Here is a 230,686-nt window from a genome sequence, read left to right as displayed (position 1 = left end):
CAGGCCAGTGATAAACGATACCAGACGGACCAGAATACCATCCAGCCCCCACAAAATCAGTGACATCACGGCGGTAACCGCGGCAACGATTAACGTGGTGTGCAGCGTTTCCTGGCGGGTTGGCCAGATAACCTTACGCATTTCTGTTCTTGCTTCACGAGCAAAAGCCACGGTCGCTTTGCCTTTGGTCGTTAAAAGCGCAATGCCGCCAGCCGCTGCGATCAGTACAACTACGGCTAACGCACGCAGTGGCAGTGACACATCACGATAGAGGTAGTTACCTACAATCGCTGCAAGCAGCAGTAATACGACTACTACCCACTTTACCGCTTCCAGGCCACGCCCGCTCCCTTGAGCTTCGGTATTCGCACTCATAAACCAACCTGCCACAATAATTCAGAAACTATTCTGCCCCGCAGTGCGAGGCGTCCAAACCGAATGAGCTTTTGGGGCGTAACTCGGTATCCAACGCCGCATGACAGAGCCTGTCTCAGCAATGATTATGATCGAAAATCACTGATGAGCCAGGTTCTATGAAACAGCGTGCAAAAAGGGCATCAAATGATGCCCTTTCCGTGTGCATTGCGTCAAACGTTATCGGTAATTATGCGATAACTTTAGCAACAACACCCGCGCCAACGGTACGGCCGCCTTCGCGGATTGCGAAGCGCAGACCTTCGTCCATTGCGATTGGGTGGATCAGGGTAACAACCATTTTGATGTTGTCGCCTGGCATTACCATTTCAACGCCTTCTGGCAGCTCTACTGAACCGGTCACGTCAGTGGTACGGAAGTAGAACTGTGGACGGTAGCCCTTGAAGAACGGAGTATGGCGGCCACCTTCGTCTTTAGACAGAACGTAAACTTCTGACTCGAACTGGGTGTGTGGCTTGATGGTGCCTGGCTTAGCCAGAACCTGACCACGCTGGATGTCTTCACGCTTGATACCGCGCAGCAGAACACCACAGTTTTCGCCTGCCTGACCCTGGTCCAGCAGCTTACGGAACATCTCAACACCGGTACAGGTTGATTTCGCAGTATCTTTGATACCTACGATTTCAACTTCGTCGCCGACCTTAACGATGCCGCGCTCAACACGACCGGTAACAACGGTACCACGGCCAGAGATTGAGAATACGTCTTCGATTGGCAGCAGGAACGGCATGTCGATCGCACGAACCGGATCCGGGATGTAGTTGTCCAGGTGCTCAGCCAGCTCGATGATTTTCGCTTCCCACTCAGCTTCGCCTTCCAGCGCTTTCAGAGCAGAACCACGAACGATTGGAGTGTCGTCGCCTGGGAAGTCGTACTGTGACAGCAGGTCACGTACTTCCATCTCAACCAGTTCCAGCAGCTCTTCATCATCAACCATGTCACACTTGTTCAGGAACACGATAATGTAAGGAACGCCAACCTGACGACCCAGCAGGATGTGCTCACGGGTCTGTGGCATCGGGCCATCAGTCGCAGCAACAACCAGGATCGCGCCGTCCATCTGCGCAGCACCGGTGATCATGTTTTTCACATAGTCGGCGTGGCCTGGGCAGTCAACGTGAGCGTAGTGACGTGAAGCAGTCTCATACTCAACGTGTGCGGTGTTGATGGTAATACCGCGGGCTTTTTCTTCAGGGGTGCTGTCGATCTGGTCGAATGCACGCGCCTGGCCGCCGTTGGTTTTAGCCAGTACGGTAGTGATTGCTGCAGTCAGGGTGGTTTTACCGTGGTCAACGTGACCGATGGTGCCCACGTTTACGTGCAGTTTGTTACGTTGAAATTGCTCTTTAGCCATCGCTAGTCCCTCTAAGACACGGATATATCAATGATATCATCACATTAACCAGGCAATGCCTGACTGCAAGGAAGTTACAGAGAAAATCAGGAGGGAGATTAAAGGAAGTGGTGCTGATACCCAGAGTCGAACTGGGGACCTCACCCTTACCAAGGGTGCGCTCTACCAACTGAGCCATATCAGCACATCTGGAGCGGGCAGCGGGAATCGAACCCGCATCATCAGCTTGGAAGGCTGAGGTAATAGCCATTATACGATGCCCGCATCCTGGAACTCGGCTACCTGTTCTTTCTGTAGCTTGCAGATAACAGAGAATGCCTCTGCTACCTACTGTCCGTCAGCGAAGCTGACCGACGTTGACTTCGCTAACGCTCAGTCTGAATTCAGGGTGAGAAGTGACTCACCTGACAGATAAACAGGCCGTTTATCTGAACCCAACCGCGAGGTCGGGATGGTGGTGGGAGAAGGATTCGAACCTTCGAAGTCTGTGACGGCAGATTTACAGTCTGCTCCCTTTGGCCGCTCGGGAATCCCACCTACTTGATTGGTGCCGGCTACCGGAATCGAACTGGTGACCTACTGATTACAAGTCAGTTGCTCTACCAACTGAGCTAAGCCGGCATCAAGTGACGCGCATTCTAGGAAGGTCGGCGTTCGGATGCAACTAAAAAATCGCATATTTTTTTCTATCGCTTACTATTTGTGCAAATCATCGCAATTTAGTGGTTTTCTGCGGAATATTTGTCCAGTCTGGCCCTTTTTTCTCGACTTTACTCTGGCTTCACTCCCCCCCTGCCCCTCTTTTTACAATGCCTGCCCCCAGCGTTCTTACGCCGGTTATTTCGCTTATTCCTGAAAAAAGATCCTGCCCATGCGCTGACTGACGCTTTTTTCGTCACGTCAGGATGATTTTGGGTTAGAGGCTAAGCTCACAGGCCGATATTTCCATGAAGGCAATATCCCTTTTCTATAACAGCACCCGGCAGAAGGGTCCGGATGGTGTGCTTATTGAGGGGATATCGCATTCGCTTCCTTACAGGCCTTAATGCGTGGCACTGCCACCGGGACAGGTAACAAGGGTGTTACGCACTATGGGTGGGAAGAAGCCTGTAACGGCTTTACAGGCTCATTGTCTGTTATAAAGTCGTTAATGGCTTGGGTAATGGCGCGTTTTGTGGCTATACCGACGAAAGCGAGATCACAGTTATCTTTTTACTTCTGTTAAAAGCCATACTGGTGATACCCTCCAGCCCATTGTTCTCACTGATAAACCAGCGATTCGTGATTCAAATCACCTGCGTTGTCCTGCTTATCGGATAACACGCCGGTGATAGCAATGAATTTGCGGTCAGATGCATGCTTATGGATAAAACGACTCCCCTGACAACGCCCTACTTAGAATTCACTCGTGAGCAGTGGGCGGCATTACGTGATTCCGTTCCTATGACGCTATCAGAGGAAGAGATTGCGCAGCTGAAAGGCATCAACGAGGACCTCTCTCTGGAAGAGGTGGCAGAGATTTACCTGCCTCTTTCGCGCCTGCTTAATTTCTATATCAGTTCAAATGTGCGCAGGCAGGCTGTACTGGAGCAGTTTCTGGGCACCAACGGGCAGAAGATCCCTTACATCATCAGTATTGCGGGTAGCGTTGCCGTCGGTAAAAGCACGACAGCACGTGTATTGCAGGCATTGCTCAGCCGCTGGCCTGAACATCGCAAGGTGGAATTAATCACCACGGATGGCTTCCTGCATCCTAATGCCGTGCTCAAAGAGCGTGGCTTAATGAAGAAGAAAGGATTCCCGCAATCCTACGATATGCACCGGCTGGTCAATTTCGTCTCAGATTTAAAGTCAGGTGCCAGTCAGGTTACCGCTCCGGTCTATTCGCATCTGATTTACGACGTTATCCCTGATGGCGACAAAGTCATACAGCAGCCGGATATTGTGATTCTTGAGGGGCTCAACGTCTTACAGAGCGGTATGGACTATCCCCATGACCCCCATCACGTCTTTGTTTCTGACTTCGTCGATTTCTCAATCTATGTCGATGCAGAAGAAGATCTTCTGCAAAGCTGGTACATCAATCGCTTCCTGAAATTCCGCCAGGGTGCCTTTACCGACCCCGACTCCTACTTCCATCACTATGCCCAGCTCTCCGAGGCGGAAGCCGTTGAGATAGCGGGTAACCTGTGGAAAGAGATTAACTGGCTTAATCTGCAGGAAAATATTCTGCCGACACGAGAGAGAGCCAGCCTGATTATGACGAAAAGCGGCGATCACGCTGTTGATAAAGTCCGTCTGCGTAAATAACGCCAGTGATAAAAAAGCCTGCATTCATGCAGGCTTTTTTTATTCAGACAGGACGTAACGATATCTCTCCGCCAACCCATGCCTTTATTTCGCCATCCTGTTCCAGTAACAGCCCCCCCTGGCTGTCAACACCGCGCGCAATACCGTGCACTTCGCGTTCACCGATGAGCAACTTAACAGGCCGGTTGATGAAGTTGTCCAGCGCGGCCCAGCGTGCCACAAAGGGCGCTAATCCCTCCTGCTCAAAGAGTGGCAGTGCCTCGCGCAGACGATTGATCAGACGAGCTGCCAGCTCATTGCGATTCACCGTGACTCCGGCTTCCTGCAGGTTAATCCAGCCCTGATTAATCTGGGAGGCATCAGCGGTTCGCATTGCCAGATTAATACCTGCACCGATCACAATCTGCGCAGCATCGCCCGTTTTCCCGGTCAGTTCAACCAGGATACCCGCCAGTTTGCGATCGTTGAGATAGATGTCATTCGGCCATTTTACCCTGACCTCATCTGCACCCAGTGAGCGTAATGTCTCCGCCATGATGATACCAATGACCAGGCTGAGGCCCATCGCCGCTGCGGGGCCCTGTTCCAGGCGCCAGTACATCGACATATAGAGGTTAGCGCCAAATGGAGAGAACCACTGACGGCCCCGGCGACCCCGCCCCGCCTGCTGATATTCAGCAATACAGGCAGCACCAGATGGCATGTCATGCATGCGCTCCAGCAGGTACTGATTCGTTGAGTCAATCACCGGTATCACCGAGACATTGCCCTGCTCAACCTGCGCGAGAATCGCCTGCTCATCCAGTAGCTGGATTGGCGCAGGCAGACTGTAGCCTTTACCGGTGACGGTATAGACATCAAGTCCCCAGCTTTTCAGTGTCTGGATATGCTTGTTGATGGCAGCCCGGCTCATTCCCAGCGTCTCGCCCAGCTGCTCGCCAGAGTGAAACTCACCGTCAGACAAAATATCGACCAGCTTTAACGGGACATTGTGGTCTTTCATGCGATCACCTCGACGGCATTGCATTCACCCTGTGCCTGAATAAACCGGACTTCAGGCTCAAGCCAGACATCAAACTTCTCCCCTACCCGGGCGCGTACCGCTCTGGCCAGCGCCACGATGTCGGCAGGCAGGGCATTGTCAGCATTGATCAGCACCAGAGCCTGCTGCTGATGAACGGCTGCGCCCCCGATGCGATAGCCTTTAAGCTGGCACTGATCGATCAGCCAGCCCGCTGCCAGCTTCGTTTCTCCCTCTGGCATCAGATAGTGCGGCATGGCGGGGAACCGGGCCAGCAGAGCGCTGCACTGCGCCTGCGTCACCACCGGATTTTTAAAAAAGCTGCCGACATTTCCGGTGACTTTCGGATCCGGTAACTTACTCTGACGCATCTGACACACAGCGTGATAGACATCCCAGGCACTGGCGATGGCCGGATTCAGTGTTTTCAGATCGCCATAGGTCAGGACAGGCTGCCATTGCTTAGGCAGGCATAGCCCGACGGCGACGATGACATAGCCTGACTGATAGCGGTGTTTGAAAATGCTGTCGCGATAGCCAAACTCACAGGCTTCACGATCCAGACGTTCTGTTTCGCCACTGTGCAGATTAAGCACATCCACATATTCGCAGACATCTTTTAACTCCACGCCGTAAGCACCAATATTCTGAATCGGTGCCGAGCCGGTCATGCCCGGGATCAGCGCCAGATTTTCCAGTCCGGCGATCCCTTTTTCCAGGGTACTTTTGACCAGCTCATGCCAGTTCTCACCGGCTCCGACATGCAGTTTCCAGCTCTCATATTCATCCTGAATGGTGATGCCTTTAATGCGGTTCAGTACCACGGTTCCGGCAAAATCATCCAGAAAGAGGACATTGCTGCCTTCACCGAGCACAAGGAAAGGCGTTTGATCCTGCTGGCTGGCCTGCCATGCAGCCAGAATGGCGGCAGGCGTCTCAGCGACGATGCGTTTTTGTGTGTGTACTTCAAGCCCAAGTGTATTGTCGGCTTTTAAGGAGGGATGCTGGCTGGACATTTGACGGCCTTAACTGAGTTATCTGGCCGTAGTTTACCGTATCGGAGATGTGTTCTCAGGCAGTTTTCGGGGTCCGAAGGCGGTTTTTCACGATCGGCAGACGTAAAAAAGCCCCGCACGTCAGTGCGGGGCTTCTTCACTTGTATAATGCCTGGCAGTTCCCTACTCTCGCATGGGGAGGCCCCACACTACCATCGGCGCTACGGCGTTTCACTTCTGAGTTCGGCATGGGGTCAGGTGGGACCACCGCGCTAAAGCCGCCAGGCAAATTCTTTGTGCTCTGTCCTGTGTCTTCTGTGCTGATGCTGCGTTGGCCGCCCTCCCGCTGCTCAGTCACATACGTCAGTATGCTCCTTCACATCGCTCGGTTGCCGCCTTGCCTCAGCGCAGAATCCTTCGGACTTTACTCCGCAGGACACAACTGTTATCCGGTAACAAAGCTGAAAATCGCGTCTCTCAAAAACGCCTCTGGCGTTGTAAGGTTAAGCCTCACGGGTCATTAGTACCGGTTAGCTCAACGCATCGCTGCGCTTACACACCCGGCCTATCAACGTCGTCGTCTTCAACGTCCCTTCAGGACCCTCAAGGGGTCAGGGAGAACTCATCTCGGGGCAAGTTTCGTGCTTAGATGCTTTCAGCACTTATCTTTTCCGCACTTAGCTACCGGGCAGTGCCATTGGCATGACAACCCGAACACCAGTGGTGCGTTCACTCCGGTCCTCTCGTACTAGGAGCAACCCCCCTCAATTCTCCAGCGCCCACGGCAGATAGGGACCGAACTGTCTCACGACGTTCTAAACCCAGCTCGCGTACCACTTTAAACGGCGAACAGCCGTACCCTTGGGACCTACTTCAGCCCCAGGATGTGATGAGCCGACATCGAGGTGCCAAACACCGCCGTCGATATGAACTCTTGGGCGGTATCAGCCTGTTATCCCCGGAGTACCTTTTATCCGTTGAGCGATGGCCCTTCCATTCAGAACCACCGGATCACTATGACCTGCTTTCGCACCTGCTCGAGCCGTCACTCTCGCAGTCAAGCCAGCTTATGCCATTGCACTAACCTCACGATGTCCGACCGTGATTAGCTGACCTTCGTGCTCCTCCGTTACTCTTTGGGAGGAGACCGCCCCAGTCAAACTACCCACCAGACACTGTCCGCACCCCGGATCACGGGGCCACGTTAGAACATCAAACATTAAAGGGTGGTATTTCAAGGATGGCTCCACGCAGACTGGCGTCCGCGCTTCAAAGCCTCCCACCTATCCTACACATCAAGGCTCAATGTTCAGTGTCAAGCTGTAGTAAAGGTTCACGGGGTCTTTCCGTCTTGCCGCGGGTACACTGCATCTTCACAGCGAGTTCAATTTCACTGAGTCTCGGGTGGAGACAGCCTGGCCATCATTACGCCATTCGTGCAGGTCGGAACTTACCCGACAAGGAATTTCGCTACCTTAGGACCGTTATAGTTACGGCCGCCGTTTACCGGGGCTTCGATCAAGAGCTTCTCCTTACGGATAACCCCATCAATTAACCTTCCGGCACCGGGCAGGCGTCACACCGTATACGTCCACTTTCGTGTTTGCACAGTGCTGTGTTTTTAATAAACAGTTGCAGCCAGCTGGTATCTTCGACTGGCTTCGGCTCCGGGAGCAAGTCCCTTCACCTACGCGCCAGCGTGCCTTCTCCCGAAGTTACGGCACCATTTTGCCTAGTTCCTTCACCCGAGTTCTCTCAAGCGCCTTGGTATTCTCTACCTGACCACCTGTGTCGGTTTGGGGTACGATTCTGTGTTACCTGATGCTTAGAGGCTTTTCCTGGAAGCAGGGCATTTATCACTTCAGCACCGTAGTGCCTCGTCGTCACGCCTCAGCGTTAAAAGAGTCCGGATTTACCTGGACCCTCCGCCTACACGCTTAAACCGGGACAACCGTCGCCCGGCTGATATAGCCTTCTCCGTCCCCCCTTCGCAGTAACACCGAGTACAGGAATATTAACCTGTTTCCCATCGACTACGCCTTTCGGCCTCGCCTTAGGGGTCGACTCACCCTGCTCCGATTAACGTTGAACAGGAACCCTTGGTCTTCCGGCGAGCGGGCTTTTCACCCGCTTTATCGTTACTTATGTCAGCATTCGCACTTCTGATACCTCCAGCATGCCTCACAGCACACCTTCGACGGCTTACAGAACGCTCCCCTACCCAACAACACATAGTGTCGCTGCCGCAGCTTCGGTGCATGGTTTAGCCCCGTTACATCTTCCGCGCAGGCCGACTCGACCAGTGAGCTATTACGCTTTCTTTAAATGATGGCTGCTTCTAAGCCAACATCCTGGCTGTCTGTGCCTTCCCACATCGTTTCCCACTTAACCATGACTTTGGGACCTTAGCTGGCGGTCTGGGTTGTTTCCCTCTTCACGACGGACGTTAGCACCCGCCGTGTGTCTCCCGTGATAACATTCTCCGGTATTCGCAGTTTGCATCGGGTTGGTAAGCCGGGATGGCCCCCTAGCCGAAACAGTGCTCTACCCCCGGAGATGAGTTCACGAGGCGCTACCTAAATAGCTTTCGGGGAGAACCAGCTATCTCCCGGTTTGATTGGCCTTTCACCCCCAGCCACAGGTCATCCGCTAATTTTTCAACATTAGTCGGTTCGGTCCTCCAGTTAGTGTTACCCAACCTTCAACCTGCCCATGGCTAGATCACCGGGTTTCGGGTCTATACCCTGCAACTTAACGCCCAGTTAAGACTCGGTTTCCCTGCGGCTCCCCTATACGGTTAACCTTGCTACAGAATATAAGTCGCTGACCCATTATACAAAAGGTACGCAGTCACACCACAAGGGTGCTCCCACTGCTTGTACGTACACGGTTTCAGGTTCTGTTTCACTCCCCTCGCCGGGGTTCTTTTCGCCTTTCCCTCACGGTACTGGTTCACTATCGGTCAGTCAGGAGTATTTAGCCTTGGAGGATGGTCCCCCCATATTCAGACAGGATACCACGTGTCCCGCCTTACTCATCGAGCTCACAGCGTGTGTGCTTTTGTGTACGGGAGTATCACCCTGTACCCTGCGACTTTCCAGACGCTTCCACTAACACACATGCTGATTCAGGCTCTGGGCTGCTCCCCGTTCGCTCGCCGCTACTGGGGGAATCTCGGTTGATTTCTTTTCCTCGGGGTACTTAGATGTTTCAGTTCCCCCGGTTCGCCTTGCAGCACTATGTATTCATGCTGCAATGATGCACTGAGTGCACCGGGTTTCCCCATTCGGACATCGACGGCTGTAGCGGTTCATATCACCTTACCGTCGCTTTACGCAGATTAGCACGTCCTTCATCGCCTCTGACTGCCAGGGCATCCACCGTGTACGCTTAGTCGCTTAACCTCACAACCCACAGGCGTTTTTCAACGCTGCAGACTGTAAGCATTTGAGAGACTCGAACATGTCGTCATTTCATTCTTATTACGGAGAATGAACGCGCCATGTCGTTTCAATTTTCAGCTTGTTCCGGATTGTTAAAGAGCATAATACGTCACAGCACACCGTCGCCGGTACGCTCTGAGGTATTTCAGAAAAAACAGCAGGTATGGTGGAGCTAAGCGGGATCGAACCGCTGACCTCCTGCGTGCAAGGCAGGCGCTCTCCCAGCTGAGCTATAGCCCCATACAGTTACTGCAGAGACCACTACTACCACTCAACCGAGTACACTTCGTGAGAAATGCAATTCGTGCTCAGGCAAGGCATGTCTTCGCGAAGCATAGTGAACTATGCGAGCCGGAGACATAACGCAGCGTGAGTGCGAATTTGGTAGGCCTGAGTGGACTTGAACCACCGACCTCACCCTTATCAGGGGTGCGCTCTAACCACCTGAGCTACAAGCCTGTAGAGGTTTTTTCTGCTCGTGACTTTTTATCAGACAATCTGTGTGAGCACTTCGCGGGAAGGTATCTTCAGGTAAGGAGGTGATCCAACCGCAGGTTCCCCTACGGTTACCTTGTTACGACTTCACCCCAGTCATGAATCACAAAGTGGTAAGCGCCCTCCCGAAGGTTAAGCTACCTACTTCTTTTGCAACCCACTCCCATGGTGTGACGGGCGGTGTGTACAAGGCCCGGGAACGTATTCACCGTGGCATTCTGATCCACGATTACTAGCGATTCCGACTTCACGGAGTCGAGTTGCAGACTCCGATCCGGACTACGACGCACTTTGTGAGGTCCGCTTGCTCTCGCGAGGTCGCTTCTCTTTGTATGCGCCATTGTAGCACGTGTGTAGCCCTACTCGTAAGGGCCATGATGACTTGACGTCATCCCCACCTTCCTCCGGTTTATCACCGGCAGTCTCCTTTGAGTTCCCGACCGAATCGCTGGCAACAAAGGATAAGGGTTGCGCTCGTTGCGGGACTTAACCCAACATTTCACAACACGAGCTGACGACAGCCATGCAGCACCTGTCTCAGAGTTCCCGAAGGCACCAAAGCATCTCTGCTAAGTTCTCTGGATGTCAAGAGTAGGTAAGGTTCTTCGCGTTGCATCGAATTAAACCACATGCTCCACCGCTTGTGCGGGCCCCCGTCAATTCATTTGAGTTTTAACCTTGCGGCCGTACTCCCCAGGCGGTCGACTTAACGCGTTAGCTCCGGAAGCCACTCCTCAAGGGAACAACCTCCAAGTCGACATCGTTTACGGCGTGGACTACCAGGGTATCTAATCCTGTTTGCTCCCCACGCTTTCGCACCTGAGCGTCAGTCTTCGTCCAGGGGGCCGCCTTCGCCACCGGTATTCCTCCAGATCTCTACGCATTTCACCGCTACACCTGGAATTCTACCCCCCTCTACGAGACTCAAGCCTGCCAGTTTCAAATGCAGTTCCCAGGTTAAGCCCGGGGATTTCACATCTGACTTAACAGACCGCCTGCGTGCGCTTTACGCCCAGTAATTCCGATTAACGCTTGCACCCTCCGTATTACCGCGGCTGCTGGCACGGAGTTAGCCGGTGCTTCTTCTGCGGGTAACGTCAATCGGTGAGGTTATTAACCTCACCGCCTTCCTCCCCGCTGAAAGTACTTTACAACCCGAAGGCCTTCTTCATACACGCGGCATGGCTGCATCAGGCTTGCGCCCATTGTGCAATATTCCCCACTGCTGCCTCCCGTAGGAGTCTGGACCGTGTCTCAGTTCCAGTGTGGCTGGTCATCCTCTCAGACCAGCTAGGGATCGTCGCCTAGGTGGGCCATTACCCCGCCTACTAGCTAATCCCATCTGGGTTCATCCGATAGTGAGAGGCCCGAAGGTCCCCCTCTTTGGTCTTGCGACGTTATGCGGTATTAGCCACCGTTTCCAGTGGTTATCCCCCTCTATCGGGCAGATCCCCAGACATTACTCACCCGTCCGCCACTCGTCACCCAAGAGCAAGCTCTCTGTGCTACCGTCCGACTTGCATGTGTTAGGCCTGCCGCCAGCGTTCAATCTGAGCCATGATCAAACTCTTCAATTTAAAGTTTGATTTGCTGAAACGGGTTCAGCGGTGCTCATCTGTAAAACGTCATAATGAATTTCATTATGTGTTCACTCGTGAGGCTTTGATATTTTTGTGCGTCCGGGGACGCTGATATCAATCCTGCGAGTGCCCACACAGATTGTCTGATAAATTGTTAAAGAGCAGTGCGAACAGTGCGTTAGCGTCCTGTCGCGAGGTGGCGTATATTACGCTTTCCTCCTTCAGAGTCAACCTCTTTTTCAGAAGTTTTTCTCCGGCGGCTCAGTCTCCTGAACCTTCAACCCGTTTCCCGTTGCCGGTGTGCCGTGTCGATGGAGGCGCATTATAGGGAGTTCGCGCGGCCTGACAAGCGTTTATTGCGAAAAGATTACTGTTCGAAGTAATTTTCACCAAATCGCGCTATTTCGCTACGATTTGCCTGGTAACTGTGCAAATTCATGGGCAAAACGGCTCACCTGTTGCCAGTCCGTGTATTCCACTTCTTTCGTTGCATCGGTTTCACCGCCGGTCATACGCATAATCAGCTGAATCATCACACGGTCAAACCAGCGATAGCGGGGATAATAGAGCGCCCCTGCGAATACGGCACAGCAGTCAGGCTGCCATGGAGACTGCAATAAGAACTTCCGGGTATAGGCATTCGTTTCAGGAGAACGCTTCTCAGGTTTGCGTGCCGTGAGGTTTACCGAAAAGAAACCGCTGGTACGCTGCTGCAGCGCAGGGAGATGTTGCTTAACGAAGGTCTCGACGACCGGCTGAAAATGGCCATAGCGGATCGAGGCGCCAATCAGTACGCGATCATACAGTGTCCAGTCAGGCACAGCGGCATCCTGGATGTTCAGCACATCACACGGCTGCTGCTGCCGGATGGTCTCCGCAAGAGCGGAAGCAATCTTCTGCGTTTGCCCGTCGCGGGTGGAATAGAGAATCAGCGCTTTCATGTCAGCATCCTTATTAATTATTCACGCCAGAAAGTAGGCGTGAACAGCACCAGCAAGGTGAAAACCTCGAGACGCCCGAACAACATGGTAGAGATAAGTATCCATTTCGCCACATCATTCATAGACGTGAAGTTGTCTGCCACGACGCCTAAGCCCGGCCCGAGGTTATTCAGCGTGGCGGCAACGGCAGCAAAAGCGGAGAAGTCATCGACGCCCGTGGCGATGATCGCCAGCATGCTCACCAGGAACACCAGCGCATAGGCCGAGAAGAATCCCCAGACGGCTTCCAGAATACGCTCCGGCAGCGCACGATTGCCCAGCTTAATGGTGTACACCGCATTCGGGTGAACCAGACGCTTAAGCTCGCGGTTACCCTGTTTGCACAACAGCAGAATGCGGATCACCTTCAGGCCTCCCCCGGTTGAACCGGCACAGCCACCAATGAAAGCTGAGCACAACAGCAGAACCGGCAGGAATAGCGGCCAGCGAGCGATACTGTCGGTCGTGAAACCCGCCGTCGTCGCCATGGACACCACCTGGAAAAAGGCCTGGTTCAGGGTCTGCCAGCCGCTGGCATAGACATTGTGGAACCAGAGCACCACCGTACAGATCAGAACCAGCGTCAGCTGAACGCCGATAAACATGCGGAACTCCGGGTCCCGCCAGTACACGCGCAGGTTACGTCCGCTTAGCATGGAAAAGTGCAGGCCGTAGTTACAGCCGGAGATCAGCAGGAACACCGCCACGATAGTATTGATGGTGCTGCTGTTAAAGTAGCCGATGCTGGCATCATGAGTTGAGAAGCCGCCAATGGCGATGGTCGAAAAGCTGTGGCCGATAGCATCGAACGCCGGCATGCCCGCCAGCCAGAGTGCCAGCGCACAGGCTACGGTCAGCAGAACATAGATCAGCCAGAGTGTCTTGGCCGTCTCGGCGATGCGCGGGCGCATTTTATTGTCTTTCAGGGGTCCCGGCATTTCAGCGCGATAGAGCTGCATGCCCCCGACGCCCAGAATCGGCAGGATGGCTACTGCTAACACGATGATCCCCATCCCGCCCAGCCACTGCAGCATCTGCCGGTAGAAGAGGATTGCCTTAGGCAGCGAGTCCAGCCCCACCAGCGTGGTGGCTCCGGTGGTTGTCAGGCCCGAGAAAGATTCAAAGAACGCATCCGTGACGGAAAGATGCGGCTGCTCCGCAAAGATAAAGGGCATGGCCCCTACGCTGCCCAGCACCGTCCAGAACAGAACGACGATCAGGAACCCTTCGCGGGGTTTGAGTTCGGTTTTCTTTTTACGGTTCGGCCACCACAGCAGCGAGCCGATCACCAGCGCCATCATAAATGTCTGGCTGAACGCCCGTCCCGCGCCGTCGCGATAAATTAATGCGACGAGGCCGGGCAGAATCATTGTCACTGAAAAAAGAATTACCAGCAGACCGACGATGCGGGTAATGGCGCGAAAGTGCATTCAGCCGTTCCTTTAAATAAGAGAGATGAACATCATGGTGTGAGCGGGATCAGCGACAACGCGCCCCGGCTAAAGTCTGACAGATTTTTTTTGAACCCCTCTATCTGTCCATAAGGCAATGCCAGCGTCAGCGCAATACGATCCTGATAGTGGCTGTCGGTCACCTTACCTTCAAAACGCTGCACCAGCCGTTCGATATCGCTGTGCTGCGCATAGTCGCATTGCAGCGTGAAAACCATCATCGGCACTTTGCGCTCTCGCGGTAACTGCTTCAGTCCCTGCTGGACGCCACCGCCATATGCCTTCACCAGGCCACCGGTGCCCAGCATGATGCCGCCGTAATAACGCACCACCACAGCGGTCACCTCGCCAATACCGGCACCCATCAGCTGCGCCAGCATCGGTTTCCCGGCGGTGCCCGACGGCTCACCATCATCCGAAAAACCAAGCTGCTGAGAGTCATCCGGCGCGCCCGCCACCCAGGCCCAGCAGTGATGCCGGGCAGCAGGATGCTCGCTTTTCACCTGCTGGACAAAGGCGCGCGCGGCCTCTGTCCCCTCGGTGTGCGCCAGCAGCGTAATAAAGCGACTCTTTTTGATGGTTTCCTCGCTGATGCTCACGGCCAGCGCGGGAATATCAAAAGCGTCCATCAGGCCAGATGCAAATCGCGGGTCATGTTTTCAACGCGGTTTGGATGGATCACCACGTTATCTTCGATGCGAATGCCGCCATAAGGCCGAAGCGCATCAATCGCCTGCCAGTTAAAGTGCTGACTGAAACGGCCCTGACGCAGCGGCGCCAGTAACGAGTCAATAATATAGAAGCCCGGCTCGATGGTTAAGACCATGCCGGGTTGCAGCACGCGGGTGCAGCGAAGGTAAGGATACTGCGCAGGCGCGGCGAGATGGGTGCCCTGCTCATCCTGCATAAACCCGGCAACGTCATGCACCTGCAAGCCCAGCGGATGCCCCAGACCGTGTGGCATAAATGGCCCGGTCAGATCTTCAGCCACCAGCGCCTCTTCGCTGATTCCCTGCACCAGCTCAAACTTCAGCAACATCTTCGCAATACGCTGGTGCATCTGAAGATGATAATCGGTGTAGCGCACACCCGGTTTCAGCGTGGCGATTAAAGCCAGCTCCTCGGCGTTCATCGCCTCCACCATTCTGGCATAGAGCGAGCTGCTCTGCGCCGCATAGCTGCGGGTCAGATCGGCGGCATAGCCCAGATATTCGGCCCCCGCATCAATCAGGAAGCTGTGACGTTTCGCCGGTGGCTGATGATCCAGGCGGGTGTAGTGCAGCACCGCCGCGTGTTCATTCAGCGCAATGATATTGCCGTACGGCACATCGGTATCACGATGGCCGGTCGCGGTCAGGTAAGCCTGATTGATGTCAAATTCGCTCAGGCCCGCAGAGAACGCCTCTTTGGCCGCGCGATGCCCCGCAACCGCCAGCTTCTGCGCCTGACGCAGACAGGCCAGTTCATAGTCGGTTTTGATGCTGCGATGGTAGTGCAGAAAGTCGATGACCGCTTTAGGGTTGATGTTGTCTGAGGAGATTCCGAGCTGCGCCGCGCGTGCATTAACCGGCCCGATATAGGCGACATTATCACGCTGTGCAGGGAGCAGCTGCGCAATCTCATCGGCGTTTTTCAGGCCGATAACCTCGACATCTCCGGTCCAGAAACTGTCCGGCAGCGGTTCAACGTTATGCCAGTAATCCACCGGAGAGTAGAACCACAGTTTCGGTTTGTTCACGCCATCGATCCAGAGCCAGCAGTTAGGCACCTGCGTGACCGGCACCCAGGCTTTGAACTGCGGATTCACCTTAAACGGATAGGTGTGGTCATCCAGAAACACCGTCAGCAACTCACCGGAATGGATCAGCATCGCATCCAGTTTATTGCGTGCCAGCACCTGCTGCGCCCGTTGCTGCAACGTGGCGATGTGCGCGTGATACAAGGTCTTCAGTGAATCCATAGCCGTCTCTCCCGTGTCGCGAAATGGCCGCAGTTTAGCATACCCCTTGCTCAGATGCCGAAGCCGGCGTGGCTGTGATCTTGTTAGCAAATAAGCAAAGAGCGGTTTGCAAAAAATTAACATCACTCCCACACTCACGATCATCTGGTATGACCAGATCACCTTTCGCGGTTTCAGGAGACGCACATGCTCTACCAAGGCGCTAACCTTACCCTTCACTGGCTGGACGATGGCATCGCCGAGCTGGTTTTTGATGCCACAGGCTCAGTCAACAAGCTCGATACGCAAACGGTCGCCAGTCTGGGCGAGGCCATTGCGGTCCTGGAACAGCAGCCAGCACTGCGCGGCCTGCTGCTGAGCTCCGCTAAACCCGCCTTTATCGTGGGTGCGGACATTACCGAGTTCCTTTCCCTGTTTGATGCTCCCACCGAAAAGCTGAGCCAGTGGCTGAGTTACGCCAACAGCATCTTCAACCGTCTGGAAGATTTGCCCGTGCCCACCCTGGCAGCCATTGATGGTTATGCGCTGGGTGGCGGATGTGAGTGCGTCCTGGCGACCGACCTGCGCATCGCCACTGCGGATGCCCGCATCGGCCTGCCGGAAACCAGACTCGGCATCATGCCAGGCTTTGGCGGCAGCGTAAGGTTGCCCCGCCTGCTGGGAGCCGACAGCGCGCTGGAAATTATTGCCGCCGGTAAAGATGTGGATGGCAATGCCGCGCTGAAACTGGGCCTGGTCGATGCGGTGGTTGCCCGTGACAAACTGCGCGAAGCGGGCATCACCATGCTCAGAGCGGCCGCCGAAGAGGGCAGCTGGCAGGCGCGCCGTGCGCCTAAACTGGCCCCGCTGAAGCTCAGTCCGATCGAGGCGGCGATGAGTTTTACCATTGCGAAGGGCATGGTGATGCAGACCGCAGGAAAACATTACCCCGCTCCGCTGATGGCGGTAAAAACCATTGAGGCCGCGGCCAGTCTCGGTCGTGATGATGCGCTGAAGCTTGAAACGGCTGCATTTGTGCCGCTGGCGCAGTCTGACGAAGCGCGCGCTCTGGTCGGCATCTTCCTCAACGATCAGTACGTTAAAGGGCTGGCAAAAAAACGCGCCAGCGAAAGCGGCGCACCTGCTCAGGCGGCAGTGCTGGGCGCAGGGATCATGGGCGGTGGCATCAGCTACCAGTCTGCCTGGAAAGGCGTGCCGGTCAGAATGAAAGATATCAATCCACAGGCGCTGACGCTGGGGATGAATGAAGCCAGCAAGCTGCTTAACACCCAGCTGGCGCGCGGAAAAATTGACGGTAACAGGCTGGCCAGTGTCATCGCCACCATCCAGCCCACGCTGGATTACGCCGGTTTTGAACTGGCTGACGTGGTGGTGGAAGCGGTGGTCGAGAATCCGCAGATCAAGGCTAAAGTGCTGGCTGAAACAGAGCGGCACCTGCGTGACGATGCCGTTCTGGCCTCGAATACTTCGACCATTCCTATCAGCCAGCTGGCGCAGGCGTTGCAGCGCCCGGAAAACTTCTGTGGCATGCACTTCTTTAACCCGGTGCCGCGTATGCCGCTGGTCGAAGTGATCCGGGGCGAGAAAACCAGTGAAGCGACCCTCGGCAAAGTGGTGGCCTGGGCCAGCAAAATGGGTAAAACCCCTATCGTGGTCAACGACTGCCCCGGCTTCTTTGTTAACCGGGTGCTGTTCCCCTACTTCGCCGCTTTCAGCCTGCTCCTTCGCGATGGCGCAGATTTCCGCCAGATAGATAAGGTCATGGAAAAACAGTTTGGCTGGCCGATGGGGCCGTCATGGCTGCTGGATGTCGTGGGCATCGATACGGCGCACCACGCGCAAAGCGTGATGGCTGACGGGTTCCCGGACCGCATGAAGCATGACTATCGCGACGCGATCGATCTGCTGTTTGAGGCTGGTCGCTTTGGTCAGAAAAATGGCAAAGGCTTCTGGCGCTGGGAAGAAGACAAAAAGGGCAAGCCAAAAAAAGTGGCCGATGCCGATGTCGATACGCTGCTGCAGCAGGCCTGTCAGCCCGCGCGAATCTTCAGCGATGAAGAGATTCTGAACCGCATGATGCTGCCGATGCTGAACGAAGTGGTGCGCTGCCTGGAAGAGAAGATTATCGCCTCACCGGCTGAAGCCGATATGGCGCTGGTGTATGGCCTCGGCTTCCCGCCTTTCCGTGGCGGGGCTTTCCGCTATCTCGATACTCTGGGCAACAGCAACGTGGTGGATCAGGCCCGGCGTTATAGCGGCCTCGGTGGCCTGTATGCCCTGCCTGCACTGCTGCTGCAGAAAGCCCATCAGCATGAAAGCTGGTATCCCGCCGCCAAACCGATTGATGAAGCCGCGCTGAAAAGCGCCTGAGGGCAAGAAGATGGAAAATGTGGTGATTATTGATGCCGTGCGCACGCCAATGGGCCGGTCAAAAGGCGGCGCCTTCCGTCATGTGCGCGCCGAAGATCTCTCTGCGCATCTGATGCGTGAACTGCTGAGCCGCAACCCGACGGTGAACCCGGCAGAGCTGGATGACATTCTCTGGGGCTGCGTGCAGCAGACGCTGGAGCAGGGATTTAATATCGCACGTAACGCTGCCCTGCTGGCCGAAATTCCCCACACGGTGCCAGCCAGCACCGTCAACCGGCTGTGTGGCTCTTCCATGCAGGCGCTGCACGATGCCGCCCGCGCCATTATGGTCGGTGATGCCCGGAGCTGTCTGATCGGTGGCGTGGAGCATATGGGGCATGTGCCGATGAACCACGGCGTCGACTTTCATCCCGGGCTTAGCCGGACGGTTGCCAAAGCCGCAGGGATGATGGGCCTGACGGCAGAAATGCTGGCGCGAATGCATCATATCAGCCGTGAGCAGCAGGATGCGTTTGCCCTGCGTTCGCACCAACGGGCCTGGCAGGCCACCCGGCGCGGCGACTTTGCGACAGAGATTGTCGCCACCTATGGTCATGACAGCGACGGCATCCTCAAACGTTATGATTTCGATGAAGTGATCCGTGAAGAGACCAGCGCCGAAGGCCTGGCAGCGCTGAAACCGGCTTTCGATCCGGTGAATGGCACCGTGACGGCGGGCTCCTCGTCAGCGTTGTCAGATGGCGCAGCCGCCATGCTGGTGATGAGCGAATCACGCGCCCGCGAGCTGGGACTGACGCCGCGCGCCCGCATCCGCAGCATGGCCGTGGTGGGCTGCGATCCTTCAATCATGGGCTATGGGCCGGTTCCGGCCAGTAAGCTGGCGTTAAAACGGGCGGGACTGAGCGTCAGCGATATCGACGTCTTTGAGCTGAACGAAGCCTTTGCTGCGCAGACACTGCCGTGCATCAAAGATTTAGGGTTGCTGGAGCAGCTGGATGAAAAGGTCAATCTGAATGGTGGCGCGATTGCGTTAGGCCATCCGCTGGGCTGTTCCGGCGCGCGTATCAGTACCACGCTGCTGAACATTATGGAACGACGCGATGCCAGCCTGGGTCTTGCCACCATGTGTATCGGGCTGGGCCAGGGGATCGCAACCGTATTCGAGCGTCTGTAATACGTTGCGTTTTTTTTGTCAGATTTACCCGCCGTTACCGGCGGGTTTTTTCTGTCTGCTGCCGGCGATCAGATAAAGGCAAACGCATCGCCATACATCTGTGACTCGACTGCGCCACGCTCGGCACAGAAACGGTCGCGGGCAATCTTCGCCATCTCAAAGCGTCCGGCGATGTAGATTTCATGTTCGCTCAGCGTGCTGAAATCCTGCATCACCGCGGTCAGTACCGTACCGGAACGTCCCTGCCAGCCCGCTTCAGGCTGTTCAACAACCGGGATCACTTTCAGGTTCGGGTGCTTCACCGCCAGCGCATTCAGCTCGTCCAGATCGTACAGATGCTTAAGCTCACGTCCGCCCCAGTAAATGGCGATATCGCGCTCCGGCTGTTCCGCCAGCGCGGTGAGCAGAATTGAACGGGCGTAGGAGAAGCCGGTGCCACCTGCAATCAGGATCAGCGGCTTACTGCTCTCTTCGCGCAGCCAGGCGTCACCGTGCGGCATATCGACGGTGATCTGACGATCGTTGCGGATCCGATCCATCACCGCCATCGCATAGAGGTTGAGATCGGACGCGCCGATATGCAGCTCAATAATATCTTTTTCCATCGGCGTTGAGGCCAGTGAGAACGGACGCTTATCACGCTCATCCATCACGACCATCAGATACTGCCCCGCGCGAAAACTGAATTCCGCTTCAGGGATCAGGCGAACGCGATAGACCGTGTCGGTAATCGCCTCAACCGAAGTTACTTTACAGCTTAACGTTGTCATGCGTTCCCTCTGTCGGGTCGTCTTTATGGTTGTGCTCGCCATCAACGCTGTGGCGGCTGATCAAGAATACCTAGCTCATCCCAGATAGCATCAATGCGCGCCGTGACCGCAGGATCTTTAACAATGGGCGTACCCCATTCACGCTGCGTTTCACCCGGCCACTTATTGGTTGCATCAAGCCCCATCTTCGACCCCAGCCCGGAAACCGGCGAGGCGAAATCGAGATAGTCGATAGGGGTATTTTCGACTAATACCGTATCACGGGCCGGATCCATTCGCGTGGTGATCGCCCAGATCACGTCATTCCAGTCGCGCGCATTAACATCATCGTCACACACAATAACAAATTTGGTGTACATGAACTGCCGCAAAAATGACCAGACGCCAAACATGACACGTTTGGCATGCCCTGCGTACTGCTTTTTAATCGTCACAACCGCCAGCCGGTAGGAGCAACCTTCAGGCGGCAGGTAGAAGTCCACGATCTCCGGAAACTGCTTAATCAGAATCGGTACCAGAACTTCATTCAGCGCCACGCCCAGTACGGCGGGTTCATCCGGCGGACGCCCGGTATAGGTGGAGTGATAGATCGGCTGACGACGCTGCGTGATATGCGTCACGGTAAATACCGGGAAGCTATCCACTTCATTGTAGTAGCCGGTGTGGTCGCCGTAGGGGCCTTCTGGCGCCATATCGCCCGCTTCGATATAGCCTTCCAGCACGATTTCCGCACTGGCCGGCACTTCGAGATCGTTCGACAGGCACTTCACCACTTCCGTTTTGTTGCCGCGCAGCAGACCGGCAAACGCATATTCTGACAGCGTGTCAGGCACCGGCGTCACCGCGCCGAGGATGGTGGCAGGATCGGCGCCCAGCGCGACCGAAACCGGAAAACGTTCACCCGGATGCGCTTTCGTCCACTCCTGAAAATCAAGCGCGCCGCCACGGTGCGACAGCCAGCGCATGATCAGACGATTTTTACCGATCACCTGCTGACGGTAAATACCGAGATTCTGACGCTCTTTGTGGGGGCCACGCGTGACGGTCAGTCCCCAGGTAATCAGCGGTGCGGCATCGCCTGGCCAGCACTTCATGACCGGAATACGCGTCAGATCGACCTCATCACCGCTGAACACCTCTTCCTGACAGGGCGCATTACGCAGCCGTTTGGTCGGCATGTTCAGCACCTGCTTAAACTGCGGCATTTTATCGAACAGGTCGCGGAAGCCTTTTGGCGGCTCAGGCTCTTTCAGGAAGGCCAGCAGCTTACCCACTTCACGCAGGGCGCTCACCTCCTCCTGCCCCATGCCCATGGCCACGCGCTTAGGCGTGCCGAACAGGTTGCACAGCACCGGCATATCGTACCCTTTCGGGTTTTCAAACAGCAGGGCGGGGCCACCGGCACGCAGCGTGCGATCGGCAATCTCCGTCATTTCCAGTTCGGGATCGATGGACTGGGTAATGCGCTTTAGCTCACCGCGCTGTTCAAGCAGCGCGAGGAAGTCTCTCAAATCGTGGTATTTCATGCGGCTTTAACATTCCGGCCAGAGTGAATCGGCCATTATAGGTCTGATTACGCGGAGTTGCTGAGGTTTATACCGCAGCCTCATACGCACTGAAAGGGAACCAGCGGCTGCAGTGCGCGGGTATCGTGCATTCCCTGAATCGGGTCGCCGTGGCGAAACAGCTTAAAGTCCTCGTTTCGCACGCTGTGATAGCGCAGCTGGTTGTCATGCAGGTGCAGAAAACTGCCTTCACGCAGGGCAATCACCGACTCCGTCGGATTGACCGCGCAGAACTCCGCCAGACGCTCATCGCGGGTTTCGCCCATATGGCCGCTGACGCTGGCATCAAGATAGTGGGGATTGATCTGCACCGGGAAGAGTCCCAGCGCGGGCAGCACCACACTGCTGCGCACCGGCATATCGTTGGTGGTGCGGATGGAGGGCGTCGCCACATTGCAGCCCGCGCTCCAGCCGAGATAAGGCACCTGTCGCTCACGTACCGCACGCTGGATCGGGACGATGAGATCCTGCTCATGCAGCATCTGGTTCAGAAACCAGGTGTTGCCGCCGCTGACCAGAATCAGTTCTGCCTGTGCAATCGCCTCAGCCGGTGAGGCAAAGGATTGAACCAGCCTGACCGGGATGCCCAGAGAGGCCGTGAGTTCGGCGGCGCGCTGCTGCTGATCGCCCCGGATTATCGCGTAGGGGATCAGGACCGCCGAGCGGATAGCGCGTCGGGCGATCATCGCGTGCAGCTGCGGCTGCGCATAACCCAGCAGCGGCGCATCGTCCGCCAGCCTGCCATTGCTCAACAGAAAGAGTTCCATCAGACGTTCCTTTTGCAGGGTGAAGGTTATCGAGTCTGATACAGAGCCCTGATGCACGTCAATTTCCCGTTACCGTTTCTGCCTGCCTCCGGCCTGCTAAGAAAAGTCTCAATTTATTTTCTCTGCGGGCCGCTTTACCCTGCCCCTGCGCTATAACTCTGGCAACAGGTTTGCTATTCTTAGCGTCCATTCAATGGGAGCCGTTATGGAAGCCTGGTACTTACTCTATTGCAAACGTGGACAGCTATTGCGCGCGAAGGAGCATCTCGAGCGGCAGGAGGTGCATTGCCTCAGCCCGATGATCGCTCTGGAAAAGATCGTGCGCGGTAAACGCACCACGGTGAGTGAGCCGCTGTTCCCTAACTACCTGTTTATCGAATTCGATCCTGAAGAGATTCACACCACCACCATCAGCAGCACCCGCGGTGTCAGTCACTTTGTCCGCTTCGGCTCCACCCCGGCAACCGTGCCGTCGGCGGTCATCGAAGCGCTGGAAACCGACGTCCCGCAAATCCTGCTCGATCCTGAAACGCCACAGAGCGGCGATGAGGTTGTCATCACCGAAGGAACGTTTGAAGGGCTGCGCGCCATTTTTGCCGAGCCGGATGGTGAAACACGCTCGATCCTGTTGCTGAATCTCCTCAATAAGCAGGTGATGCGCAGCGTCGATAACAAGCAGTTCCGCAAGCTTTAAGCCAGTCTGAACAGCGTCCGCGCATTATGATCGATGCGGGCCGCCAGTGCCTCCGCACTCTCACCTCGCCATGTCGCCACCTGACTGACAATATGCGGTAAAAAGCAGGGTTCGTTGCGGCGCGAAGGCGGACGCGGACGCATGTCGCGCGGCAACAGGTAGGGCGCATCCGTTTCCAGCAGCAGGCGTTCGGCCGGGATCAGCGGCAGCAGCTCACGCAGTTCCAGACCCCGACGCTCATCGCAGACCCAGCCCGTAATGCCCACAGATAACCCCATTTCCAGACAGGCTTCCAGTTCGTCGCGCGTGCCGGTAAAGCAGTGGATCACCGCACCCGGCAGTTTTGGCAGCCAGGGGGCAAGCACCGCAGCGAAACGCGCATGGGCTTCACGGCAGTGCAGGAACACCGGCATATTGAGTTCTGCGGCCAGCGCCAGCTGTGCGTCAAATGCATACTCCTGCTGCTCATGGGCCGAGAGGTTGCGATTAAAATCGAGTCCGCACTCACCAATGGCGACCACTTCCGGTTTTTCCGCCAGCCGGCGCAGGGTGCTGGCGATCTCCAGCGACCATTCGCTGGCATGATGAGGGTGAACGCCCGCGGTAGACCAGCAAAAGCCGGGCTGGCCTTCAGCCAGTCGCTGAGCCTGCTGGCTCTCCAGCGCGTTGGTGCCGGTGATAAGCATGCCGGTGACGCCCGCATCACGCGCGCGTTTAACCACCTTTTGCCGGTCGGAGGCGAATTGCGTGCTGGTCAGGTTTACACCGATATCAAACATAATTTTTCCCACAGTTTGTAAAAAAAAAACCGCCCGGAGGGGCGGTCTGGATGGCTCGCTTCCCGCCTGTGCGGGTCATACGGTCAGCGTCAGGCGTCGGTATGTTTATCCTCATCCTGTGACCAGCGGCCTTTACCCACATAGTAACGGGAAAAGAATACGCCGACTTCAAACAGGCAGTACATCGGAATAGCGAGCAAAGTTTGGGAAAAAACGTCCGGAGGTGTGAGCAGCATCCCGACTACGAAAGCGCCCACCAGAATATAGGGACGTTTCTTTTTCAGATCTTCCGGGCTGGTGATACCGGTCCAGCAGAGCAACACGATCGCCACCGGCACCTCAAACGCCACCCCAAAGGCCATGAAGAGCGTCATGACGAAATCGAGGTATTTGGCGATATCCGTTGCGACCGTCACGCCGATGGGCGCGGTCTTGGTGAAAAAGCCAAATGCCAGCGGGAAAACGACGAAGTAAGCAAAGGCCACACCGAAGTAGAACAGGAAGGTGCTGGAGAAGAGCAGCGGCATCACCAGCCTGCGCTCATGCCGGTAGAGCGCCGGGGCGACAAATGCCCAGACCTGATAGAGGATCACCGGCACCGCGAGAAACACTGACACGATGATGGTCAGCTTTATCGGGGTAAAGAACGGCGAGGCGACATCGGTTGCAATCATGCTGGAGCCCACCGGCATCTGACTGATCAGCGGTGATGCGACCAGCTGGTAGATGTCGTTGGCGAAATAGACCAGTACCAGGAAAATGACCAGTACGGCGATGATGCAGTTCAGTAATCGCTTACGCAGCTCAATCAGATGGCTGATGAGCGGTTGGGTATCTTCAACGGCCATTATCGTTCATCACCTGCAGAAGAGGAGGTCGCGGAAGGACGCGCAGACTCTGATGACCTGGCGGCGTCGCCAGCGGGTGCCTGTGCCGGTGCGCTGGCCACAGCAGCAGGCGCAGCAGAGGATGGCGCAGCCGGAGCGGATGGCGCAGCAGAGGGTCTCTGTGCGGCCGCGGCCGGTGCGGGTTGCACCGCGGCCTCGGCACCCGCTACCGCAGACGGTGCCTGTGCCGGTGCGCTGGCCTGATGCTCTGCTGAGGCTGGCGTCGCGGCGGTTTCCATCGCAGCAGGCTCAGGGGCATACCGGTGCTGTGCTGAGTGGATGGTGTTCGCTTCGTCTTCCTCTTTTTCAATGTCGATGCTCTGACTGACCGAGCGCTTCATTGAATCTGCCGTTTTACGCAGCTCTTCCATCGACTCCTTCAGCTCAGGTGAGAGCGTGCCACGGCCCGCCTCTTCCACCTTTTTCAGGCTCTCCTGCAACTCCTGCAGTTTGAGCTCCTGCGCCAGTTCATGTTGTACATTGGCTGCCAGCGAACGAATCGCCCTGATCCAGCCGACCACGGTTTTCACCGCAACCGGTAATCGTTGCGGGCCGAGTACAATCAGCCCGATAACGAACACCAATACCAGTTCACTAAAACCAATATCGAACACGGTTTACACCTGCTTGTCGTTCTTGGCTTCTTCTTTGTTAGCCGAAGTTTGCTGTTTGTCCGCCAGCGTTTTGGCAGCGAAGTCAGCGTCCTGCTCTTTCGGTTGATCCTTTTTGTCGTCCTCATCACTCATGGCCTTTTTGAAGCCACGAATCGAAGAACCTAAATCCGAACCCAGATTACGTAATTTATTGGTACCGAACAGAAGTACAACAATCACGGCAATGATTAACAGTTGCCAGATACTGATACCGCCCATGAGATAGCCTCTAATATTCTGTGAAAACGATAAGGTAATGCAGGACAGAGTGCCCTTTTTAGCCGGGCTTTAGCCAGCGACATTACCTTTTTTTAAACAGACGTGACAATCAGTTTGTCTTACGCCAGCCGATCAGCCACGAAACGATTCCTGCCGCCATCAGAACCGCCGGAAAGAGATCCCAGTCCGGTCGGGTGAGCAGAACTGCCGTTCCGCTTAGCAGCAGTGTGGCACCGACGCCAAACAGATAACGCGCCTGATGATGACGGACGCGCTGCGCATTGAGATCGCCCACTAATTTATCGACGCTGTGCCGTAAAAGCTTGTGCTGGCGCATGCTGTCGTAAAAGAGTTCTGGCAGCTCCGGGAGCTTTTCAGCCCAGAACGGCGCTTTCTCTTTGACCGCACGGATAATGGCGGGGATACCCACCTGATCCTTGATCCACTCTTCCAGGAACGGTTTGGCCGTTTTCCACAGGTCGAGCTGTGGGTAGAGCTGACGGCCAATGCCTTCCACATAAAGCAGCGTTTTTTGCAGCAGCACCAGCTGCGGCTGCACTTCCATATTAAAGCGACGCGCGGTGTTGAACAGGTTCAGCAGCACATGCCCGAACGAGATCTCAGCCAGCGGCTTTTCAAAAATCGGCTCACAGACCGTGCGAATCGCAAACTCGAAATCTTCGACGTTGGTATCGGGTGGTACCCAGCCGGAATCAACGTGCAGCTCGGCAACCTTGCGATAGTCACGGTTGAAGAACGCGATAAAGTTTTCCGCCAGATAACGCTTATCTTCTTTGTTCAGCGACCCCACGATGCCGCAGTCGATACCGATATATTGCGGATCTTCCGGGTGTTCATAGCTGACAAAAATATTGCCCGGATGCATATCTGCGTGGAAGAAGCTGTCGCGGAAGACCTGGGTAAAGAAGACCTGGACACCGCGTTCGGCCAGCAGCTTCATGTTCACGCCATGGCGCTCCAGCGTCGCAACGTCGGAAATCGGGATACCGTAAATGCGCTCCATCACCATCATGGTTTCGCTGCAATAGTCGGAATAGACTTCCGGCACATAGAGCATACGGCTCTCTTCAAAATTGCGGCGTAACTGAATGGCGTTGGCGGCTTCGCGTAACAGGTTCAGCTCATCAAGCAGGGTTTTCTCATAATCGCGCACCACTTCGACCGGACGCAGACGACGGCCATCCGGCAGCAGACGCGGAACCCAGCGCGCCAGGCGATAGATCAGCTTCATATCCGCTTTGATCACCGGCAAAATGTCGGGGCGGATCACTTTGATCACCACTTTTTTGCCGTTAGATTTCAGCGTGGCGGTGTGAACCTGCGCAATCGACGCAGACGCCAGCGGCTTAATGTCAAAATCATCAAACCAGGTCTCAATGGGTGCACCCATCGAGGCTTCAATCTGTGCTTTCGCTTTGACGCCATCAAAGGGCGCCACACGGTCCTGCAGTATCGCCAGCTGATCGGCGATCAGCGGCGGGAAGAGATCCCGGCGCGTTGACAGCATCTGACCAAACTTGATCCAGACCGGCCCCAGCTGCTCCATCGCCATACGCATACGCGCACCGGTCGGTTCATGCTGGTGCAGATTGGGGATCCAGAAAATTGAGCGACGCCACAGGCGGAACAGGAAAGTGAGACGTGTCTGCGGGATCAGTTCATCAAGGCCATAGGTCAGAAACACCTTCATGATCAGATATAAGCGGCGGATCTCTCCTAAACTCATTTTGCCTCCAGCTGCGCCAGACGCGCATCAAGCGCCTCAAGCGAACGTTCCATCGCGTCGACCTCCTCAGAAAACCAGGCCAGTTCCAGTGAGCCAGGCGCAACACGCCACTCTTCGGTCATGGCCTGTCCAAGATATCCCTGACGACGCGCTGCTTCACCTTTGAAAAAGCGGAAAGCCTGCTGTGCCCGCTGACTGATGCCCTGCGCGGCGATGTCGCCCACCCAGGGAGCCAGATATTCCGCCGGATCCAGCTCAGCCAGATCCATCAGCGCCGAGAACTGCTGGACCACCTGCAGATCGCCCTCTACCTGCAGTTCACCGCTGCGAATCAGCGGCGTCAGCTGCTGGCGATCGCGCAGCTTTGGCAGACTTTTCAGCGAGGTGATCACCGTGCAGTCGCTGCGGTCCTGCCAGTCAGCTAACACATCCAGCTGCTGTTCACTGAACACCAGCACCAGGGGAGACGAGAACTCATTCAGGCGCAGTGTCAGGACTTTGCCATTCAGACGTTGCCGCGCCGGCTTAAGGCCACGATCGCGGTACAGAATACGGTTCAGCGCCGTCTCCATGCCCGCCGTAATCAAAGGAGTCAGGTTCATCACCATCTCACTCAGAACTTAAATCCACGATGCAGCGCCACGATGCCGCCAGTCATGTTGGAGTAAGTGGTATTTTCAAAGCCAACATCGTTCATCATCGCCTTCAGGGTCTCCTGATCGGGATGCATACGGATCGATTCGGCAAGATAGCGGTAGCTCTCAGCATCCTGCGCCACCAGCTGGCCGATACGCGGCAGAATGTGGAACGAATAGGCGTCATACGCTTTGCTCAGCGGGTCCAGCACCGGCTTAGAGAACTCCAGCACCAGCAGGCGTCCGCCCGGCTTAAGCACCCGGAACATGGAGGCCAGCGCCTTCTCTTTTTCCGTGACGTTGCGCAGACCAAAGGAGATGGTGATGCAGTCGAAGTAGTTATCAGGGAAAGGCAGAGCTTCTGCGTTGGCCTGCACGTAACTGACGTTGCCCACCACACCCTGATTGCGCAGCTTTTCGCGGCCCATCTTCAGCATGGAACTGTTGATATCCGCCAGTACCACCTGACCGGTGTCACCCACCAGACGAGAGAATTTTGCCGTCAGATCGCCGGTGCCTCCCGCCAGATCCAACACACGCTGACCGCGGCGAACACCGCTGCTGTCGATGGTAAAGCGCTTCCAGATACGATGGACGCCAAAGGACATCAAATCGTTCATCAGGTCATATTTTGCCGCTACGGAGTGAAACACATCCGCGACTTTGTCAGCTTTTTCGCTTTTGGCGACCGTCTGAAAGCCAAAATGGGTGGTTTCCTGCTGTGATTCATCTGCCATCGGTTTTACCTGCTCCACAAACAATACTTTCCGAAGTGTATCAGAGTCACGGAAGTCAGGCACGCTGCGCCCATACTATTCGTGGAGGCGTCTCACACGCCTGTCACTGTCATCCGCATCCTCATCATCCCTGTCGTCATCTGCCATCCGGTTTTCCGGCATAGCCCGTTCGGCCAGCTGAGGATTGATCGGCCGTTTGATTTCAACGCCCAGCGCACGGAACCCTTCCGTCTGCGCAATCAGGTTACCGCGCCCCTCTGCCAGCTTTTTCATCGCCTCGCGATAGCTGTTCTGCGCTTTGTCCAGACTGTGACCAATACCGCTCATGTCATCCACAAACAGCCGCATCTTGTCATAGAGGCGTGCGGCCCGATCGGCAATACGCTGTGCATTGCGGCTCTGGTGCTCATAGCGCCACAGATTATTGATGGTCCGTAACGCCACCAGCAGCGTGGTGGGGCTGACCAGCATGATATTCTGCTGCAGTGCCTCGCTAATCAGCTCAGGCTGGCGGTCGATCGCCAGTAAAAAGGCCGGTTCAACCGGAATGAACATCAACACATAATCCAGCGAGCGTAAACCGGGCAATTGTTGATAATCTTTTCGTCCCAGCAGGCGGATATGGGCCCGCATGGCGCTGACATGTTCCTGAATCGCCTGTTCACGTTCGATCTCATCATCCGCATTGAAGTAGCGCTCATAGGCCACCAGCGTCATCTTGGCGTCCACCACCACATCTTTGCCCTGCGGCAGCCGCACAATCACATCCGGCTGCATCCTGCCCTGCTGTTCAGACTGAATGCTGACCTGCGTTTCATATTCATAGCCTTCACGCAGCCCGGAGGCTTCCAGCACCCGGCTCAGGACCACTTCCCCCCAGTTACCCTGGATTTTATTGTCGCCCTTCAGGGCTTTGGTCAGGTTGAGCGCCTCCTGCGCCATCTGCGCATTCAGCTGCTGAAGCTGACGGATTTCGTGGGTCAGGGTGTGACGTTCACGCGCCTCTGCGCCAAAGCTTTCATGCACCTGACGACGAAAGCCATCCAGCTGTTCACGTAACGGGCCAATCAGGCTATCCAGGCTTTGACGGTTCTGCTCATCGACGCGACGGCCGCTGCTTTCGAAAATGCGGTTGGCGAGGTTTTCAAACTGGGCGCTGAGACGCTGCTCGCTGTTGGTCAGCAGGCGCTGCTTCTCCTCGGCGGCAAAACGGGTCTCTTCCAGACGGATGGTCACCTCACGCAGCTCCGCTTCCTGCGCGCTGTTGACCTCCAGCTGATTGCGCAGCTCGCGATTGAGCTGCTCACTTTCATTGCGCCAGTAGTCGAGCTGCTGCAGCCGCTCCGTGGCTCCGCTCAGGGCACCGTGCAGCTGACGCAGCTCCTGTTCCCGCTCCCGGATTTGCTGCTGAAGCTGTTCAGTCTGCTGCTGCTGACGCTGCTGTGCCTCCTGCTGCAGACGGCGCTCAGTCTGGAAACTGGCGGCCTGGTGCCCGGCACGAAGCTGTGCCAGCATCCAGCCGATCCCGACCCCGGCAAGCGCCAGACAGATGCTGATGATGATGTGCTGATCCATGATTTCCCCGCGACTTACGCTGCTGAGGAAAAAGGTAGAGTCGCACTGTATGAATGTCCAGATAAATTTATTCGCGCTCAGCAACTTAGAGCGCGGTCACCGTCACCCTTCCCGCCTGCCACTCCTCAATCAGAAAAAAGGGCATCGGCAACAGCCACTCACCCTGCTTAACCTGCGCCAGATAGTGCCAGGTGGTTTCGCCCGCGGTGATCGCCACGCGCTGTCTGCTGCCGTCGGCCGCACTGGCTTTCCCGGTCATACTGGCAAAGCCGGCATTGCTGCCCACGTGGAACTGCGGCGTCTGCCAGCGCACCGGCGCATGGGCAGGCCACGGCCGGGCCTGATGAAAGTGAAACAGTTCATCGTGATTCAGCACGCTTTCACGTACTGTCGGCCACAACGCCACTTTGAGGAAATATTGATCGGTGAAGCGTTCGCTCCCCCGGTAGTGCGCAATAAAATCACGCATCGCCTGCTCCACGTTGTGAAAGACGCCATGACAGCCGCCCCACATCCCCGCCAGCAGCAGTTCGGTGTGGGAAAAGTAGTCACGCATATGGTGGAACCAGTAAGGTGAAGCCAGCCAGGCGCTGACCGCCGCCGCTTCGCGCTCTGAGAGCAGCGAGTCGGCATCGCGGACGATAAAGCGCTTCACGCCAGGATCGTCCATCACCAGAAAACGCCACAGGGTGGGAAACAGGGTTTTCTCATGCGACATATCGACCCGTTGCACATGCGGCTGGTCCAGTCGCTGCCAGACATGCTGCGGCACGCTGTCGTCAAGGTAGATGCGGCAGACCCAGCCGGGATAGAGTTCAGGTACGACTTCGACGTTTTTAATCAGGGTTTCGCAGTAGCGCGGCTGGTCACCAAACAGGCTGAAGGCAATGACATTCTGGTGCGGCTGTGTGAGATCGGCAGGCTCGGGCTGGGGAGCGGGAAACGCCACACGCTGCCCCTGACTGAAACGCGCATCGGACTGCATCAGCGACGCCAGACCATAGCGCGCCACCTCATCCGGCTTATTCAGCCAGCCACAGACTTCGGTCAGGCCATCCAGCCAGGTTTCAGAGGCGGTGCTGCGCACCGCGGGCGGGGAGTGCGCAATCTTCTGATAGATTTTATAGGACTTCTGGTACTGACCCAGACGCAGCAGACAGAGTGCATAGTCGCTCAGCACCTGCATCTGCTGAGGCAGATAGCGCAGTGCCTCTTCGCAGCACTGGGCGGCCTGTGCATAGTCACCCTGCTGCATGGCGGCACGGAAGCGTTCGGCACCGCGTTCCAGCCGGGCATTAAGGGCGGCAGGATCGGCTTTGAATGCCGGTCGTCGGACAGGAAGTGTATTGCGCATAAGCCTTCTCAGGTTTCACTGAAATGACGCGCCTTATACAGCAGCAGGCCCGATAGGGGCCCGCGGCCTGACGCGGCCTACAGCAAGCGACGCGCCGCTTCGACCACAATCTTCACTGCGTCGCTTTCTGTCTGTTTCATGGTGACCGCATCAGGGATCTCTTTCTGCGTACGGTTCACAATGACGCCTGCCACCATACCGGCGCGGAGGCCCTGGCTGGCGCACATGGTTAACAGTGTAGCGGATTCCATCTCATAGTTGAGGACACCCATCTCCTGCCACTCTTTCATCGATCCCTTGAAACGGCTGACGACGCGGCCTGAGACGGTGTCGTAGCGCTCCTGGCCCGGATAGAAGGTGTCAGAGGAGGCGGTAATGCCGATATGAGTTATGGCGCCACAGGCTTCTGCAGCCGCCACCAGCGCAGTGGTACAGCCGAAGTCAGCCACCGCCGGGAACTCCATCGGCGCGAAATGCAGGCTGGCGCCATCCAGGCGTACGGAGGCGGTCGTGACCAGCACATCGCCGACGTTGATATGTGGCTGAATGGCACCCGTGGTGCCGACGCGCAGGAAGGTGCGCACGCCAAGCTGAGCCAGCTCTTCTACCGCAATAGAGGTCGAAGGGCCGCCGATGCCGGTTGAGCAGACAACCACCGGCTTGCCATCCAGTTTTGCCAGCCAGGAGGTAAATTCACGGTGTGAGGCGAGATGCGTGGCATCCTCCATCAGTCCGGCAATTTTCTTCACGCGCTCCGGGTCGCCCGGCACAATCGCCAGGGTGGCGCCCTGCAGATCGGCTTTCGTCAGGCCAAGATGGAAAACGTCAGACTGTGTCATTTGCAGACTCCTGTTAAGGGATGATAGCGCGCCACTCTACGCCAGCACGCCCGATAAATATGTGACAGCATTCACTTAAGAAAATGAAAGTTACATTTACCGGAAGAAAAAATGCGACATTAATCACACATTAACATCTTCTTCGCCCGGATAACGTCCGGCGGGGCTGTGTCGGGGTCAGGGCAATGTTAAAGAGGTGGATGCGTTTGTTCGCTGCTGATTCTGTTACCCGACACCTGGCACGCTCGCTTTCGGGCCAGGCTATAGTTACGTGATTGCGCCAATGCTTGCACGGAGAGAATAATGAAACCCAGTGATACTTTGCCACAAAAACCGGCGACGGGCGGCTTTGCGCCAGCCGTGCAACCCACCGCCGACACCACCATTATTACCGATAGTCCGGCCATTCACGCAGGTGAGACTTCCGTGCCAAGTCAGGGCGAAAACATGCCGGCCTATTTTGCAAAACCGCAGTCAGCGGAAGGTCCTTTACCCGTCGTGCTGGTGGTGCAGGAGATCTTTGGTGTGCACGAACACATCCGGGATATCTGCCGCCGTCTGGCGCTGGAAGGCTATCTGGCGATTGCACCGGAGCTCTATTTCCGCGAGGGCGATCCCTCTGAGTATCATGATATCCCGACGCTGTTCAGCGAGCTGGTCAGTAAAGTGCCGGATACTCAGGTGCTGGCTGACCTGGACCATGCCGCCAACTGGGCCGCACGCAACGGCGGCGATATCCGCCGCATGGGCATTACCGGTTTCTGCTGGGGTGGCCGCATCAGCTGGCTCTACGCCGCGCACAATCCGCAGTTGCGCGCCGCCGTGGCCTGGTATGGACGGCTGACCGGCGACCGCACTCTGAAGCAGCAGAAGCACCCGATTGATATTGCCGTCGCGCTCAACGCGCCGGTTTTAGGACTCTATGGCGGACAGGACGAGAGCATCCCGCTGGAGAGCGTCGAGCAGATGCGACAGGCGCTGCATGCCGCCAATGCCACCGCCGAGATCATCGTCTATCCCGAAGCGGGTCATGCGTTTAATGCAGACTACCGCCCGAGCTACCATGCGGAATCGGCTCAGGATGGCTGGCAGCGGATGCTGACCTGGTTCAGACAATATGGTGTGACCTCGCAGTAATTGAAAAAGGGGCGCATCTGCGCCCCTTTTTTTGCCACCCGGACCCGCTCCCCTACGCCGTCTCACCACGCAGTTTCTTCGCCGCCGTCACCATATTGGCCAGCGCCTGACGTGTTTCCGTCCAGCCGCGCGTTTTCAGGCCGCAGTCCGGGTTTACCCACAGACGCGCTGCCGGAATCCGTTTTGCGGCCTTCTGCAGCAGGGCTTCTATCCACTCAACGCTGGGAACGTTAGGCGAGTGAATGTCATAGACGCCGGGGCCGATTTCATTCGGATAGTCGAAATGCTCAAACGATTCCAGCAGCTCCATATCGGAGCGCGAGGTTTCAATGGTGATGACATCGGCATCCAGCGCCGCAATGGCATCCATGATGTCGTTGAACTCGCAGTAACACATATGGGTGTGAATCTGGGTGTCATCCTGCGCCACGGCCGCGGTAAGCCGGAACGCCTCTACCGCCCAGGTCAGGTAGGCGGCCCACTCCGACTGATGCAAAGGCAGGCCTTCACGCAGAGCCGGTTCATCTATCTGAATAATCCCGATTCCCGCCTTCTCCAGATCTTTCACTTCATCACGCAGCGCCAGCGCGATCTGCTTTGCGAGGGTTTCCCGTGACACATCTTCACGCGGGAACGACCAGCAGAGGATAGTAACCGGGCCGGTCAGCATCCCTTTAACCGGCTTGTCGGTCAGCGACTGCGCATAGCTGGCCCACTCCACGGTGATCGCCGCCGGCCGGCTGATATCCCCGATGATGACCGGCGGTTTGACACAGCGGGAACCGTAGCTCTGCACCCAGCCGTTCTGGGTGAAGACAAATCCCTCCAGATGCTCGCCGAAATACTCCACCATGTCGTTGCGTTCCGCTTCACCGTGAACCAGCACATCCAGCCCCAGCCGCTCCTGTTCGGTAATGGCCTGCCTGATATGTGCCGCGATGCCAGTACGGTAGTGGCTGCTGTCGAGACGGCCCTGCTTAAAGTCGAGGCGCAGGCCACGGATCTCGGTGGTCTGGGGAAAAGAGCCGATGGTGGTGGTGGGCCAGGCCGGCAGTCTGAAACGCTGACGCTGCAGGGCAGCCCGCTCAGAATAGGCGCGCTGGCGCTGACTGAGCTGTGGCGTGATGGCCTGCAGACGCTGGCCCACTGCGGCATTGTGCACGCGGCGCGAGTGCGCACGGGCGCGCACCGGGGCACTCCATGCCTCCAGCGACGCCGCATCGTTCTGGTTCAGTGCGTGAGTGAGCAGCGAAAGTTCAGCACACTTCTGCAGGGCGAAAGCGAACCAGCTTTTGACCTCATCATCCAGACGGGTTTCCACGCTGAGATCGATCGGGCTGTGCAGCAGCGAGCAGGAGGAGCCGATCCAGACCTGTTCCCGCTGTGCAATCACCGGTTGCAGACGGCTGAACCAGCGGCTGAGATCGGCGCGCCAGACGTTACGCCCGTTGATCACCCCGAGTGACAGCAGCCAGCTGGCGGGCAGTTGCTGATTCAGCTGCTGGAGGTCATCGTGGCCATGAACCAGATCGACATGCAGGCCCTGCACCGGCAGTGCGCGAATCACCTCAATATTCTGTCCGATGCTGTCAAAGTAGGTGGTCAGCAGCAGTCTGCTGTGACCCTGCAGCGCGTCATACGCCGGTTTGAAGGCGTCGCGCCACGCCTGCGGCAGTTCCAGGGCCAGGGCCGGTTCATCAATCTGCACCCATTCGATGCCCCGTCTGGCCAGTTCTGCCAGCACCTGCTGGTAGACGGGCAGAATCGCCTCCAGCAGCGACAGGCGCTCGAACGGCTCACCTTTCACTTTGCCCAGCCACAGATAGGTTACCGGCCCCAGCAGCACCGGCTTGATGTTGTGACCCAGCGCCAGCGCCTCATCGACCTCGTCCAGCAGCTGAGTCCAGGTCAGTTTAAACCGCTGTCCCCGGGTAAATTCCGGCACCATGTAGTGATAGTTGGTGTTAAACCATTTGGTCATCTCTGCCGCGGCGGCGGGTTCCCCGCTGGGGGCTCGACCGCGACCCAGGCGGAACAGGGTGTCCAGGTCAACGCTGCCCTCCGGGTTCTGATGGCGTGCGGGCACGTTGCCCAGCATCAGGCTGGTGGTCAGCACATGATCGTACCAGGCAAAATCGCCGACCGGCAGCAGATCGACACCCGCCGCTTTCTGCTGTTGCCAGTGGCGGGCGCGCAGTTCACGGCCCACCGCCAGTAAGTCCTGCTGCGAAATATCACCCGCCCAGTACTGCTCCAGTGCTTTTTTCAGTTCCCGGCGCAGGCCAATACGGGGAAAGCCGAGGGTGTGGTTCAGGATAGTCATGTGCTGTTCTCCAGATAATCTTTCACTCTGGCTTTTACAGGCAGCCAGAGAGGTTTAGCCGTCCAGATGTTTACACTGCTATAATCTGCGGGTACTGTATGTGGCTCAAGCGCAATATGTTCATTTTCGATGTGAAGGACCCTCATGATCGAACTCAAGCACCTGCGGACGCTTCAGGCTCTGCGCAATACGGGATCGCTGGCGGCGGCGGCGGCCCAGCTTCACCAGACGCAATCGGCGCTCTCTCATCAGTTCAGCGACCTGGAGCAGCGGCTGGGATTCCGCCTGTTCGTGCGTAAAAGTCAGCCGCTGCGGTTTACGCCGCAGGGCGATATTCTGCTGCAGCTGGCAGAGCAGGTGTTGCCGCAGATCCAGCACGCCCTGCAGGCGTGCCATGAGCCGCATCAGACCACGCTGCGGGTGGCGATCGAGTGTCATAGCTGTATTCAGTGGCTGACCCCCGCGCTGGATAAATTCCGTCAGAGCTGGCCGCAGGTGGTGATGGATTTCAAATCGGGCGTGACCTTTGATCCTCAGCCCGCTCTGCAGCAGGGTGAGCTGGATGTGGTGCTGACCTCCGATATTCTGGCGCGCTCCGGCCTGTTCTACTCCCCGATGTTTGATTATGAAGTGCGGCTGGTGCTGGCAACGGATCATCCGCTGGCACAGGTGGAGCAGATTGCCCCGGAAGATCTGGCCGATGAGGTGTTGATGATCTATCCGGTGCAGCGTCAGCGTCTGGATATCTGGCGTCACTTCCTGCAGCCTGCTGGCGTCAGCCCGGCGCTGAAAAGCGTCGATAACACCCTGCTGATGATTCAAATGGTTTCCGCGCGCATGGGTATCGCGGCGCTGCCGCACTGGGTGGTGGAGAGTTTTGAGAAGCAGGGTCTGGTCGTGACCCGCACGCTGGGTGAGGGGCTCTGGAGTCGTCTTTACGCCGCCGTGCGCGAAGGTGAACAGCGGCAGCCGGTGCTGGAAGCCTTTATCCGTTTCGCCCGTCAGCACGCCTGTGAGCATCTGCCGTTTGTGCGTGATGCTGCGCTGCCCGGTGCGGTATTGCAGCGGTAACCGGTCGGGCACAAACCTGCGCGAACGCTGGCAAAATCCCCTATAATGCGCAGCCTGTCGACTGACCATGAGAAGATCTCACCATGACTAATAACGATATTCTGCGCAGCGTGCGCTACATGCTTAATCTGAGCGATGCCGGAATGGTGAAGATTTTTGCGCTGGCGGAATGTGAGGTACCCGAGACGGATGTTCAGGCGTGGCTGAAAAAAGATGACGACGCCGCGTTCCGTCCCTGCCCTGATGTGCTGATGGGTTATTTTCTGAATGGCCTGATTTTTTACCGTCGTGGTAAAAGCGAAGAGGCGCCTGCCCCGTCAATCGAGCGCAAAATGAATAACAATATTTTCATGAAGAAACTGCGTATCGCGTTCGATCTGAAAACGACCGACATTCCTGACGTGCTGAAGCGCGCAAACTTTACCGTGTCGCAGGCGGAAGTAGGGGCGATTTTCCGCAAGCCTGACCATAAGAACTACCGCGAGTGTGGCGATCAGATTCTGCGTAACTTCCTGAAAGGGCTGGCGATGATCCAGCGTCCGAAGATTGATAAGCCGGCTTAATCTCTGATCGCTTCTGACCCCTGCGTGGTCAGAGGTGGCGCATCTGATCGCAAAGAAAGCCTGCATCCATGCAGCGCGGCCTCGCCATCCCTGGCTCGGACGCTTTGCTCCTCAGCTGCGCCACCCCTTCTCTCCCGCTTCATCAGGGCTTTGACAAGAGCAGCACCGGGCCAGCCATGCGGCGGACGCTTTACTTCTCAGCCCGCCATTCCCTCCTTCATGCTCGCACTGAGCCACGCATTTAACAGCGATGAGGCTGTTGCGCCTCCAGGCTTTACTACCCTGCATCACTCCTTCATGCTCGCGCTGAGCCACGCATTTAACAGCGATGAGGCTGTCACGCCTCATGGGCTGGCGCGTCAGAAGAGCGAAGCGTCCGGGCCAGGGATGGCCCGGCCGATCCACAGGGAGGTGAGATTCCTTCGCGATCGGACGCGCCAGCCCGGGAGGCCTCACCTGACCCACAGCCACTGATTAGGTGCGATTCTCCTTTAAGATCGGCTGCTACGCCCCACCACCCAGCGCTTATGCACCCACAGCGAGGCGAGGATCACCAGCGCACCCGCAATAAAGCTCGGCCAGTGCGGTTTCTCCTGCCAGATTGCCAGATTCACCAGCAGCCCGGCGGGAACGTGCATGTTATTCATAATGCCCAGCGTGCCGGCATCGACCTGCGTTGCACCGTAGTTCCACATAAAATAGCCCAGACCGGAAGCCGCAACGCCCAGCCAGACCAGAATGCCCCACTGCAGTGAGGTGGTCGGCAACTTCTGCGGATTACCCCAGGCGCACCACGCGATCACGGCAATCACGACCGCACCCAGATAGAACCAGGAGAAGGCGGTGTGCTGCGGCATCGGACGGGTCTCCTGCAGACGCTTATACCCAACCATTCCCGCCGCAAAACAGATGTTTGCCAGCTGCACTAACAGCAGCCCGAACCAGAAATGATCGCTGACTTTGTCATAACGGATAATCGCCGCACCGGCCACCGCCAGCAGCGCACTGAACACATAACCGATGCGCAGCGGACGACGGCTGATCAGATCGTAAATCAGCGTCACGTACAGCGGCGTCATCACCGTAAACAGCAGAAATTCTGAAACGCTCAGATAGAGATAGGCTTCAAAACTCAGCAGATACATCACCCCGAGCTGCAGCATCCCCACCAGCATATAAAGCAGCAGCGTTGAAGGGCGGTAGCCGCGCCAGCGCAGGAAAGGCAGGAAGACCAGCGCAGCCAGCGCCAGACGCATCAGCACGGAAAACCAGCTGTCCACCTGCCCGGCAAGGTATTCGCCAATCAGACTGAACGAAAAGGCCCACAGAATAGTGGTAATAATTAATAAGAACACGGTCATGACCCTGAAATTAACAGGCCGCCAGTGTAAACAATGTGCTGCCATCAGGCTGTGAAATCTGGTTGACATGTGACTATAAAACATTCGATCAGAATCTTTAAGCAGCGGACCGTTTACACAGACTGACATAACTGTCGACAGAACCGCTTTTCCGCCAGACAAAATGCGCGAAATGATCCATCAGGTGAACACTTTCGCTCTCAACTGTAATAAAACTGTAACAAATGTGTCATTCATCACAGTAACGCTGCGCAACTAACACTATTCTTTGCGCGAAATGGAACATCGGATGGCCATTTTCTCCTCTTTTCCTGCTTCAACCTGCCGGGAATTCAAAAACCATAATGTGCCCTGGAGGGCCTCACTGATGCTGAGCATTTTTAAACCTGCGCCACGCCAGCCACAGGTGGCAGAGGATCGTGTCGATCCCCTCTACCGTCGTCTGCGCTGGCAAATTTTCATCGGGATCTTCTTCGGTTATGCCGCCTACTATCTGGTCAGAAAAAACTTTGCGCTCGCGATGCCCTATCTGGTCGAGCAGGGTTTTTCGCGGGGCGATTTAGGGTTTGCCCTGTCGGGCATCTCCATCGCCTACGGCTTTTCAAAATTCATCATGGGATCGGTGTCGGACCGCTCAAACCCGCGCGTCTTCCTGCCGGCTGGCCTGATTCTGGCCGCGGCGGTGATGCTGATCATGGGATTTGTGCCCTGGGCGACCTCCAGCATCATGGTGATGTTTGTACTGCTGTTTATCTGCGGCTGGTTTCAGGGGATGGGCTGGCCGCCGTGCGGACGCACCATGGTTCACTGGTGGTCACAGAAGGAGCGCGGCCGGATCGTCTCGGTCTGGAACTGCGCCCATAATGTGGGCGGCGGTATTCCCCCGCTGCTGTTTCTGCTGGGCATGGCGTGGTTTAACGACTGGAAAGCGGCGCTCTACATGCCCGCTTTTGGCGCGATTGCCATTGCGATTCTGGCCTTTGCGCTGATGCGCGATACCCCGCAATCCTGTGGCCTGCCGCCGATTGAAGCGTATAAAAACGACTATCCGCCCGACTACGATGCCAGCCATGAAGAGGAGCTGACGGCAAAGCAGATCTTCATGAAGTACGTGCTGCCGAACAAGCTGCTGTGGTACATCGCGCTGGCCAACGTGTTTGTCTATCTGCTGCGCTACGGCATCCTCGACTGGTCTCCGACCTATCTCAAAGAGGTGAAACACTTCACACTGGATAAATCCTCCTGGGCCTACTTCCTGTATGAATATGCGGGGATACCAGGGACACTGCTCTGCGGCTGGATGTCGGATAAGGTGTTCCGCGGCAATCGGGGGGCGACCGGGGTGTTCTTTATGACGCTGGTCACCGTCGCAACCGTCATCTACTGGCTCAATCCGGCGGGTAACCCCGGCGTCGATATGGCCTGTATGATCGTGATTGGCTTCCTGATCTACGGTCCGGTGATGCTGATTGGTCTGCACGCGCTGGAGCTGGCCCCGAAAAAAGCGGCAGGAACGGCAGCGGGCTTTACCGGCCTGTTCGGCTACCTGGGAGGCTCGGTGGCCGCCAGCGCCATTGTCGGTTACACCGTCGACTACTTCGGCTGGGATGGCGGCTTCCTGGTGATGATCGCAGGCTGCGTGCTCGCCGTTATTCTGCTGCTCCTGACCATGGTCAGCGAACACAGACACAAACAGAAAATCGCCTGACGGCATAAAAAAAGGGCCGGATAACCGGCCCTTTTCATTCATTTACTTATGCGAGGTAGAGTGCGCGCAGCGTCTGCGGCACCGCATCATCCGCATTTGATCCAATCACTTCCAGCGCCGGCAGGGTATCTTTCAGCCGCTGATGAGCGTTCTGCATGATACAGCCCTTGCCCGCCATGCTCAGCATCTCCACATCGTTCATGCCGTCGCCAAAGGCGATACAGCTTTGCAGCGAATGACCCAGCTGCTTCGCCACGGCTTCCAGCGCATGCCCCTTCGACACGCCGCCCGCCATGACCTCCAGACAGGTGGGTAATGAGAAGCTGACGTTAACGCGGTCACCCCAGCGCGCTTCAATGGCCTGCTCCATCGGGATCAGATGTTCAGGGTTTTCGCAGGTGAAGAAGACTTTGCTGATGTTATCGGTTGGCAGCAGACCTGGCTCATAGACCTGATAATTGAATACCGACTCGCGGAAGTAATCCTGTTCCGCCGGACTTGAGCGGCTGACAAACCACTCATCATCCCGGTAGACGTGAGTCAGGATTTCGTTGTGGTGATATTGCAGGCCAAACAGATCGCTGGCGATGTCGGCATCCAGATTGTGACTGAAGACCAGTTCGCCCGCCGCGTTGTGAACGCGCGCGCCGTTTGAAGTGATCATATAAGCCGGAATCGCCAGGCTGTCGCGCATCTGTCCGACATCGATATGATGACGGCCGGTCGCGAAAACGAAGTGAATATCTCTGGCGACCAGCTGCTGCAGCGTTTCGCGTGCAAATGGGGTCAGGCGATGTTCGGGAGAAAGCAGCGTGCCATCCAGGTCGGATGCAACGATGTGGTACATGAAAACCTCGGGTATCGGAGTCTGCCGGCTTTCGCCGGTCGGATAAATAACGTCAGTGATGCGCTGAAAAGAAGTCGACCACTGCATTGAGCGCTTCGGCACGCATCGCGTCTTTTTCAAACAGGATCTCATGACGCGCGCCGTTGATCACCCGCGGCGTGTTGCCCTCACACGGATGACCCGCCGCAGCCATCGCGGCACAAAACAGGTCCTGTGAACGGTTATCGACCACCCGATCCTCGCTGGCCTGTAACAGCAGCAGCGGCGTGGTGATCTTATCCACCTGGCTGATGATGTTGCGACCGGCATGGATGCCTTCGCGCACCCAGTGATAGGTCGGCCCGCCAACGCGAATCGCCGGATCATCAGCATAAAAGCGCAGGTTACGCCGGTAACGCTCAGCACTGTGCGTCAGCCGGTTGATGCCAAACGGATGCGCGCGCCAGCGTCCGGTGCCGAGCGCATAGCCATCGCGCACCGCCGGGCGTTTCTCCGCCCAGTCGAGTATCCGGTGGGTCAGGAAGGCGGGCAACGGCAGCGCAATACCAAACATCGGGGCCACCAGGGCAACCGCATGAAAAGCCTGCGGCTGCCGCGCCAGAAACAGCGTTAATATTGCGCCCCCCATCGAGTGAGCCAGCGCATAACGCTGCTGATAGTGACCGCTGACGATCTCTTTCAGATAGAGGGTTTCGAGATCGTCGACATAGTGGGTAAATTCCACCACGTGGCCGCGGTGTGAGTCCTCCAGCAGACGATCGGAGCGCCCCTGGCCGCGATGATCGAGGATCACCACATCGAAGCCACAGTGAAACAGATCGTAGGCCAGCTCGGGGTATTTGATGTAACTCTCGATGCGGCCGGGCACAATCAGGATGACACGCGTGTGTTTCGGTGACGTGAACCGGACGTAACGCAATGTCAGATTGCCGACGCCGGTAAACTCACGCTCTTCACGGCTGTGCCAGAAGTCGAGCAGCGGACCGGTTGCAAAGGCAGCAAAGGCTTTTTCGCGTCGCAGCCAGCTGGCTTTGTGTGGATTCATTCGCCCTCCTGATGACCGGATAAAGAGTCCCTGTTGCCGTACGCAGGCCGTAGCGCCGCGCTTATTTCTGGCGTATTGTGTCACACTTCCGCCCCTAAAGAGAGCGCAACCCATGACCATCGAATGGTGGCTGACCTATCTGCTCACCACCACAATTCTCAGCCTGTCGCCCGGCTCCGGCGCGATTAACACCATGAGTACCGGCATCAGCCACGGCTATCGCGGCACGGTGGCCTCCATCTCCGGCCTGCAGGTCGGGCTGGCGCTGCATATCGTGCTGGTAGGCATCGGGCTGGGCGCGCTGTTTTCCCAGTCGCTGCTCGCCTTTGAGATTCTGAAATGGGCCGGTGCGGCCTATCTGGTCTGGCTGGGTATTCAGCAGTGGCGCTCAGCGGGCGGTATTGACCTGGACGCGGTCGCTAAAGCGATGCCGCGCCGTCGCCTGTTCAAACGTGCCGTGCTGGTGAACCTGACCAACCCCAAAAGCATCGTCTTTCTGGCGGCGCTCTTCCCGCAATTTATTCAGCCGCATCAGCCGCTCTTTATGCAGTATCTGGTGCTGGGCGTGACGACCGTAGTGGTCGATATCATCGTGATGATTGGCTACGCCACGCTGGCGACCCGCATTGCGGGCTGGATTAAAGGGCCAAAACAGATGAAGCTCATGAACCGTATTTTCGGCGGACTGTTTATGGCGGTCGGCGCCCTGCTGGCCAGCGCCAGGAAGATCGCCTGATCCTGACGCGCCGGCCCGCCAGGGCCGGCGCGATCGCTTCTCTCTCATCACACCGCCGGCACGGCACGCAGCACGATGATGCCCGGCACTGACCGCATATATTCCCTGAACGGCGCATCGACAACCCGGCGGTTTTCAGCCCGCGAGGAGGCGTTCCTGAACCACAACCGGCCATCGTGCCGGACGGCAATCCCCACATGTGAGACATCCAGCCCCGCCGCGGGCGTGTAAACCCCGACGTAATCGCCATTCTGAATCTGGTCAAGCAGCCGGGGCGTAAGGGCGCGGGCCGGAATGTAAGTGATCGGACGCGGCATCACACCCAGACCCGGCACTTTTTCTGTTCCGCTGGCCTGACGATTGAGTTTCTTCATCACCGTCACCGCCGCCGGGCTCAGTGTGCGGGTGACGTCATCGGCAATCGGCGGGCTGTCAGCAGCCCAGTCGGAAAAAAAGTGGCGCCGTTTCAGGTAGCTGACCTCGCCATCCCGATAACGGATGCGGATAAGGCTGGCTTCAAAGCTGGGGCGATCGTGGCTTTGGCTCAGCGCCTGCACATAATCCAGCAGCGTAAAGCAGTCTACCCCGTAGAGGTTGATCACCAGCGCTTCGGGCGTCGCAGGCGAGCCGATCAGCGTATGGGCCTGATAAGGTGTCCCGAGAAAAGCCGCAGAGATCCGGCTAATCCTGTCACCCTGCGGCAGGCCGGGCGCAGGAAGCTGCGCCAGCATCGACGTCACCTTATCCGTCCGGATCGGCTGCGATGCCGGATAACGGGTCGCCGCCGGTGACGCGCAGGCGCTGATGCCCGCACTCATTAACAGCAGCAGCAGCGCTTTCATTCTCATCATCCTGTTCCTGCAAAAATATGCCCGGTTACCGACCTTACCAGAGGTGATGCCTCGGTAGATTAACACCGGGTGACGATTGAGTGACGGTTAAGGTAACGGGATAAACGGTGAAGCAGAGTGTGATCGCTGTCACATGAGGGAGAGACGACGGGAGGTGAGAGCCATGCCGGACGCGCCTCGTGCACGCCGGCATCCGCGATGCTTAGCGGGAGATAATCAGATGGATGCCGAAACCGGCAAAGAGCACCCCTGCCATACCATCCACCCATTTTGCCAGGCGCTGATATTTCGCACGCATCCACGGCAGGGCAAAGATTGCCGCCACCAGCGCAAACCAGGCAAAAGTTTCCGCAATGATCAGCAGGAACAGCCCCCAGCGCTCCGTCGCGCCGACATCATCCCCGACAAACAGCGAGAAGACGCTGCCGAAGTAGATAATCGCTTTGGGGTTTGAGAGATTCGTCAGCAGCCCTTTGAGAAAGCTCATGCCGCGTTTTGGCAGCTCCACCACCGGCTCATCCTGCTGTGGCTGTTTGTGGCGCTGACGTGCCGAGCCCATCAGCTGCCAGCCCATCCACAACAGATAGAGTCCGCCACCGACCATGATGATCTGATGCAGCCAGGCCATTTTCTCCAGAATCAGATGCAGCCCCATCAGCGCCACTCCCGCCCAGACAACGATACCGAGCGTAATGCCCAGCACGCCCATCATTGCCTCTTTGCGTGAGCGGCTGGCAGCCGTCTGTGAGACGAAAAAGAAATCCGGGCCGGGGCTCATCAGCGCCACCAGGTGTACCAGCGCCACAGTGGCAAATAACATCAGCATAATCAGTGTCCTTTACTCTTCATCGAGATGCTCTTTGATCATCACCAGGAAAGGTTTGCCAAAGCGCTCCAGTTTGCGGTGACCCACGCCATTGACGCTGAGCATCTCTGACGCGCTGACCGGCATCTGTTCTGCCATTTCAATCAGTGTGGCGTCATTGAACACCACGTAAGGCGGAATATTCTCTTCATCGGCGATCGCTTTTCGCAGCTTACGCAGCTTGGCAAAGAGCTTGCGATCGTAGTTGCCACCGTGAAACTTCGCCGGACTGCTGCTCTTCGTCTTCGCGGTAATCAGGCGTGGCACCGCCAGCATCAGGGGGACTTCACCGCGCAGCACCGGGCGGGCAGCTTCGGTCAGCTGCAGCGCCGAATGCATGGCAATGTTCTGCGTGACCAGCCCCAGATGGATCAACTGACGCAACACGCTGACCCAGTGCTCGTGACTCTGATCTTTGCCAAGTCCGTAGACCGGCAGTTTGTCATGGCCCTGTTCCCGGATACGCTGATTGTTGGAGCCGCGCAGCACCTCCACGATATAGCCCATGCCGAAACGCTGTCCCACGCGGTAGATGCCGGAGAGCGCCTTCTGCGCCTCGACCAGACCATCATACCGTTTAGGCGGATCGAGACAGATATCGCAGTTATCGCACGGCTGCTGGCGCCCCTCACCAAAGTAGTTGAGCAGCACGAGGCGGCGGCAGGTCTGCGCTTCCGCAAACGCGCCCATGGCGTTAAGCTTGTGGCGTTCAATATCCTGCAGCGGCCCCGGCACTTTCTCTTCCAGACACTTACGCAGCCAGGCCATATCTGCCGGGTCGTAAAGCATCATCGCCTCGGCGGGCAGACCATCACGGCCGGCACGGCCGGTTTCCTGGTAGTAGGATTCGATGTTACGCGGGATATCAAAGTGAACCACAAACCGGACGTTGGGCTTGTTGATGCCCATCCCAAAGGCCACCGTCGCCACCACGATTTGCAGATCGTCACGCTGAAACGCTTCCTGCACTCTGGCGCGCTGTTCGCTGTCGATACCGGCATGATAGGCCCCGACGCTCAGCCCACGGCTCTGCAGGCGCGCGGCGGTGTCTTCCACCTTCGCCCGGCTGTTGCAGTAGATAATGCCGCACTTGCCGCGCTGATCCTGCACGTAGCGCAGTAGCTGATCGGTGGGCTTAAATTTTTCCACCAGGGTGTAGCGGATATTGGGACGGTCGAAGCTGCTGATCTGGATCAGCGGGTCCTGCATGTGCAGCAGGTTAACGATGTCGTTACGGGTGGTTTCATCGGCGGTCGCGGTCAGCGCCATCACCGGCACCTCCGGGAAGCGTTCACGCAACCGGCCCAGCGCGCCATATTCCGGACGGAAATCGTGCCCCCACTGCGAGATACAGTGCGCCTCATCCACCGCCAGCATCACGGGCTGCCAGTGCGCCAGATTGTCGAGGAAGTTATCCATCATCAGGCGTTCGGGGGCGATGTAGAGCAGCTTCACCCGACCGGTGCGGCAGTCAACCATCACCGTCTGCTGCTGTTCGCGCGTCATGGTGGAGTTGAGACACGCCGCGGCCACGCCGTTTGCCAGCAGCTGATCGACCTGATCTTTCATCAGTGAGATCAGCGGCGAGACCACCAGCGTCAGGCCTTCGCGCACCAGCGCCGGGATCTGATAGCAGAGCGATTTACCGCCGCCGGTGGGCATGACCACCAGACAATCGCGCCCGCTCAGCGCCTGATTGATGATCGTCTGCTGACCGGGACGAAACTGCTGGTAGCCGAAGGTATCCTGCAATACCTGCTGCGCCAGCGCTTCCTGATTGAGAACTGCCGAGGTTGCCACGCGATTCCTGTCGTACGTTAGGGATTAGAACAAGTCGTTGAGCGTTACACCCACACCCAGACGCGTCTGGCGATGGTTGTAATCGATCAGTGATTCACCGTAGCCGCTGAACACCTGCGTATAGAAGCGGACATGCTCACTGATTGGGTAGCTCCAGGCCATCGTCGCACCGCCATAACCGCTGTTCCAGTTATAGTTGCCTTCAACGCTGAAGATACTGTCGCCCAGCTTATAGCCCAGGCGGGTGCGGTAGTAACCCATATATTTGGTGATATCGGGGTTGTCGTCATTATTTGCCCCGTCCGGGATGCGATACCAGGGTTTGATCTCCGCCAGGAAGTTCCCGTTCTCCGCCATCAGCCGCGCATAAACGCGGTTCCAGCTGCGCGAAGTGGGATCGCTGCGTCCGTTAGACTCATGATTAAGACCCAGTTCGACATCCCGCAGTGTCCAGCCACCCAGCGAATAATCCGTGGCCCAGCCAAGGAAAATCTGTGGCTCATAATTGGTCTCACGGAAGGGCGAGGATTCACCGCGATTCGACAGCTGCCACCAGGAGCGCTGGGTGTAAGAGGCGGCCAGCACCGAGTTATCGCCCAGAATACCGCGCCACAGCGGAAACGCCAGGCTGAGCTGGAATTTCACTTCATCTTTGCGGGCATTTTCTCCCCAGTTATAGGAGGAGATCGCCTCTTTATTCAGGTCGCTGGTGTAGGTGTAGAGCAGATAGTTGTTCTCGTAAGGATAGAGAACAAACGGATTATCATGCTTCTCCAGCAGGTTAGCAATGATGCTGCCCTGAACCTGTGGCGCGTCATGAACCTCTTTGATCTGAGCTTCATCTGCCTGCGCCAGCGCAGGAATTATCAACATTGCCGCCAGCAAGGCGCGATGCTTACGCATAAAATTCTCCGGTGAGCGCTGCGTATCAAAACAACTGAAAGGGTGTCGTAAAAAGCAGGCCATTCTACACGCAAATGGCAGTGAGCAAGAGTGCTGATTTCTTAAACTGGAAACCCCCTCGCAGGCGGCATAGAATACACAACTCATTCAGATTGCGCGCCCCTCTGGCCCGATTTTTTCAGGACACATCATCATGTCATCACCCGTGCTGACACCGCAGGACGCTCGCCAGCTGGTCGGCGAAATTTTCGTTTATCACATGCCCTTCAATCAGGCGCTGGGTCTGGAACTGATGCGCCTGGAGGCGGACTACGCCGAAATCAGCTTTGCCAACAAAACCATGCTGGTGGGCAACCAGGCACAACAGATCCTGCACGGCGGGGTGATCGCGTCGGTTCTGGATGTGGCGGCTGGCATGGTCTGCGTCAGTAACGCGCTGACCCGTCAGGAGAGCATCAGCGAAGCCGAGCTTCGCCAGCGCCTCTCCCGCATGGGCACCATCGATATGCGCGTTGACTATCTGCGCCCCGGACGCGGCGAGCGCTTTACCGCCACCAGCAGCCTGCTGCGTGCCGGTAACAAAGTCGCCGTGGCGCGCGTCGAGCTGCACAACCAACAGGGCGACTATATCGCCACGGCAACCGCCACCTATCTTATCGGCTAAGCACGCCATCTGGATCTCATATGGATACGCAACAAACCCGCCAGGGCGTGGGTTTCGCCCTGGGGGCTTACTTTATCTGGGGCATCGCGCCGGCTTACTTCAAACTGGTGAAGCAGGTTCCGGCCACGGAAATCATGACGCACCGGGTTATCTGGTCTGCGCTGTTTATGCTGCTGCTGATTACGCTGAGCCGCAGCTGGCCCGTCGTACGCAGCGTGTTCTCTCAGCCAGCAAAAGTGCTGATGCTGGCGCTGACCGCGCTGACCATTGGCGGCAACTGGCTGCTGTTTATCTGGGCGGTCAATAATCAGCATATGCTGGAAGCCAGTCTGGGTTACTTTATTAATCCGCTGATCAATGTGGTGTTCGGTATGCTGTTTCTGCGCGAGCGTTTCCGTCGTCTCCAGTGGCTGGCGGTGCTGCTGGCCACCCTCGGCGTGCTGGTGCAGCTGTGGCAGTTCGGTTCGCTGCCGGTGATTGCGCTGGGGCTGGCGCTGAGCTTCGCCCTGTATGGTCTGGTGCGTAAAAAGATTCAGGTCGATGCTCAGAGCGGCATGCTGATTGAGACCCTGTGGCTGTTCCCCCTGGCGGCCATCTATCTGTTCGGCTTTGCCGACAGCCCTACCAGCCATCTCTCCGCTAACCCGCTGAGCCTCAACCTCAGGCTGGTCGCGGCAGGGATTATCACCACCATTCCGCTGATGCTGTTTGCGGCGGCCTGCAGCCGGCTGCGTCTCTCCACGGTTGGCTTCTTTCAGTATCTCGGTCCGACCCTGATGTTTATCCTGGCGGTCGTTTTCTACGGGGAAACCATCACGCCAGACAAGATGGTCACCTTTGGCTTCATCTGGCTGGCGCTGCTGGTGTTTGTCTGCGATGCGGTGGCGTTTTCATTCCGCACCCGTGCGCGCGTAGCGTGAAATAAAACGCGCCATCGCCGGACCGGTCAGCAGGATGGTGAACAGACGCAGCGTCTGTAACGCCATCACAAAAGCCATGTTGACCTGGGTGCCCGCGGCAATAATCGCCACCGTGTCCAGCCCGCCCGGACTGGTGGCGAGATAGGCGGTCATCAGATCGATATCCAGCATCTGCGTCAGCATCCACGCCAGCCCGCCACACAACAGCATCAGCCCGAAGATGGAGGCGAGCATCTGCGGCAGCGTGCGCAGCGCCAGCAGGAAAATCGGACGGGTGAACCGGAGCCCGACACTCCAGCCGATCAGCGCGTAGGCCAGAGCCAGCAGCCACTCCGGCACCTGGAGTACCGCAACACCGCTGCCGTTCAGTGCTGCCCCCGCCAGCGCGGGCAGCAACAGCGCCCCCGACGGGATGCGCAGCCGGGTGCCCAGCCACGCGCCCGCCAGCATCACCGCCAGCGTGATGACAAAGCCGCGATTCAGGGCGGGAAACCAGAGCAGCGAGACGCTGTGTGCCTCATCCCCCAGACCGATACGTGCCACCAGCGCCGCCGCCGAGGCGACAAACAGCACCCGCAGATACTGCATGAACGCCACCAGCCGCACGTCGGCCCCAAAGTCGCCCGCCATCGCCACCATGGCGGATGCGCCACCCGGTGACGATCCCCAGGCACCGGTCGGGCCAGGCAGCTGACTGAAACGCACCAGCAGAAAGCCCGATACGCCGCTGGCCGCCAGGGTCAGCAGCAGCACCGCCAGCACCACCGGCCACTCCTGAATCAGCGGCGTCAGAATCGACAGCGACAGGCTCTGCGCAATCATGCAGCCCAGTACCGCCTGCGCCAGCAGGAACAACCGCCTGTCGATGCGCAGCGTTGCGCCTGATAATCCCATTACCACGCCGACCGCCATCGGGCCCAGCAGCAGCGCCGCGGGCACCTGAAAGTGGTGCAGCAGCGTCCCCAGCAGGACCGACACCAGCAGCAGCAGCGCCCACTGCACGCGTAAGGATAAAGCGTCCATAAAAGTTAATTATTTGTAAAAACAAGGGGGACAGAGTACGCAGAAATGGCGACGGGAGCCAGCAGAACGGGCCATCGACGATGGCCCGGAACGTTTTACAGCCAGTTTTTACGTTTGAAGTAGAGATAAGGTGCCAGGCCCGCCAGGATCATCAGGCCAATCGCCGCCGGATAGCCAAAGCTCCACTTCAGCTCCGGCATAAACTCGAAGTTCATCCCGTAGCTGGATGCCACCAGCGTCGGCGGCAGGAAGACGACGGAGACCACCGAGAAGATCTTGATGATGCGGTTCTGCTCGATGTTGATAAAGCCCATCGCGGCCTGCATCAGGAAGTTGACCTTCTGGAACAGTGATTCGTTGTGCGGCAGCAGCGACTCGATATCGCGCAGGATTTCACGCGCCTGCTCCAGCTGATTGCCCGGCAGACGCGCTTTGCGCACCAGGAAGTTCAGGGCGCGCTGGGTATCCATCAGGCAGAGACGCACTTTCCAGCCGATATCTTCCAGCTCTGCCAGGCGTGACAGCGCCTGATCGTACTCTTCGCCCTGCTGGCCTTCCATAATCACCCGGCTGAGTTTCTCCAGCGCGCTGTAGATGTTCTCGATCTCATCCGCCAGCTGTTCGATTTTGGTTTCGAACAGGTCGAGCAGCAGCTCAAACGCGTTGCCGTCGATCAGGGTCTGGTTTCGGGCGCGCATGCGGTAGAGACGGAAAGCGGGCAGTTCGCGTTCGCGCAGGGTATAGAGGCGGCCTTCACGGATGGTGAACGCCACGGTGGAGTTACCGGCGTGGTCGTCCGCATCTTCATAAAAGAAGAAGGAGTGGATGTGCAGACCATCTTCATCTTCGAAGAAGCGCGCCGACGCCTCGATATCTTCCAGCTCAGGTCGGGTTGCCAGGCTCTGGCCCAGCTCACACTGCACCCGGTCACGCTCGCCCTCTTCCGGCTCGATCAGATCGACCCAGACGGAGGTGGTCAGCTTGTCGTTTTCGTCTTCCAGCTCCAGTCGCGTCAGGCGGCTGTGGTCCAGTTTAAATGCGCTCAGCATAGCAATACTCCCCATTGCAGACTAAATGGGACAAGGCAATCCGCCGTTCCTCAACACAGAACGGGCGGCCTGAACACGGAAACAGAGTTTCAAAGGTAAATCAGTGCTGACTCGTGCGACGGGATCAAAAAGGGAGGTCGCTGATAACCGCTAAGGCTACCCGCGTAAAGAGGTAGCCTTAGATGTTATGCCTGGTATCCAGGTCATTGAGCCAGCATCGACTGGGCGTGTCCAAGGCGTTGTCCTCTCATGATAATAGTGGGCGCATGTTACGCTGAGACGAAAAAGCCGTCAACCGCACGCTAAAGCGTTTCCAGCTTCGCGTAAGCCGCCACCAGCCACTTGATTCCCTGCCCCTGAAACGCCACCTGCAGGCGGCTGTGCTCGCCGCTGCCTTCCAGGTTAATGATGGTGCCTTCACCAAATTTGGCGTGATGAACACGCTGGCCCAGCGAGAATCCGCTGTCATTTTTGGTCACCGGTGCCCCCATCCGCTGATGGCTGACCGGACGACTGACACTGGCGCGCAGCCGCACTTCTTCAATGCACGTTTCGGGCAGCTCACCGATAAAACGGGAAGGACGGTGATACACTTCCTTACCATAGAGTCGGCGGGTTTCAGCGTAGGTCAGCGTCAGCTTGAGCATCGCACGGGTGACGCCGACATAAGCGAGACGACGCTCCTCTTCCAGCCGGCCCCCCTCATCCAGCGACATCTGGCTCGGGAACATCCCCTCTTCCATGCCGACGATGAAGACCTGGCTGAACTCCAGCCCTTTTGCCGAGTGCAGCGTCATCAGCTGAACCGCATCCTGCCATTTGTCTGCCTGACCTTCGCCCGCTTCCAGCGCCGCATGAGATAAAAACGCCTGCAGCGGCATCAGATCTTCATCTTCGTCCTGATAGCTGAACTGGCGGGTTGCCGTCACCAGCTCCTCAAGGTTCTCGATTCGCGCCTGACCCTTTTCACCTTTCTCCTGCTCATACATCAGCCACAGACCGGAGTCTTTAATCACCCGATCGGTCTGAACATGGAGCGGTAATTCGGCGGTTTCGGTCGCCAGGGAATCGACCAGCTCACAGAAGCGTTGCAGCGCCGAGGCAGCCCGGCCAGCCAGCGCGCGGGTTTGCAGCAGTTCGCGCGTCGCCTGCCACAGGGTCATCTGACGTTCGCGGGCGGTCTGACGCACCACGTCGAGCGTCCGATCGCCCACGCCGCGCGTCGGGGTATTGACCACACGCTCAAACGCCGCGTCGTCATTGCGGTTCGCGATCAGACGCAGATAGGAGAGCGCATCTTTGATCTCCTGACGTTCAAAGAAGCGCATGCCGCCATAAATCCGGTAGGGCATGCTGCTCTGCAGCAGTGCCTCTTCCAGCACGCGCGACTGGGCGTTGCTGCGGTAGAGAATGGCGCAGTCATTGAGCGCCCCGCCGTTCTCCATCCAGACCTTGATGCGGTTAACCACGAAGCGCGCTTCATCCAGCTCATTGAAGGCGCAGTAGATAGAGATCGGTTCCCCATCGCTGCCGTCGGTCCAGAGCTCTTTACCCAGCCGGCCATTGTTATTGGCGATCAGGGCGTTGGCGGCTTTCAGGATGTTATTGGTTGAGCGATAGTTCTGCTCCAGACGGATGGTTTCCGCGCCGGGGAAATCCTGCAGGAAGCGCTGAATATTTTCGACCTGCGCGCCCCGCCAGCCGTAGATCGACTGGTCATCGTCACCCACGATGATCACCCGGCCGCTGTCACCCGCCAGCATCCGAATCCAGGCATACTGAATGTTGTTGGTATCCTGGAACTCATCCACCAGCACGTTGGTGAAGCGTTCGCGGTAGTGATTCAGAATATGCGGCTTGTTGAGCCATAACTCATGCGCGCGCAGCAGCAGCTCGGCAAAGTCCACCAGACCGGCGCGGTCGCACGCTTCCTGATAGGCCTGATAGATGCGCAGCCAGGTCTGCTCGATCGGATTGCCGTAGCTTTCGATATGCTTTGGCCGCAGGCCTTCATCTTTTTTGCCGTTGATGTACCACATGCCCTGGCGCGCAGGCCACTGCTTCTCATCCAGGTTCATCGATTTAATCAGGCGCTTAAGCAGGCGCAGCTGATCTTCACTGTCGAGGATCTGAAAGTCCTGTGGCAGACCGGCGTCAAGATGATGAGCACGCAGCAGGCGATGCGCCAGACCGTGGAAGGTCCCGATCCACATCCCGCCCTGGCTGGTGCCAATCAGCTGCTCAATACGGTGACGCATCTCCGCCGCCGCTTTGTTGGTAAAGGTCACCGCCATAATGGAATAGGGTGAACAGTTCTCTACCGACATCAGCCAGGCGATGCGATGCACCAGCACCCGCGTTTTGCCACTGCCCGCGCCTGCCAGCACCAGCAGGTTACTGCGCGGGGCCGCTACGGCCTCACGCTGATTGTCATTTAACCCATCGAGCAGTTCAGAAACGTCCATAAGCACCGGTTACCAAAGAGAAAACGCCGTCATCGCGCGCGGTAGTGCGCCTGCCACAGACAAGGCTGGCGGCAAAGCTGAAAGCGGCAACGACTGGATAAATTTACAGCCATTATAGCAGTGAGGTGAGTGATGCCAACCGCGAAATTTCGACATGCGGCAACAGGCGCGCGTCCGGGATATGCATCAGGTTGCCCTGCCGCAGGTTAATCCAGCACGCCTGCAGCCCGCCGCGCAGCGAACCCGCCACGTCAGTGGTGAGATCGTCGCCCACATGCAGAATATGGTGGGGGGCGATAGCAAGACGCTGCGCCGCCAGCTGATACATATCCTGCCACGGCTTGGCGCGCCCGTCGGGCCCGGCGCGCAGAGTGAACTGAAAATAGCCGGCAATACCCATTTTTTCCGGGCTGGCGTTGCCGTTGGTGATCGCCACCAGCGGCACCTTCTCCGCCAGCGCTTTCAGCGTCTGATGGGTTTCCTCCGGCATCACAACCTGACTCCTCCACTGGTGGAAGACAGCCATCACCTCTGCCGCGCCCGCCGTGGCTTCCGCCGCAGAGAGGCCGATATTCAGCATCGCCAGCTCAACCGAACGGCGGCGCCACTCCGAAACGTCGTGAAAGATGTCGGGCTCGCGCTGCAACAGCTCATCACGCAGTTGCTGATAATCCTGCTGCGTAAAGTCGCGCAGCGCCGGATGAAAAGCCTGTAACGCGGCATGAGACTCCAGCGTGGTGCGGCGGATCACCGGGTAGTTATCGTAAAGCGTGTCATCAAGGTCGAAAGTCATGGCTTTGATGGCCGACAGCGGACGATAAAACTTCATTCGTTCTTTCCTCGTTTGGCGCGGGGATGCGCGGCGTCATACACCGAAGCCAGATGCTGGAAGTCGAGATGGGTATAGATCTGGGTCGTCGACAGGTTCGCATGCCCCAGCAACTCCTGCACGGCACGCAGATCGCCGCTGGATTCCAGCAGATGCGTTGCAAAGGAGTGACGCAGCTTATGTGGATGGATATGACTGGCGACGCCCTGGCGAATACCCCATTCGGCGAAGCGCTTCTGCACGCTGCGCGGCGAGATGCGGTTGCCGCGCGTTGAAAGAAAGAGCGCATCATCCTGACAGCCGAAGGTCTCACGCAGCGGCAGCCACTGTTCGATCCAGGTCACCGCCGTGCGGCCAATCGGCACCCGGCGCTCTTTACTGCCTTTACCTACCACCCACACCTCACCGGAATCGAGGTCGACGTGGCGGCAATCCATATTGACCAGTTCAGAGAGACGCAACCCGCCGCCATACATCACCTCCAGCATCGCCCGGTCGCGAACGGCCAGCGGATCGCTGAGATCGATCTCCAGCAGCTGATTCACTTCGTCAACGTCGATATTCTTCGGCAGATGGCGCGCTTTACGCGGCGTCATCACCCCTTTGGCGGGGTTAGCAGCGAGCATACCCTGACTGACCTGCCAGTCCAGGAAACTGCGCAGGGCGGAGAGACGCAGCGCAAGGCTGCTGGCCGAGAGTCCGGCGCGGCGGCTGCGCGCCGCCATACTGCGCACCTGGGCGGGCTCCAGCGCGGCCCAGCTGCTGAGCTTCATCTCATCCGCAATCGCAACCAGCGCAGCGAGCTGGCGCGCATAGCTGCTCTGGGTCAGCGGACTTAACTGGCGTTCCACTTTCAGGAAGCGCAGAAATCCGTCAACGGCCTCCTGCAGCGCGCTGCTCATGCGCGTTCAACCCAGCGCGACAGCAGACCTGGCATCATCTGTGACAGGTGCTGCAACAGCAGCGTTCCCATGCCTGACTGATAGTGCTGGCTGTCGCGGCTGCTGAAAATCAGCACGCCGAGGTCGCCCGCTTCGCCCATCAGCGACATCGCCACCGAGCCGATCGCTTTAGCCTGCGGCAGCAGCAGCAGCAGTTCCGGGCCGTTGATGTTGCCGAGATAGTGGTGCTGATGACCGAAACGCTGAATACGCAGCGGTTCGAAGGCCTGACGCGACAGGCTCAGCTGGAAGAAATCGGAGGGGGCACCCAGCAGCCATTTATCGCTGAACAGCCGCACGTTGGCGCCCGCCAGCCCCAGCTCTCGCGCCCAGCGATGCAGACGGTTGAGCATATCCTGCAGGGAGTCAGCCGCGGCCAGATGGCTCTCCAGCGACAGCAGACGATCAAACAGCTCATGGTTGGCGCTGGCCTGCTCCATCAGCAGCGTGATCTCCTCTTCCAGCCGCTGGATGTGGTTGCGCTGACGCGCCATATGCCACTCAACCAGCGAGACGCTGCCGCGAACCGGATGCGGCACGGCCATCTGTTCCACTTCGCGGGCGTTACGGATAAAGAAATCGGGATTCTGCCGCAGATAATCACTGACGGCCTGATCGTCCAGCAGAACCGAACTGTCAGCCTGCTCTTCGATATTTTTCATAGATGAATAAACCCATCGTAGACGTGTGTCGCAGGACCGGTCATGTAGAGCGGCTGTCCGGCCCCTTTCCAGGTGATATGCAGGGTTCCGCCGGGCAGATCGACACGCACTTTGGGTGCCAGAATGCCCTGCTGGATGCCGCATGCCACGGCAGCACAGGCGCCGCTGCCGCACGCCTGCGTTTCTCCCGCGCCGCGTTCGTAGACGCGCAGGCGGATGTGTTCGGGATTGACGATCTCCATGAAACCCACATTGACCCGCTCCGGGAAGCGCTCATGGCTTTCCAGAATCGGGCCCAGCAGTTCAACCTGTGCGGTTTTCACACTTTCAACCTGAATCACGCAGTGCGGATTGCCCATCGACACCGCGCCCAGCATCACCGTCTGTTCGGCCACGCGCAGCAGATAGAGGTTTTCCGCTTTGTTGGCACGGAACGGCACCTGCTGCGGCTCAAAGTTCGGTTCGCCCATGTTCACGCGCACCTGATCGTCCGGCGTCACGGTTAACACCATGCGGCCATTCTGGGTACTGACCCGGATATCGCTTTTGTTGGTCAGCCCTTTCAGCTGCACAAAGCGGGCAAAGCAGCGTGCGCCGTTACCGCACTGAGCCACTTCGCTGCCGTCGGCGTTGAAAATGCGGTAGTGGAAATCGAGATCGGGATCGTAGGGCGGTTCAACAATCAGCAGCTGATCGAAGCCGATCCCCAGATGACGATCGGCCAGCCGGCGGATCAATTCCGGCGAAAAGAAGACGTTTTGCGTCACCGCATCCACAACCATAAAATCGTTGCCGAGACCGTGCATTTTGGAGAACTGCATTTTTTGCTCCGCCGGGTAAGCCATCAGATTAGTTCGCTTTTACGCCTGAATTGCCGGTTACCAGCCCGCCCACATCGGCTTTAGAGGCGTCCGCTTTCTGGCGTTCGGTCGGCGCTTGTTGTTTCTTCGGCTGATCCTTCGGCGGGAAGTAAAGCGGCCCTTTCAGACCACAACCTGCAAGGCTGATTACTGCCAGTGTCATGGCAAACAGGCTTATCACTTTCTTCATTCTTTATGCTCTTCATGTCCTTTACCTGGATGCTTATCATCGCAGTTGAAGGTGGAAAAGCAACAGGAAATCCCCGCAAATAGCGTGAACCTGATAAGCGGTCAGGAAGCGCGCGGCCACCTGCTGAACGCAGGCAGCCGGTCGGCATCAGTGCACCTGATAGCGAGGCTGATAGTCGCTGTTGTCGTTGTCAGGCTGGCTGGTGCAGAGCTGGGTCAGCGTCTGACTGCGGAACGGTATCACCTGAAAACGCTCGCCGGTGTTCACTATCTGGTAGAACTGCGGCAGGTTAAAGTTGATGAAGCTCGACCCGTAGGTAAAGCGATCGTGCGAGGAGGAGTAGAACCGGCTGACGTCGCGCACCAGCTCCTCTTTGCTGCCTTCGCAGTGATGATAAACCTCAACCCGGTTGGACTCATCCAGGATGTAGATGTTGAAGCCCTGGTCGTCCGTCGTGTTCTCGAAAAAGAACTGAATAATGCCTTCGCTGGCATAGCCGTTGACCACCGGCGGCAGCGGCGTCTGGTTGGTTTCGACTTTGATCGACAGCCCGTGCAGCTTGTTATTGGAGATCGCGCCATAAAACTCCACCGCGTTTTCCAGCTTCTGCACGGAGACGCTCATGCGTTCAAAGAAGAGTCCCCAGGTCTGGCCAGCCATACGCAGCGCCTTGAAGCGGCCAGGCTCCTGACGCGTGCTGGAGAGGCGCAGCTCAATGCACTCGGACACCAGCTGCTGAACGCGCGTGCGAATCAGACCACGCAGATGCTGGCTGTAGCAGAAGACTTCTACCGTGTCTGGCGGTGCGGCATCCTGGTGCATCTTGCCCAGAATGGTTTTCAGTCCCTCGATCATCGCCTGTTCACCGCTGAAGTGCAGGGTTCGCACCTCATTCCATGAGTTACGGTAGAGCAGGTCAATGCTGCCAATCAGACACTGCTGCTGCTGACCAAAGCTGAAGACATCGAGTTTGCGGAAGTCAAAATGCACCACCTGATTGCGGAAGGCCGCCGTCGGATCGTGCTCAAGGTTCACGATAATCGCCAGGTGACGAATTTCGCACGGGCTGTAGAGCGCTTTGGGCGTCGGCGCAGGCAGGCGCAGCGGGAAGTGGCTGGAGACGTCGTTAACCAGCTCCTGCAGGCGCGCCAGATCGCAGGTGTCATTGCCTTTGATATGCAGCCGGGTTTTGCGGGTCAGCAGGCCATTGAACCACGCCCACGCCACCAGCTTGTTCAGATAGCGGTTATATTCCAGCGGCTGATGGCTGATGATCGAATCCATATCCGGCGCCTGATTATAGAGATACCAGCCGGAGCGGTTGGCACGGCCAGGCGGCACATGAATAAAGGTCAGGTTCGGCTCAGAGAGATCGGGTGAAATCTGCGGGTTCACCAGCGTCACTTTGCCCGGTAGCGCCTCAAAGGCGGCATACAATTTACGGGTCAGCACGCCGATATCCTGCGGGCTGGCGCTCACGCTTAAATTGTTACGGCGGGCAAAGCGGATCAGGTTGCGATAGCTCTGCATCATCGCATCCAGCAGTTCATTGTGGGCTTCACGCACGCGCTCGATTTTCCACCCGGCGCGGTTATCCAGGATACCGAGCTTCTCGTCGTTCCAGCCCCACTCTTTCACCAGCTGCGATAAAATTTCGCGACGCCAGCCGCTGCGCTGCGGATGGTCGTCCGTGCTGAGCTTTTCGCACACTTTGAGATAGAAACAGCGCCGCACCAGGTCGAGACGCGGCTGATCGTCGATGCTGGTCAGATAGTGCGTCACGCGCTCCAGCATCATGCAGTAAGGGTCCAGCCCGAAGCAGATGATTTCGCCATCGTGCAGACGCTGTTTAATGTCCATCGCCAGCAGCTGGGTGTTCGGGTATTCCCAGCTGTAGGCTTCCAGCAGCAGGGTCTTCAGCACCGCTTTATAGGGCGAATCGATGCTCTTATAGAGCTGCCACAGGCTGGCACCGAAATACTCTTCCGCCGACAGGGTGCCAAGGCCGCCCAGATCGAGCCACTCGTTAGGCGTCAGCACCCCTTTGGCGTAAAGCGACATCACGTAATCGTCGTAGTGATGCTCCTCTTCGCCCGGTACCATGTTCCACAGGAGGCGTTTACCCGCCATACGCACTGCGGTGCGGTAAAACTCATCCAGCAGGAGAATGTGTTGCGTTGAGCCGCAATCTTCACCGCCCAGACTGCCGCTTTCGTTGTGACGGAAGCGGTTCTCGTCGATCAGGAAGAAGCTCACTTCCACGCCCATCGAGACGCACCACTTCTGCAGCAGCGTGCATTTGCGCTGCAGATTCAGGCGCTCTTCATTATCCAGCCAGGATTGATGGCAGACCCAGATATCGAGATCCGAGACGCTGTTCTGCCCGACAGAGGAGGTGCTGCCCATGGAGTAGATCGCCGTGATCGGCATTTCGCCTTTCGGCGCATCGGCATGGCGCAGGTCGCTGTCACCGGTGAGATCGGCCAGTAGCTGACGCTGGTTTTCATCAGGCGTGAAAAAGCTGATGCCATGTGGAACGTTACCTTCAAGGTAACCCGGCATCTGCGGATGTTGATAATGTAATAAGGTTGGCAGCAGACTGTAGACGCGCTGAAAAGCGGGTCCCATGGCAGCCAGCGCACGATCAACGCGCAGCTGGTTGATTGCATCCAGTCTCTGTTTCAGTGTCTCAATGTAGAGGTACAAGACGTTTCGCCTGATTGTCCCAGTGTTTAAGCACCCTGTTTCCCCGCTCTGCCGCTTATAAAAGTAAAAAAGTGGGCAGATAATTGCTGGAAACGTGATCAATCTAACACCCGGCAGATTGACCGTAAAGAAAGTTGCGCTACTTAACAGTTTAGCACGTTCTTACCAGCTTCCCGCCTTTTCAGCACTGGTTCCCACGTGATGGCTTGATAAACCGGGCCTGAAACCGCTCACAGGCCGTTTTCAATCCGTTGAAACTGACAGTATTCACCCAGAGATGATAGGATATTCAGTGAACGATAAAAATGGTTAACAGCATGTTAGACAAAATTTTCAGAATTGCTACAAGACAAAGCCCGCTCGCATTATGGCAGGCACATTATGTACAGCAACGCCTGATGAGCGCCCATCCGGGACTGCGCGTTGAACTGGTGCCGATGGTCACCAAGGGTGACATTATTCTTGATACGCCGCTGGCGAAAGTCGGCGGTAAAGGGCTGTTTGTTAAAGAGCTGGAACTGGCGATGCTGGATGGCCGGGCCGATATGGCGGTGCACTCAATGAAAGATGTGCCGGTCGATTTCCCTGAAGGTCTGGGCCTCGTAACCATCTGCGAGCGCGACGATCCGCGCGATGCGTTCGTTTCTCATCATTATGACAGCCTGGACGCGCTGCCTCAGGGTGCTATTGTCGGCACCTCCAGCCTGCGTCGTCAGTGCCAGATTAGCGCTCGCCGCCCGGATCTGGTGATCCGCTCGCTGCGGGGCAATGTGGGCACCCGTCTGAGCAAACTGGATGCCGGTGAATATGACGCGATTATTCTCGCCGTTGCCGGGCTGAAACGTCTGGGGCTGGAAGATCGTATTCGTCAGGCCCTGCCTGCTGAAGTCTCCTTACCCGCCGTGGGCCAGGGCGCAGTCGGTATTGAATGCCGTCTGGATGACACCACCCTGATCGGCCTGCTGCAGGCGCTGAATCACGACGACACGGAAGTCTGTGTCAGAGCGGAACGCGCCATGAATACCCGTCTCGAAGGGGGGTGTCAGGTGCCTATCGGCAGTTTCGCCGTGCTGGAAGGCGATGAACTCTGGCTGCGCGGCATGGTCGGTGCACCGGATGGTCATGTAATGGTCAGCGGCGAGCGTCGTGGTCCGCGGAGTCAGGCCCGCGAGATGGGCATTTCCCTGGCCGACGAGCTGCTGGACGGTGGCGCCCGTGAGATTCTGCAGGACGTTTACCAGGGGCAGCCACCGGCATGACCATTCTGGTGACGCGCCCGGAACCCGCCGCGGCAGAGCTGGTGTCACGCCTGCATGCCCTTGGCAGGCAGGCGTGGAGCCTGCCGCTAATCGAGTTCGCACCGGGCGCGGACCTCCCCTTTCTGCCTCAGAAGCTCGCCGCCCTCCGCCCGGGCGACCTGGTTTTCATTCTTTCTCAGCAGGTTATTCACTACGCGCAGCACGCGATCAAAGCATGGCCCGGCGAGCTGGACTATTATGCAATTGGTCGCAGCACTGCGCTGGCGTTTCACACCGCCAGCGGCCGGCAGGTAACATGGCCCCATGCTCATGAAACCAGTGAAGAACTGATTCAGCTGAATACGCTGCAGCAGATTGCCGGTAAACGTGCGCTGATCCTGCGCGGCGACCCCGGACGCGAATTGCTGGCAGAGACATTAACCCGGCGTGGTGCTGAGGTGACGTTTGCTGCCTGTTACCAGCGCTGTCAGAAGCATTACGACGGACCGATCGAAGGCCGCCGCTGGCGCGATCGCGGCGTCTCGGTACTGGTGGTCACCAGCGGTGAAATGTTACAACAGCTCTTTTCGCTGTTCCCCGCAGTTGATCGCGAGGAATGGCTGCTCAACTGCCGACTGGTTGTCGTCAGTGAACGTTTGGCTACCCTGGCTGCAGGATTGGGTTGGCAGGATATTCAGGTAGCCGATGGTGCCGATAACGATGCGCTGCTGCGCGCGTTACGATGAACTTAACAATGGGATGTGCCACATATGACGGAACAAAAAGACTCCTCCGCCATGGTTGAAGAAACCACCCCAGCGGTCGACCGCTCTCTCTCCAGCAACGACACGCCTCCGCGCAATGCGAATAAAGGTGGCATGGCGCTGGGGGCAGTGGCGATCGTCATTGCGCTGGCGATGGGTGCAGGTTTATACCTTTACGGGAAACATCAGGCTGATTTACAGGCACAAACCAATCAGAAGCTGAGTGACCAGCTGAGTGCGCTGCAGCAGCAGGCCAGCAGCGACAAACAGCAGCTGACCCAGCAGCTGAGCGGCGCTGAAACCGCACTGCAGACGGCACAGGCCCAGCAGAACGCGTCAGCCAAAGAGCTGGAAACCCTGCGTGAAAAAATGGCCGTGATTTCCGGCAATGACGTGCGCAGCTGGTTGCTGGCCCAGGCCGATTATCTGGTGAAACTGGCTGGCCGCAAGCTCTGGAGCGATCAGGATGTCACGACCGCCGCTGCGCTGCTGAAAAGCGCCGATGCCAGCCTGGCCGACATGAACGATCCCAGCGTAATGAACGTGCGTCGCGCCCTGACCCAGGACATCAGCAACCTCTCCTCCGTCACGCAGGTCGATTATGACGGCGTGATCCTCAAGCTGAATCAGCTGTCGAACAACGTCGATAATCTGCGTCTGGCAGACAACGACAGCGATGATGCGCCGATGGACAGCGATGGCGGCGAACTGTCGGGTTCCGTGCGCGAGTGGCGTCAGAACCTGGTGAAGAGCTGGCACAACTTTATGGATGACTTTATTACCATCCGCCGCCGCGATAATACCGCCCAGCCGCTGCTGGCGCCGAATCAGGATGTCTATCTGCGGGAGAATATCCGCTCGCGTCTGCTGATCGCAGCGCAGGCTGTGCCGCGTCATCAGGATGAGATTTACAAACAATCTATCGATACCGTCTCCGCCTGGGTTCGTGCCTGGTATGACACTAACGATGCGGCAACGAAAGCCTTCCTTGCCCAGCTGGATGAGCTGAGCCAGCAGAACATCAATATGGATCTGCCTGACACGCTGGAAAGCCAGCCGTTGCTGGAACAGCTGATGCAGACCCGTGTGCGGAACCTGTTAGCTCAGCCCTCTGCCGCTGCCACTCAGCAGGGAGGCTAAGCATGCTTAAGGTATTTATCCTCTTTATCCTGCTGATTGCGGGCGTGGTACTGGGACCGATGATTGCCGGTCATCAGGGCTATGTGCTGATTCAGACTGATAACTGGAATATTGAGACCAGTGTCACCGGGCTGGTGATAATCCTTATTCTCAGCCTGCTGGTAATTCTGGCCGTGGAGTGGCTGCTGCGTCGCGTGCTGCGAACCGGCGCACGCACCCGTGGCTGGTTTACCGGGCGTAAACGCCGCCGCGCCCAGCGTCATACGCAGACTGCGCTGATGAAGCTGGCGGAAGGTGACCATCGTCAGGCGGAAAAACTGCTCTCTAAAGATGCCGATCACGCGGATGTGCCGGTAGCAAACTACCTGCTGGCTGCGGAAGCCGCGCAGCAGCGCGGTGATGAAGTGCGTGCCAATCAGCATCTTGAACGCGCGGCAGAGCTGTCCGAAAACAATACTATTCCGGTAGAAATTGCCCGCGCACGTATTCAGCTGGCGCGCAATGAAGATCACGCTGCACGTCACAGCATCGATCGTCTGCTGGAAGTGGCACCACGTCATCCTGAAGTGCTGCGTCTGGCTGAACAGGCCTATGTCCGTACCGGTGCCTGGAGTGCGCTGCTGGATATTCTGCCTGCGATGCAGAAAGCGCAGGTCGGCGACGACCTCCATCGCGACGCGTTGCAGCAGCAGGCCTGGCTGGGCCTGATGAATCAGGCGATGGCCGATCAGGGCAGTGACGGTCTGAAGCGCTGGTGGAATACGCTGAGCCGTAAGACCCGTCAGGATACCACGCTGCAGGTCGCCATGGCGGATCACCTGATTGAGTGTAACGATCATGACACCGCGCAGTCGATCGTGCTGGAAGGCCTCAAGCGTCATTATGACGATCGTCTGGTGCTGCTGATGCCCCGCATTAAAAGCGGCAATCCGGAAGCACTTGAGAAGGCGCTACGTCAGCAGATCAAACAGCATGGCGCAACGCCGCTGCTGCACAGCACGCTGGGGCAGTTGCTGATGCGTCATGGAGAGTGGCAGCAGGCAGCGGATGCTCTGCAGCAGGCGCTGGCACAGCGTCCTGACGCATTCGATTATGCGTGGCTGGCGGATGTGTATGATCGTCTGCATCGTCCGGAAGAGGCCGCGAAGATGCGCCGTGAAGGCTTACTGCTGACGCTGAAAAATAATCCTGGCGCCTGACAGGCGCAAAGCTAACTAAGCCGGGCTCGCCCGGCTTTTTTGTGCCCGCAATCTGCCGCTCCTTCTCCTCAGGCAAAAAAAAACACCTGCCAGTGGCAGGTGTAAGATCAGGTCGGTAAGACAACCGGGAGGTACCCGACTCAACGTGGTGTCTGGTAATCCTGTAAGGCTTTCGCGATACAGGCAGGCAGACAACAGGTACCTAAAATTGGCTCTGCATCATTCCCAGGTTTATGCAGCATCAGCAGACATAAGAGGTGGAATGAGCATCTACAGCAGGAGTATTGCACAAGCCGTGCCAGTCTGAAGATTTTTTTAAAAGATATTTAAAATCATTAGGTTATTGAAGATGCTGAGCGCTTCAGCGGAGCAGATGGCGGATAAGTGTCGGTATCCAGCGACAGCAGAGACTTTCTCTGTCTCTGAACGGAGACAGCGAGCCCGGACTCTTTATGAATCTATAAATAACAATGACTTATTTGTCGGCAATTCACGACGCTAGCGATCCTGCTTCAGCAACCTTCTCTGACAACTGACTCACTCAAAGCGGGTAATCTGGCATCAAACAATACGCTAACGAGCACGCCGGCTCTCACCACAGTGCGGGCTTCAGGGAGCATACGCCTTTCGCAAAGACGCAAAAGACGCCATCCATGGCAGGCTCAGCGCGGGCCATCCCTGGCCCGCTATGCTTTGCTACAGGCGTATGCTCCCTTCGCTTCACGTATGGCAGACGCATCAGATACTTACAAGGAAGCTTTGGACTAATGACAGATCTAAACCCGGATGCATCTAACCACAGCGCATAAGCTCAACGCGCAGGGAACACGGTCAGAAGAGGAAAGCGTCCCGCCGCCCGGATAAAAACGCCGGGAGCGTTTTTGAACAACGCAACGCGTTGGCCCGTTTACGGGCGCACCTCATGGATGAGGTGCGTAATCGCGTGGGCCGAGCGGCCATGGATGGCTTAAGCGACTTTCCGATCTGACCGTGTTACCTTCGCAGGCTCGAACTGACAGCAACATTGTTACACCGCACCCACCCGGTCCGGCCCATATCTCCCGCAGACATTCAAATCCACTTTTCTACAGACGAAAAAAAACCTGTCTTTTCAGACAGGTTTCTAAAAATGGTCGGCGAGAGAGGATTACACTGCTCTGCGAGCAGCGCCCTCCGGGCCGTTGCTGAAGCAACGTTGTCTCGCTACGCTCGGCTCAAACCTCCTTCGGAGGTTCTCATCCTCTTTTTTTCAGACGAAAAAAAACCTGTCTTTTCAGACAGGTTTCTAAAAATGGTCGGCGAGAGAGGATTCGAACCTCCGACCCACTGGTCCCAAACCAGTTGCGCTACCAAGCTGCGCTACTCGCCGATTTTTTTAACTGTTTTGCCTGGTGCGAAGAGAGGGACTTGAACCCTCACGTCCGTTAAGACACTAACACCTGAAGCTAGCGCGTCTACCAATTCCGCCACCTTCGCGTATCCCAGCAAAATCTGGGGTGGCTAATGGGACTCGAACCCACGACAACTGGAATCACAATCCAGGGCTCTACCAACTGAGCTATAGCCACCACTGTACTTAATGTTACAAGTCAAAGACCTGCAGCATGTAAATCTTTACTGCCAACCGCGGTAAATCAACCACCGAAGCTCATGCGCACAAACGATATGGCGCGCCCGACAGGATTCGAACCTGAGACCTCTGCCTCCGGAGGGCAGCGCTCTATCCAGCTGAGCTACGGGCGCGTAGCGCCGTTGCGGATGTGCATACTAGAGATAAGCGCCCATCGTGTCTAGTGCTTTTTAAATAAAAAGGCGCGTTTGATTACGCTTTGTGCATTTCGTCGACAAATAGTACATTTCCGTGCTCACCGTGCGTAAAAATGCGGCATTTATCAGCGATATCAGAGATCGCCGCGCCAGTGATAGCGCAAATATTTAAGCAGTTTTAACTGCCTGCGCAGGCGGCTCGGCTGCCGAATCAGACGGTAGAGCCACTCCAGCCCCAGCCGCTGCCAGATTTTGGGCGCGCGCTTCACATGGCCGGTGAAGACGTCGTAGGTTCCCCCTACCCCCATATAAAGCGCATCCGGCCAGTATGCGCGGCACGCCAGCATCAGCAGCTCCTGACGCGGCGACCCCAGCGCCACGGTCACCAGCTTTGCGCCGCTGGCGGCAATCCGGGCAAACAGGGCATCCTGATCCGCTGGCGCAAAATAGCCATCCTGCGCCCCGACAATATTCACATTCCACTGACGACGCAGCTTCGCGCAGGTCTCATCCAGCACCTGCTGGCGACCACCCACCAGAAACACCGGCATCCCTTCCCGCCCGGCGCGTTCCATCAGCGCCTCCCACAAATCTGCGCCCGCAATACGCTGCACTGACGCCTGCGGATACTTTTTACGGATCGAGCGCACAATGCTGATGCCATCGGCATAGGCATACTCCGCCTGCGCCAGCAGCGTGCGTAATCCCTCATCCCGCTCGGCGGTCAGGATCTTCTCCGCATTGATCGCCACCAGAATGCCGCTGCGTACGCTCTGCGGCGGCATCAGAAAGCTCACCGCCGACGACATATTTTCGAAGCCATACAGGTCAACGCCGCGGATCCGGTACTGCGGCGTATCCGTTAACTGTGTCATATCTTCCGTTAATCCCAGAGGTTAATCAGAGCGGGCTGTGTAGCACCCGTCCACTGCGGTCGCGAATTAAACCTGCGCGATCCAGTAACCAGAAAAGTAATTTAGCCAGGCCCAGACAGGCAGCAAAAATGATGCAGAAAAACACCACGCGTGAACCGAAGGCATCCAGCCCTTCGCGTGCCAGCACGATCATGTTAAAGACCGCACCAAAACAGAAGCTTTGCAGGATAGCACCGCTGTAGCGGTTGGCCTCACGGCAGCCACGCTGGTAGATCGCATCAAAGGCTTTAATAATCATCCCCACCGCCACGGCACCGATCGGAATCGCCCAGACGCCGCCCATGACCACCAGCGAGCCGATCAGCGTCGGGGAAATGGCCAGGCCCGAATGGTTATCCAGCACTTCCCAGGTGAAGTAGTTCGCGCTGTTCAGCACGGTCAGCGGCCGATCCGGCCACAGCCAGGTGGGAATAAACACGTAGAAATCGCGCCACAGCGGTGCCAGCCCCTGAAACTCTATTCTGGCGTAGTTATCCAGCAGCAGGGCCAGATTCTCCCACGGTGAGAACGTATCCCGCGTCAGATAAAGGAAGGTGTAAAACGCCTCATCGCCCATAACGTCCAGGTTATAGCGGCGCAGCGCCAGCCAGAACATTCCTGCGATAGCCATCACCCCTGCCGTTGCCAGCATCCAGAGGGTGATCCAGCCGCGCGTAATACCGATAAACAGGAATAGCGCAAACGCAATAATGATATTGGCGCGAGTCCCGCCCACCAGCGCGTAGGTCAGCAGGCCAAAGGCCACCGTCACCACCAGAAACAGCAGCCAGTTGCGACGCGTCGGACGCAGGAAATAGGGGATCAGCATCGCCGGAATAAAGAAATAGAAGAAGCGCTTCAGCGCCACGCCCGACACTTCGCTGGAAAAGATCTGGTTATAGGCCGTCAGGCGGAACAGCAGAAAACCGTTGTGAATAAAGAACACCGTAACGGTGCCCAGCGCCACCAGCGCCAGAATCACACAGGTCAGGTGGGTTTCGACCCGGTTCATCTGCAGCCAGGGCTTTGCAGGCGGTGCATTGGCCGGCTTCAGCCGCACCTTATAACTGACGTAATAGATGGCATAAAACGCCGTGGCCGAGAGCAGCGCCTCCAGCAGGTTTTCCACCGGCACCACCTCAACATGAAACCGGAACACCAGCAGGGAAGTCAGCGGAAAGCCGAAGTAGAAGGTCAGTAAAAACAGCAGCGTGAAAAAGAGGTGGAAGTTAAAACGGACACGCTTAAACTCCCGCCAGGTCAGGGTCAGAATGAAACCCAGCGACAGCAGATAGACCACCAGCAGGCCGCCAAACTGCATAAGACTCATGACTTTTCCCCTTCGCTGAGCTGTAACGCTGCCCGCCAGCCTGCCAGATAACCGGGAGCGAAAAAGGCGATCGCCGCTTTATCACAGGTCATAAGCTGGCGACGCGCCTCGGCGATAACAGCAGGCGACAGCGTATCTTCGCTGAACAGGACCGGCAACTGCTGCTCTGCCACATCGCGCCAGAATGGATTTTTGCGGGTCAGCACAAACGGCACGTTCGCCTGGATCAGCAGGCAGAGTGTGCCTACCCCCTGCTGACGTTCAAACATAAAATAGCCGACGTGGCAGCGCGCCAGCAGGGCCAGATAGGCTTCAAACGCCAGATTTTCACGTATCAGGTTCACCTGCCCCTGCGGGAACAGCGTATCCGCTGCGGCCTGAATCTGGCTGATATAAGCCTCATTGCCCGGCGGATAACCCAGCGGCACCTCAATACGCACCTGCTCACCAAACTGCGCGTGAATCGCTTTTAAACCTTCAATATGGCGGTTACTGGGATCGCCCGAGTTGCCCAGCAGCAGCGTGAACGGTTCCGTCGGTTCAGCCTGCACGGCGGCGGCAGGCATTCGGGTCGGGAAATAGAGCAGTGATCCCGGCACCCGGCGATGACGCTGCTGAAAGTGGTGCAGATCCCCACGGGTGGCAAAAACCTGTGCCACCCGTCCCTGAGCTAACCGGCGAATGTGATAGAACAGGCGGAATTTCAGGCTGCGTGAGTCTTCATAAAGATCGGCTCCCCAGACATGCCAGAACAGCTGTGAGCGGCGCAGCTTACCGCTAAGCAGTGCCAGCCAGATCCACGGGTTAAACTGGCCGTGACAGAAGAAACGCTGCTGACGATTTTTTGCCCGCTGCACTACCGCCTGCGCCAGCGCTTTCTTGCTGGCAAAGCACTCGATCCGTAACGCTGTGAAGGGGGCCAGACTCTCGGGCTGCCCGGTCACCACCATAAAATGGCGTGGCGAAGCCGCAGGCTGCTCAACGCTGAGAACGTCGTTGAAAAAACGCAGCACCGTGAGGTTGTGGTGGGGAATATCCGATCCCAGAACGTGAATTAAACTCATTTTTTCCGACAGTAAACAATAAAAGCGCCACAACACAGGGCAAAGTAAGCCATGTAGGTCAGCATATAGGCCTGTGCGGCCCCCGTTGCGCCATGTAACGGGATCAGCCAGCGTGAGAACAGGGTCAGTAACAGAAACTGGCTGATCTCAGTCAGAACATAAAAGCGCAGCGAGGCTTTGGCGATAACCAGATATCCGAAAACATAGGCGCCAACTTTAAAAACATCGCCACACAGTTGCCAGACAAAGAGATCGCGCATCCCGCGAAAGGCTTCGGAGAAAAGCAGGCTGATGGCGAAATCGCGCAGTACCCAGACAGCGAGGCTGGCGACGGCCACGGCTGGCAGCACAAAGCGCAGTGCCCGGCCAATCTCCCGCGCGATGTCGCGCTTGTCATCGAGCCGTGCCAGGGTCGGCAACAGCCAGACGCTGAAGGTGGCGGTAATAAACTGCAGATAGGCATCGGAAATGCTGGTCACGCCCTGCCACAGGCCGACCTGCGCCCAGCCCTGCTGCTCTGCCAGCAGGTTACGCATCAGCACCCAGGCCACCGGCAGGGTTACCGCCGTGATCAGCGCCATCAGGGTATATTTCGCCAGATTGCGCGCCAGCTCAGGATGCCATTGCGGACGCAGCCAGCTCAGCGGCAGCGGCGCGCGGCGTTTCAGCATCACCAGTGCCGGCAGCAGCAGCAGGGCCGGCACCAGCGCCAGGCCGGTCAGTGCGCCCTGATAGCCACCCAGCCACCAGCAGACCAGATAGCCCATGACCCCAATCAGGCTGCCAGCGATCAGCGCCAGCGCATTGCCGCGCGCGTCGCGATACCCCTTCAGCAGCGCCAGCGTAAAGTTGGCCCAGGCGATGCCGAGCTGAAGGAAAGCGACCACGCGGATAACGCCCTGATAGCGGTCATGACCAAACAGCGCCGTGCTGATCGGGGCCGCCGCCAGCAGAAACAGCAGCGCCAGCGCGCCGGAAAAGCCCAGCACCATGGCCGACGCCGTACCCACCAGCGCCCGTAGCTGGCCGGGCTGCTGCTGATACTGCGCCACATACGTGGTGACACCGTTGAAGATGCCCGCCCCGGCCAGTACACCCAGCACGGTAATCAGCTGACGAAAGTTCCCCGCCTGCCCCACACCTTCAGGACCGAAGCTGACCGCCAGCAGCTTTACCACCAGCAGACCAGACACAATTTTTACCAGCGTGGACGACGCGGTCCACACTGAGGCTCTGGCTAATGACATCAGGAAAAGAAGCTCAGCAGTGAGCTGATAACCGTGCTCTGATTATTATCTGACAGGTTATAAAACAGCGGCAGGCGCAGCAGGCGTTCGCTTTCCGCTGTGGTAAAGCGATCCTCCCCGACAAACTGCGAGAAACGCTCACCGGCAGGCGAACTGTGCAGCGGAATATAGTGGAACACCGTCAGTATCTCGGCTTCCTTCATCCAGTTAATCAGCGCCTGACGATCATCCTGATCGCGCAGCTTGATGTAGAACATATGGGCATTATGTTCGCAGCTGGCAGGGATCACGGGCAGGTCAATGCGTCCCTGTGCCGCCAGTGGCTGAAGCGCCTCATAATAACGCTGCCAGATACGTAAACGTTGCTGGTTAATGCGTTCAGCCGCTTCCAGCTGTGCCCAGAGGTAGGCCGCCTGCAGATCGGCCATCAGGAAGCTCGACCCCATATCGCGCCAGGTGTATTTATCGACCTGACCGCGGAAGAACTGGCTGCGGTTCGTGCCCTTTTCCCGCACGATTTCGGCGCGCTCGACCAGACTGGCGTCGTTAATCAGGGTTGCCCCCCCTTCGCCACCCGCCGTGTAGTTCTTGGTTTCATGAAAGCTGAAGCAGCCGATATGACCGATGGTACCCAGCGCACGGCCTTTGTAGCGTGACATCACACCCTGCGCCGCATCTTCGATGACAAACAGCTTATGTTTTGCCGCCAGCGCCATGATGGTGTCCATTTCACAGGCGACGCCTGCGTAGTGCACCGGGACAATGGCACGGGTTTTTTCTGTGATGGCCGCTTCAATCAGGGTCTCATCAATATTCATGGTGTCCGGGCGGACATCGACAAAGACAATACGCGCGCCGCGCAGCACAAAGGCATTGGCGGTAGAGACAAAGGTGTAGCTCGGCATAATCACTTCATCGCCAGGCTGCAGATCGATAAGCAGTGCCGCCATCTCCAGCGAAGCGGTGCAGGAGGGGGTCAGCAGCACTTTTTTACTGCCGAAACGCTGCTCCATCCACTGCTGGCAGCGGCGGGTAAAGCCGCCGTCGCCGCACAGCTTGCCGCTGCTCATCGCCGACTGCATATACTCAATTTCTGTGCCCACCACGGGCGGCGCATTAAATGGAATCATGACCTTTCCTGTAAAACCAGTAGGCGGTGCTGTCGAGCCGGGCACCGCTGCGTAAATAGAGGCGCATCGCCGTAAGATTGCTGAGCTGAGTCGCCACCCGAAGCTGCGCGAGCTGCCTGACCCGCGCCCAGTCCGCCGCCGCCAGCATCAGTCGCTGACCCAGCCCCTGTCCCTGTGCGTCGGGCAGGACGCCGAGCAGGCCGATGCGGGCATCGCCCTCCACCGCACGCAGCGAAACAAAGCCCTGCACTCCACCCGCGGCATCGCAGGCGACCAGGCACTGATCGTCAAACGCCCCGCGCACCGCATTTTCAATCCACTGCGCATAAAAGCGACCGCTGGCGTCCGGCGCATACCAGGGCGCACGAAAGCGGCTCTGACTGAAGAGCTGCGACGCGGCGTCACGCAGAGAGGGGATCTGTGCCTCACGCGCAATGCGAATGCCCGCCTGCCGTTCCGTCTGGTCAATCGCCAGCGTCAGATCGGCCTCACCCTCCACCAGCTGGAACTGATGCTGCTGCAGCGTATCGATCAGCGCCGTTTCACCCGCAGCGACTTTCATCTGCATCAGTGCACAGGGATGGCGCAGCGCCTGCTCCAGCGGGGTGTCGCCTTGCAGCTCCAGCCGCACCGTCTCAACACCGAAGAATGCGCTCTCCCAGCTGAGGGGATTAATATTGACGTGGACGGGCATGTAATAAATCCAGCAGGTATTGGCCGTAGCCGGTTTTCGTCAACGCGTCACCCGCGGCGCGCAGCTGTTCGTCACTCAGCCAGCCGTTACGCCAGGCAACCGCACATGTCAGTTATTTAAACGCTAAAACGCCTCATCGCCACACACCTTTGGTGTCGACAATCCATTGCTGCTGTACCTGAGCGGCATCGATGGCGCGGAAGGCGCGATGATCCACCAGCATCACCAGAATATCGGCCTGGGCCAGCGCCTGCTCGCCCGGGACCAGCTCAGCTTTGCCTGCCAGCGCGTCAGCGATCTGCGCAATGTGAGGCTCAACCACCCAGGTTGTGCCGCGGTGCCACTCCGCAATCTTCTGCGCCACGCCCACCGCCGGGCTTTCGCGCAGATCGTCAATATTGGGTTTAAAAGCCAGTCCGAAGCAGGCGATGGTGATATCGCTGGCGCGCTTGCCGGTCTGGGTCAGGCACTCCGCCAGCGCGGTTTTTACCTGGTCCAGCACCCACTGCGGCTTGGCATCATTGACCTCGCGCGCGGTGCGGATCAGACGGGCTAGTTCGGGATTCTGCGCCACGATGAACCAGGGATCGACGGCGATACAGTGTCCCCCGACGCCCGGCCCTGGCTGCAGAATGTTGACGCGCGGATGGCGATTCGCCAGCGCAATCAGCTCCCAGACGTTGATCCCCTGATCGGCGCAAATCAGCGACAGCTCATTGGCAAAGGCGATGTTCACATCGCGGAAGCTGTTCTCAGTCAGCTTGCACATCTCGGCGGTGCGGGCGTTGGTTTCCACACACTCGCCTTTCAGGAAAATGCGATACAGCTCGCTGGCGCGGGCGGAACAGGCGGGTGTCATGCCGCCGATGACCCTGTCATTATTGATCAGTTCGACCATCACCTGACCCGGCAGTACGCGCTCCGGGCAGTAGGCGACGAAGACATCGGGCGTCTCACCGTGCTGCGGAAAACGCAGATCGGGACGCGCCGCCGCCAGCCAGTCGGCCATCTGTTCCGTGCTGCCAACCGGCGACGTCGACTCCAGAATCACCAGGTCGCCCTTCTTCAGCACAGGAGCTATCGACTCTGCGGCGGCTTTCACAAAGCGCAGGTCGGGCTGATGGTCATCTTTGAACGGAGTCGGCACGGCAATAAGAAAGGCGTCCGCAGGCTCAGGCTGGGTGGTGGCACGCAGGTCGCCACGCGTGACGGCAGCATGTACCACCTGATCTAAATCGGGCTCCACGATGTGGATCGCGCCACGGTTGATGGTTTCTACGGCGCGCGCGTTGATATCCACGCCCACCACTTTTTTTCCCTTTGAGGCAAAAACGGCTGCCGTCGGCAGCCCAATGTATCCCAGTCCAATCACGGAGATGGTTTCAAAACTCATAATTCGGCTCGGTTATCTTTTAAGGCTTGTAAAATACGACCGCAGGCTTTGCCATCGCCATAAGGATTATGGGCATGACTCATCGCCTGCCAGGCCTCATCGTCGCTCAGCAGTTCGCTCACGCTGGCCACGATAGTGGCGACATCGGTTCCTACCAGTTTCACGGTGCCGGCATCGACCGCTTCCGGCCGCTCGGTAGTGTCGCGCATCACCAGCACCGGTTTACCCAGCGACGGCGCCTCTTCCTGGATACCGCCGGAGTCGGTGAGGATTAACCAGGCGCGGTTCATCAGCCAGACAAAAGGCAGATACTCCTGCGGTTCGATCAGAATAATATTTTCAATGCCGCTGAGTATCCGGTTAACCGGTTCGCTGACATTGGGATTGAGGTGCACCGGATAGACAATCTGCGCTTCCGGATGCTGGCGGGCAATCTGCGCCAGCGCGCTGCAGATCCGTTCAAACCCGCCGCCAAAGCTTTCACGACGATGACCGGTGACCAGCACCAGTTTCTTCTCCGGATCGAGAAACGGATAGCGCGCGGCCAGCTGCGCATTCAGATTGGTGTCATCCAGCACCCGATCACGTACCCACAGCAGTGCGTCAATAACCGTATTGCCGGTCACGATAATGCGTGAGTCGGCGAGATTTTCCTGCAGCAGATTCTGTCGCGAGCGCGAGGTCGGGGTGAAATGCAGGCGGGCGAGATGGCCGGTCAGCTTACGGTTGCCCTCTTCCGGCCACGGCGACGCGAGATCGCCGGTGCGCAGCCCGGCTTCCACATGGCCAACCGGAATCTGATGATAAAAGGCGGCCAGACTCGCCGCCAGCGTGGTGGTCGTGTCGCCGTGCACCAGCACGATGTCGGGCCGGAAGTCGAGCAGAACGGTTTTCATGCCCTCTAAGATGCGACAGGTGATCTCCGTCAGCCCCTGCTCAGGCCGCATGATGTTGAGATCGTAGTCCGGCTGCAGTCTGAACAGACGCAGCACCTGATCGAGCATTTCGCGATGCTGGGCGGTGACGCACAGCCGTGATTCAAACGCGGGATCCTGCGCCAGCGCCTGAACCAGCGGGGCCATTTTTATCGCTTCGGGGCGAGTACCAAATACGGTCAGAACTTTCACACTGTTTCTCTCAATCATGCGTGTCTGACATCAGACGCGGACGACGTGCCAGCGCCACGCCCGCGCCGGTTAATGCCCCAACGGCACCCCACATAATCATCATGAACAGACGTCGCGGGCTGTCACGTGATACCGGCTCTTCCGGCGTACGCAGATAACGGTAGGTCTGGAACTGGCTGTTCAGTCTGGGTCCGGTCTGCAGCGTGGCCAGCATCGCTCTGTTTTGATCATAGCTGATATCGAAGCTGGGACCGGTGGCACGCAGGGTTTCAAGCTGTCCCTGCAGCACGGGCTGGCCCAGCAGGAAGAGATCGCTGTCCGCCAGATTTTCACCCGCTTCGCGCGTCTGTTTCTCATTGATACCCTGCTGACTGGCGATCTTCAGCGCCTGCTCCAGACGGTGCTGCTGGCGCTGGAATACGGCGTTCGCCACATCTTCCTGACGTTTTACCTGCGCCTGCAACTGATCGGTGCGCGCCTGCCAGGCCCCTTTTAACTCATCATTCAGATGACGTGCGGCACGCTCGCTGGCGTAGGCAATATACTGACGCAGCAGGTTGTTGGCGTCGCCTGCGGTTTCCGCTTTGAGTCTGACGTTGTCCGGCAGGTTATGTGCCGCGTCCGCCGGGGTGAAGAGAATGTTGCCGATCATGTCGTCAAGCAGCGCGGCATCGTTGTGCGCGTTGCCGGTTTTACGACTCTTGTAGTAGTCGGTTTGCTGCCAGAACTCGCGACGCGTATCCCACGAGGCGAGCTGCATGACGAACTCCTGATAGACCTCATCCATCACCGTTGGCGAGGGCGCCGCCAGGGTTAACGCGTTGTTCCGCACATCCAGGTTGGTCAGAAACTGCTGCTGTGCATAGTAGGAGCCCAGCATATTCACCGTCGGACGATCGGTGATCGCCGTGGTGCTCCAGACCTGTTTCAGCAGCAGCGTCGCCAGCCAGGCGACCAGGGCAAACAGCAGGGCCAGCCCCACAATCCAGCGCTTGCCACGCCATAACCGGCAGCCTAAGCCGCGAAGATCCAGTTCGTTGTCCACAACGTCAGAAGGCATGGCAGAGATATCCTTTAATCAGCATCGGGTTCATTTATTTTTTGCTTCGCGATGATGGCTCAGACGGCGCTTGATGCGACGGATACGCCGCGCCACGCGCCATGCATGTTTCAGGCAGTAGCCATAAACCATGAACGCGCCCAGGAAAAGCAGCAGCATCACCCACTCAGGGATAAACGCCAGATACTCACCCAGCACCCCGATACCGGCGAGAATCGCGGCCGCGACGGTAATCAGCACAAAGGCCTGACGCGAGCTGAAGCCGGCGCGCATAATCAGATGGTGGATGTGCTGACGGTCAGCCGAGAACGGGCTCATGCCTTTGCGCAGACGGCGATACATGATCGCCACCATATCCATCAGGGGAATGGCGATGAGCCAGAGGGCGGTCACCGGCGTGATGGGGTGACTCAGACCCTGGGTGGTTTCCAGCAGAATCCAGATGATGGTGAAGCCGATCATGGTGCTGCCGGCGTCACCCATAAAGACTTTAAAGCGGCGGCCAAGAAAGCCCAGGTTGAGCAGAATATAGGGCAGCGTGGCGGCGATCATCGCAAAGCACCACATCGCCAGGCTGGTCTGCCCGTCGAAATAGAGGATGATGCCCATAGCGGCAAAGGTCACTGAGGAGAGGCCGCCCAGCAGACCGTCGATGCCATCCACCATATTAAAGGCGTTAATCGCGGCCCAGACGGCAAACAGCGTCAGCACATAGCCAAAGGGCCCCACGATCAGCTCGAACGGACCGACGATAAAGCCCAGACTCAGCAGATAGAGTTTAGCCCCCACCATCATGACGACCGCGACCAGCGCCTGAACCACCGCGCGGATTTTAACGCTGATATCAAAGCGATCGTCGAGCGCCCCGACCAGCACCAGCACACCGGCACAGCCCAGATAGAGCAGCGCGTGTGGCAGATAGTAGTTGGTAATCGCGAATGTGAAGCAGATCCCTGCGAACACGGAAATGCCGCCCACCAACGGAATCGCGCCATGATGGCGTTTACGTGAGTTAGGCTTATCAACTAAACCAATTTTTTTAGCTGCTTTTCGAGCAAAAAAGAGGAAAGCCAGTGAAAAGAGAAAAATTAAACCAAGCTCAGTACTCATAGTGAGTAAATTCACGTTAAACGCTCTCAGCTAACATCCCGCACAACAATACGCGAAAAAGCGCGTTTATCGCTGTGTCGGATTCCGAATTCTGCATCAAGAGACAGACGAACGGTCAAAAATTCGCCATCACTACCACAGTCATTATAAATGCTCCTGCCAGTGTTCAATCCTATAGCTCACAAATGAAAAACGCCACGTCGGGACGTGGCGTAAGGGCGATTTTCTGCGAATCTGGATTAAAAAAGCCGAATCAGTGGTCCGGCCTGGCCGTATCAGATTATGAACGCTTCATCATGTCGAAGAATTCATCGTTGGTTTTCGTCATCGCCAGTTTGTTGATGAGGAACTCCATTGCGTCGATTTCGCCCATCGGGTGAATGATCTTACGCAGGATCCACATCTTCTGCAGCTCTTCCTGAGAGGTAAGCAGCTCTTCTTTACGTGTACCGGAGCGGTTGTAGTCAATCGCCGGGAAGACACGTTTTTCAGCGATTTTACGGGCGAGATGCAGTTCCATGTTACCGGTACCTTTGAACTCTTCGTAAATCACTTCGTCCATCTTCGAACCGGTATCAACCAGCGCGGTGGCGATGATGGTCAGGCTGCCGCCCTCTTCCACGTTACGTGCAGCACCAAAGAAACGCTTTGGACGATGCAGGGCGTTGGCATCCACACCACCGGTCAGGACTTTACCTGACGCCGGCACCACGGTGTTATAAGCACGCGCCAGACGGGTGATGGAGTCGAGCAGGATGATGACATCTTTCTTGTGCTCAACCAGGCGCTTGGCTTTCTCGATGACCATTTCCGCAACCTGAACGTGGCGTGACGCCGGCTCATCGAAGGTTGAGGCAATGACTTCACCTTTGACCAGACGCTGCATCTCGGTCACTTCTTCCGGACGCTCATCGATCAGCAGTACCATCAGCACGCAGTCCGGGTAGTTATACGCCAGGCTCTGCGCGATGTTCTGCAGCAGCATGGTTTTACCGGCTTTCGGCGGTGCAACGATCAGACCACGCTGACCACGACCGATCGGTGACGCCAGATCCAGAACGCGGGCCGTTAAATCTTCCGTTGAACCATTACCCCGTTCCATACGCAGACGCTTGTTAGCGTGCAGCGGCGTAAGGTTTTCGAACAGAATCTTATTACGCGCGTTTTCCGGCTTGTCATAGTTAACTTCGTTAACTTTCAGCAGCGCAAAATAGCGTTCACCTTCTTTCGGTGGACGGATTTTGCCAGAGATGGTGTCACCAGTGCGGAGGTTGAAGCGGCGGATTTGGCTGGGGGAAACGTAGATATCATCAGGGCCGGCGAGGTAGGAGCTGTCTCCGGAACGGAGGAATCCAAATCCATCCTGAAGAATCTCCAGCACGCCATCACCGAAGATGTCTTCGCCGCTCTTCGCGTGCTGCTTCAGGATTGAAAAGATAATGTCCTGCTTGCGCATGCGAGCCTGATTTTCCAGCCCCATATTTTCGCCGAGAGTAATCAGCTCAGCAACCGGCGTATTCTTTAATTCGGTAAGATTCATAGTGATGGGTTCTTAAACTCGGGGTAATACTCGGAATGTTTGTCGTGAATGGTATGGCAACTAATCCATGCCGTTAATGGCTCTTTTCGGCTCTTCCCGACGATCATCGAATGGAATGGCGATCGGTATGCAGGGAGATGTCCGAATGTAATGCCAGAGTTGGAGCTAACCGTAAGATTGCTGAACCGTTCTATCTTTATAAGGTACAGGGCGAATGGGTTCAACAAGGGAAAACTTTAGATGCTAACTACAAGGTAAGTTCGTAATGCAGTGTGAGTAAATTAGCACGCCTGAAAGCGAACGTCCAGCAGCAGGAGATAAATTCACCACTGCCAGACATTCAGTCCTGCATTACGCCAGGTTGGCGTTCAGGAACTCTTTCAGCTGGCCTTTAGACAGCGCGCCCACTTTGGTCGCGGCGACTTCGCCATTTTTGAACAGCAGCAGCGTCGGGATACCACGAATGCCATACTTCGGTGCCGTGCCTGGGTTATCGTCAATATTCAGCTTAGCGATGGTCAGCTTGCCATCATACTCTTCTGCAACTTCATCAAGGATTGGCGCGATCATTTTGCAAGGACCACACCATTCAGCCCAGAAATCTACCAGTGTAACGCCGTCGGCTTTCAGCACGTCGGTGTCGAAACTGTCATCAGTCAGATGAACGATTTTATCGCTGCTCATGTTTTACTCCACAAGATTATGCCTGGCGAATTGGCGTAATATATACCAATGTTGGTTGACTTTATTTCATCGGATACGCTTTCGTAAAGCGATAGTAAGCTGATATTCTACCACACTATGAGCAAAACACACTTAACTGAACAGAAGTTTTCCGACTTCGCCCTGCACCCTAAAGTGGTTGAAGCCCTTGATAGTAAAGGCTTTCAATACTGCACGCCGATTCAGGCGTTAGCTCTGCCTTTTACGCTTTCAGGGCGTGATGTTGCAGGCCAGGCGCAAACCGGTACCGGCAAAACGATGGCGTTTCTGACGTCAACGTTTCATCATCTTCTCTCTTATCCTGCGGCGGAAGGTCGTCAGGTTAATCAGCCACGGGCACTTATTCTTGCGCCAACGCGTGAACTTGCTGTGCAGATTCATGCAGATGCCGAACCCCTTACCGCCTCAACCGGCCTGAAACTGGGTCTCGCCTATGGCGGAGACGGTTATGATAAACAGCTGAAAGTGCTGGAGCAGGGCGTAGATATTCTGGTGGCCACCACCGGTCGCCTGATCGACTACGCGAAGCAGAATCACGTTAACCTCGGTGCCATCCAGGTCATGGTGCTGGACGAAGCCGATCGCATGTTCGATCTCGGCTTTATTAAAGATATTCGCTGGCTGTTCCGCCGTATGCCGCCTGCCACGCAGCGCCTGAGCATGCTCTTCTCAGCAACGCTCTCTTATCGCGTTCGTGAACTGGCGTTCGAGCACATGAACAGCGCGGAATATGTTGAAGTGGAACCGGAACAGAAAACCGGCCATCGCATCCAGGAAGAGCTTTTCTATCCGTCTAACGAAGAGAAAATGCGCCTGCTGCAGACCCTGCTGGAAGAAGAGTGGCCGGATCGCGCCATTGTCTTCGCAAACACCAAGCACCGCTGTGAAGATATCTGGGGCCACCTGGCCGCTGATGGTCACCGCGTTGGCCTGCTGACCGGCGATGTGGCACAGAAGAAGCGCCTGCGCATTCTTGATGATTTCACCAAAGGGGACGTGGATATTCTGGTCGCGACTGACGTTGCTGCCCGTGGTCTGCACATCCCGGCGGTCACCCACGTCTTTAACTACGATCTGCCTGATGACTGTGAAGATTACGTTCACCGCATTGGCCGTACCGGTCGTGCAGGTGCCAGCGGTCACTCTATCAGCCTGGCCTGTGAAGAGTACGCGCTGAATCTGCCATCGATTGAAGAGTACATTGGCCACAGCATCCCGGTCAGCAAGTACAGCAGCGAAGCCCTGTTAACCGATTTACCGCCGCCTAAGCGTCTGCAGCGCAGCCGTTCCGGCAATGGCCCACGCCGTGGAGGCAATAACGCTAATCGTCGCGGTGCGCCACGCAACAACAACCGTAAACGTTCAGGTTAGGCCACCATGCTCAGCGCGTCGTCACTTTATGCAGCGATTGATTTAGGGTCTAACAGCTTTCATATGTTGGTGGTGCGCGAGGTCTCTGGCAGTATTCAGACCGTGGCAAAAATCAAGCGCAAGGTTCGCCTTGCCGCCGGTCTGGATGCCAGTAATCAGTTGTCAGCCGAAGCCATGGCGCGTGGCTGGCAATGCCTCCGGCTCTTCTCTGAGCAACTGCAGGATATTCCCCCCGATCAGATCCGCGTGGTGGCAACCGCCACGCTGCGTCTGGCCGCAAATGCGCAGACCTTCCTCGATACCGCCCAGCAGATTCTTGGCTGCACCATCAACGTCATCAGCGGTGAAGAAGAGGCGCGCCTGATTTATCAGGGCGTGGCTCACACCACGGGCGGCTCCGACCAGCGTCTGGTGGTCGATATCGGTGGCGGCAGTACCGAGCTGGCAACCGGCGATGGTTCGCACGCGTCGGTGTTGTTCAGTCTGTCGATGGGCTGTGTCACCTGGCTGGAGCGCTTCTTCAGCGATCGTCATCTGGCAAAAGAGAACTTTGACCAGGCGGAGCAGGCTGCCCGTGAGATGATCCAGCCTGTCGCCGCGCAGCTGCGTCAGCAGGGCTGGCAGGCCTGTGTCGGTGCGTCCGGCACGGTGCAGGCGCTGCAGGAGATTATGGTGGCGCAGGGCATGGATGAGCGCATCACGCTGAGCAAGCTGCAGCAGCTTAAGCAGCGCGCAATCCAGTGCGGCAAACTGGAAGAGCTTGAAATCGAAGGGCTGACGCTGGAACGGGCGCTGGTGTTTCCCAGCGGCCTGTCGATCCTGATCGCCATTTTCCAGACGCTCAGTATCGATAGCATGACCCTGGCGGGCGGCGCGCTGCGTGAAGGGCTGGTCTACGGCATGCTGCATCTGCCCGTCGACCGCGATATCCGCACCCGCACGCTTCACAACGTCCAGCGCCGGTTCAGCATTGATGTTGAACAGGCGGATCGTGTGCGTCAGCTGGCGGAGAGCTTCTTCCGTCAGGTTTCTACTTCATGGAAGCTGGATCAGCGCTGTCGTGAGCTGCTGCTCAGCGCCTGTGCGATCCACGAAATCGGCCTCAGCGTCGACTTCCGGCATGCGCCACAGCATGCGGCTTACCTGGTGCGTCATCTGGACCTGCCTGGCTTCACACCGGCACAGAAGAAGCTGCTGGCCTGCCTGCTGCAAAACCAGAGCGGCAGCATCGATCTGGCGCTGCTGACCCAGCAAAACGCCCTGCCGCCGCGTCTGGCGGAACGGATGTGCCGTCTGCTGCGGCTGGCGATTATTTTCTCGACCCGCCGCCGCGATGACACCCTGCCAGCGGTGCGACTCCAGGCGGACGATGATGCCCTGCATCTGACCCTGCCCGCTGGCTGGCTGGAAGCGCATCCGCTGCGCAGCGAGCTGCTGGAGCAGGAGAGCCACTATCAGTCCTATGTCCACTGGTTGTTAACCCTGTCGTAATACCTGCGTCTGAGGCGAATCGCCTTCGCCTCTCCGCCCGACGCGCTTACCCTTTTCTGGCTTTATCCAGCATCGCCCGCAGACCGGCAACCCGGCTCTGCCCGGTTTTCATCCGCTCCTCGGCACTGACCACTTTGCGCTCCGTCTCCCACTGCAGATCGTCCTGCGGCAGCTCCAGCAGAAAACGGCTCGGCTCCGGTCGCACCAGCTCACCATATTGCCGCCGTTCACGGCAGAGGGTAAAGGTCAGCTCTTTCTGTGCCCGCGTGATGCCGACGTAGGCCAGACGACGCTCCTCTTCGATATTGTTCTCATCAATGCTGCTCTGGTGCGGCAACAGCCCCTCCTCCATGCCCACCAGGAACACATAGGGGAACTCCAGCCCTTTGGAGGCGTGCAGCGTCATCAGCTGCACCTGATCCAGCTCTTCATCACTTTCACCGCGCTCCATCATGTCGCGCAGGGTAAAGCGCGTGACCACCTGGGCCAGCGTCATCGGCTCGTCGATATCGCTGCCCTCCAGCATTTCGGTCATCCACTGAAACAGCGTGTTGACGTTCTTCATCCGCATTTCTGCGGCTTTCGGACTGCCGGAGGTTTCGAACAGCCAGCTTTCGTAATCGATGCCGCGAATCAGATCGCGGACGGCGTTGACCGGCTCGCGTTCGGTCAGTTGGATGATCTCATTCAGCCAGTGAGTAAAGCGCTGCAGATGCTCCAGGCCACGTCCGTTGAGCGTCTGACCCAGCCCGACATCAAAACTGGCATGAAACAGGCTCTTGCTGCGCAGATTCGCCCATTCACCGAGCTTCTGCAGCGTCGCCGGACCAATCTCGCGACGCGGAGTGTTGACGATGCGCAGGAACGCGCTGTCATCCTCAGGGTTAGTCAGCACGCGCAGATAGGCGAGCAGATCTTTAATCTCCGGCCGTGAGAAGAACGAGGTGCCGCCAGAGATGCGATAGGGAATGCGGTTCTGCATCAGAAACTTTTCAAAGGTGCGTGACTGATGGTTACCCCGGTAGAGGATCGCGTAATCTTTGTACTGCGTTTTGTTGATAAAGTGATGCGCAATCAGTTCGCCGGTGACCCGCTCCGCTTCATGCTCTTCGCTGTTGGCAGTCACCACTTTGAGTTCGCTGCCCTGCCCCAGTTCGGAGAAGAGCCGCTTTTCAAAGACGTGCGGATTGTTGGCAATCAGGATGTTCGCCGCTTTCAGAATGCGCTGCGAGGAGCGGTAGTTCTGCTCCAGCTTCACCACCTCCAGCGCCGGAAAGTCCTGACTCAACAGCACCAGATTCTGAGGCCGCGCGCCGCGCCAGGAGTAGATCGACTGGTCATCATCACCCACCACCGTGAAGCGCGCCCGCGCGCCAACCAGCAGTTTAACCAGCTCATACTGGCTGGTGTTGGTATCCTGGTACTCATCCACCAGCAGATAGCGGATACGCTGCTGCCAGCGTTCGCGCACCTCCTGATTACGCTGCAGCAGCAGCGTCGGCAGCAGGATTAAATCGTCAAAATCGAGGACGTTGCACGATTTGAGATGCTGACTGTAGAGGCCATAGCAGTGGGCAAAAATATTCTCCTGCTGTGAACGCGCCTGCGCGGCCGCGCCCTGCGGATCGATCAGGTCATTTTTCCAGTTTGAGATGGTGGAGATGAGCTGCTGCAACAGCGTCTTATCCTCCTCCAGCCACTCTCTGGTCAGCTCTTTCAGCAGGGCGAGCTGATCCTGATCGTCGAACAGCGAGAAGTTAGACTTCATGCCCAGCGCCGCCGTTTCACGCTTGATGATCTCCAGGCCCAGCGTGTGGAAGGTGGAGATCAGCAGCCCGCGCGCCTCTTTGCGACCCAGCGTCTGCGCCACACGCTCTTTCATTTCGCGCGAGGCTTTATTGGTGAAGGTCACCGCAGCGATGTGTCGCGCCTGATAGCCGCACTCACGAATCAGATGGGCGATTTTATTGGTAATTACGCGGGTTTTGCCCGATCCCGCGCCCGCCAGTACCAGACAGGGACCGGTAACAAATTCGACGGCACGTTGTTGGCTGGGGTTTAAACGCATAGAAGAAATCGCCTGATTGAATCAAAAGAAAGGGGTTTATACTGGGCGGCAATTATACACAACCGAGATACCAACATGGCGAAAACCGCGGCGGCTTTACACATCCTGGTCAAAGAGGAAGCGCTGGCAAAAGAGATTCTGGCGAAACTGGCGAAGGGCGGCAATTTCCAGCAGCTGGCGAAGAAGCATTCGACCTGTCCTTCCGGCCGTAAGGGGGGCGATCTGGGCGAGTTCCGGCAGGGGCAGATGGTACCGGCCTTTGATAAAGCGGTCTTTACCTGCCCGCTGCTGACGCCTTACGGGCCGGTAAAGACCGGCTTTGGTTATCACATTATCAAAGTGCTCTACCGCAACTAGTTACTTCTTCTGCTTCATCTGCTGCAGAACGTTGCTGCACTGGTTGTCTTCGTTGTCGCTGGGGGAGATCAGTGCCAGCAGCGCCGCTGCCGGTCCCACGACCGCACCCAGCGCCACGGCAGCGGCCCCACGGGCCAGCAGTGGCCCCGCTTTCACGCCCGCATCCGGATTCTTAAAGGTGCCGCGCACGTAGAGCGGGGAGCGCAGCGTGACGATGCGCACACCTTTACTCTCCGGATTGATCGACAGATCCAGTCGCTCACTGGCGAAGTTGGCGTTCCCTGACACATTGATAATCGCGTTCTCGGTATCAAACACAAACAGGTTCGGCGTCGCCAGACCATTCTGCAGTCTGATATCGGTGGCCGCGCAGTTGATGCGCACCTGATCGTCGCCAAAGAGTTTGCCGACCACGTAGTTACCCACGTTGAGTCCGGCGATCTCCATCAGATTGCGGCTGATCAGCCCGTCATTCATCAACAGCTTCAGCTGACCGTTGCTGGTCGCCAGCAGGTCGGCGACCGAGTTGCCGGTGCCGGTAAAGCTGGCATCACCGTTGAGCTGACCCAGGCTGTTCTTCATCGCCTGCACATCCGGGAACAGCTGACGCAAACGCAGCTTGCGTGCATGCAGGTCAACCCGGCCACGCATCGGTGAGCGATCGCCCTCCAGCCGGATAGTGCTGTTGAGATTGCCGCCCGCGATACCAAAGCGCAGCGGGTCCAGCAGCAGATCGCCGTTTTTGAGCTGTAAGTGGGTATAGAGATCGCTTAGCGGCAGTGAGTTGCTGTGTTCGATACGTTTGCCGCTGAACTTCACGTCGGCATCCATGACATCCCAGCTTTTGGTTTCAAACCTGTCGTGCGGCAGCACACGGTCAGCAGGCTGATTCGATTTCTCACCGCGCCGGGCTTTGGCCTGGGCGGTCTTCTCACTCCCTTTGCCGGAGTTCACACCAATCAGCGGCCCCAGATCGGCCATGCGCAGTTGCTCAGAGGTGAGTTCCCCGGTGAGGGTGGGACGCGGTTTGCCCTGCGTGTAGATCAGCGAGCCATGAATATCGCTGTCGCCGATATGACCGTTAAATTTCTCATAGCGGTAGACCGCGCCCTTTTCCCAGCTGAATTTCGCGATCAGATGGCCGTCCGTTTCATAAGGCGGGGTATCAGGCAGCAGAACGCCGGTCAGGCCATAGAGGTTCGCCAGCGTATCGCCGGAGAAACGCAGACGCACATTCAGTCCGCCCAGGTTCATCGGGTCCTGCACGCCCCCGGTTACCTGAACCCGCGTGGTGCCGTTTCGCACATCGGCCTGCACCGGGAAAGGGGTGTTCTGGCTGCGCAGCGAGAGCATGCCGCCAATCCTGCCTTCACCGCTGAGCTTTTCATTTTTGTAGGTGCCACTGGCCTGCCAGCCAAAGACGAAGTCTCCCGCGCCCTTCTGCTGATCGTCACCGCCGGCAATCTGCGCATAGGGCACCGGTTTGCCCAGCGGATTCACCTGTACCGTGACATCGGCGCGGTTAACCGCATCGCGATAGCGGATTTGCCCCTGATCAAACAGGATATTATCCAGCCGGAAGGACCAGGCCGAAGGCGCGCTGTCCTTGTCATCCTTGTCACTACTGGCGAGATCGAACGTCCAGTTATTCTTTTTATCCGCCGTCTGAATCAGGCGCGCATCGGGTCGCTGCAGCTTAATCCACGGGATGAAAAGCTCTTTGTGCAGCAGCGACAGCGGTGCCAGCGTCGCGTCGGCCCGTTGCAGATGGACCATGGTGACATCAGGAATGCCGGGCGGGTTACCCAGCATGATATCTTCGGCGTGTATCTGCGGCCACGGCACCCAGCGCCGCCAGCCCGACTCGTCGCGATGGCGCACCCAGTCGATCCCCAGATCCCCGCGGATGGCAAAAGGACGATTGAGTTCGGTTGAGACTTTCTGATTGATGGTGGGCTTCAGGCGGTTCCAGTCAAATGTCGCGATCACCACAATAATCACCACAATCAACAACACCAGAATACCTGCAACCCAACTGACGATTTTCCCGGTACGCGACATGTCGCTTTCTCCTTGCTCTTTCACGGCCTGCGTTAAAGATAGTCGAGACGGCGGGCAACGGCATCAGGGAAGCTGGAGAGTCAGATGATTCAGTTCAGAAAATGGGACAGGCCGCGAAAAGTAGTAGCCCTGAGCCGCGATGGCCGGGGAACCCCTGACCTGCTGCCACTGCTCTTCCGTTTCCACGCCCTCGACAATCACGCCGTTGCAGTAGCGATTGATGAGCGCCAGCAGCATCGAAAAGAGGCTGCGCCCTTCATCAGAACTGCCCAGCAGAATAAACAGGTCGCGCGACAGCTTGATGTAGTCATATTTCAGTTCGGTCAGCGCGGAGAAATTGGCCATGCCAGAGCCAAAATCATCCAGCCACAGCGGGCCCAGTTCCGGGATCTTAGCGACTCTCTCCGCCTGTGGCAGCGCATGATGCTCTGTCAGCTCAAAGCGGATCCAGGGCAGGCGGGCGATCAGGCGACGAATGGCGGGCCGGTGCTGAATGGAGAGCAGCGAGGGGCCATCGATGTTGACCGACGCGACCACACCGTTGCGCTCGAAGAAGGCGGACCACTGCGTCAGCAGTTCCAGCTGCTCATAGATCACATTGAGGCGCTGGGCGATATCGAGCCCGGCAAACCAGGCCTCGGGTGACAGATTCCGTTCCGGCTGGGCAGGATGAGAAACGGCGGTCAGCAGTTCAATGGCGAGTAACCGACCGGTTACCCGATAGATAGGCTGGAACCGATAGCGCCGCTGGCACTGTTGCCAGAAGAGCGGGGTTTCCGTTTGATAATCAGGGTCAATTGAAGACGGCAGCCATTGACTAATACTCTCCATCACCATGGTATTTTCCTGGTTGATAATATGTCCCCAAAACGGGTGACGCAGCTGCGATTATCGTGAGTGTCTGTGGTAAAGAGATGAACGACCCGGCCACAAAAAGGGAAAGTCTATCAGCTGCGTCGCCCGCATAATCGGTAAAAAAAGCCGAAATTAGCGCCTCTTATCCGCCAGATTAGCCCTCTCCTGCACCTTAAGCTAAATCAAAACAGCGTTTTAAAAGCGTTGACGACTGCCATACCAGACGCGAGACTGAGTACTCTTTCACTACGGGTTGCAAACCATGACGCAGAAGAAAATTGCCATTATCGGCGAATGCATGATTGAGCTGTCGGAAAAGGGTGAGAACATTAAACGGGGTTTTGGCGGCGATACGCTGAACACGGCGGTTTATCTCGCCCGCCAGGTGGATGAGCAGCAGTTACGGGTCGATTACGTCACGGCTCTGGGGACGGATTCGTTCAGCGATCAGATGATAACCGCCTGGCAGCAGGAGAAGGTCAACACCGGCCTGATTCAGCGTCTCGATAATAAAATGCCAGGCCTGTATGTGATTGAAACCGATGCGGAGGGCGAGCGCACCTTCTGGTACTGGCGCAGCGACGCCGCGGCCCGCTACTGGCTCGACAGCCCGCAGTCAGAGGCGATCGCCGACCAGCTGGCGCACTATGACTATCTTTACCTCAGCGGCATCAGTCTGGCGATTCTGCCCGCTGCCAGCCGGGAAAAACTGATGCAGCTTCTGGCCCGCTGCCGGGCAGAGGGCGGCAGGGTGATTTTCGATAATAACTATCGCCCGCGTTTATGGGCCGATCGGGCCAGTGCGCAGAGCGCGTATCGCGCCATGCTCAGCTGTACCGATATCGCCTTTCTCACCCTGGATGATGAACATCTGCTGTGGGGCGAGCAGCCGCTGGAGGAGGTTATCGCGCGAACCCGCGAAGCAGGCGCCAGCGAAATTGTGATTAAGCGGGGTGCGGAGGCCTGCCTGGTCGCCACGGGTGATGCGCCGCTGATTGAGGTGCCTGCGGTCCGGCTGGCGAAGGAGAAGGTGGTGGATACGACGGCCGCGGGCGATTCGTTCAGCGCCGGATATCTGGCGCGCCGCCTGACCGGCGCATCGGCTGAAGCCGCCGCACAGCGCGGGCATCTGATCGCCAGCACGGTGATTCAGCATCGTGGCGCGATTATTCCGGCAGAGGCGATGCCTGACTGAACTGCATCTGATAAAGCCGGGCATAAGCGCCGTTCTGCTGCAGCAGCTGCTGATGCGAGCCGCGCTCAACAATCCGGCCCTCTTCGATAAGCAGGATCTCATCGGCTTTCTCAATGGTTGAGAGCCGGTGCGCAATAATCAGCGTGGTGCGGTTCTGCTGCAGCGTCTCCAGCGCAGACTGAATCGCCCGTTCTGAGCCGGTATCGAGGGCCGAGGTCGCTTCGTCGAGGATCAGAACGGGACTGTCGCGCAACAGGGCGCGGGCAATGGCAATGCGCTGGCGCTGTCCACCCGACAGCAGCACCCCATTCTCCCCAATCATCGTATCCAGCCCGTTCTCCATTTTATTGATGAATTCCATGGCATGAGCCATCTGCGCCGCCTGTTCGACCGCGGCGCGGCTGAAGAGATCACGACGGGCATAGGCGATATTGTTGGCGATGGTGTCATTGAACAGATGAACATGCTGAGAGACCAGCGCCATCTGCTCGCGCAGCGAGGCCAGGGTGTAGTCACGCAGATCGTGCCCATCCAGCAAAATTTCGCCGCTGTCGATATCGTAAAAACGCGTGAGCAGGCTGGCGAGGGTCGATTTACCTGAGCCGGAACGGCCTACCAGGGCGACCGTTTTCCCGGCCGGGATATCAATATTGATTGCGTTCAGGGCGGGCGTTTCCGAACCGGGATAGGTGAAGCTGACGTTGCGGAACGCGATATGACCGGCGGCGCGTCCGATAACGCGGGTGCCCTCATCTTTTTCCTGCTCAGTATCCAGAATCGCAAACAGTGTCTGGCAGGCGGCCATGCCGCGCTGGAACTGCGCATTGACGCTGGTCAGGGACTTTAACGGACGCATCAGCATCAGCATGGCGGAAAAGACCGCGCTGAGGGTGCCCGCCGTCAGCGTCGTCATTACCGACGGAAAACTGGCCGCATAGAGCACAAAAGCCAGTGCGAAAGAGGCGATTAACTGGATAAGCGGATCGGACAACGCGGTGGCCGACACCATTTTCATCCCCTGGCGACGCATCCTGTTGCTGACCTGCCCAAACCGCTCTGTCTCCACCCGCTGACCGCCGAACATCAGCACCTCTTTATACCCTTTCAGCATCTGCTCAGCATGGGAGGTGACCTGCCCCATGGTGTCCTGCATGTTCCTGCTGATGCGGCGAAAGCGCCGGGAGACGAGGCGGATCGCCAGCGACACCACGGGCGCAAGTACCAGCAGGATCAGGGAAAGCTGCCAGCTGTAGTAAAACATCATGACAAACAGGCCAAGGATAGAGGCACCTTCACGCACCACCGTGACCAGCGAGCCGGAAGAGGCGGAGGCGACCTGCTCGCAATCGTAGCTGATGCGGGAGAGCAGCGTGCCGGTTGATTGCTGATCAAAGAACGCCACCGGCATCCCCATCATATGGCTGAAGAGACGACGGCGCAGGCTCATCACCACTTTACCGGAGACCCAGGAGATACAGTAACCGGAGATATAGCCGCTGACGCCGCGGATCAGGATCAGCCCGATAATCACCAGCGGCATCCACAGCAGCATCCCCGCATGCCGCCTGCCCATCACATCGTCCAGCAGGCTTTTCAGCAATGTCAGCATAAACGGGTCTATGGCGGCGTTGACGATGAGGGCTATCCCGGCGACCACCAGGCCCAGCCTGAAGGGTGAAATGGTGGGCCACAGTCGCGTAAACGTCTGTCTGGCAGAGAGTGTGGGTTCAGACATGGCATGCATCTTACCGTTGTGTAGGAACGGATGATGATATGTTAAACCGTATCAACCAACCGGAAACTGCCCTGTCGCCATGAATCATAAACAGTCTCAAATGAGACTGGTACTTCTCCCCTGCCTCCAGGCCCGGATCACGCGGGGATAAAATCATTATCGCCTCTTAAGCGCCCGCAGTGTGATATCCGGTAAATTTCGGCTAATAAAGCGGGCCATGCCACTCATTTCCCTTACGCTGAAAAATTGTGGTTAATCGCACAGGCGACCCGGCCACCCCCTTCAATCAGACTTATAATTTATTGAATAAAATTAGCCAGTTATAACCACCCGGGCGCCACCAGGCATAGTCCGAATCTGCCCGATTCGGCCCTTTTCGGATGGACGTTCGCCGTAAAAAAGACCATCTTTTAATCAACAACAGCAGGACGCTGTGCTCTCCGGCCGTGAACAAAACAACTAAAATATTCTCCGCATCAGGACCTATTTATGCACACAGAAATCATTAATATCTGGCCACACGGTGATGCGCCAGGTGCCAGCGATTCGCGGGCACAGCCGCAGATCGTCGATATGGCAAAAGAGTATGAGCCTTACGATCGCGCCGCCACCGGTGTACGTTGCCCGGAGATGGCGATCTGGCATCCGGTCGAATCCAACGGGATCACCCTGCTGGTCGCGCCAGGCGGAGGTTATCAGCGTGTGATGATCGACCGTGAAGGCAGCGCCCTGGCGACCTTCTTCACCTCAATGGGCTATACCCTGGCGGTCATGACCTACCGCCTGCCCTATGATGGTCATCATGAAGGCCCCGATGCGCCGCTGGCCGATGCACAGCGCGCCGTGCGTGTGCTGCGTGAACGGGCGCAGCGCGGCCTGAATGGAAAGTACATTGTGATGATGGGCTTTTCGGCGGGTGGCCACGTCGCGGCCAGCCTGGGCACACGCTTCGCGGAAAAACTCTATCCGGTGCAGGATGGCGCAGAAAACTTCTCACCTCGCCCGGATGCGATGATCCTGGTCTATCCGCTGATCAGCATGCGTGATGGCATTGCCCATGAAGGCGCCCGAACCCGCCTGCTGGGTGCCTGGCCCGATCAGAAAACGATTGAGGCCTACTCCCTGGAAACCCGGGTTCACCCACTGGTGCCGCCAACGCTGTTGATCCACGCCGCCGACGACGAAGCCGTTTCGGTGAATCACAGCATGGCGTTTTTCAGTGCGTTGCGGGAGCATAAGGTCCCGGCAGAGGTGCATTTCTATCAAAAAGGCGGGCACGGATTCGGTATCCGCGGTGTGGCAGATTTGCCCCTCGCCAGCTGGCCGATGTTAGTGACCGAGTGGCTCAGGGCAAAGACCTGATCTTAAGCCGCAGGCGGCACGTCTTTGACGTTGCTGTCCGGCGGCGTGGCTTCATTGCTGGCCGCCGGTGCCGCTGACGGTGCCATCACTTTGTCCCAGCTGTTTTGCAGGCTTTTCACGTTGGTTTCCGCTTCGCCTTCCGGCTGGATCAGAACCATCATCAGTTCCTGGGTCAGCTGCTGGCGCAGCTCCTGGTTTAACTGCTCGCGGGTCAGACCCGCCAGGAAGGCCTGCCGCAGCTTCTGATACTGCTCAGGCGCAATATCGACCACGGCGTTCTGCTGGGAGCGCAGCCGCTGGCTCATCAGCACATCGGTGTCGGTGCGGGCATAGGTGGTGAACAGCTTATTCAGCTCCAGCAGCTTCTGCGCCATCAGCGCATCAAACTCCTCCTGCGGTAAGCCTTTATCGCGCACGTTAGCCAGCTCGCGAGCCACCAGATTCATATTCTGCGCCAGACTGTCGTTGCGTCCATCCAGATTGATCGAGCACTGCGCACGCTGATAGAGCACGCGGCAGTCAAATCCCACCTGTATGCCCTGCGCTTTGCTGTCACTGAGCGCGCGCTGAACGTGCCAGAACAGCGCTTCACGGGCCAGATCGCCCTGCCAGTAACGCTGCAGATTCTGCGAGTCACGAATCGGCTGCCACGGCGTATCCCACACCAGTGAGAGGCGATCCTGCGTCATGTTGCTGCTGACCAGATTCACCGGCTCGTGCGGCAGCGGGGAGAGGGTGGGCAGTGGCGCAGGTGTTTCGCGTTTGCCGGTCAGTGCCGAGAAGGTTTTGTTGATCTGCTCAGAGAGGTTGCGGCTGTCGACATTGCCGACCACGTAGAGCGTCATCGCATCCGGGGTGTACCACTGATGATAAAAGTCGTTGAGCTGGGTTAAATCAACCGGGGCGCGTGGCTGCGCCGCAGGATCGTGCGCCAGCAGCGCCGAGCCTTTCAGGCGGTAGCGCCACCAGACATCCTGCGTATCTTTCGGCCAGGTGGCGACCGGATCGGAGGCCGTCAGCGCGGTGCTCACCACCTGTTCGGTAATCGCCATATTGCCCGCCGTGGCCGCCAGCCAGTTCAGCGCTTCTTTCAGCAGCTCAGGGCGGTTGTTCGGCAGGCTCAGATTATATTGGGTGGAATCATAAGAGGCGATGACGGGCGGCAGGGGGCGCTGAGGATCCATCGCCTGCTGCCATAGCGCGCGCTGCTGCTGGGTGTCGAGCGCGGTGTTGTGCACCATGGCCAGACGCGACAGCAGATGGCTGAAGCCGGTCTGTTGCGCACTCTCCACCAGTGAGCCGGTGTTGACCACCAGCCGCAGTTCGATGCGGTCACTGGGGCGTTGCGGTGTGGCCAGTAACTGCCAGTTAAATCCGTTATCCAGCTTGCCTTCCTGCCAGGCCGGATCCGGTTGCAGCGTTTCTGCCTGGAGACCATAGCTGCTTGCTGCCAGCACTAATCCACCAACCAAAAGCCGAATTCTGGTGCCCTGCATGTGAACCCCTACTCAAATAATTCAAATATCGTTATCACTGGCGCGACGTGCCGCTGTTATTAACGAATCGGCTGGCGCCGAATCGCGCTGTTATCCAACAACAACGTGTTTGACCACAGGAAGTTCAGGATGTCGCGCAACGAAGTGAAAAACGTCAAAAAAAACAAGTGGGGTTTATTATGCAAATGCCCGCTGTCAGGGCAAGCGACAGCGGGCATTTGAGGGGATTTAAGTGAAATTCAATGATTAAACTGAAGATTCGGACGCTTTGTTCTCTTTATTCCGGCCGGCGAGCGTGTCATTGAGCTGTTTGTGATCCAGCTGGTCTACCCATTTCGCCACCACCACGGTCGCCACACCGTTTCCGATCAGGTTAGTCAGCGCACGCGCTTCGGACATAAAGCGGTCGATACCCAGAATCAGCGCCAGACCCGCCACCGGCAGATGGCCGACCGCCGAGAGCGTCGCCGCCAGCACGATAAATCCACTGCCGGTCACCCCTGCCGCGCCCTTCGAGGAGAGCAGCAGTACCACCAGCAGCGTGATCTGATGGAAAATATCCATGTGGGCATTGGTCGCCTGGGCAATAAACACCGCCGCCATGGTCAGATAAATCGAGGTGCCGTCGAGGTTAAAGGAGTAACCGGTGGGGATCACCAGCCCGACCACAGACTTCTTACAGCCCAGCTTCTCCATCTTATCCAGCATGCGCGGCAGCGCTGACTCGGACGAGGAGGTGCCCAGCACAATCAGCAGCTCCTCTTTGATATAGGCGATGAACTTAAAGATGCTGAATCCGGCAAACAGACGCGCAATCAGCCCCAGCACAATCACCACAAACAGCACACAGGTGATATAGAAGCAGACGATCAGCTGGCCGAGCTGCACCAGTGACCCCACGCCATATTTACCGATCGTGAACGCCATCGCGCCGAAGGCGCCTATCGGTGCCAGACGCATGATCATGTTGATGATGCCGAAAATGACTTTCGAGAAGCTCTCAATCACGTTGAAGATCAGCGTGCCGGTGTTACCCAGACGATGCAGGGCAAAACCAAACAGAATGGCAAACAGCAGCACCTGCAGGATGTTGCCGCTGGCAAAGGCGCCAATCACGCTGTTAGGGATGACATCCAGCAGGAAGGCGACGATGCCCTGCTGTTCCGCCTGCTGCGCATAGACCGCCACCGCTTTGGCATCCAGGGTGGCGGGATCAACGTTCATTCCCGCACCTGGCTGCACCACGTTAACCACGATCAGACCAATGATCAGCGCGATGGTACTGACAATTTCAAAATAGAGCAGCGCGACAGCGCCGGTGCGCCCGACGGCTTTCATGCTTTCCATACCGGCGATGCCGGTCACCACGGTACAGAAGATGACCGGGGCGATAATCATCTTGATTAACTTAACAAAGCCATCGCCCAGCGGCTTCATCTGGGTCCCCAGTTCCGGGTAAAAATGGCCTAACAAAACGCCGATGCCAATCGCCATCAGCACCTGGAAATAAAGGCTTTTAAAAAGTGAGGTTTTCATAAACAGGTGTCCACTAACGCCGTGAGGTGATGTTGTCGGATTCGTTATTGTGACTGGCGGGCAACAGAGGTGGCGCCTGACAGTAACCCGAAAATAACACTGTGTTTACGTGATTAATACAGGGCGACAAACCCCCAGGAAATGTCAGGATCGTAATTCTGAACTGAAACGCTTCAGCAAGGGGTTTTGTAACTAAAATTCTCGCAAAATCAATGAATCAGGCAATTATTGCGGCAGTGAGGAGTTTCCTATCCAGGCCTGATTGAATCGGGTCAGAGGCAGCGCTTCCGCGTAGAGGTAGCCCTGCCCGATGTGAATGCCGCGCGCCAGCAGCCAGTCACGCTGCTCCGCGGTTTCCACGCCCTCGGCAATCACCTCAAGGTGGATAATCTCGGCGATAGCCGCCACGATGCAGACCATGGTGTCGTCATCCGGCAGCGCCGCCACAAAGCTGCGATCCATCTTCAGCTTATTGACCGGCAACGCTTTCAGCTGATGCAGATAGTTGAGATTGGAGTAGCCCATGCCGAAATCATCCAGCGCCACCGCCACCCCGGCCTGCTGCAACAGTCGCAGCATCGCTATCGCCTGTTCTGCATCATCCAGATGCGCCGTTTCGGTCACTTCCAGCACAAAAGTGCCAGGGGCGATGCGGTGACGGGTCAGCAGAGACTGCAGATGGGAGACCACGCCCGTATCGCGCAACTGTACCGCCGAGATATTCACGCTCAGCGGCAGCATCATGCCCTGCCGCTGCCAGCCAGCCAGAATGCGGCACGCCTCTTCAAACACCCAGCGTCCCACTGCACTAATCACGCCTATCTCCTCGGCGCTGGCGATAAACTCTTCCGTCAGGCCGTAACTGCCATCCGGCTGGCGCATACGCAGCAGCGCTTCCGCGCCCGCCAGTGCCCCGGTGCGCATATCGACCTGCGGTTGCAGGTAGAGAGCAAACTGCTCATCGTGCAGACCCTGCAGAATGTCATGCTCCTGGGTCAGGCGTTTCTGTGCGCGCTCGGTCAGCGCGGCGTCAAAGAAGAGGATCTGATTTTTGCCCTGATGACGGGCCGACATCATCGCCGAGATCGCCCTGTCCAGCAGTTCACTGGCGCTCAGCGGCTGATCGTCGCGCAGCGCCAGACCAATGCTGACGTTAGGGCGCAGCTGCAGCTGGTGCAGGCTGACCGGCTGATTAAGGCGAATCATCAGATTGCGCGCCAGACGCAGGGCGCGGAACGGATTACTGGCGCGCTTCATCAGCAGGACAAAATCGCTGACGCCGGTCTGCGCCAGCAGGGTGTGGTCATCCAGCGTATGGCGGATCTTCTCCACCAGCGTCAGCATAAGCGTGTCGCGCTGCTCATCGCTGAGTATGCCGTTGGCTTCCTGCAGGGTTTCAATGCGGATCACCATCAGACCCAGCGACCGGTCAGGATTGCACATGAACTGTTCGACCAGCGCCAGGAACAGGGTGCGGTTGGGCAGGTCGGTGACCGGGAAGTGGGTGGTCAGCCGGCTCATCTCATCATGAATCGACTCCAGCACCTGCTGATTGCGGTTGTAGCTGCGCACCAGCATGCCGATTTCGTCATCGTGATGACTGTGCGGCAGGGAGAGTTTATGGGTCAGAATCGCCTGCGGCGGCAGCTCCTGCAGCTCGCGCGAGAGATGACGCAGGGGATGGACGACCAGCCGGTTGATGCACCAGCTGATCGCCACGGAGAGGATCAGCGCCAGCAGCAGATAGGTGATAATCATGGTCGAGAGCGTGCTGAGGATAAACTGGTAGACGCGCGTTGAGTTCGCCTGCAGCACCAGATAAGCCAGCGGTTTTGGCATTCTGGTATTTTCTATCGAGTAGAGCGGCAGCGTAATCTGCACCGGCAGCTCAAACAGGCGGGCCACCAGACGCGGCACCGGTTTTTCTGTCTCAAAGTCAGCATGCAGCGCCTGAAATGCATTGGGCAGCACCACATCGGCGCGCGACAGGATACCGGCCGGTTTCAGAGAGTGAAGAATGTGTTCGGCCCGGGGGATATCGGCCCGCAGCACCGCTTCCGACAGCGGCTGACGAACGGTGTGGGCGATATTCTCCATCTGCTGGGCGTAGTCAATCCTGCGCTGCTGCACAAAATGAAACAGTTGGATGACGATAAAAATACTGATGGTGATAACCGCAACCAGCGAAACCGTCGCCATCTGCTTTATCGTAAGTGACCGGCTTACGCGCAAAAAATTCTCTCCTGACGATGAAAAAAGCCCAGATAGCAGACAGTACAATGCCAGCCAGTATATCCCATAAACTGACTTTTTTACCGTCTGAAAAGTCCGGCTTTTTCCCGGTCAGGATTATTTAAAATCCGCGTAAGGGGTCAGCGGCTGTGGCGGCATATCCAGGTCCCCTTCCCAGCCACCGGCAGCATAGCGCACATAAAGCAGACCGTGACTCGGGGTGTAATCCTTCGCCTGCTGGATATCCACACCGGCACCGATAAACCAGTTCGACGTCAGCCGTCGCTCAATCACTGCCTGCAGCGTATAGCCGGTACCGCCGCCGGAACTGCTGGCAGAAGAGGGGTTACTGGCAAGGGTATAGCCCGGATTAACCGGATAGCGCTGCTGGGCATGGGTTTGCGAATGGGACCAGGAGACAGAGCCGCCCAGATCAAACGACCAGTTCTCTGTCCGCTGCCGCCAGGTGACCGGCACGGAAAAAGAGAGGTACTGCTGCGGGCTGTAGTAGCCGCCCTGGCCGAAGGTGTAATCGCTGAGATCCTTCTGATAGTGCCAGAGCATGCTGTTCAGCCCGACGGTCGCCCGGCGGTTGTCGCTGTTGATGAGCTTATAGTAATAGCCGCCCATCAGGCGCTCGCGGCTGTTATCGGCGACATTTTTGCCGGTGATCTGATGCACACTGATGTCGCCCCAGACGCCATGCGCACCGCCCTGATCGTAACTCAGCCCGATGCTGCCGCCGGTGGCCACCACGCCGCCCCAGCTTTTGCCGCCGCTGGCTGCGGGATCGCGCGTCCCGGCATAGGAGAGCAGCGAACTGGCGATCGGCCTGCGTGATGCCGTCAGTGTGACGCCGAGCTGTTTCACATCAGTTTTCCAGCTCAGGCCGCCGGTCCAGTTCGTGACTTCAAAACCCAGCGGCGTGGTACCGAGGTCAGCCGACCAGGTCGCGTTATGCCAGCCCGCGGCCAGCGCCGTCCCGCTATCGCGCTGGCGGTTGTCACGATTACAGCCGCCAGAATTGGCATCGTCGCAGCTGCCAAACAGGGCGTCGATGCTGCCGTTCCGGGTAGTAAAGGTGCCTGCGGAGACATCGACCCGATCAAGACGGAAAAAGCCCCGGCCATCGGCAAACGGATGTTCCGCCTGCAGCATGGTGGTGTGCGCCGTAAAATCGGAGATGCCGCCGGTGCCGCTGTTGCGTGAATAGTCCTGCTGCACCGTGAGCGTGGTCTGCTGCTGACGGTAGAGATCGGCCGTGTCGCTGCGCAGGCTGCGCTTCAGCCAGTCATCCTGGGGATCGTTGCGGGTTGCGCGGCTGATATTGCCACTGCTCGCGATGCCGCTGGCCGTCATCGCCTGACGATAGTCTGCCAGTGCCTGTTCAGGCTGCTGCTGCGCCCCTTCCAGCCGTGCTGCATCACGATAGACCAGCGCTTTATCCTGCGAAGGGGGCAGCGAGGCGGCACGCTGTTTCAGATCGGTCAACAGCGCCGCGGCCCGCGTGGTTTCACCCACCGCCTGCCACGCCAGCGCCGCGCGGCGATCCGCATTCAGCGTGCTCTGCTGCGGCGGCAGCGTCTCCAGCGACTGACGGGCTTCGCCGTTGCGCTGCAGCGCCACCAGCGCCTCAATCCGTCCCAGCGCCGCATCGCGGTTGTCCGCCTGGCGTGACAGTACCTGCTGATACCCCTGCAGCGCCTGCTGCGCGTCCCCCCGCGCCAGCGCCCAGTCGGCCAGGGTCAGATCGCGGCGGCTGGAATCCGGCTGCTGCCGAAGCAGCGCGATTGCGGCAGGCTCATCGCCCGCCTCGCGCAGGGCATCGGCCTCGGCAAAGCGCTGATCCTGCGTCAGGCGCTCAGCCAGCTGGCGCATATCGCTGCTCCATTGTGCTTCCGGCAGACGATGCAGCGTGGCGCTGGCCTCAGCGGCGTTATCGTTGCCCGAGAACCAGAGGGCGGCGGCGTAGAGCGCGGTGCTATCCTGCGGGTGCTGCTGCGCCACGCCGCGCATCACCGCCTCCGCCTGCTGCGCACGACCGCTGTTACGCAGCGCACCCGCCAGCCGGTAGCTGAGCCAGACGTTATCCGGCGTCAGCGCCAGTGCCTGGCGATAGCGATCGGTGGCCTGGGGCCAGCGCCCCTGCTGCGCCAGTGCATCGGCCTCCGCGCGCAGGCTGTCGCTGCGCAGCGTGCGAATCGTGTCGGCCAGAGCGCGCTGCTGGTCGGCGGGCAGCGTATCGATAAATGCCATCTCGCGGGCGGGCGACACCGTCCGGTAAAATCCTGCCAGCCGCCGCACCGCGGTGATATTGGTGCCATCCAGCCGGCGCGCTTTTTGCCAGAACCGTTCAGCGCCGGGCGCATCGTTGCGCGCCATCGCCACATCACCCAGACCAATCAGGGCGTAGCTGTCGCTGCTGTCATAGGTTTGCGCCGCGCGGTAGGCCTTTTCAGCCCCGTCGATATCGTGCTGCGCCAGCGCTTTATCACCCTGCTCAATCGCCAGCCAGTAACGACTGGTCTGCAGCAGCGACTGCCATTTGCCTATCAGCGTGCTCTGCTGACCCGCCTGAATCGCGCGCTCCAGCCAGCGAATGGCCACCTCACGATGGCCCGCGCGGGCCTGAATCTGCCCCATTGCGCCCATCAGTTCGGCATCCCCGGGATTGCTCTTCAGCGCCCGTTCGAGGGCGCGCATGGCGCTGTCAGCGTTACCGGCATCGACCCGCGCCAGCGCCTGCATCCGGTCACGATAGGCGGGATCGGCCAGCTGACTCTGCTGCTTCGATAACGCGTCCACACCCTGCTGATGAGGCTCACCGTCGGTAAATACCGCCAGATAGGCTTTCAGCTGCGCCACGCTGCTGTCGCTGACCGGCTGGTCAGTGATCTGCTGCAGCCAGAGGTCAGCGGCGGCCTCACGCCCGCCGCCGCGCTCCGCCAGCCGCTTCAGCTGTGTAATTGCCTGCTCCGGCTGCTGACGCGCAAAGGCCATGCGGGCGATCTGTAATCCGACCCCGACGTTGCCAGGATAGCGCTGCTCCAGCACCTGAAGCTGTTGCCAGGCCAGATCTTCCTGGCCGGGAAGGCGCGCCACCAGCCGCCAGTACTCCAGGGCAATGTTAGAATCGGGGAAGACGCCGTTAAACAGGGCATCGTAGGCGCTTTTCGCCTCCGCCAGTCGTCCTGAGGTGGCAAGCAGCCGCGCCTGCTGCAGTTGCTGCCGTCCGTCAGACGACATCATGCGCAGGCCGGCGGCAGATTCCCGCGCCGCAGCGGAGTCGGGCGCCAGCCGGTTGAGCTGATCCAGCAGGGTCTGTGCGGTGGTGAGATCGCCCTGATGCAGCGCCAGTCGCAGACGCGCCGCCAGCACCTGGGGATTCTCCGGGTCAATCTTCTCCAGCCGGTAGAGCGACTGCTGCACCAGCTCATACTTGTTGGTCGATTCGCCGATGCGCACCTGAGTCAGCAGCCAGTCAACCGGTGAAACCTGCGGACCGGCGACAGGCGCAGCCTGCCCCGGCAGCGCACCCAGCAGGCCGATCAGCACACCTGCCCGCAGCAGAAGCGACTTATTCATCTTCATCATCAAGCAGACGGCGGCGCGAGATAAGACGCATCAGACGCCAGACCAGCATGGCAAACAGCACCACGACACCCACCGAGCAGAGCGCCAGCCAGAAAGGATGGGTAGCCAGCGCGGCCCAGAGCCGCTCCCACCAGGGGAGGTGGCCCACATAGTAGGTCTCGCCGACACGCAGACTGTTCACACCCGACTCACGGACAATTGCCGTAGAGCCTGAGATGGCCGCACGCTTGCCGCTGTCAGCCAGCGCCTCATCGAGCAGCTGCCAGCTGCGCGGACTGCCATCGGCGAGCAGCGCAACCACACTGCGCTGATCGTAGAACGGCGACTGGAAACCAATCACGGTGGCCAGCGGACCCCGGGAGCCGATGGCGGTGGTGCTTTCTGCGCTGCGTTCCGCCTCGCTGAGAGTCTGAGCCGGCAGAGATGCCCGTCGCGCCGGGGTTTTCAGCCAGCTGGCGGTGGCGTCAACCAGCGCGCTGATCCGGCGGTCGTCCTGAAGATCTTTGGGGATGTCGCCGATCAGCAGCAGATCCGCGTCCTGCTTCTGCGCCGTGCGCCAGTCGTCGGTAAGCTGCACGCGCAGCGCCGGATACCCGGTCTGCGCGCCGATATTGCCCAGCGCATTCAGCAGGGTAGCGACCTGCTGCGCATCCGGATCCGGCTGAACCAGCACCAGCGTCTGGGAGAGATCGGCGTAGCGGCTGAACGGGAAGCCGGCATTCGCCCAGGTCTGCAGCGACGGCATTTCGATGTAGTGGCGATAACCGGAGAAGTCGATGCTGGAGTTGTCGTCCACCACCACATGATTACTCACCGGGGTGACGGTTTCGCAGCGTCCGTCCGCCGTGCCGCCCATAAAGGTGGTGGCATAGTCGAAATCGAAACGCAGCTGATTCATCACGCCCAGACGGAGCGCCGGGATTTTCAGCTCATGACTCTTGTCTGTCGTTCCCTGCAGCAGGGGAAGGTGCAGCAGCTGCTGTCCGGCCGTGTTTTTCGGCTGCAGCGGGTAGTCCTGAATGAACTGATTGTTCAGGTTGACCGCCAGCCTGGAGCCGTCCGGCTGGGTGGGCGAGGTGTAACGATAGTTCAGATCCATATCGATACCGCGCGCCCGCACCAGGAAGAGATCGGGTGGCAGATTCAGCGTCAGGCTGATCGGATTAGGCTGCAGACCGTCAGACTGCAACTGATTTTCATATTGCGTCAGCTCGGCAAAGGTCGTGCGGCGATCGGTGCGTACCCAGTTTGGCGCATCATAAGGCTGGCGCGGGGCCAGCAGCGTGACGCGGTCAATGGTGGAGGTATCGCCCCGCAGCAGTAACTCGCCCTGCGCAATGCCCTGCACGGCCGTCAGCAGGTCGTCGTCGTTGCGGCCCAGAATCAGCAGCATTTTCTCATAGGGATTGTCAGGCTGACTGACGATCTCTACGGTCGGTTTGCTCACCGGCGGCAAATCTTTCAGGAATGCCGGGCGCGCATCGTTGGTGGCAAACACCACCGCGTGCTGTTGCTGCGGCAGCTGATTGTAGAGGACCGGGAAGCGCTGGCCGCGCCAGGCGGCTTTGCTGCCAAACCAGGAGGCGAGGATGGCGGCAGCCCGCTGCTGCGCGACATCGGGCTGGGCGGCAAACACCATCGGCAGGGTCAGCGGCCGCGTGTCGCGCGCATCAAAGAAAGGCTCCGGGAAGTGTGACAGGTCATTTTTCAGCGGCAGCTTTTGCAGCGTCAGATCCAGGCTGCTGGCTTTACCGATATCGAGCCAGATGGTGCTGTTGGCCGGGTTTTCACAGATGTTGGCGTAGTGACCGACCAGCTCAAAGCGGACGCGGTTAAAATCGGCGATAAACCGGGGGTCCAGCGGCAGCTGCGTCTGATTCTCTTTGCCGATCTGCTCCGGCGTCAGGGTAATCAGGCTCACCAGCTCATCGTTGAGATAGATCTTCAGCTGCGACAGGGTCGGCAGCAGCGCAGGCGATGGCCGATAGCTGAGGTTCAGCATAGCACTCGTGACGACTTCGTCGCTGCGCACCCCAAACTCAATCTGCCCGGTGGTGCGCGTTCCGCGCAGCGTCATGCTGCCTGGCGGCGGTGCCAGCTTAGCAAAGCTCAGCTGGCTGTTTCGCAGCGGCGCAGCCGACGGCTGCGGCACGGCCTGCTGCGCCGTCTCTCCGGCCGCGCTGACCGGTGCATTTTCCTCTGCTGCAGCGCAGCTTAATGTTGCGGAACCCAGCAACAGCGCAGCGACCCACCTGTTTATTCTCGTTGTCGTCATATCATCAACTCAATGCAGATTTTTTGAGGCGGGCACGCGTCCGATGCCTTGCGGCAACAGCGAAGCCAGCCAGCTTACCCCAGCGGTAAGCAGGTTAAACAACCGACGTAACTGCGGCGGACCATATTCCGCCAGGCGCAGATAACCTTTGAAGCCGAGGATCATGATATCGGTGAGGCTCTGCACCGGTTTATCTTCCGGGAAACCGTCCTGCCACAACGCCCAGGTATCGGCACGGGCGAAGGTACACTGGATAAAATCGATGTGCTGCCGGGTGGTCAGGGACTCAAGGCGAACGCCCGCCCGACGGCCAAAGACGCGCTGCACCGTGCAGGGGAAGCTGAACTCCTGCTGACCGCGACGCAGCAGCAGCCAGACCTTTTCATCCTCCCGCAACGCATCCGGCTCGCGCAGCTCCAGACCCACCCCGCCATCGGAGTAGTCCCGCAGCGTACAGGGCAGCATGTGGCCGTTTTCGCGCGCAATGGCGGCAGGCATCGCAATCTCCACGCGATGGGCCTCACGGATCTGCCGGGCTTCAACCGAGACCGCTACCGCGCCCCCCAGAATCACCATGTTGTAGATGACCCACACCAAACTGACCCAAACCGTTAACACCTCGTTGGCCGGGCCGTGCTGCATGCGCCAGAACGCCATCCCTACCCCCGCCAGGTTAAGCAACACCAGCAGCATATAAGGCCGGGTGATGACCCAGTCCAGATGCCGCTTCTCCACCAGCCCGCCTTTGGCGGTGACGTTAAACTTGCCTTTGTGGGGATTGATCAGCGCAACGGTCGTGGGCAGGGCGATATACCACGCCAGCACCGTTTCGTAGACTTCACTCCAGAACGAGTGCCGCCAGCGCCCCTGAATACGCGAGTTGGTCAGGCTGGTGTGCAGCATGTGGGGCAGCACATAGACCGCGATCGCCAGCGCGGGCGCGTAGATGATGTAGGCGTGGCAGAGCAGAAACGCCAGCGGAGCCAGCAGGAAGATCAGCCGCGGAATGCCGGAGAGAAAGTGCAGCATGGCGTTGGCATAACAGAGTCGCTGCACCCACTTAAGCCCTTTACCGAACAGAGGGTTATCCAGACGGAAGATCTGCACCATGCCACGTGCCCAGCGGATTCGCTGTCCGATATGCGCCGACAGGCTCTCGGTCGCCAGTCCGGCGGCCTGAGGAATACGGATATAGGCCGAGGTGTAACCCAGCCGGTGCAGGCGCAGCGAGGTATGCGCATCTTCCGTTACGGTTTCGACCGCGATGCCGCCAATCTCCTCCAGCGCGGTGCGGCGCAGAATGGCGCAGGAGCCGCAGAAGAAGGTCGCATCCCAGGTATCGTTGCCATCCTGAACCAGGCCGTAAAAGAGTGATCCCTCATTCGGCGTGCGGCGAAAACGGCCCAGATTGCGCTCAAACGGATCGGGCGAAAAGAAGTGGTGCGGCGTCTGCAGCATGGCCAGCCGGGGATCTTTGATAAACCAGCCCATGGTCATCTGCAAAAAGGCGCGCGTCGGCACATGGTCGCAGTCAAAGATCGACACGAAGTCGCTGCGGCAGTGCTTTTTCAGCGCATGGTTGATGTTGCCCGCTTTGGCGTGTTCATTCGAGGGACGCACCACATAGTTAACGCCAATGCTGGCGGCGAACGCGCGAAATTCGGGCCGGTTGCCATCGTCCAGCAGATAGATGTTAAGCCGATCTTTCGGCCAGTCGATACCCAGCGCGGCGTAAAGCGTCGGCCTGACCACACTGAGCGGTTCGTTATAGGTCGGAACCAGCAGATCCACCGACGGCCACAGCGCACGATCGGCAGGCATCGAAACCGGCTGACGGTTGAGCGGCCATAGCGTCTGGAAATAGCCCAGCACCAGCACCACCCAGGCATAGGTTTCGGCGGCGATCAGCAGCAGACCCAGCACCAGGCTGAGCGGGTCATCCCAGTTGAGTGTCGAGGTGTAACGCCACCAGAGATAGCGGCAGGATACGGTCAGCGACAGGACGATCAGCATCATGGTCGGTAAGCGACCCGGCACGCGCCGCACCACCATCGCCAGACTCCAGAGCAGCAGCACAAAGATAAACTGCGTCAGCAGGTCAAAGGGCTGGCTGATACAGAGCAGCGCCAGTACCGACGCGATCACGCCCATTCCGGCCAGGAGAGCGTAACGCAGCAGGGGCGGCAGTCTCTTCAGCCGTTTTTCCGCCCGCGCGCCCAGCCCCTGCGCCTCTGCCTGCCTGCCACGCCTGTCGAGCCAGCGATAGACCCGCTGCCGCCAGCCAGCCAGCGTGGCGAAGCCGTTCACGCGGCGGCGGCCATCACCCGGCAGGATAAACACCAGCCAGAGCGTCTGGATCAGATAGCGCACAGGATCAAGCGGCTGCGGGCGTTCGGGCGAAATATGCGGATAGAGGCGGCGGCGCTGCTGAATAATCTGCTGCCAGCCCGGTGCCTCCAGGCGCAACAGCGTCACCGCCAGCCCGCACCAGAAGAGATGCAGCGCGCTGGCGAAGCGGGATGCTCCGTTGTTCCGGGCGGTGCTGTAGCGACGCTGCAACGCCAGCCAGGCGGGTCGGGTCAGCAGCCAGCGCAGCGGGTTCATACGCGATCGCCTTTCAGATGAAGCAGCAGCCAGTTCGCCAGGGTGGTGAGCTCTTCGCTGACCAGCGCGTGGGGCCGGTATTCTCCGACCGGCTGCTTCATCATCAGCGCTTCTGACAGCGCTTCATCCCGGTGGATCAGCAGCGGGATCAGCGGATTCAGCGACGCCATCCAGAGCTGATGCAGATCCTGCTGCAGGCGGCTGTTGGCGTTGAACTGGTTGATCAGAAAACGGGTCGCCGCAGGAAAGCGTTGCTGACTCAGGCGCAAATGGCAGTTTGCATCGGGCGTAATGACGCCGAGCAGGCCATCCAGCTGCGCATAGAGCGCCGCATGCCACGGCGCGCTTTCGGCGGGCAGATCAAAAATTATCCAGCCGTAGCGCGCCCGCAGTGCCGGTAGCGCCGCCAGCAGCGGGGCAGCAATCGTGCTGTCCTGAACCGCAGCGGAGGCGGAAGCGGAGAGCAGGCCATAGGGGAGCAAATCCGGCCCCTGCGGATAGCGCCGGGCGCTCTGCAGCCAGTCGCCGCCGTCACACAGCGCCTGCATCCAGCCCTGCTCCGCCTGCACCGGCAGATTAAAATGCATGCCGAGCTGGCTGACCGGCGAGCCGTCAATCAGCAGAACCTGTTCACCCAGTGCCGACAGCGCCCAGCCGAGGCCCGCGCAGAGAGAGGAGGTGCCGACACCGCCACGGATGCCCTGAAGTGCCATCAGCGCCATCAGCGATGCGGCTCCGGCTGTGCGGCAACGGTTTCGGTTAATAATGGCCAGCGCGATACGATCTCTGCCAGCCGTTCTTCGCGGGCAATATCGATATACCGGAACGCGTGCAGAGAAAAGGCGTCACGCAGTGCGCTGATATCATCCTGAGGTCCACCCTCAACGGCGACCGGCGTATAAACATTCGGGTTTGTCATTATTTTTCGCCACGAACAAACAGTGTCGGATTGAGGACAGTGGCCTCTTCGCCTTTTTTCTGAAAAGGGATTTCCAGAATAAGGACGCTATCAGAAAAGCGTAATTGGCCTGTCGCAGTAATTTTTAATTCGTCAGGTTACAACCTGTGCTGACTATAATAAACTAGCCTGGGCTGGAACAATATCGAATTCATTATGAAAAATTCTTTTTCACTGGGGCTGCGACAGGTTCAGCCTGAAGTCATAACGTTGCAAAATCCCGGTTTTTATTGGGTCACCTGCGCACGCCAGCAGGATATGCGTGCCTTTATTCGACAGGTTATTTCCCAGCAGCATGCCGTAACGCTCATCAGCGCCGGGCTGCCGCCCCGCGAGCTGCTGACGCCCGACCTGACGGGCGGCCCCGACCGTATCCCGCTCTTTTCTCTGCCGGCAAATAAAAAAAGTCTGCTGCAGCTGGAAAGGGATTTATCCCGCACGCTCAGTCATAAAAGTGGGCTGGTGATCTTCAGCAGCAGTACGGCGCAATGGGATAAATTAAACGAAGCGGAGTTGCGTGACTGGATAACACGCATGCGCAGAATGTTGCGCAAACGAAATATTACACTTCTCATCGTCACCACCGGTATTACTCTTTTTAATCAGACCAGCTCGCTTCAGCGTTATTATCGTCATATAGACGGACTGGCTTATTTAACCGTTGAGCAGGATAGCTGGCTGTATCAAATAAGCTGGTGGTATACCGGCGAAAGACTGTTTGCCGATCGCACGCTTCGTCTGGGCTATGAAGATGCGCATTTCTTTGCGTTAAAAGAAACGCAGGAACCGCTGAGCCTGAATGATGAGCAACACTATCTGGCCGATAAAAGCGTGCTTGAAGGCGCGCCGCCGCTTTCCCGCCAGTGGCAGCTGTTTGATGATAATCAGCAGGTCTGGTTACAGGCGCAGCAGGCCCATGCGGCCACCGTGATCTTCAGCCTGAATCACAGTGAACAGATCGGTGAACTGGCAAAAATGGTGCACAGCCTGCGCCGCGCGCGCGGCAACGGGCTGAAAATTGTGGTGCGTGAGATGGGCGTCAGCCTGCGTTACAGCGATGAGCGCCTGCTGCAGGCCTGCGGCGTGAACACCATTGTGCCCACCACGGCAGCGATGTCGCGCTTTCTCACCATGCTCGAAGGGATTCAGGGGCAGCGGTTCAGTCGTCGCGTGCCCGCCAGCCTGGATGCGCTGATCGCCTCCCTGCAGCCGCTGCATGAAAAGGGCTATCTGCGCCTGGATGCGTTCTGTGAGGCGGTCAGCCAGTTAATCAGCAACACCCTGCTGCCGGAAAATGACAAAGGCCTGCTGGTCGCCCTGCGCCCGGTGCCGCAGCTCACCCCTCAGCAGGTTCTGACGCTTTGCAAACCGCGCCGCTTTGGCGATCTGGTCACGGTGCTGGAGGATCGGGTGATTCTGTTCCTCTCCTCCTGCCGCTACAACGACCTGGATAAAGCGCTGAAATTTATCTTTTCACTGCCGCACGATGAGCTGTTTGCCAACCGGATTATCTGGTTTGAGGACAACCAGATCCTCGCCGAGATCGGCAACATTAAAAAAATGACGCCGATGGCGCTGCAGGTGCTGACGCCGGTTTCCGATTCGGTGCGCCCTGCGGAGACCTCGCCAGTGGCTGCGCCGGAGCGCCCGGTTCCGCAGCCCATTACATTACTGCCGGAGAGAGAGTCCTGATGAACCTGATGGATTGGGTGCAGATTGCGCTGCTGCTGCTGTTCATTTTGCTGATCGCCAGACCCGTGTGGCAGCAGTGGCTGCCGCGCCGCTGGAACGGTCTGCTGAATCGCCTGTTACCTGCACGTGCGCTGAAGTCTGAGGGGCACTGGCAGCGTCAATCTTCAAAAACGGATGCCAACATTAATGAAAAATGATCAACCCGCTGCGGCCCACGCTTCCCGTTTGTGGTCCTGCTGGCGCGGCCTGGGCGGCTGGAATTTCTATTTCTTAGTGAAGTTTGCCCTGCTGTGGTACGGCTATCTTAATTTTCACGCCCTGAGCAATCTGGTGTTTCTCGCCTGGCTCCTCTTCCCGCTGCCGTCGCTGCGCCTGCATCGCCTCCGTCACTGGATCTCCCTCCCCATCGGGATCGGGCTGTTCTGGCATGACACCTGGCTGCCCGGGCTCAGCAGCCTGCTCAGCCAGGGCGACCAGCTGGCGGGCTTCTCCGCCGCTTACCTGCTCGATCTGGCTGACCGCTTTATTAACTGGCAGATGTTAGGTGCGCTGTTTGTGCTGCTGGTGATCTACCTGTTTATTTCGCCCTGGATCCGCATCACCGTGCTGGTGTCGCTGATGATGATCTGGCTCAACGTGCTGACTATCGCCGGCCCGGCGATGTCGCTGCTGCCCACGCGCGCCGCCACGCCGCAGGTGGTTCTGAATCAGACGCCCGCCGCCGCCAGCCAGCCCGCAGCGGCACCGGAGGGGCTCGATCAGTCGGCTGCCCCCACCAGCGCCAGCCTGACCGCCTGGCTCAGCCGCTTTTATGAGAGTGAACGCAAGCGCGTCACCCACTTCCCTGACAGTCTGCCAGCCGATTCGCAGCCGTTCGACATTCTGGTGATCAATATCTGTTCGCTCGCCTGGTCTGATATGGACGCGTCCCAGCTGCGTAATCACCCGCTGTGGCAGCACTTCGACATCATGCTGACCAACTTCAACTCGGCCACCAGCTACAGCGGCCCGGCGGGGATTCGCCTGCTGCGTGCCAGCTGCGGTCAGACCTCGCACAGTGACCTTTATAAGCCCACCGATTCACGCTGCTATCTGTTCGATAATCTGGCGAAACTGGGCTTTAAAGAGCAGCTGATGATGGATCATACCGGTGTGTTCGGTAACTATCTCAAGGAGTTACGCGAGTCAGGCGATATTCAGGCTCCGCTGATGTCCCAGGCGGGTATTGCGCCGGAACTGACCTCGTTCGACGGCTCGCCGGTGCTTAACGATGCCCAGGTGATGCAGCGCTGGCTGGATGATCGCAGCAAGAGCAGCGATGCCCGCAGCGCCACCTTCTACAATCTGATCCCGCTGCACGACGGCACGCGCGACCTGGGCAGCACGAAAACGGCCCCGTGGAAGCCGCGCGCTCAGCTGCTGTTTGACCAGATCGACGCCTTCCTGACGCAGCTGGAGAAATCGGGCCGCCGGGTGATGGTTCTGGTGGTGCCGGAGCATGGTGCCGCGCTGCAGGGCGATAAAATGCAGATGTCCGGCCTGCGCGATATCCCCAGCCCCGATATCACGCACGTGCCGGTGGGAATTAAGTTTGTCGGCATGAAGGCACCGCATCAGGGACAGCCCCTGAATATCGATGCACCAACCAGCCTGCTGGCTGTCTCAGAGCTTGTCTCGCGCGTGGTCGATGGTCAGGTGTTTAATGCGCCGAATGTGAACATGTCGGTGCTGACGGACAAGCTGCCTCAGACGCCTGTCGTATCGGAGAATGATGGTGCGGTGGTGATGATGTATCAGGGCAAACCCTGGATCCGGCTTAACGGCGGCGACTGGGTAGCCTACCCGCAGTAGCGCAGCGATGAAGGGGGTTCAGGCGCGTCGGCGCGCCTGAACCGGAGTGAACCCACTGCTATCCGCAACAGGGCGCTGAGCAATCAGCGCTTCTCCTGAAAGGCCTGCCAGGTCAGTAACTGCAGGCTGGCCGAAAAGTAGTTCTGATCCGCCGCCAGCGTATCGCTCAGATAGCCCGTCTCATTCAGCGTCAGGTCACGAACTGCCAGCAGACCGCCCTCAAGATGGTAAGGGGCCGGGGTATTCGCCAGCACGTCAAACCAGGCTGGCGTCAGCATCCGGCTGTAACCCTGCCAGACGCGCTGAAACGGCACCAGCGCCAGACTGTGCGGGTCATACCACCAGATGTTCAGCGGCACGCGAATGGCGTCGTAGCTGAAGCGGCTGGAATAGCCGACGGCCGGGGCAACCGTACCGTCAGCATTCAGCGCCACCCAGTCCAGCGGCAGGCCGGTTTTCCCAAAGCTCAGCTTACCCAGCAGATCGAAACCGTCATTGATCAGCTTATCCCAGACCTGGAGATGGCTGCGCTCGCCAAACTCATGCCAGGCCTGAAACAGGAAGTAGGAGGGATTCAGCACCACAAAGCTGCCTTTGTTAAAGCCCTGCGCCCCTGGCAACAGCACGGTGTGTCCGCCAAAATTCGCCACATCCAGCCGGATGATGGCACGCTGGATACGGTCAGAGGCCTGCTGATAGCTCTCTGCCTGCCACTTCTGCGCGGCACGCTGCAGCGCCCAGGCGAGCAACACATCACCATCCGAGGCGTTGTTTTTGTCGGCAACCGGATTGTCACTGCCCGGCACATAGCGCCAGTAGAACAGCTCGGTCTGCGGATTACGCAGCTGGGTGCGCGTCCACTGCCACAGCCGATCAAAAGTGGCGCGGTCATCGTTAGCGACCGCCAGCAACATGCCATACCCCTGACCTTCGGTGTGACTGACATTGTTATTGGCGGTGTCGATGATCCGCCCTTCAGGGGTAACAAAACGGCTTTTAAAAGTGTCCCAGCCGCTGGCACTGGCCTGCGCGCTGCAGGCCAGCAGTAACACTGAGCAGATCCAGCCCAGCCAGAATGGCTTACGTTTCATAGTTGATCCTATTGATATCGATAGTACAGCGTACTGCCTTCACTGCGTTCGGCCGTCACCGGCACCCGGTTGCTGCCGCCCTGCCCCTGCAGCCAGCCCGAAAAAAGACCGGCCAGCACCGCACCAAACGCCGACTGCCACTCAGCCGGTGAAAGGATGTTATCGCCTGCCGGTATAGCGTGACAGGTAATCCGCAGCGCCGCCTCTTCCGGCTGAAGCTGCACAAACCCCCAGTTAAAGCGCGCCAGCTGCAGATTACACTCGCGCTCCAGATCCTGCACGGTGCGTGCCGCTGGCACCGGATAGCGGGTCGCCAGCGACTCCCCCATGCGGTAGAGGAAGGCTTCCGCCTCCTGCTGACCGGCGTTGGCGATCATCCCCTCAATCAGCACGCTGACCAGGTCAAACCAGCCCGGCTGCCAGGGATGCGAACCGCCCGAATGTTCACTCATTACTTCTCTCCGAACAGATAGCGGACATAGAGCTGCGCGCTGCTTTCGTTGTAGTCACCAAAGGTGTCATAGCCCAGCTGGCCGCCAATCGTCACATCTTTATTGAGTTTATAGTCAGCCCCCGCGTGCAGGTTGTAGCCGACGCCGTTTTTACTGCCACCCGAGTAGTACGCCTCTTTCACGCTGCCACCGGCGGCAAGCGCCTCCAGCTGCGACTGCAGCCGGGCATCGGCCGGGAAGTACGCACTCTTATCCTGGCTGTAACTCTGATAACCGGCGGAACCGCCGATGTTTACTTTCAGATCGTTAAACCGGCGAGAGAACTCCACCGGGAAAGAGACCGCCGCATAGTTCTGCGGGCTGAAGTAGCCGCCCTGCCCGTAGCTGAAATAGCTGAGGTTTTTCGAGAAGTCCATCCACGACAGGCTCATCCCCACTTTCAGCTCGCGGTCGTCGCTGTGGAACGGACGAACATAAGCGCCTGCCGTCGCCTGCAGACTGTTGTTGCTGGCAACATTTTCGCCCAGATAGCTGTAAGCGCCTGCCCCGGCATAGAAGCCCGCATCGCCATTGTCATAGCTTAACAGGGCGTTAGCCCCGTTCTTCGTGACGCGGCCCCAGCGTTTACCACTGGCCTTATCCTCTGCGCCCACATATGAGAGCAGGCTGTCGGTAATGGCGCGGCGCTCGCCGGTCAGGATCAGCGTCAGGAAGTCGGTCAGCTTCGGTGACCACTGAACGCCGCCCACCAGGGTACTGAGATCCTGCCCCAGCGGCGTACTGCCGAGATCGACCTTGTAACGGTCGCCCTTCAGCGCCAGATTCAGCTCCACGCCCGACGCTGTTTGCGAATCGGTGGTGGCGTTCGGCAGATCATTGACCGTGGCACCGCCTGCGGCGACCACATTGCCCTGGCTCAGCGCATTGGTGCCGAAACGACGCCACGCATCGGCCGCGCCGCTGCCCGCCGTGAGCGAGACCGGCGTGGCGGTAAAGTCAAAGCGCGCCTTTTCAAACGGCACGGTAGAGAACGTCAGCGGCGCTTTGGCTTCGGTGAGTTTGCTCAGACCTGACTCGCCATCACGCCCGCGCACCTGCACCATACCCTGACTCCAGGTGCCGGTTTTCTCCTGCAGCGAATCCATCATGGTGTCGATCTCGTGCAGCGTCTGCGCCTGTCGGGACGCGGTTTCGCTGCCCGCAGCCGGTTCGCCCTGTGCCGTCACCCCGGCAGGCGCTGCCTGCCACGGCAGCACGGTGCCGTAGCTGGACGCGGTGCGTCCTACCGGCGAAGTGTGGCGATTGATAAAGGGGTTATCCGCCAGCGCCAGCCCGCCTATCGTCGGCACGCTGCCTGGCTGCGCGCCCTGCAGGCCGATCAGCTGACCACGCGCGGAACGCAGATAGCCCATCGCCTGCGTATGGTCGCCGTTGGCTTCCGCGACGCGCGCCAGCAGCAGCAGGCGATCGGCCGACGGCGCGGTGCGGTTAAGGCCACGACTCAGCGCACTGGCGCGCTGCACATCGTTCTGCGCCAGCGCCACGTTGATGGCCCCGACACGGGCATCCTGAGTCGGAGTATCCTGGGTCATCAGGTAGTCATACACCACACCGGCATCCCGGTTCATCTTACCGTCCTGGTAAAGACGGGCCATCGCGAACATCAGATCGCGGTTCTGTGGATCCTGCTGCAGGGCACCAATCAGCTTGTCATAGGCCACCGCATACTGCCGCTGCTGCCGCAGGCGATCCACTTCATTAATCAGATAGCCGTTGCGAATGCCGGCCAGCTGGGTCGGGGTACTGCGCGCCTGCAGCTCAGGGTTGCTGAGGAAGCGCTGTGCCTCGCTGCCGAGGCCCGCCTGATTCAGCACCGCCATCTGCGCCGCATAGTCGCCCGCATTCCCCTGCACGCCGCGCTGCAGGTTCGCCCGCACCAGCGAGACGGCGCTGGGGAGATCGCCCGCCTGCGCCAGCTTCTGCGCCAGATTACCGGCATCAACCGGATTCGCGGGCGGATTGACCGTGAGCGCTTTCAGGGTATTGGCGGCGGCGGCCGTGGCCCCCTGCGCCAGATAGCGATCGGCGGTGCTCATCTGCAGGTTGAAATTGACCCGCTGCGCCAGTTCACGCATCGCTGCGGTCTGTGCGCTGGCGGGAATGCGTGACAGCAAGGTGCTGGCCTGCTGCCAGCCGCCGCTTTCGCTGGCGTTGAGTGCGCCGGCATAGAGCTCGCTGCTGCTGGCACCGCTGCGCATGACCGGCTGCATCACGTTAGCGGCCAGCAGCGTATCCCCCTGCTGGCGGTAGAGCCGGGCCAGATCGAGCCGCAGCCACCCCTCCGTGGGATAGCGCTGAATAGCCTGTTGCAGCGTCGCCATCGCCGCGGCGCTGTTACCGGCGGCCAGCTGACGCTTCGCCTGCTGGCGCAGCGCATCGGCTTCATTCGCCCGCGGTGCGACGCTCTGGCGTACGCTCTCCGGCAGGGAGCCCAGCAGACTGCCAGCTTCAGCCGTGCGATTCTGCTGGCGCAGCACGTAGAACAGCCCCTCTTTGGCGCTGCGGTTATCCGCATCGCTTTGCAGGATTTCGCGGTAGATCTGCTCTGCCTGAACGGGCTGATTCGTGCGGCGCAGCACGTCGGCGCGGAACAGCCTGACGGCCAGCCCTTTTTCGCCCTGCGCCTGCATCAGTGGCTCGCTTAATGTCAGCGCCTGTGCGCTGTCGCCGTTTTTCAGCGCCTGCTGCGCGCTGGCCAGCTGCGCATAGAAGCGGGCATCGTCGGCCTGCTGCTGACGCGACGCACTCTGATCGCCGCCAAGCTGCGCCGCCCGCTGCAGATAATCGGCCGCTTCCTGATAACGTCCGTCACGCTGAGCCACGTAGCCCATGCCCGCCAGCGCATCCGCATCCTGAGGATTGGCACCCAGCACTTTTTCAAAGCTGGCCTGCGCCCCGCCGACATCCCCGCTGTTGAGCGCGCTGAAGCCCGCCCCTTTTTCTGCGCCACCCACATTCTTACGGTAGTAGTCCATGACCGCAGTGTCCTGCGGATGACGCTGCTGCCAGGTCTGATAACGCGCCGCATCGGCGGGCTGCGGGCCGAGCCACAGCAGCGCCTGACGCAGTGAACGGTCAGCATCCTGATTGCCGCTCGCCAGCGCGCTCAGCACTTCAATGCCTTCACGGCGGGTCGACTCCTGATAAGTCAGCGCTTTCCCCAGCGCCAGCTGCGCACCCGTGTCCTGCGGATGCTGCGCCGCAAACTGCCGCAGGGCCTCGACGGCCTGCGGCAGCAGCGTACGGTCGCCGGCCATGGTGAGATAATATTCCGCCGCCACGCTGGCGGGCGGCTCATTGCCGCTGAAGGTGTTGCGCCAGGTCTGTAACGCCGCCGGAATATTACCGCTGCGCGCCTGCTGACGCGCCAGCGAAAGCTGCGCCTGCGGAATGGTCTGCATCTGGCGCGCATTATCCAGCTCGCTCAGATGGGGATCGCCAGGGGCAACCTGACTCAGGCGGGCGCGATACTGCGCCGCCGCCGCCGTGTCGCCGCCCTGCTGGGAATAGAGCGCCAGCAGGTAGAGCGCCTGGGTGTTGCCGGGTTCCACCATCAGCACCTTCTGCAGCGAAGCCTTCGCCAGATCGTCATGCGCCTTCTGGTGCCAGTAAGAAGCCTGGTCGAACAGCGCCTGCAACGCCGGGTTGCTGCTTTCCGCCGCCAGCAGCGGCGAAGAGAGGATCAGCGTGCTGCCCAGCAGCAGCGCATGGCGGATTCCGGCACTTATCAGAGTCGTTTTCATTCTTTTTATCCTTACTTCCTGCCGGAATCACGGTCCTGCTTTGGATGCAGACGCCGCCAGGCATGGCGCTTCAGCATCACCCAGGCCGCACTGCCCACCAGCGCAGAGACCAGCAGCGCCGCCAGTGCCAGCAGCACCGAGTGCTGGTTGGCGTACCACACCACCATCATGTACCAGGGCATCTCGCCGCTGGGGAACTGTGCGCCGACGCGGAAACTGCGAATGCCGTTTTCATCGGTAATGATCGCGGTATCGCCGCGCACGGCGGCGTTGATCTGCGCCGAACTTAAATCGTTGTGCAGTCGCAGCAGCTGGTCGTCGCTGGTTGCGACCGTCATCACCACCAGTCGATCGGGGTTCCACGGCGAGCGATAGCTGAGGAAGCCGCGCCACGCCTCGTTGGAGGAGAAGTAGCGATCGGCATCCAGCTGCTGCCGACTCCAGTCGCCGGTCAGCCAGCCGCGTAATTGTTCCAGCGTATCCGGCTCTTTCACGCCAAAGGTGTTGCCGCTGGCGTCGTACGGTGACGCCGCCAGCATCGCCTGATTAAAGGCGCTGTTGCCGGTGGTGCTGACCGCCAGCAGATCGCTCTGCTGTAAACGTGCCAGATGGGTGCCACCAGCGGGCAGACCAAACATGACCTGATTCTGCGTCAGCGCCACGCCGGTGGCATTCCCGGCGCGCGCCGCCAGATCCAGCAGCGTCGACAGCTCGGCGTTGCTGGGGGTTTCCGGCAGCAGCAGCGTGGTCTGACCGAAGTCGGCCAGACGCGAGAACGGGAATGATGCCCCGACAAAGTAAGAGAGGTTCGGCAGCATACTGAAGTGGCGGGTATGGCTCAGATCGATCCACGAGTCCTCTTCAATCCGGCTCTTGATGTTGTTATTCAGCAGCACGCCGCAGGGCGCGTCGGCGCGCGGTTTAATATTGAAGTAGAGCGCCAGCTGGTTATCGCCGTAGATCAGATAGGGTTCGAGATTAAGCCGATACTGCTCCTGCCGCGCATCCCCGCCTAAACGGTGCCAGGCGTTCTCCAGCAGACCGACTTTGTTCACCGTCAGGTTGCGCAGGAAGGTGCCGTTAAGCATGACGTTAAGGAACGAATTCTCCTCATCAATCCAGGTTTCCGACGGGAAGCGATAGTGCAGATTGACCGGCACCGTGTCGCCATCCCACAGGAAAAGGTCAGGCGCGGCGCGGAAGTTCACGCGCAGGGCGTCGTGCCAGATGCCGCTGCTGGTCAGGCTCTGATCTTTGCGCAGCAGTTCGCTCAGGCGCACCGGGCGGTCCGTGTTGATCCAGCGCGGGGCATCGTAAGGCTTACGGCTGTCAGGGAGCGGCGAAGAGACCGGCAGCTGGCTCTCATCGGTCGCCAGGGGCTGCGTCAGCCGGTTTGCCGCCTGACGCAGCTGATCCGCGTTGTTGCCACTGACCAGCAGCAGTTTGTAGACCGGATTGATGGGGTTATCCACCAGCTGCAGCATCGGTCCGTTGCTGGCCGGGAAGGTCAGCGTGCCGATGCGCTCACCGGGATGACCAAACAGGATGCCGTTGCTCTCCGGCAGCTCACCGCGCACCACCGGGAAACGAATCCCGCGATAATCACTCTGGATGCCGAGCCAGGATGCCACCAGCGCCGCCGCACTCACCGCATCGGGAGAGAGGTTGCTGGCGAAGCCGATGGTCACGGTGGCGGCGGTCATCCGCTGAGGATCGAGGAACGGTCGCGGGAAATTGCGCAGGCGGGTGCCGATATTCAGCTGCTGCCCCTCAAGGTGCAGGGAGGTCTGCGGCAGGATGGTGACCTGATACTGCTGTGCGCTCTCTTTCTCACACAGCAACTTGTCCGCATCGTTGATTTTAAAACTCAGGTTGTTTTCAGAGACCACCATCGCCGCCGGGATCTCCAGCTCATAGTCGCTGACATCGCTGTCGGTCGCGCCCAGCGGCAGTGTGCCGAGCGGCTGACCGTTCAGCATCAGCTGCAGCGACGTATTCCGCGCTGCCAGTGCGGCTGAGACGCGCAGCGACAGATTGAGCCGCGCATTGGTAATCACCTCATCGCTGGGCAGGGTAAAGGTAATGCCTGACTGCAACTGGCCGCCGGTCAGCGTGATGCCGCGTGTCTGGCCCATCTGCGCCACGGAGAGGGTGCTGCTGATCGGCTGATTGATCGCCGCCATGACCGGTAACGGCGCGTCTGCCGCCGGTGCTGTCGCCTGGCCTGGCGCATAGGGCAGCGCGCTGGCGGCCGCTTCCAGCGCCGGGTCCGCACTGCTCAGCCCCTGCGGCAACGGCACCGCTGACAGCGCACTGCTGTCCTGCGTGACGGCTCCGCTGTGCGCCGTCGGGGTCGCAGCATCGCCCGTCGCGGCAGGATTCTGCGGAGCGGCTGTCGCCTCAGCGGCAGGAACCGCTGCGGCTGGCGCCTCACCTGACGTGTCACCGGGTGAGGCGGATGGTGGTGCCGCAGAGGGAACCGCTCCGCTGGCGGGGGCCGCACTGTTCACCGGTGCGGCAGAGGGCGCATCGCTGGCGGATGGCTGGGCCGCGCCGGTCGCTGGTGCCACAGAGGGCGCGGCTGATGGCGTTTCGCTGGCCGGAACCTGCGCGGAATCAGTTCCCGGCGTGGCAGACGCTGCGCTGTTCCCGGCTGCCGCAGCTGGCACGGCTGACGGCGTTTCGCGGGCCGGAGCCTGCGCGGAATCGGTTCCCGGCGCGGCTGACGCTGCGCTGTTCCCGGCTGGCGCAGCTGGCGCGGCTGACGGCGTCTCGCTGGCCGGAGCCTGCGCCGAATCGGTTCCCGGCGTGGCAGAGGCTGCGCTGTTCCCGGCTGCCGCAGCTGGCGCGGCTGACGGCGTCTCGCTGGCCGGAACCTGCGCGGAATCGGTTCCCGGCGCGGCTGACGGCGTACCCTCTGTGACAGACGGTGTGACCGGAGCCGCCCCGGGCGGCGTCGGGGCTGAACTGTTTACCGGCGCCGCGCCGCTATTGTCCACCGCCGCTGGCGTTTCCGCACCGGCAGGCGTCAGCCACAATGCCGCCGTCAGTGAACTGGCCAGCAATGTCTGCGTCAGGATCTTCATGCCGCGCCATCCTCTTTCGCCGCCGCGGCAACCGGGTCGACATTTTTACGTTTATCGTGGCGGCCCTTCCAGGTCAGCCAGAACAGCTCAAACACGGTACGGATAATGGTGCCCAGCGAGATCAATGGGTTGTCCTGTTTATACTCCGGCTGAATCCACGCATCGGCACGCGCCAGCACCACGCGCACCAGTTCGCGACGGCGCGCCAGCGGCATCGCTTCAAAGCGCAGACGAATGCTCTCCGCATCGCCGGAAATCTTCGTGACCGGAAGCGTAATCGCGCCTGACTTCAGCAGCAGATCGATCTCTTCGATTTCATCAGATTCGTGACGCCCGTCGGGCGCGTCGAGTTGCGCGCCCCCCATGGAGAGGTTACTGGTCAGCGTGCGCGATGAAATGCCGCTGGCGTAGTGAATAATCGTCGGGATCTGCACCTCAATACGGATGGTTTTACGCACCTGTTTGGTTTCGCGCGCCACGGCAATTGCGGCCATCAGAATGATCAGACTGAAAATCGCCCAGCCGACGTTCAGGGCAATCACGTAGGGATCGACGCCAAAGTAGTCATGCATCACCGCCCGCACCACGCCAGCCACAATGCCGATGCTCAGCAGCAGCGCCACGATCACGTGCGGACGCACAATATGGAAGTCGAAGAAGCCCTGATCCAGCACGCCGCCTTTATCGGTCACGTTAAATTTGCCATGTTTAGGCGACAGCAGGGTCAGGATGGTCGGGATCACCAGGTGGAAGCACATCACCGTCTCATAAATCTCGCCCCAGAAGGTGTAGCGGAAACGGCCATTCATGCGGGAGTTCACGTAGAGTGACATCACCAGATGCGGCAGCACGTAGGCGAAAATCAGCGACGCCGAGGAGTGAATAATGTTGAGGTTAAACAGCAGGTAAGCCAGCGGCGCGGTCAGGAAGGCGACGCGCGGCAGACCAAACTGAAAATGCAGCATGGCGTTGAGATAGCAGAGACGCTGCTGCCACTTCAGACCCCGGCCAAACAGCGGGTTATCGACGCGGAAAATCTGCGTCATGCCGCGCGCCCAGCGGGTACGCTGAATGATGTGCAGCCCCAGACGTTCCGTGGCCAGACCGGCCGCCAGCGGGATCGACAGAAAGGCCGAACCCCAGCCCAGCCGCTGCATTTTCAGGGCGGTATGCGCATCTTCCGTCACGGTTTCAACGGCAAAGCCGCCAATCTCTTCCAGCGCGGAACGGCGGATCACCGCACAGGAGCCGCAGAAGAAGGTGGCGTTCCAGTTGTCGTTGCCCTGCTGCACCGGGCCATAAAACAGTGACCCTTCGTTTGGCATGCTGCGCGCGGCGCGCAGGTTACGCTCGAAGGGATCGGGTGAGTAGAAGTAGTGCGGTGTCTGAAGCAGCGCCAGTTTTGGGTCGTTCAGAAAGGGGCCAACCGTCGCCTGCAGGAAGGTGCGGGTTGCGACGTGGTCGCAGTCGAAAATGCAGATCAGCTCACCTTTGGTGATTTTCATAGCATGGTTAAGGTTACCGGCCTTGGCGTGTCTGTTGTCGTCGCGGGTGATATAGCCCACCCCCACGTCGGCCGCGAAGCGGGCAAATTCGCTGCGCTTGCCATCATCCAGCAGGTAGACCCTGAGTTTGTCGCGCGGGTAATCAATACACTGCGCCGCCAGCACGGTGTCGCGCACCACTTCCAGGCTTTCATTGTAGGAGGGGATATAAATATCCACCGTCGGCCACAACCGGGTATCGTCCGGCATCGGAACGATGGTGCGTTTTAAAGGCCAGGTGGTTTGCAGGAAGCCCAGAATTAAAATCAGCCAGACGTAAAGCTCCGCCAGATATAAGCCAATCCCTAAGATAGCCTCGACTTCGGAATTAAAATGCAGCGTCTCTGTCGTCCGCCACCAGATATAACGGCTGGACATTAATGCCGAGAGGATCACCATCACCACGGTAATTTTGCGGCTCTTGCTGAAACCCAATAAAAACATCATGCCGATGCTGATCAGACCAAAAATATACTGTTTCTGGCTGTCCATCGGCGTAGTGATGATCACCGCCGCAACAGGTGCAAGCACCAGCAGCAGCAGGTAAAACCCGATTTTACTCATGATTCACCCTGAGAAGCGCTGTGTAAATCAGCTGTCTGGCGAAACCAGCCGGTTAAAAATGGTGAGTACGGATAGGTGCCTGAACTTCGCCATTGCCTACGGTGATATTGAGAATGCTGCTGACGCGTTTCGCGATCAGTTCAATATCAAATGCCGCGGCGGAAGCAGGGCTGAAATCGTAAACAGACTGCTGAGACGCGTTGGCTTCGCCAACACTTTCATCACGGTGAACCACGCCCAGTAAATTATCCCCCAGTCGCTGCTGCATAAAGGCCGTCACATCACGATTAATATTGCGGCGGTTATCGCACTGGTTCAGGATAAAATAGTGTCCCTGCTTATTATTAAGCGGTTTACCGATCATCCGGTTCTCTTCTATCTGCGGTAATAACGAGACCGATGCGGTATCTGCTAACATCACCACTAAATGCATATCGGCCAGCGCCGTCATGGCTTTAAGGGCCGGACCGGGGCCGGGCGGAAAATCAGCCACAATCACCAGGCCGGGATAATTGAGCACCGTGTCGAGACCGCGCTGAATAAAGTGGGGATCTTTCATCAGGTTCTCTTCGAACCGTTCGCGCTGCGGCTCTGTGACGTCGCCATAAGGCAGAACAAAAATATTGCCGCCGGTGGTGAGAATCGACTGACTCCAGTCCGCCTGCTCTTCTGAACGCGCCACAAATCCGCGGCCGTCGTGGAGCGGCACGCCAAAATGCAGACGTAATGCGTTCTGCACATCAAAATCGATGGCCAGAACTTTGCTACCGGATCGCGCCAGGCTCCAGGCCAGATTCGCCGCCAGCGTGGTTTTGCCCACGCCCCCCTTCGGCGAGCACACACAAACTAACGGCATAGCGCAATCTTCTCCAGTAACGGTTTCAGTAAGGTTTCTTTCGGCAGGCTGACTTCGCGTGAGCGGAACAGCGCGCCAAACCGTCCCGGCTCAGCATGAGGCGCGGACGGTGCCACTGCGGGCTGAAGTCCGGCCACGCTGGCGGGCCGGACCGGCGCGGCGACAGGTTCCGCGACGATGGCTTTTTGTGGCGGCGGGGGTGGCGGAAATAAGGACGACGGGCCCCGCTCAGACGCTGGCGTGGCCGCAGGGACGCTGCTGCCTGCCAGGCTGTCGAGAATCGAACTGCGGGCCGCCGCCGGTTGCGCACTGAGCGCGGCGTAACGGGGCTGTGCCTCTGCCGGCGATGCAGAGAGCGTTGCGGGCCGCGGTGGCTCTGGCGGAGGTGCCGTAAACTCATCACCGCGCAGCGGCTGCGGTTGTGGCAGGTCTATTCGCTGACCGCCACCGAACGGCGTGTGATGCTCCTCCTTCGCCAGCTGACGAAGCAGTGCCCATTTACTCTGTTCCGCCGGTTCCTGCGTCTGGCCAGACATATCTTTAAAGGCGATGTCGAGCGTTTGTGTTTTTTCTTTAAAACGCTGCAAATCATCATAATTCTTCATTTGAGGTGGCCTGCCACAAGGGGGGAATTTTCCTGGAATATACCACATCCTTTTATTCGCAGTCAGGAAAACCTGATTATAAAAAAAGCATATTTAATTAACTATTTTAATCATACAGAATCGCTAATCTTCAAAAGACGCCTCCCACAGCCAACCGGCACTTAAAATTAATAAATTAAACTTAAGTTAAACTGGCTATTCCTGTCTGAATAATGTTTCAGCAGAGAGGGCTCAGACATTTCCTGGTACAGCCAGCCGCACTAATATAACGATGGCACCGCTGAGGGAAGATGCAGCGCTGCTGGCGAATAACAGCGACGGGCTGTGATAAGGGAGGGAGAAAATAAAGCGGGTGGACCGATCGTCAGGCCATAACTCTGCCGGTTCAGTCTGAAGAGGGCTGAGCCCGTGCGATATCAGGAAACGCAGGCCCCGGACGGGGCCTGCCGATCCTTAACTGACCTTTTCTGCCACACCGACCGGCTGATTCTCATCCTGATCCACCGCAAAACAGGCAATCTCCTGTCCGCCGTAATTTTTCAGCTTCGGTTGCAGCTGCACACAGGTGCCAAAACGACGGTGACAGCGCGCATTAAAGGCGCAGCCCGGCGGCGGATTGAGCGGGCTGGGCAGCTCGCCGGTCAGCTTAATCCGCTCACGCCGATCGTCAGGATTGAGTCGCGGCGTCGCGGAGAGCAGCGCCTGGGTGTAAGGGTGACGCGGATTACTGAAAATCGCCTCTTTGCTGCCCTTCTCAACGCAACGGCCGAGGTACATCACCATCACCTCATCGGCGATGTGCTCCACCACCGACAGATCGTGCGAGATAAAGACGTAGGAGAGCCCCATCTCCTGCTGCAGATCCATCATCAGGTTAAGCACCTGGGCGCGCACCGAGACGTCGAGGGCCGAAACCGGCTCATCGGCGATCAGGACGTCCGGATCGAGCATCAGCCCGCGCGCAATCGCAATACGCTGACGCTGTCCGCCAGAGAACATATGCGGATAGCGATCGTAGTGCTCGGTTTTCAGGCCGACTTTCGCCATCATCTCCAGCGTCTTCTCACGGCGTTCCGCTTTAGTCAGCTGAGTATTGATCACCAGCGGCTCTTCCAGAATCTGACTCACCTTTTTACGCGGGTTGAGCGAGCCATAGGGGTTCTGGAACACGATCTGGATTTTCTGACGGCGCAGCTTCTGCGCCTGGGGATCGTGTTTCAGCAGATCCTGACCGTGCCAGTAGAGCTGCCCTTCGGTCGGGGTTTCAATCATCGTCAGCAGACGGCCAAGGGTGGATTTACCACAGCCTGACTCGCCCACGACCGCCAGGGTTTTGCCCCGCTCCAGATTAAAGGAGACGCCATCCAGCGCCTTAACCAGACGCTCCTGACCAAACAGACCCTTTTTCACCGGGTAGTGCTTCTTCAGATCAATCGCCTGCAACAGGAACTGATCTCTGGTTGTTTCATGACTCATACGTTGGTCTCCCGGCATCGTCCAGCGGATAGTGACACTTGGACTGGCGTCCTGGAATGGTGCGCAATTCAGGTTCCACCTGACGACAATGATCGGTCGCATAGGGGCAGCGTGGGTTAAGCAGACAGCCCGTCGGGCGGTCATATTTGCCCGGCACCACGCCAGGCAGCGAGGCCAGACGCGCTTTATCCGCCGCAAACTCCGGCAGCGCGCGCAGCAGCGCCTGCGTGTAAGGATGACGCGGCGCTTTAAAGATATCGCTCGCTTTACCGCTCTCCACCACCTGACCGGCATACATCACGATGATGTGGTGCGCAGCTTCCGCCACTAACGCCAGATCGTGTGTAATCAGGATCAGCGCCATGTTCTCCTGACGCTGTAACTCCAGCAGCAGTTCGATGATCTGAGCCTGAATGGTCACGTCGAGCGCCGTGGTCGGCTCATCCGCAATCAGCAGCTTAGGCCGGCAGGCGATCGCCATCGCGATCATCACACGCTGGCTCATACCGCCCGACAGCTGGTGAGGATAGACATCAAGCCGCGACGCGGGATCGGGAATTCCCACCTGGGTCAGCAGGTCGATTGCCCGCTGACGCCGGGTGCGTTTATTGCCGCCCTGATGCACCTTGATCGCTTCCATAATCTGGAAACCCACGGTGTAGCAGGGGTTAAGGCTGGTCATCGGGTCCTGAAAGATCATCGCCACTTCTGCGCCAACCAGCTGACGGCGCTCTTTTTCGGAGATGCGCTTCAGATCGCGCTGGTTAAACTCCAGCTTTTCCGCCATCACTTTGCCGGGGAAATCGATCAGCCCCATGATCGCCAGTGAACTCACCGACTTGCCGGAGCCGGACTCGCCGACAATGCCGACCACCTGGCCCTGCTCAACCTGATAACTGATGCGGTCAACCGCACGAAACGGTGCTTTGTCGTCGCCGAAATGCACCGACAGTTTGTCTACATTTAATAACGCCATCTCGGTGCCTCTTTACTGCTTGAGTTTCGGGTCGAGTGCATCACGCAAACCATCGCCCATCAGGTTAAATGCCAGCACGGTAAGCAGGATGACCAATCCAGGGAAGGTCACCACCCACCAGGCACTTTGCGCATACTGCAGCACGTCGGAGAGCATGGTGCCCCACTCCGGCGTTGGCGGTTGCGCACCCATACCGAGAAAGCCCAACGCCGCCATATCCAGGATGGCGTTGGAGAAGCCTAATGACGCCTGCACGATCAGCGGGGCAAGGCAGTTAGGCAGAATATTGACGAACATCTGACGCAGCATACCGGCACCGGCCACGCCGGAGGCGGTGACATAGTCGCGGTTCACCTCCACCAGCACCGCCGCACGGGTGAGACGGATATAGTGCGGCAGGGCGACAAAGGTCAGCGCGATAGAGGCGTTGACGATCGAGGGGCCAAAGATGGCGACCAGCACCAGCGCCAGCAGCAGACTGGGCAGCGCCAGCATGATATCAACGACACGCATGATGATGACGTCGACCAGGCCGCCGAGATAACCGGCCAGCAGGCCGAATATCACGCCGAAAATCAGCGACAGCACCACCACCAGGCAGCCCACCAGCAGCGACAGGCGCGCGCCGTACATCAGGCGCGACAGCACATCGCGGCCCACATCATCGGTGCCCAGAATAAAGTTCCAGCTGCCCCCGTCCTGCCAGACCGGCGGATGCAGCAGCGCATCGCGGAACTGCTCAGCTGGCGCATGCGGAGCCAGCACATCGGCAAAAATGGCGCACAGCAACACGATGATGATGTACACCAGGCCAATTACCGCGCCTTTGTTACGTTTAAAGTAGTGCCAGAATTCCTGAAACGGGGTCATCGGCTTGGGTGCAACGGTAACGCTGCCGGGATCAACAACAGACATGATGCCCCCTTATTTCTTGTGACGTATGCGCGGGTTCACCACGCCATACAGCAGATCAACCAGCAGGTTGACCAGGATAATCAGTACTGCCGTCAGCAGCACACCGCCCTGCACCACCGGATAATCGCGGCGCTGCAACGCTTCAATCAGCCAGCGACCCAGACCCGGCCACGAGAAGATGGTTTCGGTCAGAATCGCCCCGGCCAGCAGCGTGCCGACCTGCAGACCGATGACCGTGACCACCGGCAGCATGGCGTTGCGCAGCGCATGCACCACGATCACCCGCATCCGCGTCAGGCCTTTGGCGCGCGCCGTACGGATGTAATCTTCACCCAGCACTTCCAGCATCGCCGAGCGCGTCATACGCACAATCACCGCCAGCGGAATGGTGCCCAGCACGATGGCTGGCAAAATCATGTGCATGACCGCGTCATGGAAGTCGCCCGGCTCACCCCAGAAGAAGGTGTCGATCAGCATAAAGCCGGTCAGCGGCATGCTGTCATCCAGGAAGACGGTGTCGCCGACCCGCCCGGAAACCGGCGTCAGGTTGAGCTGCACCGAGACCAGCATGATCAGCATGATGCCCCACCAGAAGATCGGCATGGAGTAGCCGGTCAGGGAGATGCCCACGGCGGTGTGATCGAAAATGGAGCCACGCTTCACGGCGGCCAGGACCCCAACCGGGATGCCCACCGCAACGGCAAATATCATGGCGCAGATGCCGAGTTCCAGCGTCGCTTTGAAGCGCGGAACAAACTCATCCCAGACCGGGATGCGGCTCTTGAGTGAAACGCCCAGGTCGCCATGCAGTACGCCGTTGATGTAGTTCAGATACTGTTTCCACAGCGGCTGATCCAGACCCAGCAGCGTCATTAACTGTGCATGACGTTCAGGAGAAATCCCGCGTTCGCCCGCCATGATCAGCACCGGATCGCCGGGGATCATGTGAACAAAAGCGAAAGTGAGTAATGTAATACCGATGAACGTTGGGATGACAAGGCCCAGACGTCGGAGTATGAACTGCAGCATAATCCGGGTTCTCTCTTCTCCGCGCGACCGTCGCCGCGAGGGTTGTTATTGCTTACATCTGACGATCGGGTAGGTCCGACCGCGACGCAGTCAGACTGCGCCTCTACCGTTTCCAGTAAAACAGGGAGAAAAAGCCGGGGCGACGCAGGGCCGCCCCGGAAAAGGCGACAATTATTCCTGAATGTCTACCTGAGCAAAGTAGTGTCCGCCCAGCGGATCGACTTTGTACCCGGTGACTTTCTTGCTGACCGGTTCGTATACCGTAGAGTGTGCGATCATCAGCGCCGGTGCCTGGTCATGCATCACAACCTGTGCCTGTTTGTAGTACTCGATACGCTTCGCCTGGTCGGCGGTGGCGCGCGCAGGCTGGATCTGATCCTCAAAGGATTTATCACACCAGCGCGAGTAGTTAGAGCCATCTTTCGCGGCTGAACAGCTGAACAGGGTCGCCAGGAAGTTGTCCGGATCTCCGTTGTCACCGGTCCAGCCCATCATGACGGTCTGATGCTCACCCGCTTTGGCGCGTTTCAGGTATTCGCCCCACTCGTAGGTGACGATTTTGGCTTTCACGCCAATCTTCGCCCAGTCGCTCTGGATCATTTCCGCCATGCGGCGTGCGTTAGGGTTGTAAGGACGCTGAACCGGCATCGCCCAGAGGTCGATGGAGAAGCCGTCGGCCATGCCCGCTTCTTTCAGCAGCGCTTTGGCTTTCTCAGGATCGTAGGCGTAGTCTTTGACCGCGTCGTTGTAGCCCCACATCGTTGGCGGGATCAGGTTTTTAGCCGGCTGGCCTGCACCCTGATAAACCGCGTCGATAATGGCCTTTTTGTTGACGGCCATGGTCAGTGCCTGACGCACTTTCAGGTTATCCAGCGGTTTTTTCTCAACATTGTAAGAGAGATAGCCGACGTTCAGGCCAGCCTGCTCATACAGGTTGATATTTTTGTCCTGCTTCATGCGTGCGATGTCAGCCGGGTTCGGATAAGGCATGACCTGGCATTCACCCTTCTGCAGTTTGGCGTAGCGCACTGACGCATCCGGGGTGATGGAGAAGACTAAGCGGTCGATTTTTGGCTTTTCGCCCCAGTAGTTCGGGTTCGCTTTGTAGAGGATGCGCGAATCTTTCTGGTATTGCAGCAGCTGGAACGGACCGGTTCCGACCGGGTTCAGGTCGACGTTTTGCGGCGTGCCGGCTTTCAGCATGTTGTCCGCATACTCTTTGGACAGGATTGAGGCGAAGTCCATGCCGAGGTCGGCGAGGAACGGCGATTCAGGGCGGGTCAGCACGAAGCGTACGGTGTTGTCGTCCACCTTCTCGATTTTGCTGATCAGCTTCGGCATATCCATGCCTTCGAAATATTCATAGCTGCCGCCGGAGACGCCGTGATAGGCGTTGTTTTTATCCAGCTGGCGCTCAAAGGTGAACACCACATCATCCGCGTTGAAGTCACGCGTAGGTTTGAAATCTTTGGTCGTCTGCCACTTCACACCCTTACGCAGGTGGAAGGTGTAGGTTTTGCCATCGTCGCTGACGTCCCACTTCTCTGCCAGCGCCGGATGCAGTTCGGTCGTGCCGACAGTGAACTCAACCAGTCGGTTGTAGATCTGACGTGAGCTGGCATCGTAGGTGGTGCCCGAAGTGAATAACTGCGGGTTAAAGCCTTCCGGAGAACCTTCAGAACAGTAGACCAGGGTTTTTGCCTGAACACCGGCGGCGACAGTCATAGCAATCAGGCTCAGACCGACCTTCAGCATCCCGGATTTAGCCAGGGAGTTGATCATGCTTTTGCTCCATTGTGATGTGATGTTGTGTGTATTGCCTGACCTCTGGTTTTTTTATGCGGTTCAGGCGTACCACCGAACAGGTGGTTAAATCGCGCTACGTTTTTTTTGTTTTTCCGAAGCGGGTTGGGCATTCAGAAAATTCCGTAACTGCGGCTTATTGACGCATCAATTTGTCAACAGTTGCAAAGAACGTCAATACAAGGGTTACTTATTTACACAGAGTGTGAGGAATAGCATGCAACGGTAATAAATACCGTTTCCGCACAAAAGCCATACAATGCACAGTGCTGCAGCACCGATATCCGTGCATTGTGCTGGATGCCAGCTTTATCGCTAGTGATTCTCACCGCTAAAAAACTTAAAACTTTTACCGGCAAATGTTGAATAACTGAACGATTCACCGTGCGTTATGACGTTCATCCAGCGGAATATGCTGGTTTTGATGTATAAGAAATCAGCATGTTGCTGCTTTCGGTCATAAGAAGAACGTGTCGCGAATTATGGTGGCATCTCTGATGTGGCAAGGCCTGCGAGCAGGAAAACGGCGATAATAACGGCTGGCAAGCATCTGGCGCGGCGAATGCCTTTTTCTGGAACTTTCTGGAAGAGGGCAGATAAAACGTACAGCAGTGAAGGACGGGGTGAGCCGGTTCGCTGTGAGAGCGCGTCTGGTTCGTGGGAGAGATTGGGCTTGCTAAGGATTTATCTGCAGCGGCCTTCGTGAAAAAGAATGCGACTGCCGGACGTGAAGCGAAGGGAGCATACGCCTGTAGCAAAGCATAGCGGGCCAGGGATGGCCCGCGCTGAGCCCGCCAGGGATGGCGGGTTTTGCGTCTTTGCGAAAGGCGTATGCTCCCTGAAGCCGACTCAGCATCAGCCGCCACCTTTCTGAAACGGGATGCGGCTACCGGGAATACGTTTCCTGAAGCCCGCTCAAAAATCACTCTTTGCCTTTCAACAGACGAAAAAAAACCTGTCTTTTCAGACAGGTTTCTTAAAGATGGTCGGCGAGAGAGGATTCGAACCTCCGACCCACTGGTCCCAAACCAGTTGCGCTACCAAGCTGCGCTACTCGCCGATGGGGGCGCATGTTACTGCTACCCCGGATTAGCGTCAACCGCTTTTTAAGCTTTTGCCGCCGATCGCCTGGAAAGCATGCGGTTACCGGAAATCAGCTGCCTGCCCTCCCCTTTCGTACACCATTACAGCGATTTAGCCTGACTTTTCGCCGGTGCCTGGCACCAGTTATTGGCCGGGTTAATGCCGCCATCTGGCGAGGTATACCCCAGACAACCCAGGATGGTATCGAACAGCTCAACGTGACGATGGGTTCGCCCCACACGCTGCTGCGCCTGCAGACGCTCAAAATTACTGCGGTTCTGGCTGTCTTCCAGATACTTATCAGACGCCCAGACCATCATCGGCACGCGGAACTGCTCAGGCGGCGCCATCTCACGCGGCGTGCCGTGCAGATGCATATTCTCGCTGATCGACTCCCCGTGGTCGGCGGCATAGAAGACAATCGCTTTCTTATCACGCAGCTGATCCAGCACGCTGTCCAGCATGCTATCCACATAAAGCACCGAGTTATCGTAAGCGTTGATCAACTGCGCTTTGCTGCAGGTCTCATCCACCCCCATACACTCCGGCTGATACTTCGCGAAGCTGCGCGGGTAACGCTGTGAATAGAGATAATGCGACCCTTTGGTATGCAGGATCACCAGATGCTTGCCCTTCGGGAAACGATCCAGCGACGCCTTCATCTCAGGCACCAGCAGCATATCATCCACGGCTTTGCCCTGATTGCGCTTCTCGGAACCGATCTGCTCACGGAAGGCAAAGTTATTGGCATTAACGTTGTCGTAGAACCAGACTTCGCTTTGCATCGCAAACAGCTCAGAGGTGAAGCCCAGCTCTTTCATCACCGCAAACACATTCTGCTCTTTCAGCGTACGGCCCGGATTATTCATCGTGCCGCCTTCGCGCACGAACATGCAGCGCAGCGACAGCTTGGTTGCGGTATCACAGGATTCACCCCGGAACGCGACCAGATTTTTCTCTTTCGACAGTTTAGGCGTGGTGTCACGCTCATAACCCAGCATACCCATGTGATCCCAGCGCGTGGTCTCACCAATCACAAACACCACATAGGTATCATCCAGCCCGGCAGGCGCGACGTAGGTAAACTTCTTCGCCGGATCCAGCAGCTCCTCGCTTTGCAGCGACTCATCCATGCGGGTCCAGGCAAACAGTCCGACCGCTGCCAGCCAGTTGGAAGGAAGATAAGAGTGCGCGACCACGCCGCCGTAGCTCGGCAGATCGATGTTCGTGATCTCTTCATTATGCTTCTGCAGCTTGTCGAAATAACGGATTGGCAGCCAGACCAGCGCCACGCAGAGCAGCATAATCAGGGTCGGTTTCAGACGCTGTCCCGGCGTACGCAACTGCTCATTCAGCGTCATGCTCAGCCGGTTGCGCCAGATCATCAGCAACGGTAACGCACTGACCAGCACCATCCACAGAACGAAGTGGTAGCCGATCACCTCTTTAGAGAGATCGGTGTCGGTGGTCATCACCGACGCCACAATGCCGTAGCCAATCACCACGTTGAAAAACGCCATGTAATAGGCGGCGGCAACAGAAATCAGCACAATCAGCGTGGCGAGCACGCGATAAAACCACTTGCCTCCCAGCGACAGCAGGCGCATCAGGAAGAATGTCAGCAGCACGATCGCCACAACCTCGGTGACCGCCGTCAGCCAGTTCGTGACTGTGGATTGCTTCAGAAAACCGTCAAAACGACGATAGAAAATCGGTAAATTCAGCAAGATACCGAGATAGAGCGCCAGCAATAGCGATAACTTTTGCTGCGTTAGCGTTTTAATGTAATTCATGAAAAAGGGGGTTTCTCCGGTGTGAAGCGCCTGACAAATCTTTAATGTGACTGCCGAATCGCGGCAGAGTTCGCTGAATAAGCGGGCCGGACAAGATGAAGGAAAATTCTGAACGGGTTTATGGGCTATAACGCGAGGTGGCCCAGTAAAACATGGCTGCGTTTGATAGACCAGAAAATAATCTTTGTCGACCTGATTAGCACATTTTTTGTACAAGACAGATCGTGGCGGGCAAACAGAGGGTGACAGAGTGGAATCGGGGATGAAAAAAAGAGGGGCCTGAGAGACTCAGGCCCGCTGTTCGCTTAGCGAATAATATTCAGCGTCACGTCAATGTTGTTGCGGGTCGCGTTTGAGTAAGGACAAACGATATGCGCCGCATCAACCAGCTTCTGCGCTTCTGCTTCATCCATGCCTGGCAGATGGATGTTCAGGGTCGCTTCGATACCAAAGCCGTTGGGAATAGGACCGATACCAACTTCACCTTCGATCCAGGCATCTTTTGGCATGGCGATCTTGTCACGGCCCGCCACAAACTTCATCGCACCGATGAAGCAGGCAGAGTAGCCCGCAGCAAACAGCTGCTCAGGGTTAGTCGCTTCGCCGCCTGCACCGCCCATCTCTTTCGGGACACCCAGTTTCACGTCCAGTACACCGTCAGAAGAGGTTGCACGACCATCACGACCACCGGTTGCTTTGGCTTTGGCGCGGTAAACCACTTGTTCTAAAGACATGTCATTTCTCCGTTACGCTATTTAATCGCCCGCTACTTATCTGTGCGGTATCAGGCGATGAGGTTTAACGGGTGCCACGCACCCGTCAGCAATTTTTATCGGGACTGGTTCAGGTTATCCCGCAGCCCATCCAGCTCTGTTTTCAGCGCCAGCAGGGTCTCATCGTCACAGGCTGTGGCGCATTTCACCGCTTCAGGAATAGAGGCGGCTTTAATGCGCAGCGCCTCGCCCGCTTCGGTGAGCGTTACAGCAACCTGACGCTCGTCCTGACGGGTACGCTGCCGGTTAATCAGACCTGCGCTCTCCAGTCGTTTCAGCAGGGGCGTCAGGGTGGCGGAGTCTAAAAAGAGCTGCTCGCCGATTTCTGAGACGGTGACATCATCTTTCTGCCACAGCACCAGCATCACCAGATACTGTGGATAGGTGATGTCGAGCTGGCTCAGCAACTGGCGATAGACTTTATTCATCGCCAGGTTGGCAGAGTAAAGCGCAAAGCAGAGCTGCTGATCGACCAACAGTGGCATCGGTTTCACTTTTTTGTCATCTTGATCACTGTTCATGGTGTTTAATATAGGTAGCGCACTAGATAATTGCAAGCAAACTTTTATCAGGGGAACAGGCATGCAGAATTCACTGGAAGAACAGGCGCGTCGTTTCGCCACCGAGGCGCATGCCCGGGCCGGTCAGCGCCGCAAATATACCGACGAGCCTTACATCGTTCATCCGGCGGCGGTCGTGGAGCTGGTGCGCAGCGTCAGCCATGACGATGCCCTGCTGGCGGCCGCCTGGCTGCACGACACCGTGGAAGATACACCGACCACGCCGGGCGATATAGAAGCCCACTTCGGCGCGCGCGTGGCCAGCCTGGTAGAAATGCTGACCGACAGCGCGCCTGCCACGGCTAAAAATCGGGCAGCCCGTAAACTGGCGCACTTTCGCCATACTGCCAGCGCCAGTCCTGAGGCGCAAACCATAAAACTGGCCGATATCATCGACAATACCCGCGCGATTGTGCGCTTCGATCCTGACTTTGCCCGCGTCTATCTGGTGGAAAAGCAGATACAGATTACGCTGCTGAAACAGGGCGATGCACAGTTATGGCAGCAGGCTTCCACCATTATAGAGAGTGGGATCGCACAGCTGCGGGAATCACCCTACAACGTTCCGGAAAGCTGGTTCGTGAAGCAGGCGGCCAAATACAGCGAATTACGCGCATAAAAAACCCGCCAGCGGCGGGTTCTTTTCTGAAGCAAACTTAGTCGAGCAACTGCCGTCCCAGATAGGGATTGGCATGTAATAACTTCATCAGTTTCTGTGCCGTCGCAGAAGGACGGGTGCGCCGGGCTTCCCAGCTTTTCACGGAAGAAACGCTCACGCCCATCACTTTAGCAAACTCATCAACCTGCATACCGGTCATTTCGCGCAGGCGCTGTGGCTCTGGCTGAGCGGGTTGCTGACGCTGAATCAGTAAGTCGGCGGCGCGATCATCACGTGTCAAAACAATCTGCTCAAGGCTGCTGAGCAATTCAAACATCGGGTCTTTTAATTCCATAGAGAACTCCTTAAAACTCGCTATGAAGCACGTGAAAGTAGAGAGGTAAGAGCCCTCAACCTGGGGCTCTGAAACCGGGCCTGTTACAGGCTGGATCCCGCAAGGGTTTGTTTTTGTTATTTTTGAAACCACTACGGGACGCAGCCTGCTGTGCACTGCTTTAAAAGGTGTCAGTTCAATGCAACAAATGCCGGGAGACTAAGTATGGATAGAGACCTGACTATTTGCCGCGCAATTTCTCATTATTTTTTTCACTATCTTTTGCCGGAGTTGTTCCGACGCCTCTAAGACGCTGAGGCAACTGGTTTTTGTGCCCTCATAGCGGACAAAAAAATCAAATGCTGTTTGCTATTTATGCGGGTGCCGTCATGCTTTTCGCGGGCATCTTCTCAATTTTGTGAGGCGGTCTGCCTCTTCAGATAGTGAGTGCAAAATATACGCCAATGGTTTACTTACTGAACACTTATATTCACTGCCTTTATGAAATTAAGAATAGTCCTGGCAACCCCCTGTGCGCGGCCGCGCGGCGGCTCACAGCAGGTTGTGGATGAATCACCTATTCTGCACGGCCAGACATCACCGGATAAAACAGCAGACTCCCTGATGAAACGGTCTCTGCCTTCTGCCGGTGCAGCGCTCCGTCAATGCTGATGCGCCTGCGCGAAAGAAGTGCAGGCGCTATGGCACGCCGATGACGGCCAGACCGGGAGCTGAACTCTCTAAGGAAAAGCGATGCGTGAAACAGATTTCAATGTCGGCTATCCCTCTTATCGCGTACCGATGATGGGACGTAACGCCGTCGCCACCTCCCAGCCGCTGGCGGCGCAGGCCGGTCTTCGTATGCTGCAACAGGGAGGTAACGCCGTGGATGCGGCGGTCGCCACGGCCATGGCCTTAACCGTGCTGGAGCCGACCGGAAACGGCATCGGCAGCGATGCCTTTGCCATTGTCTGGGACGGCCACACGCTGCACGGGCTGAACGCGTCCGGTCGCGCCCCCGCCGCCTGGCATCCTGAACGCTTTGCCGCTTCAGACACCATGCCTGAAACCGGCTGGGAGTCCGTCACCGTGCCGGGGGCTGTCTCGGCCTGGGTCACCCTGGCTGAGCGCTTCGGCACATTGCCGCTGACCACCCTGGCGCAGCCAGCGATCGATTATGCGCGCGACGGTTTTCCGGTTTCACCGCTGATTGCTCAGCTCTGGCAGCGCGGCTATGACAAGCTGCGGGATCAGCCTGGCTTCAGCCGCTGCTTTGCGCCGCAGGGCCGCCCGCCGCGCGCGGGTGACATTTTCCGCAACCCGACGCAGGCCAGCACCCTGCAGGCGATCGCTGAGAGTCGGGGAGAGAGTTTTTATCGCGGCGAACTGGCGCAGAAGATGGCAGACTTTGCCCGCGAGCATGGCGCAGCCCTGACGCTGGAGGATTTGAAAAATCATCGCGCCGACTGGGTCACCCTGCTCTCCCATCCGTTTGCCGGCGGATCGGTTCAGGAGTTGCCGCCTAACGGTCAGGGCATCGCCACCCTGATTGCGCTCGGCATCCTGGAGGAGTGGGAGATTCATCGCTACGCGCCCGATTCTCCGCAGTGGCTGCATCTGTCGATTGAGGCGATGAAGCTGGCGCTGGTCGATCTGGAGCGCTATGTCACCGATGAAGATCACCTCGAATTTCCGGCTGACCGCCTGCTGAGCAGCGACTACCTCCGCCAGCGCGCCGCGCTGATTGACCCTGGCCAGGCGGGCGATTTTCGCTTTGGGTCGCCGCAGCAAAGCGGCACCGTTTATGTGGCCACCGGCGATGCCAGCGGCATGATGGTTTCATTTATTCAGTCTAACTACATGGGATTTGGCTCCGGGGTGGTGGTGCCTGACACGGGTATCAGCCTGCAGAACCGGGGTGCCGGGTTTTCACTCGACCCCTCTCATCCCAACCTTGTGGCGGGAGGTAAGCGCCCCTTCCATACCATCATTCCGGCCTTTGCGCGGGATGAGCAGGGCCAGCCGCTGATGGCGTTTGGCGTAATGGGCGGCCCGATGCAGGCGCAGGGGCATGTCCAGCTGGCGCTGCGCATCATGCTTCACCGGCAAAATCCTCAGGCGGCGATCGATGCGCCGCGCTGGCGCGTGGTGCAGGGACGCGAGGTGGTGTTTGAGTCAACGATCGATCGCAACACCCTGAGCACCCTGCGCCGCATGGGACATAACGTGGTGCTGGAAGATCCGCTGAGCAGTTACAATTTTGGCGGTGCGCAGGCAATCGTGCGCGATCCTCAGGGCTTCTACATTGCAGCCAGCGAGAGCCGCAAAGATGGTCAGGCGGTGGTGTTCTGAAGCGAGGTTCCGCCTCCTCAGCATCACAGAGGGCGTGCTGCCCGGCACGCCCTGACGCCCCGGCGCGGAGGTGCGACGGCGCGGGTTGCAGAAAGTCTCTGTTTCACGTGTGGTTTCACATTGTGCCGTGACCAGGGATTGTTCTATTCTTTAGGCCATTCTTACCTGGATATCAGACAGTATCACCGACAGGAGTTGAACCCATGGCTTCAGGACTTACCCGCATCCTGGCACGCAGCGGCATGATGATCGCTGGCGTGCTGATCGTGCTGCAACTCACCGCGTGCGGTGATAAAGAAGGCGAGCAGCGCAAAGCATTTATCGATTTCCTCCAGAATACCGTTATGCGCAGCGGCGAGCATCTGCCCAGCCTGAGCGAAAATCAGAAGCAGAGTTTTGGCAACTTCGCCAGCGACTACGCCATCCTGTATGGCTTCTCGCAGCAGGCGAATAAAGCCGTTGAGCAGGGGATGCGCCCGGTGGTCGATGAGCTGTCTGCCATTCGCGTGCCGCAGGATTACCTCAGCCGTCGTGACTCACTCCGCCAGGCCACCAGCGCCCTGGTGATCGTCACGCAGCAGGTTGAGAGCGCCAAAATGCAGGCGGACAGCAGCAAAGCGACCCTGAAGCAGCAGGATGATCTGAAAAAAGTCTACGACAGCGCCTACAACAAAGTGGTGACGGTGCCTGCCAATCAGCTGATCCCGCTGTTGCCTCAGCTCCAGGCGCTGAGTCAGGGCGCGGTCCAGGCCGGTGACTTCCTGCAATCGCAGGGAACCCGCGTCAGCTTCAATGATGGCGGTGTGCAGTTCCCGACCCAGGAGCAGGCTTCGCAATACAATGCGCTGATGAGCACCGTGTCAGCCAATGCGCAGGCTCTGCCTCAGGCTCAGGCCGCCGTTCAGGCGGGTCTGCAGTAACACTTTTTACGGGCAGGCACCGATCGCCTGCCCCTCTCCCTGCCCTTTTTTTCCCGCCTCTTCTGCCCCTGAATCCCCCGCTGACTAAAGTGTGATCTGGCGCATTTTCGACCAAAAATAGTTTGTGATCTCAGTCACATTTACATAACAAACCCTGCCATCACGAATGTGATATTCATCACAGATAAGCCGGTACGCCGGTCATAATTCAGGCAAAGTCACCGTGTCCGCCTCTGTATTTGTGATCAAAGTCACGCTAATAGCCCCCGTCCCCACCGTAAATGAGTGATGTGGATCACACTTATTCCGGGCCCTACGCAGTGCCAGATTCGCGTGATAGAGTCCGCGTGCATACAGTAATACCACCGGCTCTGGTCGGGGTGGCTAAACAAAAACAAACGCGCTCTCCTATTGCAGCGCGTCTCAATAAGGGGTGGGTTTATGTCCTCATCAGTCAAGGTCAAAGTACAGAGCTTTGGTCGCTTTCTGAGTAATATGGTGATGCCAAACATCGGGGCGTTTATCGCCTGGGGTATCATCACTGCACTGTTTATTCCAACCGGCTGGATCCCTAACGAAACGCTGGCCAAACTGGTCGGCCCGATGATCACCTACCTGCTGCCGCTGCTGATCGGTTTTACCGGCGGGCGTCTGGTGGGCGGCGATCGCGGCGGCGTGGTCGGTGCCATCACCACCATGGGTGTGATCGTGGGTGCCGATATGCCGATGTTCCTCGGCGCGATGATTGCCGGTCCGCTGGGTGGCTGGGCCATCCGCTCGTTTGACCGGGCGATCGACGGCAAAATCAAAAGCGGCTTCGAGATGCTGGTTAACAACTTCTCGGCCGGTATTATCGGGATGATCCTGGCGCTGCTGGCTTTCCTGGCCATCGGTCCGCTGGTGGAAGGTCTGTCTCACATTCTCGCCGCCGGCGTGAACCTGATGGTGCAGAACAACCTGCTGCCACTGACCTCCATCTTCGTTGAACCGGCGAAAATCCTGTTCCTGAACAACGCCATTAACCACGGCATCTTCTCGCCGCTCGGTATCCAGCAGGCGAGTGAAGCGGGCAAATCGATTTTCTTCCTGATCGAAGCCAACCCGGGTCCGGGTATGGGCGTGCTGATGGCCTACATGTTCTTTGGTCGCGGCAGTGCCAAACAGTCTGCGGGGGGTGCGGCGATTATCCACTTCCTGGGCGGCATCCATGAAATCTACTTCCCGTATGTGCTGATGGCCCCTCGCCTGCTGCTGGCGGTGATCCTGGGCGGGATGACCGGTGTCTTCACGCTGACCGTGCTGAACGGCGGCCTGGTCTCTCCGGCTTCACCCGGTTCTATCCTGGCGGTGCTGGCGATGACGCCAAAAGGTGCCTACTTCGCCAACATCGCGGCGATTGCTGCCGCCTTCGCTGTCTCCTTCGTGGTCTCTGCGATTCTGCTGAAAACCAGCAAAGTCAAAGAAGATGACGATATCGAAGCGGCAACCCAGCGCATGCATGAGATGAAAGCGCAGTCGAAAGGTCAGGGTGCCGCAGGTGGCGCTATCGCCAGCGATGCCATGAGCGTCGATCTGCATCACGTCCGTAAAATCATCGTCGCCTGTGATGCCGGTATGGGCTCCAGCGCCATGGGCGCAGGCGTGCTGCGTAAGAAAGTGCAGGACGCGGGTCTGAGCAATGTTTCGGTAACCAATACCGCCATCAACGCTCTGCCAGGCGATGTCGACCTGGTGATCACCCACCGCGACCTGACCGAACGCGCCATTCGCCAGGCTCCGCATGCACAGCATATATCGCTGAACAACTTCCTCGACAGCGCGCTCTACAGCACCCTGACCGAGCGTCTGGTGGCGGCAAACCGCAGCGACCTCCATCGTGAAACGGTCAACACCGCCCTGTCAGACAGTTACGATGAAGGCAACGCACACCTGTTTAAGCTGGGCGCGGATAACGTCTTCCTCGGCCTGAGCGCCAGCAACAAAGAGCAGGCCATCCGCTTTGCGGGTGAGCAGCTGGTGAAAGGCGGTTACGTTGAGCCTGAATATGTTGAGGCGATGCTGGCGCGTGAAAAACTGACGCCGACCTACCTCGGCGAGTCGATCGCGGTGCCGCACGGCACGGTTGAAGCCAAAGATCGCGTGCTGAAAACCGGCGTGGTGTTCTGCCAGTATCCGGCAGGCGTCCTGTTCGGCGAAGATGCGGACGATGTGGCGCGCCTGGTGATTGGTATTGCTGCCCGCAACAACGAGCACATTCAGGTCATCACCAGCCTGACCAATGCGCTGGATGATGACAGCGTGATTGAGAAGCTGGCGAACACCAGCAGCGTGCAGGAAGTGCTGGATCTGCTGTCAGGCAAACCGGCACTCGCGTAATTCAAGGCTGTTTTTCCCTGGGGCGGGTTTGCCCGCCCCATCGTCATTTGATATGGGTCAAAAATTATGAAAGCGTTACATTTCGGAGCAGGAAACATTGGTCGCGGCTTTATCGGCAAATTACTGGCTGATGCAGGTATCGAACTGGTTTTTGCTGATGTGAATCAGGCGGTGCTGGATGCACTGAACGCGCGTCATGAGTATCCCGTTCATGTGGTTGGCGAGCAGGCCAGAACAGAAACCGTTAAAGGCGTCAGTGCGGTAAACAGCACCAGTGATGAGATCGTCACCCTGATTGCGGAGGTAGATCTGGTCACCACCGCCGTGGGGCCGCAAATTCTGGAGCGTATCGCCGGTAGCGTAGCCAAAGGGCTGGCAAAACGCAGCGACAACGGTGATACCCGTCCGTTAAATATCATCGCCTGCGAGAACATGGTGCGCGGCACCAGCCAGCTGAAACAGCATGTGCTCAAGGCGCTGCCCGAACAGTATCATTCCTGGCTGGAGCAGCATGTTGGCTTCGTGGATTCTGCCGTTGACCGCATCGTGCCGCCAACCGAAGCGGGCAGCAGCGATCCGCTGGAGGTGACGGTTGAAACCTTCAGCGAGTGGATCGTGGATAAAACCCAGTTCAAAGGTGACCTGCCGGCCATTCCGGGCATGGAACTGACCGACAACCTGATGGCGTTTGTCGAGCGTAAGCTTTTCACCCTGAATACCGGCCACGCGATTACCGCCTACCTCGGCCAGATGGCGGGTCACCAGACCATTCGCGATGCCATTCTTGACGAAAAAATCCGGGCCGTGGTGAAAGGCGCGATGGAGGAGAGCGGCGCCGTGCTGATTAAGCGCTACGGTTTTGACGCAGAGAAACATGCGGCTTACATCCGCAAGATCCTCGGCCGTTTTGAAAACCCCTATCTGAAAGATGAGGTTGAGCGCGTCGGGCGTCAGCCACTGCGTAAACTCAGCGCGGGCGATCGCCTGATCAAGCCGACGCTGGGGACGCTGGAGTACGGGTTACCGCACGCCAGCCTGGTGCAGGGAATTGCCGCAGCGATGCACTATCACAGCGACCAGGACCCGCAGGCGCAGGAGCTGGCTGCACTGCTGGCAGAGAAAGGTCCACAGGCGACGCTGGCGGAGATCTCAGGGCTGGATGCTGACAGCGAGGTCGTGGCTTCGGTGGTGAGCGCCTGGCACGCTATGGCATAATGCGCGCGTGTTAGTGACGCAAGCCGGGCGCAGTTCGCCTGCGCCCAACGGCGGTATTGAACCCATGCAGGCAATAATGGAAGAGAAGCAAGCTTTTGAGAACCGGGTGCTTGAGCGCCTGAACGCCGGTCGTTCGGTGAGAAGCTTTCTGATCGCCGCCGTTGAGCTATTGGCGGAAGCCGTCAATCTGCTGGTGCTGCAGGTGTTCCGCAAAGATGACTATGCGGTCAAATATGCGGTAGAACCGCTGCTGCTGGGCGATGGGCCTTTAGGCGAACTCTCGGTTCGCCTGAAGCTGATCTACGGTCTGGGCGTCATCAGCCGGCACGAATATGAAGATGCTGAGCTGCTGCTGGCGCTCCGCGAAGAGCTGAATCACGACACCGGAGAGTATCGTTTTACCGACGATGAAATTCTGGGCCCTTTTGGCGAGCTGCACTGCGTGACCGCCTGGCCGCCCGCACCGGTGTTTCACACCGACGATGCAGAACTGCGCAGCATGCAGCAGCAGCGCTATCTGCAGATGGTGCGATCCACCATGGTTCTCTCCCTCACCGAGCTTATCGCCCGCATCAGTATGAAGCAGGCGTTTAAAAAGTCCGGCAGCTAATCCCGTCAGGCGCCCTTGCGGCGCCTTTTTTGCCTTAACCTGTCGGGAACCGGCGCCAGATTTGGTGTATCCTTGGCCTGTTTTCCTCAACGAGTTGTTGTCATGAAAGAGCAAGAAAAGAACGAAATCAAACGTCTCAGCGATCAGCTGGACGCACTGAACCGCAAAGAGCCGCAGTTACTGGAATCGGGTGATGCCGAGAAACTGGGCGCGCTGCTGAAAGAGAAAGAAACGCTGGTCACGGAAATTGAGCGTCTGCGCAATCAGCGGGTTGAAAAGCTGAGTGCTGAAGCGCAGAAGCTGCAAAAGATGGGCTTCAGCCGCGAAATTACCAAAAAAGAGCAGGCAAATCTGGGTGCGCTGAAGAAAAGCGTGCGCGGCCTGGTCGTGGTGCATCCAATGACCGCGCTGGGACGTGAAATGGGTCTGAAAGTGATGACCGGCTTCGCCAGAACCGCATTCTGAGCCCGCGATCAGGCGGCAGCCTGATCGACATCGGCCTGGTGTTCGCCGGCGGCGGCATAAACCTGCTCCGCCAGCGAATCCAGCAGTTCATAGCGACGGCGATACTCTGCCCGCTTCTTACTGGCGATCTCCTCCAGCGTTTTACGCGGCAGGCTCAGCGGCAGTCTGAACATCCCGTCCGGGCGAGCCTCGCCACTCAGCGACAGCCAGAACTCACTGTAGCTGGCAAAGAACTTATCCCCTTTGCTGTGACGATAACGCAGACTGCGGAAGACGTGCGTCTCATCGCCCACCGCCAGAATAGCTTCCACGCCGCACTGCTTCGCCACAATAAATACCGCTTCCATTAACAGGCGTTTCGGAAAGAGACCCTGCGCCGCTTTGGTCGCCTCGCGGATCACCTCATTATTGATATGTTTCCGCGGGCCCTGTAATCCGCCAATTAATAAGGTGCGCTGGTTATTCTCGTTCAGAATAGAAAAAGAGAGCGAGGCGATCACTTCGTCGTTATAACGCAATACCAGCGTCACTTCACCTTCACGGTCGAAATAACCCGAGCTGCAGGAGAGCAGGAATTTCTCGCCATTTTTACCGGTCAGCATCGCCAGCGGATTATCAGACGCGCTCTGCAGCAGCTGACGCAGCGCCGGATTCGCCAGATTATTCATCAGAGTGTAGTGATCGAGAATGGCCTGTGCGCGGGCCGCGATGCTCATCCCCGAGCGCAGATAGGGCCGGTGCAGCTTGGCTGGCAGCAGTCCCTGGGTGCTCATCAGCAGGGCGCGCTGTGGTAATTGCGACAGCGCATCCAGATAATGCAGCGTGGTCAGCGGCGATATTAATGTTCTTAACACAAATTTCAGCCGGAAGCGTTTACTCAGCCAGAGTTTATCCGGCACATATTTCCCACTGATTAACTGGAAAAAAAGCGAGGCAGTTGAATCGGTCGTGGATTCATGAGTAGTTATAATTGACATAATCAGCGACACACAAAGAGTTAAGCAACGATGTCACTGAAAATAACATGGCCAATATCAACGGCAGGTTAATATCGGACAACATTAAAGCGGATATTTTACGATTTCTGGTTCACTTTGAGACTGCATAAAATAGGGATAAAAAAAACCGGCAAAATAGAATTTACCGGTTTATCTTCATTATGTTTACGTTTGGTTAACTTACTGAGCAGCAGCGAAACGCGCAGCCGCTTCGTCCCAGTTAACGACGTTCCAGAACGCTTTGATGTAATCAGGACGTTTGTTCTGATACTTCAGGTAGTAAGCGTGTTCCCACACGTCCAGACCGATGATCGGGAAACCAGACACGCCGGCAACCGCTTCGCCCATCAGTGGGTTATCCTGGTTTGCGGTGGACACCACAGCCAGTTTGTCACCCTGCTTAACCAGCCATGCCCAGCCAGAACCGAAACGGGTGGCTGCCGCTTTCTCAAACTCTTCCTGGAATTTTTCTACGCTGCCGAAATCTTTCTCAATCGCGGCTTTCAGGTCGCCCTGCAGCGTGGTGCCGGTTTTCAGGCCTTTCCAGAACAGGCTGTGGTTAGCGTGACCACCTGCGTTATTGCGCAGAGGGCCTTTTTTGTCTGCTGGCAGCTGATCCAGTTTGGTGATCAGCTCGTCAACCGGCAGATTGGCAAATTCAGTGCCTTCCAGCGCCGCGTTAGCGTTGTTCACATAGGTCTGGTGATGTTTGGTGTGATGGATTTCCATCGTCTGCTTGTCGAAATGCGGTTCCAGTGCGTCGTATGCGTAAGGCAGGGATGGCAGTGAATAACTCATGTTCTTCCTCTCCATTTAGTGGGTGCAGCACGACGGATTCAGGACGTGCCGCGTAAGCAGTCGAATCATTATAGTTAAATTCATGTAGCGTAAAAGGGTAATCAATGCCCTATAAAACCTAAGGAATTGAGAAATCCGGCAATAGCAACCCGTTGTTTTTTCAAGATGCTGTGCCTCACCCTGCCTTTTTGACCCTCTCCGTCCGCCGGACCGGGATGCCGATTCCGCACGCAGAGCAGGCGGTCTGTCCGCCCGCCTGCCGCGTCAGCCCTGACCTGCGGACTACCTGCCCAGCTCGCGCAGTGCGCTGTCGAGTGCGCCGACCAGCCAGTCGATGTCACTCTCCTGGAATGCCAATGGCGGACGCAGTTTCAGCACATTCCCATAGGGGCCCGCGACCGAGGTCAGCACGCGATGTTCACGCAGCTTCTCGATTAAATCCAGCGCCAGGGTTTTATCCGGCGTTTTACTGTGACGATCGGTCACCAGCTCGAAGCCGATAAAGAGTCCGGCACCGCGCACATCCCCTACGCACTCATAACGATCCATCAGGGTTTTCAGCTCAGCCAGCAGCTTCGCGCCGACGACCCGGCTGTGTTCCTGCAGCCCCTCTTCGGTGATCACCTTCAGCACAGCCTGCGCCGCGGCCATGGCGACCGGATTGCCGCCAAAGGTGTTGAAGTAAGGAATCGAGTCGCTGAAGGCGGCCAGCACATCACTTTTTGCCAGCAGCCCGGAAACGGGGATGCCATTGCCCATTGGCTTGCCGGTGGTAATGAGATCGGGCACCACATCGTGGCGGCCAAAGCCCCAGAAGGCGTCGCCGGTGCGACCAAAGCCAGGCTGGACTTCATCGGCAATAAAGATACCGCCGTTGGCGTGCACCACATCGACCGCTTTTTTCAGGAAGCCGCGCGGATTGGGCAGTACACCGTCCGAGGAGAAAATCGAGTCCGCCAGGAAACCGGCAAATTTAATGCCGTGCGCCGCCATGTCATCAATCTGCTGCTGAATCTGGTCAGCGAACCAGTCGCCAAGGTCGGGCGCATCCACCCGGTAGGCATCCGGCGGCATCACCAGCCGTGTGGTGGGGGCCAGCGGCTGTCCGCTGCCCAGCGCCGGCGACGCACCGGAGGTCAGCTCACTGGTGCCGTGATAGGCCTCCTTGCTGACAATGATGCCGGTGCCGCCGCTGAAGGCGCGCGCGACGCGGATTGCCAGGTCATTCGCTTCCGAGCCGGTGCACATATACATCGCACGATCGATCGCCGCAGGTGTGGTCGCCAGCAGCGCTTCACTGTAATCGAGGATATTTTCATGCAGGTAACGGGTGTGGGTGTTCAGCATTTTCATCTGCTGCGTCACCGCCTCGATCACCGCCGGATGGCAGTGGCCGATGCTCGCCACGTTGTTATACACATCGAGATATTTATCACCTGCGGCATCCCACAGGTATTGCCCTTCACCCCGCACCAGATGAACCGGTTTGCGATAGAACAGACGATAGGATTCGCCAAGCACTTTGCTGCGTTTATCGGTCAGTTTACGCGTGTCGCTATCCAGCGCATCGGCATGTTCGGCACGAAAACTGTTGGTATCCATAATGGTGGAACGCGTGGCCATAATGACTCCCGTGACAAGGATGAAGGAGGAAGATCAGACCCCTCCATCATGCCTGCCTGAAAATAAAATGCAACCAAATACACAAATACAACAAAATACACATGACGCAGGGAGATCGCCGCGTTAAGCTGATGCCTGATTCAGACGGACTCCTGCGCCTCACTGGCGTATTATCCGTGCTCTTCGCGCTTAAAAAGGAAACCGCTATGCTGCAGGAAACGCGCCTTCATCGCATCCGCGCCCTGCTGACCCGACTCAATCAGGTCAGTACCGAGCGCATCATCAGGGAGCTGGGGGTCTCACGCGAAACCGCGCGCCGCGATATCATCGAGCTGGAAGCGCTGGGGCTGGCGCGCCGCGTCCATGGCGGACTGGTGGCGATAGAACCCTCGGCAGAGCCGCCGCTGACGGAACGTCGCAGTACGCAGACCCGGGAGAAGCGCGCGATCGCCCGCGCCGCCGCGCAGCTGCTGCAGCCCGGACAGACGCTGTTCCTTGATGCGGGCAGTACCACCACGCTGCTGGCAGAAGAGCTGCACGCCCTGTCCGGCCTGACGATCGTGACCAACAGCCTGCAGGCCGCGCTGGCGCTGAGCGCCGGAGAGGAAGACCAGCCTCTGAATAATCAGATTATTTTGCTGGGCGGGAATATGTCCGCCGGGGCGCAACAGACGCGCGGTGAGATCACCGTGGGCGAAATCATCCGCTACCGCGCCGATGTGGCGCTGCTGTCGCCGGTTGGCATTGAGGCCGATTGTGGTGCCAGCAGTTTTCATCCGCATGAAGCGGCCATCGCCCGGGCAATGGTTCAGCAATCCGCCGCCTGCTATCTGCTGGCCGATCACACCAAGCTGGGCGTGGTCAGCCGGACAATCTACGCGCCGCCGCAGGCGATCAGCCTGCTGATTACCGACAGCGGCGGGGATAACGGTGCCGAACTGGATGCGTTGCAGCAGGCGCTGCCCCGGTTGATCGTGGTCTAGCGAAGCGGCAACGGCAGGTAATTTAACGCAGCCGCTGCGGGTGGCTGTAGACCGTGGCCCGGCCCGGCTTGCTGAAGCCGACCAGCGTCAGGTTGCAGCGCTCAGCCACCTCAACCGCCAGACGGGTCGCGGCAGAGACGGCGAACAGGATCTCGACGCCGCACATGGCGGACTTCTGCACCATCTCATAGCTGGCGCGGCTGGAGACCAGCAGCGCCCCCGGCCCCCACGCGGCCTGGCTGCGATAGCCCAGCAGCTTATCGAGTGCCACATGGCGACCTACATCTTCACAGCCGCCGGCCAGCTGACCATCGGGCTGGATCCACGCCGCCGCATGGGTGCAGCCGGTTTTCTGTCCGACAGGCTGATACTCTTTCAGCTGTCCCAGCGCCCGATCGAGCTGATCCAGCGCAAAGGTCTGGGTAAAGGGTAGCGGCGACAGCGGCTTGCCGATCTGATCCAGCTGCTCAACGCCACACACGCCACAGCCGGTCCGGCCCGCCAGCGCACGACGCTGCGCTTTCAGCGCCATAAAGCGGCGGCTGGAAAGCTCAATCTGGACTTCAATACCGTGACAGCCCGGCACGATGTCCATACCGAAAATATCACCCGGCGCGTCGATGATGCCCTCTGACAGCGAAAAACCCAGCGCGAAGGCCTCCAGGTCTTTGGGGGTGGTCATCATCACCACGTGAGAGATGCCGTTATAGACCAGCGCCACCGGCACCTCATCCGCCAGCCAGTCAGGCTGAGCCGTCATCAGATCGGCACGCTGCCAGACCTGCGTTGTGCTGACGCCGGCCTGAATTGTTAAATCTTCGCCTGAGTCAGGCTGGATAGCTTTCAAAAAATAGGACCTGTTGTTAATAAATAATTGCCGGTGCGGCTGCACGGCGAGGGGCTGACATCGTCTGATTTTGCCTGCAGGCCCGGCACAGCGCAAATAAACAGCGGGGCAATTCATGCGGTTTCAGGTGTGCCAGAGGCACAGCCACGGCCGCGGGTGTGCAAAATGAGAAGGGAACCGCTCCGGCATTAACATCCGGGAGCAAATCATCCCCGCCATCCGCAGCTGACGCTAAAAATGGACTTGCAATGCCGCTCTCCCACCGCAGGTTTTTAACAAAATTTAGAAAAAGAATTACTAATCGCTAACCTGTTGACCCTGGTCAACTTACAGGCAATCAGGGCTGTTATTTTGCAGGGCTTCGCAATGGAGCCGGAAAAGAAGAACGATAACATGCAAATTAACAGACGGAGTTTTTTTAAGATCTGTGCGGGCGGACTGGCGGGAACCAGCGCGGCGTTGCTCGGTTTTGCCCCCACCACAGCCTTAGCCAGTGTCCGGGAGTTCAAGCTCATACGCGCCAGAGAGACACGGAATAACTGCACCTACTGTTCCGTCGGCTGCGGCATGCTGATCTACAGCCTGGGGGATGGCGCTAAAAATGCCAGCGCCTCGATTTACCATATTGAAGGTGACCCGGACCATCCGGTCAGTCGCGGATCGCTCTGCCCCAAAGGCGCGGGCGTGATCGACTTTATTCACAGCGAGCAGCGGCTGAAGTACCCGGAATACCGTGCACCGGGCTCTGACACATGGCAGCGCATCAGCTGGGAGGAGGCGTTTGATCGTATTGCCCGCCTGATGAAGCAGGATCGCGATGCCCACTTCCAGACCACCAACGCCGCAGGGGTCACGGTAAACCGCTGGCCAACCACCTCCATGTTCTGCTCCTCCGCCGCCAGTAATGAGACCGGCCTGCTCGACCAGAAGTTTGCCCGTTCGCTGGGGATTCTGGCGCTGGAGAACCAGGCGCGTCTCTGTCACGGCCCGACCGTGGCGGCACTGGCCCCCAGCTTTGGTCGCGGAGCCATGACCAACAACTGGAACGACATCAAAAATGCCAATGTGGTGATGATCATGGGCGGCAACCCGGCCGAAGCGCATCCGGTCGGCTTTAAATGGGTCATTGAAGCGAAAACCCGGAACAAGGCGCAGGTCATCGTGGTCGATCCGCGCTTTAACCGCTCTGCCGCCGTTGCCGATTTTTACGCGCCCGTGCGGGCGGGCAGCGACGTCGTGTTCCTGATGGGGGTGATTAACTATCTGCTGCAGCACAACCTGATCCAGCAGGAGTATGTTCGCGCCTTCACCAACGCGGCCCTGATCGTCAGTGACGGCTTCAGCTTCAGCGACGGTCTGTTCAGCGGCTACGATGCCGACACCCGTCAGTACGATCGCCAGAGCTGGCACTATGAGCTGGATGAAAACGGCCATGCACGACGGGATGAGAGCTTCACTCATCCACGCTGCGTGCTGAATCTGCTGAAAACCCATGCCAGCCGCTATACGCCGGAGATGGTGACGCGCCTGTGCGGCACATCGCAGGACGCCTTTATCGCGGTGTGCGAACAGCTCGCGTCGACCTGCGTGCCGAATCGCACCGCCACCATCCTCTATGCGCTGGGCTGGACCCACCATACTAACGGCTCGCAGATTATCCGCACGGCGGCAATGATCCAGCTGCTGCTGGGCAATATCGGTATGCCGGGTGGCGGCATCAATGCGCTGCGTGGTCACTCCAATGTACAGGGGTTTACCGATCTCGGCCTGCTGTCACAGAGTCTGCCGGGCTATCTGCCGCTGCCCTCCGAGAAGATGACCACACTGGCCAGCTGGCTGGAGAAGGCCACGCCGGTTGCGCCTCTGCCGGGGCAGGTCAACTACTGGCAGAACACCGACAAATTTTTTGTCAGCCTGATGAAGAGTTTCTACGGCGATAAGGCCACGGCGGAAAACCAGTGGGGCTACGACTGGCTGCCGAAATGGGACAAAAGTTACGACTGCATGGCGCAGGCGGAGATGATGGAGCAGGGCGCGCTGAATGGCTGTCTGATTCAGGGCTTTAACCTGCTGGCCGCCTTCCCGGACAAAAATAAGGCGGTGCGGGCCCTCTCCCGGCTGAAGTTTATGGTGGTGATCGATCCGCTCAGTACGGAAACCGCCAGCTTCTGGCAACATCACGGTGCGTTCAACGACGTCGACCCGGCGCAAATCCAGACCGAAGTGTTCCGTCTGCCCTCCTCCTGCTTCGCGGAAGAGTCGGGCTCGGTCGCAAACTCGTCACGCTGGCTGCAGTGGCACTGGGCTGCCGCCGAGCCGCCCGGAGAAGCGCTGCACGACGGAAAAATTCTCGGCAATCTGTTTATGCGGCTGCGCGAACTTTATCGTCTCGAAGGCGGAGCAAACCCTGAGCCGCTGATGGCCATGCGCTGGGACTACCGCGATCCGTTCAATCCTGAGCCGGAAGAGGTGGCGCAGGAGAGCAACGGCCAGGCGCTGGCCGATATTTATGACGCCAGTGGCAGGCTGCTGCTGAAAAAAGGGCAGCAGCTCAACAGCTTTTCAGAGCTGCGTAACGATGGCACCACCGCCAGCGCCTGCTGGATCTACAGCGGCAGCTGGACGCCGGACGGTAATCAGATGGCGCGGCGCGACAATGCCGATCCTTCCGGGCTGGGCGCGGTCTCCGGCTGGGCCTGGTCGTGGCCGGCCAACCGCCGCATTCTCTACAACCGCGCCTCTGCGGATGCGCAGGGTAAAGCCTGGGATCCGCAGCGCCGCCTGATTGAGTGGGACGGCGCACGCTGGCACGGCATCGATGTGCCGGACTATCCGGTCACGCTGCCACCTCAGCAGCAGGCCGGGCCGTTTATCATGCAGCCCGACGGCATGGGTCACCTGTTTGCGCTGGATAAAATGGCGGATGGCCCGTTCCCGGAACACTATGAGCCGATGGAGAGTCCCCTCGCCGACAACCCCCTGCATCCGCAGCAGCATCACAGCCCGGTCGTTCGTCTCTTCAGCAGTGACGTCGCACAGCTGGGCGAGGTCGCTGACTATCCCTGCGTCGCCACCACCTACTCCATCACTGAGCTGTTCCGCCACTGGACCAAGCACGCCCTGCTGAACGCCATTGCGCAGCCGGAGCAGTTTGTCGAAATCGGCACCGAACTGGCGGAGGAGAAAGGCATTCAGGCCGGTGACAGCGTCAGAGTCTCGTCACGCCGGGGTTATATCGAGGCCAAAGCGGTGGTCACCCGCCGTCTCCCGCGCCTGATGATTGACGGCAGGCCGGTGGATACCGTGGGTATTCCCTGTCACTGGGGCTTTGAGGGCACCACGCGTAAGGGCTTTCTCGCCAATACGCTGACGCCTTCCGTTGGCGACGCCAACTCGCAGACCCCGGAGTACAAGGGATTTTTAGTGAAAGTCGAAAAAGCGTAACGGTGGATGACCATGGCTTATCAATCACAAGATATTATCCGTCGCTCTGCGACCTGTGGCTTTACCCCGCCGCCGCAGGCGCGCGATCACCAGCGCGAAGTGGCGAAGCTTATTGACGTCACCACCTGTATTGGCTGCAAAGGCTGCCAGGTTGCCTGCTCCGAATGGAACGACATCCGCGATGAGGTCGGTCATAACATCGGGGTCTATGACAATCCCACCGATCTGAGCGCCAAATCCTGGACAGTGATGCGCTTTTCAGAAGTGGAAGAGAACGGCAGGCTCGCCTGGCTGATCCGCAAAGATGGCTGCATGCACTGCGCCGATCCCGGCTGCCTGAAGGCTTGTCCGTCAGCAGGCGCCATCATCCAGTACGCTAACGGCATCGTCGATTTTCAGTCTGAGCAGTGCATTGGCTGCGGCTACTGCATCGCGGGCTGTCCCTTCAACGTGCCCCGCATCAATAAAGAGGATAACCGCGCCTATAAATGCACCCTGTGCGTGGACCGCGTCAGCGTCGGCCAGGAACCCGCCTGTGTGAAGACCTGTCCGACCGGCGCCATTCATTTCGGCAGCAAAAGCGACATGCTGACGCTGGCGGAGGAGCGCGTAGCAGAGCTGAAGTCGCGCGGCTTTGCACAGGCGGGTCTCTACAACCCGGAAGGCGTGGGCGGCACCCACGTGATGTATGTGCTGCATCATGCTGACAAGCCCCAGCGCTATCACGGCCTGCCGGCGAATCCGGGCATCAGCCCGACCGTGACCTTCTGGAAGGGGATCTGGAAACCGCTGGCGGCGGTGGGTTTTGCCGCCACGTTCGCCGCATCCATTTTTCACTATGTCGGCGTCGGTCCGAATCGCGTCACCGACGCGCACGACAGTGACGACGATCAGCAAAGGGAGGATAAATAATGAACAAGTCCGATCGTCTGGTGCGCTACCGCGCACCGGAACGCATTAATCACTGGATCGTCGCAATCTGCTTTGTCATCACGGCCTTAAGCGGTCTGGGGTTTTTCTTTCCCTCCTTCAACTGGCTGATGCAGATATTCGGCACGCCACAACTGGCGCGTATTCTGCATCCTTTCACCGGTGTGGTGATGTTTGCCGCTTTTATGCTGATGTTTTTGCGCTACTGGAAAGAGAACCTGATCAATCGTGATGACCTCTGCTGGGCCAGAAATATTCACCGGATTGCACGCAATGAAGAGGTGGGTGATACCGGTAAATATAACTTTGGTCAGAAGTGTGTGTTCTGGGCTGCTATCATCAGCTTAGTCCTGCTGCTTGCCAGCGGCATTGTGATCTGGCGACCTTACTTTGCTGATGCCTTCGCCATTCCGCTGATTCGTCTGGCACTGGTGGTGCATTCGGTGTCAGCAGTGGTACTGATTATCGTCATCATGGTGCATGTTTATGCTGCACTGTGGGTCAAAGGCACACTGACCGCGATGGTTGAGGGCTGGGTCAGCGCCGACTGGGCCAGACATCACCATCCCCGCTGGTTTCGTGAGCAGCGTAAACTGCCAGAAAAACAGGATAAACGCCCCTGATGAGTATTCGCATAATCCCGCAAGATCAGCTGGAGAAAGGCGAAAAGAACACGGCGGAGAGGATTCCGCCGTTACTTTTTCCACGGCTGAAAAATTTATACAGCCGTCGTGCTGCGCGACTGCGCGACCTGGCGGCGAAAAATCCACTCGGCGACTATCTGCGCTTTGCGGCAACGATCGCCGAAGCGCAGGAGATTGTGCTGTATGACCACCCGCTGCATATCGATCTGCATGCCCGACTGACGCAGAGCGCCAGCGAGGGTAAGCCGCCGCTGAACATCCACACCCTGCCGCGCGATCCGCACTGGCAGCGGCTGCTGCACTCGCTGATTGCCGAACTGAAGCCGGAGATGAGCGGTCAGGCGCTGGCGGTGCTGGAGAATCTGGAAAAAGCCTCCGCCACCGAGCTGGAGACGCTGGCCAGTGCGCTGTTTACCGGCGATTATGCGCAGGTCAGCAGCGACAGAGCGCCCTTTATCTGGGCGGCGCTCTCGCTCTACTGGGCGCAGATGGCGGCCCTGATCCCGGGCAAAGCGCGGGCGGAGATGGGCGATCAGCGGCAGTTCTGTCCGGTGTGCGCCAGTATGCCGGTCGCCAGCGTGGTCCATATGGGCAGTGATGAAGGCGCGCGTTACCTGCACTGTAATCTGTGCGAAAGTGAATGGCATGTGGTACGCAGTAAATGTACCCAGTGCGAGCAGTCCCGCGATCTGCACTACTGGTCGCTCAACAGCGAGCTGGCGGCGGTGAAGGCAGAGAGCTGCGGCGACTGTGGCACCTACCTGAAGATGCTCTATCAGGAGAAAGATCCGGCCATCGAACCGGTGGCCGACGATCTGGCGTCGCTGATACTGGATGCCCGTATGGAGCAGGAAGGTTTTGCTCGCAGCAGTCTCAACCCCTTTATGTTTCCTGGCGAATAGGCGATGAATCCGGAGAACCCGATGAAACTGATTGGCAGCTATACCAGCCCGTTTGTGCGTAAGATTTCGATTATCATGCTGGAAAAAGGCATTACGTTTGAATTCGTCAACGCCTCGCCCTACAGCGATGACAGCCACGTACCGCACTACAATCCGCTGGGCAAAGTCCCGGCGCTGGTCGCTGACGATAAGCAAATCTGGTTCGACTCCAGCATCATCGCGGAATTTCTGGAACTGCGCGGGGCAGAGCCTGCCCTGCTGCCTGCTGATCCGCTTGCGTCGCTTAACATCCGTCAGCTGGAGAAGCTGGCGGATGGCATCTGCGATGCCGCGCTGGTGATCGTGCGCGAGCAGCTGCGGCCGGGGGATTTGCAGTCAGAGGAGGTGCTGGTGCGCAATCGGGAAAAGATTCAGCGCAGCCTCGACATGCTGGAAGCGAAAGCCGCAGAGGGAAAATGGCTCAACAACGGTCAGCTCAATCTGGCGGATATCGCCACCGGCTGTATGATTGGCTATCTCAATTTCCGCCGCGTGGTGCCTAACTGGTGTGTTGAGCGTCCGGCACTGGTGAAGCTGGCGGAAACGCTGTTTCAGCGTGAGAGCTTTGCAATGACGACGCCGCCTGCGGCGTGATGGGTGCTGTAGAGGGCAGGTGACAAAATCAAAAGGTGCGGTTGGGGGGCTAATGGTCTAATCCAGCTCCGAAGCGTGCCGTTCTGTCTGACGACGTCCTCAGGCCTGACAATCTGACGCAGGATGAACTGGCTGACTATCGCTGATAGCGGCCTGTTATTTTCCGGGATGTGTGAAGTATCCTCAGGATGCGAACTCCCTCTGTTTCGGCAACATAGATAATGATGAACGGAAAGCGCGGCACCACCAGTTTATATTGTTTTTCTGTGCCGACTTTTATTCCGGCCCGCGGGTTCTCGCTAAGCAGACTGGCCATACGGGTAAACTTATCGTCTGTTGCACTGGCTACCAGCAGGCCAGCCTCACGATACAGATAACGAAATATCGTCTCCCTGTCAGCCTGCGCCTGTTTTTCCCACTGAACGCCTGATATCACAATGTTCCCCGCGCGGCCTGCGCTTTCAGCTCTTCCATGCGGGCATTCATTTCATCGTTACTGATGAACTCATTTTCACCGGCATCATAACGGCTGAACGCCGCCGTGATTTGCTGTTCCAGCCATGCATCATGTTGGCCATCCTGATATTGCCGCTCTTCAGCAGCCAGCTCTTCCACTCGCTGACGCATAACCTCTGTCAGCGTCTTCTTCTGTCGCTCGGCTGCCTGCATGGCAAGTCGTTTAACGTCGTCATCAATCCTGAAGTGGATAGTACTCATAAGCTGCCTCTCGCGTGGTGTCATTTGTGGTGTCATCATGCCTGTCATCCTTTTCTCTGTCACCTTCATCTCACGCTTAAGCGATGCCGGAAATCGCCACGCTAATAGAACTAAATAACCGATTACGGGTGCTAAAGAGGATATGAGGAAGAGGATGCAAACGAAATGGTAAACGGAGAAACAATCCGTTTCGCAGAGACGCCTCGCAATCTATTACCTGGCTTTCAGCGCGTTTACAAAGCAGGCGGTGTATATTTGAACAGGAGAAAACTATAAAGGAAGATAATAACGAGAGATTTTTAGCGCGGGTTGAAGGTGGTGGAACACCAACAGCCCGCTGACCACAACTAACTGAACTGGAGTTAATTATGGCTGGAACAGATTCTACGTCAGAACCCGCTGTACCCCAAGCACGCAAAAGCATCGTCGGATATCGTCCCAATGGCGGCAGACCGAATCCATTACCTCAACTGACTATTAAAGGACGATGGCTGGAACAGTGGGGATTTATTATAGGCCATCCGGTCAGCATCATTGTCGGGCAGGGGCAGCTGATTATTCGCCTGGCTGAGGAGTGATTGGCAGGTAAAGAATACCGGCTCAATTGGGCCGGGATTATTGTGGATATGATGGGGGAGATTTGCGGGCTTTGCGTTCTTCTATCGTGGCAAAGAGCCCTATTCCTGATGCCAACGCTATGCCAATAATCAGACTCACAATAGACAGGTAGCTTAATGACCTGTTGGATAAATCAATGTCTCCGGATGTAATTAACTTCATGACTACGTTATTAATCAAGAAAACAAACGAAAAGAACAAAATCCATAATAAATCGTGCTTAACAGGATAACAGTAAAAGTGGGTCTGTCCGGTGCTTTTTTATTTTTCCATTAACTTTATCCTCAAACTTATTACTTATAATTTCTCCTCTGATGCCACCAAACAGGTTATTAACTTCTCCAGAGAAAGGAGTTAACTCTCCGGACTATCCTCCAGCCCAAACTCCTGATGCCGCCCCAACAATAGCGCTGACATCAGCCCATCAGTAAGCACTACGCCACCTGCCGCTATTCCCACGTTCAGCCAGACGCCACGCCCCCGAGAGCCTAAGCATAAAAAAGCGGCCGCTGAAACGGTCACGCTGACCGCCGGATTCAGGATGCAGACCAGAAAAAAAATAAAAAAGGGACGATTGCTCGTCCCTTTTTGCCTCAACCAGAGAGGATTACTGCAGCAGCGAGATATCCGCCACCTGCAGGAACAGCTCGCGCAGTTTTGACAGCAGCGTCAGGCGATTGATTCGCACCGCCTGATCGTCGGCGTTCACCATCACTTTATCGAAGAAGTTATCGACCGCGGTACGCAGCTGTGCCAGTTCGACCAGCGCATCCTGATAACGGCCTTCCGCGAAGTAAGGTTGCAGCTTGCTGCTCAGCGCGGTGACAAAGGTCGCCAGCTGAATCTCTTCATTCTCTTTCAGCAGCGACGCCTGCACGCTCTCATTCAGCGGTTCAGTCGCTTTTGCCAGAATATTTGAGACGCGTTTGTTTGCCGCTGCCAGTGCTGACGCCGCCTCCAGCGTACGGAAGTGCGACACCGCTTTCATACGTGCATCAAAGTCAGCCGGACGGGTCGGACGACGCGCCAGTACCGCCTGCAGCGTATCGATGCTGTGACCCTCTTCCTGATACCAGGCGCGGAAGCGACCCAGCATAAAGTCGATCACATCATCCACCACGCGGGCGTTGCTCAGCTTGCTGCCATACAGACGCACCGCTTCTTCCGTCAGGGTCTGCAGATCCAGCGGCAGGTTCTTCTCAACGATGATACGCAGCACGCCCAGCGCCGCACGACGCAGCGCGAACGGATCTTTGTCGCCTTTCGGATGCTGACCAATGCCGAAAATACCGGCCAGGGTATCCATCTTATCGGCAATCGCCAGCGCACAGGCAACCGGGCTGGACGGCAGATCGTCACCGGCAAAGCGCGGCTGATACTGCTCATTCAGCGCGACCGCCACATCTTCGGCTTCGCCGTCGTGACGCGCGTAGTGCATGCCCATCACGCCCTGGGTGTCGGTGAACTCAAAGACCATGTTGGTCATCAGGTCGCACTTCGACAGCAGGCCGGCACGGGTGGCGTGATTCACATCGGCGCCGATCTGGCCGGCGATCCAGCCCGCCAGCGCCTGAATGCGATCGGTTTTATCGCGCAGCGTGCCAAGCTCTTTCTGGAACAGCACGGTTTCCAGACGCGGCAGGTGATCTTCCAGACGCTTTTTACGGTCGGTATTAAAGAAGAACTCCGCATCGGCCAGGCGTGGACGCACCACTTTTTCGTTGCCCGCGATAATCTGGCGCGGATCGCTGGATTCGATGTTAGTAACGAAAATGAAGTTCGGCAGCAGATTGCCATCGTTGTCATACACCGGGAAATATTTCTGATCGCCCTTCATGGTGTAAACCAGCGCTTCGGCGGGCACCTTGAGGAATTTCTCTTCAAAGGTGGCAGTCAGCACCACTGGCCACTCCACCAGCGACGTGACCTCTTCCAGCAGGCTGTCGCTGATATCGGCATTGCCGCCTAAACGGCGCGCGGCCGCTTCAGCATCCGCTTTGATCATCGCCTTACGGGTCTGATAATCGGCGATCACTTTGCCACGCTTTTCCAGCGCGTCAGGATACTGATCGGCGCTCTCAAGGATGATGTCGTTTTCGCCCATGAAGCGGTGGCCGCGGATGTGACGTCCTGACTCAATGCCCAGAATGGTGCCAGGGACCAGCTCATCGCCCAGCAGCATCGTCACGGTGTGTACCGGACGGACAAACTGCACATCGCTGTCGCCCCAGCGCATCAGTTTTGGCACCGGCAGTTTGCCGAGCGCGTTAGCAATCATTGCTGGCAGCAGCGTCTGAGCCGCTTCGCCTTTCACCTGGGCGCGATAAACCAGCCATTCGCCTTTATCGGTAGCGAGACGTTCGGCCTGGTCGACGGTGATGCCGTTGCCGCGCGCCCAGCCTTCGGCCGCTTTGGTGGCGTTGCCGTCCGCGTCAAACGCCGCAGCGACGGCCGGTCCGCGCTTCTCCACTTCCCGATCGGGTTGTGCGGCGCTCAGGTTCGCCACTTTCAGCGCCAGGCGACGCGGTGCAGCAAACCAGCTGACCTCGCCGTGGCTCAGGTTCGCGGCATCCAGTTCCGCAGTAACCTGCGCAGCAAAGGCTTCCGCCAGGCTGCGCAGGGCTTTTGGTGGCAGCTCTTCGGTGCCGATCTCCACCAGGAAGGTTTGTTCAGTCATGGCTGCCTCTTACTTTTTGTTATTGCACATCGGGAAGCCCATCGCCTCGCGAGAGGCGTAGTAAGCTTCAGCCACGGCTTTGGTCAGAGTACGGATGCGCAGGATATAGCGCTGACGCTCCGTGACCGAAATCGCTTTGCGGGCATCCAGCAGGTTAAAGCTGTGCGCCGCTTTCAGAATGCGTTCGTAGGCGGGCAGTGGCAGCGGTTTTTCCAGCGCCAGCAGATGCTGCGCCTCTTTCTCATACTGCTCAAAGCAGGTAAAGAGGAAGTCGACGTCGGCGTATTCGAAGTTATAGGTGGATTGCTCCACTTCGTTCTGATGGAACACGTCGCCGTAGGTGGTTTTGCCCAGCGGACCGTCGCTCCACACCAGATCGTAAACGCTGTCGACGCCCTGGATATACATCGCCAGACGCTCCAGGCCGTAGGTGATCTCGCCGGTCACCGGCTTACACTCCAGGCCGCCAACCTGCTGGAAGTAGGTGAACTGCGTCACTTCCATGCCGTTGAGCCACACTTCCCAGCCGAGTCCCCAGGCACCCAGCGTCGGGTTTTCCCAGTTATCTTCGACGAAGCGAATGTCATGCACCGTCGGGTCCATACCCAGCTCTTTCAGTGAGCCAAGGTAGAGCTCCTGAATGTTATCCGGTGAAGGTTTGATGATTACCTGGAACTGGTAGTAGTGCTGTAAACGGTTCGGGTTTTCACCGTAGCGGCCATCGGTAGGACGGCGTGATGGCTGCACGTAGGCGGCGGCAATCGGCTCCGGGCCCAGTGCGCGCAGGCAGGTCATCGGGTGTGAAGTGCCAGCGCCCACTTCCATGTCCAGCGGTTGAACAATGGTGCAGCCCTGACGCGCCCAGTAATCCTGCAAGGTCAGGATCAGCCCCTGAAAGGTCTTGGTATCAAACTTTTGCATGTTAAGTGTGCACGCGCTTCGGTTGGATTAAAAAAAGAGGCCGACAGTATACCCTTTGACCGCGCGATGTGCAGCCGTAAATCCCGGACGATAGCGGCCCGTTTAAGGGGGATTCAGCACGCTGGTGTACAGAGGGGTCTGAATCCTGCTGGCGGCAGTTGTTGCACTGGTCGCATTTGGCTACCCTTTCCCGCACGGACGCTATGCGCAAGAGGACGCTATGCCGCAGAAGATTTACTGGATCGATAATTTACGCGCGGTTGCTTGCCTGATGGTGATCGTCATTCACACCACCACCTGGTACATCACCGGGCCGATGGCGGTAAAGGGGGTCGCCTGGGATGCCGCTAATCTGCTGAACTCGGCCTCACGCGTCTGCGTTCCGCTGTTCTTTATGATCTCCGGCTACCTCTTTTTCGGTGAGCGCAGCGCCCAGCCGCGCCATATGCTCCGGCTGGTTCTCTGCCTGCTGTTCTACAGCGCCGTGTCACTCGCCTATATCACCTGGCTGACCCCCATCAGCGAAGGGCGATCGATCCTGAAGATGCTGCAGAAGCCGGTGTTTTATCACCTCTGGTTCTTCTTTGCGCTGATCGGTATCTATCTGCTGTCGCCGCTGATTCAGGTGAAAACGGTGCAGGCGCGCTATGTGGCGCTGCTGGTGCTGGTGCTGGCGGTGCTGGCCAACCCGAATACGGTCAGCCAGTCGCTGGGCCCCTTTCATTTCCTGCCGGTAAATCTCTATGTCAGTGGCGACAGTATCTACTATCTGCTCTATGCGCTGCTGGGGCGGGCTATCGGTTCGATGGAGACCACCCGGCGCGGCCTGACACCGCTCGCCGCCGGGCTGTTTATCGCCTGTGTGGCGGGCATAACACTCGGCACCAAAAAGGCGCTGATCGTTAATGGCGCGTTTAACGATACCTGGTATCTCTACTGTGGACCGCTGGTGTTTATCGCCGCGATCAGCCTGCTGGTGGTGTTTAAAAACTGTCTCAACCAGCGCACCCTGCCCGGTTTTTCACTGATTGCACGCTATTCACTGCCGATCTACGGCTTTCACGCGCTGTTTATCCACTATCTGCGCACGCATCACTACGATGACATGTCACGCCCGTGGCTCGACCTGCCCTGGGTGTTCGGGCTGACGCTGGGCGGCAGCCTGCTGCTGGGCATGGCACTGAAACGCGTCGACACCCGTCACTTTGTCAGCTGATCGGCTTCGCGCTGACGGGCGCGTCGTAGCTGGCGCGCCGATGAAAATCCTGCCGCCAGCGCCGCTTTCTCGGCGGACTCTCCCTGCTGCTGCCGCTGACGCGCCACGCCCACCCGCAGCTGTTCGTGATACTCACGCACGCTGATCCCCAGATGCTGACGAAAGAGCCGCGCCAGATGGCGACTGCTGACGTGCGTGCGTGCGGCCAGTTCGGTCAGCGTCCAGCCATGCTCAGGATGGGCAATCATCAGATCCTGCGCCCGGTGAATGGCGGGATGGAGATGGTTGCGGTAACGCAGCCACGGCGAGAGCTGCGGATCATCACCGGCGCGCCGAAACCAGACCACCATTTCACGCGCCACCGCCAGCGCCGTGGGCGTGTCGCAGAGCTGATTAATCAGATGCAGCGCCAGGTCGATACCCGCCGTGATGCCCGCGCTGGTCCAGATGTTCCCGTGCCCGACAAAGATACGGTTCTCTTTGACCCGTGCGCGCGGGGCGGCCGCTTTCAGACGGGCAATCACATCATGATGCGTCGTGCATTCAACCTCATCCAGCAGCCCCGCCTGCGCGGCCAGCAGGGCACCTGAGCAGACGCAGATCAGCATACAGGTCTGCGCGCGCAGCGCAGCCTGCTGCCGGATCAGCCACTGGCGCGCCTCGGCGGCCTGCGGCGTGGCGAAGCAGTGCCGGGAGTCATAGACGCCCGGCACCACCAGCAGACTGTCGGCGGGAAGCTGTTCCGGCAGCGGTTCGATGCCGCCAATGGTCATGCCGGTGGAGCAGACAACCTCTGGCTGCGGGCCAATGTAGCGCAGCGTAAAATGATCGCCCGCCAGTTTCAGCGTCTCGGCCGGACCGGTCAGATCCAGCACCATGACGCCAGGCAGGGTTAAAAACCAGACGGTGTGACTCATGGGCCGCGCTACACCAGATCCCAGCCACGGGCGCGCCACAGCGCAGGCAGCTGCGCCATGTCATCGAAGCGCGTCACCAGCGGATGATCCAGTTCCGGGTTATGCGCGTCTGCGCAGTAGTAGTAGACCGGAATCCCGGCGGCGATCCCGGCACGGGCGCCCGCTTCGGAGTCATCCACCAGAATGCAGCGCTCAATCGGCACCTGCATCTGCTCCGCCGCGTGGTACATCAGTTCCGGATCGGGCTTCCAGTGCAGAATGTCATAGCCACTGTAGAGGTGCTCAGCAAACAGCGGCAGCATGCCGGTTAATCCCAGCGAGTGCTGCATCTTCTTTACCGTTCCGTTTGAGACCACGCACATCGGCACCCTGATCTGCTCCACCAGCGCTTTCGCACCGGCGATCGGCTGCAGCTGCTGGTCGAACAGTCGCGCCACTTCCGCGCGGTAGGCGGTTTCGACCTCCTCCATCGGCAGCGACACCTGATGCGCCTCACCCACATCACGAATGATGTCGTAAAGTTTGACGCCCTTATACTTTTCAAACATCTCCTGCAGCGACAGCGTCAGGCCATAGCGGGCAAAGGTATTCACGTAGGCCTGGGTGCAGAGCAGTTCACTGTCCACCAGCGTGCCATCGCAATCAAAAAAGACGCATTCTACTGACATCAGATTCTATCCTTCGATTCAGGTGTGGGTTCCCCACTTTACCGCACTCCGTACAGATTGCGAGACTGGCAATCGGTTGCGAAAAATCATTGTATTGCCCCGGTAAAATCGCCAGGATACGCGCCGATGATTTTTTCTTCTGGATGGATGGCATGAGCAAGCAAGGCGTTTTGCAGCGCATTTTCAGGCTGCAGGAACATGGCACCACGGTGCGTACCGAAGTGATCGCGGGTATCACCACCTTTCTGACGATGGTCTATATCGTCTTCGTCAATCCGCAGATCCTGGGCGTCGCGGGCATGGATACGCAGGCGGTGTTTGTCACCACCTGTCTGATTGCCGCCTTCGGCAGCATTCTGATGGGCCTGTTTGCCAATCTGCCGGTAGCGCTGGCACCCGCTATGGGACTGAACGCCTTTTTCGCTTTTGTGGTGGTCGGGGCGATGGGGTATTCCTGGCAGGTCGGCATGGGCGCCATTTTCTGGGGTGCGGTCGGCCTGCTGATCCTGACACTGCTGCGGGTCCGCTACTGGATGATTGCCAATATCCCGCTCAGCCTGCGCGTCGGCATTACCGCCGGTATCGGCCTGTTTATCGCCATGATGGGGCTGAAGAATGCGGGCATTATTGTGGCTAACCCCGATACTCTGGTGGCCGTAGGCAACCTGACCTCGCACAGCGTGCTGCTGGGCGCGCTGGGCTTCTTTATTATCGCTATTCTGGCGTCGCGTAATATTCACGCGGCGGTGCTGATCTCCATGGTGATCACCACGGCTATCGGCTGGATGCTGGGCGATGTGAAGTTTGTCGGCCTCTTCTCCGCGCCACCGTCGGTAACGTCGGTGGTCGGTCAGGTCGATATCAAAGGCGCATTCAACATCGGTATGGCCGGGGTGATCTTCTCCTTTATGCTGGTCAATCTGTTCGACTCCTCCGGCACGCTGATTGGCGTCACCGATAAAGCGGGCCTGACCGATGAAACCGGCACCTTCCCGCGCATGCAGCAGGCGCTGTATGTCGACAGCATCAGTTCAGTGAGTGGCGCGCTGGCGGGCACCTCCTCGGTGACCGCCTATATTGAGAGCTCCTCCGGGGTGGCGATTGGTGGCCGTACCGGCCTGATGGCGGTCGTCACCGGCCTGCTGTTCCTGCTGGTGACGTTCCTGTCACCGCTGGCGGCCATGGTGCCGGCCTACGCCGCGGCGGGCGCGCTGATTTACGTGGGTGTGCTGATGACGGCCAGCCTGTCGCGCGTGCGCTGGGATGACTTAACCGAAGCCGTTCCGGCATTTGTCACCGCCGCCATGATGCCGTTCAGCTTTTCTATCACCGAAGGCATTGCGCTGGGGTTTATCGCGTACTGCGTGATGAAGCTGGGCACCGGGCGCTGGCGTGAAATCAGTCCCTGCGTGGTGATTGTTGCCCTGCTGTTCGTACTGAAGATTGTCTTTATCGACGCGCACTGAGCGCAGTGACTGAGCGCCGCAACCCACCGGTTGCGGCGTTGTCACATCTCCGGATGCAGATTGCGCTCGCTGGGCAGGCTGGTCAGCCGCAGCGCATGCGGCCCGATATTGGGCTTGCCCATCTCCATTTCCCGTAATGCGCGCCACTGAAAGGCGTTATCCATCTCCCACAGATAGAGCCGCTGGGTCGCGGATGAGAGCGCACACGACCAGACCAGCACAGGCTCTGCATCGCAGACCACCTGAATATCGGGATAGAGCGACGACCGCAGCCGCCCTGCACCCGGCAGCAGACGCAGCGAATCCAGCCCCCGATCGCCCTCTCCCGTCAGCTTGAGAATGCTCTGGCGCAGCGTCCAGATCTGGGTCACCGCTTCCATCGCATCCTGCTGGGCATTGATCCAGGCAATTTCGCCGGAGGTCAGCCCCTGAATCAGCTGCTCCTGCGTCTGACGGCTCCGCGCATGCACAATCTCCATATCCAGACCGGCACGTCCGCCCTCTTCGGCCAGCAGCACCCCTACGGTATTACCCGCATAGGCGATGCTGAAATCGGGCAGATCGCGGTCGGCAAAGGCGGGCCGTCCGTTATCCTGAATGGTTAAGCGCGGCAGCTCATTGATGCCATAAATCCGCTGCATCAGCTGTGCCAGCAGGATACGCGCGGCAAGGAAGCGTCCACGGCGTTTTTCAGCAAACTGCTGTGCCGTGTCCCGGATTGCCTGGGGAATGTGCATCTCACTGGCCGGGAAACAGGGGTCACCCGTCCAGCGTACAAAATGACCAGCCATCTGTCGCTCCGTGAAAATGGTCAGATAATCATCAGAGGCATTGTAAGAATTTTCTTAACTTAATGCACCCGGCAACGCACGGATTGGGCTAAATTCGGAATAGGACGAACGGATTCACGGGGGCAAAGCGGACAGTATTATCACAGTTAAAAGAATTCACTGTTGCGAACTCTGGATGCGGAGTAAGAAGAGGAAGAACTATGTTGCTGGACGAGATGGTGAAGCGAGAGCGTAGCCTGCACGGTTCTCAGCGCCGCGAGCGGGCATGGCTTGAACAGATACTCCATCCTGCATTTTGTGAGATAACCCGTTCAGGAAGTTTTATCACCCGGGCGCAAACCATTGAAGCACTGATAAAAGAAGAGCCACAACCCGTCATGCTCAGCAGTGGCTTTCAGCTGGTGCGAACAAGCGAGGTGAGTCTGATACTGCACTACCGGAGTTGGGATGCTGACGGTCAAAGGGCCGCACTGCGTGCCTCGCACTGGGTGCGTGAGGGGCAAACCTGGCGTATGGTTTTTCATCAGGGAACACCTGCATCGGAACCGGATTTGATGCGTGAACCCTGACCTCATCATCCGTTCCCGGAAAGAGTTTTACACACGGTGACACCGCTGTCGTGCGGGTGTCATGATGCTGTCGGGTCCGGATCGTGTTGCTGCCGGGCTTTCTGTCGCACACTTTTCTTCCTGTCGATTCAACGGAGAACGCGAATGAGCAGCATCAACCGATTTAAAGCACTGCGCCTGGCCCGCGCCTGGTCACAGGAGCAACTGGCAGAGCTGGCCGGATTAAGCACCCGTACTGTACAGCGGATTGAAAATGGCGAGCGGCCGGGTCTGGAGACGCTGAGTGCGCTGGCTGCGGTCTTTGAGGTCAGCGTCAGTGATCTGACCGATCCGCAGAATGGCGAGAATCCGGCGCTGGATCAGCGGATCGTTGATGCGCGCAGCAGGATCGCGGAGGAAGCACGCTTTTATCGCTCCCTGATCACCGCGGTGGTCGTCTGCGCACTGCTTTTCGCGCTTAACGACGTGACGGCGCCTGGCAATCACTGGGCACGCTGGGTGGCGATTATCTGGGGGGCCTTACTGTTCATCCGCGCGATGCGGACCTTTGTTTTTCATGGGCTGGCGGACCGCTGGCAGCAAAAGCGCCTGCAGAAGATACTGCGCCGCTGAGGCGTTCACAGGGGAGTCTTTGATGATGGGCTGTGTGGTTCATGCGCGTCGCGATGCGGATCGCGACGCGGGTAGCATCAGGCGAAACGGCTTGCCTGCTCAAAGCTCAGACGTGGCAGGCGTGGATGGAGTTTTGATGCCTCACCATAGCCGAGGTTGATCAGCAGGTTAACCTGATACTGACCGTCCGGGAAGAAGGCGTCGTTCACTTTCGCCGGATCAAAACCGGACATCGGACCGGCATCCAGCCCCAGCGAACGGGCCGCCAGAATCAGATAACCCGCCTGCAGGCTGCTGTTACGGAAAGCCGTCTCTTTTGCCGCTTCCGGGCTGCCGGTAAACCAGCTGCGCGCATCAGCATGCGGGAACAGGGCGGGCAGCTGCTCATAGAACTCACGATCCCACGCCACAATCACCGTGACCGGTGCGCTCATGGTTTTGTCCAGATTGCCGGAAGAGAGGGCCGGTTTCAGCTTCTCTTTCCCCTCCGCCGAGGTCACAAAAACAAAACGCGCAGGCGAGCAGTTTGCCGACGTTGGCCCCAGAGCCGTCAAGGTATAGAGCTGTTCCAGCAGGGCATTATCGACCGGCTTATCCTGCCAGTAACTGTGGGTGCGGGCGTCGTTAAACAGCGTGTCCAGAGCGGTCTTATCGAGCGGTGTACTCATGCAACTCTCCTGTAGCAGGCGAAAAGGTTCGCCCGAATAGCTTCACGTATAGGGTTGGCTTGCGGCCTGACGCGGCTGGAGCGGGATCGCTCACGGCGGCACATCAGATCGGCGCCTCTACCGTTATACGATAATGGCGTGCCGCCGCAAAATAACATATCGGCAAGAATCACTGCAGAGAGGGGAATAACGGAGGAACGCGCGCGGCGGGAAAGCCAGCCTGACAGCCCACGCCGCCAGGCCAGAGGGACTATTTACCGATACAGAAGCTGGAGAAGATGCGTCCCAGCAGATCGTCAGAGGTGAACTCGCCGGTGATCTCGCTTAACGCCTGCTGAGCAAGGCGCAGCTCTTCAGCCAGCAGCTCACCCGCCCAGGCGCCGAGCAGCTGTGCTTTGCCCTGCTGCAGGTGGGTTGCCGCTAACTCCAGCGCCTGCAGATGACGGCGACGCGCCAGGAAGCCCCCTTCCATATTGCCGGAGAAGCCCATGCTCTGCTTCAGGTGATCCCGCAGCGCATCGACGCCCTCGCTGGTGCGTGCCGACAGACGAATCAGTGAGTGACCATTGACGTCCGTCAGACCGGGAGACTCACCGGTCACATCCGCTTTATTACGCACGACCGTGATCGGCAGTTGTGGCGGCAGACGCGAAACGAAATCGGGCCAGATGGCCGCCGCTTCGGTGGCATCGGTGGTGGTGGCGTCCACCATAAACAGCACGCGATCCGCCTGTTCAATCTCCTGCCAGGCGCGCTCAATCCCGATGCGCTCCACTTCATCGCTGGCCTCACGCAGACCGGCGGTGTCGATGATGTGCAGCGGCATGCCATCAATATGAATATGCTCGCGCAGCACGTCGCGGGTGGTGCCCGCAATGTCGGTCACGATGGCGGCTTCACGGCCCGCCAGCGCATTCAGCAGGCTCGATTTACCGGCATTTGGCCGGCCTGCAATCACCACCTTCATCCCTTCACGCAGCAGGCTGCCCTGACGCGCTTCGGCACGGACGGCATCCAGGTCACTGACCACCGTATTCAGCTGCGCTTCAATTCTGCCGTCAGAGAGGAAATCGATCTCCTCATCCGGGAAGTCGATCGCGGCTTCGACGTAGATGCGCAGATGCGTGAGTGCTTCCACAAGATGATTGACCCGGGTGGAGAACGCGCCCTGCAGCGAGTTCACGGCAGAACGAGCCGCCTGCTCAGAGCTGGCATCAATCAGGTCGGCAATCGCTTCGGCCTGCGCCAGATCGAGCTTGTCATTCAGGAACGCTCGTTCGGAAAACTCACCCGGCTGAGCAATCCGCACGCCTGGCAGGGCCACGATGCGCTTCAGCAGCAGGTCGAGGATCACCGGGCCACCGTGGCCCTGCAGCTCCAGCACATCTTCGCCGGTAAAGGAGTGGGGGCCAGGGAACCACAGCGCGATACCCTGATCCAGCACGCTGCCGTCGCTGTCGGTAAACGGCAGATAATCGGCGTAGCGCGGCTTAGGCAGTTTGCCCAGCAGCTGGCGGGCGACCTCTGCCGCCTGTGCGCCAGAGACGCGCAGAATGCCGACGCCGCCGCGTCCGGGCGGTGTTGCCTGGGCAACAATGGTATCGCTGTGGCTCATAAATTTTCTCTCGCTACAAAAAACACAGGCGGTCGCTTTGACCGCCTGAGAATAGACTATATAGGGCGGGATGGCTCCCGCGCTGGATCGCTTACGCTTTCTTCTTGTCGCGGCTATGCAGACCACGTTTTTCCAGGCCGCGATAAATCAGCTGCTGCTGGAGAATGGTGACCAGGTTGCTGACGATGTAGTACAGCACCAGACCTGACGGGAACCACAGGAAGAAGACGGTGAAGATCACCGGCATGTACGTCATGATCTTCTGCTGCATCGGATCGGTCACGGTGGTCGGTGACATCTTCTGAATGAAGAACATGGTGATGCCCATCAGAATCGGCAGGATGTAGTACGGGTCCTGCGCAGACAGGTCATGGATCCACAGAATGAATGGCGCATGACGCAGTTCAACCGAGCCTGACAGCATGTAGTAGAGCGCCAGGAAGATAGGCATCTGAATCACCAGCGGCAGACAGCCACCCAGCGGATTCACTTTCTCTGCTTTATACAGCGCCATCATTTCCTGGCTCTGCTTCTGCTTGTCATCACCCAGACGCTCACGCATCGCCTGAATTTTCGGCTGCAGCATGCGCATCTTCGCCATCGAGGTGTACTGCGCTTTAGTCAGCGGGTACATGATGCCGCGCACGATGAAGGTGATCACGATAATGGAGAAGCCCCAGTTACCGATGAAGCTGTGGATAAATTTCAGCAGCTTGAACAGCGGCTGAGAGATAAACCACAACCAGCCGTAATCCACGGTCAGATCAAGGTGCGGCGCAATAGCAGCCATCTTGTCCTGAATTTCCGGGCCGACCCACAGGGTTGCGCCCAGATTCTGCTGTGCGCCTGCCGCGATGGTCACCGGTGCAGATTTATAGCCAATCGCCGCCACGCCATTACCCAGGTTGCTGGTGTAAAGGGTGTTGGTGCCTTCGGTACGCGGAACCCATGCGGTTGCAAAGTACTGCTGCAGCATCGCCACCCAGCCATTACTGGTGGTGGTGTTCAGGTTCTCGTTATCCGCGATGGTGTCGAATTTGTACTTCTCATATTTCGACTCGCTGGTGGAGTACGCCGCGCCACGGAAGGTATGCAGTGCAAAGTTGTTGCTGCCGGTATCACGATGCTTAGGCAGATCGATAGTCTGCTTCAGCTGGCCAAACAGCGACACTTCCAGCGGCTGCTGGGTGGTGTTGTTGACATGATAGTCGACATTAACGGCATATTCGCCACGCCTGAAGATGAAGGTTTTGGTGTAAACCACGCCATTTTCAGCGGTATAGGTCATCGGCACACGCAGTTCAGCCTGGCCATCAGCCAGCTCGAAGTGATCCTGTGCCGTGGTGAACAGCGGACGCGCACCGTTGTTCGGGTTATCCGGACCATTACGGCCGGTTAAACCACTCTGCGCCTGATAAAGGAAGGCTGGCGTCGTTTCAAGCAGCTGGAACGGCTGGTCAGAACCCAGTTTGTCCGGGAAAGTCAGCAGCTGTGCCTGTTCTACATCACCGCCGCGGGTGTTGATATTTAATGACAGGACATCAGTCTTAACGGTGATCGTCTGGCCCTGACCGCTGGCCGGTACACCCTGACTGGCGGTATCACCCGCTACGCTGTTGGTGCCCTGTGTGGTCTGTGTCTGCTGTGGCTGCGGAGCGTGGTCCGTCTGCCAGGCTTGCCAGATCATAAAGGTCACGAACAGAAAAGCGATGAGAAAGAGATTGCGTTGCGAATCCATCGTTAATGTTCTCTGGTATCAAAGGTTTTTGGCGGCACAGGATCGTCACCACCCGGGTTCAAGGGGTGGCATTTTAATACGCGTTTTAATGTCAACCAACTGCCTTTTATCAGGCCGAACCTGCGTAACGCCTCAATTCCGTAATGAGAGCAGGTCGGGTGAAACCGACAGTGTGGTCCCAGTAATGGACTGATACCGCGTTGATAGACGCGTATCAGGACGATCAGGAGCCGCGCGCCAGGCGACAGTGACGACGCCATAATTTCTCCAACGCTTCCGCCAGCATACGGTTATCCAGATCGGCAACCCCCTTCTTCGCGACCACCACGAAGTCCATCGACGGCAGTTCATGTTGACGCAGACGAAAACTTTCGCGGGTCAATCGCTTGATCCGGTTGCGTTCGTGGGCGCGTTTCACATGTTTTTTAGCGACGGTAAGACCGATGCGGGGATGCCCCAGCGCGTTAAGGCGGCCGAGAATAGTGATTTGCGGCGTGCCAGCCCGTTGTGGCTGCTGGAAGACGAAAGTGAAATGAGTGGGAGTTAACAAGCGTAACTCCCTGGGAAATGCGAGCTTACCCATCAGGGCTAGCTTTATTACTTAGAAACGGTCAGACGAGAACGGCCTTTAGCACGACGACGTGCCAGAACCTGACGACCATTTTTTGTTGCCATACGAGCACGGAAACCGTGTGAACGGTTGCGCTTCAGTACGGACGGTTGAAAAGTGCGTTTCATGGCGGTTTCTACCTAAACTTGAAAATTTTCACTGGGTGACGCGTTTCGGGCCAGTAAATCGACCGACGCCTCAATGTGTCTTTAATAAAGAGGCGGGATTGTAATAATTGTACAGTCCCGAGTCAATTTACTTCGCGTGGCACGGTACCTGAAAACCCGCATACAGCCCGCTGAGTTCCAACATTTTGCTTTGGGGCGCAATGTCGGGTGGGGAATTATACGGGCTCCGCTCTAAAGCGCAAGGATCGTACGGGATCTTATTACGATCGGGGGGCGGGATCGTGGGGATAAAACGAGACATCGTCCGAAATTCTGACGCTTTTCGCCAGATCCCTGCGGGTTTTTCCGGCAACTGGCGTAAACTTCTTTGCGCGCCTCAGACCTGTGGATAAAAAGGATCAAAACTGTGTAGAAAGGGAAGATCTCTGTCTCGCTTTGCGCTATGATCCGCCCTTCCGCTGACGATCCTCCGCTGATTGCAGGCTGGAAAACCGCTGATAGCGGTCGCAGGCGCTTTCTTTCGTCTGTGTCAAAAAATGAACGTTTCTTAGAGTAACGCCTACTATTCTTATCGAATTTGTACGAGTGGAGTCCGCCGTGTCACTTACGCTTTGGCAACAGTGTCTTGCCCGTTTGCAGGATGAGCTTCCTGCCACCGAATTCAGCATGTGGATCCGTCCACTGCAGGCTGAGTTAAACGACAATACGCTTGCCTTGTATGCTCCAAATCACTTCGTACTCGACTGGGTCCGGGATAAATACCTCAATAGTATCAATGCGCTGCTGAATGAATTCTGTGGCCCGAACGTGCCCGCGCTGCGTTTTGAAGTCGGCACACGCCCGGTTCAGCAGCAGGCGGCAGCGGTCAGCCAGCCGGTCATGGCCAGCGTCAGCGCACCGGTAATGCCCGTGCAGAGCCATGTTCGTCCGGCACCGACGCAGATCGTGCGTCCCAGCTGGGACAATGTGCCGGCACCGGCCGACGTGACCTACCGCTCGAATGTGAATAACCGTCATAACTTCGACAACTTCGTCGAGGGTAAATCCAACCAGCTGGCGCGCGCGGCGGCACGTCAGGTGGCGGATAATCCCGGCGGCGCGTATAACCCGCTGTTTCTGTATGGCGGCACCGGTCTGGGTAAAACACACCTGCTGCATGCGGTAGGTAACGGCATCATTGCCCGTAAACCCAATGCAAAAGTGGTTTACATGCACTCCGAGCGTTTTGTGCAGGACATGGTTAAGGCCCTGCAGAACAATGCGATCGAAGAGTTCAAACGCTACTACCGTTCAGTGGATGCCCTGCTGATCGATGACATTCAGTTCTTTGCCAATAAAGAGCGATCGCAGGAAGAGTTCTTCCACACCTTTAATGCCTTATTAGAAGGCAATCAGCAGATCATCCTCACCTCGGATCGTTACCCCAAAGAGATCAACGGGGTGGAAGATCGTCTTAAATCCCGTTTCGGCTGGGGGTTAACGGTGGCGATCGAGCCGCCTGAGCTGGAAACGCGGGTGGCGATCCTGATGAAAAAAGCGGATGAGAATGACATCCGCCTGCCGGGTGAAGTCGCCTTTTTTATTGCCAAGCGTTTACGATCCAATGTGCGTGAGCTGGAAGGCGCGCTGAACCGCGTGATCGCCAACGCCAACTTTACCGGCCGGGCGATTACGATCGACTTCGTGCGTGAAGCGCTGCGCGATCTGCTGGCGCTGCAGGAAAAGCTGGTCACCATCGATAATATTCAGAAGACCGTGGCTGAGTACTACAAAATCAAGGTCGCCGATCTGCTTTCCAAGCGCCGTTCGCGTTCGGTTGCACGTCCGCGCCAGATGGCGATGGCGATGGCGAAAGAGTTGACGAACCATAGCCTGCCGGAAATCGGCGACGCTTTTGGGGGACGCGACCATACAACGGTGCTTCACGCCTGCCGCAAGATTGAGCAGCTGCGTGAAGAGAGCCACGATATCAAAGAAGATTTCTCTAATCTCATCAGAACATTATCTTCGTGACGCTATGAAATTTATTGTTGAACGTGAGCAGCTGCTGAAGCCGCTGCAACAAGTAAGTGGCCCGCTGGGCGGGCGTCCAACGCTGCCAATCCTCGGAAACCTGCTGCTGCAGGTAACAGAAGGTTCGCTGCTGCTGACCGGTACCGATCTGGAAATGGAGATGGTGGCACGCGTGGCGCTGACGCAGGCGCATGAGCCTGGCGCAACCACCGTTCCGGCGCGTAAATTCCTCGATATCTGTCGTGGCTTACCGGATGGCGCAGAGATCACGCTGGCGCTGGAAGGCGATCGCATGCTGGTGCGCTCAGGACGCAGCCGTTTTTCGCTGTCCACCCTGCCCGCCAGTGACTTCCCGAATCTTGACGACTGGCAGAGTGAAGTCGAATTCACCCTGCCGCAGGCGACGATGAAGCGGCTGATCGAAGCGACCCAGTTCTCCATGGCGCATCAGGATGTGCGTTACTACCTCAACGGCATGATGTTTGAAACCGAAGGGGAAGAACTGCGCACCGTGGCGACGGACGGTCACCGTCTGGCCGTCTGCTCAATGCCGGTTGGCCAGGCGCTGCCGAGTCATTCGGTGATTGTGCCGCGCAAAGGCGTGATTGAGCTGCTGCGTCTGCTGGATGGCGGCGAGACGCCGCTGCAGGTGCAGATTGGTGGCAGCAATATTCGTGCACACGTCGGCGACTACATCTTCACTTCTAAGCTGGTTGATGGTCGTTTCCCCGATTATCGCCGCGTGTTACCGAAGAATCCCGACAAAGTGCTGGAAGCGGGCTGTGACCTGCTTAAACAGGCGTTTGCCCGCGCGGCGATCCTCTCCAACGAGAAGTTCCGCGGGGTGCGCCTCTATATCACCGAAAACCAGCTGAAGATCACCGCCAATAACCCTGAACAGGAAGAGGCGGAAGAGATGCTGGATGTCAGCTATAACGGCACCGAACTGGAGATTGGCTTTAACGTCAGTTACGTGCTGGATGTGCTGAACGCGCTGAAGTGTGAGAACGTGCGTCTGCTGCTGACCGATTCGGTGTCGAGCGTGCAGATTGAGGATGTGGCGAGTCCTGCTGCGGCCTATGTCGTCATGCCCATGCGCTTGTAGGTGTTATATATCGGCCTGGCTTACTTGCCATTCTGATTTCGGGCAGTGCTCGCCCCTGGTCACATACTTCAGTATGCTCCCAGGGTCTGCGCGCTGGCCGGAACCAGACTGGCGGCGACGCCTGCGGCCTGGTGAATGGGATGTCGGGCAAACCTGCTTCGCCGTCGACGCCCTGGATTGTTAAAGGTAAATCCTGAATTTTTACAAGGCAAAACCCATTTTATCCCGATCATTGCCCCTCACGCTGGACTGATTCATGGCTTTAACCCGCCTTCTTATTAAAGATTTTCGTAATATCGAACAGGCTGACCTGCAACTGGCTCCCGGCTTTAATTTTCTGGTCGGCGTCAACGGCAGCGGCAAAACCAGCGTGTTAGAGGCGATCCATACGCTGGGGCATGGCCGGTCGTTTCGCAGCCTGCAGGCGGGGCGCGTCATCCGTCACGACGAAGCGGCCTTTGTGCTGCACGGACGGCTGGAGAGCAAAGAGCGGGAAATTTCGGTCGGACTGACCAAAAACCGGGCCGGTGACAGTAAAGTGCGCATTGATGGCAGCGACGGTCACAAAGTCGCCGAGCTGGCACAGCTGTTGCCGATGCAATTAATTACGCCCGAAGGCTTTAGTTTGCTCAATGGCGGCCCCAAATACCGCAGAGCCTATGTTGACTGGGGCTGCTTCCATAATACGCCTGGCTTTTTCAACGCCTGGAACAACCTGCGTCGCCTGCTTAAGCAGCGCAACGCCGCGCTGCGTCAGGTCACCCGCTACAGCCAGATCCGTCCCTGGGATCAGGAGCTGGTACCGCTGGCTGAACAGATCAGCCTGTGGCGGGCGGAATACAGTGCCGCCATTTCCGCCGAAATCACCGGCACCTGCAGCCAGTTTCTGCCGGAATTTGACCTGCGCTTCTCCTTCCAGCGCGGCTGGGACAAAGAGAGCGACTATGGCGAGCTGCTGGAGCGTAACTTTGAGCGCGATCGTGCACTGACCTACACCGCCAGCGGCCCCCATAAAGCGGATTTTCGAATCCGGGCTGAAGGGACGCCAGTGGAAGATTTACTCTCACGCGGGCAGCTCAAGCTGCTGATGTGTGCATTGCGTCTGGCACAGGGCGAGTTCCTGACAAGCCAGAGCGGACGCCGCTGTATTTACCTCATTGATGACTTTGCTTCTGAGCTGGATGAGAGCCGCCGACGCCTGCTGGCGGAACGGTTAAAAGCCACCCAGGCTCAGGTCTTTGTCAGCGCCATTTCGGCCGGACATGTAATCGACATGAGCGACGAAAAGGGCAAGATGTTCCGCGTGGAACAGGGTAAAATAGCGGTTCAACCTGAAGATTAAAATGAGCGAGAAACGTTGATGTCGAATTCTTATGACTCCTCCAGTATTAAAGTCCTGAAGGGGCTTGATGCGGTACGTAAACGCCCGGGCATGTATATCGGCGATACCGATGACGGTACCGGTCTGCATCACATGGTATTCGAGGTCGTGGATAACGCAATCGACGAAGCGCTCGCTGGTCACTGTAGTGACATTGTGGTCACCATCCATGCGGATAACTCCGTCTCGGTGCAGGATGATGGACGCGGCATTCCGACCGGTATTCACGAAGAAGAGGGCGTGTCCGCCGCTGAAGTGATCATGACCGTTCTGCATGCGGGCGGTAAGTTCGATGATAACTCCTACAAGGTCTCCGGCGGCCTGCACGGCGTGGGTGTCTCGGTCGTTAACGCCCTGTCACAGAAGCTGGAGCTGACCATTCGTCGCGAAGGCAAAGTGCATCAGCAGATTTACGTCCACGGCGTTCCCGAGTCGCCGCTGACCGTGACCGGTGATACCGATTTAACCGGTACCCGCGTCCGTTTCTGGCCGAGCTACGAAACCTTCACCAACGTCCGCGATTTTGAGTATGACATTCTGGCGAAACGCCTGCGTGAACTCTCCTTCCTGAACTCAGGCGTTTCGATCCGTCTGGAAGATAAGCGTGACGGCAAAACGGACCACTTCCACTACGAAGGTGGCATCAAGGCGTTTGTTGAATACCTGAACAAAAACAAAACCCCGATTCACCCGACCGTCTTCTACTTCTCAAACGAGAAAGATGGCATCGGTGTGGAAGTGGCGCTGCAGTGGAACGACGGTTTCCAGGAAAATATCTACTGCTTTACCAACAACATCCCGCAGCGTGACGGCGGTACGCACCTTGCCGGTTTCCGTGCGGCGATGACCCGTACCCTTAACGCCTACATGGATAAAGAGGGTTACAGCAAGAAAGCCAAAGTCAGCGCCACCGGTGACGATGCCCGTGAAGGCCTGATTGCCGTCGTGTCGGTGAAAGTACCGGACCCTAAATTCTCCTCACAGACCAAAGACAAACTGGTTTCGTCAGAGGTGAAATCGGCGGTTGAGCAGCAGATGAACGAACTGCTGGCGGAATACCTGCTGGAAAACCCGTCAGACGCCAAAATCGTGGTCGGTAAAATCATCGACGCCGCGCGCGCCCGTGAAGCGGCCCGTCGCGCCCGCGAGATGACCCGCCGTAAAGGCGCGCTGGATCTGGCTGGCCTGCCAGGCAAACTGGCGGATTGCCAGGAGCGCGACCCGGCGCTCTCTGAAATCTACCTGGTGGAGGGTGACTCCGCAGGCGGCTCGGCCAAACAGGGCCGTAACCGTAAAAACCAGGCGATCCTGCCGCTGAAAGGTAAGATCCTGAACGTTGAGAAAGCGCGTTTCGATAAGATGCTCGCCTCTCAGGAAGTGGCCACGCTGATCACCGCACTGGGCTGTGGCATTGGCCGCGATGAGTACAACCCGGACAAGCTGCGCTATCACAGCATCATCATCATGACCGATGCCGACGTCGATGGTTCACACATCCGTACCCTGCTGCTGACCTTCTTCTATCGTCAGATGCCGGAAATCATTGAGCGCGGCCACGTTTATATTGCCCAGCCGCCGCTCTACAAAGTGAAGAAAGGCAAGCAGGAGCAGTACATCAAAGATGACGAGGCGATGGATCAGTATCAGATCGCCATCGCGCTGGATGGTGCCACGCTGCACACCAACGCCAGCGCTCCGGCACTGGGCGGTGAGCCGCTGGAGACGCTGGTCTCTGACTTCAACAGCACGCAGAAGATGATCAAGCGTATGGAGCGCCGTTATCCGATGGCCATGCTGCGCGCGCTGATTTATCACGACACGCTGAGCGACCTGACCAATGAAGCGGAGGTCACGACCTGGCTGAACGGTCTGGTGAGCTATCTGACTGAACGCGAAGCGCACGGCAGCACCTATCTGGCCCAGGTTCGCGAAAACCGCGAGCTGAACCTCTTCGAGCCGATTCTGCGCGTTCGCACCCACGGTGTGGATACCGACTACCCGCTGGAAGCGGAGTTCATTCAGGGACCGGAATACCGCAAAATCTGCGATCTTGGCGGCAAACTGCGTGGCCTGCTGGAAGAGGATGCCTACATTGAACGTGGTGAGCGTCGTCAGCCGGTGGCCAGCTTCGAACAGGCGATTGAGTGGCTGGTTAAAGAGTCGCGTCGCGGCCTCTCTGTTCAGCGCTACAAAGGTCTGGGCGAGATGAACCCGGATCAGCTGTGGGAAACCACCATGGACCCGGACAGCCGTCGTATGCTGCGCGTCACCATCAAAGATGCCATTGGTGCTGACCAGCTGTTCACCACGCTGATGGGCGATGCGGTTGAACCGCGCCGCGCCTTCATCGAAGAGAATGCGCTGAAAGCAGCCAATATCGATATCTGATTGGTCGCAGACCGGATAGGCCATCACTCCGGTGATGGCCTTTTTTTTATGCCGCCGCGGCGAATGCCGCACCCGGTGCTGCGAGACCGATCACGTTTTCCCCCGCCCTGCTCCTTTACGCTTGCCTCTCTTTGCGCCTTCAGCGCGCACAACGTTAATACAGGGAGTTACCTTATGATTGTCTGCGACTGTCACGACTGGAACAGAGAACGTCACGCCTTTCATCCGGTTATCGATCAGGCGATACGCTGGATTACTGACACCGACTTCAGCCAGCTCGACACCGGTAAATATGCCATCCTGCCTGAGGATAAGATGTTCTGCCTGGTGCAGGAGATGATGACCGAACCGGCGAGCGCGCGTCGGGCAGAATCCCACTTCAGCTACATCGACATTCAGTTTCTGCTGGCCGGCAGCGAGAATATCGGCGTGGCCCGCGCCCACCCCGATCAGCGAGTGACCGAGGATTTTGCTCAGCAACGCGACGTGGTCTTTTATCAGAAGACGCTGAATGAGTCGGTGATTACACTGCTGCCCGGTATGTTCGCGATCTTTTTTCCGCACGATATTCATCGCCCCTGCTGCGCGCCGGGTGAACCCGCCATTATCCGAAAAGCCGTGATTAAAATTCACCGCGATCTGTTTACCGCCTGACGCTGACGGTCGGCCGGGGGTGCCCGCCTGCTATGAAACTGGTCAATACGCGCTGAATCGCGCTAGCATTGAACCAAACCCAGACGCAACGAGGACTCTATGGCTATTAAATTGATCGCTATCGACATGGATGGCACCCTGCTCAATCCGCAGCATGAGATCACGCCGGGGGTGAAATCTGCCCTTGATCGCGCCCGCCAGCAGGGGGTATCGATTGTGCTGACCACCGGCCGGCCGTTTGTGGGTATCCAGCGCTATCTGATGGAGCTGGATATGCAGACCCCCGGCCAGTACGCGATCAGTAACAACGGCGCGCTGGTTCATCAGGCTGAAGATGGTGAGTGCGTGGCGGAAGTGACGCTGACCTTTGACGACTACCTCTACATTGAGCAGCTGGCGCGTGAACTTGGCGTCCATTTCCAGGCGTTCGACAAATCCCATCTCTATACACCCAACAAAGATATCAGCGAATACACCATCCATGAGGCGAGCCTGACCGGGATTCCGGTGCGCTATCGTGCGGTGGAAGAGATGGACCGCGCGACGCGCTTTCCAAAACTGATGATGATCGACCGTCCGACCCTGCTCGACGCGGCGATTGCCCGCCTGCCAGAGCATGCTAAGCAGACCTACACCATCCTGAAGAGTGCGCCTTATTACCTCGAAATCCTCGATCGCCGGGTCAACAAAGGTCAGGGCGTCAGAATGCTGGCGGAGAAGCTCGGCCTGAAGCAGGAAGAGGTGATGGCGATAGGTGACCAGGAGAACGACCTGGCGATGATTGAGTATGCCGGCACAGGTGTCGCCATGGGCAATGCCATTGATTCGGTCAAGGCTATCGCTCAGTTCATCACGAAAACCAATATGGAAGATGGCGTCGCACATGCCATTGAAGAGTTAGTGCTGTAACCGCTCTGCGCTTTCCGGGCCGCGCCGGCCCGGAACCCGGTAAAAAAGCTGCAGCGCAAAACAGAATCGCGTAATTTGTCGGGCAACGCTTCCTGCACGGGTTTCACCATGTCAGAAAAACAGATCACCTTTGCTGCCCGTCAGCATCAGCTGACCAATATCAATGTCTGGACTGCCGACAGCCAGTGGCTGGCATTTGACGTGCGTCCTTCGGGCGCCTCCTTTACCAGCCAGACCATTGAGCGGGTCAATGTGATGACCGGTGAGGTGGAGGTGCTCTATCAGGCGCAGCACGGTGCTCATGTCGGCGTGGTGACGGTCAGCCCCGATATGCCGCCGCGCTACGTCTGCATTCATGGCCCGGAACATCCCGATGCCCGGTGGCAGTATGATTTCCATCACCGCCGCGGGGTGATCGTTCAGAACGCCACCGCTGTCAATCTGGATGCCTGCGACATCACGCCCCCCTTTACGCCTGGCGCGCTGCGGGGCGGGTCGCATGTGCATGTCTTCAGTCCCGACGGTTCACGTCTGAGCTTTACCTACAATGACCATGTCATGCATGAACGGGATACCCGGCTGGATCTGCGCAACGTCGGCATCGCGGTGCCGCTGCGCGCAGTCACGCCGGTTAAGCAGCATCCGCGGGAGTATGACGGCAGCTACTTTTGCCTGCTGGTGAGCGAGACGCATCCGGCACCGCAGCCGGGCAGCGACCAGATCAACCGTGCCTATGAAGAGTGCTGGATCGGTAACCGCGGCTATCAGAAACCGGACGGCCGCTGGCAGCGCTGGGCTATCGCGTTCATCGGCGACACGCTGACGGCGGAGGGCGAGAAGCGTCCTGAAGTGTTTGTTGTTGATCTGCCCGAAGACCTGGACGATTACGCCCGGGCCGGTGCCAGCCCGCTGGAGGGCAGCAGCCAGCAGTTGCCTGCGCCCCCGGCTGGCGTCAGGCAGCGCCGTCTGACGTACGGTCGTGGTCTGGCGCTGCAACCGCGCCACTGGCTGCGCAGTGCGCCCGATGGCAGCCAGATTGCGTTTCTGATGGCAGATGAGGGAGGGGTGATCCAGCTCTGGACGGTCTCTCCCAACGGCGGCGAACCGCGTCAGGTGACCCGTCTCGGCAGCAGCATTCAGTCCGCCTTCAGCTGGCATCCTGATGGCCAGGCCGTCGCCTTTATCTGTGATAACAGCGTGATGCGATGTGACGCTGAGAGCGGCGAGTGCCAGCGTCTGACGCGCAGAACGGATGACGCCCCCTCAGGCGATGCGGTTGTCTGGTCACCTGACGGCACGCAGATTGCGTATATGCGTGAGGTGGAGGGCTGGCGGCAGCTGTTTACGGTTGCGGCTGAGGGCGCAGAGGAGGCATAGGCTGCGCCTGCGCCAGGCTCTCCTGCGTGTGCGCCAGCTTTTCGCTCTGCAGAATGCGTTCCCGCGGGGAGTCGAGTGATTTATCTTTGTCGCTGCGGTAGTAGTCCCACGGCAGCAGCAGCGTATCCATCACGGCGGAGAAAGGAAGATCGATCAGCGCCAGCGGCTTCAGCGCCCAGCTGGTGTCCCCGTCGGTCAGCATATCCGCGCTGGCCCGGGTGCCTGGATAATAGCCCTGACTCGCACCTGTGTGTGACATCACGCTGGAACAACCGCTTGTCGCCATTGCGCAGCAAACCATTCCAGCCAGAGGTAAGGTCTTCATCAATTTCATTATCATCATCCCTTCAGCCCTGACATGCGCCGGGCTGAGTTGGCTTGCCAGACAACGTCAACACTCTGGGGCGAAGTCCGTTCGGGTCTGACAAAAGGTGTTCTGAGTGTATGTCATTTCCTGAGATTGGCGAAAAAAATTGCATTCTGCACGCTTGAAAATTCTCCTTTGGCACCCATTTTTAGTTTACGGACGCGCTCACCGTCGCCGAAAGGGACAGTGAGGTGCCGGATCCAGCCTGTCCAGTAGTGGAAGGTTGCCAAAACTTGCTGAAATTCAGGAGTCTTAATATGCGTAACTTTGATCTCACCCCACTTTATCGCTCAGCTATCGGTTTCGATCGCCTGTTTAACCTGCTCGAATCAAACCAGAATCAGAGCAACGGGGGTTATCCTCCCTATAACGTTGAACTGGTCGATGAAAATCACTACCGCATTACTATCGCGGTGGCCGGTTTCTCTCAGAGCGAGCTTGATATCACAGCGCACGACAATGTGCTGACTGTACGGGGTGCCCATCCGGAAGAGCAGGCCGAGCGTAAATACCTGTATCAGGGTATCGCCGAGCGTAACTTCGAGCGTAAATTCCAGCTTGCCGACCACATTGTGGTGCGCGACGCCCGTCTCGAAAATGGTCTGCTGAGTATCGATCTTGAACGTCTGGTACCGGAAGAAGCCAAACCACGCCGTATTGAGATTCTGAAGTAATCATGAAAAACGCCGCGTCAGCGGCGTTTTTTTTTGCCCTGTCACCCTACGGCTGCGTTCGCATCGCGAAACGCTGTCCCAGCACGCCGCCAAACACGTTGATCAGCAGGCCGGCAATAATCACCGAGGCGCCCAGCATCTGCTGCCCGGAAAGATGCTCATCCAGCACCAGCGCAGCAGTAATGATCCCGACCACCGGCACCAGCAGCGACAACGGGGCAACGCGCCAGGTTTCGTAGCGGCTGAGCAGATTTCCCCAGATGGCGTAGCCGACGATGGTGGCGACAAAGGCCAGATAGAAGAGCGCCAGTACCGTCTGCAGCCCGATGTGCAGCAGGCTGCTGACGATAGCCTCCTGCCCCTCAAACAGCAGCGAGCAGGCAAAGAAAGGAATGACCGGCACCAGCGCACTCCAGACCACCAGCGACATAATCGGCACGCTGCGATTCCGCATAATGATCTTGTTGGTAATGTTACCCAGCCCCCATGACAGGGCCGCCGACAGCGTCAGCATCATAGTCGTCAGCGTAATGCCGGCGCTGGTCTGTCCTTCCATGCCTGCCGTCGCCAGCAGAAACATCCCCAGCGTGGCGATGATAATCCCGGTGATGTGGTTCCAGCGCAGCTTCTCCGCCAGCAGCAGCGCCCCCAGCAGCAGGGTAAAGAACGCCTGCGCCTGCAGCACCAGGGAGGCCAGGCCTGCTGGCATACCGAGCTGAATCGCCAGGAAGAGAAACGCAAACTGACCAAAACTGATGGTCATACCGTAAACCACCAGCCAGCGCAGCGGGATCGGCGGACGGCGCACAAAGAAAATGGCAGGGAAGGCGACCAGCGTGAATCGCAGTCCGGCGAGCAGAAAAGGCGGCATCCCCTGCAGCCCCAGCTTGATCACCACAAAATTGACGCCCCACGCCACCACCACGCACAACGCTAACAGCATATCTTTTACCGACATCAGAAACTCCTTGAGCCGCCGTCAGGCGGTGATCGCAATCGGGGTTGCGATGTCAGCACAGCACGCTTCCCCCACGATGCGAAAATAGTCATCTACAGCCAGCGCGATCGATTTATCCAGCTCGCCCGCGTTAAACCATAACGTTCCGACCTGCTGCAGCCGGGTATCGACCCGCAGCGCCAGCCGGTCATCAAAACTGAATGGCGGCACCGCGCCCATCACACAGCCGGTCAGCGCCTGCGCCAGCTCCGGCGCGGCGAAAGAGGATTTCTTGCCGCCGATAGCGCGCGCCGCACTTTTAAAATTGATCCGGCAGTCGCCCGGCACAATCGCCAGCAGCGGACGCGGCGGCGCGCCGTCCGGCATGACGACCTCCAGCACCATCGCCTTAGCCGCCTGACCCAGTGCATTACCGCGTATCTGGCTGATCTGGTCGGTCTGCCCTATCGCCTCATGCTCCACGACGCGGTAGCTGGCCTGATGCTGATCCAGCAGCGCGGTGATTTTTTCAAACGTCGTCATATCCCTCTCCTTGTCTGGCCCGGACCGGATTAACTCCAGGCGATAGCGTGTTTCATTTTTTTATCGGTCAGCCCGAAAAAGAATCCCATGGTGATGCGGGTATCACCTTCAACCCGATCAATCTCATGATAAAAAGCGGGATTAAACAGATAGATATCGCCACTGCGTGGTGAAAATTCGCAGACTTCGCTGTGTTCAATCACCTCAGCGGGATAGCCCAGCTCACCGGCCGTTTTGAACCGCTCATCCTCCGGTGCCCATTTTTTGTTGTAGATCCGCAGCGCCCCGCCCGCGTTGCACTCCTGCAGGCAGACCACGCAGCTGAGCTGATGGAGAATCTGCGTCACCGCCAGCCCGGTTCCGGCGGCATCACGCACGATATTGTCGTTGTGTAACGGGTTCGCGACGCCATCGGCATGAAACCGCACGATAGAACCGGCATAGTCGCCGTGGCCCGGCTCCTGGGCGATGCGCAGGCTCTCCAGCCGCAGCGCATGCTGAACCCAGAGGTAGATCTGCTCACGCAGGGTGGTGAGTGAAGGGGGCAGCGCCGGCTGGATATCGCGCAGCTCGGTAAAATAGTTATCGGGCTCTGCGGTGTGACGCGCCAGATAGGGACCGAGCGTGGTCAGCGCGCCATTCGGATAGTGAGAAACACGGATCTTTTCCCGGCAGCGCTGCAGATCCGCCACCACCGCTTCCCGCACCTCCGGCGTCAGGAAATTACGCAGCACCAGCAGCGGCACACGCGCCGTGACGATGTCATCCAGCCAGGTCGACTCCACAAACATGCTGGGATTAATCACGCGGAACTGATTGAAAATAGCCATGTTTATCACTCCCTAAACGGAATTTCATAGAGTTCATGATTGTTCATTCGCCGCCAGCTGCCGGCGCTGCCTGGTATTGTCACGGGTTCAGAAGCGATCAGCGTGCAATCCTCCTGTTGCCGAAAATGCATCGTAAAATAGTCAGGCCAGGGGGTGTCGTGGGGATACCACTGCCACGCCCAGGCTTTGTCACGGGTGACGAAAATGGCATTGCCTGCGCTGCCGCCGGGTTCCACCTGCGCCATCTTTGCGCGCAGATAGTCGCGGGTGAAGTCGGCGGGCGTGGTCTGATCGACCAGGTAGCGCAGGTACTCTTCTGAATCGAAACGGGATTCCGCCAGGCCAAGCTGGCGGTGGATGGTCGGCAGAAAGCCGTTGTGCATCATGTACCACTGATGACCCGCGCTGTGGCGCGTCAGCGGATGAGAAAAGGCCAGCCCCTGATTTTTACTCAGCGTGGCGTGGCGCACATGCACAGCCAGAAACGGACTGCGCAGCCGATCCACATCGATGTCCGGCAGCGCTTCCGCAAACGCGCCTGTGCCGTGCAGGGTGCGGATCTCCCCCGCTTCCAGCCACAGGCAGCCCCAGCCGTTGGGATGGGATTTAATTGGGCCATCGTGTTCGGCTCCTTCGCCGCAGCTCATGGCGCGCGCCGCCTCCAGAATCTGAGCGCTGTCGAACCTGCCATGCGCCAGAATCATTCTGCACATACTTTGTCTCTCCCGGCGGTCACCGGCTGCGCGGCAATCACCTGCTGAAAAAGGGTCATAACGGGCTCCCGCGTCGGGGCGCTGAGGCTGAAGGTCGCCAGAATGCCGGCGTGACGGGTGAGATCGGCGTAGAGCGATGAGCGGGATGACACCTGCAACGCAGGCAACCGGAGGGGGGGTAACAGCGCCCCCTGCTGATGCTGTTCAATCCAGCGTTCCGCCGCCTGCAGCTGTGCGGGCTGGCGCAGGCGCAGCTGGCCGACAGCGCGTGACGTGCTCAGGGCAAAGGCAGGCAGGGTGCCTCCCGCCTCCAGCCGGAAAGTCACCTCAGCCCAGTTGATACCGGTCGCCTCCTCAACCAGCGTCGCCACCCCCATGCCAGAGAGCCGGAACCCCATCTCCAGAAAATGCGGCACGCCGTTAACCACAATGAAATCGATATGAAACGCGCCCTGACGATAGCCAAAGGTTTCGCAGCAGAAGGTCATGAGACTGCTGAACGCGGCGGGTAGCGCCGCTGCTGCCATCGCCACATGCCCCGACTCATAAAAGCTGACGCAGCCTTCGCTGTCCCGGTGCTGCTCAATCACCTTCTGGCAGCAGGTCAGCGCCCGGGGATGCCCCTGCGCGACCACACCCTGTAGCGAAAACTCCTCGCCGATCAGGGCGCTTTCCACGATAAAGCCGCTGAAGCCGCGCCCGCCATAGTTCATGGTCTGCACCAGCTGCTTCACCACGCTGCGCAGCTGATCGGCCCGCTCAATCAGCCAGATGCCCAGCCCGCCGCCGCCATCTACCGGTTTAACGACGCAGGGATAGATCAGCGCCTGCTCCGCATCCAGAATGCTGAGCGGCGAGGCAAAAAAGCGAAACTCCGGCTGCGGGAAGCGCGGCCAGGCTTTTTTTAGCGCCATGCGCTGCGCATATTTATCCAGCGGAATAAAGGCGGCGGGCGCGTCCGGCCCGGCCAGCATGTCGCGCAGTCGTCCGGCGCTGGCGTTGTAGGCTTCAAAGCCCGCCAGCACCACCAGCGGATGCGCCAGTAAACCGGCGTGCAGATAAGCCTGCATCACCTCCCACGGATTCTCAGGGCGGTCGAGGCGAATAATCAGATCAAAAGGCAGCGCCAGGCTTAGTGACTGGTAATCGACAAAATCGCCCATTTCCGCCAGCACGGTGAAATAGCCTTCGCGCTTTGCCACCGCGCAGTAAGGGTTCTGTCCATCGCGGGTGGCGCCAATTTGCAGAAAAATCTTTTTCATCGCCTCGCCTTACCGGGTTATCGCCCGGAGATGACTTCTGTCACCGTGTCATTGAGCACACCGTTACTGACCTGAATCACCGCTTTATGGGGATCGAAGCGCAGCACGCGCGACAGGGGATCGGGGCTTTTTCCCTCCAGCAGCGAGCTGACCGGCTTGCTCTGCCAGCAGTGGCGCATCTGTGTCAGCGTCATGCCGGAGAGGTGCGTTAACGCCCTGGCCAGCGCGACATCCTGACTGCGTTGCTCAAGCAGGTCGCGGATAGCAGCCTCCTCCAGCGCGATCTGCTGCCCGGTCAGCCAGTGACCGAGCTGCTGGCCCTGTCCCAGAAAGGGCGAGTAGATCATGCAGATCAGCTGCGCTTCGCTGAGGTCAAACGCCTGCACGGCGAACGCGGCTGCACGCTGCCGCTGCTGCCGGATCGCGGCGTCATCCTGATAGCGCGCCGCCATCTCGTCGATCAGCTGCGGGGGAAAATCCTTCTTCACCATCAGCCCCAGCGCAAAGCGCACATATTCCCGGATCCCCTCGGCGTAGCTGCGCTGCATGAGCGTTTCGGCTCGCAGTCCGCGCAGATGCGCCATCAGCGTCGGGTTACCGCAGTCGGACTCAGAAAAGCTGAACATCAGTTCATCAAACCGGAAGCCCATAAAGTCGCTGAGCAGTGCCCAGTGCGCACCCGCTTCATAGGCCGTGTCCTGATAGATATTGAAGAAGAGCGGATCGCGCGCCAGCTGGTGGGTGATGCGGTGCGCGGGGGTGAGCTGGCCGGCCCCGTAGATGTCGCTGAAGTAGCGCTCTGCGACGCCATCCAGCGTCTGCAGGAACCCGCTGAAGCCACGGCTTTTTTCCGCGACCGGCGCATCAAACAGTCGTGAGAGGTGCCGCGCCCAGGCCACATAGGCGGCCTGCTCCTGCGGCGAATCGCCGGTGATAATCATATCCACACCGCCGTTGTAGTCCGCCGCCAGGCCAAAGGAGTTGACCATGCTGAGATTGCAGGCGTTGCAGAAGGTGGAGCGCGCATCGGCGCGAAAGCGGTGGCCATTCATCAGCACATCGTTGCGGTTCTGCTCACGCACGCTGTCCGGCATCGGCAGATCGCGGGCGAAAGGGCGGATCAGCAGACCATCCACCACCAGACAGGTCACCCATTCATCGTCATGCATCGCCAGCGACTGATAAACGCGGTGAATATTATCCATGACGCTCTGGTTCATCGCCGCGTGACGGTTGGTGCTGACCCGCAGATGAAAGGTGGTGCCCTGCTGCTGCCAGATCAGCCCCTGAATGTAGCGCACGTAAGCCACCATGTAGCTGCTGTCTTTGCCGCCGCCATAGGCGAGCAGGACGCGGTTGTTCTCAGGCTGCTTATCGGGTAACGCCGCCAGCAGACGGGCCGAACAGCGCTGAGCCGACGCGATGATGGCCGGTGAGAGATACGCTTCCATTGCTTTCATCATGGCGGGCAGATTATTCATCTTTCACATTTTCCTTAGGTGAACGGCCTGCCGTTATGGCCACAGGCCCGACGGCAGCCGGGCGCTGTGCGCCGTTTAGCATCATGAATAATTAAGAGATGCAGCCTAAAGTACTTTGAATGTACTCTGTTGAATATGCACAGATCAGCGCGATATGGGGTGGAACAGATGACCGGGGTTATCGGGGAACAGGAGAGTCAGAGCAGCCGTTATCGCCAGATAGCAGAACAGATTAAACAGGCGATCCATGCCGGTTCACTGGCACCCGACAGCCGTCTGCCCTCGGTGCGCACCCTGGCGACACAGTACAATGTCAGCCTCACCACTGCCCTGAAAACCCTGCGTACGCTGGAAGATGAGCGCTACGCCGTCGCCCGCCCGAAGTCGGGCTTTTTTGTTGCCCCACAGCGGCCCGCTTCGCGTGCGTTACCCGCCGTCAGCGAACAGCCCCGCGCCATCGCCCCGCTGGATGAGCAGACCGAACTGCATCTGGCGATGCTCGGATCAGACTGCCGGGTGCGCCTCGATCTGGCGAACGGCGACAGTGCCCTCTATCCGATCAGGCGGATTGGCCTGCTGATGCGCCAGATGGGTTACAGCAAACCCGCCCTGCTCGGTAACACGGTGAAGGGCACCGGCTATGCGCCGCTGAAAACGGAGATTGCCCGGCGCGCGGTCGATTACGGCTGCAATATCAGCGCCGACGATATTCTGATCACCAACGGCTGTATTGAGGCGATCTCGCTGTCACTGCGCGCCACGACCCAGCCAGGCGATGTGGTGGCGGTGGAGTCCCCCTGCTATTTCGTCCTGCTGCAGATGCTGCATAACCTCAACTTACGGGTGATTGAAGTGGAAGCCGGGCCGGAAGGCTATGTGAATGTGGCAACCCTCACCCGTCTGTTTCAGCGCAAAGCGGTGCGGGTCTTTCTGACGCTGTGCAACGTCAACAATCCGCTGGGAAAAAGCATTCCCAACGAGCAGAAAGCCTATATTGCGCGCCAGGCCGATGAAAACGATGTGGTGATCATTGAGGATGATATTTTTGGCGATACCGCCTTTGGTGAGCGTCGCCCTTTCCCGATGCGCGCCTTCAGCCCCAACGCCATTCTCTGCAGCGGCTTCTCGAAAACCGTGGCACCCGGCATCCGCATCGGCTGGGTCCACAGCGTCAACTACATGCGTAAGATCGCCTCGCTGAAATATACCTCCACCATGGGCACCTCGGTGCTGTCGCAGGCGGCGGTGGCGGAACTGCTGCGCAGCGGCGGCTATGATGCTCACCTGCGCAAGCTGCGGCGCGAACTGGCGCGGCAAATCAGCGAAATGCGTCTGTCGGTGCTGCGGGAGTTTCCGGCCGGGACAACGGTCTCTGACCCGGAAGGAGGATATGTGCTGTGGGTCGCCATGCCGCCGCAGGCGCTGAACGTGCGCGAGCTGTTTCTCAAGGCGCGCAACGCGGGCATCGGGATTGCGCCAGGCCATATTTTTGCCACCGATCAGCGCTACGATCACTGTTTCCGGCTGAATGCCGGTTTTGGCTGGAATGCGGAAGTGGAACAGGCGATCCGACAGCTGGCGCAGTGGTGCCAGCTGTCGTTAACCGACGCGCAGGCTTAGCTGTCGCGCCAGGCGTTCTCCACCTCTTCCGCCAGAATCTGCACCGCACGCTCGATGTTCTCCGCATCCGGCACGTAGTTCATCCGCATACACTGGTGGGTGTGCGGCCACGCCTGCTCCAGCCCCGGGAAGAAGAAGTGGCCCGGCACCATCAGCACCCCGCGCGCTTTCAGCCGCTGATAGAGCGTTTCCGTGGTGATCGGCAGATCGCGGAACCAGAGCCAGAGGAAAATCGCCCCTTCCGGCTTGTGGATCAGGCAGCGCTCTTCTGACAGATGGCGGCGCAGGATCGCAATCGTCTGCGCAACCTTCTGCTGATAAAACGGCTTAATCACCTCTTCGGAGAGCCGCAGCAGATCGCCGCGACGAATCATCTCATTGGCGATGGCCGGGCCAATACTGCCGGGGGCCAGGCTGATGATGCCGTTCATGTTGCTCAGCGCAGAGATGGTCTTCTCGTCTGCGATAATAATGCCGCAGCGCGCGCCCGGCAGGCCAAGTTTCGACAGGCTCATGCAGAGAATAATGTTGGGATTCCACAGCGGACGCACTTCGCTGAAGATGATGCCGGGGAACGGCACGCCGTAGGCATTGTCGATCAGCAGCGGCACATCATGCTGCTGCGCCAGCGCATCCAGCTGGATCAGCTCCTCATCGGTGATCACGTTGCCGGTGGGGTTGGTCGGACGCGAGACGCAGATCAGCCCGACCTCATCATTCATCGGCAGATGCTCGAAATCGACATGATATTTAAACTGTCCCTCCGGCAGCAGCTCAATGTTCGGCTTCGCCGACACAAACAGCTCCTCTTCCAGACCGGCATCCGCATAGCCGAGGTACTCAGGCGCCAGCGGAAACAGCACCCGCTTTTTGCTGCCGTCGGCGCGGCGACCGGCAAACAGGTTAAACAGATAGAAGAAGGCGCTCTGACTGCCGTTGGTCAGCGCAATATTCTGCGCGGTAATCGGCCAGCCAAGCTGGTCGCGCAGCAGCCCGGCCAGCGACTCCAGCAGCGTCGCTTTGCCGCGCGGGCCGTCGTAATTGCACAGTGCTTCGCTGAGTTTGCCCTCCTCATGCATCTGCTGCAGCAGCTGCTGAAAGTAGTCGTTCATGGCCGGGATCTGCGCCGGATTACCGCCGCCAAGCATGATGGTGCCGGGCGTACGCAGGCCTGCGCCCATATCTTCCATCAGACGTGAAATGCCGGAATGTTGGGTAAATTTGTCGCCGAACTGAGAAAAGGACATAGCGGTTAAAAATTTGTGATTGCGAATCGGGGGTTCACCATAACGCCCGCCATCGGCGGGCGCAATGGAAAGGCGTGGCGATTATTTCAGCGCCTGAGGGTTAACGCAGTTTTTATCGACGTTTCCGCCGAGCGCGGCGATAAGATTCTCCACCGCATCCTGCATCATGCCGTAGCGGGTTTCGTGGGTGGCAGAACCGATGTGCGGCAGCGTCACCACGTTCGGCAGCGACAGCAGCGGAGAGTCGGCAGGAACCGGCTCCTGCTCAAACACATCCAGCCCGGCGGCGTGCAGTTTGCCCGCCTGCAGCGCGGCGATCAGCGCCTTCTCATCCACCACCGGCCCGCGACCGGCGTTGATCAGTACCGCATCCGGCTTCATCAGTTCCAGCTCGGCGGCCCCAATCAGATGGTGGGTTTCGTCAGTCAGCGGCAGGCTGATGCAGACAAAATCACTCTGCTGCAGCAGCTCTTTCAGTTCGCAGCGCTGCGCGCCAAAGCGCGACTGCGCCTCCTCATGCTCACGGCGGGCGTTGTAGAGGATTTTCATGCCGAAGCCAAAGTGGGCGCGCTGCGCCAGGGCCATCCCGATCCGTCCCATGCCGAGAATGCCCAGCGTTTTATGGTGTACGTCGATGCCGAACTGCGCCGGTCCGATGCTCTTCTGCCAGTGGCCCGCTTTGACCCAGGCATCCAGCTCCGGCACCCGACGCGCGGTGCTCAGCACCAGCGCCATCATGGTGTCAGCCACGGTTTCCGTCAATACGGTCGGGGTGTGCATCAGCACCACATGACGCGCATTCAGCGCCGCCACGTCAAAATTGTCATAGCCCACCGAGACGCTGGAGCAGACGCGCAGATTAGGCATGTTCGCCAGCAGCTCGCCATTCACTTTTCCGCCCGATCCCAGCAGGCCCTCGGCCTGGCGGAACGCCGCAGCGTGCTGCTGCTGGCTCTCTGGCGAAAGATTGCTCACTTCCGTCACGTCACACTGTTCAGCCAGGCGCGCATAGAGGTCGTCAGGCAGTTTTTTATAGAGAATTACAGCGGGTTTCATTCAGTGGCTCCCGATCAAACAAATAAGTAGCGGGCGGCTTGCGGGCCGCCCGGAGAAAACAGAGACTGACGTTTACGCCCGGGCCGCCTCCGTACAGGCCCGGCAAGGCCTGTGCGAACAGTGCAGGCATTGTGGACCTGCACCGGGCCAGCCCGCTTCAGCGTTTACGCTTTCAGGCCGGTTTTGCGCCCCGCAGCGGCGGCGCTTTGTTCTGCGCCGGTTTCACTATCAGCGTCAGCCACACCGACACCAGCAGAGCCGAACCCATAAAGATGTAGGAGGCTGCCGGGCTGCCGGTCGCCCCATTAAGATAGCCGACGATCCATGAACCGATAAATGACCCCAGTGCACCCATACTGTTGATCAGTGCCATTGCCCCGCCCGCGACGTTGCGTGGCAGCATCTCAGGAATAATGGCGAAGAACGGTCCGTAAGGGGCATACATCGCGGCACCGGCAATCACCAGCAGGGTGTAGGAGGCCCAGAAGTTGCTTGAGCCGACCAGGTAAGAGCCAAGGAACGCCAGCGCCCCCACCAGCAGCAGCGGCCAGACAAACAGTTTACGATTCTGGGTTTTGTCCGACGCCCAGGAGACCACGACCATCGCAATGGTCGCCGCCAGATAAGGCACCGCTGACAGCCAGCCCGCTTCAACCATGCCCATCTGTGTGCCGTTACGCAGAATCGACGGCAGCCACAGCACAAAGCCATACACACCGATGCTCCAGGCAAAATATTGCAGGCAGAGGATGATCACATTGCGGTTGCGGAACGCTTCACCGTAGTTACGCACCGCCTTGATCTTTTCCTGCTCTTTTTGCAGCTCAGCCTGCAGGGCCGCTTTCTCTGCATCGCTCATCCAGCGCGCCTGAGACGGCTTATCCTGCACCAGGAACCACCAGGCAATCGCCCAGATGACCGCCGGAATCCCTTCAATGATAAACATCTCACGCCAGCCGAAGGATTCGATCAGATAGCCCGACACCACCGACATCCAGAGCACCGTGACCGGGTTCCCCAGGATCAGGAAGGTATTGGCGCGCGAACGTTCCGATTTGGTAAACCAGTTGCTGATGTAAATCAGCATGGCCGGCATCACCGCCGCTTCCACCACGCCCAGCACAAAGCGAATCGCTGCCAGCATCGGAATGTTGCTGACCACACCGGTCAGCGATGCACAGCCACCCCACAGGATCAGACAGCCGAAAATCAGTTTCTTCACGCTGCGGCGTTCGGCATAGATTGCGCCCGGGATCTGGAAAAAGAAGTATCCCAGGAAGAACAGCGCGCCCAGCAGCGAGGACATGCCTTTGGTGATGCCGAGATCGTCATTAATCCCGGCGGCAGAGGCGAAGCTAAAGTTTGCACGATCGAGATACGCCAGGCTGTAGGTGATAAACACGATGGGCATGATGAACCACCAGCGTTTTGGCGCGATTGTCTGCTTTTTCATCGGGAACTCCTGTGTCTGTAGAGGGGCGCGTGAACTACTCGTCGCCCAGTTGCTGACGCGTCGGCAGACCTTCGCTGTCACCAATGACCTGAATCGCCATCGAACCAATTTTATTGCCGCGGCGAATCGCCTGCGGCAGCGTCTGACCTTCCAGCAGGGCGCTGATCACGCCGACGGCAAAACCGTCACCGGCCCCTACGGTGTCGACCACGTTGTCGACTTTTATCGCCGCAACCTGTCCCTGTTCACCCTGTGCAGTTTTATACCAGGCGCCGTCACAACCGGTTTTAATCACGACCGCTTTCACACCCTTATCGAGATAGAAATCCGCAATCGCTTCCGGCTGACGGTAGCCGGTCAGGATCAGCCCCTCTTTTTCGCCTGGCAGTACCCAGTCGGCATACTCCGCCAGCAGATTGAGCTGCTTACGCATCTCCTCTTCACTGCGCCACAGCACCGGCCGCAGATTGGGATCAAACGAAATGGTTTTCCCACGCGCACGCATCTCTTTGGCCGTGTGCTTCAGCAGTTCCAGTGAACTCTCCGAGAGCGCTGCCGCCACCCCGCTGAGGTGCAGATGGCGTGCCGAGCCAAAGTAGTCCGCGTCAAAATCGTCAACCGACAGATGGCTGGCCGCCGAGCCTTTACGAAAATACTCGACCAGCGGGTCAGAGCCATCATCGACTTTGGATTTCAGCTGGAAACCGGTGGGATAACGGTTATCGACCGTGACCCGGGCGTGGTCAATGCCCTCTTTTTTCAGCTGCTGGCAGATAAAACGACCAAAGGCGTCATCGCCAACCCGGCTGACCCAGCCCACTTTCAGGCCAAGACGCGCCAGGCCGGTCGCGACATTGAGTTCTGCGCCTGCTGCGCGTTTAACAAAGGTCTCTGCGGCGGCGAGATCGCCGGTTTCACGGGCGACAAACATCGCCATCGCTTCCCCGATGGTGACCACATCAAGCGGACCGGTGTGATATTGGGTGTGATGACTCATTTTTACTCCTTACACATTGCGCAGCAGCGACACATAGTGGCGCGTCACCGCAATCAGATCGTCGCCTTCCAGCGGAAATTCAATACCGCGCGGCACCGAGCCGGGCAGCTGTTGCAGCAGGTCACGCCAGCCAGCGTCCGCCTCATCCAGCGCAATTGCCCGGAAACTCTCCTGATGCGGAACGGCGGCTTTGACGTGCACATAGCCGACCTGCGCGGCCAGCTGCTGCGCGGCCTGGAAGGCGTTTTCGCCGGTCCAGCACCAGTTCCCCATGTCGAAGGTCATCGTGATCGGTAGCCCAGCTTCTCTGATCGCCGTGAAAAACGCGACGGAGGGTGCGAGTTTGCCCTGTTCGGTCTGATCGTTTTCCACCGTCAGTTCACACGGCAGTGCTGCCAGATGCGCCTGCAGCGTTTCACGGTGAAGTGCACCGGTGAAATGTCCCAGCGCGACTTTCAGCCGCTGCGCATTTAACTGGCGTGCTTCTTCAACGTAGTGGGTTATGCGCGGATTGATTTCGCCGCCGTCACAAAACAGCGTATCGGGCACCGAATAGCTGGCCTGAAGCTGATGCTGTGCCACCGCCTGCGCCATTGCGGGCAGATCGGCCAGCGCCGCGTCATCAAGCAGTTCGCGGCGGATTTCGACGCCATCAGCACCAGCCTGCTGAATGATCGGCAGCAGCGCAGTCTGGCCGCCCAGTGCGGCGATCTGCGCATGGCCATAAGCGGCGGTCACCACAATGATGTCAGGTTTCATGTTCTGCTCCATGGCAGGTTTTTGCGCGTAGCGGATACAAAAACCCTAAATGGAACCGGTTCCAAAGCAAAGCAGCAAACTGTGAAACTATGATCGTGCTCACGAAGCGAGCACGAAGAGAGGTCTGAGGCTTACAAACGCAGGATTGTACGCTAAGTGCATATCAGAGAGCTCCGATGAAGGAAAAAAGTGAGGATTTTTATCATGTTAAGAGGGATGCGGATAGCTATGAAGTCATCGTTACTGAAAAGCGTTAGCGGGATTAATGCAAAAACGGATCGGAAAAAACCAAAACCGTCATTTTATGATGCTGTTAAATTTAATTCCTTTATTTCCATCCTATTATTGCTCAGCGTCATTTATAGTCGGTAATAAGATAGCAAACGGAGGTTTTGCAGATGAAATGGATTTTAATAACACGATTACTTGCTTCAGGATTAACAACGGTTTCAGCCCAACCCGATCAGGACATAGAAAAGGAACTCTCCACTGCCACTCTATTTTCGATGGGCTTCAATGGATTTATTGCGAAGGAAATGCCACAACAACTGATATACGAAAAAGCTTTAAAAGATAACAACTCCGTAAAGATATTTGAAAGTGTGATGGAATCTGCAACCGCCACGCCTGAAGGTAAAGCCTGGGCGGCATGCGGTCTTTGGCAGAAAAAAGAGATAGACAAAATAAAAGTAAGAAAAGAATATAACGATCTGCCTGTAACGCTATTAACGGGTGATATCCTCAGGCAGGAATCCTTAGAATAGGTTATCGACAATATACGACTACACGGATGCAAATTAAGGAGATCGAAATGAGAAACATAGATAAGTCAGAAGCCGAACGCGTTGCTGGCGCCGTGAATATGAGTGATTCAGGCGAGCCAGAAAAAAACTTTATTATCTTCGGGGGAAGCCCGGATGAATGGTTTGATAATATAAAAGTTTTCTCGACGCCAGGCCCAGGCCCACTCAGCGTGTGTGCTGATAATTTAAATCTCTCCGGCCTGTCTTTGTAAGCCAGTAAGAAGCCTGTCCTGAGCAGGCTTCTTTCGTCCCTTTCGACAATACCTTAACGGCACACTCTCTGATTTGCCCGCTCAGCCCGAAGTAAGAACAAACCTGCACCTCAGGGAAGCGGCTGGCTGGAGCCGCGAACGATCAGCTCGCCGGAGAACACCTGTTCGGCAACCGGCAGGTCACTGCCATCAATACGGGCAATCAGTCGCTCCAGCGCACTGAAGCCAATCTGCCAGGTCGGCTGTTTCAGCGTGGTAATCCCGACACCAGCCAGCGCCGCCCACTCCAGCTCATCGAAACCGAGCAGGCCGATATCGCGGCCCCACTGCAGGTTGAGTCGCTGCAGCGATCGCGCCACCTGCAGCGTCAGCGCCCCGTTGGCGACCATTACCGCACAGCGTTTGCCCGCATGCTGCTGATGGAATGCCAGCAGCGCCGCGTCAAGCGCATCGGGCTGATGCAGCACCACTTCCACATTCTGATGCTCAACCTGCGGATGCGCCGCCAGCAGATGGCGGAACGCCTGCAGACGCTCGCGGCGCGTATTGACACTGCCCAGCGGCTCACTGAGAAACATCAATACCTCATAGCCATTGTCAACCAGATGGCGCGTAGCGGTTTCGGCGGCTTCGGCGTTGTTCAGGCCCACCACATCGCAGGGAAAATCGGGGATTTTGCGGTCAATCAGCACCATCGGCAGCAGGGACTGCTGCAGATGATTCAGCACCTCTTCGCGCATCCCGACCGCATTGACCACGATGCCTTCAACCTGATAACTGCTCAGCAGCTGGAGGTAGTGCTGCTCCAGATCCACTTCGTTGTTGGTATTACACATCAGCAGCGTAAAGCCCTGCTCACGACAGGCGGCTTCAATGCCACTCATGACATCGACGGAATAGGGGTTAGTGATATCGGCGATAATCAGCCCAATCAGGCGCGTACGCCCGCGTTTCAGACCGCGTGCCATCTGGCTCGGACGATAGCTGAGATCCGCTATCGCCTGTTCAATCCGCGCTTTCAGATCGGCGGAGAGCAGATGCAGTTCACCGTTCAGATAACGTGAAACGCTGGTTTTACCGGTCCGAGCCGCGTGAGCAACATCGCTGATGGTGGCGCGAGGCGGCCTGGTTTTCATGAGATATCCTGCAAAATTATAAATTCGGCAGAGACTAGCACAAGCGCAGCCCGGAGCAAAAAGCGCTACGCCGGTAATTGCAGCCAGGGCTGCCACAGGGTCTGTAACGTCTCCGGCGGCGCACCCTCGATCAGCCGGACAATCATCTCCGCCACCTGCTCTCCGGCCTGATGTGGCGTTGCCTGACGAATCGCGACAATGGGATGATCGAGAATCGCATCCCCCGGTAATCCCTCCCAGCCTGCCAGCAGGATGGCATCCTCACCCGCTGCGCGTCCGGCCTGATGCAGCGCCACAGCCGCGCCTTCCGCCAGCGCACCACAGTCGGTGATGATCACCTCCGGCATCGGCCCCTCTGCCAGCCACTGCCGGGTCTGCTGATAGCCGGCACGGCGCGTCGGTGCCACTGCCGCCATCGCATAAGGCGCGAGATCACCCAGCGCCGTCAGATAACCCTGACGCCGGTCGCGCGCACGGCTGCTGTTCTCCTCACTGCCAAGCCAGGCGATCCGCCGCCGTCCCTGTGCCAGCGACCACTCCACCGCCAGCTGCGAACCGGCAAGATGGTCAACATCAAACCAGGCATAGGTGGCGGGCAGATCGCTGCGGCCCAGCGTCAGAAAGCGAAAATCGGTCTGCAGCAGCGCATGAAGCCGACAGTCATCTGGCCGAGTGTGGCCGATAATCAGGGCATCGACAGCCCCGCTGCGCAACAGGCGGGTGAGCGCCGGAGGATTCTGCTGCTTATCTGTCAGCAGCAGCAGGTTAATATCATAACCGGCCAGGTGATGCTCCAGTGCCAGTAACATGTCACTGAAATCGCTGCCACTCAGAGGCGAAGCCCCCGGCGGACAGACCAGGCCCACCGCGTTAGCGCGACCGGTTTTCAGCCGTCTGGCTGCCGCATTAGGCCGGTAGCCGCGCCGTTGCGCCTCCGCTTCGATGCGTTTACGCGTCTCCTGAGCGACATCCTGGTAACCATTGAGAGCGCGGCTGACGGTGGTGACAGAGAGACCTAAAACCGCCGCGATGGCTTTAAGAGACATAGGGGAATTTCCACTGATCAATTTTTGATCAGGCTACCATAAAGCCTCTGCTGGCTCTATCCACAGAACGCTTTCTGGTGCTTTTAACGTAAGGCTTTCCAGAAAAAAGGGCGCCCCCGAGAGGGGGCGACCACGGTTAGCCCAGCGGGGTGAGTGTGATCTCAACGCGACGGTTTTGCGCTTTGCCGGCTTCGGTGCTGTTGGTGGCAACCGGGTTATCCGGGCCTGCACCCTGCGTACGCAGGCGATCGCTGGCCACGCCCTGCACGATCAGCGCGCTGGCAACACTTTCAGCACGCTGCTGAGAGAGACGCATATTCAGCGCACGGGTGCCGGTGCTGTCGGTGTAACCCACGACGTTTACCGCCGTTTTTGGATACTCTTTCAGCACCATTGCAACACCGGTCAGGGTGTTCGCGCCTGCGGGTTTCAGATTGCTGCTGCTGGAGTCGAAGGTGACATTGTTAGGCATGTTCAGGACGATGTTATCGCCATTACGGGTCACGCTGACGCCGGTGCCGCGCATCTTGTCACGCAGTTTCGCTTCCTGCACGTCCATGTAGTAGCCCACGCCACCGCCCAGTGCCGCACCGCTTGCGGCACCAATCAGAGCACCTTTACGGCGATCTTTCTTCGACGATGAAAGCACGCCGACACCGGCACCCACTAATGCGCCCAGGCCCGCGCCTACGCCTGACTTACCCGCCTGTGATTCACCGGTGTAAGGATTGGTGGTGCAGCCAGGCAGGGCCAGGCTGCCGCTCAGTAACAGGGTGATCGCGATTAATTTCTTCTGCATTTTTGTTCCCTTACAGTCGAGACACAGGGGAAAACCTTCCCCATAAGTGGCACGATTATGCCGCCTGTGGAACAGGGATGTATGAGGAAAAATCCTGATTTATGGAGAATCAGCGGGTAATGGCATCAGGATGGCAGAAACAGTTGCTCTGATGATCGTTTATCAGCCCGCAGGCCTGCATAAAGGAATAGCAGATTGTCGGGCCGATGAATTTAAAACCACGCTGCTTTAACGCCTTTGAGAGCGCAATGGCCTGCTCTGATGTGGTGGGGGCCAGGCTGTAGTTGGGATAATGGTGAACGATTTGCACGTTATCGACAAATTGCCAGACGAACTGGCTGAAATCCTCACCTTTCGCCTCCATTTCCAGGTAAGCGCGGGCATTCGCGATAATGGCGGCGATTTTGCCGGGATGGCGGATAATGCCGCTGTTCAGCAGCAACCGGTCGATCGCTGGCGCGTCCATCTGCGCAATCGCCTGCGGATCAAACTGGTGAAACGCCGCGCGATAATTTTCCCGCTTTTTCAGCACGGTGATCCAGGAGAGTCCCGCCTGCTGTCCTTCCAGACAGAGCATCTCAAACAGCGCACGCTTGTCTCTCTGCGCCACCCCCCATTCCCTGTCGTGATAAGCCAGATAGAGGGGATCCTGTGTTACCCAACCACATCGTTGCATCGCTTTGTTCCTTTTAACGAGAATATTTTAGCGGTCCGCTTGATCTTAAAATTAATCGGTTGATAGTTAAACGATCAGCGGTTAAATAACAGAGACAGCGCGAATTTTAATTACGACGCCGGATAATAACTTCAGCCCTGCCTGGAGAAGAGATGTCGCCGAAAAGCGGTTGGAAAGGTCTGAGAACCTGCTGTGCTGCATGGCTGTTAATCTTAATGGCACCGGCTTTTGCCCGGAGCGGCCTCTCTGCGCCGCCACACGCCGACTTTCTGCCGGACTACGACACGATACTGGCAGAGAAGATCGCGCTGACGCCCCTCACCTTCAGTGACGAAAATCGCGCCCTGTTTGAAGCCGCCATTAACTCTCCCACCGCCTCACCCATCGCGCTGCACAGTGAAACCGGCAGCGCAGGCACCACCCCGCTGGGAAAACGCTACCGGGCTGGCGTGGATATGCCTGTTGCGCCGTCGCTCACCACCGGGCCGGTGGCGCAGTATGCCGTCGATCCGCAACCTATAAACTGTCTGCAATGTGACTACAGCGATCAGCAGAGTCGCGAGCAGAGTGCCAGCGTCGGCTGGCGCATCGATTCGCAGCAGGGATGGATATCGCCCTGGGCGCAGCTCAGCTATCGCTATCTGCTGGCGGAGACGCCCCAGACTCCCCGCCGCGAGGCGACGAACGGCCCGGATCAGAGCGAGGGCATCGACCTGAGTATCGGGGCGCAGCTGCCGCTGAACGACAATCTGGCGGCTTTCGCCTCATTTTCACAAAACGAAGCGCTGAATAATCAGGAACAGCAACTTTACAGCTTCGGCTTCAGCGCCAGCTTCTGAGCGGGGCATAAAAAGAGAAAGGCGGTCGGGCGTTTAAAATATAATGAGCCTGCTAATCATTATACTGGTAACACTATGCGCAACGATCTCACTCTTATTGGCCGCGAAATCGCGGTTTTTCTGCTGGCAGCGCTGTTTCTTGCCCTCACCATCGTTCCTGTCTACATCGACGTCGCCTGGATGAACGACGCACTGCATGAGACCTCATTCACCGAAACCACTCAGGAAGTGATGCTGGCGACCATCGCCGCACTCTTTTTTATCGCGGCCCGACGCCGTCCCGATCAGCGCGGGGCGCTGACCCTGGTCGCCGGTTTTTACGCCTGTATGCTTATCCGTGAACTCGACTTCGTGTTTGATGCCATTCAGCACGGCAGCTGGGTCTGGTTTGCGCTGGCCATCACCGCAGGTTCACTGGCCGTCGCGCTGCGCACGCCGAAAAAAAGCGTGCATGCGCTGGCTGCCCTGGTGCAGCACCGCAGCTGGCCGGTCATGGCCTCCGGCTTTTTAGTGGTGCTGGTCTTCTCCCGGCTGTTTGGTGTGCATGTGCTGTGGCAGCACCTGATGCTGGGGGATTACAACCGGGTGGTGAAAAACATGGCCGAAGAGGGGACTGAGCTGCTGGGATACAGCCTGTGCTGGCTCGCCTCGGTTCGCTATGTATGGCAGACCCGCCCCGCCGCAGCTGCCCTTACCGTGCGCGCACCGGAATCTGCACCGGCCCGCCATGCCACGTCGCCGGTGACCTCGCACTGACCCGCACTCCTGCTTTTTAAGCGATCCCCTCCGTTAAAAAAGGTACAATAACCCCTTCTGCGCCGGCGACAGGTTCCCGGCGCAAGGTGTTCGTTAACCTCAGGTCTTTTCATGTCAGCTAAAATCTTAACTTCAACGCTCATTGGCCTGGATGCCTTCCGACAGGATCCGCTGACTGCCCTGCAGCAGGCGGAAAAGGGCACGCTGGCGGTGTTAGATAACTATGCGCCGGTGATGTATGCCATCACCCCGGCGCGTCTGGCCGAGCTGCTGGCGCTGGAAGCTGCCGCCCGGCAACCGAATGATGTGGCGCTGGATGACAGCCTGTATGACGATGCGCCCGCTGCGATCCACACACCGGCCGGGAAGTTCGCCATGTATCCGGGCTGGCAGCCGGATGCCGACTTTACGCGCCAGGCCGCGATCTGGGGCGTGGCGCTGGCTGAAGCCGTCACGCCGGGCGAGCTGGCGGCCTTTGTCGCCTACTGGCAGGCGGAAGGCCGGATGTTCCATCATGTCCAGTGGCAGCAGAAACTGGCGCGCAGCATCCAGATGAACCGCGCCGCAAATGGCGGGCAACCGAAGCGTGATATCACCCAGTTGCCCGATCCTGACCGTACCATTCCCGATGGTTTCCGAGGTGAATGATGAAAACGCCAAACGATCTCTTTAGCCGTCTGAAAAAAATGATGCCTGAAGGCACCCGCCCCAAATTTGCCAATGGCCAGGAGCTGCTGGCGTGGAATCAGGAGCAGGGTCGCCTGCGCTCAGAGGCGATAGTACGCGAGAACCGCGCCATGAAGATGCAGCGCGTGATGGGCCGTTCCGGCATTCGCGAACTGCATATCAACTGCTCGTTTGATAATTACCGGGTTGAGAATGAGGGCCAGCGTAAGGCGCTGGAGCTGGCACGGCAGTATGCTGCAGAATTTGACGGCAGCATCGCCAGCTTTGTCTTTTCAGGACGTCCCGGCACCGGTAAGAACCATCTGGCCGCGGCGATCGGCAATGACCTGATCCTGCGCGGCAAAAGCGTGCTGATCGTGACGGTCGCCGACCTGATGTCGAGCATGAAGGGCACCTTTAGCGGCAGCAGCGGCATTACCGAAGAGCGGCTGATTCAGGATCTGAGCAGTGTCGACCTGCTGGTGATCGATGAGATCGGTATGCAGAGCGAATCGCGCTATGAAAAAGTGATCATTAACCAGATCGTCGATCGCCGCTCCTCTTCCAAACGCCCGACCGGCATGTTATCGAACCTCGACCATGCCGGTATGAATGCCCTGCTGGGCGAGCGCGTGATGGATCGTATGCGGCTTGGCAACAGCCTGTGGGTGCGGTTTGACTGGGAAAGTTACCGCAGCCGGGTGCGCGGCGACGAATATTAATTCCACCGCGCTGATGTCTCTTTCCGCAGGTGCGGCTCTCCTTCCGGGGCCGCACCGCTGTCCTCTCGTTCTCTCCCTCTTATCCGAAACGCGCACCGTTTCGCTTACCCGCCCGCCTGCTGCCGAGGGTTATCCCTGATAGCGAGGTTGTGTGAAACAGCACACAAAAGTGTCAGATCAACGTTTCTCACGGGCTGATACACTGAAATCTGTCTCCTCTGTTGGGTGGATCCGTGATGAAAACAAACGGCAAAGGCCCTGCACTCCTGCGACTGAACAATCAGAAACGGGTAATGGCCCGGTTACGTAAACTGCGCGTCACGTCGCGTCAGGATCTGGCGGAGGCACTGGAACTCAGTAAGAACACCGTCTCGCTCATCATCGATGACCTGCTGGATCAGGGGCTGATTGAGGAGCTGGGACCGGTCAGCGTGGCGGCCGCCGGACGGCCTAAAATCGGCATCGCCCTGCGGCCGGAAAAGCTCAAGAGCGCGGGCATTATGGTGGAACGCAACGTCATCCACTGGCGGGTCTGCGACTACTTTTCGCAGGTGCTGGCGGAACAGACGCTGCGCACCGAGACCAGTAACCCGACCCGCCTGCTGGCGGAGCTGGCGATGCTCTGCCGGGAACTGACAGAGCGCTATCCCGATCTGCTTGGCTTCGGCCTTGGCTTTCCCGGCATCGTCGATCCCCGCCGGGGCTGGATGCATCTCTCCCTGCCGCTTGAATGGCAGGATGTTGACCTGCTGAGCACGCTGCGCAGACACGTTCGCCTGCCCATCCGCATCATGAACAATGTCAAAGCGGCGGCGCTGCTGGCCGTCGAGCAGCACGGACTCTCCGTGGAGAGCGGACATTTTTATCTGCGGATTGCCGAGGGCATCGGCGGCGCACTGATCCAGCATGGCGACGTCTTTACCGGGCACAGCTGGACCGCGGGTGAGGCGGGACATCTGATCGTTCAGCCCGGCGGGCCACGCTGCAGCTGTGGCCGGCGCGGCTGTCTGGAGACGCTGGTCAGCAAACCTGCCGTGAATCAGCTGCTGGCGCAGCATCAGCCTGGCCTGAGCTGGCAGAACCGCGACAGCGCGCCACGCGTGGTGGATACGGTGATGACCCAGGCGGGGGGCTATCTCGGTGCGGCGCTGAGTCAGATCATGCTGCTGCTGAACCCCGCCACCATCATCATTGATTGCCCGTGGAGCGCCAGCGAGCTTTTCTGCAAAGCGGTGCGTGACACGGCGCATGGCAACGCCTTCGCCTTTACCGCCACGCACACCCAGCTGCACTTCCCCGCGACCCGGATTGATCCGGCGAACGGGCTGGCGCTGGCGGTACTGGAGCAGAGTGAGCAGCGGGTGTGAGGCCGCAGAGACTCTTCCCTACAACACATTCTCCCCGTGATGCTGCCGGTATTCTTTCGGGGTGGTGTCGTAGCTTTTGCGGAAGACCGAGTAGAAATACTGCAACGAGGGGTAGCCGCACATCTGTGAGATCTCATTGATGTTAAGTGAGGAAGACGCGAGCAGTTCGCGCGCTTTTTCCAGCTTTTCGCGGTGGATCATTGCATGAATGGTGTCGCCGGTTTCATCACGGAAGCGTTTTTCCAGATTGGAGCGTGACAGCCCGACCGCATCCAGCACCTGCTCCACCTTGATCCCCTTGCAGGCATTAAAGCGGATGTAGTGCATCGCCTGAATCACCGCCGGGTCGCGCAGCGAGCGGAAGTCGGTCGAGCGGCGGGCGATCACTTTTACCGGCGGCACCAGAATGCGCTGAAGCGGCAGAGGCTGCTTATCCAGCAGCCGGTGCAGCAGCTTGGCCGCCTGATAGCCCATCTGCCGCGAGCCCTGCGCCACGGAAGAGAGCGCCACGCGCGACAGATAGCGGGTCAGCTCCTCATTATCAATCCCGATCACCGTAAGCTTCTCCGGCACCGGAATTTTCAGGTGTTCGCACGCCTGCAGCAGGTGCCGCGCCCGTGAGTCGGTGACGGCGATAATCCCGGTTTGCGGCGGCAGCGTCTGCAGCCAGTCGGCGAGCCGGTTCTGGGCGTGCTGCCAGTTGGCAGGCGCGGTTTCCATTCCCTGATAGACCACGCCCTGATAGCGTTCGCGCCCCACCAGCTGGCGAAACGCCTGTTCCCGCTCCTGCGCCCAGCGCTTGCCGCTGGAGGCCGGTAATCCATAAAAGGCAAAGCGATTGATCCCCTTCTCTTTCAGGTGCAGAAAGGCTTTCTCCACCAGCGCGGCGTTGTCGGTGGCGATATAGTGCACCGGCGGATAATCTTCCGGACGATGGTAGGAGCCTCCGACGCCCACTATCGGCACGGAGACATTCGACAGCAGGGTTTCGATGGAGCGATCGTCGTAATCGGCGATCACCCCATCTCCCAGCCATTCGCGGATGTTGTCGATGCGGCAGCGGAAATCTTCTTCGATGAAGATATCCCAGTCAGTCTGCGATGCCTGCAGATACTCCCCGACCCCCTCCACAACCTGGCGATCATACACTTTGTTGGCGTTAAACAGCAGGGTAATGCGATAGCGTTTGTCATGCATGGTGGCGCGTTCCCTTAAATGCTCAGCGCATTGCATAGCACGGCTGACAGGGGCAAAAAAATTGTTTGCGCCACAATGTGATCGTCCGCGCGATTACACCCGACGCCGCGTGGCCGTATCCATCCACACCGCCAGCAGCAGAATCGCCCCTTTGACGATGTACTGCCAGAAAGTCGGCACATCCATCATGCTCATGCCGTTATCCAGCGATGCCATGATAAAGGCGCCCATCACTGCCCCCGCCACGGAACCGACGCCCCCGGCCAGGCTGGTGCCGCCGATGACACAGGCGGCGATCGCGTCGAGTTCCGCGATATTACCCGCCGACGGCGAGCCTGCGCCCAGCCGCGAACTGAGGATCAGCCCGGCAATCGCCACCATCACGCCGTTGATGGCAAACACCGCCAGCTTGGTGCGCGCCACGTTAATGCCCGAAAGGCGCGCAGCATCGATATTGCCGCCGATGGCGTAGATACGACGGCCAAAGGCGGTGCGGGTAGCCATAAACATGCCCGCCAGCAACAGCATGACCAGCAGCAATACCGGCGTCGGCACGCCGCGATAGTCATTGAGTAACCAGATGGCCCCCAGCACCAGAATCGCGGTGATCGCCTGACGGCCCACCGTGCCGCTGGCCGCGCCCTGCGGCAGCCCGAGCTGCTGACGGCGCAGCCGCAGACGCCACTGCCACAGCATAAACAGCGCCAGACCGACAAAACCAAAGCCGAAACCGACGCCGTCCGGCAGATAGCTCTGACCAATCTGCGACATTCCCGGCGTAATCGGCGCCACCGTGGTGCCGTCGGTAATCCCGACCAGGATGCCGCGGAACGCCAGCATCCCCGCCAGTGTGACGATAAACGACGGCACTTTGCGGTAGGCCACCCACCAGCCATTCCAGGTGCCGAGCAGCAGCCCCATCACCAGCGTCACAACGATAGTCAGCGGCAGCGGCCAGCCAAGCCAGACGTCGAATATCGCCGCGGCTCCGCCGAGCAGGCCCATCATCGAACCCACCGACAGGTCGATCTCCGCCGAGATAATCACGAACACCATGCCGACGGCCAGGATGCCGGTGATGGCGGTCTGACGCAGCAGGTTAGAGACGTTACGCGCACTGAGCCATGCGCCATCGGTGGTCCAGGTAAAGAACAGCGCAATCACGACAATCGCGCCCAGCATTACCAGCACCTGCAGGTCTGGCAGCGTGAACCTGCCCGGTGACGGTTTGCCCGGCGTGCCGGAGAGGCGGCTTTGGGTACTTTCACTTTTAAGCATAATGTTCACTCCGCAGGGCAGCTTCCATCACCTGCTCCTGAGTCAGGTTATCGTTAACTAAATCGGCTTTGATCTGCCCTTCATGCATCACCAGCACCCGATCGCTCAGGCCCAGCACTTCCGGCAGCTCAGACGAAATCACAATGACGGCGATCCCCTGCTGAACCAGCGCATTGATCAGCAGATAGATCTCCTGACGCGCGCCCACATCGATGCCGCGCGTCGGCTCATCCAGAATCAGGATTTTCGGGTTCAGCAGCAGGCATTTCGCCAGAATGGCTTTCTGCTGATTGCCGCCGCTTAACCGGCCAATCGGCAGTTCTGACGAGGAGGTTTTGACCCGCAGCCGGCCGATCGCGTCGTTGATGGCCTGCTGCTCCTGCGCTTCATCCAGGGTCGAGAGCCGGTGACTGAACTGATCCAGCGCCGCCAGGGTAATATTTTTGCCCACCGCCATCAGCGGCACGATGCCATCCTTTTTGCGATCTTCCGGCACCATCGCGATGCCGTGCGCAATCGCGGCGCGGCAGTCGGTGATGCTGACCTGTTGACCATTGATCCAGATGTCGCCCTGCCAGCGGCCCGGCCAGACACCAAACAGACACTGCACCGTTTCGGTTCGGCCCGCGCCCACCAGCCCGGCGATGCCGAGGATTTCACCGCGTCGCAGCGTAAAAGAGACGTTGTTGACGCGGCGGATATGGCGGTTGACGGGATGCCAGGCGGTGAGGTTTTCCACCTTCAGCACCGGGTCGCCGATCTCATGCGGCGCATGCGGATAGAGCGCGGTCAGCTCGCGACCGACCATCATGGTGATGATGTCATCTTCGCTCATGCCCGCCGCCGGACGGGTAGCAATGTGCTGACCGTCGCGGATGACGCAGATGGTGTCGGAGATCGCCTTCACCTCATTCAGCTTGTGCGAAATGTAGATGCAGGCGATGCCGTGTTCACGCAGATTGCGGATGATACCGAGCAGCACCTCCGTCTCCTGCTCGGTCAGGGAGGAGGTCGGCTCATCCAGAATCAGCAGCCGGACCTGTTTGTTAAGGGCGCGGGCAATCTCCACCAGCTGCTGCTGGCCCAGACCTAACTCCCCCACGCGAGTGGCAGGAGAGACGTTGAGCCCGACCCGCGCCAGCAGCTGCTGGCAGCGCAGGGTCATGGTTTCATCATCCACCATGCCGAACCGGCTCAGTTCGGCACCGAGGAAGATGTTCTCCATCACCGTCAGTTGCCGCACCAGCGCCAGCTCCTGATGAATGATCACGATGCCTTTACGCTCGGTATCGCGAATCGTCTGTGCCTGAATTTCGTCGCCAGAGAAGTGGATCTGCCCCTCGAAATCGCCGTGCGGATAGAGTCCGCACAGGATTTTCATCAGGGTCGATTTGCCTGAACCATTCTCACCGCACAGCGACATCACTTCGCCCGCCTCCAGGTGCAGGCTGACATCATTCAGCGCTTTCACGGCACCGAAACGCTTGGTGATGTTTTTCATTTCCAGCAGCATCGACTGTTCTCCCTCACGCTTTGCGCGGTCAGAGTTCGCTCTGTTTGTGGAAACCGTCTTTCACCACGGTGCTTTCGATATTGTCTTTGTTAACCGGAATCGGCTTCAGCAGCCGCGACGGCACATCTTTCAGGCCGTTGTTCAGCGTGCTGTTGCTGGCGGGTGTTTTGCCATCGCCCAGCTCGACCGCGATTTTCGCCGCTTCGGTCGCCAGCTCGGTGATCGGCTTGTAAACGGTCATGGTCTGGGTGCCCGCTTTGATGCGCTTAATCGCCGCCAGATCGGCATCCTGGCCGGAGATGGCCACTTTCCCTGCCAGTCCCTGCGCGCTCAGCGCCTGAATCGCTCCCCCGGCGGTGGCATCGTTGGAGGCGACCACCGCATCGATATGGTTACCATTGGCGGTCAGGGCATTCTCCATAATCTTCAGCGCATTTTCCGGCAGCCAGGCATCGACCCACTGATCGCCAACAATTTTGATGCTGCCGTTATCGATATAGGGTTTTAACACTTTCATCTGTCCGGCGCGGAACAGGCGGGCGTTATTATCCACCGGCGATCCGCCCATTAAAAAATAGTTGCCCTTAGGCACCTGTTTCACAATGCTTTCGGCCTGCAGTTCACCCACTTTTTCATTATCGAAAGAGATATAAAAATCGATATCGGCATTATTTATCATGCGATCATAGGCCAGCACTTTAATGCCTTCCCGCTTCGCTTCTGCGACGACGTTACTCAGCACCTGACCGTTATAAGGAATAATGACCAGCACATCGACACCGCGGTTGATCATATTTTCAATCTGCGACATCTGGGTTTCTTCATTGCCGTTCGCAGACTGAACAAACACCTGAGCGCCCTGCGACTCGGCCTGTTTTACAAAGATATCGCGATCTTTCTGCCAGCGCTCCAGGCGCAAATCATCAATTGCCATGCCGATCTTCACTTCTTTCGCCAGGCTGGTCTGGCTGAACAGCGCCAGCGCCGCACAGGCAGCAAACAGTGCATGTTTCATCTTCATTGTGATCATCCTGTAGGTTGAGGCTATTTTCGTGTCAGGCCGATAAACCAGGCGGATGAATTGTTGCCCTTATTTCTGAACGACAGCAATTACTGATTTTTATCCGGCTATTACGTTTTTTGGTTTATTTGTTTTTTTTATGAGCGCGATCGGATTTTCATCCTTTTCGGAGAAACCATGCCGCGCGCGACGCTCCGCGTGGAATAGCCTTATTTTGCGAGCCAGCGCACAAATAATAATTATCTGAAACCCGGAGTGAAATATCGTAATTGAGCTGAGTCAGTCACCCATATCAAATATGGCTTCAACGCAGACCATTCGGGTACTGATGCTAAGGAGCAAACCATGCACGCTTATTTCGATCAGATCGATCGGGTTCGTTATGAAGGTCCCCAGTCGACGCATCCTCTCGCTTTCCGCCACTACAATCCTGATGAGGTGATCCTCGGCAAGACCATGGCGGAACATCTGCGCTTTGCCGCCTGCTACTGGCACACCTTCTGCTGGAACGGCGCGGATATGTTTGGTGTCGGCGCCTTTGATCGTCCCTGGCAGAAAAGCGGCGATGCATTGCAGCTGGCAAAGCAGAAGGCGGATGTGGCCTTTGAGTTTTTCCACAAGCTGAATGTGCCCTGGTACTGCTTCCACGACGTGGACGTCTCACCGGAAGGGGACTCGCTGCAAAGCTACAAAGAAAACTTTGCCGCCATGACCGATAAGCTGCTGGAGAAACAGCAGGAGACCGGCGTGAAACTGTTGTGGGGCACCGCTAACTGCTTTACCCATCCGCGCTATGGCGCAGGCGCGGCGACCAACCCCGATCCGGCGGTCTTTGCCTGGGCAGCGACGCAGGTCTGCAGCGCCATGCAGGCAACGAAAACGCTGGGCGGCGAAAACTATGTGCTGTGGGGGGGACGTGAAGGGTATGAAACGCTGCTGAATACCGATCTGCGGCAGGAGCGCGAGCAGATTGGCCGCTTTATGCAGATGGTCGTCGAGCATAAACATAAAATCGGCTTCCAGGGCACGCTGCTGATCGAACCGAAACCGCAGGAGCCGACCAAACATCAGTATGACTACGATGTCGCCACGGTTTATGGCTTCCTGAAACAGTTCGGGCTGGAGAAAGAGATCAAGGTGAACGTGGAGGCGAACCACGCCACGCTGGCCGGTCACTCCTTCCATCACGAAATTGCCACCGCCATTGCGCTGGGCATTTTCGGTTCGGTGGATGCGAACCGTGGCGATCCGCAGTGTGGCTGGGACACCGATCAGTTCCCGGTCAGCGTGGAAGAGAACGCGCTGGTGATGTACGAAATCCTTAAAGCGGGCGGCTTTACCACCGGCGGTTTAAACTTTGATGCCAAAGTGCGTCGTCAGAGCACCGACAAATATGATCTCTTCTACGGTCATATCGGGGCAATGGATACGATGGCGCTGGCACTGAAAGTGGCGGCGCGCATGATCAGCGACGGCGAGCTGGATAAGCGTGTGGCGCAGCGCTACAGCGGCTGGAATGGTGAGTTCGGCCAGCAAATTCTGAAAGGCGAGTTTTCCCTCGACGCGCTGGCGGCGCATGCTCAGCAGCAGCAGCTCAATCCGCAGCATCAGAGCGGGCGTCAGGAGCAGCTGGAAAATCTGGTGAATCACTATCTGTTTGATTTCTGAATCTTCAGGAGCGGAGCATGTATATCGGGATCGATTTAGGCACCTCTGGCGTCAAAGTGGTGCTGATGGATGCACAGGGCAACGTGGTGGCGACAGAAACCTCGCCGCTGCAGGTTTCGCGTCCACACCCCCTGTGGAGCGAGCAGGATCCCGAAAGCTGGTGGCAGGCGCTGGATCAGGCGATGCAGGCGCTGAGCGCGCAGCAGGATCTGGATGCCGTGCAGGCCATCGGGCTGAGCGGACAGATGCATGGAGCGACGCTGCTCGACAGCGCAAACCAGGTCTTACGCCCGGCCATGCTCTGGAATGATGGACGCAGTGAGGCGCAGTGCCGTGAGCTGGAGCAGAAGGTGCCGGATTCGCGGGCGATCACCGGAAATCTGATGATGCCCGGCTTCACGGCCCCCAAACTGCTGTGGGTGCAGCAGCATGAACCGGCCATCTTCCGTCAGATCGCGCACGTGCTGCTGCCCAAGGATTACCTGCGCTGGCGGATGAGTGGCGACTTCGCCACGGATATGTCAGATGCCGCAGGCACGATGTGGCTGGATGTGGCGCAGCGTGACTGGAGCGATGTGATGCTGCACGCCTGCGATCTCAGTCGCGACCAGATGCCGCAACTCTATGAGGGCAATGCCCTGACCGGCTCCTTACATGCTGACCTGGCGACACGCTGGAAGATGAACGCGGTGCCGCTGGCCGCAGGCGGGGGCGACAATGCCGCCGGTGCCGTGGGCGTCGGCATGACCGAACCCGGCCAGGGGATGCTGTCGCTGGGCACCTCCGGCGTCTATTTTGTGGTGAGCGATGGCTATCTCAGCAATCCGCAGCAGGCCGTTCACAGCTTCTGTCACGCGCTGCCGCAGCGCTGGCATCTGATGTCGGTGATGCTGAGTGCGGCCTCCTGTCTGGACTGGGCCGCGACGCTGACCGGCTGCCGGGATGTGCCTGAGCTGCTGGATGAAGCCGCGCGGGCGCGTGATGACGTGCCGCCACTCTGGTTTCTGCCCTATCTTTCCGGTGAACGCACGCCGCACAACAATCCCAACGCCCTCGGCGCCTTCTTTGGTTTTACCCACCAGCATGGTCGTCCCGAGCTGGCGCGCTCGGTGCTGGAGGGGGTCGGCTTTGCGCTGGCGCAGGGCATGGATGTGCTGCATGAGTGTGGCGTTCAGCCAGAGAGCATTATGCTGATCGGCGGCGGGGCGCGCAGTGCGCTGTGGCGTCAGATGCTGGCGGATATCAGCGGCCAGACGCTGGATTACTGTCATGGCGGCGAGGTTGGCCCGGCACTGGGCGCGGCCAGGCTGGCACAGCAGGCGCTGGATGCCAGCGTCACCGTCCCGACACCGGTGCGGGTGCAGCGGCATCAGCCGGATTCCGGCAGAATGGCGGAGTACCGCTCACGCCGGGAAACCTTTGCAACCCTCTATCGGCAGCTCCTGCCGCTGATGAACTGATCGTGCCTGCCCGGCGCACGCTGAGCAGCATCAGAAAGCCCTGATGGCCGGGAGAGCGATCCCCCGGCCACCGTCTGTCAGCCAATCGCGCCCAGCGTATCTTCCTGACCCTGCTTCTTCGGCAGCAGGAACAGCGTCGCCACAATATCCAGCAGATAAATCAGCGCCAGCAGGGTAATCGCCGCCGTGAACGAAAACTGACTGGCCAGCAGCCCTATCACCACCGGCCCAAAGCCGCCCACGCCACGACCCAGGTTGAACAGGACATTCTGCGCGGTGGCCCGCACCTGCGGCGGGAAGGTATCGGAAATCAGTGCACCGTAGCCGCCAATCATGCCGTTAACGAACATTCCCATGATCGCGCCGGTCACCAGCATAATGGTGGGATCGCGCAGCTGGGCGTAGACCACCACCATCACCACGGCACCAAACTGGTAGAGCAGGAAGATTTTCCAGCGCGCAAAGCGGTCGGCCAGCACGCCAAACAGCCAGATGCCAAAGGTCATCCCGACGACGGTGACCGCCGTCCAGAGGCCCGATTTGGTCAGGCTGAAGCCAAAGCTGGAGGAGAGGTAGCTCGGCATCCAGATCATCAGCCCGTAGTAGCCAAAGTTCTGCACGGAACAGAGAATAAAAATGCCGAGGCTGGCTTTAGCGGTGGTGCGATCGCGCACCAGCAGCTTCAGGCGCGCCGGGAAAGAGAGCGACGGCACCTGCTTAACCTGACGCTGATACGCTTCCGGCTCGCCCATGCCGCGGCGGATAGCAAACGAGACCAGCGCCGGCAGCAGCCCGACCAGGAACATGCCGCGCCAGCCGATAAGCGTCAGCAGCGGCGGCGTGATAAAGGCCGCCATCAGCACGCCGAGCTGCCAGCCAATGCCGACCCACGCTGACGCGCGATTGCGCTTCTCCACCGGCCAGGCTTCGGCAATCAGCGCCATGCCGATACCAAACTCGCCGCCCAGTCCGACGCCCGCCAGCGTGCGCCAGGCGAGCAGATCCCAGTAGCCCTGCGCCACCGCGCACAGACCGGTGAAGACAGAAAAGACCAGAATCGTGACGGTGAGCATACGGATGCGGCCAAAACGGTCGCTGAGATGACCAAACACGATGCCACCGATTACCGCGCCAATCAGCGTCCAGGTCACCAGCGATCCCGCCTGTGAGGGGTTGAGCGCCAGCGAAACGGAGATAGCCGGCAGCATAAAGCCGAGTATCAGCAGGTCGAATCCATCCATGGCATAACCACTGACCGCAGCCAGCATCGCTTTGCCGGGCGTGACGCCTGGCTTAGATTGGGGAGAAGGGGACATCTTTGCGCACCTCAGAGAGAAAAGTGCCGCAATTATAAAGAGTGTTCAGGGTGTGACCAATTGAAAAGGCTTATCCCTGCGCCGGGCAGGCGCAGGGTAAGCGGGATCAGGAAGGGCGGTTGCTGCCGTCGTCACCCGACAGCAGTTCGTCGAGACGGTCACCGCCAACGTGGCGGAAATCCTGACCTTTAACGAAATAGAAGATGATTTCGCAGATGTTCTGGCAGCGATCGCCGATGCGCTCAATCGCACGGGCGCAGAACAGCGCCGTCAGCACGCTGGGAATGGTACGGGGATCTTCCATCATGTAGGTCATCAGCTGACGCACAATGCCCTCATACTCTTTATCCACCTTTTTATCTTCACGGTAGATAGTGATCGCCTCATTGAGATCCATGCGGGCAAAGGCGTCCAGCACATCATGCAGCATCTGTACGGTGTGGCGGCCCAGCGACTCCAGGCTGACCAGCAGCGGCAGATGCTGCTGACCAAACTTCTCCAGCGCCGTGCGGCTGATCTTCTCTGCCACGTCGCCAATGCGCTCCAGCTCAGAGATGGTTTTGATGATCGCCATCACCAGCCGCAGATCGATGGCGGTTGGCTGACGTTTGGCGATGATGCGCACGCAGGCTTCATCAATCTCCACCTCCATCATGTTGACCTTCTGGTCACCGTCGATCACCCGCTGCGCCAGCTCGCCGTCCAGGTTGTGCATCGCGGTAATCGCGTCAGTCAGCTGCTGCTCGACCATCCCACCCATGATCATCACCTGAGTGCGGATATGCTCCAGCTCGGCGTTGAACTGACCGGAGATGTGTTTGTTCAGATTCAGATTATCCATGTCGATCTCCTGTCAGATCAGCCGTAGCGGCCGGTAATGTAGTCTTCAGTCTGCTTCTGCGCCGGTTTGGTAAACAGCGTGTCGGTGTCGCTGAACTCAATCAGCTCGCCCAGATACATAAAGGCCGTATGGTCAGAGCAACGCGCCGCCTGCTGCATGTTGTGCGTCACGATCACCACGGTGTAGTCCTGCTTCAGCTCGGTGATCAGCTCCTCGATACGCCCCGTCGAGATCGGGTCCAGCGCCGAGCAGGGCTCATCGAGCAGTAACACTTCCGGGCGAATCGCGATGCCGCGCGCAATGCAGAGACGCTGCTGCTGACCGCCGGAGAGACTGTAACCGCTCTGATGCAGCTTGTCTTTGGTTTCATTCCACAGCGCCGCTTTGGTCAGCGCCCACTGCACGCGCTCATCCATATCGGCACGTGACAGCTTTTCAAACAGGCGCACGCCAAAGGCGATGTTGTCATAGATCGACATCGGGAACGGGGTCGGCTTCTGAAAGACCATGCCGACGCGGGCGCGCAGCAGCGCAATATCCTGCTGGGCCGTCAGAATATTTTCGCCATCCAGCAGAATGTCCCCTTCGGCCCGCTGCTCAGGATAGAGGGAGTACATTTTGTTAAAGGTACGCAGCAGGGTCGATTTACCGCAGCCCGATGGCCCGATAAATGCCGTCACCTGATTCTTAGCGATATCCAGGTTGATGTTCTTCAGCGCATGAAACTTACCGTAATAGAAGTTCAGATTACGGACCTGAATTTTATCGGCTGATGCCGTCGCGATACTCATCATTCATCTCTCTTATACGGCGCCGCAGCGGGCCGCGCCGGAAGTTAACCGTGTTTGCCTTTGGCGAAAATCACCCGCGCGACAATGTTCAGCAGCAGCACGCACAGGGTAATAATCAGCACGCCCGCCCAGGCCAGGCTCTGCCATTCGGCGAACGGGCTCATGGCGAACTTAAAGATGGTGACCGGCAGGTTGGCCAGCGGCTGCATCATGTCGGTGCTCCAGAACTGATTCGAGAGCGCGGTAAACAGCAGCGGAGCCGTTTCCCCGGCGATGCGGGCGATGGCCAGCAGCACGCCGGTGATGATGCCGGAGACGGACGCCTTCAGGGTGATGGCCGAGATCATTTTCCACTTCGGCGTGCCCAGGGCGTAAGCCGCTTCACGCATGCTGTCTGGCACCAGACGCAGCATGTTTTCGGTGGTACGGATCACAATCGGCACCTGCAGCAGCGCCAGCGCTATCACCCCGGCCCAGCCGGAGAAGTGCTGCATCTGCGACACTACAAGGGTGTAGACGAACAGGCCGACCACAATCGACGGTGCCGACAGCAGAATGTCGTTAATGAAGCGGATCACCTCTGACAGGGCCGACTTGCGCCCATATTCCGCCAGATAGATACCGGCCAGAATGCCCAGCGGCGTGCCAAAGAAGGTTGACCAGAAAATCAGTAATCCACTCCCGGCCAGGGCATTCGCCAGCCCGCCGCCCGCGGTGTTCGGTGGCGGGGTCGATTCGGTAAACAGGGACCAGGAGAGGCCATCCACGCCGCGGGAAACCGTGGTGAAGAGGATCCACACCAGCCAGAACAGGCCAAACGCCATGGTCAGCAGCGACAGCGTCAGCGCGATCTTATTTTTGGTGCTGCGCCAGGACTGCATTTTACGGCGTGAAGCGTCCAGTTCGGCACGCGCCTGAATTTCAATCGTGGTCATGAGCGCGCTCCTTCACTTTTCGCCAGGCGCATAATCATCAGTTTGGAAATCGCCAGAACGATAAAGGTAATCACAAACAGGATCAGCCCCAGCTCCATCAGCGCGGCAACATGCACGCCCGACTCCGCCTCCGCAAACTCGTTGGCCAGCGCCGAGGTAATGCTGTTACCCGGCATAAACAGCGACGGGCTGTCGAGCTGGTAGGTGTTGCCGATAATAAAGGTGACCGCCATGGTCTCACCCAGTGCACGACCCAGTCCCAGCATGATGCCGCCAATCACGCCGTTTTTGGTAAACGGCAGGACGATGCGCCAGATCACTTCCCAGGTGGTGCAGCCGATGCCGTAGGCGGACTCTTTCATCATGACCGGCGTCTGCTCAAAGACGTCGCGCATCACGGAGGCGATGTAAGGGATGATCATGATGGCCAGAATCACCCCCGCTGCGAGAATACCGATACCGAAAGCGGGGCCGGAGAAGAGCGCGCCGACAATCGGAATGCCTGACATGACGTCGTTGACCGGCGTCTGAAAATATTCGGCAAACAGCGGGGCGAAAACAAACAGGCCCCACATGCCATAAACGATGCTCGGAATCGCCGCCAGCAGCTCAATAGCGGTGCCCAGCGGACGACGCAGCCAGCCGGGTGCGAGTTCAGTCAGGAACAGCGCGATACCAAAACTGACCGGCACGGCGATAATCAGCGCGATAAGGGAGGTCACCAGCGTGCCGTAGATCGGCACCAGAGCACCAAATTCTTCATTAGGCGCATCCCAGGTTTTGGTCCACAAAAAGGCGAAACCAAACTTCTGGATGCTGGGCCACGAGGAGATGATCAGGGAGACGATAATGCCGCCCATCAGTAACAGGACAATCAGCGCAGCCAGCCGGACCAGTGCACCGAAAATTTTGTCACCCTGTTTGCCTGGGGCTTTGAAAGCCGGCTTCGTTGCAGCCATAGAAGTCTCAGTCTTCAGAGGTTATCGGGGCGGCATAACGCCGCCCGCTGGGTCTGACCGGACTACCGTCCGGTCAGGGTCGTTCAATTACTGATAAAGCGCTTTACCAGAACTGTCTTTGATGTTGGCTTTCCATGCGGCACGGATCTGTTCGGTTACGCTCGCAGGCAGCGCCGCATAATCCAGCGCGTTAGCCGTTTTGCCGCCGCTTTTGTAAGCCCAGTCGAAGAACTTCAGCACTTCAGCGCCTTTGGCCGCATTCGCCTGATCTTTGTAGATCAGAATGAAGGTGGTGGAGGAGATAGGCCAGGCATCTGCACCCTTCTGGAAGGTCAGGTCCTGGGCAAACGATTTGCTCCAGTCAGCGCCTTTCGCAGCATTGCTGAAGCTGGTTTCGTCTGGCGCGACCGCTTTGCCATCGGCATCCATCAGTTTGGTGTAGGTCAGGTTATTCTGTTTGGCGTAGGCATATTCCACGTAGCCGATTGAACCCGGCAGACGCTGAACAAAGGCGGCGACACCGTCGTTGCCTTTCCCGCCCAGACCGACCGGCCAGTTAACGGTGTTCCCTTTACCGATTTTGCTGTTCCACTCCGGGTTCACCTTCGCCAGATAGCTGGTGAAGACGAACGAGGTGCCTGAACCATCAGCGCGACGCACCACGTTGATGTTGGTCTCTGGCAGTTTTACGCCCGGGTTAAGCTTGGCAATTGCCGGGTCGTTCCACTTTTTAATGGTGCCGAGGTAGATATCACCGACGGTTTTGCCATCCAGCGTCAGCTGGCCTGACTTGATGCCTGGCAGGTTAACCGCCAGTACCACGCCACCGATGACGGTCGGGAACTGGAACAGGCCATTTTTCTGCAGATCTTCCTCTTTCATAGGCGCATCGGACGCACCGAAATCCACGGTTTTGGCGATGATCTGTTTGACACCACCGGATGAACCGATGCCCTGGTAGTTAATTTTGCTACCGGTGGCTTGCTGATATTCTGCTGCCCACTTGGCATAAACCGGTGCCGGGAATGTCCCGCCAGCGCCCGTGAGATCGGTGGCCGCAAAAGCAGATACCGCGCTGACGGCGAAGGTGGTGGCAAGAATTCGGGCTACGGTGCTACGCATCAGTGTCATGTTCCCTCCAGGGGAGAAAAGTCAGGCTCGGGGCCGTTTTAGTAAGAGTCAGTGATTGCTGCAGGAGGGAAAATAGGACAGTTTGATGACAGTGAAATGTACGAAATATGACATTTATATGACAGTGCGCAAAAATGAAGTGGGCCCACGCTGGGGCCCACCTGATTATTCCACGGTAACCGATTTGGCCAGGTTACGGGGCTGGTCGACGTCGGTGCCTTTGATCAGGGCGACGTGATAGGAGAGTAACTGCAACGGCACGGTGTAGAAGATCGGCGCAATCACCTCTTCGACATGCGGCAGCGGGATAATCTTCATCCCGTCACTGTCGCTGAAGCCGGCATCCTGGTCGGCAAAGACATAGAGCAGGCCGCCACGGGCGCGCACCTCTTCGATGTTGGATTTGAGCTTCTCCAGCAGTTCGTTATTGGGTGCCACCACGATGACCGGCATATCGGCATCAATCAGCGCCAGCGGGCCATGTTTCAGTTCGCCAGCGGCGTAAGCTTCCGCATGGATGTAGGAGATCTCTTTGAGCTTCAGCGCCCCTTCCATAGCGATCGGATACTGATCGCCACGTCCCAGGAACAGCGCGTGATGCTTGTCAGAGAAGCCTTCGGCCAGATTCTCAATCAGCTTATCCTGCGCCAGCATCTGCTCAATCCGGCTGGGCAGCGCCTGCAGCGCGTGCACGATCTCATGCTCGGTGTCGGCGGACATCCCTTTCAGACGGCCCAGTTTCGCCACCAGCATCAGCAGGACGGCGAGCTGCGTGGTGAACGCCTTGGTCGACGCGACGCCGATTTCCGTGCCCGCTTTGGTCATCAGCGCCAGGTCCGACTCGCGCACCAGCGACGAACCGGCCACGTTGCAGACCGCCAGCGATCCCAGGTAGCCCAGCTCTTTCGAGAGGCGCAGCGCCGCCAGGGTGTCGGCGGTCTCGCCCGACTGCGACAGGGTGATCAGCAGGCTGTTTTTGCGCACCGCTGACTTGCGGTAGCGGAACTCTGAGGCGATCTCAACATCACAGGGGATGTTGGCCAGCGACTCAAACCAGTAGCGTGACACCATGCCAGAGTTATAGGAGGTGCCGCAGGCGATAATCTGGATATGCTCAACCTGGCTCAGCAGCGCCTCGGCACCCGCACCCAGCTCGCTGAGATCCACCTGCCCCTGGCTGAAGCGACCGCTCAGGGTACTTTTCAGCGCCATCGGCTGTTCATAGATCTCTTTCTGCATGTAGTGACGGTAAATGCCTTTGTCACCGGCATCATATTGCAGGTTCGACTCAATCTCGGCGCGCGTCACGCTGTTGCCTTCCCGATCGATTACCGTCACGTCGCGGCGGCTGATCTCGGCGATATCGCCCTCTTCCAGATAGATGAAGCGACGGGTGACCGGCAGTAGCGCCAGCTGATCGGAGGCGATAAAGTTTTCACCCACGCCGCGACCGATGACCAGCGGGCTGCCGGAACGGGCCGCCACCAGCCGTGAAGGATCACGGCTATCCATGATGACCATGCCATAGGCACCGCGCAGCTGCGGGATCACGCGCAGCACCACGTCACGCAGCGATCCACCCTGCTTCTGCTCCCAGTGAACCAGATGCGCCACCACTTCCGTGTCGGTTTCAGAAACAAAAACGTAGCCGCGTTCGATCAGCTCCGCGCGCAGCGGCTCATGGTTTTCGATAATGCCGTTGTGCACGATGATGATATGTTCTGATACGTGCGGATGCGCATTCGCTTCCGACGGCTCGCCATGGGTTGCCCAGCGCGTATGCGCGATGCCGGTGCCCCCAATCAGCGGCTGCTGTTCAGCAGCTTCCGCCAGTTTCTGCACCTTCCCTAAACGCCGCAGGCGCGTAACGTGCCCCTGACGATCGACCACGGCCAGACCGGCCGAATCATATCCGCGATATTCAAGACGACGCAGACCTTCCAGCAGAATCTCTGCGATATCGCGCTGTGCTACTGCACCAACAATTCCACACATAATGATGTTTTCCTGACTACATGGCTTTTCGCCACTTTCGTTGTCATGCGACCTGATATCCGGCTTTGCCGGTTCCCCGAGCCTTGTAGAGAGTGGGGATTATAGTTTTGGCACTGCACTGTACCGGCCCGCATAAAGCGGGCCGTTAAAAAATTTATTTTTTCTTCACCGGACGCTGCCAGTCCGCTTTGTGATTCTGCTCTTTGCGGTTGTAGACCAGACCGGCTTCGGTCACATCCTTCATGATGGTGGTACCTGCCGCAATGGTAGCGCCTGCCGCCACGCTGACCGGGGCCACCAGCTGGGTATCGGAGCCGACAAAGACGTCATCGCCAATCACGGTCTTCGATTTGTTCGCGCCGTCATAGTTACAGGTGATGGTGCCTGCACCGATATTTACGTTGTCGCCGATCTCCGCATCGCCGAGATAAGAGAGGTGACCCGCTTTCGATCCTCTGCCCAGACGCGCTTTTTTCATTTCGACGAAGTTACCCACGTGGGCGGCGTGCGCCAGATCGCTGCCGGGACGCAGACGGGCAAACGGCCCGACGGTAACGGCGGTCGCGAGGGTGGCATCCTCGATCACGCTATAGGGGCTGATTTCGCAATCGTCGCCGATTACGCTGTTTCTGATGATGCAGCCCGCACCGATTTTCACGCGTGCGCCCAGCGTCACCTGGCCTTCAATAATGACATTGGTGTCGATCTCCACATCCCGTCCATGCGTCAGCGTTCCGCGCAGGTCAAAACGGGCCGGATCGCGCAGCATCACGCCCGCCAGCAGCAGTTTTTCCGCCTGTTCCGCCTGATAAGTGCGTTCTAAGGTCGCCAGCTGCAGCCGGTTGTTCACCCCGTCGGTTTCACTGATACGCGCCGGATGAACGGCATTGATCGTCCGCCCTTCCTGATGCGCCAGCGCAATAATGTCGGTGATGTAATATTCGCCCTGCGCATTATTGTTGGTGAGCTGCGCCAGCCAGCGTTTTAAATCGCCGCCGTTGGCGATAAGAATACCGGTGTTGATTTCGGTAATGGCAAGCTGTGAAGGGCTGGCATCTTTCTGTTCGATGATGCCGGTGATGGTGCCGTTCTCACGCACAATGCGCCCGTATCCGGTGGGGTCGTCCAGCACCACGGTGAGTAGCCCGATACCGCCCTGCGGTCTGGCTTCGCGCAGTCGCTTCAGGGTCTCCAGGGAGATCAGCGGCACGTCACCATACAGCATCATGATCTCTTCATCATCGGCAAACGCAGGCGCGGCCTGCTGCATCGCGTGGCCGGTGCCAAGCTGTTCAGCCTGCAACACCCAGTTGAGTGCACTATCAGTGAGGGTTGCTTTCAGGCGGTCGCCGCCGTGACCATAAACCAGATGGATGTGCTGTGCGCCCAGCCCTTTGGCGGCGTCAATGACATGCTGAACCATCGGTTTGCCTGCCAGCGTATGCAGAACTTTCGGCAGATCGGAATACATACGGGTGCCCTTGCCAGCAGCAAGGATCACCACACTCATCGCACTGTTAGACATAACTATCCTGGGTGAATTTTTACGGGTGAAAGTAAAACGGTTTAGGGGGGAGATTACTACATTTTTCTCAGGCCGAAATTAGGCGAAGAGGCCGATTTGCCATAGCAGACAAAAAAAATGCCAGCCCGAGGGCTGGCATTTCGTGACGCATAAAGCTGGATTACATCGCTTTTTTGGTCAGTTCGATCACGCGCAGTTTAGCAATGGCTTTCGCCAGCTCGGCAGAGGCCTGAGCATAGTCCACGTCGCCGTGGCTGCTGTTCATGTGCTCTTCTGCTTTGCGTTTTGCTTCCAGAGCACGCGCTTCATCCAGATCGGTACCGCGAATCGCGGTATCGGCCAGAACGGTGCTGCTGCCCGGTTGCACTTCCAGCACGCCGCCAGAGAGGTAGATATACTCCTCTTCGCCGTGCTGTTTCACGATACGGATCATTCCAGGCTTAATGGCAGTCAGCAGCGGCGCATGGCCAGGGAAAATCCCCAGTTCACCTTCGCTACCTGACACCTGAATTTTCTGTACCAGACCAGAGAACAACTGCTCCTCTGCGCTGACCACATCCAGGTGATAAGTCATAGCCATAATCTTCCTCCCGGGAAACCGTTATTACAGTTTCTTCGCTTTTTCCACGGCTTCTTCGATGGCACCAACCATGTAGAAGGCCTGCTCTGGCAGGTGGTCAAACTCACCTTCCATGATGCCTTTAAAGCCACGGATAGTGTCTTTCAGGGAAACGTATTTACCCGGTGAACCGGTGAATACTTCCGCAACGAAGAACGGCTGAGACAGGAAGCGCTGAATCTTACGCGCACGTGCCACCAGCAGTTTATCTTCTTCAGACAGCTCATCCATACCGAGGATGGCGATGATGTCTTTCAGCTCCTGATAACGCTGCAGCAGTGACTGAACGCCACGTGCAACATCATAGTGCTCCTGACCCACAACCAGCGGATCCAGCTGACGGCTGGTAGAATCCAGCGGGTCAACGGCCGGGTAGATACCCAGAGAGGCAATCTGACGGCTCAGCGTAACGGTTGAGTCCAGGTGCGCGAAGGTGGTCGCTGGTGACGGGTCAGTCAGGTCATCCGCAGGAACGTAAACGGCCTGTACGGAGGTGATTGAACCGGTCTTGGTGGAGGTAATACGCTCCTGCAACACACCCATCTCTTCTGCCAGCGTTGGCTGGTAACCTACCGCAGATGGCATACGACCCAGCAGTGCAGAAACTTCTGTACCAGCCAGGGTATAACGGTAGATGTTATCGATGAACAGCAGAACGTCGCGGCCTTCGTCACGGAATTTTTCCGCCATGGTCAGACCGGTCAGTGCGACGCGCAGACGGTTACCCGGCGGCTCGTTCATCTGGCCATAGACCAGCGCAACTTTATCGATAACGTTAGAGTCGGTCATTTCGTGGTAGAAGTCGTTACCCTCACGAGTACGCTCACCCACACCGGCAAACACAGAGTAACCTGAGTGCTCAGCCGCGATGTTACGGATCAGTTCCATCATGTTGACGGTTTTACCCACACCCGCACCACCGAACAGACCGACTTTACCGCCTTTCGCAAACGGACACATCAGGTCGATAACCTTGATGCCGGTTTCCAGCAGTTCCTGCGAGTTAGACTGATCTTCATAAGAAGGTGCCGCGCGGTGAATAGAGGCGATCTCTACTGCGCTGCCATCTTCTTCTTTCAGCTCGCCTTTCATATCGATTGGCTCGCCGAGAACGTTCATGATACGGCCCAGGGTCGCTTTACCGACTGGAACCTGAATCGGTTTCTGCAGGTCGTTGACGCTCAGACCACGCTTCAGGCCGTCAGACGTACCCATTGCGATGGTACGCACAACGCCGCCGCCCAGCTGCTGCTGAACTTCCAGCACCAGACGTGCATCACCATTCATCACCTCGAGGGCGCTGTACACTTGCGGTACCGCGTCCTGAGGGAATTCGACGTCAACAACGGCGCCGATAATCTGGACAATCTTTCCAGTTGCCATCTTGAATCCTCTACCTAATTCCAAACCTGGTTAAACCGCGGAGGCCCCCGAGACGATCTCGGTAAGTTCCTGGGTGATGCTGGCCTGACGAGCTTTGTTGTACACCAACTGCAGCTCTTTGATCAGATTTCCGCCGTTATCGGTTGCGGCTTTCATCGCCACCATACGTGCGGCCTGCTCACTGGCCAGATTTTCCACCACACCCTGATAAACCTGCGATTCGACATAACGACGCAGCAGGGTATCCAGCAGCGCTTTCGGATCGGGTTCGTACAGGTAATCCCAGGTCTTCGCCTTCATCTCTTCTTCACCTTCCGCTGGCGCTAACGGCAGCAGTTGGGTGATGGTCGGAGTCTGAGACATGGTGTTATTGAACTTGTTACTGACGATCATCAGCTTGTCGATGCGGCCTTCATCATAAGCCTGCAACATCACTTTTACCGGGCCAATCAGGTCAGACAGGGCAGGTTTATCGCCCATGCCGCTGACTTGCGCCACGATGTTGCCACCCACAGCACTGAAGAATGACGCCCCTTTTGAACCGATAATCGACAGATCGCTCTGCACGCCTTTATCGGACCAGGACTTCATATCCGCCAGTAATTTTTTGAACAGGTTAATGTTCAAACCACCACAAAGCCCGCGGTCTGTTGAAACGACCAGGTAGCCGACGCGCTTGACGTCGCGCTGTTCCAGGTAAGGGTGCTTGTATTCCAGATTACCCAACGCAAGGTGACCAATCACTTTGCGCATGGTGTCTGCATACGGACGGCTGGCCGCCATGCGTTCCTGCGTTTTACGCATCTTGGAGGCGGCGACCATTTCCATCGCTTTGGTGATTTTCTGCGTGTTTTTCACGCTTCCAATCTTGCTTCGTATCTCTTTTGCGCCGGCCATTAGCTTCTCCTCAAAGCCTTGCGGCCTGCCTTTTCAGACAAGCCGCCAGACATTACCAGGACTGGGTTGCTTTAAACGTATCGATCAGGCCTTTCAGCTTCGCTTCGATATCGTTGTTAAAGTTGCCCGACTGGTTGATTTCAGCCATCAGCTCAGCGTGGTCGCGATCGGCGAAGGCCAGCAGTGCAGCTTCAAAGCTACCAATTTTTGCCAGTTCAACGTCGTTCAGGTAGCCACGCTCGGCAGCGAACAGAACCAGACCCTGCTGCGCGACAGACATCGGCGCATACTGTTTCTGCTTCAGCAGCTCGGTCACTTTCTGACCGTGGCTCAGCTGTTTACGGGTTGCATCATCCAGATCAGAAGCGAACTGCGAGAACGCCGCCAGTTCACGATACTGTGCCAGCGCGGTACGGATACCACCGGACAGTTTCTTGATGATCTTGGTCTGTGCAGCACCACCAACACGGGATACCGAAATACCTGGGTTAACCGCCGGACGAATACCGGAGTTGAACAGGTTCGATTCCAGGAAGATCTGACCGTCAGTAATCGAGATTACGTTGGTCGGAACGAACGCAGAAACGTCGCCCGCCTGAGTTTCGATGATCGGCAGTGCAGTCAGTGAACCGGTTTTACCTGTCACCGCGCCATTAGTGAAACGCTCAACATATTCAGCGCTTACGCGTGATGCACGTTCCAGCAGACGAGAGTGGAGATAGAACACGTCGCCAGGGAATGCTTCACGACCTGGTGGACGACGCAGCAGCAGAGAGATCTGACGGTATGCGATAGCCTGCTTGGAGAGGTCATCATAAACAATCAGCGCATCTTCACCGCGGTCACGGAAGTATTCGCCCATCGCACAACCTGCGTACGGAGAGAGATACTGCAGTGCAGCAGATTCAGAGGCAGACGCCACAACAACGATGGTGTTCTGCAGTGCGCCATGCTCTTCCAGCTTACGAACCACGTTAGAGATGGTTGAGGCTTTCTGACCAATCGCAACGTAGACACACTTGATGCCTGAGTCGCGCTGGTTGATGATCGCATCGATCGCCATCGCGGTTTTACCGGTCTGACGGTCACCGATGATCAGCTCACGCTGGCCACGGCCGATTGGAATCATCGCATCGACCGACTTATAACCGGTCTGAACCGGCTGGTCGACTGACTGACGATCGATAACGCCAGGAGCAATCACTTCAACCGGTGAGAAACCGTCGTTGTCGATTGCGCCTTTACCGTCGATAGGAGCACCCAGGGTGTTCACGACGCGGCCCAGCAGGCCACGGCCTACCGGTACTTCAAGAATACGGCCAGTACACTTAACCTTCATGCCTTCGGCGAGGTCAGCGTAAGGACCCATCACCACAGCACCAACCGAGTCACGCTCGAGGTTCAGGGCGATAGCGTAACGGTTACCCGGCAGGGCAATCATCTCACCCTGCATGACATCGGCCAGGCCGTGTACGCGGATGATACCGTCACTTACAGAAACAATCGTACCTTCGTTGTGAGCTTCGCTCACGACATTGAACTGAGCAATGCGCTGCTTGATCAGTTCGCTGATTTCGGTGGAATTCAGTTGCATATGCTCCAGTCCCCTTAAGACTGCAAGACGTCAGCCAGACGGTCAAGACGGCCGCGTACGCTGCCATCAATAACCAGATCACCCGCACGGATGATCACGCCTGCCATCACAGACTTATCAATTTTGCAATTCAGCTTAACTTTGCGTGACAGACGTTTTTCCATCGCGGCGCTGATTTTATTCAGCTGGTCGTCACTCAGCGTACTGGCGGAGATAACATCAACTTCAGCGGTGGCTTCATGAGCGTCACGCAGTTCGATGTATTGGGCCAGTACAGCCGGAAGCGCTGTCAAACGTCCGTTTTCCGCCATCACCTTAATCAGGTTCTGCGCGGGTTCATCCAGTTGATCACCACAGACTGCGTTAAACGACGCTGCCAGCGCTTCCGGTGCTAACGCACCAGAGAGAAGATCAGCCATCTGTTCATTGCGAGCCACTTCTGCGGCGAACGCCAGCATCTGTTGCCAGCGTTCAATACTTTGATGCTCAACAGCAAAGTCAAAAGCTGCTTTGGCGTAGGGGCGAGCTACAGTAATCAGATCAGACATCAGCCCCTCCCTCCTTACAGTTCAGCGACCAGTTTATCAACGATGTCGCTGTTAGCAGCTTCATCCACGGAGCGTTCGATGATCTTCTCGGCGCCAGCCATAGCCAGCAACGCGACTTGCTTACGCAGTTCTTCACGTGCACGTTTACGTTCGGCGTCAATTTCCGCCTGCGCTTGTGCCACGATACGATTACGTTCGTTTTCAGCTTCGGTTTTGGCTTCGTCCAGAATCTGCGTGCGACGCTTGTTCGCCTGCTCGATAATGACCTGAGCGTCTTCTTTGGCTTTTTTCAGCTGGTCGGTCGCATTAGCCTGCGCGAGATCCAAATCTTTCTTCGCACGTTCAGCAGAAGCAAGGCCTTCAGCAATTTCTTTCTGGCGCTTTTCGATGGCAGCCATAATCGGCGGCCATACGTACTTCATGCAGAACGCGACAAACAGGATGAACGCGATAGCCTGGCCGAGGATTGTTGCATTAATGTTCACAGCACAATGCCTCTAGATTGAGTATTTAACTTTTCTGCCGTTATCAGCGATAAGCGGCAGAATCCGTTCACCCCTGCACATTGTGCGCTGAGTGAACACAGGGCTTTAGGCGACAGCAAACATCACGTACAGACCCAGACCAACAGCGATCATCGGGATTGCATCCACCAGACCCATTACAACAAAGAACTGCGTACGCAGCAGAGGAATCAGGTCAGGCTGACGAGCAGCGCCTTCCAGGAATTTTCCTCCGAGGATGCCGATACCGATCGCAGCACCGATTGCCGCCAGGCCCATCATCACAGCGGCAGCCATGTACAGCAGATCCATATTCAGGTTTTCCATGACAGTCTCCAGTTTGTTTCAGTTAAATGCTCCCTTCATCTTCCGGGCTTCAGCGGCGTGCGCTGCCACCCGGAATCAGGAGGGAAAGTAGTGTTGAGAAAAAAATCAATGCTCTTCAGATGCCATCGACAGATAGACGATCGTGAGGACCATGAAAATGAAAGCCTGTAGCGAAATGATCAGGATGTGGAAAATGGCCCACGGCACATTCAGCACCCACTGTGACCACCACGGCAACAGACCGGCAATAAGGATAAAGATCAGTTCACCCGCATACATGTTACCGAACAGTCGTAAACCCAGTGACACAGGCTTAGACAGCAGGCTCACACCTTCCAGAATCAGGTTGATCGGGATGAAGATCGGGTGGTTAAAAGGCTGCAGCGTCAGCTCTTTCGTGAAGCCGCCAATGCCTTTCATTTTGACGCTGTAGAACAGAATCAAAATAAATACGCCCAACGCCATAGAGAGCGTGATGTTCACGTCTGCAGACGGTACGACGCGCAGCGCCGGCAGGCCTAAACCTTTCTCAGCGATTGTCGGCAGCAGGTCGATAGGCAGCAGATCCATGAAGTTCATCAGGAAGACCCAGACAAAGATTGTCAGAGCCAGCGGGGCGATAAGTTTGCTCTTACCGTGATACATGTCGCGCACGTTACTATCAACGAAGCCGACAACCAGTTCGATAGCCGCCTGCATTTTCCCTGGCACACCGCTGGTGACAGACTTCGCCACGCTACGGAACAACACCAGGAAGATAACTCCCAGCACCAGAGAGAAAAACATGGAATCGATATTTAATACCCAGAACGTCGCGGGAGCGTCGTGCGGATTCACTAACTCGAAGGTACGCAGGTCCAACTGAAGATGAGTCAGGTGGTGACCAATGTACTCTTGCGGAGTAGAGATTTCTCCTGCAGCCATGATGCCTCTTACCCTTTGTTGTTAATTACCGCCGGTGCCAGCATGTGTACCACCAGCACCGATAACCAGGTTATTCCGACCGGCCAGAAGACCGCGCCGAATAGACCCAACGCCACAATGAGCAAAATGATGGTCGCAAACACTTTGGCTATTTCACCTAAAGCGAAGCTCCACGCGACTCGCCCCGAAGCGGGGGATTGCCCCTGCAGGCGCCAGGCTAAAAACAAAAACAATACGTTTGGCAGCCAGGCTGCCGCTCCGCCAGCAAGAGCAGAGACACCCCACGTGACATCTTTAACAGCAAAGAGTGCGCCGATGATGACTATCGTCACCAGCTGAATCATCAGCACCGTTCGGGCGAATTTCACACTGTAAAGAGACACTGACATGACGCTGATACTCTCCTGCCCCATCAGGGGTATGTCGCGTGTCGTATAAGACTGCCTTTGCGCAGTTGAGTCAAGCAGCAAAAGCCGTGCAAATTATACGGGCCGCACCTGCGATTTCAATCGGTAAGTAGCGAAAAGGTGAACAATTATTTAAATTTCTTTCCGGAGGGCTATTTTTCCAAAGATTACCCTGCCGGAATTCATCTGAATCGGACTGAAAATTCACTGGCGTCTTGCTTTTAAAGCGTGCTTTAGATCACATAATAAGCACCTGCGCCAGAATGAGTTTTATCAGGGTGCTATTTCAGCGCCCGGCCTGCATCGGTTAAGGCTAGTTGAATCAGCCACTTAAAATTAGATCGCTGTAGCGGAAAGCGTAATTTCCCGGAAAACAGGCTATTGACATCGAACTGTGCCTGAGAATCGTGAAACTGATATTACGCACGGCAGGTTATTACCGCGATATATTTTCTGACGTGACTATTTTTATTCCGCTACCCGGCTATACAAGTGATATTTCTGATAACCAAATGTGAATTAAAAGTTAAATGTAACAGAGCTTTTCGGATAATTTCCATCGGCCTTTTTAACCTTCTTACCGCGCGCGTTTAATCAAAAACTTTTATCACACCGATCTCGTCTGCGTTTTTTTTAATCAGCCGCCTGAGAGGGCCTGAGGCTGAAACGCGCTAAGACCCTGCTGACGATAAGGCTACTGGTGACGCAGAATAACCAGGTGGCGGTCACCGTCCAGCTGAGGCACCTGCAGTCTGATGACGGAATCTACCCCAAAGCCCGCCGGTAAAGCGGCAATTTCATCGTCTGGTCGCACCCCTTTCAGCGCAAAGAAGCGCCCTTCCCTTCCCGGCAGATGATGACACCAGGTCACCATATCGGTCAGGGAGGCAAAAGCACGGCTGATCACCCCGTCGAACGGGGGTTCCGCCGGGAAGGTCTCTACCCGGCTCTGGACCGGCGTGATGTTAGTAAGTCCTAACTCATGCTGAACCTGACGCAGGAACCGGACCCGCTTGCCCAGACTGTCGAGCAGCGTAAAGTGCGCATCCGGCATGACGATAGCCAGCGGAATGCCTGGCAGACCCGGTCCGGTGCCAACATCAATAAAGCGTGCGCCCTGAAGATGCGGCGCCACCACGATACTGTCGAGGATATGACGCACCAGCATCTGCTGCGGATCGCGGATGGAGGTCAGGTTGTAGGCTTTGTTCCACTTATCCAGCAGGCCGACATAGGCAACCAGCTGCTGTTTTTGTTGATCGGAGAGGGAAATACCGGCTGCATTGAGCAGCGACGTGAGTGTGTTAATCACAGCATAAGTCCATTCAGCGGGGGCGAGTCTCCTCGCCCCGTTTAAGATCAGGCGCTTTTGCGCAGCAGACCCTGTTTTTTCAGGTAAATAAGCAGAATCGAGATGGCCGCCGGGGTAATACCGGAAATGCGCGTCGCCTGCCCGATCGACGTCGGCTTGTGATCGTTCAGCTTGGCGATCACCTCATTAGAGAGTCCATTCACCTGGCGATAGTCAAGCTCAACCGGCAGCAGCGTGTTCTCATTACGCAACTGACGATCAATCTCTTCCTGCTGACGCGCGATGTAGCCTTCATACTTCACCTGAATCTCAACCTGCTCAGCGGCCTGCTCATCGGCCAGTGCCGGGCCGAAGGCCTCCAGCGCCATCAGCTTCAGATAGGTCATCTCCGGACGACGCAGCAGATCTTCACCACTCGCTTCTTTGGTCAGCGGCGCGCTGAGCACCGTATTGACGTCGGAAACGTGTTCGGATTTTGGATGAACCCAGATATCGCGCAGACGCTGACGCTCCTGCTCAATCGCTTCCAGCTTCTGGTTGAAGCGCGCCCAGCGTGCATCATCGACCAGACCCAGTTCACGACCGGTTTCGGTCAGACGCAGATCGGCATTGTCTTCGCGCAGCATCAGACGGTATTCGGCACGGGAGGTAAACATGCGGTACGGCTCTTTGGTGCCGAGCGTACAGAGGTCATCAACCAGCACGCCCAGATAAGCCTGATCGCGACGCGGTGCCCAGCCCTCTTTGTCAGCAGACTGACGGGCGGCGTTCAGACCGGCCAGCATCCCCTGCGCAGCGGCTTCTTCATAACCGGTTGTGCCGTTGATCTGTCCGGCAAAGAAGAGGCCGTCGATAAACTTACTCTCCAGCGTCGGTTTGAGATCGCGCGGATCGAAGAAGTCATACTCGATGGCATAACCCGGACGCACGATCTTCGCATTCTCCATCCCCTTCATTGAGCGGACGATCTGCATCTGCACGTCAAACGGCAGGCTGGTAGAGATACCGTTCGGGTAGATCTCATTACTGGTCAGCCCTTCCGGCTCCAGGAAGATCTGATGCGAGTTACGATCGGCAAAGCGCATGACTTTGTCTTCGATCGACGGGCAGTAGCGCGGGCCGATCCCTTCGATGATCCCGGCGTACATCGGGCTGCGATCCAGGTTTTCGCGGATCACGTTGTGGGTTTTCTCGTTGGTATGGGTGATCCAGCACGGCACCTGCTGCGGATGCTGAGCGGCACTGCCCATAAACGAGAAGACCGGCATCGGGTTATCCCCATGCTGCGGGCTCAGCACTGAAAAATCGATGGTGCGAGCGTCAATGCGCGGCGGCGTGCCGGTTTTGAGGCGGTTTACCCGCAGCGGCAGCGCGCGGAGTCGTTTTGCCAGCGGAATGGACGGGGGATCACCTGCGCGACCGCCACTGTAGTTGTCCAGACCGATATGAATTTTGCCGTCCAGGAAGGTTCCGACGGTCAGTACCACGGTTTTCGCGCGGAACTTGAGTCCCATCTGAGTCACGGCACCCACCACGCGATCGTTTTCAACGATAAGATCGTCGACCGCCTGCTGGAAGATCATCAGGTTGGGCTGGTTCTCCAGGGCAGTGCGCACCGCCTGGCGATAGAGCACGCGATCGGCCTGAGCACGGGTGGCCCGCACCGCCGGCCCTTTGCTGGCGTTTAGTATCCTAAACTGGATACCGGCCTGGTCGATCGCATGGGCCATCAGACCCCCCAGGGCATCCACTTCCTTCACCAAATGTCCTTTGCCAATGCCACCGATCGCCGGGTTGCAGGACATTTGTCCAAGCGTATCAATGTTATGGGTGAGTAACAGGGTTTGCTGACCCATTCGGGCTGCCGCCATTGCGGCTTCGGTGCCCGCATGACCACCACCAATTACGATGACGTCAAAAGGATCCTGATAAAACATGAAGTGGTACCTCGGTTGATGAACGTGCAGGATCGTCGTCCTGGGGCGTGGATTCTACTCAAATTCCGTCTGGGGTGAAAGCCGCGGGATCGTCCGGTTTTAAAAGAAAGGATCTTAGATCTGTATATGATCTTTCTGTTAGATCTCTTATTAGGATCCCGGCCTCCTGTGGATATGTGCCAGAAGCCTTGCATAAACAACAGGATGAGCAGGATCACTAGCTGTGAGTGATCGGTGATCCTGATCCGTATAAGCTGGGATCAAAACCTTAGGTTATACACAGCTCAAAAAACATGCATCAGTTGTTCTTTGGATAACTACCGG

Annotated in this window: 194 protein-coding genes, 11 tRNA genes, 3 rRNA genes, 1 other RNA gene and 1 pseudogene (1 of these 210 cut by a window edge); 59 read left to right on the top strand and 151 right to left on the bottom strand. The window is 58.0% G+C overall.

Annotated elements, in window-relative coordinates:
* The 6 genes from secE to AC6I7A_RS01025 all read right to left on the bottom strand — a co-directional run.
* On the bottom strand, positions 1–375 hold the 5' portion of the coding sequence (gene secE / locus AC6I7A_RS01050) for a preprotein translocase subunit SecE (protein WP_008927141.1). Its footprint begins 9 nt before the window's first position; 375 of the gene's 384 nt are visible here — the first part of the coding sequence; its start codon is at positions 373–375; the stop codon falls past the left edge of the window.
* Positions 376–604: 229 nt separating this feature from the next.
* Positions 605–1,789: an elongation factor Tu gene (gene tuf, locus AC6I7A_RS01045; RefSeq protein ID WP_167429651.1), complete on the bottom strand. Its 1,185-nt coding sequence runs from the start codon at positions 1,787–1,789 to the stop codon at positions 605–607.
* Between the two features lie 108 nt (positions 1,790–1,897).
* A tRNA-Thr gene (locus tag AC6I7A_RS01040) sits at positions 1,898–1,973 on the bottom strand.
* A 5-nt stretch (positions 1,974–1,978) separates the two neighbouring features.
* Positions 1,979–2,053, bottom strand: a tRNA-Gly gene (locus AC6I7A_RS01035).
* A 188-nt stretch (positions 2,054–2,241) separates the two neighbouring features.
* A tRNA-Tyr gene (locus AC6I7A_RS01030) sits at positions 2,242–2,326 on the bottom strand.
* Positions 2,327–2,334: 8 nt separating this feature from the next.
* Positions 2,335–2,410: transfer RNA gene (locus AC6I7A_RS01025), tRNA-Thr, on the bottom strand.
* Between the two features lie 741 nt (positions 2,411–3,151).
* Here AC6I7A_RS01025 and coaA point away from each other — a divergent pair.
* Complete coding sequence (gene coaA, locus AC6I7A_RS01020) at positions 3,152–4,099, top strand: type I pantothenate kinase (RefSeq protein WP_009092666.1); 948 nt, start codon at positions 3,152–3,154, stop codon at positions 4,097–4,099.
* A gap of 43 nt (positions 4,100–4,142) precedes the next feature.
* Here coaA and birA read toward each other — a convergent pair whose 3' ends face one another.
* The 11 genes from birA to pepQ all read right to left on the bottom strand — a co-directional run bounded on the left by birA (position 4,143) and on the right by pepQ (position 16,024).
* Complete coding sequence (gene birA / locus AC6I7A_RS01015) at positions 4,143–5,102, bottom strand: bifunctional biotin--[acetyl-CoA-carboxylase] ligase/biotin operon repressor BirA (protein ID WP_046100986.1); 960 nt, start codon at positions 5,100–5,102, stop codon at positions 4,143–4,145.
* Positions 5,099–6,136 carry a UDP-N-acetylmuramate dehydrogenase gene (gene murB, locus AC6I7A_RS01010; RefSeq protein ID WP_046100985.1) on the bottom strand — a complete coding sequence of 346 codons (1,038 nt, stop codon included), beginning with the start codon at positions 6,134–6,136 and terminating at the stop codon, positions 5,099–5,101. The genes birA and murB overlap by 4 nt, the downstream gene beginning before the upstream one ends.
* Before the next feature lie 149 nt (positions 6,137–6,285).
* Positions 6,286–6,401, bottom strand: a 5S ribosomal RNA gene (gene rrf / locus AC6I7A_RS01005).
* A 213-nt stretch (positions 6,402–6,614) separates the two neighbouring features.
* A 23S ribosomal RNA gene (locus AC6I7A_RS01000) occupies positions 6,615–9,519 on the bottom strand.
* A gap of 203 nt (positions 9,520–9,722) precedes the next feature.
* Positions 9,723–9,798, bottom strand: a tRNA-Ala gene (locus AC6I7A_RS00995).
* A gap of 142 nt (positions 9,799–9,940) precedes the next feature.
* Positions 9,941–10,017 (bottom strand) — tRNA-Ile (locus AC6I7A_RS00990).
* Between the two features lie 73 nt (positions 10,018–10,090).
* Positions 10,091–11,630 (bottom strand): 16S ribosomal RNA (locus AC6I7A_RS00985).
* Together the 16S, 23S and 5S rRNA genes with 2 tRNA genes alongside form the textbook arrangement of a ribosomal RNA operon.
* Before the next feature lie 410 nt (positions 11,631–12,040).
* Positions 12,041–12,574 (bottom strand): menaquinone-dependent protoporphyrinogen IX dehydrogenase, encoded by a 534-nt coding sequence (gene hemG, locus AC6I7A_RS00980; protein ID WP_058958527.1) that lies wholly within the window; start codon positions 12,572–12,574, stop codon positions 12,041–12,043.
* 17 nt (positions 12,575–12,591) lie between these two features.
* Positions 12,592–14,043 carry a Trk system potassium transporter TrkH gene (trkH, locus tag AC6I7A_RS00975; protein ID WP_009088529.1) on the bottom strand — a complete coding sequence of 484 codons (1,452 nt, stop codon included), beginning with the start codon at positions 14,041–14,043 and terminating at the stop codon, positions 12,592–12,594.
* A 32-nt stretch (positions 14,044–14,075) separates the two neighbouring features.
* Positions 14,076–14,693, bottom strand: coding sequence for an IMPACT family protein (locus tag AC6I7A_RS00970; RefSeq protein ID WP_058958526.1), 618 nt, complete (start codon positions 14,691–14,693; stop codon positions 14,076–14,078).
* Positions 14,693–16,024 carry a Xaa-Pro dipeptidase gene (gene pepQ, locus AC6I7A_RS00965; RefSeq protein WP_167432008.1) on the bottom strand — a complete coding sequence of 444 codons (1,332 nt, stop codon included), beginning with the start codon at positions 16,022–16,024 and terminating at the stop codon, positions 14,693–14,695. The genes AC6I7A_RS00970 and pepQ overlap by 1 nt, the downstream gene beginning before the upstream one ends.
* A 186-nt stretch (positions 16,025–16,210) precedes the next feature.
* On the opposite strand from pepQ, the gene fadB reads away from it, so the two are divergent.
* The gene (gene fadB / locus AC6I7A_RS00960) at positions 16,211–18,394 is read left to right on the top strand and encodes a fatty acid oxidation complex subunit alpha FadB (RefSeq protein ID WP_058958178.1); all 2,184 of its coding nucleotides are present in this window, start codon (positions 16,211–16,213) and stop codon (positions 18,392–18,394) included.
* Between the two features lie 10 nt (positions 18,395–18,404).
* Positions 18,405–19,568 carry an acetyl-CoA C-acyltransferase FadA gene (gene fadA / locus AC6I7A_RS00955; protein ID WP_046100969.1) on the top strand — a complete coding sequence of 388 codons (1,164 nt, stop codon included), beginning with the start codon at positions 18,405–18,407 and terminating at the stop codon, positions 19,566–19,568.
* A gap of 68 nt (positions 19,569–19,636) precedes the next feature.
* Here the strand turns inward: fadA and fre are convergent, their stop codons facing one another.
* The 3 genes from fre to pepE form a co-directional block, all read right to left on the bottom strand.
* Positions 19,637–20,338 (bottom strand): NAD(P)H-flavin reductase, encoded by a 702-nt coding sequence (gene fre, locus AC6I7A_RS00950; RefSeq protein WP_009088519.1) that lies wholly within the window; start codon positions 20,336–20,338, stop codon positions 19,637–19,639.
* A gap of 41 nt (positions 20,339–20,379) precedes the next feature.
* Positions 20,380–21,864: a 4-hydroxy-3-polyprenylbenzoate decarboxylase gene (ubiD, locus tag AC6I7A_RS00945; RefSeq protein WP_009088516.1), complete on the bottom strand. Its 1,485-nt coding sequence runs from the start codon at positions 21,862–21,864 to the stop codon at positions 20,380–20,382.
* Between the two features lie 80 nt (positions 21,865–21,944).
* Positions 21,945–22,670 (bottom strand): dipeptidase PepE, encoded by a 726-nt coding sequence (gene pepE, locus AC6I7A_RS00940; RefSeq protein ID WP_058958179.1) that lies wholly within the window; start codon positions 22,668–22,670, stop codon positions 21,945–21,947.
* Between the two features lie 205 nt (positions 22,671–22,875).
* Here pepE and rfaH point away from each other — a divergent pair, with 205 nt between their 5' ends.
* Complete coding sequence (gene rfaH, locus AC6I7A_RS00935) at positions 22,876–23,364, top strand: transcription/translation regulatory transformer protein RfaH (protein WP_009088512.1); 489 nt, start codon at positions 22,876–22,878, stop codon at positions 23,362–23,364.
* Here the strand turns inward: rfaH and tatD are convergent.
* The 10 genes from tatD to udp all read right to left on the bottom strand — a co-directional run bounded on the left by tatD (position 23,361) and on the right by udp (position 32,789).
* On the bottom strand, positions 23,361–24,143 hold the full coding sequence (gene tatD, locus AC6I7A_RS00930; protein ID WP_009088510.1) for a 3'-5' ssDNA/RNA exonuclease TatD: 783 nt from the start codon (positions 24,141–24,143) through the stop codon (positions 23,361–23,363). The genes rfaH and tatD overlap by 4 nt on opposite strands.
* A gap of 89 nt (positions 24,144–24,232) precedes the next feature.
* The gene (gene tatC / locus AC6I7A_RS00925) at positions 24,233–24,991 is read right to left on the bottom strand and encodes a Sec-independent protein translocase subunit TatC (RefSeq protein WP_009088508.1); all 759 of its coding nucleotides are present in this window, start codon (positions 24,989–24,991) and stop codon (positions 24,233–24,235) included.
* Positions 24,991–25,644 carry a Sec-independent protein translocase protein TatB gene (gene tatB, locus AC6I7A_RS00920; protein WP_058958180.1) on the bottom strand — a complete coding sequence of 218 codons (654 nt, stop codon included), beginning with the start codon at positions 25,642–25,644 and terminating at the stop codon, positions 24,991–24,993. Before tatB ends, tatC begins: the two co-directional genes overlap by 1 nt.
* Positions 25,645–25,647: 3 nt before the next feature.
* Positions 25,648–25,902 (bottom strand): Sec-independent protein translocase subunit TatA, encoded by a 255-nt coding sequence (gene tatA / locus AC6I7A_RS00915; protein WP_009088506.1) that lies wholly within the window; start codon positions 25,900–25,902, stop codon positions 25,648–25,650.
* A gap of 109 nt (positions 25,903–26,011) precedes the next feature.
* Positions 26,012–27,649 (bottom strand): ubiquinone biosynthesis regulatory protein kinase UbiB, encoded by a 1,638-nt coding sequence (gene ubiB, locus AC6I7A_RS00910; RefSeq protein WP_009088503.1) that lies wholly within the window; start codon positions 27,647–27,649, stop codon positions 26,012–26,014.
* Positions 27,646–28,251, bottom strand: a complete 606-nt coding sequence (ubiJ, locus tag AC6I7A_RS00905; protein WP_046100983.1) for a ubiquinone biosynthesis protein UbiJ — start codon at positions 28,249–28,251, stop codon at positions 27,646–27,648. Before ubiJ ends, ubiB begins: the two co-directional genes overlap by 4 nt.
* A gap of 11 nt (positions 28,252–28,262) precedes the next feature.
* Complete coding sequence (gene ubiE, locus AC6I7A_RS00900) at positions 28,263–29,021, bottom strand: bifunctional demethylmenaquinone methyltransferase/2-methoxy-6-polyprenyl-1,4-benzoquinol methylase UbiE (protein ID WP_009088499.1); 759 nt, start codon at positions 29,019–29,021, stop codon at positions 28,263–28,265.
* A gap of 75 nt (positions 29,022–29,096) precedes the next feature.
* Positions 29,097–30,596: a DNA recombination protein RmuC gene (gene rmuC, locus AC6I7A_RS00895; protein ID WP_058958187.1), complete on the bottom strand. Its 1,500-nt coding sequence runs from the start codon at positions 30,594–30,596 to the stop codon at positions 29,097–29,099.
* Positions 30,597–30,681: 85 nt separating this feature from the next.
* Positions 30,682–31,950 (bottom strand): tetratricopeptide repeat protein, encoded by a 1,269-nt coding sequence (locus AC6I7A_RS00890; RefSeq protein ID WP_058958181.1) that lies wholly within the window; start codon positions 31,948–31,950, stop codon positions 30,682–30,684.
* 77 nt (positions 31,951–32,027) lie between these two features.
* Positions 32,028–32,789 (bottom strand): uridine phosphorylase, encoded by a 762-nt coding sequence (gene udp, locus AC6I7A_RS00885; protein ID WP_058958182.1) that lies wholly within the window; start codon positions 32,787–32,789, stop codon positions 32,028–32,030.
* Positions 32,790–33,092: 303 nt separating this feature from the next.
* Here udp and AC6I7A_RS00880 point away from each other — a divergent pair, with 303 nt between their 5' ends.
* Positions 33,093–33,926 carry a dienelactone hydrolase family protein gene (locus AC6I7A_RS00880; protein WP_009088490.1) on the top strand — a complete coding sequence of 278 codons (834 nt, stop codon included), beginning with the start codon at positions 33,093–33,095 and terminating at the stop codon, positions 33,924–33,926.
* A 52-nt stretch (positions 33,927–33,978) separates the two neighbouring features.
* On the opposite strand, the gene metE is transcribed toward AC6I7A_RS00880, so the two are convergent.
* Positions 33,979–36,249, bottom strand: coding sequence for a 5-methyltetrahydropteroyltriglutamate--homocysteine S-methyltransferase (gene metE / locus AC6I7A_RS00875; RefSeq protein ID WP_058958183.1), 2,271 nt, complete (start codon positions 36,247–36,249; stop codon positions 33,979–33,981).
* 144 nt (positions 36,250–36,393) lie between these two features.
* On the opposite strand from metE, the gene metR reads away from it, so the two are divergent.
* Together metR and AC6I7A_RS00865 are read left to right on the top strand one after the other, a co-directional pair.
* The gene (gene metR, locus AC6I7A_RS00870; protein WP_009088486.1) at positions 36,394–37,320 is read left to right on the top strand and encodes an HTH-type transcriptional regulator MetR; all 927 of its coding nucleotides are present in this window, start codon (positions 36,394–36,396) and stop codon (positions 37,318–37,320) included.
* Between the two features lie 83 nt (positions 37,321–37,403).
* Positions 37,404–37,883: a YehS family protein gene (locus AC6I7A_RS00865; RefSeq protein ID WP_058958184.1), complete on the top strand. Its 480-nt coding sequence runs from the start codon at positions 37,404–37,406 to the stop codon at positions 37,881–37,883.
* 491 nt (positions 37,884–38,374) lie between these two features.
* On the opposite strand, the gene AC6I7A_RS00860 is transcribed toward AC6I7A_RS00865, so the two are convergent.
* Positions 38,375–39,238 carry a carboxylate/amino acid/amine transporter gene (locus AC6I7A_RS00860; RefSeq protein WP_033736487.1) on the bottom strand — a complete coding sequence of 288 codons (864 nt, stop codon included), beginning with the start codon at positions 39,236–39,238 and terminating at the stop codon, positions 38,375–38,377.
* 373 nt (positions 39,239–39,611) lie between these two features.
* Here AC6I7A_RS00860 and glpT point away from each other — a divergent pair, with 373 nt between their 5' ends.
* A complete protein-coding gene (glpT, locus tag AC6I7A_RS00855; protein ID WP_009088478.1) occupies positions 39,612–40,952 on the top strand; it encodes a glycerol-3-phosphate transporter in 1,341 nt (446 codons plus the stop codon).
* 46 nt (positions 40,953–40,998) lie between these two features.
* Here glpT and yigL read toward each other — a convergent pair whose 3' ends face one another.
* Both yigL and pldB read right to left on the bottom strand, forming a co-directional pair.
* Complete coding sequence (gene yigL, locus AC6I7A_RS00850) at positions 40,999–41,799, bottom strand: sugar/pyridoxal phosphate phosphatase YigL (protein ID WP_009088476.1); 801 nt, start codon at positions 41,797–41,799, stop codon at positions 40,999–41,001.
* 52 nt (positions 41,800–41,851) lie between these two features.
* Entirely contained in the window at positions 41,852–42,844 is a 993-nt protein-coding gene (pldB, locus tag AC6I7A_RS00845) for a lysophospholipase L2 (RefSeq protein WP_009088474.1), read from the bottom strand.
* 112 nt (positions 42,845–42,956) lie between these two features.
* Here pldB and rhtB point away from each other — a divergent pair, with 112 nt between their 5' ends.
* Positions 42,957–43,580, top strand: coding sequence for a homoserine/homoserine lactone efflux protein (gene rhtB / locus AC6I7A_RS00840; RefSeq protein WP_003854387.1), 624 nt, complete (start codon positions 42,957–42,959; stop codon positions 43,578–43,580).
* Positions 43,581–43,627: 47 nt separating this feature from the next.
* Here rhtB and AC6I7A_RS00835 read toward each other — a convergent pair whose 3' ends face one another.
* The 4 genes from AC6I7A_RS00835 to pldA form a co-directional block, all read right to left on the bottom strand.
* A complete protein-coding gene (locus AC6I7A_RS00835; protein WP_058958185.1) occupies positions 43,628–44,428 on the bottom strand; it encodes a DUF1460 domain-containing protein in 801 nt (266 codons plus the stop codon).
* 205 nt (positions 44,429–44,633) lie between these two features.
* Complete coding sequence (gene rhtC / locus AC6I7A_RS00830; protein ID WP_009088470.1) at positions 44,634–45,257, bottom strand: threonine export protein RhtC; 624 nt, start codon at positions 45,255–45,257, stop codon at positions 44,634–44,636.
* Positions 45,258–45,269: 12 nt separating this feature from the next.
* Positions 45,270–47,096 carry an ATP-dependent DNA helicase RecQ gene (gene recQ / locus AC6I7A_RS00825; protein ID WP_058958186.1) on the bottom strand — a complete coding sequence of 609 codons (1,827 nt, stop codon included), beginning with the start codon at positions 47,094–47,096 and terminating at the stop codon, positions 45,270–45,272.
* A gap of 24 nt (positions 47,097–47,120) precedes the next feature.
* Entirely contained in the window at positions 47,121–47,999 is an 879-nt protein-coding gene (gene pldA / locus AC6I7A_RS00820) for a phospholipase A (protein WP_009088467.1), read from the bottom strand.
* 193 nt (positions 48,000–48,192) lie between these two features.
* On the opposite strand from pldA, the gene AC6I7A_RS00815 reads away from it, so the two are divergent.
* Together AC6I7A_RS00815 and rarD are read left to right on the top strand one after the other, a co-directional pair.
* Entirely contained in the window at positions 48,193–48,663 is a 471-nt protein-coding gene (locus AC6I7A_RS00815) for a thioesterase family protein (protein WP_009088464.1), read from the top strand.
* 20 nt (positions 48,664–48,683) lie between these two features.
* On the top strand, positions 48,684–49,583 hold the full coding sequence (gene rarD / locus AC6I7A_RS00810) for an EamA family transporter RarD (RefSeq protein WP_009088462.1): 900 nt from the start codon (positions 48,684–48,686) through the stop codon (positions 49,581–49,583).
* Here the strand turns inward: rarD and AC6I7A_RS00805 are convergent.
* From AC6I7A_RS00805 to AC6I7A_RS00760, 10 genes are all read right to left on the bottom strand, one after another.
* On the bottom strand, positions 49,554–50,606 hold the full coding sequence (locus AC6I7A_RS00805) for an AbrB family transcriptional regulator (protein WP_009088460.1): 1,053 nt from the start codon (positions 50,604–50,606) through the stop codon (positions 49,554–49,556). The two genes, rarD and AC6I7A_RS00805, sit on opposite strands and share 30 nt — an antisense overlap.
* A gap of 95 nt (positions 50,607–50,701) precedes the next feature.
* On the bottom strand, positions 50,702–51,655 hold the full coding sequence (gene corA / locus AC6I7A_RS00800) for a magnesium/cobalt transporter CorA (protein WP_009088458.1): 954 nt from the start codon (positions 51,653–51,655) through the stop codon (positions 50,702–50,704).
* Between the two features lie 178 nt (positions 51,656–51,833).
* Positions 51,834–51,890, bottom strand: coding sequence for a YsgD/CorL family protein (gene ysgD / locus AC6I7A_RS00795; protein WP_350769477.1), 57 nt, complete (start codon positions 51,888–51,890; stop codon positions 51,834–51,836).
* Positions 51,891–51,957: 67 nt separating this feature from the next.
* Positions 51,958–54,120: a DNA helicase II gene (gene uvrD, locus AC6I7A_RS00790; protein WP_009088456.1), complete on the bottom strand. Its 2,163-nt coding sequence runs from the start codon at positions 54,118–54,120 to the stop codon at positions 51,958–51,960.
* 112 nt (positions 54,121–54,232) lie between these two features.
* Positions 54,233–54,949 carry a 5-amino-6-(5-phospho-D-ribitylamino)uracil phosphatase YigB gene (yigB, locus tag AC6I7A_RS00785; protein ID WP_058958096.1) on the bottom strand — a complete coding sequence of 239 codons (717 nt, stop codon included), beginning with the start codon at positions 54,947–54,949 and terminating at the stop codon, positions 54,233–54,235.
* Entirely contained in the window at positions 54,946–55,851 is a 906-nt protein-coding gene (xerC, locus tag AC6I7A_RS00780) for a tyrosine recombinase XerC (protein ID WP_058958097.1), read from the bottom strand. Before xerC ends, yigB begins: the two co-directional genes overlap by 4 nt.
* Positions 55,848–56,552 (bottom strand): DUF484 domain-containing protein, encoded by a 705-nt coding sequence (locus AC6I7A_RS00775; protein WP_009088449.1) that lies wholly within the window; start codon positions 56,550–56,552, stop codon positions 55,848–55,850. Before AC6I7A_RS00775 ends, xerC begins: the two co-directional genes overlap by 4 nt.
* A complete protein-coding gene (dapF, locus tag AC6I7A_RS00770) occupies positions 56,549–57,373 on the bottom strand; it encodes a diaminopimelate epimerase (protein ID WP_009088448.1) in 825 nt (274 codons plus the stop codon). Before dapF ends, AC6I7A_RS00775 begins: the two co-directional genes overlap by 4 nt.
* Positions 57,374–57,401: 28 nt before the next feature.
* Positions 57,402–57,602, bottom strand: coding sequence for an LPS translocon maturation chaperone LptM (lptM, locus tag AC6I7A_RS00765; protein ID WP_009088446.1), 201 nt, complete (start codon positions 57,600–57,602; stop codon positions 57,402–57,404).
* Positions 57,603–57,749: 147 nt separating this feature from the next.
* The gene (locus AC6I7A_RS00760) at positions 57,750–60,308 is read right to left on the bottom strand and encodes a class I adenylate cyclase (RefSeq protein WP_058958098.1); all 2,559 of its coding nucleotides are present in this window, start codon (positions 60,306–60,308) and stop codon (positions 57,750–57,752) included.
* Between the two features lie 317 nt (positions 60,309–60,625).
* Between AC6I7A_RS00760 and hemC the strand changes: the two genes are divergently transcribed.
* From hemC to hemY, 4 genes are read left to right on the top strand one after another with little or no spacing between them, the layout of a single operon-like run.
* Positions 60,626–61,567, top strand: coding sequence for a hydroxymethylbilane synthase (gene hemC, locus AC6I7A_RS00755; RefSeq protein ID WP_009088441.1), 942 nt, complete (start codon positions 60,626–60,628; stop codon positions 61,565–61,567).
* Positions 61,564–62,292, top strand: a complete 729-nt coding sequence (gene hemD / locus AC6I7A_RS00750) for a uroporphyrinogen-III synthase (protein ID WP_058958099.1) — start codon at positions 61,564–61,566, stop codon at positions 62,290–62,292. Before hemC ends, hemD begins: the two co-directional genes overlap by 4 nt.
* A gap of 24 nt (positions 62,293–62,316) precedes the next feature.
* Positions 62,317–63,450: a uroporphyrinogen-III C-methyltransferase gene (gene hemX, locus AC6I7A_RS00745; RefSeq protein ID WP_009088438.1), complete on the top strand. Its 1,134-nt coding sequence runs from the start codon at positions 62,317–62,319 to the stop codon at positions 63,448–63,450.
* 2 nt (positions 63,451–63,452) lie between these two features.
* The gene (gene hemY, locus AC6I7A_RS00740) at positions 63,453–64,649 is read left to right on the top strand and encodes a protoheme IX biogenesis protein HemY (RefSeq protein WP_009088436.1); all 1,197 of its coding nucleotides are present in this window, start codon (positions 63,453–63,455) and stop codon (positions 64,647–64,649) included.
* 1,130 nt (positions 64,650–65,779) lie between these two features.
* On the opposite strand, the gene AC6I7A_RS00735 is transcribed toward hemY, so the two are convergent.
* From AC6I7A_RS00735 to trxA, 18 genes and pseudogenes are all read right to left on the bottom strand, one after another.
* A non-coding RNA gene (locus AC6I7A_RS00735) (RtT sRNA) lies at positions 65,780–65,909 on the bottom strand.
* A 32-nt stretch (positions 65,910–65,941) separates the two neighbouring features.
* Positions 65,942–66,018: transfer RNA gene (locus AC6I7A_RS00730), tRNA-Pro, on the bottom strand.
* Between the two features lie 20 nt (positions 66,019–66,038).
* Positions 66,039–66,125 (bottom strand) — tRNA-Leu (locus AC6I7A_RS00725).
* Positions 66,126–66,141: 16 nt separating this feature from the next.
* A tRNA-His gene (locus tag AC6I7A_RS00720) sits at positions 66,142–66,217 on the bottom strand.
* Between the two features lie 98 nt (positions 66,218–66,315).
* Positions 66,316–66,392 (bottom strand) — tRNA-Arg (locus AC6I7A_RS00715).
* 158 nt (positions 66,393–66,550) lie between these two features.
* Positions 66,551–67,291: a lipopolysaccharide N-acetylmannosaminouronosyltransferase gene (gene wecG, locus AC6I7A_RS00710; protein ID WP_058958100.1), complete on the bottom strand. Its 741-nt coding sequence runs from the start codon at positions 67,289–67,291 to the stop codon at positions 66,551–66,553.
* A gap of 25 nt (positions 67,292–67,316) precedes the next feature.
* Positions 67,317–68,660: an ECA oligosaccharide polymerase gene (wzyE, locus tag AC6I7A_RS00705; protein WP_058958101.1), complete on the bottom strand. Its 1,344-nt coding sequence runs from the start codon at positions 68,658–68,660 to the stop codon at positions 67,317–67,319.
* Positions 68,657–69,724 carry a TDP-N-acetylfucosamine:lipid II N-acetylfucosaminyltransferase gene (gene wecF / locus AC6I7A_RS00700; RefSeq protein WP_058958102.1) on the bottom strand — a complete coding sequence of 356 codons (1,068 nt, stop codon included), beginning with the start codon at positions 69,722–69,724 and terminating at the stop codon, positions 68,657–68,659. The genes wzyE and wecF overlap by 4 nt, the downstream gene beginning before the upstream one ends.
* On the bottom strand, positions 69,721–70,971 hold the full coding sequence (gene wzxE, locus AC6I7A_RS00695; RefSeq protein WP_058958103.1) for a lipid III flippase WzxE: 1,251 nt from the start codon (positions 70,969–70,971) through the stop codon (positions 69,721–69,723). The genes wecF and wzxE overlap by 4 nt, the downstream gene beginning before the upstream one ends.
* Positions 70,971–72,101 (bottom strand): dTDP-4-amino-4,6-dideoxygalactose transaminase, encoded by a 1,131-nt coding sequence (gene rffA, locus AC6I7A_RS00690; protein ID WP_009088429.1) that lies wholly within the window; start codon positions 72,099–72,101, stop codon positions 70,971–70,973. Before rffA ends, wzxE begins: the two co-directional genes overlap by 1 nt.
* Positions 72,088–72,795: a dTDP-4-amino-4,6-dideoxy-D-galactose acyltransferase gene (gene rffC / locus AC6I7A_RS00685; RefSeq protein ID WP_009088428.1), complete on the bottom strand. Its 708-nt coding sequence runs from the start codon at positions 72,793–72,795 to the stop codon at positions 72,088–72,090. Before rffC ends, rffA begins: the two co-directional genes overlap by 14 nt.
* Positions 72,773–72,895: pseudogene (locus AC6I7A_RS00680) on the bottom strand (glucose-1-phosphate thymidylyltransferase 2 RmlA2); the annotation flags it as partial. The gene rffC and the pseudogene AC6I7A_RS00680, both read right to left, overlap by 23 nt.
* A 33-nt stretch (positions 72,896–72,928) precedes the next feature.
* Positions 72,929–74,188: a UDP-N-acetyl-D-mannosamine dehydrogenase gene (wecC, locus tag AC6I7A_RS00675; RefSeq protein WP_058958104.1), complete on the bottom strand. Its 1,260-nt coding sequence runs from the start codon at positions 74,186–74,188 to the stop codon at positions 72,929–72,931.
* Positions 74,185–75,315: a non-hydrolyzing UDP-N-acetylglucosamine 2-epimerase gene (gene wecB / locus AC6I7A_RS00670; protein ID WP_009088424.1), complete on the bottom strand. Its 1,131-nt coding sequence runs from the start codon at positions 75,313–75,315 to the stop codon at positions 74,185–74,187. The genes wecC and wecB overlap by 4 nt, the downstream gene beginning before the upstream one ends.
* Before the next feature lie 10 nt (positions 75,316–75,325).
* Positions 75,326–76,375, bottom strand: a complete 1,050-nt coding sequence (gene wzzE, locus AC6I7A_RS00665; RefSeq protein WP_058958105.1) for an ECA polysaccharide chain length modulation protein — start codon at positions 76,373–76,375, stop codon at positions 75,326–75,328.
* A 30-nt stretch (positions 76,376–76,405) separates the two neighbouring features.
* Entirely contained in the window at positions 76,406–77,485 is a 1,080-nt protein-coding gene (gene wecA / locus AC6I7A_RS00660) for a UDP-N-acetylglucosamine--undecaprenyl-phosphate N-acetylglucosaminephosphotransferase (protein WP_033736131.1), read from the bottom strand.
* 280 nt (positions 77,486–77,765) lie between these two features.
* Entirely contained in the window at positions 77,766–79,025 is a 1,260-nt protein-coding gene (gene rho / locus AC6I7A_RS00655; protein WP_003851960.1) for a transcription termination factor Rho, read from the bottom strand.
* Positions 79,026–79,376: 351 nt separating this feature from the next.
* The gene (trxA, locus tag AC6I7A_RS00650; RefSeq protein WP_003851963.1) at positions 79,377–79,709 is read right to left on the bottom strand and encodes a thioredoxin TrxA; all 333 of its coding nucleotides are present in this window, start codon (positions 79,707–79,709) and stop codon (positions 79,377–79,379) included.
* A gap of 117 nt (positions 79,710–79,826) precedes the next feature.
* On the opposite strand from trxA, the gene rhlB reads away from it, so the two are divergent.
* Together rhlB and gppA are read left to right on the top strand one after the other, a co-directional pair.
* Entirely contained in the window at positions 79,827–81,119 is a 1,293-nt protein-coding gene (gene rhlB, locus AC6I7A_RS00645) for an ATP-dependent RNA helicase RhlB (protein WP_009088417.1), read from the top strand.
* 6 nt (positions 81,120–81,125) lie between these two features.
* A complete protein-coding gene (gene gppA / locus AC6I7A_RS00640) occupies positions 81,126–82,610 on the top strand; it encodes a guanosine-5'-triphosphate,3'-diphosphate diphosphatase (protein WP_009088415.1) in 1,485 nt (494 codons plus the stop codon).
* A 46-nt stretch (positions 82,611–82,656) separates the two neighbouring features.
* On the opposite strand, the gene rep is transcribed toward gppA, so the two are convergent.
* On the bottom strand, positions 82,657–84,678 hold the full coding sequence (gene rep, locus AC6I7A_RS00635) for a DNA helicase Rep (RefSeq protein WP_058958107.1): 2,022 nt from the start codon (positions 84,676–84,678) through the stop codon (positions 82,657–82,659).
* A 75-nt stretch (positions 84,679–84,753) separates the two neighbouring features.
* On the opposite strand from rep, the gene ppiC reads away from it, so the two are divergent.
* Positions 84,754–85,035 (top strand): peptidylprolyl isomerase PpiC, encoded by a 282-nt coding sequence (ppiC, locus tag AC6I7A_RS00630; RefSeq protein WP_009088412.1) that lies wholly within the window; start codon positions 84,754–84,756, stop codon positions 85,033–85,035.
* Here ppiC and AC6I7A_RS00625 read toward each other — a convergent pair whose 3' ends face one another.
* Positions 85,036–87,096: an AsmA family protein gene (locus AC6I7A_RS00625; RefSeq protein ID WP_058958108.1), complete on the bottom strand. Its 2,061-nt coding sequence runs from the start codon at positions 87,094–87,096 to the stop codon at positions 85,036–85,038.
* A 63-nt stretch (positions 87,097–87,159) separates the two neighbouring features.
* The gene (pdeH, locus tag AC6I7A_RS00620; protein WP_058958109.1) at positions 87,160–87,933 is read right to left on the bottom strand and encodes a cyclic-guanylate-specific phosphodiesterase; all 774 of its coding nucleotides are present in this window, start codon (positions 87,931–87,933) and stop codon (positions 87,160–87,162) included.
* Between the two features lie 280 nt (positions 87,934–88,213).
* Between pdeH and kdgK the strand changes: the two genes are divergently transcribed.
* Positions 88,214–89,146: a 2-dehydro-3-deoxygluconokinase gene (kdgK, locus tag AC6I7A_RS00615; RefSeq protein WP_009088407.1), complete on the top strand. Its 933-nt coding sequence runs from the start codon at positions 88,214–88,216 to the stop codon at positions 89,144–89,146.
* On the opposite strand, the gene msbA is transcribed toward kdgK, so the two are convergent.
* Positions 89,118–90,881, bottom strand: coding sequence for a lipid A ABC transporter ATP-binding protein/permease MsbA (msbA, locus tag AC6I7A_RS00610; RefSeq protein ID WP_498004210.1), 1,764 nt, complete (start codon positions 90,879–90,881; stop codon positions 89,118–89,120). The genes kdgK and msbA overlap by 29 nt on opposite strands.
* A 489-nt stretch (positions 90,882–91,370) precedes the next feature.
* Between msbA and AC6I7A_RS00605 the strand changes: the two genes are divergently transcribed.
* Entirely contained in the window at positions 91,371–92,243 is an 873-nt protein-coding gene (locus tag AC6I7A_RS00605) for an alpha/beta hydrolase (RefSeq protein WP_009088404.1), read from the top strand.
* A gap of 2 nt (positions 92,244–92,245) precedes the next feature.
* On the opposite strand, the gene AC6I7A_RS00600 is transcribed toward AC6I7A_RS00605, so the two are convergent.
* The 8 genes from AC6I7A_RS00600 to bcsR form a co-directional block, all read right to left on the bottom strand.
* The gene (locus AC6I7A_RS00600) at positions 92,246–93,739 is read right to left on the bottom strand and encodes a M16 family metallopeptidase (RefSeq protein WP_009088402.1); all 1,494 of its coding nucleotides are present in this window, start codon (positions 93,737–93,739) and stop codon (positions 92,246–92,248) included.
* Positions 93,740–93,985: 246 nt separating this feature from the next.
* Positions 93,986–95,275: a dicarboxylate/amino acid:cation symporter gene (locus AC6I7A_RS00595; RefSeq protein WP_009088401.1), complete on the bottom strand. Its 1,290-nt coding sequence runs from the start codon at positions 95,273–95,275 to the stop codon at positions 93,986–93,988.
* Positions 95,276–95,500: 225 nt separating this feature from the next.
* The gene (gene hmsP, locus AC6I7A_RS00590) at positions 95,501–97,507 is read right to left on the bottom strand and encodes a biofilm formation regulator HmsP (protein ID WP_072215529.1); all 2,007 of its coding nucleotides are present in this window, start codon (positions 97,505–97,507) and stop codon (positions 95,501–95,503) included.
* Positions 97,508–97,624: 117 nt separating this feature from the next.
* Positions 97,625–101,092 carry a cellulose synthase complex outer membrane protein BcsC gene (gene bcsC / locus AC6I7A_RS00585; protein ID WP_058958317.1) on the bottom strand — a complete coding sequence of 1,156 codons (3,468 nt, stop codon included), beginning with the start codon at positions 101,090–101,092 and terminating at the stop codon, positions 97,625–97,627.
* On the bottom strand, positions 101,085–103,376 hold the full coding sequence (bcsB, locus tag AC6I7A_RS00580; RefSeq protein ID WP_058958316.1) for a cellulose biosynthesis cyclic di-GMP-binding regulatory protein BcsB: 2,292 nt from the start codon (positions 103,374–103,376) through the stop codon (positions 101,085–101,087). Before bcsB (AC6I7A_RS00580) ends, bcsC begins: the two co-directional genes overlap by 8 nt.
* A gap of 9 nt (positions 103,377–103,385) precedes the next feature.
* Entirely contained in the window at positions 103,386–105,980 is a 2,595-nt protein-coding gene (gene bcsA / locus AC6I7A_RS00575; protein ID WP_009088393.1) for a UDP-forming cellulose synthase catalytic subunit, read from the bottom strand.
* Positions 105,977–106,702, bottom strand: a complete 726-nt coding sequence (bcsQ, locus tag AC6I7A_RS00570; RefSeq protein WP_058958315.1) for a cellulose biosynthesis protein BcsQ — start codon at positions 106,700–106,702, stop codon at positions 105,977–105,979. Before bcsQ (AC6I7A_RS00570) ends, bcsA (AC6I7A_RS00575) begins: the two co-directional genes overlap by 4 nt.
* Entirely contained in the window at positions 106,702–106,899 is a 198-nt protein-coding gene (gene bcsR, locus AC6I7A_RS00565; RefSeq protein WP_009088390.1) for a cellulose biosynthesis protein BcsR, read from the bottom strand. The genes bcsQ (AC6I7A_RS00570) and bcsR overlap by 1 nt, the downstream gene beginning before the upstream one ends.
* A 195-nt stretch (positions 106,900–107,094) precedes the next feature.
* Here bcsR and bcsE point away from each other — a divergent pair, with 195 nt between their 5' ends.
* The 3 genes from bcsE to bcsG are packed head-to-tail and all read left to right on the top strand — an operon-like array spanning position 107,095 to position 110,481.
* Positions 107,095–108,630, top strand: coding sequence for a cellulose biosynthesis protein BcsE (gene bcsE, locus AC6I7A_RS00560; protein WP_498004205.1), 1,536 nt, complete (start codon positions 107,095–107,097; stop codon positions 108,628–108,630).
* Positions 108,630–108,827, top strand: a complete 198-nt coding sequence (gene bcsF / locus AC6I7A_RS00555) for a cellulose biosynthesis protein BcsF (protein WP_009088386.1) — start codon at positions 108,630–108,632, stop codon at positions 108,825–108,827. The genes bcsE and bcsF overlap by 1 nt, the downstream gene beginning before the upstream one ends.
* Positions 108,817–110,481: a cellulose biosynthesis protein BcsG gene (gene bcsG, locus AC6I7A_RS00550; protein ID WP_058958314.1), complete on the top strand. Its 1,665-nt coding sequence runs from the start codon at positions 108,817–108,819 to the stop codon at positions 110,479–110,481. Before bcsF ends, bcsG begins: the two co-directional genes overlap by 11 nt.
* Positions 110,482–110,564: 83 nt before the next feature.
* Here the strand turns inward: bcsG and AC6I7A_RS00545 are convergent, their stop codons facing one another.
* From AC6I7A_RS00545 to AC6I7A_RS00470, 16 genes are all read right to left on the bottom strand, one after another.
* Positions 110,565–111,572, bottom strand: a complete 1,008-nt coding sequence (locus AC6I7A_RS00545; RefSeq protein ID WP_058958313.1) for a family 8 glycosyl hydrolase — start codon at positions 111,570–111,572, stop codon at positions 110,565–110,567.
* Positions 111,573–111,580: 8 nt separating this feature from the next.
* Positions 111,581–112,024: a cellulose biosynthesis protein BcsD gene (bcsD, locus tag AC6I7A_RS00540; RefSeq protein WP_058958312.1), complete on the bottom strand. Its 444-nt coding sequence runs from the start codon at positions 112,022–112,024 to the stop codon at positions 111,581–111,583.
* Positions 112,024–115,827 carry a cellulose biosynthesis protein BcsC gene (locus AC6I7A_RS00535; protein WP_058958311.1) on the bottom strand — a complete coding sequence of 1,268 codons (3,804 nt, stop codon included), beginning with the start codon at positions 115,825–115,827 and terminating at the stop codon, positions 112,024–112,026. The genes bcsD and AC6I7A_RS00535 overlap by 1 nt, the downstream gene beginning before the upstream one ends.
* A gap of 11 nt (positions 115,828–115,838) precedes the next feature.
* A complete protein-coding gene (gene bcsB / locus AC6I7A_RS00530; RefSeq protein ID WP_498004201.1) occupies positions 115,839–118,913 on the bottom strand; it encodes a cellulose biosynthesis cyclic di-GMP-binding regulatory protein BcsB in 3,075 nt (1,024 codons plus the stop codon).
* The gene (gene bcsA / locus AC6I7A_RS00525) at positions 118,910–121,021 is read right to left on the bottom strand and encodes a UDP-forming cellulose synthase catalytic subunit (RefSeq protein ID WP_009088376.1); all 2,112 of its coding nucleotides are present in this window, start codon (positions 121,019–121,021) and stop codon (positions 118,910–118,912) included. Before bcsA (AC6I7A_RS00525) ends, bcsB (AC6I7A_RS00530) begins: the two co-directional genes overlap by 4 nt.
* 52 nt (positions 121,022–121,073) lie before the next feature.
* Positions 121,074–121,877: a cellulose biosynthesis protein BcsQ gene (gene bcsQ / locus AC6I7A_RS00520; protein WP_009088374.1), complete on the bottom strand. Its 804-nt coding sequence runs from the start codon at positions 121,875–121,877 to the stop codon at positions 121,074–121,076.
* The gene (gene bcsO, locus AC6I7A_RS00515; protein WP_058957157.1) at positions 121,868–122,482 is read right to left on the bottom strand and encodes a cellulose biosynthesis protein BcsO; all 615 of its coding nucleotides are present in this window, start codon (positions 122,480–122,482) and stop codon (positions 121,868–121,870) included. Before bcsO ends, bcsQ (AC6I7A_RS00520) begins: the two co-directional genes overlap by 10 nt.
* A 453-nt stretch (positions 122,483–122,935) precedes the next feature.
* Positions 122,936–123,958 (bottom strand): dipeptide ABC transporter ATP-binding subunit DppF, encoded by a 1,023-nt coding sequence (dppF, locus tag AC6I7A_RS00510; RefSeq protein ID WP_046100930.1) that lies wholly within the window; start codon positions 123,956–123,958, stop codon positions 122,936–122,938.
* Complete coding sequence (gene dppD, locus AC6I7A_RS00505; RefSeq protein WP_009088368.1) at positions 123,948–124,934, bottom strand: dipeptide ABC transporter ATP-binding protein; 987 nt, start codon at positions 124,932–124,934, stop codon at positions 123,948–123,950. The genes dppF and dppD overlap by 11 nt, the downstream gene beginning before the upstream one ends.
* A 12-nt stretch (positions 124,935–124,946) precedes the next feature.
* On the bottom strand, positions 124,947–125,849 hold the full coding sequence (gene dppC / locus AC6I7A_RS00500; protein ID WP_009088366.1) for a dipeptide ABC transporter permease DppC: 903 nt from the start codon (positions 125,847–125,849) through the stop codon (positions 124,947–124,949).
* Between the two features lie 9 nt (positions 125,850–125,858).
* On the bottom strand, positions 125,859–126,878 hold the full coding sequence (gene dppB, locus AC6I7A_RS00495; protein WP_009088364.1) for a dipeptide ABC transporter permease DppB: 1,020 nt from the start codon (positions 126,876–126,878) through the stop codon (positions 125,859–125,861).
* Between the two features lie 171 nt (positions 126,879–127,049).
* Positions 127,050–128,660: a dipeptide ABC transporter periplasmic-binding protein DppA gene (gene dppA, locus AC6I7A_RS00490; protein ID WP_058957158.1), complete on the bottom strand. Its 1,611-nt coding sequence runs from the start codon at positions 128,658–128,660 to the stop codon at positions 127,050–127,052.
* 1,004 nt (positions 128,661–129,664) lie between these two features.
* A tRNA-Pro gene (locus AC6I7A_RS00485) sits at positions 129,665–129,741 on the bottom strand.
* A 124-nt stretch (positions 129,742–129,865) separates the two neighbouring features.
* Entirely contained in the window at positions 129,866–131,557 is a 1,692-nt protein-coding gene (gene eptB, locus AC6I7A_RS00480) for a kdo(2)-lipid A phosphoethanolamine 7''-transferase (RefSeq protein ID WP_009088360.1), read from the bottom strand.
* A gap of 305 nt (positions 131,558–131,862) precedes the next feature.
* On the bottom strand, positions 131,863–132,291 hold the full coding sequence (locus AC6I7A_RS00475; RefSeq protein ID WP_009088357.1) for an organic hydroperoxide resistance protein: 429 nt from the start codon (positions 132,289–132,291) through the stop codon (positions 131,863–131,865).
* 95 nt (positions 132,292–132,386) lie between these two features.
* Positions 132,387–132,851: a MarR family winged helix-turn-helix transcriptional regulator gene (locus AC6I7A_RS00470; protein ID WP_046100928.1), complete on the bottom strand. Its 465-nt coding sequence runs from the start codon at positions 132,849–132,851 to the stop codon at positions 132,387–132,389.
* A gap of 61 nt (positions 132,852–132,912) precedes the next feature.
* On the opposite strand from AC6I7A_RS00470, the gene AC6I7A_RS00465 reads away from it, so the two are divergent.
* Positions 132,913–133,509 carry an HD domain-containing protein gene (locus tag AC6I7A_RS00465; protein ID WP_058957159.1) on the top strand — a complete coding sequence of 199 codons (597 nt, stop codon included), beginning with the start codon at positions 132,913–132,915 and terminating at the stop codon, positions 133,507–133,509.
* A 37-nt stretch (positions 133,510–133,546) separates the two neighbouring features.
* On the opposite strand, the gene AC6I7A_RS00460 is transcribed toward AC6I7A_RS00465, so the two are convergent.
* Entirely contained in the window at positions 133,547–133,843 is a 297-nt protein-coding gene (locus tag AC6I7A_RS00460; RefSeq protein ID WP_009088351.1) for an HTH-type transcriptional regulator, read from the bottom strand.
* Between the two features lie 732 nt (positions 133,844–134,575).
* On the opposite strand from AC6I7A_RS00460, the gene AC6I7A_RS00455 reads away from it, so the two are divergent.
* From AC6I7A_RS00455 to AC6I7A_RS00430, 6 genes are all read left to right on the top strand, one after another.
* Complete coding sequence (locus AC6I7A_RS00455; protein ID WP_058957160.1) at positions 134,576–136,174, top strand: gamma-glutamyltransferase family protein; 1,599 nt, start codon at positions 134,576–134,578, stop codon at positions 136,172–136,174.
* 203 nt (positions 136,175–136,377) lie between these two features.
* A complete protein-coding gene (locus AC6I7A_RS00450) occupies positions 136,378–137,094 on the top strand; it encodes a DUF3053 domain-containing protein (protein WP_058957161.1) in 717 nt (238 codons plus the stop codon).
* A 441-nt stretch (positions 137,095–137,535) separates the two neighbouring features.
* Complete coding sequence (locus AC6I7A_RS00445) at positions 137,536–139,470, top strand: PTS mannitol transporter subunit IICBA (RefSeq protein WP_009088344.1); 1,935 nt, start codon at positions 137,536–137,538, stop codon at positions 139,468–139,470.
* A 66-nt stretch (positions 139,471–139,536) separates the two neighbouring features.
* A complete protein-coding gene (gene mtlD / locus AC6I7A_RS00440; protein WP_058957162.1) occupies positions 139,537–140,685 on the top strand; it encodes a mannitol-1-phosphate 5-dehydrogenase in 1,149 nt (382 codons plus the stop codon).
* A gap of 64 nt (positions 140,686–140,749) precedes the next feature.
* Positions 140,750–141,295, top strand: coding sequence for a mannitol operon repressor MtlR (gene mtlR, locus AC6I7A_RS00435; protein ID WP_181161962.1), 546 nt, complete (start codon positions 140,750–140,752; stop codon positions 141,293–141,295).
* Positions 141,296–141,397: 102 nt separating this feature from the next.
* Positions 141,398–141,760 carry a YibL family ribosome-associated protein gene (locus tag AC6I7A_RS00430; RefSeq protein ID WP_058957163.1) on the top strand — a complete coding sequence of 121 codons (363 nt, stop codon included), beginning with the start codon at positions 141,398–141,400 and terminating at the stop codon, positions 141,758–141,760.
* 8 nt (positions 141,761–141,768) lie between these two features.
* Here the strand turns inward: AC6I7A_RS00430 and AC6I7A_RS00425 are convergent, their stop codons facing one another.
* The 3 genes from AC6I7A_RS00425 to AC6I7A_RS00415 form a co-directional block, all read right to left on the bottom strand.
* On the bottom strand, positions 141,769–142,737 hold the full coding sequence (locus AC6I7A_RS00425) for a VirK/YbjX family protein (RefSeq protein ID WP_058957164.1): 969 nt from the start codon (positions 142,735–142,737) through the stop codon (positions 141,769–141,771).
* 201 nt (positions 142,738–142,938) lie between these two features.
* Complete coding sequence (gene sodA, locus AC6I7A_RS00420) at positions 142,939–143,556, bottom strand: superoxide dismutase [Mn] (RefSeq protein ID WP_009088335.1); 618 nt, start codon at positions 143,554–143,556, stop codon at positions 142,939–142,941.
* 282 nt (positions 143,557–143,838) lie between these two features.
* On the bottom strand, positions 143,839–145,179 hold the full coding sequence (locus AC6I7A_RS00415; protein ID WP_009088333.1) for an aspartate aminotransferase family protein: 1,341 nt from the start codon (positions 145,177–145,179) through the stop codon (positions 143,839–143,841).
* A 206-nt stretch (positions 145,180–145,385) separates the two neighbouring features.
* On the opposite strand from AC6I7A_RS00415, the gene AC6I7A_RS00410 reads away from it, so the two are divergent.
* A complete protein-coding gene (locus AC6I7A_RS00410; RefSeq protein ID WP_009088330.1) occupies positions 145,386–146,162 on the top strand; it encodes a DeoR/GlpR family DNA-binding transcription regulator in 777 nt (258 codons plus the stop codon).
* Positions 146,163–146,184: 22 nt separating this feature from the next.
* Here AC6I7A_RS00410 and fdhD read toward each other — a convergent pair whose 3' ends face one another.
* Positions 146,185–147,009 carry a formate dehydrogenase accessory sulfurtransferase FdhD gene (gene fdhD, locus AC6I7A_RS00405; protein WP_058957165.1) on the bottom strand — a complete coding sequence of 275 codons (825 nt, stop codon included), beginning with the start codon at positions 147,007–147,009 and terminating at the stop codon, positions 146,185–146,187.
* A 393-nt stretch (positions 147,010–147,402) separates the two neighbouring features.
* On the opposite strand from fdhD, the gene fdnG reads away from it, so the two are divergent.
* The 5 genes from fdnG to AC6I7A_RS00380 are packed head-to-tail and all read left to right on the top strand — an operon-like array spanning position 147,403 to position 153,562.
* On the top strand, positions 147,403–150,453 hold the full coding sequence (fdnG, locus tag AC6I7A_RS00400; protein ID WP_072215484.1) for a formate dehydrogenase-N subunit alpha: 3,051 nt from the start codon (positions 147,403–147,405) through the stop codon (positions 150,451–150,453).
* Positions 150,454–150,465: 12 nt separating this feature from the next.
* On the top strand, positions 150,466–151,365 hold the full coding sequence (gene fdxH, locus AC6I7A_RS00395) for a formate dehydrogenase subunit beta (protein ID WP_058957202.1): 900 nt from the start codon (positions 150,466–150,468) through the stop codon (positions 151,363–151,365).
* On the top strand, positions 151,365–152,006 hold the full coding sequence (fdoI, locus tag AC6I7A_RS00390; protein ID WP_009088324.1) for a formate dehydrogenase cytochrome b556 subunit: 642 nt from the start codon (positions 151,365–151,367) through the stop codon (positions 152,004–152,006). Before fdxH ends, fdoI begins: the two co-directional genes overlap by 1 nt.
* Positions 152,006–152,929 (top strand): formate dehydrogenase accessory protein FdhE, encoded by a 924-nt coding sequence (gene fdhE / locus AC6I7A_RS00385; protein WP_058957166.1) that lies wholly within the window; start codon positions 152,006–152,008, stop codon positions 152,927–152,929. The genes fdoI and fdhE overlap by 1 nt, the downstream gene beginning before the upstream one ends.
* A gap of 21 nt (positions 152,930–152,950) precedes the next feature.
* Positions 152,951–153,562 carry a glutathione S-transferase gene (locus AC6I7A_RS00380; protein WP_058957167.1) on the top strand — a complete coding sequence of 204 codons (612 nt, stop codon included), beginning with the start codon at positions 152,951–152,953 and terminating at the stop codon, positions 153,560–153,562.
* A gap of 136 nt (positions 153,563–153,698) precedes the next feature.
* Here the strand turns inward: AC6I7A_RS00380 and AC6I7A_RS00375 are convergent, their stop codons facing one another.
* A complete protein-coding gene (locus AC6I7A_RS00375) occupies positions 153,699–153,998 on the bottom strand; it encodes a type II toxin-antitoxin system RelE/ParE family toxin (RefSeq protein ID WP_009088318.1) in 300 nt (99 codons plus the stop codon).
* A complete protein-coding gene (locus AC6I7A_RS00370; protein ID WP_009088317.1) occupies positions 153,995–154,279 on the bottom strand; it encodes a DNA-damage-inducible protein J in 285 nt (94 codons plus the stop codon). Before AC6I7A_RS00370 ends, AC6I7A_RS00375 begins: the two co-directional genes overlap by 4 nt.
* A gap of 368 nt (positions 154,280–154,647) precedes the next feature.
* On the opposite strand from AC6I7A_RS00370, the gene AC6I7A_RS00365 reads away from it, so the two are divergent.
* Positions 154,648–154,857 (top strand): SymE family type I addiction module toxin, encoded by a 210-nt coding sequence (locus AC6I7A_RS00365; RefSeq protein ID WP_072215482.1) that lies wholly within the window; start codon positions 154,648–154,650, stop codon positions 154,855–154,857.
* A gap of 647 nt (positions 154,858–155,504) precedes the next feature.
* Here AC6I7A_RS00365 and glyS read toward each other — a convergent pair.
* Together glyS and glyQ are read right to left on the bottom strand one after the other, a co-directional pair.
* The gene (glyS, locus tag AC6I7A_RS00360; RefSeq protein ID WP_058957168.1) at positions 155,505–157,574 is read right to left on the bottom strand and encodes a glycine--tRNA ligase subunit beta; all 2,070 of its coding nucleotides are present in this window, start codon (positions 157,572–157,574) and stop codon (positions 155,505–155,507) included.
* 9 nt (positions 157,575–157,583) lie between these two features.
* Complete coding sequence (gene glyQ, locus AC6I7A_RS00355) at positions 157,584–158,495, bottom strand: glycine--tRNA ligase subunit alpha (protein ID WP_003849680.1); 912 nt, start codon at positions 158,493–158,495, stop codon at positions 157,584–157,586.
* Between the two features lie 220 nt (positions 158,496–158,715).
* Between glyQ and AC6I7A_RS00350 the strand changes: the two genes are divergently transcribed.
* The gene (locus tag AC6I7A_RS00350; protein WP_009088311.1) at positions 158,716–159,711 is read left to right on the top strand and encodes an acyltransferase; all 996 of its coding nucleotides are present in this window, start codon (positions 158,716–158,718) and stop codon (positions 159,709–159,711) included.
* Here the strand turns inward: AC6I7A_RS00350 and AC6I7A_RS00345 are convergent.
* Both AC6I7A_RS00345 and yieH read right to left on the bottom strand, forming a co-directional pair.
* Complete coding sequence (locus tag AC6I7A_RS00345; protein WP_058957169.1) at positions 159,696–160,628, bottom strand: GlxA family transcriptional regulator; 933 nt, start codon at positions 160,626–160,628, stop codon at positions 159,696–159,698. The genes AC6I7A_RS00350 and AC6I7A_RS00345 overlap by 16 nt on opposite strands.
* Positions 160,629–160,636: 8 nt before the next feature.
* The gene (gene yieH / locus AC6I7A_RS00340) at positions 160,637–161,296 is read right to left on the bottom strand and encodes a 6-phosphogluconate phosphatase (protein WP_009088307.1); all 660 of its coding nucleotides are present in this window, start codon (positions 161,294–161,296) and stop codon (positions 160,637–160,639) included.
* Positions 161,297–161,448: 152 nt separating this feature from the next.
* Here yieH and AC6I7A_RS00335 point away from each other — a divergent pair, with 152 nt between their 5' ends.
* Positions 161,449–162,762: an NCS2 family permease gene (locus AC6I7A_RS00335; RefSeq protein WP_009088305.1), complete on the top strand. Its 1,314-nt coding sequence runs from the start codon at positions 161,449–161,451 to the stop codon at positions 162,760–162,762.
* A 41-nt stretch (positions 162,763–162,803) separates the two neighbouring features.
* Here the strand turns inward: AC6I7A_RS00335 and AC6I7A_RS00330 are convergent, their stop codons facing one another.
* A complete protein-coding gene (locus AC6I7A_RS00330) occupies positions 162,804–163,553 on the bottom strand; it encodes a 4'-phosphopantetheinyl transferase family protein (protein ID WP_058957170.1) in 750 nt (249 codons plus the stop codon).
* A gap of 200 nt (positions 163,554–163,753) precedes the next feature.
* Between AC6I7A_RS00330 and AC6I7A_RS00325 the strand changes: the two genes are divergently transcribed.
* Positions 163,754–164,122 (top strand): nuclear transport factor 2 family protein, encoded by a 369-nt coding sequence (locus AC6I7A_RS00325; protein WP_058957171.1) that lies wholly within the window; start codon positions 163,754–163,756, stop codon positions 164,120–164,122.
* A 144-nt stretch (positions 164,123–164,266) separates the two neighbouring features.
* On the top strand, positions 164,267–164,734 hold the full coding sequence (locus AC6I7A_RS00320; protein WP_058957172.1) for a helix-turn-helix domain-containing protein: 468 nt from the start codon (positions 164,267–164,269) through the stop codon (positions 164,732–164,734).
* A 77-nt stretch (positions 164,735–164,811) separates the two neighbouring features.
* Here AC6I7A_RS00320 and AC6I7A_RS00315 read toward each other — a convergent pair whose 3' ends face one another.
* From AC6I7A_RS00315 to rpmH, 6 genes are all read right to left on the bottom strand, one after another.
* Positions 164,812–165,402 (bottom strand): malonic semialdehyde reductase, encoded by a 591-nt coding sequence (locus AC6I7A_RS00315; RefSeq protein WP_046100914.1) that lies wholly within the window; start codon positions 165,400–165,402, stop codon positions 164,812–164,814.
* 250 nt (positions 165,403–165,652) lie between these two features.
* Positions 165,653–167,017 (bottom strand): tRNA uridine-5-carboxymethylaminomethyl(34) synthesis GTPase MnmE, encoded by a 1,365-nt coding sequence (gene mnmE, locus AC6I7A_RS00310; protein ID WP_058957173.1) that lies wholly within the window; start codon positions 167,015–167,017, stop codon positions 165,653–165,655.
* 91 nt (positions 167,018–167,108) lie between these two features.
* Positions 167,109–168,755, bottom strand: a complete 1,647-nt coding sequence (gene yidC, locus AC6I7A_RS00305) for a membrane protein insertase YidC (RefSeq protein ID WP_009088294.1) — start codon at positions 168,753–168,755, stop codon at positions 167,109–167,111.
* Positions 168,756–168,757: 2 nt separating this feature from the next.
* The gene (gene yidD, locus AC6I7A_RS00300) at positions 168,758–169,015 is read right to left on the bottom strand and encodes a membrane protein insertion efficiency factor YidD (protein ID WP_008926397.1); all 258 of its coding nucleotides are present in this window, start codon (positions 169,013–169,015) and stop codon (positions 168,758–168,760) included.
* Positions 168,979–169,338 carry a ribonuclease P protein component gene (gene rnpA / locus AC6I7A_RS00295; protein WP_008926396.1) on the bottom strand — a complete coding sequence of 120 codons (360 nt, stop codon included), beginning with the start codon at positions 169,336–169,338 and terminating at the stop codon, positions 168,979–168,981. Before rnpA ends, yidD begins: the two co-directional genes overlap by 37 nt.
* A gap of 14 nt (positions 169,339–169,352) precedes the next feature.
* Entirely contained in the window at positions 169,353–169,493 is a 141-nt protein-coding gene (rpmH, locus tag AC6I7A_RS00290) for a 50S ribosomal protein L34 (RefSeq protein ID WP_003849659.1), read from the bottom strand.
* Between the two features lie 597 nt (positions 169,494–170,090).
* Here rpmH and dnaA point away from each other — a divergent pair.
* From dnaA to AC6I7A_RS00255, 7 genes are all read left to right on the top strand, one after another.
* Positions 170,091–171,506, top strand: a complete 1,416-nt coding sequence (dnaA, locus tag AC6I7A_RS00285) for a chromosomal replication initiator protein DnaA (protein ID WP_058957174.1) — start codon at positions 170,091–170,093, stop codon at positions 171,504–171,506.
* 4 nt (positions 171,507–171,510) lie between these two features.
* Positions 171,511–172,611, top strand: coding sequence for a DNA polymerase III subunit beta (dnaN, locus tag AC6I7A_RS00280; protein WP_009088289.1), 1,101 nt, complete (start codon positions 171,511–171,513; stop codon positions 172,609–172,611).
* A gap of 256 nt (positions 172,612–172,867) precedes the next feature.
* Positions 172,868–173,953 (top strand): DNA replication/repair protein RecF, encoded by a 1,086-nt coding sequence (gene recF / locus AC6I7A_RS00275; RefSeq protein ID WP_009088288.1) that lies wholly within the window; start codon positions 172,868–172,870, stop codon positions 173,951–173,953.
* Between the two features lie 18 nt (positions 173,954–173,971).
* A complete protein-coding gene (gene gyrB, locus AC6I7A_RS00270; protein ID WP_058957175.1) occupies positions 173,972–176,380 on the top strand; it encodes a DNA topoisomerase (ATP-hydrolyzing) subunit B in 2,409 nt (802 codons plus the stop codon).
* 174 nt (positions 176,381–176,554) lie between these two features.
* Positions 176,555–177,034: a NanQ anomerase/TabA/YiaL family protein gene (locus AC6I7A_RS00265; protein WP_009088284.1), complete on the top strand. Its 480-nt coding sequence runs from the start codon at positions 176,555–176,557 to the stop codon at positions 177,032–177,034.
* 99 nt (positions 177,035–177,133) lie between these two features.
* Positions 177,134–177,943 carry a sugar-phosphatase gene (gene yidA / locus AC6I7A_RS00260; protein ID WP_058957176.1) on the top strand — a complete coding sequence of 270 codons (810 nt, stop codon included), beginning with the start codon at positions 177,134–177,136 and terminating at the stop codon, positions 177,941–177,943.
* Positions 177,944–178,051: 108 nt separating this feature from the next.
* The gene (locus AC6I7A_RS00255; protein WP_058957177.1) at positions 178,052–179,320 is read left to right on the top strand and encodes a DUF3748 domain-containing protein; all 1,269 of its coding nucleotides are present in this window, start codon (positions 178,052–178,054) and stop codon (positions 179,318–179,320) included.
* Here AC6I7A_RS00255 and AC6I7A_RS00250 read toward each other — a convergent pair.
* On the bottom strand, positions 179,286–179,654 hold the full coding sequence (locus AC6I7A_RS00250) for a YceK/YidQ family lipoprotein (RefSeq protein WP_058957178.1): 369 nt from the start codon (positions 179,652–179,654) through the stop codon (positions 179,286–179,288). The two genes, AC6I7A_RS00255 and AC6I7A_RS00250, sit on opposite strands and share 35 nt — an antisense overlap.
* Before the next feature lie 290 nt (positions 179,655–179,944).
* On the opposite strand from AC6I7A_RS00250, the gene ibpA reads away from it, so the two are divergent.
* The gene (gene ibpA / locus AC6I7A_RS00245) at positions 179,945–180,361 is read left to right on the top strand and encodes a small heat shock chaperone IbpA (RefSeq protein ID WP_009088277.1); all 417 of its coding nucleotides are present in this window, start codon (positions 179,945–179,947) and stop codon (positions 180,359–180,361) included.
* A 46-nt stretch (positions 180,362–180,407) separates the two neighbouring features.
* Here the strand turns inward: ibpA and AC6I7A_RS00240 are convergent, their stop codons facing one another.
* Genes AC6I7A_RS00240 through AC6I7A_RS00215 form a run of 6 tightly spaced genes read right to left on the bottom strand, consistent with a single transcriptional unit; the run spans position 180,408 to position 186,127 of the window.
* A complete protein-coding gene (locus tag AC6I7A_RS00240; protein WP_009088275.1) occupies positions 180,408–181,319 on the bottom strand; it encodes an EamA family transporter in 912 nt (303 codons plus the stop codon).
* A 21-nt stretch (positions 181,320–181,340) separates the two neighbouring features.
* Entirely contained in the window at positions 181,341–181,841 is a 501-nt protein-coding gene (locus tag AC6I7A_RS00235; protein ID WP_046100909.1) for a YbaK/EbsC family protein, read from the bottom strand.
* Between the two features lie 29 nt (positions 181,842–181,870).
* On the bottom strand, positions 181,871–182,671 hold the full coding sequence (locus AC6I7A_RS00230) for a 2OG-Fe(II)-dependent halogenase WelO5 family protein (RefSeq protein WP_009088271.1): 801 nt from the start codon (positions 182,669–182,671) through the stop codon (positions 181,871–181,873).
* Between the two features lie 5 nt (positions 182,672–182,676).
* Positions 182,677–183,384 carry a class II glutamine amidotransferase gene (locus AC6I7A_RS00225; protein WP_033736116.1) on the bottom strand — a complete coding sequence of 236 codons (708 nt, stop codon included), beginning with the start codon at positions 183,382–183,384 and terminating at the stop codon, positions 182,677–182,679.
* A complete protein-coding gene (locus tag AC6I7A_RS00220) occupies positions 183,372–184,646 on the bottom strand; it encodes an ATP-grasp domain-containing protein (protein WP_046100906.1) in 1,275 nt (424 codons plus the stop codon). The genes AC6I7A_RS00225 and AC6I7A_RS00220 overlap by 13 nt, the downstream gene beginning before the upstream one ends.
* Before the next feature lie 17 nt (positions 184,647–184,663).
* Positions 184,664–186,127 (bottom strand): hypothetical protein, encoded by a 1,464-nt coding sequence (locus tag AC6I7A_RS00215; RefSeq protein WP_058957179.1) that lies wholly within the window; start codon positions 186,125–186,127, stop codon positions 184,664–184,666.
* Between the two features lie 168 nt (positions 186,128–186,295).
* On the opposite strand from AC6I7A_RS00215, the gene AC6I7A_RS00210 reads away from it, so the two are divergent.
* Positions 186,296–187,747 carry an aminotransferase-like domain-containing protein gene (locus AC6I7A_RS00210; protein ID WP_058957180.1) on the top strand — a complete coding sequence of 484 codons (1,452 nt, stop codon included), beginning with the start codon at positions 186,296–186,298 and terminating at the stop codon, positions 187,745–187,747.
* Here the strand turns inward: AC6I7A_RS00210 and AC6I7A_RS00205 are convergent.
* The 5 genes from AC6I7A_RS00205 to AC6I7A_RS00185 form a co-directional block, all read right to left on the bottom strand.
* Entirely contained in the window at positions 187,744–188,994 is a 1,251-nt protein-coding gene (locus tag AC6I7A_RS00205) for a valine--pyruvate transaminase (RefSeq protein ID WP_009088263.1), read from the bottom strand. The two genes, AC6I7A_RS00210 and AC6I7A_RS00205, sit on opposite strands and share 4 nt — an antisense overlap.
* An 81-nt stretch (positions 188,995–189,075) precedes the next feature.
* Positions 189,076–190,050 carry a glyoxylate/hydroxypyruvate reductase GhrB gene (ghrB, locus tag AC6I7A_RS00200; RefSeq protein ID WP_009088261.1) on the bottom strand — a complete coding sequence of 325 codons (975 nt, stop codon included), beginning with the start codon at positions 190,048–190,050 and terminating at the stop codon, positions 189,076–189,078.
* A gap of 172 nt (positions 190,051–190,222) precedes the next feature.
* Entirely contained in the window at positions 190,223–191,503 is a 1,281-nt protein-coding gene (locus tag AC6I7A_RS00195; RefSeq protein WP_058957181.1) for an MFS transporter, read from the bottom strand.
* Between the two features lie 34 nt (positions 191,504–191,537).
* Positions 191,538–192,500 (bottom strand): sugar kinase, encoded by a 963-nt coding sequence (locus AC6I7A_RS00190; protein ID WP_009088257.1) that lies wholly within the window; start codon positions 192,498–192,500, stop codon positions 191,538–191,540.
* Between the two features lie 9 nt (positions 192,501–192,509).
* Positions 192,510–193,259, bottom strand: coding sequence for a hypothetical protein (locus AC6I7A_RS00185; RefSeq protein WP_058957182.1), 750 nt, complete (start codon positions 193,257–193,259; stop codon positions 192,510–192,512).
* A 398-nt stretch (positions 193,260–193,657) separates the two neighbouring features.
* On the opposite strand from AC6I7A_RS00185, the gene AC6I7A_RS00180 reads away from it, so the two are divergent.
* Complete coding sequence (locus tag AC6I7A_RS00180; protein WP_058957183.1) at positions 193,658–194,023, top strand: hypothetical protein; 366 nt, start codon at positions 193,658–193,660, stop codon at positions 194,021–194,023.
* Between the two features lie 47 nt (positions 194,024–194,070).
* Positions 194,071–194,274: a hypothetical protein gene (locus AC6I7A_RS00175; RefSeq protein WP_058957184.1), complete on the top strand. Its 204-nt coding sequence runs from the start codon at positions 194,071–194,073 to the stop codon at positions 194,272–194,274.
* Between the two features lie 110 nt (positions 194,275–194,384).
* Here the strand turns inward: AC6I7A_RS00175 and AC6I7A_RS00170 are convergent, their stop codons facing one another.
* From AC6I7A_RS00170 to AC6I7A_RS00155, 4 genes are all read right to left on the bottom strand, one after another.
* The gene (locus AC6I7A_RS00170) at positions 194,385–195,410 is read right to left on the bottom strand and encodes a LacI family DNA-binding transcriptional regulator (protein ID WP_058957185.1); all 1,026 of its coding nucleotides are present in this window, start codon (positions 195,408–195,410) and stop codon (positions 194,385–194,387) included.
* A gap of 65 nt (positions 195,411–195,475) precedes the next feature.
* Entirely contained in the window at positions 195,476–196,456 is a 981-nt protein-coding gene (locus tag AC6I7A_RS00165) for a LacI family DNA-binding transcriptional regulator (RefSeq protein ID WP_009088250.1), read from the bottom strand.
* A 136-nt stretch (positions 196,457–196,592) separates the two neighbouring features.
* Positions 196,593–197,255 carry an OmpA family lipoprotein gene (locus AC6I7A_RS00160; RefSeq protein WP_009088249.1) on the bottom strand — a complete coding sequence of 221 codons (663 nt, stop codon included), beginning with the start codon at positions 197,253–197,255 and terminating at the stop codon, positions 196,593–196,595.
* 109 nt (positions 197,256–197,364) lie between these two features.
* Positions 197,365–197,931 (bottom strand): DNA-3-methyladenine glycosylase I, encoded by a 567-nt coding sequence (locus tag AC6I7A_RS00155; RefSeq protein WP_058957186.1) that lies wholly within the window; start codon positions 197,929–197,931, stop codon positions 197,365–197,367.
* A 152-nt stretch (positions 197,932–198,083) separates the two neighbouring features.
* Between AC6I7A_RS00155 and AC6I7A_RS00150 the strand changes: the two genes are divergently transcribed.
* The 5 genes from AC6I7A_RS00150 to AC6I7A_RS00130 all read left to right on the top strand — a co-directional run bounded on the left by AC6I7A_RS00150 (position 198,084) and on the right by AC6I7A_RS00130 (position 202,281).
* On the top strand, positions 198,084–198,770 hold the full coding sequence (locus AC6I7A_RS00150; RefSeq protein WP_009088245.1) for an autotransporter: 687 nt from the start codon (positions 198,084–198,086) through the stop codon (positions 198,768–198,770).
* Positions 198,771–198,845: 75 nt separating this feature from the next.
* The gene (locus tag AC6I7A_RS00145) at positions 198,846–199,526 is read left to right on the top strand and encodes a hypothetical protein (RefSeq protein ID WP_058957187.1); all 681 of its coding nucleotides are present in this window, start codon (positions 198,846–198,848) and stop codon (positions 199,524–199,526) included.
* A 111-nt stretch (positions 199,527–199,637) separates the two neighbouring features.
* A complete protein-coding gene (gene dnaT, locus AC6I7A_RS00140) occupies positions 199,638–200,174 on the top strand; it encodes a primosomal protein DnaT (RefSeq protein ID WP_009088241.1) in 537 nt (178 codons plus the stop codon).
* Entirely contained in the window at positions 200,174–200,914 is a 741-nt protein-coding gene (gene dnaC / locus AC6I7A_RS00135) for a replicative helicase loader DnaC (RefSeq protein WP_009088239.1), read from the top strand. Before dnaT ends, dnaC begins: the two co-directional genes overlap by 1 nt.
* Before the next feature lie 236 nt (positions 200,915–201,150).
* Positions 201,151–202,281: an ROK family transcriptional regulator gene (locus AC6I7A_RS00130; RefSeq protein WP_058957188.1), complete on the top strand. Its 1,131-nt coding sequence runs from the start codon at positions 201,151–201,153 to the stop codon at positions 202,279–202,281.
* Between the two features lie 18 nt (positions 202,282–202,299).
* Here the strand turns inward: AC6I7A_RS00130 and xylR are convergent, their stop codons facing one another.
* The 4 genes from xylR to xylF form a co-directional block, all read right to left on the bottom strand.
* Entirely contained in the window at positions 202,300–203,478 is a 1,179-nt protein-coding gene (gene xylR / locus AC6I7A_RS00125; protein WP_058957189.1) for a D-xylose utilization transcriptional activator XylR, read from the bottom strand.
* Between the two features lie 93 nt (positions 203,479–203,571).
* Positions 203,572–204,756 carry a xylose ABC transporter permease XylH gene (gene xylH, locus AC6I7A_RS00120; RefSeq protein WP_009088234.1) on the bottom strand — a complete coding sequence of 395 codons (1,185 nt, stop codon included), beginning with the start codon at positions 204,754–204,756 and terminating at the stop codon, positions 203,572–203,574.
* A complete protein-coding gene (locus tag AC6I7A_RS00115; protein WP_046100894.1) occupies positions 204,749–206,269 on the bottom strand; it encodes a xylose ABC transporter ATP-binding protein in 1,521 nt (506 codons plus the stop codon). The genes xylH and AC6I7A_RS00115 overlap by 8 nt, the downstream gene beginning before the upstream one ends.
* Positions 206,270–206,297: 28 nt before the next feature.
* Positions 206,298–207,290, bottom strand: coding sequence for a D-xylose ABC transporter substrate-binding protein (gene xylF, locus AC6I7A_RS00110; protein ID WP_009088231.1), 993 nt, complete (start codon positions 207,288–207,290; stop codon positions 206,298–206,300).
* A 345-nt stretch (positions 207,291–207,635) separates the two neighbouring features.
* Between xylF and xylA the strand changes: the two genes are divergently transcribed.
* Complete coding sequence (xylA, locus tag AC6I7A_RS00105; protein ID WP_009088230.1) at positions 207,636–208,958, top strand: xylose isomerase; 1,323 nt, start codon at positions 207,636–207,638, stop codon at positions 208,956–208,958.
* Between the two features lie 17 nt (positions 208,959–208,975).
* Positions 208,976–210,418 (top strand): xylulokinase, encoded by a 1,443-nt coding sequence (gene xylB / locus AC6I7A_RS00100; protein ID WP_058957190.1) that lies wholly within the window; start codon positions 208,976–208,978, stop codon positions 210,416–210,418.
* Between the two features lie 77 nt (positions 210,419–210,495).
* Here the strand turns inward: xylB and AC6I7A_RS00095 are convergent, their stop codons facing one another.
* The 19 genes from AC6I7A_RS00095 to mnmG all read right to left on the bottom strand — a co-directional run bounded on the left by AC6I7A_RS00095 (position 210,496) and on the right by mnmG (position 230,362).
* Complete coding sequence (locus AC6I7A_RS00095) at positions 210,496–211,734, bottom strand: MFS transporter (RefSeq protein WP_009088226.1); 1,239 nt, start codon at positions 211,732–211,734, stop codon at positions 210,496–210,498.
* 106 nt (positions 211,735–211,840) lie between these two features.
* Positions 211,841–212,575 carry a phosphate signaling complex protein PhoU gene (gene phoU / locus AC6I7A_RS00090; RefSeq protein ID WP_009088225.1) on the bottom strand — a complete coding sequence of 245 codons (735 nt, stop codon included), beginning with the start codon at positions 212,573–212,575 and terminating at the stop codon, positions 211,841–211,843.
* Between the two features lie 17 nt (positions 212,576–212,592).
* Complete coding sequence (gene pstB, locus AC6I7A_RS00085) at positions 212,593–213,366, bottom strand: phosphate ABC transporter ATP-binding protein PstB (RefSeq protein WP_009088223.1); 774 nt, start codon at positions 213,364–213,366, stop codon at positions 212,593–212,595.
* A 44-nt stretch (positions 213,367–213,410) separates the two neighbouring features.
* Positions 213,411–214,301 carry a phosphate ABC transporter permease PstA gene (gene pstA, locus AC6I7A_RS00080; RefSeq protein ID WP_009088221.1) on the bottom strand — a complete coding sequence of 297 codons (891 nt, stop codon included), beginning with the start codon at positions 214,299–214,301 and terminating at the stop codon, positions 213,411–213,413.
* Positions 214,298–215,260, bottom strand: a complete 963-nt coding sequence (gene pstC / locus AC6I7A_RS00075) for a phosphate ABC transporter permease PstC (RefSeq protein ID WP_009088219.1) — start codon at positions 215,258–215,260, stop codon at positions 214,298–214,300. Before pstC ends, pstA begins: the two co-directional genes overlap by 4 nt.
* A gap of 87 nt (positions 215,261–215,347) precedes the next feature.
* Positions 215,348–216,391 (bottom strand): phosphate ABC transporter substrate-binding protein PstS, encoded by a 1,044-nt coding sequence (pstS, locus tag AC6I7A_RS00070; RefSeq protein ID WP_058957191.1) that lies wholly within the window; start codon positions 216,389–216,391, stop codon positions 215,348–215,350.
* Between the two features lie 165 nt (positions 216,392–216,556).
* Positions 216,557–218,386: a glutamine--fructose-6-phosphate transaminase (isomerizing) gene (gene glmS, locus AC6I7A_RS00065; RefSeq protein ID WP_009088215.1), complete on the bottom strand. Its 1,830-nt coding sequence runs from the start codon at positions 218,384–218,386 to the stop codon at positions 216,557–216,559.
* Between the two features lie 154 nt (positions 218,387–218,540).
* Positions 218,541–219,911: a bifunctional UDP-N-acetylglucosamine diphosphorylase/glucosamine-1-phosphate N-acetyltransferase GlmU gene (glmU, locus tag AC6I7A_RS00060; protein ID WP_058957192.1), complete on the bottom strand. Its 1,371-nt coding sequence runs from the start codon at positions 219,909–219,911 to the stop codon at positions 218,541–218,543.
* Positions 219,912–220,071: 160 nt separating this feature from the next.
* A complete protein-coding gene (locus AC6I7A_RS00055; RefSeq protein ID WP_008926374.1) occupies positions 220,072–220,491 on the bottom strand; it encodes a F0F1 ATP synthase subunit epsilon in 420 nt (139 codons plus the stop codon).
* Positions 220,492–220,515: 24 nt separating this feature from the next.
* Positions 220,516–221,913, bottom strand: coding sequence for a F0F1 ATP synthase subunit beta (atpD, locus tag AC6I7A_RS00050; protein WP_058957193.1), 1,398 nt, complete (start codon positions 221,911–221,913; stop codon positions 220,516–220,518).
* Between the two features lie 30 nt (positions 221,914–221,943).
* Positions 221,944–222,810 (bottom strand): F0F1 ATP synthase subunit gamma, encoded by an 867-nt coding sequence (atpG, locus tag AC6I7A_RS00045; protein ID WP_003849534.1) that lies wholly within the window; start codon positions 222,808–222,810, stop codon positions 221,944–221,946.
* A 52-nt stretch (positions 222,811–222,862) separates the two neighbouring features.
* Positions 222,863–224,404 carry a F0F1 ATP synthase subunit alpha gene (atpA, locus tag AC6I7A_RS00040; RefSeq protein ID WP_009088205.1) on the bottom strand — a complete coding sequence of 514 codons (1,542 nt, stop codon included), beginning with the start codon at positions 224,402–224,404 and terminating at the stop codon, positions 222,863–222,865.
* A gap of 14 nt (positions 224,405–224,418) precedes the next feature.
* Positions 224,419–224,952: a F0F1 ATP synthase subunit delta gene (gene atpH, locus AC6I7A_RS00035; protein WP_009088203.1), complete on the bottom strand. Its 534-nt coding sequence runs from the start codon at positions 224,950–224,952 to the stop codon at positions 224,419–224,421.
* A 14-nt stretch (positions 224,953–224,966) separates the two neighbouring features.
* Positions 224,967–225,437: a F0F1 ATP synthase subunit B gene (atpF, locus tag AC6I7A_RS00030; RefSeq protein WP_009088200.1), complete on the bottom strand. Its 471-nt coding sequence runs from the start codon at positions 225,435–225,437 to the stop codon at positions 224,967–224,969.
* Positions 225,438–225,542: 105 nt separating this feature from the next.
* Entirely contained in the window at positions 225,543–225,782 is a 240-nt protein-coding gene (gene atpE / locus AC6I7A_RS00025) for a F0F1 ATP synthase subunit C (protein WP_003849523.1), read from the bottom strand.
* Positions 225,783–225,887: 105 nt separating this feature from the next.
* The gene (gene atpB, locus AC6I7A_RS00020; RefSeq protein WP_046100889.1) at positions 225,888–226,706 is read right to left on the bottom strand and encodes a F0F1 ATP synthase subunit A; all 819 of its coding nucleotides are present in this window, start codon (positions 226,704–226,706) and stop codon (positions 225,888–225,890) included.
* Between the two features lie 8 nt (positions 226,707–226,714).
* Complete coding sequence (gene atpI / locus AC6I7A_RS00015) at positions 226,715–227,095, bottom strand: F0F1 ATP synthase subunit I (RefSeq protein WP_009088196.1); 381 nt, start codon at positions 227,093–227,095, stop codon at positions 226,715–226,717.
* 712 nt (positions 227,096–227,807) lie between these two features.
* Positions 227,808–228,425, bottom strand: a complete 618-nt coding sequence (rsmG, locus tag AC6I7A_RS00010) for a 16S rRNA (guanine(527)-N(7))-methyltransferase RsmG (protein WP_058957194.1) — start codon at positions 228,423–228,425, stop codon at positions 227,808–227,810.
* 47 nt (positions 228,426–228,472) lie between these two features.
* Entirely contained in the window at positions 228,473–230,362 is a 1,890-nt protein-coding gene (gene mnmG, locus AC6I7A_RS00005; protein ID WP_009088193.1) for a tRNA uridine-5-carboxymethylaminomethyl(34) synthesis enzyme MnmG, read from the bottom strand.
* Between the last annotated feature and the right edge of the window lie 324 nt (positions 230,363–230,686).

The sequence above is a fragment of the Type-F symbiont of Plautia stali genome (genome assembly GCF_059731105.1).
Note: the sequence above shows the minus strand (reverse complement) of the source record. Positions and strands in the feature narration are given on the sequence as shown.

What these genes read in the sequence shown, in the direction of transcription:
- ghrB (WP_009088261.1), bottom strand. Translation starts at nt 190,050, where the DNA reads ATGAAACCCGCTGTAATTCTCTATAAAAAACTGCCTGACGACCTCTAT.
- gppA (WP_009088415.1), top strand. Translation starts at nt 81,126, where the DNA reads ATGCTCAGCGCGTCGTCACTTTATGCAGCGATTGATTTAGGGTCTAAC.
- atpI (WP_009088196.1), bottom strand. Translation starts at nt 227,095, where the DNA reads ATGTCAGTGTCTCTTTACAGTGTGAAATTCGCCCGAACGGTGCTGATG.
- bcsE (WP_498004205.1), top strand. Translation starts at nt 107,095, where the DNA reads ATGAAAAATTCTTTTTCACTGGGGCTGCGACAGGTTCAGCCTGAAGTC.
- rffA (WP_009088429.1), bottom strand. Translation starts at nt 72,101, where the DNA reads ATGATTCCATTTAATGCGCCGCCCGTGGTGGGCACAGAAATTGAGTAT.
- ubiE (WP_009088499.1), bottom strand. Translation starts at nt 29,021, where the DNA reads ATGGCAGATGAATCACAGCAGGAAACCACCCATTTTGGCTTTCAGACG.
- AC6I7A_RS00370 (WP_009088317.1), bottom strand. Translation starts at nt 154,279, where the DNA reads ATGAGTACTATCCACTTCAGGATTGATGACGACGTTAAACGACTTGCC.
- AC6I7A_RS00365 (WP_072215482.1), top strand. Translation starts at nt 154,648, where the DNA reads ATGGCTGGAACAGATTCTACGTCAGAACCCGCTGTACCCCAAGCACGC.
- AC6I7A_RS00095 (WP_009088226.1), bottom strand. Translation starts at nt 211,734, where the DNA reads ATGTCCCCTTCTCCCCAATCTAAGCCAGGCGTCACGCCCGGCAAAGCG.
- tatD (WP_009088510.1), bottom strand. Translation starts at nt 24,143, where the DNA reads ATGTTTGATATCGGTGTAAACCTGACCAGCACGCAATTCGCCTCCGAC.
- AC6I7A_RS00210 (WP_058957180.1), top strand. Translation starts at nt 186,296, where the DNA reads ATGACCGGGGTTATCGGGGAACAGGAGAGTCAGAGCAGCCGTTATCGC.
- sodA (WP_009088335.1), bottom strand. Translation starts at nt 143,556, where the DNA reads ATGAGTTATTCACTGCCATCCCTGCCTTACGCATACGACGCACTGGAA.
- fdhE (WP_058957166.1), top strand. Translation starts at nt 152,006, where the DNA reads ATGAGTATTCGCATAATCCCGCAAGATCAGCTGGAGAAAGGCGAAAAG.
- AC6I7A_RS00535 (WP_058958311.1), bottom strand. Translation starts at nt 115,827, where the DNA reads ATGAAAACGACTCTGATAAGTGCCGGAATCCGCCATGCGCTGCTGCTG.
- AC6I7A_RS00865 (WP_058958184.1), top strand. Translation starts at nt 37,404, where the DNA reads ATGACTAATAACGATATTCTGCGCAGCGTGCGCTACATGCTTAATCTG.
- bcsB (WP_498004201.1), bottom strand. Translation starts at nt 118,913, where the DNA reads ATGAAGATCCTGACGCAGACATTGCTGGCCAGTTCACTGACGGCGGCA.
- AC6I7A_RS00425 (WP_058957164.1), bottom strand. Translation starts at nt 142,737, where the DNA reads ATGTCAATTATAACTACTCATGAATCCACGACCGATTCAACTGCCTCG.
- AC6I7A_RS00880 (WP_009088490.1), top strand. Translation starts at nt 33,093, where the DNA reads ATGAAACCCAGTGATACTTTGCCACAAAAACCGGCGACGGGCGGCTTT.
- AC6I7A_RS00595 (WP_009088401.1), bottom strand. Translation starts at nt 95,275, where the DNA reads ATGAAAACCTCACTTTTTAAAAGCCTTTATTTCCAGGTGCTGATGGCG.
- recF (WP_009088288.1), top strand. Translation starts at nt 172,868, where the DNA reads ATGGCTTTAACCCGCCTTCTTATTAAAGATTTTCGTAATATCGAACAG.
- atpA (WP_009088205.1), bottom strand. Translation starts at nt 224,404, where the DNA reads ATGCAACTGAATTCCACCGAAATCAGCGAACTGATCAAGCAGCGCATT.
- tatA (WP_009088506.1), bottom strand. Translation starts at nt 25,902, where the DNA reads ATGGGCGGTATCAGTATCTGGCAACTGTTAATCATTGCCGTGATTGTT.
- AC6I7A_RS00165 (WP_009088250.1), bottom strand. Translation starts at nt 196,456, where the DNA reads ATGTCTCTTAAAGCCATCGCGGCGGTTTTAGGTCTCTCTGTCACCACC.
- wecA (WP_033736131.1), bottom strand. Translation starts at nt 77,485, where the DNA reads ATGAGTACTGAGCTTGGTTTAATTTTTCTCTTTTCACTGGCTTTCCTC.
- rep (WP_058958107.1), bottom strand. Translation starts at nt 84,678, where the DNA reads ATGCGTTTAAACCCCAGCCAACAACGTGCCGTCGAATTTGTTACCGGT.
- bcsC (WP_058958317.1), bottom strand. Translation starts at nt 101,092, where the DNA reads ATGAATAAGTCGCTTCTGCTGCGGGCAGGTGTGCTGATCGGCCTGCTG.
- AC6I7A_RS00155 (WP_058957186.1), bottom strand. Translation starts at nt 197,931, where the DNA reads ATGCAACGATGTGGTTGGGTAACACAGGATCCCCTCTATCTGGCTTAT.
- pstA (WP_009088221.1), bottom strand. Translation starts at nt 214,301, where the DNA reads ATGACCACGATTGAAATTCAGGCGCGTGCCGAACTGGACGCTTCACGC.
- xylA (WP_009088230.1), top strand. Translation starts at nt 207,636, where the DNA reads ATGCACGCTTATTTCGATCAGATCGATCGGGTTCGTTATGAAGGTCCC.
- AC6I7A_RS00185 (WP_058957182.1), bottom strand. Translation starts at nt 193,259, where the DNA reads ATGAAACCTGACATCATTGTGGTGACCGCCGCTTATGGCCATGCGCAG.
- bcsQ (WP_058958315.1), bottom strand. Translation starts at nt 106,702, where the DNA reads ATGGCGCTGATGGCACTTCAGGGCATCCGTGGCGGTGTCGGCACCTCC.
- fdnG (WP_072215484.1), top strand. Translation starts at nt 147,403, where the DNA reads ATGCAAATTAACAGACGGAGTTTTTTTAAGATCTGTGCGGGCGGACTG.
- pdeH (WP_058958109.1), bottom strand. Translation starts at nt 87,933, where the DNA reads ATGGTGATGGAGAGTATTAGTCAATGGCTGCCGTCTTCAATTGACCCT.
- wzzE (WP_058958105.1), bottom strand. Translation starts at nt 76,375, where the DNA reads ATGCCTTCTGACGTTGTGGACAACGAACTGGATCTTCGCGGCTTAGGC.
- trkH (WP_009088529.1), bottom strand. Translation starts at nt 14,043, where the DNA reads ATGCACTTTCGCGCCATTACCCGCATCGTCGGTCTGCTGGTAATTCTT.
- dnaC (WP_009088239.1), top strand. Translation starts at nt 200,174, where the DNA reads ATGAAAACGCCAAACGATCTCTTTAGCCGTCTGAAAAAAATGATGCCT.
- atpH (WP_009088203.1), bottom strand. Translation starts at nt 224,952, where the DNA reads ATGTCTGATCTGATTACTGTAGCTCGCCCCTACGCCAAAGCAGCTTTT.
- tatC (WP_009088508.1), bottom strand. Translation starts at nt 24,991, where the DNA reads ATGGCCGTTGAAGATACCCAACCGCTCATCAGCCATCTGATTGAGCTG.
- AC6I7A_RS00150 (WP_009088245.1), top strand. Translation starts at nt 198,084, where the DNA reads ATGTCGCCGAAAAGCGGTTGGAAAGGTCTGAGAACCTGCTGTGCTGCA.
- AC6I7A_RS00455 (WP_058957160.1), top strand. Translation starts at nt 134,576, where the DNA reads ATGCGTGAAACAGATTTCAATGTCGGCTATCCCTCTTATCGCGTACCG.
- hemY (WP_009088436.1), top strand. Translation starts at nt 63,453, where the DNA reads ATGCTTAAGGTATTTATCCTCTTTATCCTGCTGATTGCGGGCGTGGTA.
- pstC (WP_009088219.1), bottom strand. Translation starts at nt 215,260, where the DNA reads ATGGCTGCAACGAAGCCGGCTTTCAAAGCCCCAGGCAAACAGGGTGAC.
- udp (WP_058958182.1), bottom strand. Translation starts at nt 32,789, where the DNA reads ATGACACAGTCTGACGTTTTCCATCTTGGCCTGACGAAAGCCGATCTG.
- AC6I7A_RS00215 (WP_058957179.1), bottom strand. Translation starts at nt 186,127, where the DNA reads ATGAATAATCTGCCCGCCATGATGAAAGCAATGGAAGCGTATCTCTCA.
- pstS (WP_058957191.1), bottom strand. Translation starts at nt 216,391, where the DNA reads ATGACACTGATGCGTAGCACCGTAGCCCGAATTCTTGCCACCACCTTC.
- uvrD (WP_009088456.1), bottom strand. Translation starts at nt 54,120, where the DNA reads ATGGACGTTTCTGAACTGCTCGATGGGTTAAATGACAATCAGCGTGAG.
- dppA (WP_058957158.1), bottom strand. Translation starts at nt 128,660, where the DNA reads ATGATCAACTCCCTGGCTAAATCCGGGATGCTGAAGGTCGGTCTGAGC.
- yigL (WP_009088476.1), bottom strand. Translation starts at nt 41,799, where the DNA reads ATGTACCACATCGTTGCATCCGACCTGGATGGCACGCTGCTTTCTCCC.
- AC6I7A_RS00265 (WP_009088284.1), top strand. Translation starts at nt 176,555, where the DNA reads ATGATTGTCTGCGACTGTCACGACTGGAACAGAGAACGTCACGCCTTT.
- rfaH (WP_009088512.1), top strand. Translation starts at nt 22,876, where the DNA reads ATGGAAGCCTGGTACTTACTCTATTGCAAACGTGGACAGCTATTGCGC.
- AC6I7A_RS00835 (WP_058958185.1), bottom strand. Translation starts at nt 44,428, where the DNA reads ATGAGAATGAAAGCGCTGCTGCTGCTGTTAATGAGTGCGGGCATCAGC.
- xylB (WP_058957190.1), top strand. Translation starts at nt 208,976, where the DNA reads ATGTATATCGGGATCGATTTAGGCACCTCTGGCGTCAAAGTGGTGCTG.
- AC6I7A_RS00235 (WP_046100909.1), bottom strand. Translation starts at nt 181,841, where the DNA reads ATGACGACGTTTGAAAAAATCACCGCGCTGCTGGATCAGCATCAGGCC.
- yieH (WP_009088307.1), bottom strand. Translation starts at nt 161,296, where the DNA reads ATGTCAGTAGAATGCGTCTTTTTTGATTGCGATGGCACGCTGGTGGAC.
- fdxH (WP_058957202.1), top strand. Translation starts at nt 150,466, where the DNA reads ATGGCTTATCAATCACAAGATATTATCCGTCGCTCTGCGACCTGTGGC.
- gyrB (WP_058957175.1), top strand. Translation starts at nt 173,972, where the DNA reads ATGTCGAATTCTTATGACTCCTCCAGTATTAAAGTCCTGAAGGGGCTT.
- hemC (WP_009088441.1), top strand. Translation starts at nt 60,626, where the DNA reads ATGTTAGACAAAATTTTCAGAATTGCTACAAGACAAAGCCCGCTCGCA.
- bcsO (WP_058957157.1), bottom strand. Translation starts at nt 122,482, where the DNA reads ATGAAGAATTATGATGATTTGCAGCGTTTTAAAGAAAAAACACAAACG.
- bcsB (WP_058958316.1), bottom strand. Translation starts at nt 103,376, where the DNA reads ATGACGACAACGAGAATAAACAGGTGGGTCGCTGCGCTGTTGCTGGGT.
- AC6I7A_RS00220 (WP_046100906.1), bottom strand. Translation starts at nt 184,646, where the DNA reads ATGAAAAAGATTTTTCTGCAAATTGGCGCCACCCGCGATGGACAGAAC.
- AC6I7A_RS00190 (WP_009088257.1), bottom strand. Translation starts at nt 192,500, where the DNA reads ATGAGTCATCACACCCAATATCACACCGGTCCGCTTGATGTGGTCACC.
- yidD (WP_008926397.1), bottom strand. Translation starts at nt 169,015, where the DNA reads ATGGCGTCGTCACTGTCGCCTGGCGCGCGGCTCCTGATCGTCCTGATA.
- yigB (WP_058958096.1), bottom strand. Translation starts at nt 54,949, where the DNA reads ATGAAGTTTTATCGTCCGCTGTCGGCCATCAAAGCCATGACTTTCGAC.
- pldA (WP_009088467.1), bottom strand. Translation starts at nt 47,999, where the DNA reads ATGCGTAAGCATCGCGCCTTGCTGGCGGCAATGTTGATAATTCCTGCG.
- AC6I7A_RS00325 (WP_058957171.1), top strand. Translation starts at nt 163,754, where the DNA reads ATGTTGCTGGACGAGATGGTGAAGCGAGAGCGTAGCCTGCACGGTTCT.
- bcsA (WP_009088393.1), bottom strand. Translation starts at nt 105,980, where the DNA reads ATGAACCCGCTGCGCTGGCTGCTGACCCGACCCGCCTGGCTGGCGTTG.
- dnaT (WP_009088241.1), top strand. Translation starts at nt 199,638, where the DNA reads ATGTCAGCTAAAATCTTAACTTCAACGCTCATTGGCCTGGATGCCTTC.
- ibpA (WP_009088277.1), top strand. Translation starts at nt 179,945, where the DNA reads ATGCGTAACTTTGATCTCACCCCACTTTATCGCTCAGCTATCGGTTTC.
- xylR (WP_058957189.1), bottom strand. Translation starts at nt 203,478, where the DNA reads ATGCATGACAAACGCTATCGCATTACCCTGCTGTTTAACGCCAACAAA.
- kdgK (WP_009088407.1), top strand. Translation starts at nt 88,214, where the DNA reads ATGACGCAGAAGAAAATTGCCATTATCGGCGAATGCATGATTGAGCTG.
- AC6I7A_RS00240 (WP_009088275.1), bottom strand. Translation starts at nt 181,319, where the DNA reads ATGTCGGTAAAAGATATGCTGTTAGCGTTGTGCGTGGTGGTGGCGTGG.
- wecC (WP_058958104.1), bottom strand. Translation starts at nt 74,188, where the DNA reads ATGAGTTTTGAAACCATCTCCGTGATTGGACTGGGATACATTGGGCTG.
- phoU (WP_009088225.1), bottom strand. Translation starts at nt 212,575, where the DNA reads ATGGATAATCTGAATCTGAACAAACACATCTCCGGTCAGTTCAACGCC.
- AC6I7A_RS00545 (WP_058958313.1), bottom strand. Translation starts at nt 111,572, where the DNA reads ATGAAACGTAAGCCATTCTGGCTGGGCTGGATCTGCTCAGTGTTACTG.
- pepQ (WP_167432008.1), bottom strand. Translation starts at nt 16,024, where the DNA reads ATGGATTCACTGAAGACCTTGTATCACGCGCACATCGCCACGTTGCAG.
- hemX (WP_009088438.1), top strand. Translation starts at nt 62,317, where the DNA reads ATGACGGAACAAAAAGACTCCTCCGCCATGGTTGAAGAAACCACCCCA.
- AC6I7A_RS00180 (WP_058957183.1), top strand. Translation starts at nt 193,658, where the DNA reads ATGAAATGGATTTTAATAACACGATTACTTGCTTCAGGATTAACAACG.
- AC6I7A_RS00380 (WP_058957167.1), top strand. Translation starts at nt 152,951, where the DNA reads ATGAAACTGATTGGCAGCTATACCAGCCCGTTTGTGCGTAAGATTTCG.
- xylH (WP_009088234.1), bottom strand. Translation starts at nt 204,756, where the DNA reads ATGCTTAAAAGTGAAAGTACCCAAAGCCGCCTCTCCGGCACGCCGGGC.
- dppC (WP_009088366.1), bottom strand. Translation starts at nt 125,849, where the DNA reads ATGTCTGTTGTTGATCCCGGCAGCGTTACCGTTGCACCCAAGCCGATG.
- AC6I7A_RS00600 (WP_009088402.1), bottom strand. Translation starts at nt 93,739, where the DNA reads ATGCAGGGCACCAGAATTCGGCTTTTGGTTGGTGGATTAGTGCTGGCA.
- AC6I7A_RS00315 (WP_046100914.1), bottom strand. Translation starts at nt 165,402, where the DNA reads ATGAGTACACCGCTCGATAAGACCGCTCTGGACACGCTGTTTAACGAC.
- rpmH (WP_003849659.1), bottom strand. Translation starts at nt 169,493, where the DNA reads ATGAAACGCACTTTTCAACCGTCCGTACTGAAGCGCAACCGTTCACAC.
- AC6I7A_RS00230 (WP_009088271.1), bottom strand. Translation starts at nt 182,671, where the DNA reads ATGGCTATTTTCAATCAGTTCCGCGTGATTAATCCCAGCATGTTTGTG.
- AC6I7A_RS00475 (WP_009088357.1), bottom strand. Translation starts at nt 132,291, where the DNA reads ATGTCTTTAGAACAAGTGGTTTACCGCGCCAAAGCCAAAGCAACCGGT.
- AC6I7A_RS00430 (WP_058957163.1), top strand. Translation starts at nt 141,398, where the DNA reads ATGAAAGAGCAAGAAAAGAACGAAATCAAACGTCTCAGCGATCAGCTG.
- lptM (WP_009088446.1), bottom strand. Translation starts at nt 57,602, where the DNA reads ATGAAGAAAGTGATAAGCCTGTTTGCCATGACACTGGCAGTAATCAGC.
- wzxE (WP_058958103.1), bottom strand. Translation starts at nt 70,971, where the DNA reads ATGTCATTAGCCAGAGCCTCAGTGTGGACCGCGTCGTCCACGCTGGTA.
- AC6I7A_RS00470 (WP_046100928.1), bottom strand. Translation starts at nt 132,851, where the DNA reads ATGAACAGTGATCAAGATGACAAAAAAGTGAAACCGATGCCACTGTTG.
- bcsQ (WP_009088374.1), bottom strand. Translation starts at nt 121,877, where the DNA reads ATGCCGTTAGTTTGTGTGTGCTCGCCGAAGGGGGGCGTGGGCAAAACC.
- dppF (WP_046100930.1), bottom strand. Translation starts at nt 123,958, where the DNA reads ATGAGTCATGAAACAACCAGAGATCAGTTCCTGTTGCAGGCGATTGAT.
- atpB (WP_046100889.1), bottom strand. Translation starts at nt 226,706, where the DNA reads ATGGCTGCAGGAGAAATCTCTACTCCGCAAGAGTACATTGGTCACCAC.
- AC6I7A_RS00465 (WP_058957159.1), top strand. Translation starts at nt 132,913, where the DNA reads ATGCAGAATTCACTGGAAGAACAGGCGCGTCGTTTCGCCACCGAGGCG.
- ubiJ (WP_046100983.1), bottom strand. Translation starts at nt 28,251, where the DNA reads ATGAACCTGACTCCTTTGATTACGGCGGGCATGGAGACGGCGCTGAAC.
- rnpA (WP_008926396.1), bottom strand. Translation starts at nt 169,338, where the DNA reads ATGGGTAAGCTCGCATTTCCCAGGGAGTTACGCTTGTTAACTCCCACT.
- fre (WP_009088519.1), bottom strand. Translation starts at nt 20,338, where the DNA reads ATGACAACGTTAAGCTGTAAAGTAACTTCGGTTGAGGCGATTACCGAC.
- mtlD (WP_058957162.1), top strand. Translation starts at nt 139,537, where the DNA reads ATGAAAGCGTTACATTTCGGAGCAGGAAACATTGGTCGCGGCTTTATC.
- glyQ (WP_003849680.1), bottom strand. Translation starts at nt 158,495, where the DNA reads ATGCAAAAGTTTGATACCAAGACCTTTCAGGGGCTGATCCTGACCTTG.
- AC6I7A_RS00335 (WP_009088305.1), top strand. Translation starts at nt 161,449, where the DNA reads ATGAGCAAGCAAGGCGTTTTGCAGCGCATTTTCAGGCTGCAGGAACAT.
- atpG (WP_003849534.1), bottom strand. Translation starts at nt 222,810, where the DNA reads ATGGCCGGCGCAAAAGAGATACGAAGCAAGATTGGAAGCGTGAAAAAC.
- AC6I7A_RS00255 (WP_058957177.1), top strand. Translation starts at nt 178,052, where the DNA reads ATGTCAGAAAAACAGATCACCTTTGCTGCCCGTCAGCATCAGCTGACC.
- ubiB (WP_009088503.1), bottom strand. Translation starts at nt 27,649, where the DNA reads ATGAGTTTAGGAGAGATCCGCCGCTTATATCTGATCATGAAGGTGTTT.
- xylF (WP_009088231.1), bottom strand. Translation starts at nt 207,290, where the DNA reads ATGAAGATGAAACATGCACTGTTTGCTGCCTGTGCGGCGCTGGCGCTG.
- AC6I7A_RS00130 (WP_058957188.1), top strand. Translation starts at nt 201,151, where the DNA reads ATGAAAACAAACGGCAAAGGCCCTGCACTCCTGCGACTGAACAATCAG.
- wecG (WP_058958100.1), bottom strand. Translation starts at nt 67,291, where the DNA reads ATGACACAGTTAACGGATACGCCGCAGTACCGGATCCGCGGCGTTGAC.
- xerC (WP_058958097.1), bottom strand. Translation starts at nt 55,851, where the DNA reads ATGAGCAGCGCGCTGCAGGAGGCCGTTGACGGATTTCTGCGCTTCCTG.
- fdoI (WP_009088324.1), top strand. Translation starts at nt 151,365, where the DNA reads ATGAACAAGTCCGATCGTCTGGTGCGCTACCGCGCACCGGAACGCATT.
- fadA (WP_046100969.1), top strand. Translation starts at nt 18,405, where the DNA reads ATGGAAAATGTGGTGATTATTGATGCCGTGCGCACGCCAATGGGCCGG.
- fadB (WP_058958178.1), top strand. Translation starts at nt 16,211, where the DNA reads ATGCTCTACCAAGGCGCTAACCTTACCCTTCACTGGCTGGACGATGGC.
- AC6I7A_RS00605 (WP_009088404.1), top strand. Translation starts at nt 91,371, where the DNA reads ATGCACACAGAAATCATTAATATCTGGCCACACGGTGATGCGCCAGGT.
- rho (WP_003851960.1), bottom strand. Translation starts at nt 79,025, where the DNA reads ATGAATCTTACCGAATTAAAGAATACGCCGGTTGCTGAGCTGATTACT.
- pstB (WP_009088223.1), bottom strand. Translation starts at nt 213,366, where the DNA reads ATGAGTATCGCGACGGCATCAGCCGATAAAATTCAGGTCCGTAATCTG.
- glmS (WP_009088215.1), bottom strand. Translation starts at nt 218,386, where the DNA reads ATGTGTGGAATTGTTGGTGCAGTAGCACAGCGCGATATCGCAGAGATT.
- AC6I7A_RS00890 (WP_058958181.1), bottom strand. Translation starts at nt 31,950, where the DNA reads ATGCGCAATACACTTCCTGTCCGACGACCGGCATTCAAAGCCGATCCT.
- tuf (WP_167429651.1), bottom strand. Translation starts at nt 1,789, where the DNA reads ATGGCTAAAGAGCAATTTCAACGTAACAAACTGCACGTAAACGTGGGC.
- mtlR (WP_181161962.1), top strand. Translation starts at nt 140,750, where the DNA reads ATGCAGGCAATAATGGAAGAGAAGCAAGCTTTTGAGAACCGGGTGCTT.
- rhtC (WP_009088470.1), bottom strand. Translation starts at nt 45,257, where the DNA reads ATGCTGATGTTATTTGCCACTGTGGCGCTGGTACACCTGGTGGCGCTG.
- AC6I7A_RS00805 (WP_009088460.1), bottom strand. Translation starts at nt 50,606, where the DNA reads ATGGACGCTTTATCCTTACGCGTGCAGTGGGCGCTGCTGCTGCTGGTG.
- rhlB (WP_009088417.1), top strand. Translation starts at nt 79,827, where the DNA reads ATGAGCAAAACACACTTAACTGAACAGAAGTTTTCCGACTTCGCCCTG.
- birA (WP_046100986.1), bottom strand. Translation starts at nt 5,102, where the DNA reads ATGAAAGACCACAATGTCCCGTTAAAGCTGGTCGATATTTTGTCTGAC.
- yidA (WP_058957176.1), top strand. Translation starts at nt 177,134, where the DNA reads ATGGCTATTAAATTGATCGCTATCGACATGGATGGCACCCTGCTCAAT.
- corA (WP_009088458.1), bottom strand. Translation starts at nt 51,655, where the DNA reads ATGCTGAGCGCATTTAAACTGGACCACAGCCGCCTGACGCGACTGGAG.
- dapF (WP_009088448.1), bottom strand. Translation starts at nt 57,373, where the DNA reads ATGCAGTTCTCCAAAATGCACGGTCTCGGCAACGATTTTATGGTTGTG.
- rmuC (WP_058958187.1), bottom strand. Translation starts at nt 30,596, where the DNA reads ATGGATCAGCACATCATCATCAGCATCTGTCTGGCGCTTGCCGGGGTC.
- AC6I7A_RS00345 (WP_058957169.1), bottom strand. Translation starts at nt 160,628, where the DNA reads ATGAGTCACACCGTCTGGTTTTTAACCCTGCCTGGCGTCATGGTGCTG.
- wzyE (WP_058958101.1), bottom strand. Translation starts at nt 68,660, where the DNA reads ATGAGTCTTATGCAGTTTGGCGGCCTGCTGGTGGTCTATCTGCTGTCG.
- msbA (WP_498004210.1), bottom strand. Translation starts at nt 90,881, where the DNA reads ATGTCTGAACCCACACTCTCTGCCAGACAGACGTTTACGCGACTGTGG.
- AC6I7A_RS00415 (WP_009088333.1), bottom strand. Translation starts at nt 145,179, where the DNA reads ATGGCCACGCGTTCCACCATTATGGATACCAACAGTTTTCGTGCCGAA.
- rarD (WP_009088462.1), top strand. Translation starts at nt 48,684, where the DNA reads ATGGATACGCAACAAACCCGCCAGGGCGTGGGTTTCGCCCTGGGGGCT.
- AC6I7A_RS00115 (WP_046100894.1), bottom strand. Translation starts at nt 206,269, where the DNA reads ATGCTGCTGGAAATGAAAAACATCACCAAGCGTTTCGGTGCCGTGAAA.
- wecF (WP_058958102.1), bottom strand. Translation starts at nt 69,724, where the DNA reads ATGAGTTTAATTCACGTTCTGGGATCGGATATTCCCCACCACAACCTC.
- AC6I7A_RS00970 (WP_058958526.1), bottom strand. Translation starts at nt 14,693, where the DNA reads ATGGACGCTTTTGATATTCCCGCGCTGGCCGTGAGCATCAGCGAGGAA.
- AC6I7A_RS00320 (WP_058957172.1), top strand. Translation starts at nt 164,267, where the DNA reads ATGAGCAGCATCAACCGATTTAAAGCACTGCGCCTGGCCCGCGCCTGG.
- AC6I7A_RS00460 (WP_009088351.1), bottom strand. Translation starts at nt 133,843, where the DNA reads ATGGAATTAAAAGACCCGATGTTTGAATTGCTCAGCAGCCTTGAGCAG.
- dppB (WP_009088364.1), bottom strand. Translation starts at nt 126,878, where the DNA reads ATGCTGCAGTTCATACTCCGACGTCTGGGCCTTGTCATCCCAACGTTC.
- AC6I7A_RS00160 (WP_009088249.1), bottom strand. Translation starts at nt 197,255, where the DNA reads ATGCAGAAGAAATTAATCGCGATCACCCTGTTACTGAGCGGCAGCCTG.
- atpE (WP_003849523.1), bottom strand. Translation starts at nt 225,782, where the DNA reads ATGGAAAACCTGAATATGGATCTGCTGTACATGGCTGCCGCTGTGATG.
- bcsG (WP_058958314.1), top strand. Translation starts at nt 108,817, where the DNA reads ATGAAAAATGATCAACCCGCTGCGGCCCACGCTTCCCGTTTGTGGTCC.
- AC6I7A_RS00055 (WP_008926374.1), bottom strand. Translation starts at nt 220,491, where the DNA reads ATGGCTATGACTTATCACCTGGATGTGGTCAGCGCAGAGGAGCAGTTG.
- bcsR (WP_009088390.1), bottom strand. Translation starts at nt 106,899, where the DNA reads ATGACAAACCCGAATGTTTATACGCCGGTCGCCGTTGAGGGTGGACCT.
- ubiD (WP_009088516.1), bottom strand. Translation starts at nt 21,864, where the DNA reads ATGAAATACCACGATTTGAGAGACTTCCTCGCGCTGCTTGAACAGCGC.
- AC6I7A_RS00170 (WP_058957185.1), bottom strand. Translation starts at nt 195,410, where the DNA reads ATGAAAACCAGGCCGCCTCGCGCCACCATCAGCGATGTTGCTCACGCG.
- AC6I7A_RS00195 (WP_058957181.1), bottom strand. Translation starts at nt 191,503, where the DNA reads ATGAAAAAGCAGACAATCGCGCCAAAACGCTGGTGGTTCATCATGCCC.
- bcsA (WP_009088376.1), bottom strand. Translation starts at nt 121,021, where the DNA reads ATGAGTAAAATCGGGTTTTACCTGCTGCTGCTGGTGCTTGCACCTGTT.
- murB (WP_046100985.1), bottom strand. Translation starts at nt 6,136, where the DNA reads ATGTCCAGCCAGCATCCCTCCTTAAAAGCCGACAATACACTTGGGCTT.
- AC6I7A_RS00175 (WP_058957184.1), top strand. Translation starts at nt 194,071, where the DNA reads ATGAGAAACATAGATAAGTCAGAAGCCGAACGCGTTGCTGGCGCCGTG.
- hemD (WP_058958099.1), top strand. Translation starts at nt 61,564, where the DNA reads ATGACCATTCTGGTGACGCGCCCGGAACCCGCCGCGGCAGAGCTGGTG.
- mnmG (WP_009088193.1), bottom strand. Translation starts at nt 230,362, where the DNA reads ATGTTTTATCAGGATCCTTTTGACGTCATCGTAATTGGTGGTGGTCAT.
- atpD (WP_058957193.1), bottom strand. Translation starts at nt 221,913, where the DNA reads ATGGCAACTGGAAAGATTGTCCAGATTATCGGCGCCGTTGTTGACGTC.
- AC6I7A_RS00775 (WP_009088449.1), bottom strand. Translation starts at nt 56,552, where the DNA reads ATGAAAAATATCGAAGAGCAGGCTGACAGTTCGGTTCTGCTGGACGAT.
- dppD (WP_009088368.1), bottom strand. Translation starts at nt 124,934, where the DNA reads ATGGCGTTATTAAATGTAGACAAACTGTCGGTGCATTTCGGCGACGAC.
- mnmE (WP_058957173.1), bottom strand. Translation starts at nt 167,017, where the DNA reads ATGAGCCACAGCGATACCATTGTTGCCCAGGCAACACCGCCCGGACGC.
- AC6I7A_RS00145 (WP_058957187.1), top strand. Translation starts at nt 198,846, where the DNA reads ATGCGCAACGATCTCACTCTTATTGGCCGCGAAATCGCGGTTTTTCTG.
- yidC (WP_009088294.1), bottom strand. Translation starts at nt 168,755, where the DNA reads ATGGATTCGCAACGCAATCTCTTTCTCATCGCTTTTCTGTTCGTGACC.
- pldB (WP_009088474.1), bottom strand. Translation starts at nt 42,844, where the DNA reads ATGAATCCACACAAAGCCAGCTGGCTGCGACGCGAAAAAGCCTTTGCT.
- trxA (WP_003851963.1), bottom strand. Translation starts at nt 79,709, where the DNA reads ATGAGCAGCGATAAAATCGTTCATCTGACTGATGACAGTTTCGACACC.
- AC6I7A_RS00815 (WP_009088464.1), top strand. Translation starts at nt 48,193, where the DNA reads ATGTCATCACCCGTGCTGACACCGCAGGACGCTCGCCAGCTGGTCGGC.
- AC6I7A_RS00225 (WP_033736116.1), bottom strand. Translation starts at nt 183,384, where the DNA reads ATGTGCAGAATGATTCTGGCGCATGGCAGGTTCGACAGCGCTCAGATT.
- bcsD (WP_058958312.1), bottom strand. Translation starts at nt 112,024, where the DNA reads ATGAGTGAACATTCGGGCGGTTCGCATCCCTGGCAGCCGGGCTGGTTT.
- pepE (WP_058958179.1), bottom strand. Translation starts at nt 22,670, where the DNA reads ATGGAACTCTTTCTGTTGAGCAATGGCAGGCTGGCGGACGATGCGCCG.
- rffC (WP_009088428.1), bottom strand. Translation starts at nt 72,795, where the DNA reads ATGCCCGTCCACGTCAATATTAATCCCCTCAGCTGGGAGAGCGCATTC.
- AC6I7A_RS00625 (WP_058958108.1), bottom strand. Translation starts at nt 87,096, where the DNA reads ATGTCGCGTACCGGGAAAATCGTCAGTTGGGTTGCAGGTATTCTGGTG.
- AC6I7A_RS00250 (WP_058957178.1), bottom strand. Translation starts at nt 179,654, where the DNA reads ATGAAATTGATGAAGACCTTACCTCTGGCTGGAATGGTTTGCTGCGCA.
- metR (WP_009088486.1), top strand. Translation starts at nt 36,394, where the DNA reads ATGATCGAACTCAAGCACCTGCGGACGCTTCAGGCTCTGCGCAATACG.
- bcsF (WP_009088386.1), top strand. Translation starts at nt 108,630, where the DNA reads ATGAACCTGATGGATTGGGTGCAGATTGCGCTGCTGCTGCTGTTCATT.
- AC6I7A_RS00410 (WP_009088330.1), top strand. Translation starts at nt 145,386, where the DNA reads ATGCTGCAGGAAACGCGCCTTCATCGCATCCGCGCCCTGCTGACCCGA.
- AC6I7A_RS00330 (WP_058957170.1), bottom strand. Translation starts at nt 163,553, where the DNA reads ATGGCTGGTCATTTTGTACGCTGGACGGGTGACCCCTGTTTCCCGGCC.
- ppiC (WP_009088412.1), top strand. Translation starts at nt 84,754, where the DNA reads ATGGCGAAAACCGCGGCGGCTTTACACATCCTGGTCAAAGAGGAAGCG.
- glyS (WP_058957168.1), bottom strand. Translation starts at nt 157,574, where the DNA reads ATGACTGAACAAACCTTCCTGGTGGAGATCGGCACCGAAGAGCTGCCA.
- coaA (WP_009092666.1), top strand. Translation starts at nt 3,152, where the DNA reads ATGGATAAAACGACTCCCCTGACAACGCCCTACTTAGAATTCACTCGT.
- glmU (WP_058957192.1), bottom strand. Translation starts at nt 219,911, where the DNA reads ATGTCTAACAGTGCGATGAGTGTGGTGATCCTTGCTGCTGGCAAGGGC.
- AC6I7A_RS00450 (WP_058957161.1), top strand. Translation starts at nt 136,378, where the DNA reads ATGGCTTCAGGACTTACCCGCATCCTGGCACGCAGCGGCATGATGATC.
- AC6I7A_RS00205 (WP_009088263.1), bottom strand. Translation starts at nt 188,994, where the DNA reads ATGTCCTTTTCTCAGTTCGGCGACAAATTTACCCAACATTCCGGCATT.
- metE (WP_058958183.1), bottom strand. Translation starts at nt 36,249, where the DNA reads ATGACTATCCTGAACCACACCCTCGGCTTTCCCCGTATTGGCCTGCGC.
- hemG (WP_058958527.1), bottom strand. Translation starts at nt 12,574, where the DNA reads ATGAAAGCGCTGATTCTCTATTCCACCCGCGACGGGCAAACGCAGAAG.
- glpT (WP_009088478.1), top strand. Translation starts at nt 39,612, where the DNA reads ATGCTGAGCATTTTTAAACCTGCGCCACGCCAGCCACAGGTGGCAGAG.
- AC6I7A_RS00350 (WP_009088311.1), top strand. Translation starts at nt 158,716, where the DNA reads ATGCCGCAGAAGATTTACTGGATCGATAATTTACGCGCGGTTGCTTGC.
- AC6I7A_RS00445 (WP_009088344.1), top strand. Translation starts at nt 137,536, where the DNA reads ATGTCCTCATCAGTCAAGGTCAAAGTACAGAGCTTTGGTCGCTTTCTG.
- dnaN (WP_009088289.1), top strand. Translation starts at nt 171,511, where the DNA reads ATGAAATTTATTGTTGAACGTGAGCAGCTGCTGAAGCCGCTGCAACAA.
- eptB (WP_009088360.1), bottom strand. Translation starts at nt 131,557, where the DNA reads ATGAATTACATTAAAACGCTAACGCAGCAAAAGTTATCGCTATTGCTG.
- rhtB (WP_003854387.1), top strand. Translation starts at nt 42,957, where the DNA reads ATGACCATCGAATGGTGGCTGACCTATCTGCTCACCACCACAATTCTC.